Genomic DNA, 230,686 nt, shown 5'->3' on the forward strand with positions numbered 1-230,686 from the left:
GCCTTGCCCACATGCCAGCCGCCAGTGCCGGCCGAATCGACCTCGATGCGCCCTTCCAGTCCTGCTTCACGCAGCTTGTGGCGCAATACACCTTCGGCCGTTGGCGAGCGGCAGATATTGCCCAGGCAGACGAACAGAACGCGCATCAGACCCCCAGCAGGCGACGAACCCGCTCCAGGTCTTCCGGCGTGTCGACGCCCGCAGGTGGCGCTTGCAGGGCATCGGCGACATGGATACGCACGCCATGCCAGAGCGCGCGCAGCTGCTCCAGGCACTCGGTGTCTTCCAGCCAGCACGGGCCCCAGGCGACGAAGTCATGCAGAAACTGCGCACGGTAGGCGTAGATGCCGATGTGGCGACGGTACGGCACGCCGACTGGCAGTTCGTCACGGCTCTTGGCGAAGGCATCCCGCGCCCAGGCTAGCGGCGCACGACTGAAGGTCAGGGCCAGGCCGGCCTTGTCGCTGACTACCTTGACCACATTGGGGTTGAACAGCGCCTGTACATCCTCGATCGGCTCAGCCAGGGTGGCGATGGCCGCCTGCGGATTGACCGCCAGATTGGCCGCCACCTGATCAATGATCGCTGGCGGAATCAGCGGCTCGTCGCCCTGCACGTTGACCACGATAGCGTCAGCCGCCAGGCCCAGAGCCGTCGCTACTTCAGCCAGGCGGTCGGTACCGGAGTTGTGATCGACGCGGGTCAGCACCACCTGCGCACCAAAGCTGCGGCACGCCTCAACGATGCGCGCATCGTCGGTGGCAACTACCACCTGCTGGGCGCTGCTTTTGCACGCCTGCTCCCAGACATGCTGAATCATCGGTTTGCCGGCAATATCCTGCAGCGGCTTGCCCGGCAGGCGGCTGGAAGCAAAACGCGCCGGAATCACAACGGTAAAGACAGGGCTCATTTACTTGTCCAGGCGCTCGTCAACGTTAAGGGTGCGGGCTTCGCTTTCCAGCATCACCGGGATGCCATCGCGCACCGGAAAGGCCAGTGCGTCGGCCTTGCAGATCAGCTCGCTCTTGTCAGCGGCGAGCTTAAGTGGGCCTTTGCACAATGGGCAGGCGAGAATGTCGAGTAGTTTCGGGTCCATGGGAGATCCTTGAGAGGAAGCAGCTACTGGGGCGGACGAAGCCGCCGAATGATCAGAACAATCAGGTGCGCGGCACAAGACGCTGCAATTGCTGATCAAACCAGGCGACAAACGCGGCCGAAGGCTCGGCATCCACCGCCAGGTACCACCAATCGTCAGCCGCAAAGGCACGGCACTTGACCGCATCCTTTTCCGTCATCAGCACCGGCAGCTCCGGGCTGAAATTCAGCAGCTCGGCGCTATACGGCGCGTGGTCAGCAAAGGCATGCGCGACAGGCCGCCAGTGTAGCCCTTCGAGGGTGTTGAAGAAACGCTGCGGGTTGCCAATGCCGGCGACCGCATGCAGGGCCTGACCAGCCGGGAAATGACTCAGCGGGTGCTGCTGAGCACTGCGTAGATTGACCAGGGCGCGCGGCTGCAGGGTAAAGCCGTAAGCGCCCTGCGGATCACTGGGGGCGCCGTTATACAGCAGCGCATCCACCGCCTGTAGACGCTCGACCGGCTCACGCAGCGGGCCGGCAGGCAGGCAACGACGATTGCCCAAGCCGCGCGCGGCATCGATCAGCACCAGTTCGAGATCTCGGGCCAGACGGTAGTGCTGCAAGCCGTCATCACTGAGAACTAGGTCCAACGGTTCGGCCGCCAGCAAAGCCGCCACGGCGCGCCCGCGGTCAGGGTCAATCATCAGCGGCACGCCGCTGCGCTGCACAATCAGCAACGGTTCGTCACCAGCAACGCTGGCAGCCTGATCGGCCTGCACCCGCCAGGGCAGCTGTGGCGGCTGCGCACCATAGCCGCGACTGACCACACCGACGCGCAGCCCTTGGCGGCGGCAATGTTCAATCAGCCAGAGAATCATCGGGGTCTTGCCGGTGCCGCCAACGGTAATGTTGCCGACTACTACGACCGGCACGGGAGCACGGTAAATGTTGCCATCACCGGCCAGAAAGCGCGCGCGCTTGCGCTGCACCACCACGCGATAGAGCCACTCCAGCGGACGCAACAGGCCCAGTGCCGGATGACCGGTGTACCAGGCAGCAGTGAGTCGTGCGGACAGGCTCATCAGCGGGCAAGCCTCAAGGCGCGGCTTGCGCCTCAATGGTGGTCATACGCAGGTGGGCAAAACCCAGCTTGCCGGCCGCATCCATGGCGGTAATTACCGCCTGATGCTGCGCCTTGGCATCGGCACTGATGATCAGCGGCAGGCTGTTATCGCCTTCCGATTCCTTCTGCAGCGCCGCCATCAGGCTTTGCAGATCGCTTTTCAGCAACTGCTTGGCGTTCAGCGAGTAGCTGCCATCGGCGGCAATCAGGATCTCCAGCTGCTTCAGTTCAGTCTGCTCTGGCGGCGTACCAGTAGCGGCCTCAGGCAGATCGACCTTAAGCTGAGTCTCACGGGTAAAAGTCGTGGTGACCACGAAGAACAGCAGCAGGATAAATACCACGTCAATCAACGAGGCCAGATTGATCTCGACGTTCTCCCGCGGTTTGCGCCGGAATTTCACGCCTTATCCTCACCCAGGTCAACGTCACGGTCACCCTGCACCACTTCCACCAGGCGAATCGCCTCCTGCTCCATACCCACTACCAGTTCATCGACCCGACGTTGCAGATAGCGATGGAAGAACAGTGCAGGGATAGCCACCATCAGGCCTGCGGCCGTGGTGATCAGCGCCTTGGAAATGCCGCCGGCGAGTAATGCCGCATTGGCCATACCTGAGCCCATGAAGGAGCTGAAAATTTCGATCATGCCAAGCACGGTCCCCAGTAGACCCAGCAACGGAGCGATACCGGCAATGGTCCCCAACGCATTCAGATAACGCTCAAGGTCATGAATGACTCGGGCGGCCGCTTCCTGAATGCACTCTTTCATGATCTCGCGACCATGCTTGGAATTGGCCAGGCCCGCAGCAAGGATTTGCCCCAAGGGTGAGTTGGCGCGCAGCTCCTTGAGCTTCTGGTTATTAAGCTTTTTATCTTTGATCCACTTCCATACCTGACCGAGCAGGTTGGGTGGCGTGATGCGGCTCGGCCGCAGTGTCCAGAGGCGTTCGGCAACGATGCCGGCCGCAGCGATAGAACACAGAATGATTGGCAGCATCATCCAGCCGCCAGCTTTAACCAGTTCCCACACGTGGCAGATCCCCTTCACAAAAGTGGCGCCACTCTAGCATAGGGTCGCCGCCTCGCCGACCGCTGCCGTTCTCATTTTTCCCGCCAAAAACGTGCTCGATAGCGCAAACCCTGCGCCTGCTCGAATGCACCCAGGCGAATCCGTATAGCGCCATGCAGAGCCGTGTCGTACAGCTGCGTATTCAAGGCCCGGTAGCGGGCTACCACCTCGTCATGCGGATGGCCAAAAGCATTGTGCGCACCGCGGGAAACCAGCGCGGCAGCGGGCCTGACCTGCGCCAGTAAGGCGGCAGATGACGAACTGCGACTGCCGTGATGGGGTGCCAGCAGCCATTGCGCCGGCATCATCAAGCCGCTGTTGAGCAGTGCCCGCTCGGCATCGCTGTCGATGTCGCCGGTCAACCACAGCCGCTCGCCATTGGCTTCTATACGCAGCACGCAGGATGCCTGATTGCCATCAGTCGCCTGCGTCCAACGCCAGGTGCTGAACTCGACCCCATCCCAGTTCCAGCTCAGCCCATTGACGCAGGCGTCGGCCAGCAATAAAGGTGCGAGCTTATCCGGCTCGCCACTGAGCACTTGGTTCACGGGCAGACCGCGCTTGATCGCTGCAGCGCCTCCCGCGTGATCGTTATCGGCATGACTGATCAGCAACAGATCAAGCCCGCGCACATCCAACGCCCGTAGAGATGGCAATACCACCCGCTCACCGGTATCGAATTCGCCAAAGCGCGGTCCAGCGTCATACAGCAGATCATGCCCCTGGGTGCGAACCAGCACCGCCAGCCCTTGACCGACATCCAGCACCCACACCTCCGCTCGCCCATTTTCAGGACGCTGTTGCGGGCTGAACAACAAAGGCAGCAGCAATAACACGCCCAGGCTGCGCATCGGCAAGGCGGCCGGCAGGAGCAGCACCAGCGCACCAAGCGCAACGAGCAGCCAAGCCCAATAGGGCAAAGCGCTGGGCAACCAGGCCGGCAGCCACAGAGCTAACAAGGCCAGTAATTCGAAGAGCAAGTTCAGCACCCACCCCGCCAGCCAAAGCAGCGCGGCCCCCACCCCAGGTACTGGCAGCAATAACGTACCGAGTAATGCCAGCGGCACCACCAGTATCCCCACCACTGGAACAGCCAGCAGATTGGCCAACGGGCCGCTAGCACTTACCGGCAAGCCGAGCGCCAGCAATAAGGGCAACAAGCCGATTGCCATAGCCCATTGCGCGCGCAGCAAAGTACTCCACCAGGGCCAAGCGCCGAGGCGACCGCTGAAGATCAAAATCAGCAGCATCACTGCACCAAAGGACAACCAGAAACCCGGTTGTAAACTGGCCAGCGGCTCCCACAGCAACACCGCAAGCACAGCCAACAACAGCGGCAGCCATACGCCCAGATGGCGGAAACGCCAGCGCCAGAGCAGCACCAGACCGACCATCACGCAGGCGCGCTGTACCGGCACCTCAAAACCTGCCAACAGCCCATAAGCCAACGCGCCTGCAACCGCCATTACACAAGCGCACGGCAACCAGGGCCAGTTGCGCGGCCAGAGCCCCAGACGCGCCAAGCCGGCAACCAGGCCGTATAAAAGCGCCGCCAACAGACCGATATGCTGACCGGAGATCACCATCAGGTGCACCGTGCCGGTGTTCTGCAGCACCTGCCAGTCGGCTGTCGACAACCCCGAGCCATCGCCCAGCACCAAGGCCGCCAAGGCGCCTTCACGGCCATGTGCGGGCGTTGCCAAGAGCTGCTGACGCAAGCGGTCGCGCCAAGCACCGCTTCCACGGGCAGGCGCAATCAGCTCACCACTTTTTACCGTGCCCGTAGCCCCGATGCGCTGCGCCAGCAGCCACGCCTCGTAATCGAATGACTGGGGGTTGACCAAACCATGAGGGCGCTTAAGCCGTACCGCCAGACGCCAGGTTTCACCAGCGCGCAGTGTCGGCCCGCCATACCAAGACAGACGCAGGCGCGCGGGTAATTTGTCGCGCCGTGAAACCACCTGTTCCAGCTGAAAGCGCACTACGCCCTCGCCCACTTCGGGCAGGCCGACCACCTGCCCTTGCAGCCATAGGGTTCGTGCATCCAGATGCCGCGCCAGGCGATCATCCAGCGCCCACTGCGCCGATACACAAGCCCAGGTGAAGCCGAATAAAAACAAAGCGATAGGGAAACTGCGAAACGGCAAAAGCATCAGCGCTGCCACCGGCAGAACAATCAGCAGCCATAACGGCGGCAAGGCCGGAAGAAAACGCAGCACCAGTAGCCCAGCTACCAGCGCCAAAATCCCTATGCGCATAGACTCGCTCCGTGAGTCAGATCCAGCATTTAACCTGTCGATCAGCTTTTGCATATTTGCTGTCACAAAGTCGGACAGCGGACGGTCATCAAAGGGTGCATAATATCGGCGCTTTTACCTGCCAGAGAGCCTTCATGCCGCGTCGTTTATTCAAGCGCTACATGCCCCACCCAGACCGCATCAAGGGCAATAAATCCCTGCGCTTTCTGGGCAGTCTGATCCACGACCCCAACCTCTGGCACCTCAACCGACATTCTGTTTCACGCGCCATGGCCATTGGCCTGTTCTGGGCGATGATTCCCATACCCATGCAAATGGCTGCCGCTGCCGCCGTAGCCATTCCGGCTCGGGGCAACCTGCCGATCTCGATTGGCCTAGTCTGGCTGACCAACCCGATCACCATGCCGCCTGTGTTCTATTGCAGCTATAAATTTGGCGCCTGGCTGATGAGCACACCTACTCTGAAAATGCCTGATCACATCACCCTTGGTTGGGTCGGCCATGTGCTGCAAACGCATTGGCAGCCGCTGTATCTGGGGTCTCTGGTGCTGGGGCTACTGCTCGCCCTGATCGGCTACTTTGGCACTAACGCCTACTGGCGCTGGTGGGTGCGGCATAACTGGCGCAAACGCCAGGAAAAACGCCTTCAGCAAGACGCACCAAACTGACACAAAAAAGCCGTTACTCAGTAACGGCTTTTTTGTTTATGCCAGCGTAGCTTATTCGTAACGCAGCGCATCGGCCGGCTGAATCTGCGCGGCACGCCAGGACGGGTAAACGGTAGCCAGAAAGCTCAGGCTGAACGCCGCCCCGCAGATCAACAGGACATCAGACAGCAGTAGCTCAGAAGGCAGATTGCTGATGAAGTACACGTCCGAACTCATCACCTGCTGGCCACTCAAGCGCTCGATCCAGCCTACCAGCTGACTGACATTCAGCGCCGCGAGAATCCCCAACACCGCGCCGATCACCGTACCGATCACGCCGATAACCGTACCTTGAACCATAAAGATGCCCATAATCTGCCCCGGCGTCGCGCCCAGGGTGCGCAGGATGGCGATATCCGCGCCCTTGTCTGCCACCACCATGATCAGCGTGGCGATGATATTGAAGGCCGCCACCGCAACGATCAGCAGCAGCAACAGGCCGATCATGGTTTTTTCCATTTTCATCGCACTGAACAGACTGCCCTGGGTCAGCGTCCAGTCGGCGGAGCTATAACCTGCGCCCAGCTCGCCAACAATCTGCGCGGCTACCTGCGGCGCCTGATACAGATCCTTCAGCTTAAGCCGAACACTCTGCACCTGGCCTGGCTGCATGCGCTGGATATGCGCCGCATCAGCGACATGAATCAGCGCCAGCGAGCTGTCCAGCTCGGCCCCCACCTTGAAGATGCCGACCACGTTGAGACGCTGCATACGCGGACTGATACCACCCGGCACGCTGCTCAGCTCCGGCACGATCAGCGCAAGCTTATCGCCCACGCGCAGCTGGAAACGCCGCGCGGTGATCTCACCCAGCACTACACCAAACTCGCCTTCACGCAAATCGCTCAGGCGGCCTTGCTGCATATGCTTATCGATGATCGATACCTGCGGTTCCAACGCCGGATCAACGCCATGCAGCTGTATCGGTTGCATCGCACCACGCACCGAGAGCATTCCTTCCAACTCGGCAAACGGCACTGCGGCGACCACCTGCGGGTTGCTCTTCGCAGCAGCAGCAACCTGCTGCCAATCATCCAGCGGCTGGCTGCCGGCAATGCTGGCATGCGGCACCATGCCAAGGATGCGCGTGCTCATTTCCTTCTGGAAACCGTTCATCACCGACAGCACCACGATCATCGCCAGCACACCGAGGGCGAGGCCGATCATCGAGGTCATCGAGATAAAGGAAATAAAGTGGTTGCGCCGCTTGGCCCCGGTATAGCGGATACCGATAAAGATACTCAGCGGACGAAACATCAGGCAGCCACCAACTTGCCGTCTTCCAGACGCAGGATGCGGTCCATCTTCTGCGCCAGCTCCATATCGTGGGTCACCACGAGGAAGGCAGTTTGCGAGGCGCTGCTGAGCTCTTTCATCAGGTCCTGAATGCCCTGCGCGGTGTGGTGATCAAGGTTACCGGTGGGCTCATCGAGCAACACCAAGCCTGGCTGATTGACCAGCGCGCGGGCAATCGCCACACGCTGACGCTCGCCCCCGGACAACTCTGACGGTTTGTGCGCCAGGCGATGGCCCAGGCCAACGCGCTCCAGCAGCGCTGTGGCGCGTTCGCGTGCTTCGCTGATCGGCGTACGGCCAATCAGCAGCGGCATGCAGACGTTTTCCAGCGCGGTGAACTCCGGCAGCAGGTGGTGAAACTGATAGACGAAGCCCAGGGCGCGATTACGTAACAGGCCGCGCTGCTTTTCGTTCAGCGCCGACAATTCCTCGCCCGCCAGCCAGACGCTGCCGGTACTCGGCGTATCCAGACCGCCGAGCATATTCAGCAAGGTGCTCTTGCCCGAGCCGGAACTGCCGACAATTGCCACGCGCTCGCCGGGGTGCAATTCCAGCTGCAAACCATCCAGCACCACCACCGATTGCGGGCCCTCGTCGTAGCTTTTACCGAGATTGCGACAACTAAGAACTGCACGATCTTGCATAGCTGGATCACTCATAACCTGATCATTCATAACCTGATTACTCATAACGTAGCGCCTCCGCGGGCTGGGTACGCGCCGCGCGCCAGGCCGGGTACAGAGTGGCGAAAAAACTCAGAATCAATGCCGCGCCACAGACCAGTAGCACGTCGGCCAGCATCAGCTGCGAAGGTAGGTAGTCGATGAAGTACACATCGGCATTAAGGAACTTGATCCCCAACAGCCCTTCCAGCGCGGCAATCGCACTGCTGATATTCAAGGCAGCGATACAGCCCAGCAGCGCGCCGACAGCCGTACCAAATACGCCGATCACCGTGCCCTGGACCATAAAGATCGCCATGATCTGCCGTGGGGTCGCGCCGAGGGTTCGCAGAATCGCGATATCGCCCTTCTTGTCGGTAACCACCATCACCAGCGTGGAAATGATATTGAACGCGGCCACCGCAACGATCAGCAGTAACAACAGGCCAATCATGGCCTTTTCCATGCGGATCGCTTGGTACAGATTGCCGTGGGTGCGGGTCCAGTCGCGGGCATAGTAATCGCCCTCACCGAAGGTCTGCGCCAGCGCCCAGGCCGTACGCGGGGCCTCAAACAGATCGGCGAGCTTCAGGCGAATACCTTGCACTTGGTCGGGCTGCCAACGCTGCAAACGTGCCAGATCCTGCACATGAGTCAGGGCCAGGTGGCCGTCGATCTCGCCGGCGCCGACATGAAAAATGCCGACCACTGTAAAGCGCTTGAGACGCGGAAACATACCGGCCGGAGTGACCGTCACTTCCGGGGCAACGAAGGTGACCTTGTCACCCATGCCAACGCCGAGTTTGGCCGCGGCCTTGTCGCCCAGCACCATGCCGAACTCGCCGGGCTGCAGCGCCTCAAGGCGGCCCTGCTTAAAGAAATCGCCGATGATCGAGACCTTGGCCTCTTCAAGCGGATCGACCGCATTGATCAGCACTTTCTGCACCTTGCCATCGCTGGTCAGCAAGCCCTGCATCTGGCTGAAGGGTGCAACCGCCAGCACTTGCGGGTTGCTCTGCGCCTGTTCGGCTAGGCTGCGCCAATCTTTGATCGGGGTGGCACTTTCCACGGTGGCATGCGGCACCATACCGAGCACCCGGGTGCGCATTTCATGGTCGAAGCCATTCATTACCGACAACACCAGGATCATCACCAGCACACCAAGTGCCAGCCCGATCATTGAGGTCAGGGAAATAAAGGATACGAAGTGGTTGCGACGCTTGGCCCGCGTGTAGCGCGTGCCGATAAATACGAACAGAGGTCTGAACATGTGAGGGCTGATTCGAGGGAAAAAGAAACGTCCTTGTGGCGGGGCTTGGCGAGCAGCCTTACACTCTGACCACTACTGCTGCCATGGGTTCGCCATGCCGACTCAAGATGAAGATGATCGCCGCGAATACTATCGTATCGACGATACGATCGCACTGGAATTCACCCTGCTCTCGGGCGCAGAAGCCCTGGCCAGTGACGAGCTTCACGACAGCTCCCCACTATTCAACCTGCTCAGCGATCTGCACCTGATGGACTTCGAGTCGCAGCATCTGCTGCGGCACATCACCGAGCGTGATCGCACCCTGGCCAATTACCTCAAGGTGATGAACAAGCGTATCGACCTGCTCGGCCAGGCCGTGGCGCAAAGCCTGCTGCGCGACATCGGCACGCCGCGCAAGGTCAGCCTGTCCGAGGGTGGCGTCAGCTTTAATAACCCTCAGCCCGTGGCAACTGGCGCGCACCTAGCGGTGAAGATGGTGCTGATGCCGCAGGCCCTGGGCCTATTGCTAAGGGCCAAGGTGGTGCATTGCCAACCACTGCCCTCGCAGCAGTTTGAAATTGGCGCAGAATTCGAGGCCCTGAGCGATGCTCAACGCCAGCTACTTGCCCGGCATATCCTACAACGCCAGGCCCTGGAACGTCGCCAGGCCCGCGAGCAGCCCCTGTAACCCTGATAGCGAGCCATCATGCCCCGTCTGTTTCTGCTTCTCGCCCTGCTCCTGCCTCTCGGCGCTAATGCTGACACCCTGCAAATCCCCATCGGCCAGCAAGGTGGAAGGGCGCTGCAGCTGCCGCAGTTCGGCGAATCCCAACGCTCCGTGCTTGAGCGTTTCGGACTGGCCGATGAAGAGCACCCCAGCGTCGGCAACCCGCCGATCACCCGCTGGGATTACCGCGAATTCAGCGTCTACTTCGAGCATAAACACGTGATCAACAGCGTGCGTCATCACCAGCCCGGCGCAGCCCTGCCTGACAAGGAGCAACAGTGACAGTTATCTATGGACATCGCGGCGCCAAAGGCGAGGTACCGGAAAACACCCTGGCCAGCTTCCAGCAATGCCTCAAGCATGGCGTACGCCGCTGCGAGCTGGATCTGCACCTGTCGCGCGATGGCGAGCTGATGGTGATTCACGACCCGACCCTCAAGCGCACCACCGGCCACCGCGGCAAGGTCGTCGAACATGACGCCGCCGAGCTGGTGACCTATGACGCCCGCAAAGGCGGCCCTGGCGCAGTTACGCCCTGCCCAATTCCACGACTGGAAGAGCTGTTCCAGCACTGCGATTTCGAGCACTGGCAGCTGGAAGTCAAAAGCGCCTCGAAGGTTCGCTCGGCGCGCATGGTCAAGGCGATTGCCGAGCTGGCCGAGCGCTACAAGCTGACGGACAAGGTCACCGTAACCTCCAGCTCCCGCGAAGTGCTCGGTGCCTTGCAGCGTCTGACTCCGCACCTGCAACGCGGACTGGTCGCCGAATACGCCTGGCTCGACCCATTGAAGGTTGCCAAGCATTACGGCTGCCACCTGCTCGCCCTGAACTGGACGCTGTGCACCCCAGAGCGCCTGCTCAAGGCGCAGAAAGCCGGTTTGCATGTCTCGGTGTGGACGGTCAACGAACCAGCACTGATGCGCCGCCTGGCAGACTTCGGTGTAGATAGCATCATCACCGACTTTCCCGGCCTGGCCGTGACAACCCTGGAATAACCTCCCGGATAGCCCCAGCTACAGAAACGAAAAAAACCGGCCGCAAGGGCCGGTTTTTCGTTAAGCCTGATCAGAAACTTTCGCGATTAGGCCAACGCCAGTCGCAGGAGTCGCTGAACGGGTTCTCCCCGGCCGGCTCAGGCCACCGGCCGGAGCCGCTCAAAAAAGCCGGTTGAGGCCGTCGAACGCCGCAACCCGATAGGCTTCCGCCATAGTCGGGTAGTTAAACGTGGTGTTGACGAAGTACTTGATGCTGTTGGCTTCGCCCTTCTGATTCATGATCGCCTGGCCGATATGCACAATCTCGGATGCCTGGTAACCGAAGCAGTGCACGCCCAGAACTTCCAGAGTTTCGCGGTGAAACAGTAGCTTGAGCATGCCCACCGGCTCGTGAGAAATCTGCGCACGGGCCATGCCTTTAAAGAATGCCTTGCCGACTTCGTAGGGGATTTTGGCCTGGGTCAGCTCGCGCTCGGTTTTACCGATCGAACTGATCTCCGGAATGGTGTAAATACCGGTCGGCACGTCATCGACGAAGCGCCAGCTGCCATTGTCGACGATGCTACCAGCAGCCGAGCGCCCCTGGTCGGCCGCCGCACTGGCCAGACTCGGCCAGCCGATTACATCGCCCGCCGCATAGACGGTCGGCACTTCGGTACGGTAAGTCTCGTCGACTTCGATTTGCCCGCGACTGTTGACCTTAATACCGATATTTTCCAAGCCCAACTGGTCGGTGTTACCGGTACGGCCGTTGCACCAGAGGAAGGCGTCGGCCTTAATCTTCTTGCCGGACTTAAGGTGCAGAATCACCCCGTTCTCTACGCCCTCAACACTTTCGTACTCTTCGTTATGACGAATCAGTACGTTGTTGTTGCGCAGGTGGTAGCTCAAGGCGTCGGAGATTTCCGCATCGAGGAAGCTCAGCAACTGGTCGCGGTTGTCGATCAGATCGACCAGCACACCCAGCCCGCTGAAGATCGAGGCGTACTCGGAGCCGATAACCCCGGCGCCGTAGATGATGATGCGGCGCGGAGTATGGCCAAGGCTGAGGATGGTATCGCTGTCGTAGACACGCGGGTGGTGGAAGTCGACGTCCACCGGGCGGTAAGGCCGCGAACCGGTAGCAATGACGATCTGCTTGGCCACCAGCTTTTCCACCACGCCATTGGCGCAGACCACTTCGATGGTGTGTTCATCAGCAAAACTACCGGTGCCGAAAAACACATCGATGCGGTTACGCGCGTAATAACCGGTACGCGAACTCACCTGCTTGGCAATCACCCGCTCAGCACTTTTCAGTACATCGGGGAAGGAGAACCAGCGCGGCTCGCCGATCTGGCGGAACATCGGGTTGGTGTTGAACTGCATGATCTGCCGCACCGAGTGGCGCAGCGCCTTGGACGGGATGGTGCCCAAGTGAGTGCAGTTGCCACCGACTTCACGACGGCTGTCGACCACGGCCACCTTGCGCCCGGCCTTGGCCGCGTTCATTGCCGCGCCCTCACCTGCCGGGCCAGAGCCCAACACCACTACGTCGTAGTTGTAGACCGCCATGTTTACTCCTTCAGATCACACCGGAGCTCTTGTACCGAGCTCTCGGCAGGGCCAACGCTGCGTATGCAGCCTGGCAACAGTTCGTTCGCTGCAAGCCTAGCCGCTAAGCCGGCCACAGGACGATTAGCGTTTGGTCGCGTCGTAGGCCAAGGCTGCGGTTTTGCCTTGCGGGTCGCTGTTGATTTCCTCGCATTTCTCGCGGCTGCCACCACAAATCGAGCATTCCTTCTCGATGCCTAGGTTGGCGATACCACCGCACGAGCCAGCGATGGGCTTACGCCCCATCATCACGCCCACGGCCATCATGCCCACTACCAGCAGCATGGTCAGAAAAACCACTAAAAATGTCATTGCTCGTCTCCTGCAGCGAATAGCTGCTCGAAAGCCTGAGTAGTCTGTGTGACGAAAGCGTCACCTTCACGGGTCACGAAAAACGCCGCAATACCCATGCGCTCAGCAAATGCCAGGCCAGGCTCAGTACCCATCACCATTAGCACTGTAGACAAGCCATCGGCACGCAAGGTCGACTTATCCACCACGGTTACCGCAGCCAGCTTGTGGATGATCGGCGCACCGGTCAACGGATCGAGGGTGTGCGAATACCGCTGTCCTTCTTCCTCGAAGTAGTTGCGGTAATCACCCGAGGTGGAAATGCCGTAACCATCGACGGTAAGCACACGCTGAGCGACACGCTGGCCGTCCTGCGGCGCTTCCAGGCCGATCCGCCAAGGCTGACCATCCGGCTTTTTGCCTGCAGCCTTGAGCTCCCCGGTGACCTCAACCATATAACTGGTCACGCCCAGCTCATTGAAACGCTGCACGATCTTGTCCACCGCATAGCCAGCGGCAATGCTGTTGAAATCGACCTGTACATCAACATCCTTGCACAGCTGCTCACCTTCGCGACGCAGGTGCTGCATACCGATACGCTCACGAGCGACGGCTAACTGCTCCGGCGTTGGCACTCTCTCGGCCCTAGCCTTGGGTCCGAAGCCCCAAAGGTTAAGCAGCGGTTCCAGAGTCAAGTCGAACGCACCAGCACTTTGCTTATGCAGCGCACGCCCAGCCTCAACTAATTCCAATACCCCGGCCGGCATCGCCTGACAGGTGCCCGCCGGAGTCTGGTTGAATTGTTCGATTGCGGAATCATCGCGGTAGGTTGACATCTGCACGTCAATCTCAGCCAGGATTGCATCGGTCTCGCGCTTGAGCAACTCAAGGCTCGGCGAATCCTTGCTGCGCACATATTTAACGGTGTAGGTGCTGCCCATGGTCGGGCCACCGAACTCTTCTACACGCTCTGAAAACCAACAGCCCGTTAGGGCTGTCAGCAAGCTGACAGCGATAACGGGCCGCAGTAGCACATGGCTCATGCTTAACCGCCGAAGTCGTCGAGCAGGATGTTCTCCTCCTCCACACCCAGGTCGACCAGCATCTTGATCACCGCCGCGTTCATCATGGGCGGACCGCACATGTAGAACTCACACTCTTCCGGAGCCGGATGGTCCTTCAGGTAGTTTTCGTACAGCACGTTGTGAATAAAGCCCTTGAGACCGGTCCAGTTATCTTCCGGCAGCGGATCGGACAGTGCCAGATGCCACTTGAAGTTGGGGTTCTCGGCCTGCAACTGATCATATTCTTCGTTGTAGAAGGCTTCACGCATGGAGCGTGCGCCATACCAGAAGCTGATCTTGCGGGTCGACTTCAAGCGCTTGAGCTGGTCGAAGATGTGCGAGCGCATCGGCGCCATACCGGCACCGCCACCGATAAACACCATCTCAGCTTCGGTGTCCTTGGCGAAGAACTCACCAAATGGGCCGTACACGTCGATTTTGTCGCCTGGCTTGAGGCTGAACACATAGGAGCTCATCTTGCCCGGCGGCAAATCATCTTTGCCAGGTGGCGGCGAAGCAATACGGATATTGAACTTAACCAGACCGACTTCTTCCGGGTAATTGGCCATGGAATAAGCGCGGATGACCGTCTCTTCAACCTTGGACACGTACTTCCACTGGTTGAACTTGTCCCAATCGCCGCGATATTCCGGTTGAATATCGAAGTCCTTGTAGAAAACCTCGTGCGGCGGGCACTCCAGCTGCACATAACCACCGGCGCGGAAATCGACGTTCTCACCCTCCGGCAGCTTCAATGTCAGCTCTTTGATGAAGGTGGCCACGTTAGGGTTTGACTCAACGGTGCATTCCCACTTCTTCACGCCGAAGACTTCTTCCGGCACTTCGATCTTCATGTCCTGCTTGACCGGAGTCTGACAGGACAAGCGCCAGCCAGCTTTGGCTTCGCGGCGGGTAAAGGCGGCCTCTTCGGTCGGCAGCATTTCGCCACCGCCGTGCTCGACCACGCACTTGCACTGGGCGCAGGTACCACCGCCGCCACAAGCCGAGGATAGGAAAATATTGTTGGCAGCCAGTGTCTGCAGCAACTTGCCGCCAGCCGGCACCACGATGGTTTTTTCGCCGTTGATCTCGATGCTTACGTCACCGCTGGAAACCAGCTTGGCGCGCGCCGCGATAATGATCAGCACCAACGCCAGCACAATGCCGGTGAACATGCCGATGGCGATGAAAATCTCGAAATTGATCATCTATTCATCCCGTCCTTACAACTGCACGCCGGAGAAGGACATGAAGCCCAGAGACATCAGACCGATGGTGATAAAGGTGATGCCCAATCCTTGCAGACCTTCAGGTACATCGCTGTACTTGAGTTTCTCGCGAATACCCGCCAGCGCGGCAATCGCCAAGGCCCAGGAAACGCCGGCACCGACACCGTAGACGGTGCTTTCCGCCAGGTTGTAGTCACGCTCGACCATAAACAACGAGCCACCCATGATGGCGCAGTTCACGGTGATCAACGGCAGGAACACGCCGAGGGCGTTGTACAGCGAGGGCACGTACTTATCCAGGGTCATCTCGAGGATCTGGACGATCGCCGCGATCACGCCGATAAAGGTCAGCAGGCCAAGGAAGCTCAGATCGACTTGGGGGTAACCGGCCCAGGCCAGTGCACCGTCCTTGAGCAGATTGGTGTAGATCAGGTTGTTCACCGGCATGGTGATACCCAGCACCACCACTACGGCAATACCGAGACCAATGGCGGTTTCGACCTTTTTCGAGATGGCAATAAAGGTGCACATGCCAAGGAAGAACGCCAGCGCCATGTTCTCAACGAACACCGCACGGACGAACAGGCTGATGTAGTGCTCCATTAGTAGGCCTCCTTATTGGATACCTGAGGCGCCATCTTGAAGCTCGGCTTCTCGATCTGGTCTCTTTTCCAGACGCGAATACCCCAGATAAACAGACCGATCAGGAAGAACGCCGAAGGCGGCAGCAAGAGCATGCCGTTAGGCTGGTACCAGCCACCGTCGTTGATCACCGGGATGATCTCGTAACCCATCAGTTTGCCCGCACCAAACAGCTCACGAATGATGCCCAGGGCAACCAGCATGGCGCTATAGCCCAGACCGTTACCGATACCATCGAAGAACGACACCACTGGCGGATTCTGCATGGCAAAGGCTTCTGCGCGGCCCATCACGATGCAGTTGGTGATGATCAGACCGACAAACACCGAGAGCTGCTTGGATAGGCTGAAGGCATATGCCTTCAGCACCTGATCAACCACGATCACCAAGGAGGCAATGATCACCATCTGCACGATCATGCGGATCGAGCCTGGGATCTGGCTGCGAATCATCGAGATAAACAGGTTGGAGAACCCGGTTACCAAGGTCAGCGCGGCAGACATCACCAGCGCGGTTTTCAGGTTCGAGGTCACCGCCAGGGCGGAGCAGATACCGAGGATCTGCAAGCCAATCGGGTTGTTGTTGAAAATCGGGTTAAGCAGGACTTCTTTAATAGTCGGCTGCGACATGATCAAGCCTCCCCTGCACGCAGGTTCGCGATAAACGGACCGAAGCCATTCTGGCCCAGCCAGAACTTCAGCAAGTTGTCCACCCCATTGCTGGTCAGGGTAGCGCCTGCCAGGCCATCAACTTGATGCACGGCCTTGGGACTTTGTGGATCGACGCCACCCTTGACGATCTGCACGGCCAGTTTGCCGTCCTCATCGAACAGGGTTTTGCCTGGCCACTGGCCTTTCCACTTTGGATTGTCGACTTCGCCACCCAGGCCTGGCGTTTCGCCGTGCTGGTAGAAGCCCATGCCGACCACAGTATTCAGGTCACCCTTGACCGCGATAAAGCCATGCAGGGTCGACCACAGACCGTAACCGCGCACTGGCAGGATCAGGGTTTCAACCTGACCATTCTTCTCCACCACATACACGGTGCTGAAGCGCTCCTGACGCTTGATCCCGGCAATGTCCTCGCTGCTCTGAAGCACGTCAGACATTTTCGGGTCTTTGGACGCCTTAAGCGGATCGAAGGTGACTGGGTCATGGGCGTCAGAGAACTTGCCAGTTTCCAGGTCCACCAGCTTGGCGCTGATAGTGCCTTTGAACATGTCCTTGACCTGAGCACTAGACATGCTGGCATCGCCCAGACCGGCAATCGCCAGAATGCTGCGCTGCTTATCCAGCAGACGGTTGTCCACTTGGGTCGGTTTCAGCGCCACGGCTGCACCGGCGACAAACACCGAGCACACCAGACAGACCAACAGGGCCACCACCAGCGTGCGGACGGTGGATTCTTTTTGACTAGACATTTCGTGCCAGCCTCCGCTTGATATTGGCTTGAACGACAAAGTGGTCGATCAGCGGTGCGAACAGGTTGGCGAACAGAATCGCCAGCATCATGCCTTCCGGGAACGCCGGGTTGACCACACGAATCAGCACCACCATCACACCGATCAAGGCACCGAAAATCCACTTGCCGGTATTGGTCATGGACGCCGACACCGGGTCGGTGGCCATAAACAACATACCGAAAGCAAAGCCACCCACCACTAGGTGCCAGTACCAAGGCATGGCAAACATCGGATTGGTAGCCGAGCCGATGGAATTGAGCAGCAGGCTAAGGCCAATCATCCCCAGCATCACACCGGCGACGATGCGCCAGGAAGCGATCTTGGTGATCAGCAGCACGCCACCGCCGATCAAGATTGCCAGGGTGCTGGTTTCACCGAGCGAACCGTGAATGGTGCCAACAAAAGCGCTCATCCAGGTAATGCCATTGCTCACTACATTGTCGATACCACCCGCCGCCGCCAGGCTCAGCGAAGTAGCACCGGCAAAGCCGTCGACGGCAGTCCACACCGCATCACCGGACATCTGCGCCGGGTAAGCGAAGAACAGGAAGGCACGGCCGGTCAGCGCCGGATTGAGGAAGTTCTTGCCGGTACCACCAAACACTTCCTTGCCAATCACCACACCGAAACTGATACCCAGTGCGACCTGCCAGAGCGGAATGCTCGGCGGCAGAATCAGGGCGAACAGCACAGAGGTGACGAAGAAGCCTTCGTTGACTTCGTGCTTACGGATCGACGCAAACAGCACTTCCCAGAAGCCGCCGACGATAAAGGCCGTCGCATACACCGGCAGGAAATACGCCGCGCCCTGGATAAAGTTATCCCACAGGCTGCCCGGGTCGAAGCCGGCCAGCGAGCCAATCAGCGCAAAGCGCCAGCCCTCTTGTGCCGTCAGCAGCTCAGGGTTGTTAGCAAAAATCAGGTTGGCCTGGTAACCGGTGTTCCACATCCCAAAAAACATCATCGGGAAGGTACACAGCCACACGGTGATCATCATGCGCTTGAGGTCGATACCGTCACGCACGTGGGCGGTGGTCTTGGTTACGCTGCCAGGGCGATAGAAGAAGGTGTCGACAGCCTCATAGAGGGCGTACCAATTCTCGTACTTGCCGCCTTTTTCAAAGTTGTGCTCGATTTTATCGAGGAATGCACGAATACCCATGACTTAACCCTCCTTCTCAATACGGGCGAGGTTATCGCGCAGGATCGGGCCGTACTCATACTTACCGGCACACACATAGGTGCACAGCGCCAGGTCTTCTTCGTCGAGCTCCAGGCAGCCCAATTTCTGAGCCATCTCGGTGTCGCCGACAATCAAGTAGCGCAGCAGTTGCGTCGGCAGGATATCCAGCGGCATCACGGCTTCGTAGTTGCCCACTGGCACCATGGCGCGCGGGCTGCCATTGGTGGTGGTAGAGAAGGCGAACTTCTTCGCGGCATTGAGCTTGGACACAAAAATGTTCATCACCGAGTGCTTGTTTACCCCGGCACGCAGGTAATGCATCAGCTCACGCTCGTGCCCTTCAACCAGGCAGGACACCTGCAGGTGATAGCGACCGAGGAAAGCGAAAGCGCCCTGAGCATTACGGCCACCCAGCACCGAACCGGAAATAACCCGGTTGACACCAGGCTGCAGCTGACCTGCCGTTAGCTCGCTGAGGCTGGCACCCAAGCGGGTACGCAGCAGGCGCGGCTGCTCAACCACGGGGCCGGCCAGCGCAACAACGCGCTCAGTCCAGAGCTGCCCGGTGGTGAACAGTTTGCCGATGGCAATCACGTCCTGATAGTTGATCGACCAGACGCTCTTGGTGGCGCTGACCGGATCTAGGAAGTGGATGTGCGTGCCCGGCAAACCCGCAGGGTGCGGGCCAGCAAAGGCTTCGGTGTGCACGTTGCTCAGCTGCTCACCAGGCAAGCTGGTACCTTCAGCCTTGCACAGAAACACCTTGGCCAGATTGCTCAGCACTTGCAGACCATTGCTAAAGTCGTCGGCATACTCGGCAATCACCACAACCGGATCGGCTGCCAGCGGCTGGGTATCAATGGCCGTGACGAAAATCGAGCTGGGCCGTGCATCAGCAGCCGGCACCTTGCTGAATGGGCGGGCACGCAGTGCGGTCCACAGGCCCGATTGCAGCAGTACTTCACGCACTTTGGCGTCGCCAACAGTCGCCAACTGGTCAACCGCTACCTGATCAAAGGTGACTTGCTCATCGCCCTCGACATCGATAACCACGGATTGCAGCACGCGCTTTTCACCACGGTGGATGGCGCTGATCACGCCTGCGGCTGGAGCGGTGTATTGCACGCCTGGCGACTTCTTGTCCGAGAACAGCACCTGGCCAAGCTTGACCCGGTCGCCGACCTGGACCTCCATCGAAGGCTTCATACCGTGATAATCGAAGCCTATGACGGCGACGCTACGCACCGGCCTTGCAGCCTCAATGCGCTGCGCCGGCACGCCTGTTATGGGCAAATCAAGCCCATGTTTAATTTTGATCATAGGTTTGCCTAACCACTGATTTATAAGCTTTTTTAGAATACGGACGACACCAACGCAGAAAATGCGGCGCAACGCCAAAACAGATCGGGCGCTAGGCAGGATGTCGGTCGCGGGAAAAAATCTGGCCGATTATAAGTCGCACCTTCGGCCACTGGCCACCCAAGCGCTTGCTTTTATCCGGTTTAACGTAACAGAAGGCAACAGATGCCGGCTTGACTGCAAAGCCGTCGCGCGCGACATAAGACTAATAGACCACCGGAGCACTGCCATGCGCCTGCTAATCGCGCTTACCATCCTGATGCTGCTGAGCAGCGAGTTATTCGCCAACAACCGCGAACGCCTGCAAGAAGCCAACTTCGCCAGCACTCACCAGCTTGAGCAGAACAGCCTGGAGCGCAAGAACCAAAGCGTGCTGACCTACCTGTGGGCCGATGTCTATGCTGCGGCCTTCTATGCCCCCAGCGAGGCCAGCGCCAGCCAGGCAGCCGCCCAGCCACTCACACAACGCCTGGAGCTCTATTACTTCCGTAACATCGACAGCCAAGACGTGATCAAAGCAGCCTGGGTCACGCTCGAACGCCAGCACGACGCGACCACACTGCAGCGCCTTCGCCCCGAAGTAGATGCCCTACATGCCACGTTCAGGGATATTCGCCCAGGTGACCGTTACGCCCTGAACCTCAACGCAGACAGCGGCCTGACCTTGGAAGTAAACGGCAAAGTCGCCTACACCAGCCAGGACCCGGCACTGGCCAAGGCCTACTTGGGCATCTGGCTGTCGCCTAACGGCCTGTCGGATAAATTGCGTACCAGCCTGCTGGCCGACTAATGCCAGACGGTAAGAATGGCCGAGAGTCATTTAACGTCGCACAGGGTGACGTCCTCGGACCGCAAGCCATAAAAAACGGGAGCCGAAGCTCCCATTTTCATGCATCGCCTGCGCTTAGCGCGGGAAAGCTGGTGGGTTGACCCCGGCCATGTCTTCCATCACGCGAACCACCTGGCAGCTGTAACCGAACTCGTTGTCGTACCACACATACAGTACAACGCGGTTGTCATTGCAGATGGTGGCTTCAGCATCAACCACACCGGCGTGGCGCGAGCCGACGAAGTCAGTGGACACCACTTCCTGCGACTGGACGAAGTCGATCTGCTTCTGCAGGTCCGAGTGCATGGCCATCTGGCGCAGGTACTCGTTGACTTCTTCGCGGGTGGTGGCTTTCTCAAGGTTGAGGTTGAGAATGGCCATCGACACGTTCGGCGTCGGTACGCGAATGGCGTTGCCGGTCAGCTTGCCTTTCAGCACTGGCAGTGCCTTGGCAGCAGCTGTGGCGGCGCCGGTTTCGGTGATCACCATGTTCAGCGGTGCACTGCGACCACGACGGTCGCCCTTGTGGAAGTTGTCGATCAGGTTCTGGTCGTTGGTGTACGAGTGAACGGTTTCGACGTGACCGTTGACGATGCCGTACTGATCGTTGATCGCCTTAAGCACCGGTACTATGGCGTTGGTGGTGCAGGAAGCGGCCGAGATGATCTTGTCGTCCGGGGTGATTTCGCCGTGGTTGATGCCGTGCACGATGTTCTTCAGCGCGCCTTTACCCGGCGCGGTCAGCACTACGCGATCAACACCTGGGCAGGCCAGGTGCTGGCCCAAGCCATCGGCGTCACGCCAAACACCCGTGTTGTCGACCAGCAGAGCGTTCTTGATGCCGTACTGGGTGTAGTCGACTTCGGCCGGCGACTTTGCGTAGATCACCTGAATCAGGTTGCCGTTTGCGGTCAGAGTGCTGTTTTCTTCGTCGATGGTGATGGTGCCATCAAACTTGCCGTGTACCGAGTCGCGGCGCAACAAACTGGCGCGTTTGACCAGGTCATTGGTCGCGCCCTTGCGCACAACAATGGCGCGTAGACGCAGACCGTCGCCACCACCGGTTTTCTCGATCAGGATGCGCGCCAGCAGACGGCCGATACGACCGAAGCCGTACAACACCACGTCGGTACCTTCGCGAGCTTCGCTATTCTGCGTGCCAGCTACTTCGACCAGCTCGTCCTTGACGAACTGCTCAATGCTGCGGCCCTGGCCTTCAGTCTTGAACTTGCTGACCATCTTGCCCAGGTCCACCGAAGCGGCACCCAGTTTGAGTTCGCTCATGGCCTTGAGCACCTGGAAGGTATCGTGCACCGACAATTCACTGTCGCCAGCCAGACGGTGACGCGCGAAGCGGTGGGCCTTGAGAATGTCGATCACCGAACGGTTGATCAGACCACGGCCGTAGATCGAGGTGACCACGTTGTTGTTACGGTAGAGTTGGCCAATCATCGGAATCATCGCTTCCGCAAGGGCTTCTCGATCGATCCACTCACCGAGACACTGGTCGGGCTTCTGAGTCACGGGCAGTACCTTCCACATGTAGGGGCTGAAAAAAGGGGCTACATTATGACGGCGCAAGCAAGCATGAGCAATGCACGACTGTCGTAACTGACACCGCACATAAACGCCCGCTACAATCGTCGGCCTTGTGCCATGACCGTGAGCCGCCCGTGCCTGTACTGCGTCTACCGTCCCTGCCGGCCACTGCCGGCAAACAACACTGGGGCAACCTGCCCGGTGCCGCGCTGAGCCTGGCGATTGCCGAAGCTGCCAGCAATGCCAAACGTTTCACCCTGCTGCTGACTGCCGACAGCCAGAGCGCCGAGCGCCTGCAAGAGGAGCTGAGCTTTTTTGCTCCGGATTTGCCGGTGCTGCATTTCCCTGACTGGGAAACCCTGCCCTACGACCTGTTTTCGCCGCACCAAGACATCATTTCCCAGCGCATCGCCGCACTCTATCGCCTACCCGAGCTCAAGCACGGCGTGTTAGTAGTCCCGATCACCACCGCCCTACACCGCCTGGCGCCCAAACGCTTTCTGCTCGGCAGCAGCCTGGTCATGCAGGTCGGCCAGCAACTCGACGTCAACCAGATGCGCGGCAATCTGGAAGCTGCCGGCTATCGCTGCGTGGATACGGTGTACGAACACGGCGAGTTCGCCGTACGCGGCGCACTGATCGATCTATTTCCGATGGGCAGCAGCCAGCCGTACCGCATTGACCTATTCGATGACGAAATCGAAACCCTGCGCACCTTCGACCCGGAAAGCCAGCGCTCCATCGACAAGGTCGAGTCGATCAAGCTGCTGCCGGGGCGCGAATTCCCAGTGGAAAAGAAAGCTGTTACGGATTTCCGCGGACGCTTTCGCGAGCGGTTCGACGTGGATTTCCGCCGCTGCCCGATCTACCAGGACCTCAGTACCGGAATCACCCCGGCGGGTATCGAGTACTACCTGCCGCTGTTCTTCGAGGAAACCGCCACCCTCTTCGACTATTTGCCCGCAGACACTCAGGTATTTTCCCTGCCGGGCATCGAAAAAGCCGCCGAGCAGTTCTGGGTGGATGCACGCAGCCGCTATGAAGATCGCCGCGTCGACCCGGAGCGCCCGCTGTTGCCGCCTGCCGATATCTTCTTACCGGTAGAAGACTGTTTCGCCCGTCTGAAAAACTGGCCACGCGTGGTGGTCAGCCAGGACGACATAGAAGAAGGCGTCGGCCGCCTGCGTTTCAACGCCAAACCGTTGCCTGACCTGGCGATCCAGGCCAAGGCCGGCGAACCGCTGGCGGCGCTGCGGCGCTTTATCGAGGAATACCCCGGACGCGTGCTGTTCTGCGCCGAGTCCGCAGGGCGCCGCGAGGTGCTGCTGGAGTTGCTTGCGCGCCTCAAGCTCAAGCCCAACGAATTCGAGAGCTGGCCGGCCTTTACCGCCAGCAAACAGCGCTTAGGCATCTGCATCGCCCCGCTGGATGACGGCCTGCTGCTCGAAGATCTGGCCCTGTTGGCCGAAAGCCCGCTGTTCGGCCAGCGCGTTATGCAACGCCGTCGCCGCGAGAAATCCCGCGATGGCGGCGACAACGTCATCAAAAACCTTACCGAGCTGCGCGAAGGCGCGCCGGTGGTGCATATCGACCATGGAGTCGGCCGCTACCTGGGGCTGGTGACCATGGAATTCGACGGCCAGGCCGCCGAATTTCTCGCCCTGATGTACGCCGAAGAAGCCAAGCTCTACGTACCGGTGGCCAGCCTGCACCTGATCGCTCGCTACACCGGCAGCGACGATGCCCTGGCACCGCTGCACCGCTTAGGCTCGGAAATCTGGCAGAAGGCCAAACGTAAAGCAGCCGAACAGGTCCGCGATGTCGCCGCCGAACTGCTCGACGTCTACGCCCGCCGCGCCGCCCGCGAAGGCTATGCATTTGCCGACCCGAAGGCCGACTACGCCACGTTCAGCGCCGGCTTCCCCTTCGAGGAAACGCCGGATCAGCAAGCCGCCATCGAGGCGGTGTACAGCGACATGCTCTCCGCCAAACCGATGGACCGCCTGGTATGTGGCGATGTTGGCTTCGGCAAAACCGAGGTGGCGATGCGCGCCGCCTTTATCGCCGTGCATGGCGGCAAGCAGGTGGCGGTATTGGTGCCCACCACCCTGCTCGCCCAGCAGCACTACAACAGCTTCCGCGACCGTTTCGCCGACTGGCCGGTCAAGGTCGAGGTCATGAGCCGTTTCAAGAGTGCCAAAGAAGTCAGCGAGGCCATGCAGCAACTAGCTGAGGGCAAGGTGGATATCGTTATCGGCACCCACAAACTGCTGCAGGACGACGTTAAATTCAGCAACCTGGGCCTGGTGATCATCGACGAAGAGCACCGCTTTGGCGTGCGCCAGAAAGAGCAGCTCAAGAGCCTGCGTAGCGAAGTCGACATCCTCACGCTCACCGCCACACCGATTCCCCGCACCCTGAACATGGCCGTGGCCGGCATGCGCGATCTATCGATCATCGCCACGCCGCCAGCGCGCCGCCTCTCGGTACGCACCTTCGTCATGGAGCAGAACAACCCGACGATCAAAGAAGCGCTGCTGCGCGAACTGCTGCGTGGCGGTCAGGTGTATTACCTGCACAACGATGTAAAGACCATCGAGAAATGCGCCGCCGACCTTGCCGAACTGGTGCCCGAAGCACGTATCGGCATCGGTCACGGGCAGATGCGCGAACGGGAACTTGAGCAGGTGATGGGCGATTTCTATCACAAGCGCTTCAACGTGCTGATTGCCTCGACCATTATCGAAACCGGTATCGACGTGCCGAGCGCCAACACCATCATCATCGAGCGTGCCGACAAATTCGGCCTGGCCCAGCTGCACCAATTGCGCGGCCGCGTTGGCCGAAGCCACCACCAGGCCTATGCCTACCTGCTGACCCCGCCGCGCAAGCAGATGACCGACGACGCGCAGAAGCGTCTGGAAGCCATCTCCGGCGCCCAGGATCTCGGCGCAGGCTTTCTACTGGCCACCCATGACCTGGAAATCCGCGGTGCTGGCGAGTTGCTCGGCGACGGCCAGAGCGGGCAGATCCAGGCGGTAGGTTTCACCCTCTATATGGAAATGCTCGAACGCGCGGTGAAATCCATCCGCAAGGGCGAGCAGCCCAACCTCGACCAGCCACTAGGCGGCGGCCCGGAGATCAACCTGCGCGTACCGGCGCTGATCCCCGAGGACTACCTGCCCGACGTGCATGCGCGACTGATCCTCTACAAGCGCATCGCCAACGCCGCCGACGAGGATGGCCTGAAAGAACTGCAAGTGGAGATGATCGACCGCTTCGGCCTGCTGCCGGACCCGACCAAGAATCTGGTGCGCATTACCCTGCTGAAATTGCAGGCGGAAAAGCTCGGGATCAAAAAGGTCGATGCTGGCCCACAAGGCGGACGTATCGAATTCGCCGCCGACACCTGCGTCGATCCGCTAACCCTGATCAAGCTGATCCAGGGCGCGCCAAACCGCTACAAGTTCGAAGGCGCGACGATGTTTAAAATCCAGGTAGCCATGGAGCGCCCGGAAGAACGATTCAACACCTTAGAGGCGCTGTTCGAGCGCCTGTCTCCCGCTACCTAAAGGACTGACCCATGCGCGCATTCCGCACCCTGGCCCTGCTACCGCTTCTCCTGCTGGGCCTACTCAGCAGCACTGTCGCCCTGGCTGAAAGCCTGTATCAGGTTGAAGTCATCGTATTCCGCCAGGCCGCCACGCCGATTTCCGCCGGCCAACTACCACCCGACAACTGGGCGCAGAATGCGCTGCCGGTGGATGGCAGCAACAGCCGCAGCACCGCACTAAATGCCGAAGCCGGCAAGCTCAGCCCCTCCAATGGTTATCAGGTATTGCTGCACAAAGCCTGGTCCCAGAGCCTGGGCGAGTCGAGCAGCCGCGTCGCCATCAGCACCGGCGATGAGCAGTTCGGTCACTACCCAGTCGAAGGCACAATCAGCCTTAAAGCCGGCCGCGTGATCGAGCTAGACAGCGACATCTGGGTCAACCAGCTCGACGCCAGCGGCATCCTCACCGACAGTGAGCGCATCAAACAGAGCAGCCGCCTGAAAAGCGGCGAGCTGACCTTTGTCGATAATGGCAGCCTGGGCATGCTGATTCGCGTCAGACCGCTGTAAAAAACACCGACATAAAAAAGGGCCGCGCAATGCGGCCCTTTTTTATTACAACAATGATCGCTCAACTGGCCAACACACGCGCCAATACGGCCTTGACCGTACCCATCCCCTCTTCCAGGGCGCGCTCGATTTCCGCCATGGTGATCAGCGCACGGGACTTGCCCGCAGCCGGGTTTACCACCAACGCCAAGCAGGCATAGGGCAAAGCCAGCTCACGGGCCAGCACGGCTTCCGGCATACCGGTCATGCCGACGATGTCGCAGCCATCACGTTCCATCCGCGCAATCTCAGCAACGGTTTCCAATCGCGGCCCCTGGGTGCAGCCGTAAAGGCCGTGGCTGCTAAACGCGCAGTGTTCGGCAGTAAGGGCGTTGGCAAGCTTGGTGCGCAGTCCTGCGTCATAGGGGTGGCTGAAATCGACGTGGGTGACATGCTCCAGCTCCCCCTCGAAATAGGTGTGCTCGCGCCCCGAGGTGTAATCGATGATCTGGTGCGGAAGGCAGAAATGCCCGGTACCCATGGCCGGGTGAATACCACCCACCGAGTTGACCGCGATAATCGCCTTGGCGCCAGCCTCACGCAGCGCCCAGAGGTTAGCGCGGTAGTTGACCTGATGCGGCGGAATGCGATGCGGGTGCCCGTGGCGAGCGAGGAACAGCACCTCACGACCGGCATAGTCACCTTTGAGCACCGCCGCAGAGGGCGCACCATAGGGCGTATCGATATGCAGCGCGGCCTTGATGGTCAGACCGTCCAGCTTGGTCAGCCCCGTACCGCCGATAATCGCGTAAACCGTCATCCATTACTCCTTAGTCGATTAATTGCGCATCGCGCAGGCTGCCAAGTGCCGCCAGCCAACGCGGGCTCTGCCGATACTCAATACCCGGAAAGGCCTGCCGGCGCATCCGCGCCAGACCTTGCGGCGGTTCTACCTTGAGTCGCTGCAGTGCGCTCAAGGCCAGCTCCGCCGCTGCTCGGTCATTACACACCAGCCCCATGTCACAGCCTGCCACTAGCGCTGCTTCGATGCGGCAGGCCGCATCGCCGACCACATGCGCGCCGGCCATGGACAAATCGTCGCTGAAAATCACCCCGTCAAAGGCCAGCTCGCCACGCAGAATGTCCTGCAGCCAGCGCCGGGAAAACCCTGCAGGCTGACTATCCACCTGAGGGTAGATCACATGGGCGGGCATCACCGCAGCCAACTGCCGGCTCAACTGTGCAAAGGGCTGCAAATCGACTACACGAATCTGCTCCAGGCTGCGCTCATCAACCGGGATGGCTACATGGGAATCTGCCTCGGCCCAGCCGTGCCCGGGGAAATGCTTGCCGGTAGCGGCCATTCCCGCGGCGTTCATCCCACGGATAAACGCGCCAGCAAGCAAGGTCGCGCGCTGCGACTCACCCTCAAAGGAGCGGCTGCCGACCACCGCACTGCGCTGATGATCGAGATCCAGCACCGGGGCAAAGCTCAGGTCCAAACCTGCAGCCAGCACTTCGGTCGCCATAATCCAGCCGCACTGCTCGGCCAGATGCTCGGCATTGGCGTTATCGGCCAGCGCACGCATCGCCGGCAAACGCACAAAGCCCTGGCGCAGCCGCTGTACGCGGCCGCCCTCTTGATCCACCGCCAGCAACAGATCCGGGCGCACCGCGCGAATAGCCGCAGACAGCTCGCGCACCTGGCGCGGGTCTTCGATATTGCGCGCGAACAGAATCAACCCGGCCACCTGCGGCTGGCGCAGGATCTGCCGATCCTCTGCGGTCAACCAGGTACCGGCGATATCCAGCATCAATGAACCTTGCATGCGTGCACTCACAACTCTTCCTTAATTAAGAGGCGCAACCGCCCACTCAGGGCAGGCGGCCTCGTCAATCTGTACCGCACAGTGAAGCGGGACGCGTGCATAGAGTCCCAGCAGATCGCTGTTGCGCAAACGCACGCAGCCATGCGACAGCGCCACCCCCATTGGCTCGCTGTCCGGCGTACCGTGTATGTAGATATAGCGGCGAAAGGTATCGACAGCGCCCAGACGATTGCGTCCAGGCTCACAACCACTCAACCAGAGAATGCGCGTAAGAATCCAGTCACGGCCGGGAAATTGCGCATGCAACTCAGGCGACCAGACCTCGCCGGTCCAGCGCCTGCCGCGCAGTACGGCAGCGCTCGGCAAGCCCTCACCAATCTTCGCCCGCACCTTGTGCAAGCCCCGCGGCGTGCAGCCGGAACCATTGCGCTCACCGGCGCCGTTCAGCGCGGTCGAAACACTCAGGCGCAGCTGCAGCTGCCCATTGGCAAAGCCATACAAGCACTGATCGGCGAGGGATATATGCAGAAAATCGAGAGCAACCATGGGCGGCTAGCTTAGCGGATAGCATCCGCCAAGCCCACCTGCCGAGGTCAAACTTTGCTGGGAATGGCTGGCGTCTTGGTGCGCGGCTTGAGCTGAGCGCTAGCCAGAGCTTCATCGGTCAAACCGGTTTCGGAACGCATGCCGGCAGCCAGAAATGGCACCATCAGGCGCATCACCTGCTCAATCGAGGTGTTAACGCCGAAGTCGGTTTCCGACATGGCCCGCAGGGCCTTGATCCCGGACATGCTGAACGCTGCGGCGCCGAGCATAAAGTGCACCCGCCAGAACAGTTCCAGCGGAGGAATGCGCGGAGCGGCTTCATGCACCAGCTGCATATAGCGGCGGAATACCTTGCCGTACACCTCTTCGAGGTACTTGCGCAGGTGCCCCTGGCTCTGGCTGAAGGCCAGGCCCAGCAGACGCATAAAGATTGAAAGGTCGTTGCCGCTGCGCGGTTTTACTGTCAGCGCCTGCTCTACCAATAACTCAAGCAGCTCTTCGAGGCTGACCTTGGTTTCAGGCTTGGCCTGACGGCGATCCAACTCACGCTCCAGGCTTACGCAGAAAGGCCCGAGAAAGCGCGAGAACACCGCCTGAATCAGGGCTTTCTTCGAGCCGAAGTGGTAATTCACCGCAGCTAGGTTTACCCCTGCCTTGCTGGTGATCAAACGCAGAGACGTTTCTGCGAAACCTTTCTCCGCAAAAAGCTGCTCTGCCGCATCGAGAATGCGTTCAACGGTTTCCGACTGGGCCATGACTCTTTTCATCTGAACAAACACTTGTTTGAAACATACGTTTCAGCCGCCCGCCTTGTCAAGCCGGGCAAACCATCTTGTGGCCGGGTGGTCACAGACATCCGCTAAAGGTACAGGCTAACCCTAGCTAGACGCCCTATGAGCAGCCCGAGTAACAGGACGCAGCAACAGAGGATACAAAGGTCAATTGAGTAGAGATCAGAACACAAAGATTGCCAATCCACGATCACTGTATATAATACCAGTCACTGTACAAAAAAACAGAGCCGACCATGCTAAAACTGACGCCGCGCCAAGCTGAAATTCTCGCCTTCATCAAGCAGTGCCTTGAAGACAACGGCTATCCGCCTACCCGTGCGGAAATCGCCTTGAAACTGGGTTTCAAATCCCCCAACGCAGCGGAAGAGCATCTCAAGGCCCTGGCCCGCAAGGGTGCAATCGAAATGACTCCTGGGGCTTCACGCGGCATTCGCATTCCAGGCTTTGAGCCCAATGCCGAGGACGACGAAGGCTTGCCGGTGATTGGCCGCGTCGCTGCAGGCGCACCGATTCTGGCGCAGCAACATGTCGAAGAGTCCTGCAAGATCAATCCGGACTTCTTCCACCCCAAGGCTGATTACCTGCTGCGTGTACGCGGCATGAGCATGAAGGACATCGGCATCTTCGATGGCGACCTACTGGCCGTACACACCACCCGTGAAGCCCGTAATGGGCAAGTAGTGGTGGCGCGTCTCGACGATGAAGTGACCGTCAAACGTTTCAAGCGTGAAGGCAACAAGGTCTGGCTGATTGCGGAAAACCCGGAGTTCGCGCCGATCGAAATAAACCTGGAAGAACAGGACCTGATTATTGAAGGTTTGAGCGTCGGCGTTATCCGCCGCTAGTGGAGGATTTATGCAGTTCCCGCAATCACTGAACCGTACACAACTGCCTTTGTTCGATGCATTTCTGGCATCGACGGTGACGCCATTACTTGCCGATAGCGCTGAGCTGCCCTGGCAGGATGATGAGACAGAGGCGTTCAGTGAACTGTCGCTGCGTGGTGCAGTCGGGCACTGCCTGAATCTTCTAGCGCCGATTCTGCGTGAACTCAGCGACAACCACGACGAACGCTGGCTGACCCTGATCGCCCCGCCATCCAGTCTTACCCAGACTTGGCTACGCGAAGCAGGCCTGAACCGCGAACGCATTCTGCTGCTGCATCCACGTGGCGCACAAAGCGCGCTGGAGTTGGCACAACAAGCCTTGACGCTGGGACGCAGTCACACGGTTGTTAGCTGGCTGCATCCGCTGGAACGCCAGGCACGGCAACAGCTTGAGCAAGCGGCCCGCCAGGGCAAGGCGCAAAGCCTGAATATCAGTCTGGGGTGATTGGCCAAAGGTCATGCACAAGGAATGTGCGCATCAGCCAGTAAAAACCTGATGCAAGAACCAGCTAACGCGAGCAGAACGCTCTAGCTCAGAGCCTGGAAGAATTCTGCAATCAATGCAGAACCCGCGGCCCCTCTTCCTGCTGGAAATTATTTTCAGCCAGGCGCCCCGCCATCTGTACACCGACATTGAGCATGGCCTTGGCCACCTCGACGTGCTGCCCCTGCAGGAACGCTTTGGCATCGGCAGAGAAGTCCAGCACCACCAGTGATTCTTCATCCTCTGCACGACGCAGGGCAATGCGCCCGTCGGGCAATTCAACAATTTCCAGGAATGATGTAGGCATTGGCTTAGCTCTCCACGAAAGGCAGATAGTGTAACAGCCGACCCGGGCTCACCCTAGTCCGCCGGTCCAATCAGCCTCTTACCACTCACTCAGGGTTTGCCGAAAGCGCTGTGCCAGAGCCTTCAGCTGCTGACGCCAGGCCTCAAGCGTGTCCTGCGCCAAAGGTGCGACTTCTTCATCCAAACTGACCGCTGTGATCAACGGAGTGCTGGGGTCGACCTTGGCTTTCTTACCCGCCTGCGGCGGTTGAAACAGCTCGGCATAGGCCTTGAGCAGTTGCGCGACCCAGCTATCGGCCGACTGCGTCAACTCGACCAGCTCACCCAGCTCCTGGCTAGGCGCCGCCTGCAACACTTCCTCGGTGAGAAAGCGTTCGGCCTGCGGAGCAGCGCTGTCAGGCAAGCGGTAGTAGCCGGCAATCTCATGGCACAGGCTCAGCAACGCACCGTACAGATGAAACAACGCAGCCTCGCGCTCGGCCTGGATCAAGGCTAGAGCATTCATGCTCTGACCCTGCTCGGCTTTGCGCCAGGACTCCAGCGCCAGGCCGGCGTAGAAGATTTTCTGATTGGTGCGGGTATAGAGTTCATTGGCCATTGCGGCACCCTCCACAGCGGATTGGATAAGCATACGCGCGCCGGCCAATGGCCGACACGCGCTCCGCTAGATCAGCTCTTGTCTTCGACTTTCCACTTACCGCCATCAAAGAACGCACGCCAGCCAGTCGGCTTGCCGTCGACCTCGGTCTGTACGTACTGCTCCTTGGTTTTGCGGCTGTAGCGAATCACCGCTGCGCGACCTTGCGGGTCTTTCTTTGGCGCATCGCAGAGAAAGTGGTACTTGGGATCGATCTCATCGCGATGCGGAATCAGCTCCAACACCAGCGGTGCACGAGTTTCGCGGTTTTTCGGGAACTGGCTGGCAGCCAGGAACAGACCCGAAGCGCCGTCGCGCAGGATGTAGGTGTCGTTGACCTTCTCGCACTTGAGCTCCGGCATCTTCACCGGGTCCATTTTCGGCGGCGCCGCTTCACCGCTTTTCAGCAGTTTGCGGGTGTTCTTGCACTCACTGTTGGTACAGCCAAAGAACTTGCCGAAACGACCGGTCTTGAGCTGCATCTGGCTGCCGCACTTGTCGCACTCCAGGCTCGGCCCTTCGTAGCCCTTGATGCGGTATTGACCCTGCTCCACTTCATAACCGGAACAATCCGGGTTATTGCCACAGATATGCAGCTTGCGGGTTTCGTCGAGCAGGTAGGCGTCCATCGCGGTCGAACAGATCGGGCAGCGGTGCTTGCCAAGTAACACGCGCGACTCAGACTCACCCTCGTCATCCGCGGCAATTTCATCGCCCGGCACCAGATTGACGGTGGCCTTGCAGCGTTCTTTCGGCGGCAGGGCATAACCGGAGCAACCGAGGAATACCCCAGTTGATGCGGTACGAATGGTCATTGGCCGGCCGCAATCACGGCAGGCGATATCGGTCAGCGTCGGCTGGTTGGCACGCATGCCGCCCTCGCCCGCTTCAGCCACTTCAAGCTTCTTCTTGAAGTCACCGTAGAACTCGTCCAGCACGTGCTTCCACTCGCGCTCGCCCTGGGCTACATCGTCCAAGTGCTCTTCCATACCGGCGGTAAAGCCGTAGTCCATCAGGTTGGAGAAGCTTTCAGCCAGACGCTCGGTGACGATGTCACCCATCTTCTCGGAGTAGAAGCGGCGGTTATGCAGCGCCACGTAGCCGCGGTCCTGGATGGTGCCAATAATCGCTGCATAGGTCGACGGACGACCGATACCGCGTTTCTCCATTTCCTTGACCAGGCTGGCTTCCGAGTAGCGCGCCGGCGGCTTGGTGAAGTGCTGGCTCGGATCAAGCTTGATCAGCTTAAGCGCTTCGCCCTGATTCATTTCCGGCAATACATCGTCATCGCCTGGCTTGCTCAGCTGCGGCAATACGCGGGTGTAACCGTCGAACTTGAGAATACGGCCCTTGGCACGCAGCTCGAACTGCGCCGCAGTGACGGTCACAGTGGTCGACAGGTATTCAGCCGGCGGCATCTGGCAGGCCACGAACTGGCGCCAGATCAGCTCATACAGACGCTCGGCGTCACGCTCCATGCCCGACAGCTGCGTCGGCTTGAGGTTGACGTCGGAAGGACGAATCGCTTCGTGCGCCTCCTGGGCGCCTTCCTTGCTGCTGTAGGCAATCGGGTTGGCCGGCAGGTACTTCTTGCCGAACTCACCTTCGATAAAGTCACGCACCATGCTCACAGCATCGGCCGAGAGGTTGGTCGAGTCGGTACGCATATAGGTGATATAGCCAGCCTCGTAGAGACGCTGGGCCATCATCATGGTCTTCTTCACCCCGAAGCCCAGGCGGTTACTTGCAGCCTGCTGCAGGGTGGAGGTAATAAACGGTGCCGACGGCTTGCTGCTGGTCGGTTTGTCTTCACGTTTAGTGATGCTGTAGCTGGAAGCTTTTAGCGTAGCCAGGGCCGCCATGGCCTGAGCTTCATTCAGCGGCTTGAAGGCAGCGCCGTTCTCGCGGGCCACTTCAAAGCGCACATTGGCGCCCTTGGCGGTACCCAGATCGGCGTGCACTTCCCAGTATTCTTCAGGGACGAAAGCGCGGATCTCTTTCTCGCGCTCCACCACCAGCTTCACGGCTACCGACTGCACACGACCGGCAGACAGGCCACGCGCGATCTTGGCCCACAGCAGCGGCGAGACCATATAACCCACTACGCGGTCAAGGAAGCGCCGCGCCTGCTGGGCATTGACTCGATTGATATCCAGCTCACCAGGCTTGGAAAACGCTTCTTGGATGGCCTTCTTGGTGATTTCGTTGAACACCACACGCTTGTAGCGGCTGTCATCGCCACCGATGGATTCGCGCAGGTGCCAGGCAATGGCTTCCCCCTCGCGGTCCAAGTCGGTTGCGAGATAGATGGTGTCGGCATCCTTGGCCAAACGGCGCAGCTCTTCGACTACCTTCTCTTTGCCTGGAAGGATCTCGTACTTGGCTTTCCAGCCGTGCTCGGGATCAACCCCCATGCGCGCAAACAGCTGACGCTTGGCTTTTTCCTTGGGCGACAGCGCCGGTACTTCACCTGCAGCGGCTTTACCACGCTTGACCGGCTCTTTGGCGGTGCTTGCCGAACCACTGGTGGGTAGGTCACGGATGTGGCCGATGCTCGACTTCACCACGTACTCGTTGCCCAAGTACTTGTTGATGGTCTTGGCCTTGGCCGGGGATTCCACGATGACCAGCGATTTGCCCATGGATTGGAAAATTCCTGAAATTCGATAAATAAATGCGGGAGGCGCTGTACTGCCTGCTAGCGCGGCACCGCTATATATAGTGGTGGTCTGGCTGAGGTCAAGCGCAGCAGTGGCCCGATGTCAGCTCAAGGCCGAGTGAACAGTGCGGTTTCAGCCTGAATCAAAGCAAAGCGTGGAACCGTCTCGCCGTCCACCTCAACGCTTTCGCAGAACATCTCCAATGGCCTCACCCACAGGCCAAACTCGCCGTACAGCGCCTGATAGACCACCATCGCCTGCTCCGTCTCGGAATGCTGGGCTACGCCAAATACACGGTACTCAGGGCCTTTGTAGTGACGATAGAGGCCGGGCTGTAGCTGCATGGGTGAGTTCCTTGAAGATTTTCTGCTGATAAACAAAAACCGGGGCACTCGGCCCCGGTTTTTCCATCTCTTACGCCGGTGAAGCTTAGAGGCGTTCGAAGACGGTGGTGATGCCTTGGCCGAGACCTACGCACATGGTCGACACACCGAAGGTGCCGCCATTCTGCTTCATCACATTCAGCAGGGTACCGGAGATACGCGCACCGGAACAACCGAACGGGTGACCCAGAGCGATCGCGCCGCCGTGCAGGTTGACCTTTTCTTCCATCTTGTCGAGCACTTTCAGGTCCTTCAGCACAGGCAGGGCCTGGGCAGCGAAGGCTTCGTTGAGCTCGAAGAAGTCGATGTCATTAATGGTCAGGCCAGCACGCTTGAGGGCTTTCTGAGTCGACGGTACTGGACCGTAACCCATGATCGCTGGATCAACACCGGCCACGGCCATGGCGCGAACCACTGCCATTGGCTGAATGCCGAGGTCTTGGGCGCGCTGGGCGCTCATAACGATCATGCAGGAAGCGCCGTCAGTGATCTGCGAGGACGTACCTGCAGTCACAGTGCCGCCTTTCGGGTTGAACGCAGGCTTCAGTGCCGCCAGGCTTGCCAAGGTGGTTTCCGGACGAATGGTTTCGTCGTAGTCGAACACCTTCAGGAAGCCGTTCTCGTCGTAGCCTTGCATCGGGATGATTTCATCCTTGAACTTGCCTTCGACGGTAGCTTTGTGGGCCAGACGGTGCGAACGCTCACCGAATGCGTCCTGCTGCTCACGGCTGATGCCATGCATCTTGCCGAGCATTTCAGCAGTCAGACCCATCATGCCCGAGGCCTTGGCCGCGTACAGCGACAGGTGCGGGTTTGGATCAACGCCGTGCATCATGCCTACGTGGCCCATGTGCTCCACACCGCCGATGACGAACACGTCACCGTTACCGGTTTGGATCGCCTGCACGGCAGTGTGCAGAGCGCTCATGGACGAACCGCACAGGCGGCTTACAGTCTGGCCAGCAGCAGTATGCGGGATCTGGGTCATCAGCGACGCCATGCGCGCGATGTTCCAGCCCTGCTCCAGGGTCTGGTTAACGCAGCCCCAGATCACGTCTTCCACCTCAGCTGGATCCAGCTTGGTGTTACGTGCCAGCACGCCGCTGATCAGGTTGGCCGACATGGTCTCGGCACGGGTGTTGCGATGCATGCCGCCCTTGGAACGACCCATCGGGGTACGACCGAAGTCGACGATGACTGCATCTCTAGGATTCAGGCTCATAAATTCACTCTCGCTCTAGTCGTTGCGCGATTAACCGAAAAACTTCTGGCCGTTAGCGGCCATTTCGCGAAGCTTGGCAGTCGGGGTGTACAGCGCGCCCAGCTCGGCGTATTTGTCGGCCAGGGCAACGAACTCGGCTACACCGACGGTATCGATGTAACGCAGCGCACCACCGCGGAACGGCGGGAAGCCGATGCCGTAGATCAGGCCCATATCGGCCTCAGCTGCGGTATCAACGATGCCATCTTCCAGACAACGCACGGTTTCCATGCACAGAGGAATCATCATGAAGTTGATGATGTCTTCATCAGTCACTTCACGCTGCTCGGCCACGATGGACTTGAGCAGGTCGTAGGCAACCGGATCAGAAACCTTCTTCGGCTTGCCGCGCTTGTCCATTTCGTAGGAGTAGAAGCCTTTGCCGTTCTTCTGGCCCAGGCGATCTGCTTCATACATCACGTCAACTGCGGTACGGCCTTCAACAGCCATGCGATCCGGGAAGCCTTCAGCCATTACGTCACGGCCGTGGTGCCCGGTGTCGATACCGACCACGTCGGACAGGTACGCCGGGCCCATCGGCCAGCCGAACTTCTCCATGACCTTGTCGATACGCACGAAGTCCACGCCGAATGCCAGCAGCTTGGAGAAGCCACCGAAGTACGGGAACAGCACGCGGTTAACCAGGAAGCCTGGGCAGTCGTTGACCACAACCGGGGTCTTGCCCATTTTCTTGGCGTAAGCAACGGTGGTAGCCACGGCTACGTCGCTGGACTTCTCACCGCGAATCACTTCAACCAGCGGCATCATGTGCACCGGGTTGAAGAAGTGCATGCCGACGAAGTTTTCCGGACGCTTGAGGGCCTTGGCCAGCAAGTTGATGGAGATGGTCGAAGTGTTCGACGCGAGGATTGCGTCTTCTTTAACCACGCCTTCCACTTCAGCCAGAACGATCTGCTTGACCTTCGGGTTCTCGACAACGGCTTCGACAACGATATCGACAGCGCCGAAGTCACCGTAGGACATGGTTGGACGAATAGCGGTAAGGGCTTCAGCCATCTTCGCCGCAGTCATACGACCTTTGGCAACGCGACCGCCGAGCAGCTTGGAAGCCTCGGCCAGCCCCATCTGGATACCCTCTTCACGGATATCCTTCATCAGGATCGGGGTGCCCTTGGAAGCGGACTGGTAGGCGATACCGCCACCCATGATGCCAGCGCCGAGCACGGCAGCCAGTTTCACGTCTTTGGCGATTTCGTCGTACTGCTTGGCTTTCTTCTTCAGGTCCTGATCGTTCAGGAACAGGCCGATCAGGCTGGCAGCAACCGGGGTTTTAGCCAGTTTGACGAAGCCAGCAGCTTCCACTTCCAGCGCTTTATCGCGACCGAAGTTGGCGGCTTTCTGAATGGTTTTGATCGCTTCAACCGGCGCCGGGTAGTTCGGGCCAGCCTGACCAGCAACGAAACCTTTGGCAGTTTCGAAGCACATCATCTGCTCGATAGCGTTGAGCTTGAGCTTTTCCAGCTTCGGCTGACGCTTGGCCTTGTAGTCCAGCTCGCCAGAGATGGCGCGCTTGATCAGGTCCAGGGCAGCGGCTTGCAGCTTGTCAGCGGCAACCACGGCATCCACTGCACCCATTTTCAGCGCGTCAGCTGCTTTGTTTTCTTTACCGCCGGCAATCCATTCAACAGCGTTATCGGTACCGATAACACGTGGCAGACGCACAGTACCGCCGAAGCCTGGGTAGATGCCCAGCTTAACTTCCGGCAGGCCAACTTTGGCGCTTTCGGCCATGACGCGGTAATCCGCAGCCAGGCACATTTCAAAACCACCGCCCAGGGCGATGCCATTGATCGCAGCAACAGTCGGGACATTGAGGTCTTCAAAATCACTGAAGATCTTGTTGGCTTCGAGGTTGCCAGCCACCAGTTCTTCGTCGGGCAACTTGAAGTTGTCAACGAACTCGGTGATGTCGGCGCCGACGATAAATACGTCTTTGCCACTGGTGACAATCACGCCCTTGATCGAACCATCGGCCTTGATCGCATCAACGGATTGACGCAGTTCATTGAGGGTAAGACGGTTGAATTTGTTGACGGATTCACCCTTGAGGTCGAATTTCAATTCGACGATGCCACTCTCAAGAGTCTTAACCGTGATGGCTTTACCTTCGTAAATCATCAACTGATCTCCACGGTATGGAAGCTGAACAGTACACATCGGAGCCAACCAGCAAGCTACTCCACGACATAGTCGTTTTAGAGTAGCCCCTATCAGCCTGGCACACCCACCGACGCGATAATCGGGCTGTAAAGGCGGTGCCTTTGAAGGCAAACGCTCAATTCATACGCCCGTTTGATTTGGGTGTGCACACCTTCAAGGAAAAGCCCCTGCTTGTCAATTGGCCTGTGGTGACTGCAAAGGCGTACAAAACGTTACGTTCAGGCGTACAGCAGTACGCTGACGACTGTGCAGCGAACAAGCGGCCATCCGCAGCGATATCGAGTCACTTTGTTAACTTGGCAGACAGAAGTGTGATCCAGCGCATACCTAGCAAAATGATTTAGCTGCAGGTACAGTCGTCTCAATACGGCCGTTTTAGACCGCCCGTAGCCCAAAAAACAAAAACAATTAGAGCCCAATCAAGGGCGCACGGAGTTTCCCCCATGTCGAGCCGCATGCTTGCCATTGCTTTGAGCACCCTGCTCGCAATTACTCTCCCTCTAATCAGCGCCGCAACCCAGGCTGCAGATGCCGCTACCAACCTGCTGAAACTGCACCAGCTGCGCCTGGCAGCACAAAAGTCCCTGGGCGATTTCTATATGTTTAACGGCATGGAAGGTGATCAACGCTATGCGCGAATGATCAATGACTCGCTGAGCGAGGTGAATAGCCACCTGACGGCATTGACCGACATGCCCGGCGAAGGTGCAAAAGCCCTGCGCTCGCAGCTGGATCAGCAGTGGAAGGGTTATCAGATTGATCTCAACAATCTGGTAACCGCCCTGAAGAGCCAGGGCTACACAGACCTGCAGCCGGTAGCCGACTTAGCCGCGCGCAACCAGCAACTGATGACGCTAAGTCATGAGCTGTATACCAAGATCCAGCAGGAAGGCAGCTACAGCGTGCCAGCGCTAACCCAACGCAGCCGCGAACAGAGCGTGCTGATGCAAGGCATTGCCGTGGATTACGCCTCACGCAGCGCCTCGGTAGGCGCCACCTTTATGGGCGGCGGCGACGCACGACCGATGGAGGAGCTGGTCAGTGAATTCGCCAGCAAGATGGCGGCGCTAGAGAAAGACCCGAAGAACACGCCACAGCTCAAACAATCTTGGGAAGGGGTTGCCACTAAATGGCGCTATATTGAGAAGTCGTTGATCAATTACAACGAGAACAGCGTGCCATTTCTGGTCAACAAGTACTCCAACACCATCATCCAGGGCATTGAACAGATTTCCAGTCAATACGCGGCCGCCAACCTCTGATCGCGACCGCCGCCATCCGCATTCGTTTTACCGGCCTGCCTGGCCGTACTCCGGCCCAGTGCTCGCACTGGGCCTTCTTTATTATGGCCTGCCATCCCTGGCGGCCACCCTTCGGGCCGTCGCTACGCGACGTTAAAAAATGTTCCAGACAATTTTGTTCAGGCGTTGGCCTTCAGAAACGCGACAATTGTCTCCAACGCTTCGCTAGCGCCCCGCTCACCCCAGCAGACCGACAGCATCTGATCAGTCGCCTCGACCTTGAACGCATCCGCTGGCAACGCCTGCAATTGCGTCAACAGGGCCTGATCGGCGCAGGGCTCGCGCCATTTATTCACCCACTGCCCCGGCTCCATCTGCCAATAGCACCAGCTATCGACCCGGCCGCGGCGGCGTGCACGGTGGTATTGCGGACAAGAATGCGGCGGCTGACGCAGCAACCAATGCGGCCACTCCTGGCGCGACAGCTGCATCGCCACACCCATACGCCGCGCCTGCAGGCGCACATCCATCTGCCCACGCTGATGGCGCGAGGGCACCAGCCAGGCCAGCGGACTGAGCAAAAAGGCCAAGAGCAAAAGCAGAAACCAGGGACTCATATCGTTATCTCACCGGCAAAAACCTGTCATCAGCGCTCAAGACGGCCATACTAAAACCATTGATTCATTTGCAAGGAGACTTACCCCATGCCCTACCAGCACATTCTGGTCGCCGTCGACCTTACCGAAGAATGCGACCCGGTGATGCACCGCGCGCAGAAACTGGCCACCAGCAGTGGGGCCAAGTTGTCTGTGGTGCATATCGTCGAACCCATGGCCATGGCCTTTGGCGGCGACGTGCCGATGGATTTATCGATGTTGCAACAGCAGCAATTCGACCAAGCCCGTGAGCGCCTGGACAAATTTTCTGGCAAGTATCCCGACCTCAGCGCAGAACACCGCCACCTGGCCTATGGCCAACCGCGCCAGGAAATCCATCGCCTGGCCGAAGAACAGCAGTGCGACCTAATCGTCGTCGGCAGCCACGGCCGCCATGGCCTCGCACTGCTACTGGGTTCGACGGCCAATGACGTGCTGCACGGCGCGCCCTGCGACGTGCTGGCCGTACGCTTGAAAAAAGCCGACTAAAGCAAACTGCGGGTGAATAACGCGGCAGCGCTATTCACCGCTAACAGATGGACTCATGACCAGTGGGCGAATCTTCTGCAACTGGGTTTCCAGCGAATAGGTCATGCTCGAGGCCATGGAGAAAAAGGTCAGGAACGCCTTGAGGTTGGAGTCGCCCTCGCAGGTCGCGTGAATCCGCTGCCAGAACGCCTGATTGACCAGCTGTAGCTGCTGAAACATACGCACCAGCCCCTTCAGCTCCCAGTCAGGCGTGCGCCCTTCGCGCAGATTGAAGTACTGCTGCGTCAGGTACAGCGACACCGTGCGCAGAATGAATTCCTGGCTATTAGCAAACGGCAGATGGTGCTGCGCCATGGGCTTTAGCTTACCCAGCACTGGGCAGGCACTAGTCGCCATGATCACGCCGAGCAGCGCGCGCAGTCCCTCCTCCAGACCCACCTGCTTGTTGTACTCACGCTCCGGCGTACGCACCCATACAGCCACTTTCTTGAATGCCGGCAGGCCCTGAAAATCCTCGATGACCCGGTGCAAGTCGACAGCCGCCGGGCAATGACTGAAGTTGTCCTTGCTCAGCGGACAATTGCTGCACTGCTGGTATTCAAGACGCGTCCAGGCCGGTGCGCTTTGCGCTGCCTCTGCCTCATACACCCGATCCAGCTCGATCCTGTAGCTGAACTGATGATTGTCGTCGAGAGTGATGCGGTACTCGATGGCCATGAATGTCTCCGCCAGAAGTCTCAAAATCCTGTTTGAGTGCGTTACGTACTTAACACATCGGGTTTAGCCTTCCAGCTCCGCCCAACGCTCGACCAATTGTTCCAGCTCATGCTGTACGGCCTGCAATTTCGCCAGCACCTCAGCGGTCTTTTCCGCAGGCTGCTGATAGAAACTCGACGAGCCGATCTGCTCCTGCAAGCTGGCAACCTGCCCCTCCAGCACATCAATCTGCCCGGGAATGGCTTCCAGTTCGCGTTGCAGCTTGTAACTGAGTTTTTTCTTGCTCGCTGCTGCGGCCACGGCCGCCACAGGCTCTGCCGCTACCGGCGTCGGGACCACTGCTGAGGCTAGTTCAGGCTTGCCGGCTTTGCTTTCGCCAACCCCGAGCAGGCGCGGCGAACCGCCCTGACGTAGCCAATCCTGATAACCGCCGACGTACTCACGGACCAGGCCCTCACCCTCGAAGACCAGGGTACTGGTCACCACGTTGTCGAGGAAGGCCCGATCGTGGCTGACCATCAGCACGGTGCCAGGGAAGGTCAGCAGTACTTCTTCAAGCAACTCCAGAGTTTCCACATCGAGGTCGTTGGTCGGTTCGTCCAGCACCAGCAAGTTGGCCGGTTTGCTGAATAGCTTGGCGAGCAAGAGGCGTGCCCGCTCACCGCCAGACAGCGCCTTGACCGGGGTACGCGCACGCTGCGGGCTGAACAGGAAGTCACCCAGGTAGCTCAGTACATGGCGGTTCTGCCCGTCGATCTCGATAAAGTCGCGGCCTTCGGCGACGTTGTCGATCACGGTCTTTTCCAGGTCGAGCTGGTGACGCAATTGGTCAAAATAAGCCACATCGATGCGCGTGCCTTCGGCCACTTCACCGCTGGTAGGCTGCAAGCCGCCGAGCATTAGCTTGAGCAGCGTGGTTTTGCCGGTGCCGTTGGCGCCGAGCAGACCGATGCGGTCGCCGCGCTGCAGCACCATAGAGAAGTCCTTGATCAGGAACGGTCCGCCCGGATGCGCAAAGCTGACGTTCTCCAGCACCATCACCTGCTTGCCGGATTTCTCGGCGGTTTCCAGCTGGATATTGGCCTTGCCAGTGCGTTCACGGCGCTCGCTGCGCTCGACGCGCAGGGCTTTCAGGGCACGCACGCGGCCTTCGTTGCGGGTGCGGCGGGCCTTGATGCCTTGGCGAATCCAGACTTCTTCCTGAGCCAGGCGCTTGTCGAACAGCGCGTTGGCGGTTTCCTCGGCGGCCAGGGTTGCTTCCTTGTGTACCAAGAAGCTGGCGTAGTCGCCGTTCCAGTCGATCAGGCCGCCACGGTCCAGTTCGAGGATGCGCGTAGCCAGGTTCTGCAGGAAGGAACGGTCGTGGGTGATAAACAGCACCGCGCCCTGGAAATCGGTCAAGGCTTCTTCCAGCCAGGCAATTGCGCCGATATCCAGGTGGTTGGTTGGCTCGTCGAGTAGCAGCAAATCAGGCTCGGAGACCAGCGCCTGGGCCAGCAGCACGCGGCGACGCCAGCCGCCGGAGAGCTCAGCCAGCGTCTTGTCGGCCGGCAGTTGCAGGCGGCTCAGGGTGCTATCGACCAGCTGCTGCAAGCGCCAACCGTCACGGGCTTCGAGGTCTTGCTGGACATGCATCAGCTTATCCAGATCGGCTTCGGTGACACAGTTCTGCGCCAAGTGGTGGTACTGCGCAAGCAACTCTCCCACGCCGTCCAGGCCCTGGGCGACCACATCAAACACCGTGCGCTCGTCGGCCAGCGGCAATTCCTGCGGTAATTCGCCGATTTTCAGGCCCGGCGCGCGCCAGACGGCGCCGTCATCAGCCTTCTGGTCGCCCTTGACCAGTTTCATCATGCTCGACTTACCGGTGCCGTTGCGGCCAATGATGCACACCCGCTCGCCACGGGCGATCTGCCAAGACACCTTGTCCAATAGCGGCATTGCGCCGTAGGCCAGGGAAATATCGGTGAACTTGAGCAGGGTCATGGCACGCCTCAACAAAAAACGACGGGTGAAGGCCGGTAAAACCGTGGCCGAGCAACGGGCTTCGTTGCTGTCAAGGCACAGCGGCAACCTGAAAACACCCAGAAAATCATCTGCAGCTGCCCAAGGCACCCGCAAAACAGGGCGCGCATTCTAACCGAGAAGCGCACAAACCAAGCAGGCAATTTCAGTGGCAGGCACGGTAAATTCTGCCCTACCCATAGGCTACCTAGGCAGCAAACGCTCTAGCGCGGCGGCCAAAGGCTCCGGCGGCGATGAGTGCTGACAATTGCCGATTGAAACGTATTGCGCCTTCACCGCCCATAGGCAAACGACTAAGCTAGGGCCATACGCACTATTTGCCTGGAAGTGTCATGCGCGGTCCCCTGTTTAGTTTACTGTCCTGCCTATTGGTTTCCTCCCTGAGCGTCGCTGCGGCGCAAGCCGCCACCCTGACGCAACAACGTCAATATTACGACCAAGCCAAAGCCGCGCTGGCCAAGGGCGACAAAGGTCCTTACCAGCGCTATGCCAGCGCCCTGCGCGATTACCCGCTGGAGCCTTACCTGGCCTATGACGAGCTGACCGCCCGGCTGAAATGGGCGAGCAATGACGAAATCGAGAAATTTCTCGCCGAGCATGGCGACCTGCCGCAGATCAGCTGGATGAAACTGCGCTGGCTGCGCTGGCTGGCCGAGCGCGGTGAATGGCAGACCTTTATCAACTACTACGACCCGGCGCTGAACTTCACCGAGCTCGACTGCCTGTATGGCCAATACCAGCTGAGCCACGGCATGCGCGCCGAAGGCAGCGCCACCGCAGAAAAACTCTGGCTGGTCGGCAAATCCCAGCCTAACGCCTGCGACCCGCTGTTTGCGTTGTGGGCCGCAGAAGGTCAGCTCACCGAACAGAAACGCTGGCAGCGCGCCAAGCTAGCGGCTGAAGCGCGCAACTACGGCCTGGTCACTCACCTGATCAAGACCATGCCGACTCTGGGCAACCACGGCAAAACTCTGATGCAGGTGGCGCAGAAGCCCGAACTGCTGAAACAGACTTCACGCTTTACCCAGACCGACTCGGCCATGGCTGACGTGGTTGGCCTGGGCCTGCGCCGCCTGGCTCGCCAGGACCCGGAAAGCGCACTCAAACTGCTCGACGGCTACGCGCAGCGGATGAAATTCTCCAGCGAGGAAAAAGTAGCCATTGCCCGCGAAATCGGCCTGACCCTGGCCAAGCGCTTTGATGCCCGCGCCCTGCAGGTCATGGCCAAGTACGACCCCGAACTGCGCGACAACACCGTCAGCGAATGGCGCGCCCGCCTGCTGCTACGCCTGGGCCGCTGGGATGAAGCCAACCAACTAACCCGCCGAATGCCAGCGGAACTCGGGAATACCAACCGCTGGCGCTACTGGCAGGCGCGCAGCCTGCAACTGGCGCAGCCCAATAGCCAGGAACCTAAAGTGCTGTACCAGGCGCTGGCCAAAGAACGTGATTTCTACGGCTTTATGGCCGCCGACCAGGTACAGGCGCCCTACCAGTTGAACAACAAGCCACTGGCCCTGAGCCCACAGACGATCCAGAAAGTACGCAACTCGGCGGCAATTCGCCGTGCTCTGGAGTTTCACGCCCGTGGTCAGGTGGCCGATGGCCGGCGCGAGTGGTACAACGTCAGCCGCCTGTTCAGCCGGGATGAAATGGTCGCCCAGGCCCGCCTGGCCTATGACATGGGCTGGTACTTCCCAGCCATCCGCACTATCAGCCAGGCGCAGTATTGGGACGATCTGGAAGTACGTTTCCCGATGGCCCACCGCGAACATTTAGTGCGTGAGGCGAAGAACCGCGACATCCATTCCAGCTGGGTATTTGCCGTCACTCGCCAGGAAAGCGCCTTTATGGCCGATGCCAAATCCCACGTCGGCGCCATGGGTTTGATGCAGCTAATGCCAGCCACCGCCAAAGAAACCGCCAAGCGCTTTGGCATTCCGCTGTCATCGCCGCAGCTGGCTTACCGCCCGGAAGTCAATATTCAGCTGGGTGCGGCCTACCTAAGCCAGATCTACGGCCAGTTCAACGGCAACCGGGTGCTGGCTTCCGCGGCCTACAACGCCGGCCCAGGCCGGGTACGTCAATGGCTACGCGGCGCGGATCATCTCTCGTATGACGTGTGGATCGAAAATATCCCGTTTGATGAAACCCGCCAGTACGTGCAAAACGTGCTGTCCTACTCGGTGATCTACGGCGAGAAGCTCAACGCGCCGCAGCCACTGGTCGCCTGGCACGAGCGTTACTTCGACCAATAGCGGCTTAATCCGCACGCTCAACAGCTGCTGTTGGGCGTGCACTTCCGCCTATTCCAGCACCTGCACCGGCATATCCAGACGCAACTGCCCTTCGCCACAGGCGATCAGATTCTGTCCGAAATACACCTCGCCTCCGCGCTCGCGGTAGTTTTTTAGGGTGGTCAACGGTTCACGATCGGCACTGCGCTCGCCCGTCTGCGGGTCGAGGGTGGTCATGATGCAGCGTGAGCAGCCCTTGACCACACGAAACTCCAACTCACCAATGCGAATGCGCTTCCAGCTGTCTTCGGCATAGGGCTCGCTACCGCTGACCACCAGATTCGGACGAAAACGCAGCATCGGCAACGGTCGGCCGACCCGCGCTGATAGGTCATCCAACGACGCCTGACCGATCAGCAGCAAAGGGAAGCCGTCGGCAAACGCCACCTTTTCGCCCACTTCGGCATAGGCCGTATCGACCTGCCGCGCACGCGGTTCTGACACCTGCACCAGGCGGCAGGCACGGCCGAGAAACTGGCTCAGCCACTGCGCGGCCACATCACCAGCATCCGGCACGTGTAAGCTGTCGCGCCAGATCATCACATTACGCAACGGCGCATGCTCATCCGGCACCGCCACCTGCAGCTCAGCCATACCCGGTGCACTCAATTGCAGATGCGTGCTGCCTATCCAGCGTGCCTGCAGCTGGGTCATCTGCGCCAGCAAGCGTTGCGTAAGGAAGCGCCCGGTTTCAGCATCGACTACCATCCAGCGACGATCACCCTGCACGCCCAAGGCGTCCAGCGTCGTTTCGCGCAAGGCCTCGCCTGACGCCGACTTCAATGGATAACGGTACAACCCGGAGAGATGCAACATGAGCCCAGCTTCCGTTTGGCAAAACGCACTTATACGAGCAACCCGACGTACCTACAAGCCCGCTTTGGCCTTGCCGCTACTGGTGTTGCTAAGCGCTTGCAGCGGTACCGCGCCGGATAACCTAGGCATCCATGACGGCCAACTGAGCGCCTGTCCGGATTCACCGAACTGCGTAAACAGCCAGGCCAGCGATGCGCGACACGCCATTGAACCGCTACCGCTGCAAGGCAGCGCCGAGCAAACCCAGACACGCCTCAAGGCACTGCTCAGTGAAGAACCACGGGTGAATCTAGTGGAAGAGGCACCGGGTTACCTGCGCGCCGAGTTCAGCAGCAAGCTGATGCGTTTTGTCGACGATGTGGAATTTCTGATTGGCGCGGCCGCCGTGGATGTGCGCTCGGCGTCACGCGTGGGTCACTCGGATTTCGACGTCAACCGCGAACGCGTAGAGCGGCTGCGCCAGCGGCTAAGCGAATAAACGCATGGCACATGTACGCCTGACGCTCGCGGCAGGCTTATTCCTCGGGGTGTAGCAGCGCCAAACGCTGGTGCACCACATCCACCAGCTTGTCCGGTTGGAATTTGGAGAGGAAGTTGTCGCAACCGACCTTCTTCACCATCGCTTCGTTGAAGCTGCCGGACAGCGAGGTGTGCAGCACCACATATAAATCCTTAAGACGCGAGTCATTGCGGATTTCGGTGGTCAGGCGGTAGCCGTCCATTTCTGGCATTTCCGCATCGGTAATCACCATCAGCAATTTCTCGTGCACATCGACCCCGTCGTCGGCCCAGCTTTTCAGCAGGTTCAGCGCGCGCAAACCATCGCTGGCGGCGTGGCAACGGATATCCAGTTGCGCCATGGTGCCCTTGAGCTGACTCATGGCCACGTTGGAGTCATCCACCAGCAGCACTTCACGGCCCTTGGCGTATTCCAGCAGTGGGTCTGAGAGTTTCTCCGGCGAGACCTTGGTGCTCATCGGAGTGATTTCCGCCAGCACCTTTTCCACGTCGATCACTTCGACGATCTGGTCTTCGACCTTGGTAATTGCGGTCAGGTAATGCTGGCGCCCGGCGCCTCCTGGCGGCGGCAGGATGGATTCCCAGTTGAGGTTGAGAATGCGCTCTACCCCGCCGACTAGAAAGGCCTGCACCGAGCGGTTGTATTCAGTAACGATGATGGTGCTGCGCTCATCCGGCACGATTGGGCGCATGCCGATGGCCTGGGACAGATCGATCACTGGCAACGTCTGCCCACGCAGGTTGACCACACCACAAACAAACCTGTGCCGCTGCGGCATCAGGGTCAGCTTGGGCATCTGCAGAACTTCCTGCACCTTGAATACGTTGATCGCAAACAACTGCCGACCCACCAGGCGGAACATGAGAATTTCCAGGCGGTTCTCACCCACCAGCTGGGTGCGTTGGTTCACTGAGTCGAGAATGCCGGCCATCATGCGCTCCTGTTCACTTATCGATCTAGCCTAGCTCAAATAGCCATGCACTGATGTATCGGCCATCTGCCGCGCATCTGAAGGCAGATGGCGCAGCGCCATCATGCGACAAGCGCAGCGCGTAGGCCAGCCAGACAACAGTCCGCCCCACGTTTATTCCAGCAGCAACGGCGAGCCTTCCGGCAGGTGCAGCCGCAGGGCAGCCGGCATTGCGGCAAAGCGCAGCTTGCGACTCTCCATCGGCTCACCATCCAGATTGAGGTCCAGCCCTTCTGGCGCCTCAACTTCCAGCCAGGGCAGCCGCGCGCTTAGGGCCACGCTCTGCAAACCATTAATACCGCCGGACAACAATGTGCCTAAGGTGCCGACCACATCGACCGCCGCCGGAACAATACAGATATCCAGCAGACCATCATTGACTCGCGCCTGGGGGCACAGCACGTGTCCACCGCCCGCCTGACGACCATTGCCAATGCCTAGAGCGAGAAACTCGCCTTCCCACTGAAAATCCGGACCGGTAAAGCGACCGAACGAAGACTGCACTTCAGCAAAACGAGTCAGCCCAGTCAGAAAGTAAGCCGCGACGCCTAGTACGCGCTTGAGGTCTTCCGACGTATTGGCGGTGACATTGGAGCCAAAACCGCCAGTGGCCATATTGAGAAACACCTGCCCGTCGGCTTCACCCAGATCAATTGCCTGCGCTGGCGTATCCAGCAGCGCTAAAGCAATCTGCGGATCAAGGGCGATTCCCGCCGCGTGGGCAAAGTCATTGGCCGTACCCAGCGGCAACAGCGCCAAACTGGCAGTGGTCTTCGCCAGGGCCATGGCTTCAGCCACATCACGTAAGGTGCCATCTCCACCACCGGCGATCAGGGTCGGGTACCCGGCCTGCAGCGCCTCATTGACCAGACGCTGCGCATCGCCCGCTTCCCAGGTCACCCGCACATCCAGTTGCCAGCCCTCGTCACGACGTTCCTGCACCGCAGCACGCACCTCGGCATTGAGGGCTTGCTTGCCATGCAGAATCAGCAGCGCTTTACGTTCTTGCATTCCCGGCATCCTTTTCATGCTTTAGATCAGGCTGAGCAACATGGCTTGAGATTGCATTAGCTTGCAACCTGCCGGCTAAAACATCAATAAAACAGATAATTAAGCTCAATAATTACGCATTTTTAATCGTATTGATTTATTGGATCATCTGTCCATCGCCCACCAACACTGCAGCCAAAAGCCGGTGTTCTTAATGAGGATACGCAGATGATCGAAGTACGCCCCTTCGCCGAACTCGGCGGTGCCCATCATGGCTGGCTGAATGCCCGTCACCACTTTTCCTTTGCCGAATACTACGACCCGGAGCGCATGAGCTGGGGTCCGCTGCGGGTCTGGAACGATGATGAGATCGCCCCACATACGGGCTTTCCTACCCACCCACACCGCGACATGGAAATCATCACCTATGTACGCCAAGGGGCCATCACCCACAAGGACAACCTGGGTAACCAGGGACGCACCGAAGCGGGTGATGTTCAGGTGATGAGCGCCGGCACCGGGATTGCCCACAGCGAATACAACCTAGAAGACAGCACCACCAAGATCTTTCAAATCTGGATTCAGCCAAACCAGTCAGGTCTGCCGCCATCCTGGGGCGCCAAGCCGTTCCCTAAAGGCGAGCGCGCCGGTGCCTTTGTCACCCTGGCCAGCGGCTTTGCCGAAGACCAGGACGCGCTGTCGATCCGCAGCAATGCGCGGATGGCCGCCGCCACCCTGCAAGCTGGGCAAAGCACCGAATACCCAATTGGTGCGGCGCGCCGAGCTTATCTGGTGGCCGCCAGCGGCAGCATTGAGGTCAACGGCGTCAGCGCTCAGGCCCGCGATGGTGTGGCTGTTAGCGATGTCGAAGTGATTCGGGTGACGGCTATCGAAGATAGCGAAATCATTCTGGTGGATGTGGCCTGACCTGCAGCCATGGCATAGCGACGCAACAGGACCTATGCGCCGCTATGCCTCTTTAGGCTAGATACCCGGTGATCTTACGAATACAGCCCGTAGGAAGGGTTAGCCGAAGGCGATACCCATCAATGTGCCGATGGGTATCGCTACGCTCAACCCATCCTACAAAACTCGGGCCTTTTATGCCGGATAGCCGGTGATTTTACGAATGGTTTGGTACAGCGGTTTGAGTTGTTTATACATGCGCTGATAAACCTGCGTGTACAGCTGCTGGTACACGCGCTGCGCTTCTGGATTAGGCATGAATACCTGACCCACTCGCGTCATTTCAGCAATCGCCGTGGGGTAATCCGGATATAGGCCCAGCCCTACCGCGCAGTTGATTGCCGCACCCAGGCCGCTGGTCTCATAGAGGTGCGGGCGCTCGGCAGGCAGGCCGAAAATATCAGCGGTCAGCTGCATCGCCGCATCGCTTTGCGAGCCGCCACCGGAAACACGCAGGCGGGTGATACGCGTGCCCGAACGCTTCTCGATCTTCTCCTTGCCCTGGCGCAGGGCATAAGCCAAGCCTTCAAGAATCGCCCGGTAGATATGCGCGCGGGTGTGCACGTCGCCAAAACCGATGATCGAACCCTTGGCCTCCAGGCCCGGTTCGCGGATGCCCGGCGACCAGTAGGGTTGCAGCATCAGGCCCATGGAGCCAGCCGGCACGCTGTTGACCAGCTCATCGAACAACGCCTCAGGCTCAACGCCCAGCTCCTTGGCCCGCTGCATTTCACGCAGACCAAACTCCTGCTTAAACCAGCTGACCATCCAGAAGCCGCGATAAATCATCACCTCAGTATTGAAGTGATCGGGGATCGCCGAGGGGTATGGCGGAATCAGCGGGATGGTTTCCAGGTACTGGCTGCGGGTGGTGTTGATGGTCGCCGTAGTGCCATAGGACAGACAGGCCGTGCTCGCCTCGACCCCGCCAGCACCGAGCACCTCACAGGCCTTGTCGGCGCCGGCGGCAATCAACGGCAGGCCTTCGGGAATCCCGGTATGGCGGCTGGCCGTCGCCGTGATATGGCCGAGTAGCTCACCGGGCTTGCACAGCTCCGGCAACTGCTCGCGGCGCACCGGCATGGCCTGCCATTTCCAGTCCCCGGGCTTGGCCCACTGCAAACGCTTGTAGTCAAACGGCAGGTAGGCCACACAGCTGGTCAGCGAATCGACAAACTTGCCGCACAGCCGGTGAGTAAGAAAGCCGGAGAGCAGCAGCACCTTGTGCGTATTGGCCCAGATGTCCGGCTGGTTCTGCGCGATCCAGTTGACCTCGGCCTGAGCGCGGAAGTAATCCACCGTGGCCTGCAAACCCGCCAGCTTGAACAGCCAACCCCAGGGCCCCTTGATCCGCCCTTCGACCTTGGCCTGGCGCTGGTCAAGCCAGAGCATGGCCGGGCGCAGGGGCTGACCTTGCTGGTCAACATTGATCAAGGTGCCGCGCTGGGTAGTCAGCGACACGCCCTTGATCAGGCTGCGGTCGATATCCACCTGCTGCCACAGCTGAGCGCAGGCCTGGCCCAGGCTGGCCCAGTAATACTCGGGGTCCTGCTCGGCCCAACCGGGCTGCTTGGAGTAATAGGCCTCAAGCTCCACCTTGCCCTTGGCGAGCAGATTGCCCTGAAGATCGAACAACAGCGCCCGGATGCTTTGGGTGCCATTGTCGATGGCCAGCAGGTAACTTTTCTCGCTCAAGACGCCGTCCTTCCTATTGATCAATCTTCTGCCGGTAGGCTGTAACAGCGCTGCCAGAGTTGCAGATACACCTGTTCTTCCCACTGCCAGCGCGTGTCACTCCAGCCCAGGCGGGCCTGACACAACGCGCGGATACGCGGAAATTCGGCCGCCGCGCCCTGAGCCAACAACAGGCCAAGGCGGGTACGGCGTAGCAGCAGATCATCCAGGTGCAGCACCAGTTCTTGCTCGGCCGCCCAGGCCAGTTCGGCCCACAGCGTGTCCGTGCCCGCCACCTGCTCAACGCCTAGCTCTTCGAGCAGCGCCAGCAGCTGCGGCAGCGCCCGGCCATAACGGCCGATCAGGCGCTTCTGCTGGGCAGGACTTAGGGTTGGCATCGGTTGACTGGGTACAGGTGCAAAGGTCGCCGCGCCTTGATCATCCACAGTACGTCCCACAAAAGGCGCACAGGCCTGTAGCACTTCCAGCGCCAATAGACGGAAAGTAGTCAGCTTACCGCCAGCCAGGGTGACGCAGCCGGGCTCGACCCACAGCGCATGCTCACGCTTCTCATCAGAGGGCTTGCGCCCCGCAACGCCGTCGCTGACCACCGGGCGCACGCCGGCCCAACTCGACAGCGCATCCGCAGTGCGAATCCCGGCGGACGGAAATTGCTGATTGCAGGCAGCCAGCAGGTAATCCACCTCTTCGCGGCTGATTCGGGCTTCCTGCGCCAAGGGCGCCGAGTGATCCAGATCGGTGGTGCCGATTACCGTCGCGCCTTCCCAGGGGAAGACAAACACCGGACGTTTATCAGCCGCGTGCATAAAGCTGAACGCATGGGCCACCGGCAAGCGCCAGGCAGGCAGCAACAGATGGCTGCCACGCAACGGGCGGATATGCTCCAGACCGGTTTTCCGGCGCAACTGATCAGCCCAGGCACCGGTAGCCTGGGCCACCACGCGGCTGTTAAAGCGGTACAACTTCCCAGTTTCGGCATCCTCGGCCAACAGGCCGCTGACCTGCCCACCTTCGCGGCGCAGCTCGGCAACGCGCATGCCGTTTAGCGCTTCGCCGCCCTCGGCACGGGCCTCACCCAGCACGCGCTGCACCAGCCGCGCATCATCGGTCACCGCATCGAAAAACCGCGTACCGCCCAGCAGCCCGTCTTCCTTCAGGCCCGGAGCCAGATAGCGCAGTTGCTGCAGTGGGTAGTACAGATGGTTGCGCTTGCCAGCCAGGGCGTCGTACACCGCCAGCAAGCTGCCGAACACCTTGGGACCAGGAAAGCCGCCCTGGTAATGGGCCATGATAAAACTCAAGGGGTCGACCAGCCCCGGCGCTTCCTGCAACAGGCGCTGGCGCTCGCGCACCGAATCCCGGGTCAGAGCAAACTGGCCCTTGGCGATATAGCGCAGCCCACCGTGGACCATCTTCGAGGAACGACTGGAGGTGCCCCAGGCGAAGTCGCGCTGTTCCAGCAACAGGCATTTCCAGCCACGCCGCGTTGCTTCACGCAGAATCCCGGCACCGCTGATGCCGCCGCCGACCACGATCAGATCCCAATCGCGTGCGGCCAGCTCGGGCAAGGCCTGTTCGCGCCAGGCGGCGTTCCAGTTGTTCATCATCAATCCTGAATCAGCACGCCAGGTGCCAGGCGCTGCTCAGGGTCGAAATGCCCGGCCAGCGCCTTGAGCGTGGCCATACCCAGCTCGCCCTTCTCCACCGGCAGGTAAGGCGCGTGATCGCGGCCAACGCCGTGCTGATGGCTGATGGTGCCGCGGTTCTCGGCGATGGTCAGGCTGGCGGCGTGCTTGAGCTTCTGCCAGCGCCCCATGGCCTCGGCATAGCTATTGCCAGGGCGGAAGACATAGGTGGTGTAGATGCTCGAGCCTTCGTTGTAGACATGGGACAGGTGGGTAAACACATGCACCTGCTCGCCCTCCTCGCTCAGGCCATTGCGCAGGCTGGTCTCGACCTTGTTCAGCAGGCTGTCGACGTTGCTCCAATCGGTGGCGGTTTCCAGGGTGTCCACCGCATAACCGGCGTCCCACAGACCGTGGCGCAGATAAGGGAAACGGAAGCGGTTCTCTGCCCACTTCTTGCCCAGCAGGGTGCCAGTAAATACGCCGTCAAAGCTCTTCAGCAGCTTCTTTGCCTGTTTCAGCGAGGCGGCGTTCTGTGTGCGGCTGCCGGTGACGCCAAAGGTCAGCATGCACTTGCCATCGCGAGCACCGCGCAGGGCCAGGTATTTCTCCAGCCAGGCAATCTGCTGCGGATGGCCGGCCAGGGCCAGTTGGGTCTTGGTCTCGATGGCGTTGGACAGGCGCAGCATCGACAGCGGCACCCGCGCCTGAGCCAGGCTGCGAATGGCGCTCAGCGCCTGCTGCCAATTGGGCAGGAACACCGCGTAGAAATTTTCCTGCTCGGCCAGGCGAGTGATACGCACCTTGACCTCGGAAATGATGCCGAAGCGCCCTTCCGAACCCATCAGAATTTCACGCAGATCGGGGCCCGCGGCAGAAGCCGGGAAAGTCGGAATCTCTAGGGTGCCGGCGAAGGTCTCGACCTTGCCGCCGGCGAACAGCTGCTCGATACGCCCGTAGCGCAGCGACTGCTGGCCGCTGGAACGACTGGCGACCCAACCGCCGAGGGTCGACAGCTCCCAGGACTGCGGGAAATGACCGAGGGTGTAGCCTTGGGCGCGCAACTGGCTTTCCACCTGCGGGCCAGTGGCGCCGGGGCCGAAGGTAGCGATCAGGCTGTCGTGGTCGATCTCGATCAGCTTTCCCATGCGCTCAAGCGACAGGGTCAGCACCGGTTTGCTGCCGGCCTGCGGGTTGATATGCCCGGCCACCGAGGTGCCGCCGCCGTAGGGAATCACGATCAGGTCTTGCTGGCTGGCCCAGGCCAGCAAATCGCGGATCTGCGCGGCGCTCTCCGGATAAGCCACGCCGTCGGGAAACACACCAAAATCGCCAGAACGCATCGCCAGCCAGTCCGGCAGGCTCTGGCCACGGGCATGGCGCACGCGGTCTTCGGCATTCAGGCAGATCAGCGGATGGGCCTGCAGACGCGAAGCCGGCACCTGGGCCAGCACCTGCTCCAGGCTAGCATCGGCAAGCAGCTGGCCAGGGCCGACCAGTTCGGCCAGAAAAGCCTCGCCATGGGCCGGCAGTTCCACCACTGTTGCTTCATCACCCCAGCCGTTCCAACGTCGCATCTGTGTCTCCCGGATATTTCAGTCACCCTCGATGGCTGCCTATACTAGCGGGCCGCCCAGGAGCGTCACTGTCGAATCGGGCCAGGCGCTATCGCCAATCAAGACATTCAGAATAAGAAGATGACCGACAACCTCGGCTACACCTCAGTCCCCTCCCTGCTCAAATACCTGCGCCATGCCGAGCAGCTGGGTCTGGATATCGATCAGGCGCTGACGGCGGCCGGTATCAAGGCCGAGGACCTGGCCGACAACAGCAAGCGCATCCCCAGCGAAACCCATGAGCGCCTGCTCGCGCATTTGCTGCGCGTCTCCGGTGATCCGCTGTTCGGCCTGCACTGCGCGCGTTTTGTACAACCTGGTTCCTGGAGCGTGCTGGGCTATATCACCATGAACTGCGCCACCCTAGGTGAGGCCATGAGCCGCATCGTGCCTTACGAGAAATTGGTGGGTGACATGGGTGTCAGCCGGGTCGAGGCAGGTGCAGACCACGTTCGCCTGATCTGGACCTGTCGCCATCAGGCTGAGCCGATCCGCCGGCACATGGTGGAGAACGTACTGGCTTCGTGGTTGCTGTATGCGCGCTGGATCTCCGATTCGGACAGTTCGCCGCGGGAGGTGTGGTTCGAGCACGCCCTGCCTGAGGGCGTCGATATTGCCGAGTACCAGGCGATTTTCGGCTGCCCGATCCGCTTCGAGCAAAGCTGCAATGCGCTGCTCGTGCCGCTGGAATACCTCACGGTGCCGCTGCGCCAGGCCGACGCCAACCTGCTGCGCACTTTAGAAGAACACGCCCTGACCCTGATGGCTGGGCTGGACGACAACGAGCCGCTGCCGCAACGAGTGAAGAACGCCCTACGTCTGCTGCTCAAGGATGGCTTACCGCGCAAGGAACGGGTGGCGGAGAAATTCAATATGACGGTGCGCACTCTGCAGCGTCATCTGCAGCTGGCCGGCACCAGCTACCAGCAGATTCTCGATGAACTGCGCCAGGAACTGGCCGAGCATTATCTGCTGCGCAGCGACCTGGCGATTCAGGATATCGCCAGCTACCTGGGCTTTACCGAGTCGCGCTCGTTCCACCGCAGCTTCAAGACCTGGACCGGGCAAACTCCGGGAGAGTTTCGCGAAAGCCGGCGCAGTAGCTGACACCCTTGGTGGATGGGTGAAGCGCCATCCACCCTACTCCCCCAGCCGTGTACCGCGTGGAAAACGCAGCCGACTCGACCGTAGGGTGGATGACGCTTTTTTCATCCACCACAAAGCCACAGCAGGCCAGGTGCTAAAGCCGCGCAGCCCTACCCCAGAATTTCGCTCAGTGGGATAAACCTCAGGCTATCGCCCTCGGCCAGCGTGGTGTTTTCCAAGACTTCAGCAAATCCCTCAGCCCAGGCGGCGCTGCGCAGCACCCCGGAACTCTGATTCGGATAAGGCACCACCCGGCCATTCTCCAGGCGCGCGCGCAGGTATTCGCGGCGATTGCCCGGCTTGCTCCAGGTGAAACCCGCCGGCATCGGAAAGCCCAGCGGCTCGACCCGCTGCACGCCCAGACGACGCAACAGATAAGGTCGTGCGAGCAAGCCGAAGGTCACGAGGGTCGAGGCCGGATTGCCCGGCAAACCGATCACCGGCACGCCGCGAAACTGCCCGCAGGTCAGCGGCTTGCCCGGTTTGATCGCCAGCTTCCATAGCGCCAGCTCACCCTCTTCGCGCAGGGCCATACCCAGGAAATCCGCCTCGCCCACCGATACACCGCCGGTGGAGAGGATCAGGTCGACATCGCTCAGCGCACCCAGCGCCGCGCGGGTCAGCTCCAGATCATCGAGCAGAATGCCACCGTCCACCACCTCGCAGCCTAGCCGCTGTAACCAGGCGATAAGCAAACGGCGATTGCTGTTGTAGATCTGCCCAGGCCCGAGCGGCTGGCCCGGCTCGACCAGCTCATCACCGGTGGATAACACCGCCACCCGTGGCCGCCGGCGCACGGTCAATTCGGCGCAGCCTAGGGACGCGGCCAAACCCAGTTCGATCGGACCCAGACGAGTACCAGCCGGCAATACGGAATCGCCGATACGGGTTTCCTGCCCCTGGGCGCGCACGTTCTGCCCAAGCTTCAGCGGCTCGCTAAAGGCAACGCGACCATCCTCGCCGAGCACGGCGTTTTCCTGCATCTCCACGGTATCGGCGCCGGTTGGTAGAGGCGCGCCGGTAAAAATTCGCGCGCAGGTGCCGGGCTGCAAAGGCCGCGGCGCGCTGCCGGCCTGGACACGCTGACTGACGACCAGAGGCTTGCCATTCCAATCGGACAGGCTCAGGGCATAACCGTCCATCGCGCTGTTGTCCCAAGGCGGCAGATCAAGCGGAGCAAGCAACGGCTCGGCTAATACCCGGCCAGCGGCCTCGCCTAGATTGACCTGCTCGGTTTCAACAATCGCACTGGCCTCAGCCTGCGCCAGCAAACGCGCCAGCGCCGCCTCGACGGGCATCAACCCAGGCTTGTCACAGCAGCTCATCCACGGCTCTCGCAGGCGGCCAGCGACTTGAGGTGCGGGACGAAATTACACGGGCGATGACGGTTATCCAGCTGCTCAGCGAGGATGCCATCCCAGGCGGTGCGGCAGGCGTTGGTCGAACCCGGCAGGCAGCACACCAGGGTGCCGTTGGAGAGCCCAGCCAGAGCGCGGGACTGCACGGTTGAGGTACCGATATCCGCCACGGAAATCTGTCGGAACAACTCACCAAAACCATCGACCTGTTTATCCAGTAAACAACTCACAGCTTCCGGTGTGCTATCGCGACCGGTAAAGCCGGTGCCGCCAGTGATCAGTACTACCTGCACCTGGTCCTCGGCAATCCAGGTGGCGACCTGGGCGCGAATCTTGTACAGGTCGTCCTTGAGCAAAACCCGTGCGGCGAGCTGGTGGCCGGCGGCCTGCAGGCGGTCGACAAACAGCTGGCCGGAGGTGTCAGTCTCCAGGCTGCGGGTGTCACTGACGGTCAACACCGCGATATTCAAGGGCACGAAATGTGCCTCGGCCTTGTGGTTCATGGCAGGCTTCCAGTTATGGGCGATAATGCCCGCCGTTATATCACAGGCCTGCTTTCGGAGACTGCGCATGCCCGCGTTCACCACCCTGCCGCGCTGTTCTATTCTGCTGCTTTCCGGCGGCCGTGGGCAGCGTATGGGCGGCGCTGACAAGGGCCTGCTCGACTGGCAAGGCCGCCCGCTGATTGCCTGGCTGCATGAGCTGGTACGACCGCTGACTGATGATCTAATCATCTCCTGCAACCGCAACGCCGAACGCTATGCGCCCTTTGCGGACCATCTGGTAAGCGATGACGAAGCTGACTTCCAAGGCCCGCTGGCAGGCATTCGCGCCGGTGCGCGCGCGGCCCGTCATGCCAACCTGCTGATCCTGCCGTGTGATGCGCCGCAACTCGACAGGCCACTGCTGGAGGCGCTACTGAGCGTGGCCGGGGAACGCGCAGTCGTCGTCCGTCAGGGTGGGTTTCTCGAACCGCTGTTCAGCGTTATTCCCCGTGCACTGCATGCTGACCTGGAACAGGCCTGGCAAGCCGGCGAACGCAGCCCGCAACGCTGGTTGCGCAGCCTTGATCCGGTGATAGTCGAGTGCCCGATTGGTGACCCTCGCCTGGCCAACCTCAACACGCCGGACTTGCTGGCGACGCGCGGATAAATGCCGGCAAGGGAACTTGATCGACAAACGTTCGTCACAAGCAGGGTAAAACCCCTATCAATCAAGGAGAAACCCATGACTCAGCGGATTATTCCAGCATTGCTGCTTACCTTGGGCCTGATCGCGCTGACCGGTTGCGCGTCCCCGACGGTTATCACCCTCAACGATGGCCGTGAAATCCAGACTGTCGACGAGCCGGATTTCGATGAGGAGTCGGGCTTCTATGAGTTCGAACAACTCGATGGCAAACGCGCCAAGGTCAACAAGGATGAAGTGCGTACCGTCAAAGAGCTGTAAGTCGATATCCCAGGTGTTGCAAGGTGCTTGCTGTACCCAGCACCTGGGCGCTAGTTCATGCATTCCAAGCGCGTGGCTGATAGAAAAAATCAAAACCTAACGGCTTGTGCGGTAAAACTTTTTCAGTAAAATCTCGACCCATTCGGAGTGTAGCGCAGCTTGGTAGCGCGTCTCGTTCGGGACGAGAAGGTCGCAGGTTCGAATCCTGTCTCTCGACCAGAACCCATAAAAAAGCCCGCTTGGTAGCGGGCTTTTTTATGGGTGAAAAACGGCTACTGCAGACTTTCAAAGGCATGCACCAAAGCCTTGCTTAAGTCCACGGTGGAGAACTTGGTCAGCACGTCATTGGCGCCGACTGCCTTAGCTTTTTCGGTGTTCATCGTGCTGTCGAGCGAGGTGTGCAGCAGCACGTAGATCTGGCCGATATCCGGTTTCTTACGCAGCGTGCGTACCAGGTCGTAGCCATCCATTTCCGGCATTTCGATATCCGATACCAGCACCTCGATTGGCTCCCCAGCATCAAATTGCTTCTGCAGCAATTCAAGCGCGTCGGCGGCACTGCGTACCATCTGGCAATCCAGCTCCAGCTTGCGCAAGGTAATCATGGTCTGGTGCAACGCCACGTGCGAGTCATCGACTACCAGCACGCGACGCCTTTTGAGCAGAGCCCGTTCGCGCTCTGACAGCATTTGCTCGTCCAACTCTTCAACAATCATCGGGGCGAGCTCATGCAGGACTTTTTCGATATCGAGAATCTGCACAATCTTGCCGTCGATCTGAGTCACGCCGGTAATAAAGGCTTTGCTGCCTGAACCTGCCGGCGGCGGGCGTACGTCGCGGGTGTAGCACTGGACGATGCGTTCCACACTTTGGACGTGCAAACCCTGACGGGAGCGGCTGAGTTCGGTGACGATCAGGCAACCGTCATTGTTACCAGATACGCCCCGCTCGCCGATGGCCTTGGCCAGATCGATCACCGTCAGCGCCGAACCGCGCAGGGTAGCCACGCCACGCACATGTGGATGCCGACTGGGTAGCTTGGTCAGCGCCGGACAGGGAATAATCTCCTGAACCTTGAGCAGGTTGATCCCCAGCAAGCGACCGCTGTGCAAACGAAACAGCAGCAGCGACAGGGCGTCTCCAAGCACCATGCTCATTGATTCTCTTCCCTTGTTAAATCATTGACCGCGCGCGCCTTGAGCATCAGGCGCTGCGCAGGAATTCGACAATTTGTTCGGCTTCGAATGGCCAGGTCAACTCGGCCCCGGTATCACTGCGACGCAGCACCGGAATGCGCAGACCATAGTCCTCGACCAAATGTTCATGCTCGGCAATATCGACCAATTCGACCAAAAGGCCATGCTCGACAAAAGGCATCAGCAACGCTTCGGCCACCTCACAAAGGTGGCAGCCGAGCGTACCGAATAATTGGCATTCCGGGAGCATCTACTCACCTCCACTAACCACTGGAGGTGCAGTTTAGCACTCAGGCGCCCGCAGGCTTGTTGCCGTCCAGGCCAGGATTGAGCAGGTTCTGCAAGCCATCGAGCAAGCGGCTATTGAGCTGCTCGGCCTTATCTAGGCGGCCGCTGTCAAAACGCTCATCGAGCGAGAAGCCGCCTTTGAGCATATCCAGCAAGCTGGTTTTAGCTGTGCCTTCCTCTGCCACCTTATTGGCGCTGCGCAATGCGTCGAGCAAGCCCTGGGCGTAGTCGACCAGCGAACTGTTGACCGCGCTGGCCGCCTGGCCACCATCTTGCGCCACGGTACTGTAGGCATCGGTCGCCTGCCGTACAGTGGTTTGGGTCAGACGCAGGGACATCGACGCCAACTGCTCGCCATCCATCTCCAGCGCCATGGCGCGGTCGAAGGCACCGGACAGGTCACCGGCATAGAACTTGTTGGAAAGCTCTTGCACCTGACCGAAGAGTTTCTCCAACGCTGCACGTTCATCGCCATCCAACTCGCCTTCAACGCTGACCTGCCAGCCACCTATCTGCAGACTGCCGGACTGGCTGCTGGCAGCCACCGAGCTGCCGTTGCCATTGCTGCTGGCGACAGCGCCACTCTGCGACCAGTTGGCCGAGGCCTGGGCGACGGAGATACGCAGGCGATCACCATCACGGGTGGTCACTTCCATATCGAAGGTTTCCGCTTGGGCTGCAAAGCGCTCGCTGTAGGCAGCGATATTGGTTGAGCCCTTAGCCAGCCCTGCATCAGGATTAAAACGCTTAGTCAGGTCGTTAAACCCATCCTGAATTTTCTGGTAGGTGTCGTCGATATCGCTCGCTACCTTGCCCTGCAAAACGCCCATGCCGTCGAGAATCTTGCGGGCTTCAGCAAAGCCCTTCTCCACGCCGCTACGGGCCTGGTCGAGAAGCTTCTGCAGCTCACCGGTATCGGCACCAGCCGCTTGTTCGCTCTGCAGACGCTGCTCGATAAAACCGAGAATGCGCCCGGCGACTTTCTCCGGGGTGTAGTCGTTAGCCTTCTTCCCGGCCAGGGAACCTGGTTCAAGCCCAAGGCGTTCGGCAAGTCGATTGGCCAGTGTTGCCTGCGCGTCGGCAGCGTTGCGCACTACTGGCTGAGCGCCGACGGAGGTAGGCCGTGAAGTGGACGATAAGTTTGAGGCCAGAGGATTCATAATTAGTTACCTAGGCGGTGTATCTGATTGTTAGACGGCCTGGAACGGTAAAACTTTAACCTATCTGCGAATAACCCGATCAACGGCACGACCGTGCGGGCTAGAGCGATTGCCGCTATATCTGCCACTTGTCATCACGCTTCAGGCAGTCTACGAGCAGACCAAAGTCTAAGCGCCAAGCACCTATGGCCATGGTTTATTGCGCCTCGCTGTACCAGATCGGCTACAAGCCGACCCGCACACACGAGGAGCTAACAATAATGACTCAATCTCCCCTCGCCCACGCGGTGGCACTTGCCACCCTGGGCGCCTGCCTCACCCTGCCAACGCTGGCCCAGGCAGAATTTATCAAGGACAGCAAAGCCACTATCGAAGCGCGCAACTTCTACTTCAACCGCGATTTCCGTCAGGAAGGTGCGGCCCAGCACAAGCAAGAAGAGTGGGCGCAGGGCTTTATCCTGCGCGCTGAATCGGGCTTCACCGAAGGCACCGTAGGTTTTGGTGCTGATGCCATTGGCATGTTTGGCTTCAAGCTGGACTCAGGTGATGGCACTGCTGGCAGCGGTCTGCTGGTGCCGGATCGTTCGTCTGGTGGTTCGCAGGATAACTACTCTGGTCTGGCTATCGCAGCCAAAGCCAAAATCTCCAAAAGCACCCTGCGTGTTGGCGGTATGCAGTTCAAGAACCAGGCCATTGCCTCCAGCGACAGTCGTTTGTTGCCGCAGGTTTTTCAAGCTGGCCATCTGGTTTCGCAGGAAATCGACGGTCTGACTCTGGATATGGGCCATGTGCGTGAAGTCAACGGTCGTAACTCCAATGACTACGAAGATATCGCCCTGACCACCGGTGGCCGTCGTGGCATCACCACTACCGGCGGCGCTACTACTGACTCGTTCAGCTTCTTCGGTGGCAACTACAAGATCACTAAGGATCTGACTGCCGGCTACTACCACTCCAAACTGGAGGACATGTACAAGCAGAACTCCTTCAGCCTGGTGCACGTACTGCCGCTGGCGGACAAGCAGACTCTGAAGACCGATCTGCGTTATGCCCGCTCCACCGACGACAGCCGCAGCAACATCGATAACAAAGCCCTAGGCGCGATGGTCACCTACGGCATTGAAGGTCACAGCTTCGGTCTGGGCTACCAGAAGATGAGCGGTGACACCGGCTTTGCCTACATCAGCGGCACTGACCCGTTCCTGGTCAACTATGTGCAGATCAGTGACTTTGCCAACAAGGACGAGAAGTCCTATCAGGCACGTTATGACTTCAACTTTGCCAGCATCGGTATTCCGGGTCTGACCTTTATGACCCGCTACCTGACCGGCGACAATGTCGACCGTGGCCGCAATGTTTCTGAAGGTAAGGAATGGGAACGCAACAGCGAGCTGATGTACGTGTTCCAAGAAGGCGCCCTGAAGAATCTGGGCGTGCGCTGGCGCAATGCGACTGTGCGCTCGAACTTCGCCAATGACATCGACGAAAACCGTCTGATCGTCAGCTACACCCTGCCGCTGCTCTGAAGCGGTTGCAATAAAAAGGCCCGGACATTGTCCGGGCCTTTTGCATTAGCGCGTCGCCATCAATCCTGGCTGACGGCGCCAATCTTATGCACCGAAAGATCTGCACCGTGGTACTCCTCCTCCTGGCTCAGGCGGATACCCACAGTCGCTTTCAGCACGCCGTACACCAGCACTCCACCAATCAAGGCCACCAGCACGCCCAGCGCAGTGCCGACAAACTGGCTGGTCAGGCTTACACCACCGAGACCACCCAGCGCCTCTTGGCCGAAGATGCCGCAAGCGATACCGCCCCACACGCCGCACAGACCGTGCAGCGGCCAGACGCCGAGCACATCGTCGATCTTCCACTTCACCTGGGTCGCGGTAAACGCCCAGACGAACAGCGCGCCGGCAATGGCTCCAGTAACCAGCGCACCGACCGGATGCATCAGGTCGGAACCGGCACACACCGCCACCAGGCCAGCGAGCGGACCGTTGTGCAGAAAGCCTGGGTCATTACGGCCAACAAGCAAAGCCGCCACCGTACCGCCGACCATCGCCATCAAGGTGTTGACCGCCACCAGGCCGCTGACGCTACCCAGGGTCTGCGCGCTCATCACGTTAAAGCCGAACCAGCCGATGATCAGAATCCATGAGCCCAGCGCCAGGAACGGAATATTCGACGGGGCGAACGCCACCAGGCGACCATCGCGATAACGGCCATTGCGGCGCCCCAGCAAAATTACCGCGCCAAAGGCCAACCAGCCACCCATCGCATGCACCACCACTGAGCCAGCAAAATCATGGAAGGCTGCGCCAAACTGCGCTTCCAGCCAGGCCTGAACGCCATAGTTGCCGTTCCAGATCACACCTTCAAAGAAGGGATAGATAAAGGCCACGATCAGCACCGTGGCACACAGCTGCGGGCCGAATTTGGCGCGCTCAGCAATGCCACCGGAAATGATCGCAGGAATAGCTGCAGCAAAGGTCAGCAGAAAGAAGAACTTCACCAGGGCATAGCCGTTGCCTTCAGTCAGCACGCTGGCCGGTTCGAGGAACGTCACGCCGTAGGCGATCCAGTACCCGATAAAGAAATAGGCCAGGGCCGAGACGGCAAAGTCGGAGATGATCTTCGATAGGGCGTTAACCTGGTTCTTCTGCCTGACCGTGCCGACTTCCAGAAAAGCAAAACCGGCGTGCATCGCCAGTACCATTACGGCACCGAGTAGGATAAACAGGGTATTGGAGCCGTGAATCAGGGTTTCCACAGCACTGTTGATGTTTTCCATCTGCAAAGAAAACTCCGTCGCGGGAAAAAGCACCAAAGCGGAACACGCTTTAATAAATGCGCACCATAAGACGGCATTTTTCGCGAACCACCTTGCCAAGACAGGCCCCATGCAGCACCAAACAAGTGCCACCCGGACTCTGCTTTGAAGCACTTATTCCATAGTTATTAATAAGTTATTTATGCACCACGGCGTCCTAGCCAAAACCCTCACAGCCCCATAAAGGAGCGCATCTGCAAGGTTGCGCACCAGCACAATGCAAGCGCTGTACCAGCAGATACCTCACTAGCTCTGCCGCGTAGGGAAGAAAGAAGGAACCACTGCCCCACAGTGGACTCGAACTTTTTACACGCCCGTCAAGCCACTAGGAGAGACACCATGGCCAACACCAACCCTCTATCGTCCAACTCGGATCAGTTGATCAATGAATTCAAGGCATTGGTGCGCGATACGGAAAGCTTGCTGCAGCATTCCGCCAGCCTTGCTGGCGAGCAGGCCGAGGAACTGCGCAATCAGATTCGTGGCAGCTTGGGGCGCGCACGCAGCACTCTGCATAACGCTGAAGATGCCCTGCACGAACGCGGCAAGGCAGCCATCCAAGCCACCGAAGGCTATGTACAGACTCACCCATGGCAAACCCTCGGCATTGCAGCCGCTATCGGTTTACTGCTGGGCATGCTGATTTCTCGCCGCTAGCAGGTCATTGAAAATTCTCAACGCTTGTTAACGCTGTGGTGAAACGGACCAAGAAGCATATTGGAACGTAAATCGGCTTGCGCCTGTTTCAGCCAGCCAGAAGCGCTACTGACGTAGCGCTTCGCTAAACGGCTCCCGCTTACCACCCAACGACTGGTTAAAGAGAACGTTCATGGATGCAACACCACCTAACCCGCCAAGTCGACGCGGTTCGCCACGGCGCTTTGCCAGTGCCATGCTTGGGTTATTACATGGCCACATTGCGCTGCTTGGTGAAGAGCTTAAAGAGCAGCAAAGCCATACCCTAAACCTGCTGGTATTAGCCGGCCTAAGTCTGTTTTTCAGCTTGCTGCTGATTATAGGTTTGTCAGCTGCGCTGCTCATTGCCTTCTGGGAGACTCACCGCTTTCTGGTTGTCAGCGCGCTTTGCGGCTTCTATGCGCTCGGCCTGATGAGCGCTTTGTTTACCCTGCTGCAGCGTATACGTAACGCCCCCGCACCTTTCAGCGCCAGCCTTGAAGAACTGGCCCGTGACCGTGAGCAACTGCTGCCATGACTATGTCCGAGCACAATGCCAAGACCTCACGCCGTGAGCTGCAGAAGACCCTGCTGCGCATGCGCCTGGAAATGCACCGCCAAGAATTGCGCCACGAGACCCTGGTAATGCTGCAGCCGCTGCGGCGGGCGCAACATTGGCGCAAACACTGGCGTGAAGAACTGAGCAACAGCAGCGCACCACTTTGGGTCGCAGGCGGTGCAGTGCTGTTGACCACCATTGGTATCCGCCGCGGCCATTGGCGCCGCTGGCTACGTATCGCCTTGGTCGTGTTCCCGCTGCTCAGACGCCATCCACCGCGTCGCCCAGGCACGCCAGCGACCACGACTAAAGATACCCACGCAGAAGTTTGAGCTGGCCACAATCTTGCTTAGTTCCCAGGCTACGCCGCCCGTTAGGGCGTCTTCCCTGACTAAGGAACTGTGCAGTGTTCAACGGTCAACCGCTTGCTGTTTTCCAACCTTTTATTGATACCGCCACCGGACGTATTGCCGGTGTCGAGGCATTGGCGCGGCTGCGCAGCGAGGATGGCCGGTTGCATTCAGCCGGCCCCCTGTTCAGTGACCCGAAAACCTCCCCCACTGCCCTGCGCCGTCTCGACCGCGAGGTCCGCGAACAGGCCCTGACGCGCTTTCATGAAGCCCCTCATGACTGGTTTCTCAGCCTGAATATCTCGCCACGCTGGATCAGCCGGCTGCGCCCCGAACAAGCGTTGCCCAGCCTCAAACAATTGCAGCGCAGCGGCATCGACCCGGCACGTATCGTCTTTGAAATAACCGAGCTGGGCGGCGCCAGCGCGCGCCTGCCGGGTGTGGTGCAACGCTATCGGCAGGCAGGCGCACGGATTGCCATCGACGACTTCGGCGCAGGCTACTCACAGCTCGATCGCGTACTGGCCCTGCAACCGGACATCCTCAAGCTGGACATGCGCCTTTTTCAGCAGGCCGCCCGTGGTGGTCCGAGCAGTGAGATCGTCAAGGCCCTGGCGCAGATGGCGGAAAAGACCGGCTGCTGGATCATCGCTGAAGGGGTGGAAACCGAGGCCGAGCTGGATTTTGCCCTGGAGTGCGGCGCACGTTATGTACAGGGTTACCTGTTCGCCAAACCCGAAGAGGCATTCTTTAGTAGCCACGCCTTCGTCAAACGCTTCGCCCAGTTGCGCGATCGCTATGTGCAGCAAAAGCTCGCCGAACGCGCACGTCTGATGACCCTGCGCCAGCAGCTCAGCGAACTGATGAACAGCTTCAAGGCCTGGGTCGAAAGCGGCGCACACTCTGAACAACTGCCACAACCACAGGCTTATCCCTGGCTACTGCGTATCTTCCAATGCGACCGACACGGTACCCAGCTGACGGCCAATCTGGAGTGGCGCGAACATTCCTGGCACAGCGATGCGCGCTATGTCGGGCATAACTGGTCATGGCGACCATACTTCTATCAGTTGCTGGCCGAAGGCTGGGAGGAACGCCGGCTGATTCTCTCCAGCACTTACCGCGATGCCACCACTAACCAGTACTGCCTGACTGCGGGGCAATTCATCGACAACGGCAAGCGCTTGCTACTGATCGATATTGACGCCGCTGGCTTTTAACAGCACCTCGCCTTGCATCGTCGGCAGAGAACCCCGAAGCTAGCTGCCACAGCCAGGTAACGGCGAGGACATACCTTGGATTGGCAAACCCTGCTCAACCGTGAGCGACTCGGCAAGCCGACGCACAGCGTCGCCGAACTGGGCCGCACCCCGTTTCACAAAGACCATGACCGCATCATCTTCTCCGGCGCCTTTCGCCGTCTGGGGCGCAAGACCCAGGTGCACCCGGTGTCGAGCAACGACCATATCCACACGCGCCTGACCCATTCTCTGGAAGTCAGCTGCGTAGGCCGCTCCTTGGGCATGCGGGTCGGCGAAATGATCCGCGACGCACTACCAGACTGGTGCGAGCCAAGCGATATGGGCATGGTCGTGCAATCCGCCTGCCTAGCCCACGATATTGGCAATCCGCCCTTCGGCCACTCCGGTGAAGACGCCATCCGTCACTGGTTTCAGCAGGCCGCCGGGCGTGGCTGGCTGGACTCGATGAGCACCGCCGAACGCGGTGACTTCCTCAGTTTCGAGGGCAATGCCCAGGGTTTTCGCGTGCTCACCCAATTGGAATACCACCAGTTCGACGGTGGTACCCGGCTGACCTACGCAACCCTTGGCACCTACCTGAAGTACCCCTGGACCGCACGCCACGCCGAAGCCCTGGGCTACAAGAAACACAAGTTCGGCTGCTACCAGAGCGAACTGCCGCTGCTTGAGCAGATCGCCGGCAAACTCGGCCTGCCGCAGCTGGAAGAACAGCGCTGGGCACGGCACCCGCTGGTCTATCTGATGGAGGCTGCTGACGACATCTGCTACGGCCTGATCGACCTGGAAGACGGCCTGGAGATGGAGCTGCTCGACTACAGTGAGGTCGAGGCGCTGCTGCTTGATCTGGTCGGCGATGATCTGCCGGAAACCTACCGCCAACTCGGCCCGGACGATTCCAAGCGGCGCAAGCTGGCCATCCTGCGCGGCAAGGCCATCGAACACCTGACCAATGCCGCCGCCGAAGCCTTTGTCGAACAGCAGGACGCCCTGCTCAGCGGCACCTTGCAGGGCGATCTGGTCGAGCATATGCACGGCACCGCCAAGCGCTGTGTGCAGAGCGCCAAGGACATGGCTCGGCAGAAGATATTCCAGGACAAGCGCAAAACCCTGCACGAGATCGGCGCCTACACCACTCTGGAAATTCTGCTCAACGCCTTCTGCGGCGCGGCGCTGGAACAGCACGGCGGCCGCACGCCATCGTTCAAGAACCGCCGTATCCTTGACCTGCTCGGCAACAACGCACCCGATCCAAGCTGGCCGCTGTATCGCTCGTTCCTGCGCATGATCGACTTTATCGCCGGCATGACTGACAGCTACGCTACTGAAATGGCTCGTGAGATGACGGGCCGTTCAAGCCCGGTATAAGCCATGAATAGCCTATTGCGACAAACCTTCAGCTGGCATGCCGGTCCACCCGCCTGGGGCCCGGCAATGGTCGCTGGTTTCGGCTGTGCGCTGCCGCTGCTGCTCGGGCTGTTCAGCGCTCATCCGGGCTTTCTCTGGGCGTCGGCGGGTGCCTTCCAGGCGGCTCAGGCCAGCCCGCTGCACCGTCTGGGCATGCTGCGCATGCTGATGCTTTGCGGCCTGGGCGCCTGTAGCGCCGGGCTGGGCTTCTGGTCAGCCGAGCATGCCTACGCGAGCTTGCTGATCTTCGCCGCGTTCGGCTTTCTCCTCGCCTGGCTGCAACGGTTTGGCAGCGAAGCTGGCAAGCTGGGCATCGGTCTGGCCATCTGCCTATGCCTGGGCCAAGGCCAGTACGGCCTGGGCAGCCTGAACAACCCCTACGCGATTGCCGCGCTGTTTATCCTCGGCGGCCTCTGGGTGATGCTGCTGGCCTTTGGTCTGCGCGGCATGCATGGTCTGCGCATGTGGCCGTACATGCCGCGTTTTATCAGCATTTTCAAGGTGCTCAAGCGTCACGCCAAACGCCTGCCACAGCAGAAGTGGCGGCTGCATGCACTGGGCTGCACCCTGGCATTCGCCCTCTCCGGGCTGATCGTCAACCTGGCCGAGTTGCACCGTGGCTATTGGCTGACACTGACCGTGGTGACAACCTTGCAGCTGGATTTCCAGGGCAGCCTCGTGCGCGCCGTGCAATCTATTCTCGCCAGCCTGGGTGCGGCTGCACTGCTGATTCTGCTCGGCCACAGCATGCAGAATCCGGCGCTGATGGTCGCCACATTACTACCGCTGATCGCCCTTAGCCGCGCCCTGCAGGCCAATCATTACGGCCTGTTTGTGCTGCAGACCACGGTGTGCTTCGTGCTGCTGGCCGAAAGCCTGGCGCATGACTGGCAACTACCGCAGGTGCGTCTGTTCAACAGCCTGATCGGAGTCGCTCTGGCCTTGCTGGTAGCGCTATTGGTATACGGCTTAGAGCGCTGGCTCGAACACCGGCACAACCTACAAAAAGCCAAGCACAGCACAGACCCAATTTAGAGCTGCTGCGGCACAAAAAACCTGTATCCGCTCAACGGCAAAGCGCGTAAGGCTCCACTATGCTTTGCGCTTAGTCAGGGCACACAAGGGCATGCGCGGATGCAGCAGATAGCAAGGTCCAAGGAACGACGTTTTCCGCTCCATATCCATATCAGCGTGCTGTTCACCCTGCTGCTGTTGGGTTCGGGTGTGGTGCTGGGATTTTTCAACTACCAGCAAACCAGTAGCATCATCCTCAGCAGCAGCGACCAGCTGTTCAGCCAGATGCGCAAGGAAGTCCAAGCGGATTTGCGCAATACCTACCAACCGATTCGCAACATGATCAATCTGCTGACGCGTAACGAGCAGATCAATGGCCGCGACCGCCATGCGCGCATGATCATGCTGCCGATTTTCAGCCAGGCGCTGCGCGATAATCCCAAGTTGGCGTCAATCTATGTCGGCTATGGCGATGGCAGCTTCTTTATGGTGCGGCCGCTACGCAGTGAAAAACTGCGGCAGATTTTCTTTGCTCCCGACAATGCGGCGTATCAGGTGTGGAGCATCGACCGCATCAGTGAGCAACGCCTGGATTCTGAATACCTGTTTTTCGACGCGCAGCTGCAACCGATTAGCCGGCGGCAAAACCTCAAGGAGACCTACGATCCACGTGCCCGGCCCTGGTACAACAGTGCACTGCAAAGCCAGAAACACTTCACAACAGCGCCCTATGCCTTCTTCTCCACCGGAGAAATCGGCACCACCATCGCTCGCAAAAGCAGCGAAACCACGGTGGTAGGCGCCGACCTGACCCTTGATGACCTATCAGCCACCCTGGCCGGACATCGCCTGACACCTTCCACCGAAGTGGTGCTGTACAGCCCCGACGGCAGCGCGGTTGCCTACCCGGACAGCACACGCCTGGTGATTCCCGGAGAAAAGCTGCAACTGGTGCAGGTCAAGGACCTCAGCCCGATACTCGCCGACTTTCTCAGGCTCGGGCTCGACGCGGATCGCCAGGGCGCAGTGCGCCTGAACAAGCAGCGCTGGCAAATTTCCTACAGCCAGTTCAGCGAGGGCGGTCCCCAAGGGTTGCGCCTGGCCCTGCTCGCCCCGGAGAGCGAGTTGCTGGCCGATGCCTACCGAATTCGCTGGCAGGGTGCAGTGCTGACCCTGGGCATTCTGCTGTTGTGCATTCCGATTGGCTGGCTGCTCTCCAATATTCTGGTCAAACCGCTGCGCCTGCTGGTGGGTGAAGCCGAAGCTATCCGCAGCTTCAATTTCGATTACCCAGCCAGTGGCCGCTCCTTCGTCAAGGAAGTTGATCAGTTGGCGGTGTCGATGGGACGGATGAAAGAGACCATCTCCAGCTTCCTCGACATTACCGCCACGCTTTCGGCGGAAACCCGCTTCGATGCTTTATTACGCCGGGTGCTGCGCGAAACCGTCGACCTCAGCGAAGCCAGTGGCGGCTTGCTGTATCTGCGCGACAGCAGCAGTGGCCGCCTTGAGCCGCACGGCCTGTTTATCAACGAACTGCAACACAACCTGGAAGAGCACCGCATCCCGAGCTTCGACCCAGGCGATCCGGCCCTGCCCGACTGGCTCGGGCAAACAGCTACGGGCGGCCCCAGCGTCACCGTAGCGCTCGGTTTCGAGCATGCTCAAGGCTTCCAGAGCCTGCTGCACACCCTCGACAGCCCGCGCGTGCATTTGGTCTGCACCGGCCTGCATAACCGCCAGGGGCAAACTCTCGGGGTCCTGCTGCTGCTGCACCGTGATACCGGAGACGAAGCCGACCTGGCCATGTTGCGGCCCGAGCGCATCGCCTATGTCGAGGCCGTGTCTGGCGTTGCCGCGCTGTGCATCGAGAGCCAGCGCCTGCTCGATCAACAGAAGAAACTGCTCGACGCCTTTATCCAGCTGATCGCCGGTGCCATCGACGCCAAGAGCCCCTATACCGGCGGTCACTGCCAGCGCGTACCGGAAGTCACTCTGATGCTCGCCCGCGCCGCTGCGGCAAGCGACGAAGCGCCGTTCCGCGATTACCAGCCCAGCGAAGAAGAATGGGAAGCCCTGCATATCGCTGCCTGGCTGCATGACTGCGGCAAGGTCACCGTGCCCGAGTACGTGGTGGACAAAGCCACCAAGCTGGAGACCATTTACGACCGCATCCATGAAGTGCGCATGCGCTTCGAGGTGCTCAAACGCGATGCCTGGATCAGTTACTGGGAACACCTCAGCCAGGGCGGTGAGGCCACGAGCCTCGGCCAGGCGCGCGATGAATTGCTCGCCACTCTGGATGATGAATTCGCCTTTATCGCCCGCTGCAACCTAGGCGGTGAAGCGATGGCCGACGCCGACCTGGAGCGTTTGCGCAGCATCGCCACACGCACCTGGACGCGCACCCTAGATGATCGCCTGGGCGTGTCCTGGGAAGAAAACCAGCGCCAATCACGCACGCCGGCGCCAGCGTTACCGGTGCAGGAAGCGCTGCTCAGCGACAAACCTGAACACCTACTCGAACGCCCCGAGAGCGAACTGATTGCCGACGACAACCCCTGGGGCTTCAAGCTGGACGTGCCGCATTACAAACACAACCGTGGTGAGGTCTATAACCTCGGTACTCGCCGCGGCACCCTGACCAATGAAGAGCGCTTTATCATCAACGGCCATATGGTGCAGACCATTCGCATGCTCAGCCACCTGCCCTTCCCGCCGCACCTGGCCAATGTTGCCGAGATCGCCGGCGGCCACCATGAAAAGATGGACGGCACCGGCTACCCGAAACGCCTGAAGCGCGAGGACATGAGCCTGCCGGCACGGATGATGGCGATTGCCGATATTTTCGAAGCGCTGACCGCCGTGGATCGCCCCTACAAAAAGGGCAAGCTGTTGTCCGAATCGCTGAACATCATGGCGGGCATGTGCAAAGGCGCGCACATCGACCCCGAGTTGTTCGGACTGTTCGTGCGGGAAAAGATCTACCTCAGCTACGCCGAACGCTTTTTACGTCAAGAGCAGATTGATCAGGTCGATAACGCGGCGCTGCTGGCCAAAGCGGGCCTGAGCGAATAAATAGAGGGGGGGGACAACAACGGGGTATGCGTGACGCATACCCCGCTTACAGCATCAGGCCTGATTGATCGCGTTGTCTGGATACCAGACATCGATCAGTGGGCTGGCAGTGAAATCCACCAGCTCGTCACGGCCTTTCAGCCAGGCTTCAACGGCTGCACGCTGCTCTTCACTGACCGAGCCGCGCTTGCCCAGGCACACCAGACCGAAGTCATCGCCGCCGACATAGCCCAGGCCGTTAGCGGTCATGGCGTCACGCAGGAACTGCTCAAGAAAGCTGTCGATAGCTTCATCAGCCAGGTCTTGCTTGAAGTTCAGGTTCAGCTCAAAACCCAGCTCCTGGAATTCATCCACGCAGAGTTTTTTGCGCAGACGGCGGGAACGGTTAGTAGCCATGGAACAATCCTCAAAAGTGATAACGCGCGGCACTCTAGCAGTTTCGCGGCTTGCGCGCCCGCCTCGAAGACGATAGGTCAGTCGATAGCCCACAGAAAAGCCCGGCCGATGCCATTTACTGCCATTCAGCTGGAACTGTATTGGGGCATAATTGCCAACATATTCTCAATCCGCGACGGAACCTCTTTACATGCCTCGCGTCACCTTTGTCCCTCAGCTGGAGGGTAGCCGCCCATGATCAAAACCCTGCGTCACCTGGCCATCGCCGGCCTGCTATTACCCGTTTGTCTGCCACTGGCAGCCGCCACGAGCGGTATCTCAAACAAGGTTCAGCAATCGCTGAAAGCCAACAAGATCAGCAGCCAGTCGCTGTCGGTGGTCACCGTGCCGCTCAACGGCCCCGGCAACAGTACCTTTTTCAATGCCGACATCTCCGTCAACCCAGCCTCCACCATGAAGCTGGTCACCACCTATGCGGCGCTTGAGTTGCTCGGCCCGACCCACCAGTGGAAAACCGAGTTTTTTACCGACGGCCAACTGAAGAACGGCGTACTCAACGGCAACCTGTACCTCAAGGGCGGCGGCGACCCCAAGCTGAACATGGAAAAGCTCTGGCTGATGATGCGCGACTTACGTGCCAACGGCGTGCTGCAGGTCACGGGCGATCTGGTGCTCGATCGCAGCCACTTCGTACAACCGCAACTGCCGAGCTTCAATGACGACGGCGGCGACGCCAACAAACCGTTTCTGGTGACGCCCGACTCGCTGTTGGTCAACCTCAAGGCCCTGCGTTTTATCGCTCGCACTGAGGGTGGCAAGGTGCATATCGCCGCCGAGCCGCCGATTGCTGATATCCGCATCGACAACCGCGTCAAAGCCCTGCCGGCAGCCAAATGCCCAGGCTGGCCGGATGTGCGCTACAACCCGGTCACCGAATTCGACGGCACCACGGTCATTGTGACCGGCAAGCTGGCCGAAGGCTGCAGCTCGCAAACCTACTTGTCGCTGCTCGACCACCCGAGCTACGCCGCCGGTGCAATCCGCGCCATCTGGCAGGAATTGGGCGGTAGCATCATGGGCAAGGATCGCCTCGCCCCGGTTCCGGAGAAGGCCCGCCTGCTGGCTCGCGCTTACTCGCCGGACCTGACCGAGATCATCCGCGACATCAATAAATACAGTAACAACACCATGGCCCGGCAACTGTTCTTGAGCCTCGGCGCGCAGTTCCGCAACTCCGCCGATCAGGACGACAGCAAAGCCGCACAACGGGTGATTCGCAGCTGGCTGGCGCGTAAAGGCATTACTGCGCCGCACCTGGTGATGGAGAACGGCTCCGGGCTGTCACGCGCAGAACGGGTTAGCGCACGGGAGATGGCCACACTGTTGCAGGCTGCCTGGAAAAGCCCGTACGCCGCCGAATTTATGGCATCGCTGCCACTGGTGGCGATGGACGGCACCATGCGTAAACGCCTGCATCGCACCCCGCTGGTGGGCGAGGCGCGGATCAAGACCGGTACGCTGAACAACGTACGCGCTATCGCTGGTTTCAGCCGCGACAGCAATGGCAACAGCTGGGCCGTTGTCGCGATTCTCAACGACCCACGCCCATGGGGTGCCTCGTCGATTCTCGACCAAGTGTTGCTCGACCTCTATCGCCAACCCAAGGCCAGCAGCACCCGCTAAGCTCACTCCATTTCACCGCACAGCTCGGCTGCACGTAATAGCGCGGCAGTCAGGCTGTGGCGCTCCCAATCGCTGAGCCCCGCAAAGCGTTGCACAAACTCAGGCGGCAGCAAGCTCGGCGCCTGCTGCACCAGCGCCCGACCAGGTTCGCTAAGCAACAACCATTGCTTACGACGGTCCTGATCATCACGCTGACGTTGCAGCAAACCGCGCTCCTCCAACCGATCAAGCATGCCCGACAAGGTCGCAGCCGTCAGGCTAACCCGGCCACTCAAGTCGCTGGCTGTCAGGCGTTTCTCCCCCGCTAACACCTGCAAAATCAGCAAGTGCATGGGCGTTAGCCCACCAAAACGACTCACCCGCTTGGCATGCACTTCGCCCGCCTGCTGCAAGCGTCGTAGCGCCTGAAACAGCGGCAATTCAAAGACCGAAACAGATGACAAATCTATTTCAGTAGAAACCTTTTTAACTAGCATAAGCACCTTTTTAATCGCCATTAAGCTTTGACATCAAAGCATTTTTTTGTTCTGCTGTAAAAGGTTCGGCTAGCCGAACCTCTCCCCAACGGCAATACCGGTAAGGAAAATTATGTGCGGAATAGCTGGAGAACTACGCTTTGATCAACGACCGGCCGACATGGCCGCAGTTGAGCGGATCACCCATCACCTAGCCCCTCGCGGTCCCGACGCGCACGGCTTCCACAGTCAAGGGCCGCTTGCCCTTGGCCATCGTCGGCTGAAGATCATGGATCTCGCCGAAGCCTCAGGCCAACCGATGATCGACAGCGATCTGGGCCTGTCCATGGTCTTCAACGGGGCCATCTACAACTACCCGGAACTGCGTGACGAGCTGAAAGCTCTGGGTTATCGCTTTTTCTCTGGTGGTGACACCGAAGTGCTGCTTAAGGGCTACCACGCCTGGGGCACAGACCTGCTGCCCAAGCTCAATGGCATGTTCGCCTTTGCCATCTGGGAGCGTGACAGCCAGCAGCTATTCATTGCCCGCGACCGCCTTGGCGTCAAACCACTGTATCTGTCGCGCACCGGCCAACGCTTGCGTTTTGCCTCCAGCCTGCCGGCCTTGATGGCTGGTGGTGATATTGGCAAGACCCTCGATCCCATCGCGCTCAACCACTACCTGAACTTCCACGCCGTGGTCCCAGCCCCGCGTACTTTGCTGGCCGGCGTAGAGAAGTTGCCGCCAGCCAGCTGGATGCGCATCGATGCCCAGGGCAACTGCGAGCAAAAAACCTGGTGGAGCCTGCAGTTCGGCCCACAGCGTGATGAAATTAGCTTTGGCCTGGATGAATGGAAGGAACGCGTACTCGATGGCATGCGCGAGGCCGTATCGATCCGCCAGCGTGCCGCGGTGGATGTTGGCGTACTGCTTTCGGGTGGTGTCGACTCGAGCATGCTGGTTGGCCTGCTGCGTGAAGCTGGGGTGGAAAACCTGTCGACCTTCTCCATCGGCTTTCAAGATGCCGGCGGCGAACGCGGTGATGAGTTCCAATACTCCGACCTGATCGCTGAACGCTTTAATACTCAGCATCACCAGTTGCGCATTGGCGAGCACGAAATTCTCGAACAGCTGCCAGCGGCGTTTCGCGCTATGAGCGAGCCGATGGTCAGTCACGACTGCATCGCCTTCTATCTGCTGTCGCGCGAGGTTGCCAAGCACTGCAAGGTGGTGCAAAGCGGCCAGGGCGCCGACGAACTGTTCGCCGGCTATCACTGGTACCCACAGGTGGACGCCGCCGAAGATGCCTTCAGCGCCTACCGCGCGGCGTTCTTCGACCGTGACTACGACGAATACGCGGCCTGCGTGCAGCCCGCCTGGCTGACCGGCGATGCTGCCGGCGATTTTGTCCGCGAACACTTCGCCCAGCCCGGGGCCGTCGCCGCCGTGGACAAAGCCCTGCGTCTGGACAGCACGGTGATGCTGGTCGATGACCCAGTTAAACGGGTCGATAACATGACCATGGCCTGGGGCCTAGAAGCGCGCACACCGTTCCTCGACTATCGCCTGGCCGAGCTCTCGGCGCGCATTCCGGGGCGCTTCAAACTGCCCGATGGCGGCAAGCATGTGCTCAAGGAAGCCGCACGCCAGGTGATCCCCAGTGCGGTGATCGACCGGCCCAAGGGCTACTTCCCTGTGCCCGGTCTCAAGCATCTGGAAGGTGCAACTCTAGGCTGGGTACGCGATCTATTGCTTGACCCGAGTCAGGATCGCGGCCTGTTCAATCCGGCCATGCTTGATCGCCTGCTGAGCGACCCCTATGGCCAGCTGACGCCGCTGCGCGGCTCCAAGTTGTGGCAGATGGCTGCGCTCAACCTATGGTTGAACGAACACGGCCTGTAAGAATCCCTAGTGCGTAGGGTGGCGATATGAAGCGCCCCTACGCCGACTGAGGCATAGCCATAGCCCGGATCTAATTCGGGGTTGTCACGGCTCAACCCACACCCCGGCGCAGACCGGGTGTAGCGATAGAGGACGAGGGACATTCCCATGCGCGCCACTGCCATCAACCAACGCCTATTACGCGGCCAGACGCCTTCCTACGAGCGCCTGCAAGCACGCTTTGCCGAAGCGCCCGGTAGCCATCTGGGTCAGCCCAAAGCAGTGCATTGTGGCTGGGGTCGCCTACTGCTCGGCCACACCTATCCGGATGCCGCCGCCTTGGCCAGTGACTTACTGACCGAGCAGGCGGGCGAGCGCGACATTGCTTTATATGTCGCCGCCCCACATCAGGTGCTCGCGCAGGCACCGCAGCAGCTGTTTCTAGACCCCTCCGACACCTTGCGTCTGTGGTTCACCGACTACCGTCAGGCACGCCGTGGCTTTCGTGGCTACCGGGTACGCCGCGCACAGAATGAGGCGGACTGGCACGCGATCAACAGCCTGTACCAGCTACGCGGGATGCTGCCAATCGAGCCAGAGAAGCTCACCCCACGCCACCTGGGCGGGCCGGTGTACTGGCTGGCTGAAGATGAAGACAGCGGCGCGGTGATTGGCAGCGTTATGGGTCTTAATCACCACAAGGCCTACCAGGACCCGGACCACGGCAGCAGCCTATGGTGCCTGGCCGTCGATCCGCGCTGCAGCAGGCCGGGGGTCGGTGAAGTGCTGGTACGCCACCTGATCGAACACTTTATGAGCCGCGGGCTGAGCTACTTGGACCTGTCCGTGCTGCACGATAACGAACAGGCCAAAGGGCTGTATGCCAAGCTGGGCTTTCGTGAGCTGCAGACCTTCAGCATCAAGCGCAAAAATGGCATCAACGAAGCGCTGTTCCTTGGTCCCGGCCCGCATACGCCGATGAACCCCTACGCACGGATCATCGTCGATGAAGCGCTGCGCCGCGGTATCGAAGTGCAGGTAGACGACGCCGACGCCGGCCTGTTCACCTTAAACCATGGCGGCAGGCGAATCCGTTGCCGAGAATCGCTAAGCGACCTGACCAGCGCGGTCAGCATGACTCTCTGTCAGGACAAGCGCCTGACCCATCGCGCCCTGGCCCGCGCCGGCCTGCACCTGCCAGCCCAGCGCCTGGCTGGCAGTGCTGAGGAAAATGCTGCCTTCCTCGCCGAGCACGGCAGCTTGGTGGTCAAGCCGGTGGATGGCGAACAGGGCCAGGGCGTTGCGGTCGACCTGCGCAGCCCGGCCGAAGTGCAGGCCGCCATCGAGCGCGCCCAGCCCTTCGACAGTCGCGTGCTGCTGGAAAGCTTTCACGAAGGCTACGACTTGCGCATTCTGGTAATCGGCTTTGCTGTGGTCGCCGCCGCCATCCGCCGCCCAGCGGAAGTGATCGGTGATGGCCTGCACAGTATCGGCGAGCTGATCGACGCACAAAGCCGTCGCCGGCAAGCTGCCACCGAGGGCGAAAGCCGCATCCCCAAAGATGCCGAAACCCTGCGTACCCTGCATGCTGCCGGGGTCGACTACAGCAGCGTGCTCGCAGCTGGACAGCGTCTCGCTGTACGCAAGACCGCCAACCTGCACACTGGCGGAAGCCTGGAGGACGTCACCGAAATCCTCCACCCTGTGCTTGCCGACGCCGCCGTAAAAGCCGCCCGCGCCCTGGATATCCCGGTAGTCGGCCTAGACCTGCTGGTGCCCGCCGCCGACCAGCCCGAGTATGTGTTTATCGAAGCCAACGAACGCGCCGGCCTGGCCAATCATCAACCACAACCCACGGCAGAGCGCTTTATCGATCTGCTTTTTCCCCTGAGCCAGACACCCAGCTAACCCCCTTTCCCAGCCCCTCTTCGGCGGAGGGGCCAATCACAGTAGAGGAGATTCCATGCAGCAACTCCCCGAACCCGACCTCGTCTATCTGCAGAAGGTGCTGCTGGAAATGCTCGCCATTCCCAGCCCCACCGGTTTTACCGACACCATCGTGCGCTACGTTGCCGAGCGCCTGGAAGAGATCGGCATCCCCTTCGAGATGACCCGCCGCGGCACCATTCGCGGCACGCTTAAAGGCAAGCAGAGCAGCCCGGACCGCGCGGTTTCGGCGCACCTGGACACCATTGGCGCAATTGTTCGCGAGCTACAGGACAACGGCCGCCTGGGCCTGGCCGCCGTCGGCTGCTGGTCGAGCCGCTTTGCCGAAGGCAGCCGCGTCAGCGTGTTTACCGATCAGGGCGTGATTCGCGGCAGCGTGCTACCGCTGATGGCCTCGGGGCACGCCTTCAACACCGAGGTGGATCAGATGCCAATCAGCTGGGACCACGTCGAACTGCGCCTGGATGCTTATTGCAGCACCCGCGCCGACTGCGAGTCGCTGGGCATCTCGGTAGGCGATTTTGTTGCCTTCGACCCCTTGCCGGAATTTACCGAGAGCGGCCATATCAGCGCCCGCCACCTGGATGACAAGGCCGGCGTTGCCGCTCTGCTCACCGCCCTCAAGGCCATCCAGGAGAGCGGCCTGGAGCCGGAAATCGACTGCCACCCGCTGTTTACCATCACCGAGGAAGTCGGCTCCGGCGCGGCCGCCGCGTTGCCCTGGGATGTCAGCGAATTTGTCGGCATTGATATCGCCCCGGTCGCACCGGGCCAGCAATCCAGCGAGCACACCGTCAGCGTGGCCATGCAGGACTCCGGCGGCCCCTATGACTATCATCTATCCCGCCAGTTGCTGCGCCTGGCCAGCGAAAATGAAATCCCGGTGCGCCGCGATCTATTTCGCTACTACCACAGCGATGCACAATCGGCAGTGACCGCCGGCCATGACATCCGCACCGCCCTGCTGGCCTTCGGCTGTGACGCCACTCATGGCTATGAGCGCACGCACATCGACAGCCTCAAATCCTTGAGCCGCCTGCTCGCCGCCTATGTGCTCAGCCCACCGGTATTCTCCAGCGACGCCCAGCCGGCACAAGGCTCGCTAGAGCGCTTCAGCCATCAACTGGAGCACGATGCACAGATGGAAAGTGATACCCGCGTCCCGACTGTAGATAGCCTATTGCGGCCACGTGATCAGGACGCTTGAAGGGCTGCGCGCATCCGGGCAAAGTGACAGCATGACGCGGGGCCGGATCAGGCCTCATATAGAAATATTGAGGTCGGTGAATGCCTCGTATATGCCTGGCGGTGGTGCTCTTCTGGCTGTGCGGGCCGGCATGGGCACTGCTGCCTGCCACATTGGACAACGCTGACCTGCGCCTGTCTCTCGGCTCATCCATGGGCTATCTGGAAGACCCGCAGGGTGAGCTAAACGTCGAGCAGGTTGGCAACCTGGCTGATGAGCGATTTATCCCGACCAAGGGCGAACACGCCAACCTCGGCAAGAATGATTCGGTCTGGTGGTTCAAAGTACGGCTGAATAACAGCTTGGCGCAGAGCCTAGCCGGCTATCTGGAAGTCAACTATCCGCTGCTCGATCATCTGCAGGTGTTCCTGTCTGCTACCGACGGCCAGTGGCAGATGCAGGAAAGCGGCGACCGCTATGCCTTTTCCCAGCGCCCGGTACAGGTGCGCAACTTCTGGTTTCCGCTTGAGCTAGCACCCGGTGAAAGCACACTGCTGGTTCGGGTTAAAACCACCAGTACGATCTTTATGCCGCTGTTCTTCAGCACCTACCAGGCCAGTGCCGCGGCGCAGGAAAACCTCATGGGTTTTAATGGCGCGTTCTACGGCGTGCTGTTTGCGATGTTTTGCTACAACCTGTTCCTGTTTATCTCCCTGCGTGAATCAGCCTACCTCTGGTACCTGACCTACAACCTCAACGTCGGCCTGCTGGCTGCCTGCTTCGATGGCATGTTGTTCAAACTGCTGCCTGAACATGTGGCATTCCAGTCGGTGAGCATCTACATCCTGATGTACCTGCACTGCCTGACGGCCATTCAGTTCAGCCGCCACTTCCTCCACGCACCACAGTATTTTCCGCGCCTGGATACCGCCCTGCGCCTCTTGATGCTGGCCTGCGCCGGTTGCTTACTGGCGGTGCCACTGATCGGCTTCAATGCGTGGAATATTCTGGCCAGCGTTACCGTCTCGCTGGTATCGCTGGCACTGCTGCTCACTGGCCTCTATGTTTGGCGCCGAGGGGTGCGGTACGGTTCCTACTACACCCTGGCCTGGGCCATTCTGCTGTTTGCGTTTATTCAGGCCACCACCGGCTCGCTGGGGCTGGAGGTATTAGGCGTGTTCGGCGCCACGGTGGTGAAAATCGGCGTGACCATCGAGCTGATCACCCTGTCCATCGGACTGGCCGATCGCATCAACCTGCTTAAAGAGGAAGGCTTCCAGTCGCGTCGTGCTGCCGAGCAGGCGGAAATCGAGAGTCTGGCCAAGAGCCGCTTTTTAGCCAAGATGAGCCACGAGATCCGCACCCCACTCAATGGCGTGCTGGGCATGCTGCAGCTGCTCAAGGAAACCTCACTGGACCGCAGCCAGCGCTTCTACGTCGACACCATTTCCAGCTCCGGCAGTTCACTGATGGCGGTGATCAACGACATCCTGGATTACGCGCGCATCGAATCCGGCAAACTCAGCCTGGAACATATCGAGTTCGACCTGGAAGAACTGATCTCCGACACCCTCAGCCTGTTCACCGGCCAAGCCCTGGACAAGCGCCTGCGCCTTTACGTCAGCCTGGAAAGTGGCGTACCACGCCGCGCCCAAGGCGACCCGACGCGGCTCAAGCAGGTGCTAATGAACCTGCTCAGCAACGCCCTGAAATTCACCGCCGAGGGCCATGTGGCGCTGAATGTTTGCCGACGCAATGATTCCCAGGGTAAACCGCATCTAGTGTTTGCCATCAGTGACAGCGGCATCGGCATTAGCGATCAGGCCCTGACCCAGCTGTTCGAATCCTTCGCCCAAGGCGACTCCAGCACCACCCGCCGCTACGGCGGCAGCGGCCTGGGCCTGGCAATCAGCAAGGAGCTGGTGGAAATGATGGGTGGCCGTATCGAAGTGCAGAGCACTCCGGGTCAGGGCACACGCTTCGCCTTCGACATCCCACAAGCCGAAGAGCCCCTGCCAGCCGACCCGCTGCACGAACTGCTCAAGGGCCGTACCGCGCTGCTCACCTCCCTCGACGGCCTCGGCCTGGATGCCTTGAGCCGCTTGCTGGGCCGCTGGGGCATGCGCACCGAACGCTGTCAAAACCCGGAAACCCTACTCGGCTATCTGGAAGATTTTGCCGCCCCGCCACTGCTGGTATTGATGGCGCCCTGGCCGGGCAGCATCCAGCACTGGCTGGATTCGCTGCGCCCGCTATTACAGCCAGGGCAACGCGTGCTACTACTTTGTGCACCCGAACAATGCCAGCAATTGCCCAGCTCCGCTGGCCTGCGCCTGCTTGGTCTGCCGCAACCGCTGGCGATCAATGCGCTGCGCACTGCACTGCTGGAGCTTTATGAAGAGCCGCGTGTTGCCGAGATCAAACCGCTGCCAAAAACCTACAACGACACCGGCAGCACGCCGTGCATCCTGGTGGCCGAAGACAACCCGGTAAATCAGCTGGTAGTGCAGGGCTTTCTGAAAAAACGCGGCTACAACGTGCGCCTGGTGACCAATGGCCTGGCCGCTCTCAATGAGTACCAACGCGACCCAGGCGCCACGCAACTGATCCTAATGGACTGCGAAATGCCAGAGATGGACGGCTTCGAAGCCACCCGGCAGATCCGCCGTCTGGAGCGTCAGTACAACCTGCCGGCGGTGCCGATCATCGCCCTGACCGCACATATTCTCGATGAGCACCGCCAGCACGGGGTCGAATCCGGGATGAATGATTTCCTCGGCAAACCGCTGGACAGCGCCAAGCTGTACAGCACCCTGGAAGCCTACTTGCAGCCAGCTGAGCCGTCCGCCCAATAACGGCGCAGCAAGCATGGTCAGCCAGGGCCGCGCGCGTTAGCATCCGCGCTGCATTCTGGAGACCCTACCGTGCTGATTCCGTATGACCTGCTCGAAGCTGACACCCTGACCCGCCTGATCGAAGACTTCGTCACCCGCGACGGCACCGACAATGGCGACGAAACCCCGCTGGATACGCGTATCGAACGGGTACGCCACGCCCTGAGCAAAGGCCAGGCGGTGATTGTGTTTGATGCGGAGAGCCAGCAATGCCAGCTGGCGCTGAAACGCGATGTGCCGAAAGAATGGCTGGATGCGCTTGACACTCTTGAGGACTAAATCCGGCTAACCGCGCAGGCCGCCCTCACGCTCCCACGCACAGCGCACGCGCAACTCACCTTCCTGCGGGCTGTGAAAGCCGTTATCCGACTCCCAGCGAAAGGTGTGCGTGCCGTTCAGCTCGGTTTCCAGATGCACCACCGCGCTGGCCCAGTACAGGCTCTTGAGCAGGGCCTCGAACTGCTTGATCCACAGGCTCCACTCATACTCCACGGTGCGATAGCTGGCGCCAAAGTGGATCACCTGGGTCTGGTACAGACCATCACTCGGTTGCTCACAACAGGCAAACATCTCCCGCCCAAGAAAGCTCCAGGCATCGCCCATCGGTAGCTCATCGAGCACCTGCCGATTAATTTCGCGACGCAAACGGCTTTCCGCCGGACTATCAGACGGCCAGTCACGGATGCAACCATAAACGATGGATTCGGACTCCACGCAGGCACTCCAGCAAATCAAGGCTGCCTTCTATCACAGCCGTCCTGGCCAAGGAAGGAACTGCTGCCAAATAAGCATCAACCGTGGGCACGCTTCGGTCCGCGGCGCATCGTCCAGGCCAGCAGCGTCATTAATACCGCAAGCCCCGTCAGCACCATAAATGGCAATTGGTAGTTGCCTGCCAGGTCGCGCGCCAGGCCGGTCAGCACCGGGGTCAGGCACGCAATGCAGTAACCCATGCACAGCATCATCGCCGTCCAACGGCTGACCGCCAGTGGCGAGCCCGCCTCATACAACGGCAACACCAACGACAAGGCAAAGGAGCCGCCCAGGCCAAAGCCGATGGTGACCGCCCACAGCTCAGGCAGCACCGACGGCTGAAAGGTGATCATCGCCAGACTGATCGACGATACCAACCCACAGGCCACCAGCAGCAGATAGCGGTTCTTGTAACGCTGCGCTAACCAGGGCAGCAGAAATGAGCTGGGCAAGCCCATCAGCATCGACACGCTGAACAGGCTGTTGCTGTGCATCAGGCTCAAGCCAGCTTCGTGATAACGCGCAACAGCCCAGGTGGCGAGGGCATAAAACAAGCCGGCCTGAATGGCAAAGAACGCGCTGATCAACCATGCACGCGGCTGCCGCCAGGGCAAGCCCATACCGCCCTCCCCGCTCTCGGCTTCGACACGGTTGGGCAGGCATAGCCAGAACACCAGCCCCACTAGCGCTGGCAATGCCCAAATCGCCAGGCCATAGGTCCAATCATCGCCCAGCCACTGAGTGGCCGGCACTGTGAGTACCGCGCCACCGGCACCGCCAATTGCCATGCTAAGCGAGTACCAACCCACCACACTGCCCATGCGTCCGGCAAAGTGACGTTTGATAAAGCCCGACAGCAAAGGCCCGGCAACCGCAATGGCAGCGCCAAGTAACACCGCACTGCCAATCAAAATGGCACTTGCATGCCCCACCGCACGCAGCAGCAGCGCCAGCGCAATCACCGCCATGCACAAGGCGATGGTGCATTCCAAACCCAGACGCATCGCCAAACGCGGAGCAAACGGTGCCAGCAAGCCCATGCACAAGACCGGCAGGGCAGTCGTGAGGCTGATCAGACTGCGGCTCAAGGCCAACTCTTCGGCGATCCGCTCGATCAGCGGCGCCAGGGACGTGATGCCGGGCCGTAGGTTGATTGCGGCCAAGATCAGGGCCAGCAACAGCATGGCCCGCGGGAAAGGTTTCACAGTAAATCCATCAGTTTCGCGGCCATGCCGACATGACCGCAAACCTTAGAGCGCGAGCTCATCACAGACAAGCCCGAACAACGATTAAGTTGACCGCTAAATCAACTACTTACTTCGACACAGCCTTTCACTTAGCGCGCGGCGCACGCATCTTATCGGCCATGGTCGTCATTTCGTTGTACAGCAGCTGCGGATTCTTTTGCTTCAACGCCCAGGCCATGCGGCCTTGCTCATGAGGCAGAATCATAAACTCGCCTTTGCCGATCTCCTGGTAGATGTAGTCGGCAATCTCCGCTGCACTGATCGGCGAGCTCTCCAGCAGTTTGCCAACCTGCGCCTTCATCGCCGGTGTCGGACCGCGGAACGAATCCAGCAAATTGGTCTGGAAGAACGACGGGCACACTACATGCACGCCCACTTCATACATTTTCAACTCGATCAGTAGGCTTTCCGACAACGCCACAACGCCAGCCTTGGCCACGTTGTAGTTGCTCATCGCCGGGCCCTGCATCAAGGCTGCCATGGAGGCGATATTGACGATCTTGCCCTTGCTCTTTTCCAGCAACGGCAGGAAAGCCTTACAGCCCTTGACCACTCCCATCAGATTGATCGCAATCTGCCAATCCCAATCCTCCAGCGACAACTCGCTGAAGAAGCCGCCAGAGGCAACGCCGGCGTTGTTGACGATCACATCGATGCCGCCGAGCTTCTCCTCACAGGCCTGGGCAAACGCCGTCAATTGGCTGTAATCACGCACATCGCAGCGCTGGGTGAAACCATCACCACCCGCCTCGCGAACCATCTGCAGAGTTTCCACTAGGCCCGGCTCGTTGACATCCGACAGCGCCAACTGCCAACCCTCACGCGCCCAACGCAGGGCCATCTCACGCCCCAAACCCGAGCCCGCGCCGGTGATCATCATGCGATTTTGCATAGGAAAGCTGCCTTGTGATGCTGTGATTGATGGGGCCAGTGTAGCCGGGGAAATTATCTTGCCCGCATACCATCATCCATCTGAATAAGGCGGCCTAAGCTCAACTCAAGGCCGCCGCCAGCGCTGCCACAGCAACAGACCATAAATCAGCGCATTGAGCAGCAGAACAAACACCCCCAAGCCAATCTGAATCTGCGGCGTCAACCCAGCCGGATAGATGATCGGCAGCAGATAGTGTTCAACGAAACCACCGCTGTACCCCGCCTGCCCCGCAGCCAGGCGCAGGCTGTGCTCCAGTGGCGTCAGCGGACAAGGCCAATGCATCAGTTCCACCAGCACGCCCCACAGAGCCGCAGGCACATGCAGCCAGACCAACCCGCGCCAACGCCACACCAGCAAGCCACCTAGCACAGCGAAAATAATAAACAGCAAATGCACAACCACCACCGCATCCGCCGCCAATGCCAACCAAAACATAAAGCGCCTCGCGGTTAATCCTCAGCCTGCTGTTACCAGATAACACGCAAAGCGTATTAAAAACATGATCGCCAGAAAGCAAAAAGGCCGGTTAATAACCGGCCTTTATTAAAAACAACTGGACGCGTCAGTTAATACTCAATTTATCGCGGTTCTTCTCCAGCGTTGCCTCACCAATACCCTTGACTTCTAATAATTCATCCACCGAAGCAAAGTCACCATGTTCATCACGATAAGCAACAATCGCCTGCGCCTTGACCTCACCAATCCCCAGCAACTCACGTTGCAGGGTGGCAGCGTCAGCCGTATTGAGATTGACCTTACCGATCGACGCCACTTCAGCCGCTTCAACAACAGGGGCTGGCTGGGTCTGCGTTTCAGCGGCGGAAACCGCCAGGGACATGGAAGCAAGAACAGCGAACAACAGAGAAGACAGTTTGGCTTTTTGCATGTAGTGCATCCTTTCGTTAGTTTTCATCGACGTGGGATTTCCTCTCCACGCTCTGAAAACTAGCTGCTGCCATGCGCTTGTCAAATAACTGTGTGCGTCCTGACGCGGCGAACGTCAGCCAACGATTTAGTCCTACCCGAAGGACTGAATAACTCTATGGTTCCATACGCCGCTTCGTATGAATCCAATCGACAATCTCACCTTCTGGTTTGTAGCCACTAACCGTCTCACACAACAACTGACGTACGCGCTCATAGTCATCATGCTCTACCGCATCCAGCAATTCACTCAGGCGCCCCTTGAAAGCCTCCCATGGTAAATGCTCTTCATTGGCTCGCATGATCATCGGATGCTCAGTGGGGCTGACGTTATCGCCGATCAGCAGCTCCTCGTAGAGCTTCTCCCCAGGACGCAAACCGGTGAACTCGATAGCAATATCACCCTGCGGATTTTTTTCGGAGCGTACGCTCAAACCACTCAAATGAATCATTTTCTCAGCCAGTTCGGCAATTTTCACCGGCTTCCCCATATCCAGCACAAACACATCCCCGCCCTGCCCCATGGCGCCGGCCTGAATCACCAACTGCGCAGCTTCGGGAATGGTCATAAAATAACGGGTAATGTCCGGATGTGTGACAGTTACCGGGCCACCGCGGCGAATTTGCTCGTGAAACAGCGGAATAACGGAACCGGAAGACCCTAGTACATTGCCGAAACGGACCATGGTGAAGCGCGTCTGGCTTATGTGCACAGCGCTCTCATCATTAAACAAGCGTGGCATAGTCTCATAGCTCAGCGCCTGCAGAAGCATTTCGGCAAGACGTTTAGTACTGCCCATAATATTTGTCGGGCGTACAGCCTTATCCGTTGAAATCAGTACAAAATTCTTAACTCCAGCTCTAATAGAAGACTGAGCCACATTCAATGTACCCAAAACGTTGTTTAACAACCCTTCCGCAATATTATGCTCAACCATCGGCACGTGTTTATATGCCGCGGCATGATAAACAGTATCAACCGACCAGACGCGCATAAGATCAGATAATCGCGAGTCATTACGGATAGAACCAAGTATCGGAACAAGTCTTACGCTGAGGCGCTCTCGGTCTATACGCACCAACAGTTCCGCGTGAATGCTATAAAGATTAAATTCGCTATGATCAAAAATAATCAAAGCGGTTGGGCTACTACCAAGAATCTGCCTGCACAGCTCAGAGCCAATGGAGCCACCTGCGCCCGTGACCATGACGGACTGCCCAGCAATGCAGCGCTCAAAAAGATCGCGCTGCGGTGGGACTATATCGCGCCCTAACAGATCAGCAACATCAACTTCTTGAATATCTTCGACCTTAACACGCCCAGTCGCCAAGTCCATATAACCAGGAACAGAACGCACATGAAGAGGAAGAACCTCAAGGAACTCTAAAATCTCTCGACGCCTGGCACGACTAGCAGACGGAATAGCCAGCAGAATTTCTTGAGCACCGGTTTCTTTGATCATCTGCTGAATATGCTTAGGCTTGTAAACCTGCAAACCTGAAACAATGCGCGTAGCGATTCCATCGTCGTCATCGATAAATGCTACAGGTTCCATAATTCGCCCTGCTCGCAAGGCAGTTACGAGCTGGTTTCCCGCAGCCCCAGCACCATATACAGCAACTTTCAAAAAGCCGTCATTACGTGGAATGAAAGGTAGCTGCTGCTTCACAGACGCCCATCCCTCCATAAAATACTGACGCATAAGTAAACGCAGCCCGCCAATCAGAAGCAGGCTAAGCCACCAGTAATTAAAGACCAAAGAGCGTGGAACAAGAACTGTCGGCCGGTACCAGTAAATAGTTAAAGCCATAAGTAACGCTGACAAGGATATGGCTTTGAAAATAGTCATCAGTGCATCATTGCCAAAATAGCGCATGACAGCACGATACAGTCCAAGCCGAATAAATATGGGAATAGCGATCAACGGTGCAGCCAAGAAAAGCCAGGCGTGTTGACCCAACGGATCAATGCGCGAATCGAAGCCTAAGCGCAAAACAAAAGCGAGCCAGAGAGCCGCCCAAATGAGTATTACATCTGTCACCACCTGAAGACTACGTTTCATACGCCGCGGTAATTTCAACAAGCGTTTACGCAGCATTGAATTTTCCTCCAAGCGGCAAAGCGTAATCTACACTCATGTTTGATTCTCCTGTTTGCCCGCATTGAAAAATATAGCCAGCCCCAACAACGGAGAATAAGCCAACAATAATGCCAGCACACCATCAACATAGCCGGTGGCAGCAACTAAAGCCCAAGGGGTCAACCAAAATAAATTAATGAGTAAAACACCAAGTGTTACAGGAAGATGCCGTCCGTACCGACGTGATGCAACCTGATAAGCATGACTGCGATGCGCCTCATATAAAGCCTCACCCCGGAGTAAACGGCATAGCAACGTCCAAGTTGCATCGACAATAAAAACTCCAAGTAGAATCAGCCAGCTCCATACAAGCGTGGCGGAGAGCCAACCTGCCTGTAGAGAAAAACACGCCAAGACAATCCCAAGAAACCCACTACCGGCATCGCCCATAAAAATTTTGGCTGGGGGGAAGTTCCACCAGAGAAAGCCACCTACTGCAGAAGCCATAACCAGCAATACGGCACTGTGATCTATATACCCCAAAACAATATAGATAAGCGCCGCGCCGAGGCACACACTAATAGCCTCTGCGCTGGCGAGCCCATCAATACCGTCCATAAAATTATAGAGATTAAGCATCCATACGAGGTAAAACGCGCCAATCAAATAACCAAACCATTTAAGGTCGTAAGTAACGCCAAGCATTAGAACCGGCGGCAATCCATCCAGATAAAACAGCACCCAACCAGCCGCAATAAAATGGCCTAATAAGCGCCAACGCGCAGCTATATGACCATGATCATCAAGGAACCCTAACAATGCAATACCACTACCACTACCTAGTAGCGCGCAAAATAACGTCCACCCTACATAGCCCATTTGAAAAAGCATAAATAAAACAGTCAAAAAGCAAAAAACAATAGCAACACCACCCCCGCGAGGGGTTGGTACAGAGTGTGAACTACGTGAGTTGGGGATGTCCATCAAGCTACGTGCTATGGCGTAACGTCGCAAAAGTCCTGTAGCCAACAACGCAGCGACGAAAGTAAATACACATACCACAGCTAATATCATTTTCTCTGATCCAGATAGCGAATAGCACTTTCTCTTAGAGCGGTAGAAGCTGCAACCGGCGGTTGCCAACCCAGCACCGTACGGGCTTTTCCTATATCGACCTGAAGGTCACCGCAAAGCTGCTGGTATTGGGAATAAACCCCAAGAGTTTTTGCTGCATATTTCATTAAGGCAGGAGAAACTGGGAGCATGAGCACCCTGCGTCCCATACCGTCAGCAAGGTACTCGATAAGTTCCGCAATACTCATATCATGACCGTCAGCCACTAAAAACAGCTGATTCGCGGCAGACGGGTGAACAACACTGCAGTATAAAAAATCCAGCAAATTCTCTAAGGAAATAATGCTGCGAAGATTCTTCACCCGCGCAAAAGGCAGAGGTATGCCAAGACTTACGAGCTTCAGCAACCTAGAAAAATTCCCAGGCGCGTGTGCTGAGTAAACAAGGGGCGGACGAACTATAACCAGCTCCATATCGCGCCCACTTACAAGCGCCTGCAGCGCCATCTCGGCTTCAAGTTTTGATTGCGCGTAATACGCTTGAGGCTCAGGTAGATCTTGCTCAGTATAGGGACCAAGAACACTGCTCGGACCATTGACACCAATTGAGCTGATAAAAACAAAACGTCGAACACCCGCCTCTAACGCTTGCCGAGCCAATGCCAAGGTCCCATCAACATTGACCACACGAAATTGCGCCAGTGAATCAATCGACTGCCTTTTCATTACATGCGCGCGCCCAGCGGTGTGAATAACTACATCACAGCCAGAAAGTGCTGGTCGCCAATCCGTATTACTCGTGAGGCCCTCGATCTTAATCCAGTCCCCTGGACCGTCAGGTAACTGACGCGCAGCTCCCCGCACTGACATACCACGCTGCCGTAAATGTTTGACCAACGCAGTGCCAATAAATCCATTTGCCCCCGTTACCAAACAACGAAGGTTACTGGCGCCATCACAAGAAATACTCACACGGTCACCTAGCCACTGGCGCTTTGTATAATCGAATCAAACTTTATAGAATGCGCGGTACCAAGTAACAAACCGCTTAATCCCCTCGCCCACTGAAACTTTAGGTTTGTAGCCAGTATCCCTGACCAAATCCGCAACATCTGCATAAGTATGCTCGACATCACCTGGCTGCAAGGGAAGTAGCTCCTTAACGGTACTCTTACCTAGTGCTTTCTCAATCAACTCGATGTAGGTAAGCAACTCCACCGGCTCACTGTTACCGATGTTATAAACACGCCAAGGGGCCTTACTACTTGATGGATCTGGCTGCTGTCCAGACCACTCGGCGTTGCCTACAGCAATTCGATCGAGGCAATGTACTACACCCTCGACGATATCATCGATGTAAGTAAAGTCGCGCCGATGCTTACCATAGTTGAATACCTTCAACGGCTTACCTTCGAGAATTGCTCGGGTAAACAAAAACGGTGACATATCCGGCCGCCCCCAAGGGCCGTAGACAGTAAAGAACCGCAGCCCGGTTGTCGGCAGTCCGTACAAATGGCTATAAGAATGCGCCATTAATTCGTTGGCTTTCTTAGTTGCAGCATAGAGAGAAACAGGATGATCAACGTTGTCGTGCACGCTAAAAGGCATGGTTTCATTGGCGCCATACACCGAACTGGAGGACGCATAGACCAAATGCTCTATCGACTCTCTCCGACAACCTTCAAGAATATTCAAAAAACCCAATAGGTTGCTTTCGGCATAAGCATGTGGGTTCTCTAAGGAATATCTGACGCCTGCCTGCGCCGCCAGGTGAACAACCCGGTTGAAGCCTTCGGCCTCAAACAGCGCCGCCATCGCAGTACGATCGGCGATGTCCATGCGCATAAAACGAAAGTTGGCATAGGGCTGCAGTTCATTCAGCCGAGCATGCTTGAGCTCGACCTCATAATAATCATTCAGGTTATCAATCCCAACAACCTCATCACCGCGGTCCAACAAATAACGACACACATGGAAACCGATAAAACCGGCGGCTCCCGTTACTAGGACTTTCATATCAATAAACCTGTAACTAGAGGGCGGGTTTCAGCGAGTCAGCGCGGCCAATGGCGTAATACATCAACCCGGCCGCTTTAACAGCCTGTGGATCAAAAAGATTGCGCCCATCTACAAGCACTGGGCTCACGAGCTGGCCTTTGAGCCAAGCGAAGTCAACCGTTCGGAACTGCTTCCACTCTGTGCAAATCACCAAGGCGTCAGCACCTACGAGGGCTTCCTCACGGCTACCAACCAAACCCAGATCAGCCCGCTGACCATAAATACGCGCGGTTTCCTTCATCGCCTCAGGGTCAAAAGCCTGGACCCGGGCTCCGGCGGCCCAAAGTGACTCCATCAACTCTCGGCTAGGCGCTTCCCTCATATCATCCGTATTAGGTTTAAATGCCAATCCCCAGAGCGCAATGGTTTTACCTTTAAGCTGCCCATCAAACGCAGCACTCAACTTGGTAAACAACACCGTTTTCTGCCGATCATTCACAGCCTCAACGGCATTTAGCAATTCTGCTTCATAGCCAATTTGTTGCGCCGTGCGTGCGAGCGCCTGTACGTCTTTAGGGAAACAGGAACCGCCATAACCACAACCGGGATATATAAAGTGGAAACCAATACGTGGATCAGAACCAATACCTAAGCGTACCTGCTCAATGTCAGCGCCTAAGCGCTCAGCTAATTGCGCCATTTCGTTCATAAAGCTGATCTTGGTTGCCAGCATGGCGTTCGCTGCGTACTTGGTCAGTTCCGCAGAGCGTACGTCCATGAAAATCAACTTGTCATGATTACGGCTGTATGGGGCGTAACACTCCCGCATACGTACGCGTACAGATTCAGAATCCGTGCCTATGACAATGCGCGCGCCTTTGGTGAAGTCCTCAATCGCCGCGCCTTCCTTGAGAAATTCAGGGTTCGAGCACACATCAAATGGCAGGCTTATGTCGCGCTGCTGCAGCACTTGGTCAACCATGCCTTTGACTTTGTCGGCCGTGCCTACCGGCACAGTAGACTTATCCACAATGACCTTATAACCCGTCATGTGAGTGGCTATAGTAGTAGCCACAGCAAGAACATATTTTAGATCGGCGGAACCATCTTCATCTGGCGGGGTACCTACAGCGATGAACTGTACCTCACCAAATGCCACACCCTGCGCGGCATCGGTGGTGAAATGTAGTCGGCCTTCAGCGTGGTTGCGGGTAACCATCGAATCCAGACCGGGCTCGTAAATAGGTAAAACACCTTGCTTAAGCCCCTCGATTTTGGCCTGATCAACATCCACGCACATGACCTGATGGCCTACATCAGCTAGGCAAGCGCCGGTAACAAGGCCAACGTAACCCGTGCCGAAGACAGTGATATTCATAAAAGACTCGCCCCACCTGAAAAATGCGGCAACGATACCACAGCACTACTTTCAGACGGCAACAAAGCTTATCCGCTACTACCTTGCAACATCATAGATGAGCTGTTTCAAGCGACTAGGCGCGATCCGCAAGATAAACCGCGCAGTGACATTCAGCATAAAGTCGGACCATCCCAGCAGACCAATCTCGCGCTGGAAACGCAGCAGCCTCAACTCATTTAGAAAATATTGATAGCCGCGACGAGCCATCAACCCTTCCCCCGTTCTCATCCACAGCAGACACTCCGTCTGATTAGCAAAGCGATAGCCACGCACAAGCATCAGCGACCACAGTGCGTAATCCTGCGCACGCTGAAATAGCGGATAGCCACCCACAGCCAGCACCGCAGCTTTGCGGAAAACGACAACCGGGTGACTTATGGGGCTGCGCCGGGTCGCAAAGCGCCTGATATCGTCATGAGCGCACGGCACATCGCGTCGCGCCAAAACCTGCGACATGCTGCTATCTCGCTCCTCGATACAAGCGCCCAACACATCTACATCAGGATGTTTGGCGAGAAATATCGACTGAGCAGCAAAACGCTCAGGCAGCGCAACATCATCACTGTCCATCCGTGCAACCCAATCATGGCAGCAATACTTAAGACCTTCATTGAGGGCAACTGCCAATCCATGGTTGGCCGGAAGAGCACATAGGACCAAAGGCATGCGGTCCATGAATGAATCAATAACTGCCTCCAACTCTGGAGTCAGTGGCCCATCCTTTACCAAGACGACTTGCTCGGCAGGCTCTGTCTGGTCAACAAGGCTCTGCAGCGACGCTTCAAGAAAAGCAGGTTTCTCGCGCGCATAAACAGACATCAAAACAGAGAAGGCGACACTCACGATAACAACTCTTTGTATAACGCCTGATAGTGAGCTGACATATGTGCAGCACTGAAGCCAGAAGAGATTATGGCTACGGCCTCAGCTCTGGCCTGCGCATAATTGCCATCGTCCAGCCCCCTCAGGCACTCCGCCAAAGCCTCATTGTTCCCCGTCGAAAACAATAGAGAGCGCAAATTGGAACCCAGCAAGATTTCGGAGTGCTCTGCGATGTCACTCAACAAACAAGGTAAACCACAAGCAAGTGCTTCAAGCACAGCATTCGGTAATCCTTCGGCTAGTGAAGCAGAAATGAAGTAATCGCTTGCCTGCAGATACTCCTGCACATTAGCAACTCGCCCCAGAAACCTTATCTGGCGAGAGGAGCTGTATCGGCCTTTAAGCTCTTCACGCAAAACGCCATCCCCCAACACCAGAAACTGGTCTTCCTTGCGCGCGCCCTCCAAGAAACCATTAATCGCAGTGATCGGATCTTTCCGAGGATCAAGATGCCCTGTGGAAATAAAGATCCGCGCTTCCGGTGGCAGCTCCAGACGCTCGCGTAAAAGGGCACGCTTGGCACTATCCGCAAGATGGTAACGATCAACATCTACGCCATTCTGTACAACACGCGCCTGCAGTAAACGCCCTTGGAGCATTCCATGGATAGCGTTGGAAACCAAGGCGACCGCATTGACTTTGCGTAAGTTAAATAGATGCCAGCGCGCCATTAACTCGCCCTGCACGCGCCCAAAAGACATCACATAATCTTTAAAGGGATAGTTGCGTAAGGTCGCGACCTGAACCACCGAGCGAGGCAGCACTTGCACGCATAAACTGTCCGCACGAATACCCTGGCTATGCACTAAAACCGGTTTAATAGCAGACAACCGAGCGCTCAACGCCTTGCGCCCTTTTAATAAACCGCTCAAGCGGCCTAAACCAAGCGACTGAACGTTGATCCCCTGTGCCACAAAATCATCCCAGCGCGACTCGCCGGTTTCCGGAGAAAGCGTCAGGACGAATGGCGTAAAACGTGAGCGATCAAGGTTCTTTACCAAACCAAAGAGCTGATTAGTCGGACCACAGCGCTTTAAGGTAGAAACCACATACAGAACGTTCAAAACGTATCTCCGTCGGCTAAAGCTAATGGAACTGCAACAGCCACATATTTATTTACAAGCAGGCAATCATAAACCGTGGATTAACGCACAACCCCTTTAAAAAATAGAGAAAATTCTTGTGCCATTTTTTCGGATTGATACTGCGTAATATGATGTGAATCCATCATCACATATTCATTCACGTCATCTACTACATCGGCATAGCCGTCGGCAGAATACATAAAATCAAATGGATCCCATGTAAATACAGCTTTATTTTTTTCAAGTAACCCTTGATAAACCAGGTCAAGCCGCTTTCTTGTATGTAAATCTTGAGCCCTGGACACCCGACAGACGCTACGTCCAAAAATTTGAAGCTGCAGTTTACAAGCCTCACTGGCGGCAACGACAGACATAAGTGGTGTATCTTTTATCAGTACAACCTTAACTCCACTAGCCGCTAATTTTTCAATATACACCGAAAGATTTTCTTCAAAAAAAACAGCACGCTTATCTAGCTCAACTGGATGACTCATATCGACATGGCCATCCCGATTCGGATTAAGCCGACCTCGATGCATCGCAACAGCCACCACATCCCCCTTACGCGCGGTCTCCACCACATAGTCTAGCGTCGGCGCCACGGCCTTGCCTGATAGAAAGCTTCGCGGAAAGTCATAGTCACTTGCATTGTGTGCAAACCTTAATGAATAAGGCACTCCCTGAAGCGCTTTTTCCAGCATAAAAGTAAACTGCGCTGCATGAGAGTCACCCAACAGAAATACTGTATGAGGCCGCTCAACTGTGCGCACTGGGTGCAGGCAATCACTTAGAAAAACCTCATCGTTTTCAGCCTGATTATCACCATGACATTTGATTGTACCTGCCCAGGAAGCTGCCGCTTCGATACCCATCAAGGATGCCACGCTCAAATTTTCAACCCGAGCCTTAGGCACCTCACGCACAATCAAATAAGACAGAGGCAGCACTATTAAAATAACCAAACACAATGGCTTAACGCGACCGCTTAAGTAACCTTTATAGCGCATTGGGCGCTCAACGAAATAGTAGGAAAAAAGAGAAAACGCAAAAACGATGACAAGCAAGAAAAAGGAAGCAACCAAGGAATCGCCAACGGTGTAACGCCCCAACACCAAAATGCTCCAGTGCCAGAGATATAGTGAATATGACAACGCGCCAATGTACAAGAATGGAGGCGAGCAAAGTAGTTGGTGCACACCCAAGCTGGGGACCGAGAAAACAATCAAAATAGTCACCAGCAGAACTGCCAGAACAGTTGAACAAGCCTGATACTCAATCGGCACAAAGAACAAGCCTAGCAAACCCAAAAAGGACAACCACAGCAAACCACCGCGCCACCGAATGGACTTCCCATTCAGCCAGTACTTATTTATAAAAATGAAAGCAAATGCCCCAAAACAAAACTCCCAGAATCGTGTAGGCATTGAATAGAACGAAAAAACAGGATGACTCTTAACCAGAAAAAGGTAAGAAAGCAAAGAAGCAGCAGACAACACGACAAGAAGCAGCGTCGTACGAGCCCACGCACGCTCTACTTTCACCAAAGCAAGACCAGTCAACGCCAGTAACGCGGGATAAATGAAGTAGAACTGCTCCTCAACACCGAGCGACCACGTGTGAGTAAATGGGTTTAGATGAGCATCGATAGAAAAATAGTTACTTGCAATTTTCAACAAATAAAGATTGGAAAGTCCAAACAGAGAAAGACCTCCCGTCACAAAAATCTCTCGTTGCGGCCCAGGCGTCAACACAAGGAATAATACAGTGGTGAGTGCAACGCAAAAAATTAAGGCCGGCAACAACCTACGAACACGATTTGCATAAAATGTAGTTAAGTAATCAAACCACCCCTGACTCTTCATAGAAACCAAGCTCTGTGTTATCACATAGCCTGATATCACAAAAAACACGTCAACGCCCAGATAACCTGACGGCATTAACGCTGGATAAAAATGGTTTAATATTACCGCAATTACAGCCACAGCCCTTAAGCCATCAACATCTCCACGATACTTGTATTTAGCAGCGCCAGCCATATAACACCATGCAAGAAAAATTAAGAATACGCGCACTGCATATCAAGAAAAAACTTATTAATCGACGCAACTGCAGAATTATTAACTCGCTCATATTTAACATCTACATGAACAGCTGATATCTGCACCGGAACGCTCCGCAGCCCAAGTAATCGCGCAATAGCGAACCTATGATTACCGTCATCAGTTTTCATCAGAATACCATCCCGCGAAACCGCACAGTTGATCTCACCACCGTATTTACAGCGCCCAAGCTCGGACTGCGTCATCAGCTTTCCGGCATCAGAAATCTGGCGATAAAGCCCCTGCACAGCCAGCATATAGCGGCGTAACTCTTCGTGAGTCTTCATACCCCGCGCTTCGCCACGTTGCTCTAAGCGAGCGAGTAATTGACGAAATTCTTCAAGCTGCTCAATAGGGGTGTTTCCCTCAAGCAACTCGCGGCAACTGATGTAGCGCGGGTCGGTCGCCTCAACCTCCAGAAAGGTTTTGCGCGCCAAATCCCAGTCACCACCGCGCATAAGGGTGCGCTGGACTTGAACCGCTCCACGCAGATTGCATTTGAACTCAATTTTTAGCGGATCGATATGAATGCAGGGCAACAAACTCGCGTTTGGCACGCGAAGCGACTCAAGCATTGTTAGACGGTCGCCATATACGCCTCGAAATAGCCACGAATTAGTGACTGCTTCTAAGCAGCTCAAACGATTTCTCAGCGACGCTCTCATCGCGTTCTATCAGCCAGGCAGGCCAATAGGGTTCTGGCTCTACAACTCCACGTGTATTTGCCCACTAGATCCGTATAAGCCTGCTCAGCTAAACGCTGACTCAACGCAGGCTCATCACGTAGGCGCACCACAGCATGCGCCCATTGCTCGGGAGAGTCCGCCGAGCACAACAAGCAATTGCCCTCATGCTGCAGAACTTCGCGTAATACCGACAGATCCGACGCCAGGATGGGCTTGCGCGCAGCCATGTACTCGAAAATTTTCAGAGGGGATGTCCAGCGCCCAATATCACTACCGCCAACACCCTTAACTACTTGCTGATTAGGGGCCAGAAGCACGTCCATGCCGGACATAAAACCCTGCACATCAACTGGCGGCATAAATCCATGAAAGGTTAAATTGCCTAACCCTTCAGCCTTATTGCGCCACTCACGCAACTGCACGTCAGAGCCACCAACCACATGAAAGTCAACCTCTGCCAATAATTGAGCCAAGGGCAGGACAACCTCCATCCCCTTGCCTTGGTGCAGGCTGCCGACATAACCAACCCTAAAGTCACCCGCTTCAGTTGGGCCGCTAGCCACGCGTGGGCTATCGGTAACAGGAGGCTCGGCGCCATCAGGGGCCACATGAATCATCTCAGCACACAGCAACTTCTGCTGTAAATGCCAGTCCTTGAGTGCTTGGGTAATGACCACAAGGCGCTGAAATCGCTTGTGCCGGACAATCCACCTGAACATCAGCCCCTGTAGAACACCCGAATCACGCATAGGCTGGTGCACCTCTAGCACTACCTTTGCTCCAGCCAGCAGCGCACTAACGGCCCCGAGTAGCGAGCGAGAAAATACTAGATCAGGCAGCTGCCGAACTTTGCGCAACTGCACCCACACTTGCCACGCAAAAGCATATGAAGGCTTCAGCCAAGACATTCCTGCTAGCCAGCACAGATCGAAACGAGGCGACACACCGTAATAACGAAATATCTCTTCGGCGGATGAGGTTATTTTCTTTTCAGGCAGCCAGAGGGCAACTTCACATCCTTGAGCCGAAAATGCCTCACACATTTTCATCACATGAACACTATTGGCTGCCTGCGATGGAATATCTGACTGCGCAAGATAAAGCAGCTTCACACGTACACTCCAAAAATCGACTGCTTTAGCTCACCTAAGGCTGCATGTTCGGAATCATCCTCACTACACGCGCCACTACAAATCGCTAACTTAGGCATAGCGTGCCTCAACATCCGCGATTAGCTGGCGCACAGCAGGAAGCCCCCTCTCAGGTAAAGACCGCAGATGCTCAGCATGGATAACGGCGAGATGCACAGGTATTGAAGTCAGCCCCAGATAGCGCGCCGCGGCAAAACGGTGGTTACCGGCATTGATCTTGATGAGGTTGCCATCGCGGTCAAGTGCGCACTCCACTTCTCCCTGATAGCGGCTGCCGCCGAGCGCTGCCTGGCTTTTATAACCGTTCTGCCGCATTGCAAAATAGAACGCCTGGCGCGCCTGAATATGCGTCATAGCATCAGCTTCACTCCGACAGCCTCGGTAACTACCACTGTCGCGAATAGCCGCCATGATCAAGCCATACTCATGCGTTGCCTCAAGGTCGATACGCGCCTCCAACAACTCCCGACATGACACATATTTGGAGTTACTGGTTTCGACCTCAGACAAAGGCTGCCGCGCTTGGTCCCAGTCGCCGGATAAAAATAAAGCATTACCCTTCGCTGGCTTAATCGCCACACTGGCCGCATAGACAATCTTGTTAGGGTCAATATAAATGACCGGCGGCAACAACAGATTAGGCACCCTGACGTTGGCAATACACTGAGGGCCGGCCAGTAGCTGCTTGGCCGTATTGGTAGTGATCAGTCGATATAAACGCAACCGCTGCACCATACGCTTTAACAAAGTCTTCACATGCTCACCGTCAAACCGCCAGCGACTGTAGAGAGCGCACGATATTAGCCGCTGCTGAGCCGGAACTCGTGCCACCCATCGCTGTTAGCCAGTCCGGATGAATATGCCGAACCAGTACAGGCACTCGCTCCACACCCACCAATTGAGCAATAGCCAGGCGATGGCGGCCTTTCTCTTCTTTTATCAATCGTCCGTCGCGCGTCACCATCACGCAGATGGGGTCAACGGCCTTGTCTGCTTGGTACCCCTCAGCAGCCATACTTTTAAATACGCGAACATAGCCCTCGAACAACTGATCAATAGCTTGCTCGGAGTTCAACAAAAGTGACTTATATGAGCGCTGTTTACCCGCATGGAGATCGGCCAGCAGCAGGCGATAAAACTCTGTGTCTTTGTACTCGAAAGCACAGGCCTGCAAATCAGCAAGAAACACATACACGGGGGTGGTGGAAAAAGGCACGCAGGCCCGGTCCCAATCCCCCGGCAACACAAGCGGAGCGCGCCCCTTGATCAACGGATAAAGCGGATTCTTCTTTAACCAAGGGCGTAACCAAGAAGCATGCACATGCTTGTATTGCACATAACCCGGCAAGCCATAGCCACTAACCGACTCAGGCCTCACCTGGATCTGTAACGCCTCGGATAACGTTTCACGCAATGGATCCCGCCCCAGGGCCGCGAGCCGGCTTCTTATAGTTCTCATGGCCCATCACACCCCACGTACAAAAACACACGACTCAATGCAAACGGCACAGCGAGGCTGCCAGTTTGAAATCATTGGCATCCAACGCAGAGCCCAACTGCCGCAGGCGCCATGTTTTCTCAACAAAACTCATCGGCACATCAAGCGCGGGGCCAGTTGAAGGCATATCACGCTTCAGTAACGAATTCCGAGCATCCAGAATCCAGCCGGCCCCCACTCCGAGCAATTCGTTGTCAATAATCACCCAATGGCCGGTGGCATGCTCACGAATCAGATTCGCAGCAGACAGATCCGGGTGACTCAAAAACTGTGCGATGGTCCCAGCAGAGAGTAGGGCCTGATACTCGACCTGCCATTGCTCAACAAACGCGCCAACATCGCCCCAATGTCGCCATACACCCAGGCGTGCCAACAGGTAATCATTCAGGTAACAAAAAGCACCTGTATGTTGACTGGCCAACGCCAACAACGACGGCTCGCGTTGATTACCGATAATAAATGAAGAGACCGCTTCGCTCGCCTCAAGCTGTTGAGCATGTGGCAATGCAGCAACCGGAGCACCTTCCACCCACGCCTCGACAATCAAATGCTCATCCGCGGTGATAACCGGCGCAAACTCACAACCAGCAAAGGGATGGCCCTGCACCGCTAAACGTAAGTCAATCTGGGCTTTGGAAAACGCGCTGTAAACTTTGACCTTGCGCCCCTGACACATGCCCGCAAACGACAAGCGCCCAGCTTTGGTTACGCCTGGCTGGTGATAGCCGCCCAAGGGTTTGAGGTCCGTTACCAGGCAATCGGCCACGCGAATCGTCCCTGGAAAGGACGACAACGCCCGCCGCTGACCTGCAGCCTGCAACCTACCACCGAGCTTGCTCAATACTGTTGCGAGAATGTCCGCCACGTGCGTGTCCTGATTCGGTTGTCTAACGCCCAAGCAGTACCAGCAGGCGGCGCTTCACTAACACCTTAAGCGCTCGATACAACTCAGCGGCGCGCATATTACGCCAGTGCTTCTTGAAAAAAACCCAATTTCCCACTGCCAAGCTATGGCGTGCCCGCCCACCCGCATGGTCACACAGGATAGCAATCGCCCGCGGCTGTGAGGCCAAGCGCTTACCCGCCAACAACATGCGCGCAGCAAGATCACGATCTTCTGATGCAGGCATGGCCTCATCAAAGCCACCAAAGGCCAGAAACACCTCACGCCGAATGGTCAGGTTCTGCCCGCCAAAGCCTGGGTTGGAATAAAACACTCGGCGTTGCTCTTCAGCCCCATCCGGCAACACTTTATATGGCTGAGCCTCCTGCCCCACAGGCTGGCGCATTAACTGACCAAGCACGGCATCGGCCCCTGTTTCCTGAAAGCGTTCAATCACCCGCTCCAAGTAATCGGGCAGCCACAAATCGTCATCATCAAGAAAAGCTACCAACTCACAGGCAGCAGCCTGTGTGCCAACGTTACGTGCCCGCCCGGGCCCAATTCGTGGCGCCGTGCGGATTACCCGAACCCGCTCGGCCAATCCCTCGGTATGCGCATCCTCACGGCCATTGTCGACCAGAATAATTTCGCTAGCCGAGACTGTTTGCGCCAGTACGCAGTCAAGCGAGCGCCGCAATAAAACACCGCGATCAGCAGTAGGGATAACAACGGTTACCGCGAAGCCGGATAGTTGGGAGGAAGTCATGTCAACTTACTTTCCTGGCCTCGATAGTGATAAAGGAAAACTGTTCTTTACGCCGACCATAAGTACGACTAACCACCTCACTGTACTGCACCTCAAAACCCGCCTCGATCAGCATTTGCTCATACTCCTGCGGATGCAGAAAACGGAACGGATAGTGATTGCCGGTAAAGGGCGAGTCCGTACGGTAAATACCTGAGAGCGTATCGTTGTCTAACATGCAAGCGGGCTCATGATTGGTAAAGGCTTCTGAACTTTTGGCTGGGAAGTAGGAAAAAAACAATCCCCCTTCCGCTAGCACTCGACTGACACTTGCAATAAATGAACGGGCAAGATTTGCATCCAGACAATAGGACGAAAAAACGTCCACCACCGCATGAAAAAAACCAGCGGGGAATTCAAGTTGAGTCATATCTCCGGCACTCACAGATGCCTTAGCCCCATAGCTTTCGAGCATTCTTTCGGCCAGAACCAGAGATTCTGGCGAGAGATCAATGCCAAACGTATCGAAGCCTTCACGGGCTAACATCCACAGATTCGAACCACTTCCACAGCCCACTTCAAGCACGCGCACAGCCTGCTTCTCGTCAAGGGAGAGTTGCGAAAAATTGCGCCCGATAAAACGGCAAAGCTCTTCATTGGGATATTTGCGCTGAGCAGAAAAACCCAAGTTTGAATAGCTGGCCTCATAAAAGGCTCGGACTTTCTCAATATCCATATGACACCCTACATTCGCAATTCAAATCAAAGGCCCTCAGGCCTCCACCTCGACCAGATTAAAATCGCACTCAGTAATTGACCCTGAGAAATCGGGTATCAATTTATAGGCAACTGTAGAAACTTCCTGCTGATGAATACCGCCGGCCATCTTGCGCTGAGCCTTGGCCAGCTTTTTCCGGGCATAACCCCAACCGCGCGCTTCACGGTACTCGTTCACATGCCCCCAAACAAAACGCAGCTTTCGCTTCCAGCCTGGTAAACCAAAAGGCATTTCATTTGTCACGGCCATGTTTTTCAGGGAAGCAACTATCTTGTCGCAAGCCAGCTCTTCATCAACACAGAGCTTACTGTCCACTTCAACTGAAACCGGTAACTCAAAGTTGCCCGACATGATGGCCTGGCAAGCCAGTTTGAGCGCGGAGTAATTAGCTACTGGCTGTGAAACTTGGTAAGACAGCGTTTCATACTTGATCGCCGCTTGCCCACCCACCCAGTACAACACCGGCGTTTCACCGACATACGCCTGGACGGCAGTGGTGCATCCACGGTGTAGAAGGCCACGTGAGGCATAAAGCCAAGGGCTGATCTCCCCTTCAAAGATAATTTTTACCCGCTGCAGGCCAGCGAGATGCTTGTACCAAAGGCGAATATCCTCGGAGGGATGAGGTCGAATAATCAGCGGCGGGAATTCAGCGTCAGCATCCATACGCTTGACCAACTCGACAAAGTCGAGGAAGTCGGTATAGGCCGCACGCATTGAGCGTTCATAGTGATCGTATTCTTCTTGGGAGGACTTCACCTGACGCAGGCGTGCCACCTCCTGACTGATGGTTTGCTCAGAAAGGATGCCGAAATCCGAAGAAAACAACAAAAACTGACCGAAGCGATTCTGCAAGGCTTGAATATCGCTGGCGTAAGGGGCTTTGAAATCGGCGCGCCAAAGATCGACCCTGGGCCAACCTGTTACTTCCACCTTGTCTATTAACTGTGGCCGAACCTGGGCAATTACTTCGCGGTGCACATCACCGATCACGTACAGCCTATCCACATAGCTTTCGGTACCCGGATAGATCCTGCGCTTATAGAAGTATCCGAGGTCCTGCACCGCCGGCCCCAACTCCTCATCCAGCACTACAAAACGTTCAGTACGCTGCTTGATTGCACGCAGATCCTTTTCCGCCTTGCCACCCTTGTAAAAGTAGATGCCGCCCTGCTCCGGTTTCTCACGAACCAGCCGATCAATCGATACCTTACTGCCGAGATACACTCGAAAGCCTTGCCGAGCGGCAATTAGCGCCAACAGCACTTTGGCTTTGAACTCGCGCGCTTTGATCTCTACCGGTAAATAGAGGGTGGGTTTGGCTGCTTGTTGCGTGCTCATGCAATAGCCCTCAGCCGAGCAAGCAAGGCCAAACTGGAGTGTGTGTAACAACTATCACTCTGTAACTCATAACGGGGCTGGGACGATGCTTTCTGCAAAGCCAACTCCAGCCGCTCAAGCAATTCTGGGGCAGGAAGACTCAGATCGCCCTGACAGGTATCTGCATGCTCACCCAACACCGAGGTACAAAATTCTCGCACCTTAGGGTGACGGTTAAGCGCAAAGAAAGGTGTACCGGACAGGTATGCAGTGACCGCACCATGTAGACGCATGGAGATATAAAAACTACAGGAGGCTATTTGTGCTGTGGTTGCGCGAACATCGCCACGGTAATCATGCAACTCGATCAAGTCCGGCTGGCTGGCTGACTCACGCAAGCGCTTATGTAAACGGTCATCCGCATATTTGTCGCCGGAATAGAGCGATGCCAACAACACGTGGTAACCCTTGGAGGTCAGGTCATTCAACACCGCCTGCATCTTGGCAAATTGCTCACGCTGTTGTTCTTCGCCTAGTTTCGGGCTGAGGATAAAGGAGGCTCCAACCCGCTCCGGCTGCTTTGCAGCCGAGAACAACTCAGGACGCAACGCCCGGACCGAAAAGGCCAAGTCACGGCCCTGTATGACTTCAGGCCCGCCCACTTGGCGGGCAAAGTCAGCAGAAATTGCGTCCCGGCAATGCACCACATCCAACTCAGCCAGAAAGGCCTGTGCTTGGCGTTCGGCCTGCGCATCAGGAAAAGGGCCGAGCGACACACCTACAGCCGCCGACAATAAAGAGGTGTTAGAACGCCCACGACGGAAACGGCGCAGCAGCTCATGCTTCCAGGCGATGCTATGGCCTGAATGCAATACAGACCCCCCACCAAAAAATACGCTGTCATAAGCGGAGTATGTCTGGGTATAGCGCTTGCAAAGCTTTACCCAACGAGATTGCCCAGAGACATTACAAGACTTAATCAGAGCATCATCGGGCGCACGATAAATCGCATCCCTTCCCTTCTCGTAATAGCTCACTGCACTCACTGTCGAGGCCTGATAAAGCTCCAAACGCAGGCCATAGGAAAGCAGTTCATCACCAAAATTTCCGCGACCAACCCAGGCACTCACCAACGGCGACATCGTTCTCATGCAATAACCATTTTGACTGGAGACATCCATCAAGACTCGACCTGATTATAAGCCTTATGCAATTCAATTCGCGGGAACACGTGGCTGGCAAAGCCTTGCTTAAACTCAGCAATGGAAAGCTCTTTAGCCGATGGCTGAGGCTCATCCCCAAGAAACGCCCGCGCTCCTAGCTTGTACCAACGCAACTGGCGTTTTTTCATTTCCAGAATGGCGTGGTACTGCACAACATGCCCCAAAGGCTTATCGAACAATGCTCGGTCATAGGCTCCCACGGCATAGAGCCCTTCGTCCCGCGTGATATGGAACAAGCCCCCTCCCACCATGCGACCATTGGGATCACGCAGGCACACCAGAAAAGCGGCCTGCGACGCTATCGCCTGTAACTGTGCGTCCCAGCTCTGCAATGTACGGGTCTCTCTTCCAGCTACCGCTAGGTGCAGCAAGCGAAACTCCTCCCATACGGAGGGCTCTGATTTGCAGCTAACAGCGACTTGCCACAGCTTTTCACCTGACGAAATTAGCGGCTTGTAGCTCTTACGGAAATGCCCGCGAATGCTATTCAGATCAGGGCGCAGATCAATATAAAGATCGTGTTTAACCGCCTTAGGAGGCGCCTCCTGCACAGTACGCAAGTACCACTCGCTGAGGCCATCGCTGTCGCGAAAAGACTCTTGGTAGCGAATGTCACAGCCCATCTGCGTAGCAAATGCATTCAGAAAACCGGCGCAGGCCGTCACCAATGACTTGACGCTCTTATTTGACAGGCGCTGGCTGAATAACGGGCCAACTACCGCGTCCCCAGCACTGCTAATGCTCCATCGCGAGTCATTGAGGGCCAAGCTTATTGGCCAGACGGCGCAGGGCTTACGGTCATTGAACAGCACCAGAGAGCAGTCCTGCCATGCTTTACTCAGGCCACCGAAATAGGCCCCCTGATAATCAATCATGGCCTGAGAGTAAGAAACAGGTACATAAGCAGCCTGCTCAAGCACCTGCTCCCACTCTAAAGAACTTGTTTCTCTCAGCCCGACATACAAGCCGTGTTTACTGGCAAGTAACAGCAACATATCGACAATATTGTCCGGAGTAGGCGTCTGCTCCAAAATCACAATACAGCCTCATGGGTAACTGGCATCCCATAATGCACATCACAGCTCAAACGCTTGCCAATAACCTGATCCAGCATTTTCGGCGGTAACCCAAAACCGGGTCGAACACTGCGTACCATCTCGGCCGTAATCACATCACCCGCTTTGCCTGTTGCGACGAAGTACAGCGAGCGGCGGAACTGGGCATTACCTTGTTCACTGGACTTGCGCCCATAGTCCACACGCCCCAGTGTTTGCCACGCTGTACGGCTATCACGGCACAAGGCGCTCAGTTCAGCCGGTTCCAGGGAGAAACTGTCGTCAGGGCCACCGCCACTGCGGTTCAGAGTGAAGTGCTTTTCGATGATCGAAGCACCCAGCACCACACTGGCAATAGCGGTGGTGTTATCCAGCGTGTGGTCGGACAACCCCGTCACCAAGCCAAAGCGTTCGATCATGTCTGGCAGGGTGCGCAGGTTGTAATCTTCAGCAGGGGCCGGATAACCGCTAACGCAGTGCAGAATGGCCAGTTCTTTACAGCCACCGGCGCGTGCTGCCTCAATGGCCTCCTGGATTTCCTCGGCATCAGCCATGCCAGTGGAAATGATCATCGGCTTACCGGTAGCGGCCGCGTACTTAATCAGTGGTAAATCCACTGCCTCGAATGAGGCAATCTTGTAGGCCGGCGCGTTGAGGTCTTCGAGCAGGTCCACTGCAGTTGTGTCGAATGGGGAGCTGAAGGTAGTGATACCCAGCTGCCGGGCATGCTCAAACAACACGGCATGCCACTCCCAAGGCATATGCGCTTCTTCGTAAAGTTTATATAGCGTCTTGCCGTCCCACAGCCCGCCACGGATCTGGAAGTCGCTAGAATCGCAATCCAAGGTAATGGTGTCTGGGCGATAGGTCTGTAATTTAATGGCGTCAGCGCCGGCTACTTTGGCGGCAGCCATGATGCGCTTGGCGGTTTCCAGGCTGCCGTTGTGGTTGGCTGACAGCTCGGCAATCACATAGGGAGGCTCATTCAAGCCGATACGTCGCCCGGCAATACTGATAGAGGGATGCACTGACATACTCAACTCTCCGAAGCGCCCCCGGACCATTCATTGGCCAGGAGCCCGAAACAATAAACGGCATGATACCGGCTGCCGTCGAAATAATGATCACGTAACACGCCTTCTTGCTGGAATCCCAGCTTTTCGTGAAAGCGGCGTGAACGCTCATTGAAGCTCAAGGCTTCGGCGCAGACTTTATGCAGCTTCAAGCTGCCAAAGGCGTAATCCAGGGCGGCCCGACCTAGTGCGCTACCCGTCCCTTTCTCGGCATCCGGGGCCAGATAAAACCCCCACTCCGCAACAGCTGAATCCCGCAATTGATGAAAGCTGACAAACCCTTGTGGTTTGCCTGTGGGCTGATAGATGAGTAGATGACGTTTGGCGTCCTGAGAGGCATTGGCAAACCAGCGTGCATGCTCAGCGGGGCTGATCTCATGCTGGTTGTACATATAACTGCGCACGCCGTCATGGTTACGCCACGCCAATACGAGGGGCAGATCATCCTCTTGCAAGGGGCGCAGCAGTGGCGACACTTTACTCACAGATTAACCCCACACATCAAAAGCCTGGATAACCGCCTGCACACCCTCACCATTGGTAACTTGAGCGGCGGCAGCGGACATTTGGTTAAGGCGATGCGGCTCATTGAGTAATGGAGCTAGCAAGGCTGGTAAGCGGCCTGGAATATCCTCAACACAAGCAATGACCTGCGCCGCCCCCGCTTCTTGTAAGCCAGCAGCGACTGTGAGTTGGTTTTCCGCCAGCACTACCATGATTGAAGGAAGCCCTAGACTGCAGCGCTCCCAGGCTGTCGAACCCGCAGCGCCAATTGCCAAATCCGCTCGCGCCATCAGCTCCGCCATATTCTGACTATCAACCAGTACCTCAGCACTCAACGGCAACTGCAGTACCTGCTGACGTACGGCGTGCAGCCAAGGTGCCCGACCGCCCATAACCACAGTAATTTGCAGCCCCGCCAGATACTCCATTCCGGCAAGCGCTTTCAATACTTGAGTCGTGGCATTGGCCTGATCAACGCCGCCCATGGTAATCAGCACCTGCTTTACCGCCGTTAGATCAGCACGGCGAACAAGGCTACTAAGCCGTAGTAGGGGAAACTCAGGCCGGAGCAAGGCAAATTGGGAACCGCACAGCACGTTGCAACCTTCGGGCACCAGGGCGAGGTATTCAGCGCCAGTGCGTCCAAATGTTTGATCCAACAACAAATCGCAGTCGTGGCTACGGTCGGCAAGATCATCAATTACCATCAAGCGCTTAGTGAATGGCCGCAGTGCCTTGTGCCAACGAACATCCAACGCATAGTGATCAACAACCAGCCAGTCAGGCTGTATACCACGTAGTACATCGATGCTTTGTTGAGCATCTTCTGACTGTGACGCGCCCAACCAGCCTGCATGAGCCAAGATATTCTGCTGCTCAAGCATTGCCTCAACACGAGGAGTCAGTGCCAGCGGATGAATGATGTGCCCGGCGGCGCGAATCTGCGCGAGCATATGCCCTGGATGCTCGCGAAAAAGGAAGTGGCATTCAGCACCCTTCTCACGCAAAGCATTCGCCAGAGTTAGGCAACGCATGACATGCCCGCTGCCCATTTGCAGCGAGGCATCAGCCCGAAAGGCGACCTTCATCAATTTCAGTTCAGGCGCTTGAAGCCGCCGTGACACACCGGCCCTTTCAGCAAGCTCTGCACCGAACGCCCCGATTCACACTCTTTGATCAAGGCAAAAATCGGGTCAAGAGCAGCAAAGTAGCCGTCCACGACCTCAGGCGTATGCTGGGTACAGACATACACACTGGTACCAGCCAAATAGCCTTTGCCGAGCATTTCTTGAGTAATCAGGGTTTTGTAGGCCAGATTTTCAGGACTGTTGAAGGCAAACCCCGTTAATGCTGGCAGGCCGCTGGTCGTGATGGATAGTTCATGTTTCTGTGCCAACGCCTGCCATTTAGCAGTGATATCAAGGCCGGTGTGGGTGATGCTTTCCCAGGACTTCACGCGCTCCATGACTTCCAGGGTTTTCAGCGCAGCTGTCGGCCCAATACGCTCAGTCCAGAATGTGCTGCTGATAAATGTACTTTGCGCAGCTTCCATTACCTCGCGCTTGCCAATAGTTGCGGTGAGGGCGTAACCGTTACCCAACGCCTTACCAAACATGGCCATATCCGGTTCGACACCATAGAGCTTATGTAGGCCGCCGAAGGTTTGGCGGAAACCGGAAGTGCACTCGTCAAAGATCAACACAATGCCGCGCTCGGTTGCCAGCTGTCGCACCTTGTGCAGGAAGTTATCTTCCGGGCCACGGTTACGCGACACTTCCATCTTGATCACCCCAATATCATGGGCGTCGACCAAGGCCAGAAGCTCGGCAAAATTATTGTAGTTAAACGGGAACACCGTCCCTCGCAGGTTCGCAGGAACACCTTTGGGCTCTAGCCCTGGCAGCAGGTGACCTGCAAGGTTTTTGTCGTCGCCCAGATTGGCTGACAAGTACCAGTCGTGCCAGCCGTGGTAACCGCAGATCGCGACCTTATCGCGGCCAGAGGCGGCGCGGGCAATACGAATGGCAATGGCATTCGCTTCACCACCGGAGCGAGCAAAGCGAACCATGTCAGCCCATGGGTGCAGCTCAACCAGTTTTTCAGCCAAGTAGACTTCTTCCGGGCAGTTGAATGTCGACATATTGCCGCTGTCTATGGTCCCGCGCACCGCATCATCAACCTCCGGATCGCCATAACCCAAAGTGTTGGTGCCGATGCCCATAATGAACATATCGGTATATTCATTGCCGTCCAGGTCCCAGACCTTACAGCCCTTAGCCTTGCTGAAATAAGCCGGCCACTGCTCCGGCAGAAACATTTCTGCGCGCTTGGAAAGAAGCATATTGCCGCCAGGAATTACTTGCTTGGCGCGTTTCCACAATTTCTGACCGGTGCCCATCACGGCTCCTTCATTTCGTTTCAATTGGTGGTTATCCGCAAACATTTGTGGCTGTGTGCGCTGCAACTCAAGCACCTGCGGCCAGCTGAAGTGCTTATCCGGAGTGAAGTGCGCGAACACCCGCTCAATCACCACAAAATCAGCCGGTTCATCAACAGTCCAGCGCAGCCCTGACAGATCTTCAGAGTGCTCAAGTGAGGCTTGGCTGAAGCGTCCTGACTCACGCAGATAAGGCGTGACATGCTCATGGTCAAATGCCAGCTCGGTTTCTTGCGCTGCCTGCTCTAGGGCGGAAAACCGAAAGACTTCGATGTCTAGGCCATCTGGGTACGTTGCAGGCTTAACGTTGCTCAGGTAGTCAACATCAGATGCTAGAAACTGGCTGATTGCCTGATCGACCAGAGCAGGGTCAACCAAGGGGCAATCCCCAGTAATGCGCACAACGACATCTGCGGCGCTCTGCTCACCAGCAAGCAAAAAGCGGGCAAGTACATCGTCTTCGCTGCCTTGTATGCAGCGGTACCCCAAACGGCGTACGTGCTCCGCCAGGGGTGAATTACGTGGGTCTTCAGACGTCGCCAGAACGATTTCATCCAACTTCGTGGCCCGCGCAAGCCGCGCCAACAGCAGCTCAATCATGGGGACGCCACCGATGGGCTTCATCACCTTGTTCGGCAAACGCGTCGACCCCATACGGGCCTGCACAACAGCAACGACTTTCATAACTGATTCCAGCGCGAGGGGTTCAACAAATCAGGATCAATGCTGCGCAGTGTTTGGGGGATTGCGGGCATCGGGCCATTCGCCGCTGATGCAATTTCCTGGAGCTGAACAGCTGTATCAACCCCAACCACCACCCGAGATATTGCATTGAACGAAAGTGCATGACGCAAGCACGCCTGAACAGGCGTTACTCCGCCCGCGTCTAACCAATTGTGCCATTCCTGCCAGAGCGCACTCCAACGCGAAAACTTATGTGGCCGCTCTGTCGCCGTCATCAACAAAAGCCCCTGCATAAACACGGAGCGCACATGAAGCTCGGTACCACGTGCCGATAACCGCTGAAGCCAGCCAGAGTCTGTAAGGCGGGCGTCCAGAATATTGAAAGGTGCCTGTACCAGATCAAAGTCCATCGCCGCACAAAGCGTATCTAACTCCAGCGGTTCGTAAATCGAGACACCGATTTGCTCTACAAGGCCTTGGGCTTTCATTTCAGCCAAACCTCGATAGAGCTCAGCACCTTTTGGACCAAGCAGTTGCTCCGGTCGATGCAGCAACAAGCCCCGCACCGCACCGCACCGCAAACGACCTAACGAACCCACCAATTGCTCTTCGACCCAACCAGCGATATCCGCACAATCGTCCGGGAGGGCCGGCAGTTTGGTAATTACCTTGAAGCCGTCAAGATCAATCTGGCCTAGGGTCGACTCACTCTCACCGTATGCAATAGCGGTATCTAAGGTGTCGATGCCAGCATGGCGAGCGGTTTCAATAATGCTGTGCGCTTGGGCGAGATCCACTTGCCCTTGCCGATTGGCTACTCCGTAGTTCATGCCAAACTGAACGGTACCGAGAGCGAGCCTCATGGACACAGAACGCGCTTAAGAACAGCAACCACTGCATCTTGCTGGGCATCGGTCATCGTTGCGTAGACAGGCAAGCTGATGGCTTCAGAGTAGTAGTGTTCTGATTCAGGGAAATCACCCTGGGAGAAACCTAGGCGCTGATAGTAGGGCTGAGTGTGCACTGGAATATAGTGCAGGTTGACACCTACCCCCTGTTCACGGAGTGCTTGAAAAACCTGAAGGTGACTGCTGGTAATCCTGTCCAACTGCAAACGAATTACGTAGAGATGAAGGCCCGAATAACTATCAGGATGCTGCCATGGGCAACGAACGGGCAGCTCAGCTAGTAACTCGTCATAACGCTTGGCGAGCTCATGACGACGTTGCACATACTGATCCAGACGTTGCATTTGGCTAATGCCCAGCGCGGCCTGCAACTCGGTCATACGATAGTTGAAGCCAAGTTCAATCTGCTGGTAGTACCACGGGCCATCGACAGCATGCGTCATCTGTGCTGGGTCACGAGTGATGCCATGACTACGCAGAAGGGCCATACGCTCTGCAAGCTCGGCGTCATTGGTCAGGGCCATACCACCTTCCGCAGTGGTAATGATTTTCACGGGATGGAAACTGAAGACAGTGATATCACTGTACTTGCCGCTGCCGATAAACTCGTCCTGATATTTGCCACCAATAGCGTGTGAGGCATCTTCGATAATCTTGAAGCCGTAGCGCTGTGCCAATGCGTGAATGGCTTGCATATCGCAGGGCTGCCCGCACAAATGGACGGGCACCACCACCTTGGGCAGCGTTCCCTCACGTTCGGCCTGTTCCAATTTACGCGCTAGCGCCCGAGGACAAAGATTATAGGTGCGCGGATCAATATCCACGAAGTCAACTTCGGCTCCGCAATAAAGCGCGCAGTTAGCCGACGCAACAAAGGTGATTGGCGTTGTCCACAAACGGTCGCTGGGGCCAAGCCCGAGCGCCAAACAAGCAATGTGCAGCGCCGACGTGGCGCTGTTTACCGCCAAGGCATGGTGAGCACCTACATGCTGCGCCACAACCTGCTCAAATCGAGGCACCATCGGCCCTTGAGTGAGAAAGTCTGACTGTAGAACTGCAACAACCGCATCAATGTCGGCCTGGGTTATGTCCTGGCGACCATAAGGGATCATGAATCAGATGCTCCCGATTTTTTCACGATTGAGATCAATCCAGCCCTGCAGATCGTCATCGCTCATCCATTCGGAATTGTTATCGCTGGCATAAACAAAGCCTTCAGGAACCCTCTTGCCATCCTTGATTCGCTTAGGGCAAGTGGCCCAACCGTGAATGGTGGGTAAAATCTTGAAGTGCTCGGGGTATTCATAGGTGTAATACGCGTCTTCGGCGCTGATCATCTGCTCATGCAGTTTCTCACCCGGACGAATTCCAACAATTTCTTGTTTTGCATCAGGCGCCACGACACGTGCTAGGTCGGTGACTTTCATGGATGGGATTTTTTTTACGTAGATCTCGCCGCCCTCCATGTCCTCGAAGGCGTGCCAAACCAGTTCGACGCCCTCCTCCAAAGAAATCATAAAGCGAGTCATACGCTCGTCAGTAATCGGCAGTACGCCTTTGTCTTTAATGGACATAAAGAAAGGAATAACCGACCCACGCGACCCCATGACATTGCCGTAACGCACCACGGAAAAGCGCGTTTCATGACCACCCACATACGAGTTTCCGGCTACGAACAATTTATCCGAAGCCAGTTTGGTCGCGCCGTATAGGTTAATTGGGCTACTAGCCTTATCAGTTGAAAGCGCCACCACACCCTTCACGCCCTTATCAATGCATGCGTCAATTAGGTTCATGGCGCCATTGATGTTGGTTTTCACACACTCAAACGGGTTGTACTCAGCAGTAGGAACGATCTTCGTTGCGGCCGCATGCACAACATAGTCAACACCATCTAGAGCGCGGTATAGACGATCCTTGTCGCGCACATCGCCGATAAAGAACCGCACACGATGGTCGCCCTCAAACTTCTTCGCCATATCCCATTGCTTCATCTCATCACGGGAGAAGATGATGATTTTTTTGGGGTTGTACTTGGCGAGGGTCATAGGCACGAAGGTATTACCGAAAGAGCCGGTGCCACCTGTTATGAGAATAGTTTTGTCATTGAACACTGCTGCTGCTCCCGCTCAGGAATTGGCGCTAGTTAGACGGCCGAAGGCACTACTGCTTAGCATTAATTCGTCATATGTACCGCTCGCGCATAATTTTCCATGCTCAAGCATAAAAATAGTGTCGCAACGCTCTACAGTGCTTAACCGATGAGCAATTAGGATGACGGTTTTTCCGCCTCTCAACTCATTGATTGCCTGCATAACCAGCGCCTCTGTTGCATTATCAAGAGCACTGGTAGCTTCATCAAAGACCACGACGTCAGGATCATGGTACAGCGCCCTTGCTATGCCAATACGCTGGCGTTGGCCACCAGAAAGGCGCACACCCCGCTCCCCCACAGAGGCTTGATAGCCTTCGGAGAGCTCGCTGATGATGAAGTCATGCAGGTGGGCCGCTTTCGCTGCTTTTTCTACCGCTTGCATATCGATTTCGTGGGACGGGATCCCAAAAGCTATATTTTCGGCAATAGATGCATCAGCTAAATAGATGGCTTGAGGCACATAGCCAATATTACGCTGCCATGCTCTTAGGTTTTCACCTTGTAGAAGCTGGTCACCTACACGTATGCAGCCAGCACTTGGCTCAAGCAATCCTAGGATCAAATCAACGATCGTGCTTTTCCCAGCACCAGTTGTACCTATAAAAGCCACACTAGTGCCCTTTGCAACAGCAATCGATATACCTGAAAGGGAATTGCTTTCTGCCCCCGGATAACGATAACTAATGTCAGACAACTCAATATCACCACTGAGCCGTTCATCACTTAGCGACTTAGCTTGAGCAACCGAACTTTCTGGCAAACCTAGCAAGTCGTCAGCAAGACTATCCAAAGCGGCATCATAAAATCGTAACTGGGTAATATTTTTGAAGATCTCTTGAAAAGCAGGCAACAGACGATAACCTGCAAAAGCATAGAGAGCGATCACAGGCAAAGCCCCTTGTAAACCGCCATGAACGCCCATCAAATATAGGACTAAAACTAATACGCCACCAAACGCGATCGCCTGAATTGCAAAATGCGGTAAATCACCAATGGCTTTACTGACAGTTACATCTTTGGCAAAAGATTTCGAAACCTGCGAAAAGCGCTCAAGGTAACTACCTTCGCGCCCCATCAATTTCAACTCTTTAATTCCGCTTAATGCTTCAGAGGCTAGAACAAACCTTCTCTCATTGGTATAGACACGACGCTCACCTAGACGACGTAACAATCCACGCGTAGAGACATACACAGCCACAAACGCACCGCCCAAGACAGCGCCAACCAACACAGAGAGCAGTGGCTCAACTGCGAGAAGAAGAGCGCTAATCATAATGGCAACCAAGCCCCCAGAGACCACCTTCATCGCTGGAATCAGAGCACCATTTATAACCTCACCAACTTCTGAAAATATTCGCTTACTCAACTCAGCAGTATTACGCCCTAGGAAAAAACCATATGGCCGCTGCAGATACCCCTCAAGCAATCGATAGGCAAAGCTGTGCGCTCGCATATTAGAAAAGCGTAAAACTGCATAGGTGGTGAATGCTTTAAGTGCAAGACTAAATACAAACAAAAAAAGAACGGCCCCACCAAGCAATATCAAAAAATTCTTGGTATCCGTAAAGTTAAGGGCATCGTAAGCAAATTTTAAGTACTCATACTTCTCTACCGCCTGGGAGTCAGCCAAAACAGCCACAAACGGCATTATAGACGCCACACCAATCATCTCTAAAAAAGCAGTACCCAGCATTAACAAGAACACAAGGAAAGCCCGCACCTGCTCACTGGCGCTAAGCAAATTTCTCAGCTTTTTAAAAACCTGAAGCATCAAAATATCTCATAAGCAAAAATGAAAAAACCTGCGAAATGGCAGGCCTGATACACGACCCTTGGTAAATCATAGGCGACGGAAAATGCCGGCAGCGCAATCTGCACGCACCATTCCAAGGCGAGATATTTTACACGAGACGAGCGCCACTGCTTCAAAAAGGTAAAGCAGTAACCTCAAGGGCGATAGGCAGCAACGAAGAGCACGCATCGAGAATGATAAGAGACCAAGATCGAACAATCATTCATCCTCATTCACCCGGTCCCTCAGCTCCTTACCCGGCTTGAAGTGCGGTACAAACTTCCCATCCAACCTGACCGAATCACCAGTTTTCGGATTACGCCCAACACGCGGCGCGCGGTAATGCAGTGAGAAGCTGCCGAAGCCGCGTATCTCGATACGATCCCCTGTCGACAGCGCCTGCGACATCTGCTCAAGCATGGTTTTGATCGCCAACTCAACATCCTTGGACGAGAGCTGCCCCTGATGGGTGACGATGCGCTCGATCAACTCCGACTTGGTCATGGTTTTCCCTTCTTTTTCAAGCGGCTAGATCACTAGATAGGAAGGTTTTAGCATGCCTGATCGGGTTTGAACAGCCTATAAAACAACAGGTTATCGATTTTAAGGGCATTAGAAATCGCCTAGAGGAACGCCTGACTTTGCCCTCGACGACTATGAGGGAGGGCTTTAAAGAATAGCGGCCACAAAAAAGGGCGACCGAAGTCGCCCTTTTCTTTGGATAAACCGAACTTAGTTCTGTTTTTCCATTTGCGCGCGGAGCAGATCACCCAAGGTGGTCGGACCGGCAGTTTCAACTTCCTGCTTACGCATTTCTTTGATGGCTTCTTTTTCGTCTTCAACGTCTTTCGACTTGACCGACAAGCTGATTACGCGGCTCTTACGGTCAACGCTGATGATTTTGGCTTCGACTTCTTCGCCTTCTTTCAGAACGTTGCGCGCGTCTTCAACGCGGTCACGGCTGATTTCGGAGGCTTTCAGAGTGGCTTCAATGCCTTCGGCCAGGGTGATGATGGCGCCCTTGGCGTCAACTTCTTTAACGATGCCGCGCACGATGGTGCCTTTATCGTTAACAGCAACGTAGTCGGAGAACGGATCTTCTTCCAGCTGCTTGATGCCGAGGGAGATGCGCTCACGCTCCGGATCAACGGAGAGGATAACGGTTTCCAGCTCGTCGCCCTTCTTGAAGCGGCGTACAGCTTCTTCGCCTACTTCGTTCCAGGAGATGTCGGACAGGTGAACGAGGCCGTCGATACCGCCATCCAGACCAATGAAGATACCGAAATCGGTGATCGACTTGATGGTGCCGGAGATCTTGTCGCCCTTGTTGAACTGACCGGAGAAATCTTCCCACGGGTTAGTTTTGCACTGCTTGATACCCAGGGAGATACGACGACGCTCTTCGTCGATATCCAGAACCATAACTTCCACTTCGTCGCCGACGTTAACGACTTTCGAAGGATGGATGTTCTTGTTGGTCCAATCCATTTCGGATACATGCACCAGGCCTTCCACGCCCTCTTCCAGCTCTGCGAAGCAGCCGTAGTCGGTCAGGTTGGTTACGCGCGCAGTAACACGGGTGTCCTGCGGGTAACGCGCCTTGATGGCAACCCATGGATCTTCGCCCAGCTGCTTGAGGCCGAGGGAAACGCGGTTGCGCTCACGATCGTACTTGAGGATCTTGACGTCGATTTCATCGCCAACGTTGACGATTTCAGACGGATGCTTGATACGCTTCCACGCCATGTCGGTGATGTGCAGCAGGCCGTCGACGCCACCCAGATCCACGAACGCGCCGTAGTCGGTGAGGTTCTTGACGATACCTTTGACTTGCTGACCTTCCTGCAGGGATTCCAGCAGAGCTTCGCGCTCGGCGCTGTTCTCGGCTTCCAGCACGCTGCGGCGGGAAACGACAACGTTGTTGCGCTTCTGGTCCAGCTTGATGACTTTGAATTCGAGTTCTTTGCCTTCCAGGTGAGTGGTATCACGCACCGGACGGACATCGACCAAGGAACCTGGGAGGAACGCACGGATGCCGTTAACGTCGACAGTGAAGCCGCCCTTAACCTTACCGTTGATAACGCCCGTAACCACTTCCTCAGCGGCGAAAGCTGCTTCCAGAACGATCCAGCACTCGGCACGTTTGGCTTTTTCGCGGGACAGCTTGGTTTCACCAAAGCCATCTTCAACCGCGTCCAGGGCAACGTGAACTTCGTCACCGACCTTGATGGTCAGCTCGCCAGCGTCGTTGTGGAACTGCTCCAGCGGGATGAGGCCTTCAGACTTCAAACCAGCGTGAACGGTTACCCAACCTGCTTGGTAATCGATGTCGACGATGATAGCGGTGATGATCGAGCCAGCCTGAAGGTTCAGGGTTTTTAGGCTTTCTTCAAACAGTTCAGCAAAGCTTTCGCTCATTTTAATTCCTGTTGATTCAGGGCAGGGAATCCGCCCAAACCACACTCCAGACAATGTGGGTACGTTTATATAAAAAGAAGCAAACGAGTCGAGGACTGGGTTCCCGAGAGCTTCCTTGGCGAGCCGGTCAGCTTAAAGCAGCTGTGGCTCTGGTCATCCAGCGAGGTCGCGATTGGCGACTTCACTGAGAATTCGTTCAAGCACTTGTTCGATGGAGAGTTCAGTTGAGTCCAGCTGGATTGCATCGGCTGCCGGCTTGAGCGGAGCCACTGCACGCTGGGTATCGCGCTCGTCGCGCGCCTGAATCTCATCAAGAAGACTCGCGAGATTAACATCATCGCCCTTGGCCTTCAACTGCAAGTAGCGGCGGCGGGCACGCTCCTCGGCGCTGGCGGTGAGGAAAACCTTCAGCGGCGCATCGGGAAATACCACCGTACCCATGTCGCGACCATCGGCGACCAGACCTGGCATTTCCTGGAAAGCCTGCTGACGTTGCAACAGTGCTTCACGCACGGCGGACAGCGAGGCCACCTGCGAGGCGCCGGCGCCGACCTGCTCGTTGCGAATCAGGTCAGTGACCTCTTCACCCTCAAGAATGATGCGCTGGCCATGACCGCCACCGGCAGCGATAAACTGCACATCCAGATGAGCGGCGAGCAGTTTCATCGCCTCTTCATTGGTCAGATCAACGCCGTGATTACCGGCGGCAAAGGCCAGCAGGCGATACAACGCGCCCGAGTCCAGCAGATTCCAGCCCAGTTGTTTGGCCAGCAGGCCAGCAATGGTGCCCTTGCCCGAGCCGCTCGGCCCGTCGATGGTGATAACCGGCGCGACGATCATGCCTTGCCCTCCTCGGCCACACGAATGCCAACCTGAGCCGACAGCGCGAGGAAGTTGGGGAACGAAGTAGCGACGTTGGCGCAATCATGGATGCGGATCGGAGCCGTTGCGCGCAGCGATGCCACGCTGAACGACATGGCGATGCGGTGATCGCCGTGCGCCCAAACTTCACCACCACCGATGCTGCCGCCCTCGATAATGATGCCGTCCGGCGTTGGCTCAGCCTTGACGCCCAAGGTAATCAGGCCGTCAGCCATCACCTGAATTCGATCAGACTCCTTGACCCGCAGCTCTTCAGCGCCACGCAGCACGGTACGGCCTTCTGCGACTGAAGCGGCGATGAACAGTACAGGGAACTCATCAATAGCCAGCGGCACCAGATCTTCCGGGATATTGATGCCTTTGAGCTTGGCACTGCGCACACGAATATCCGCCACCGGCTCGCCACCGACTTCACGCTCATTTTCCAGAGTGATGTCGCCGCCCATCAATCGGAGGATATCGATAACACCGGTGCGCGTCGGGTTAACCCCAACATGCTCCAGAAGCAGCTCGGAGTCCTCGGCGATGCTGCCAGCCACAAGGAAGAAAGCTGCCGAAGAAATATCGGCTGGAACTTCGATGTGCGTACCGATCAGCTTGTGACCCGACTCCACAGTCGCCGAGTTACCTTCGACCGTAACCGGATAACCGAAGCCGCGCAGCATTCGCTCGGTATGGTCACGGGTTGGCGCAGGCTCAATCACCGTGGTCGAGCCTGCCGCATACAAACCCGCCAACAACATGCAGGATTTAACCTGAGCGCTGGCCATCGGCATTTCATAGGTCATACCACCCAGGATGCCGCCGGCACGAACGGTCAAAGGCGGACGACCTTCAGGGCCGGTCTCAATGATTGCACCCATGGCGCGCAACGGCTTGGCTACGCGGTTCATTGGACGCTTGGACAGCGAGGCATCGCCGGTCAAGGTTGTATCGAAAGACTGTGCGGCGAGCAGACCGGAAAGCAGGCGCATCGAGGTGCCCGAATTACCCAAATAAATCGGACCAGGTGGCGCTTTAAGGCCACGCAAGCCAACGCCATGCACAGTTACTCGACCATGGTGCGGGCCTTCGATGACCACGCCCATGTCGCGAAACGCCTGGATGGTTGCCAGAGCATCCTCACCCTCAAGGAAACCCTCAACCTCGGTGACGCCTTCTGCCAGTGAACCCAGCATGATTGAGCGGTGCGAGATGGATTTGTCGCCCGGAACACGAATACGTCCGGAGAGTTTACCGCCAGGATTAGCCAGAAAAATCAGATCGTTCGAGTGCATAGCGTCCACATAGGCCCTACGGGCGAGAATTTTGCCGAAATGCTCACGGGCAACGCGGGCGCGCGTGAATACGCCCAGCAATTGATGCCCGTCCCCTGCGTCAACCGCGTCGCGCAAGGCGTCGAGATCGTCGCGAAATACGTCTAACGTGCGCAGCACCGCCTCGCGGTTGGCGAGGAAGATGTCATGCCACATCACCGGATCACTGCCGGCAATTCGCGTGAAGTCGCGAAAACCGCCGGCGGCGTAACGAAAGATCTCCAGGTTCTCACTGCGCTTGGCCAGCGAGTCAACCAGGGTAAAGGCCAGCAAATGCGGCAGATGACTGGTCGCAGCCAGCACCTGATCATGATGCTCGACCTCCATATGCTCAACATCCGCGCCCAGCTCGCGCCACAGGGCGTCGACCAATGCCAGAGCCGCGTCATCACTCTGCTCGCAGGGCGTAAGGATGACCTTATGGCGGCGGAACAGCTGAGCATTGGACGCTTCCACCCCGCTCTGCTCGGAGCCGGCAATCGGGTGGCCCGGCACAAACCGCACCGACTTACCGGTAAAGGCCAGGCGCGCCGCGCGCACCACATTGCCTTTGGCGCTGCCCACGTCGGTGAGCACCGTCGTACCCAGGTCAAGCTTGGCCAGCTCTGTGAGCAGCCTTTCCATGGCCAGGATAGGCACCGCCAACTGGATAACATCGGCGCCCTGACAGGCGGCAAGCAGATCAACCTCGCAGCGATCGACCACGCCCAGCTCAACCGCCATCCGCCGCGACTCTGGGTCGAGATCGACCCCGAGCACTTCGCGAAACAGGTGCCGCTCACGTAAACCCTTGGCAAAGGAGCCGCCAATCAGACCCAAACCAATAACCACAAGGCGGCCGAGCTTAGGGGCAGCAGGTTGCACCTGAGTGACAGCAGATCTGGCTTCACTCACGCGCTCAGCACCTTGGCCAGGGCATCGAGAAAGCGCGCATTCTCTGCAGGCAGACCAATCGAAACCCGCAGGAAGTTCGGCATGCCGTAACCGGCTACCGGCCGCACGATCACCCCAGCACGTAGCAGCGTCTGGTTGATCGCCGCGGTATCACGACCAAAGTCCACGGCAATAAAGTTGCCTTTCGACGCGATCCAGCTCAGACCCAGCTCGCGCAGACCTGCTTCCAGCTGCGCCATGCCGGCATCATTGAGCTGACGGCTTTGCGTCAGGTAATCGGCATCATCCAGCGCGGCGCAGGCCGCGGCCAGGGCGAGGCTGTTGACGTTGAATGGCTGGCGCACACGGTTGAGCACATCGGCGATCTGCGCCGAGCTGAGCGCATAACCAACGCGCAGCGCCGCCAGGCCATAGGCTTTGGAGAACGTGCGCGAGACCAGCAGGTTGTCATAACGCGCCAGGTACTTGAGGCCGTCCGGCAGCTCATCACCTTCGGCGAACTCGATATAAGCCTCGTCCAGCACTACCAGCACATTGCCGGGTACGCGAGCGAGAAAGCGCTCCAGCGCGTCGGGGCCAAACCAGGTGCCAGTCGGGTTGTTCGGGTTGGCGATAAACACCACGCGAGTGTTTTCATCGATGGCCGCGAGCATGGCTTCCAGGTCGTGACCGTAGTCCTTGGCCGGCACCACTTTGCCCTGGGCACCTACGGCCTGGGTCGAGATGGGGTAAACGGCAAAGGCGTACTGGCTAAACACCGCATTAAGGCCGGGGGCCAGATAGGCGCGGGCGACCAGATCGAGAATGTCGTTGGAACCGTTGCCCAAAGTGACCTGATTGATCTGCACGCCGCAGCGCGCCGCCAGGCGACTTTTCAGCTCGAATCCATTGCCATCGGGGTAACGGGTCAGCTCGACCAACTCGCCGCGAATCGCTTCCAATGCCTTGGGGCTTGGGCCCAGCGGGTTTTCGTTGCTGGCCAGCTTGACGATGCTGGCCGGATCCAGATCCAGCTCACGGGCCAGCTCATCCACCGGCTTACCCGGCACATAGGGCGACAGCTGCTGTACGCCTGGCTGGGCCAGGGCGAGGAAATCGGTCATAGCAAAGCCTCACGCTTAAAGCCGCAAGCCCCAAGTACAGCCCGGCGTCGATGCGCGTGTAGCTTGAGACCTGAGGCGTGCCGCAGCAGTTTTAAAGTACCGCTTTGGGGTAGGAACCCAGCACCTTGAGCGCCACGGCTTCCTGATTGATCTTTTCCAGCACGTCCTTGATCAGCGGGTCGCGGTGGTGACCGACGAAGTCGATAAAGAACACGTAAGTCCACTTGCCGCTGCGCGACGGGCGGGTTTCGATGCGCGTCAGATCAATACCGTTGTTGTGGAACGGCACCAGCAACTCATGCAGCGCACCTGGCTTGTTGCTCATAGATACGATGATTGACGTCTTGTCGTCGCCGGTCGGCGGCACCTCCTGGCTGCCGATGATCAGGAAACGCGTGGAGTTATCCGGGCGATCCTCAATTTTCTCCGCCAGCTTGGTTAGACCATACAGGCTGGCCGCCATATCGCCGGCAATCGCCGCGCTGCTCCACTCGCTTTTCACCCGCTTGGCCGCATCGGCGTTGCTCGACACCGCCACGCGCTCAACATTCGGGTAATGCGCATCCAGCCACTTGCGACACTGCGCCAGGGACTGGGCGTGGGAATAGATGCGGGTGATCTTGTCGGTCTTGGTGGTTTCACCGACCAGCAGGTGGTGATGAATGCGCAGCTCGACTTCACCGCAGATGACCATGTCGTGTTCGAGGAAGCTGTCCAGCGTGTGGTTGATTGCGCCTTCGGTGGAGTTCTCCACCGGCACCACGCCGAAGTTCACCGCACCGGCAGCCACTTCACGGAACACTTCATCGATAGCCGCCATCGGTACGCTGATCACCGCGTGACCGAAGTGTTTCATCGCCGCGGCCTGAGAGAAAGTACCTTCCGGACCGAGGTAGGCGACCTTGAGCGGATTTTCCAGGGCCAGACAGGAGGACATGATTTCGCGGAACAGCCGCGCCATTTCCTCGTTGCCCAGCGGCCCCTGGTTGCGTTCCATGATGCGCTTAAGCACCTGGGCTTCGCGCTCAGGGCGGTAGAACACCGGCTTCTCGCCTTCCGGCAGAGCCTTCATCTTGACCCGCGCGACTTCTTCAGCGCAGCTGGCGCGATCACTGATCAGCGCGAGAATCTTCTCATCAAGGTTGTCGATGCGCAGGCGCAGGGCCTGCAGTTCCTGCTCGGAAATTGGGTCGGTCATTAGCCGTGCTCCTTCTCGAACTCGGCCATATAAGCCACCAGCGCTTCAACGGCATCCAGGCCCACGGCGTTATAGATCGAGGCACGCATGCCGCCGACCGAACGGTGGCCTTTCAGGTTGAGCAGGCCGCGCGCATCAGCACCGGCGAGGAACGGCTTATCCAATTTCTCGTCGGCCAGGCGGAACGGCACGTTCATCCAGGAGCGGGCGTTATGGGCAATCGGGTTGCTGTAGAAATCGCTGGTATCGATGGCCTTGTACAGCAAGTCTTTCTTGGCGCGGTTGATCCGCTCCATGGCGGCCACCCCGCCCTGCTCTTTCAGCCACTCAAACACCAGGCCGGACAGGTACCAGGAGAAGGTTGCCGGGGTGTTGTACATCGAGCCATTATCGGCCGCGATCTTGTAGTTGAGCATGGTCGGGCAGACGCTGCGGGCACGGCCGAGCAGGTCTTCACGAACGATGGTCACCACCAGGCCACTGGGGCCGATGTTCTTCTGCGCGCCAGCGTAGATCAGACCGAACTTCGACACATCGATCGGGCGCGAAAGGATATCGGAAGACATGTCCGCCACCAGCGGCACGTCACCGACTTCGGGAATCCAGTCGAACTGCAGGCCACCAATGGTTTCGTTGCTGGCGTAGTGCAGGTAGGCGGCACCTTTCGACAGCTGCCACTCGTTCTGCCCAGGGATGGCGAAATAGTCATAGGCCTTGGCGCTGGCAGCAACATTGATATTGCCGTAGCGGCTGGCTTCTTCGATGCTTTTCTTCGACCAGATACCGGTGTCGATATAGTCGGCGACGCCGTCTTCCGGCAGCAGGTTGAGCGGGATTTCAGCGAACTGCTGGCTGGCCCCGCCCTGCAGGAACAGCACTTTGTAGTCGGACGGAATTTCCATCAGGTCGCGCAAGTCCTGCTCGGCCTTTTCCGCGATGGCGGTGTACTCGTCGCTGCGGTGGCTCATCTCCATCACCGACAGGCCTTTACCCTGCCAATCGAGGAGCTCCGCCTGGGCGCGTTGCAGAACAGCTTCAGGAAGCGCGGCCGGGCCGGCGCAGAAGTTAAAGGCTCGCTTGCTCACATCCACTCTCGCTCAAAATAGTGGGCGGGCTGGTGCGTGCCAGCAGCCGCCAAATCCTACGCCGTCAGGGGCGAGCGCACTCGCCCCGACAGATCACTCTTCGCTGATCGGACTTTCGTCAGCCGCAGCTTCGGGTGCATCACCTGCATCCTCTACTGCGCCTTCAACGCCTTCTTCGCCTTCTTCGCCTTCCAGCAGCTCTTCGTCGTCTTCCGCCGAAGGCTCCTGCACACGCTCAAGGCCGACCAGGGTTTCATCCTTAGCCAGCTTGATCAGGGTCACGCCCTGGGTGTTACGACCGAGGCTGGAGACTTCGCTGACACGGGTACGTACCAGGGTGCCCTGATCAGAAATCAGCATGATTTCCTCGCCTTCCAACACCTGCACAGCGCCGACCAGCTTGCCGTTACGCTCGTTGCTGACCATGGCGATGACGCCCTGGCCGCCACGACCGCGACGTGGGAACTCGGCCATCGCGGTGCGCTTGCCGTAGCCACGCTCGGAGGCGGTAAGAATCTGCGCTTCGGCCTCAGGAATCAGCATGGAGATGATTTCCTGGCCTTCCGGCAGACGCATGCCACGCACGCCGCGAGCCGTACGGCCCATGGTGCGCACTTTGCTTTCCTTGAAGCGAATCACCTTGCCGCCGTCGGAGAACATCATCACTTCGCACGCACCATTGGTGATGGCGGCGGAGATCAGGGTGTCATCTTCGTCCAGCTTGAGGGCGATCAGGCCCGAGCTGCGTGGACGGCTGAACTGCACCAGCGGGGTTTTCTTCACAGTGCCTTTGGCCGTGGCCATAAAGATGTAGGCACCGGTAGGTTCATCCGGGGTTTCGTCGTCCGCGTCATCGCCTTCGGCCAGGTCTTCGACTTCTTCAGCCTCAACCACTACGCCTTCGATATCGTCCTGCTCATCGCCTTCCGGCGCCTGCTGTCGCAGGGCTTCCAGATCGACCTGAAGCATCGCGGTGATGCGCTCACCTTCCCCAAGCGGCAACAGGTTGACTAGCGGACGACCACGGGCGGCGCGCGAGGCTTCCGGAATTTCGTAGGTTTTCAGCCAGTACACCTTGCCCTTGCTGGAGAACAGCAACAGGGTGGCGTGGCTGTTGGCGACCAACAGATGCTCGATGTAGTCCTCATCCTTGATCCCGGTTGCCGATTTACCTTTACCGCCACGACGCTGCGCCTGGTAGGCGGTCAACGGTTGCGACTTGGCATAACCGGTGTGAGAGATGGTGACCACACGCTCTTCTTCGGTGATCAGGTCAGCCAGACTGAGGTCCAGACGGTTATCGAGAATCTCGGTACGGCGCTTGTCGCCAAACTCGGCCTTGACCGCTTCTAGCTCCTCGCGGATCACTTCCATCAGGCGCGTGGCGCTGGTGAGGATGCGGATCAGCTCGCCGATCTGGGTGAGGATTTCCTGGTATTCGGCCAGCAGTTTTTCATGCTCAAGACCGGTCAGGCGGTGCAGACGCAGTTCGAGGATGGCCTGGGCCTGTTCCGGCGAGAGGAAGTACTTGCCATCGCGCAGACCATACTGCGGATCAAGGTCATCCGGGCGGCAGGCGTCGGCACCGGCGCGCTCGACCATGGTTTCCACTGCACTGGATTCCCACGGCGTGGCAATCAGCGCTAGCTTGGCTTCGGCCGGGGTCGGCGAGGCCTTGATCAGGGCGATAACCGGGTCGATGTTGGACAGCGCAACCGCCTGGCCTTCAAGGATATGGCCACGCTCACGGGCCTTGCGCAGTTCGAACACGGTGCGGCGGGTAACCACTTCACGGCGGTGCAGAATAAAGGCTTCGAGCATGTCCTTGAGGTTAAGGACCTTCGGCTGGCCGTCGATCAGCGCCACCACGTTGATGCCGAACACGCACTGCATCTGGGTCTGGGCGTAGAGGTTGTTGAGTACCACTTCCGGTACTTCGCCACGACGCAGCTCGATCACGATACGCATGCCGTCCTTGTCGGACTCATCGCGCAGCTCGGTGATGCCTTCGAGCTTCTTCTCTTTAACCAGCTCGGCAATCTTCTCGATCAGACGCGCCTTGTTCAGCTGATACGGCAGCTCACTGACGATGATCTGCTGGCGGCCACCGACCTTATCGATGTCTTCAATGATAGCGCGGGCACGCATATAGATGCGGCCACGGCCGGTGCGGTAGGCCTCGATGATGCCGGCGCGACCGTTGATGATCGCCGCAGTCGGGAAGTCCGGACCGGGGATGTACTGCATCAGCTCATCGACAGTCAGCTCGCCGTTGTCGATCAGCGCCAGACAACCATTGATCACTTCCGTGAGGTTGTGCGGCGGAATATTGGTGGCCATGCCCACGGCGATACCGCTGGAGCCGTTGACCAACAGGTTGGGGACCTTGGTCGGCATAACCGCCGGGATCATCTCGGTGCCGTCGTAGTTCGGCACCCAATCCACGGTTTCTTTGTGCAGGTCAGCCAGCAGCTCATGGGCCAGCTTGGTCATGCGCACTTCGGTGTATCGCATGGCGGCCGCGTTATCGCCGTCCACCGAGCCGAAGTTGCCCTGGCCGTCGACCAGCAGGTAACGCAGGGAGAATGGCTGCGCCATCCGTACGATGGTGTCGTACACCGCGGTATCACCGTGTGGGTGGTACTTACCGATTACGTCACCGACCACACGGGCGGACTTCTTGTATGCCTTGTTCCAGTCGTTGCCCAACTCACTCATGGCAAACAGCACACGGCGGTGCACGGGCTTCAAGCCATCACGTGCATCCGGCAGTGCGCGCCCGACGATTACGCTCATCGCGTAATCGAGGTAGGACTGCTTGAGTTCGTCTTCAATATTGACCGGGAGGATTTCTTTGGCCAGTTCGCCCATGAGTAGCCTTGTTCCTTTTTCTGGTGAAACTCCGCGCCGCTCGTCCTGAGTGGTGTGGAGCCTGTCGCCGTGCCTTGAGGCTCATAGCGACTCACGACAAATCAATAAGTTATGCCATGTATCTGCGCAGGTAAGAGGCCCATAACGGGCACCCCCGAAAACCGCCGGAGCTTACCACAATCACCGCGGCGCACCTATCCCCAGCGCCACCCTACCGACTAGGTGCGCGCACTCGCAGAAAAACTCAGTGCAGACGCTTGCGGCACATCAATTGCGCCATTTTTTCCGCATCCGGACGATCAACCACGCCCTTTTCGGTGACGATAAAGTCGATCAGGTCCGCCGGGGTCACATCGAATACCGGATTGAGCGCTTCGATCCCGCCAGCGATGCGCTTGCCGCCCAGCTCCAGCAGCTCATCAGGGGCGCGCTCTTCCAGCACGATGTCGTCACCGTGCTCCATAGCCATATCAATGGTTGAGCTGGGCGCCACTACCATAAAGCGCACACCGTGGTGCATGGCATTCACCGCCAGCTGATAGGTGCCGATCTTGTTGGCCACATCGCCATTGGCGGCAATGCGGTCAGCGCCGACGATGACCCAGGTGATGCCACGGGTTTTCATCAGGTGCGCGGCAGCCGAATCGACATTGACCGTCACCGGAATGCCATCAGCCGCCAGTTCCCAGGCAGTCAGGCGCGAGCCCTGCAGCCAAGGCCGGGTTTCGTCGGCGTACACCCGCTCAAGCAAACCATCGTGATAGGCAGCACGAATCACCCCCAGCGCCGTTCCAAAGCCGCCAGTTGCCAGAGCGCCGGCATTGCAGTGGGTCAGCAAGTTCTGCTGGTTGCCTTGGTGCTTGCGGATCAGATCGACACCCAGCTGGGCCATGGTCAGGTTGGCTTCGCGGTCACTTTGATGAATGCCAATGGCTTCGGCCTCCAGCAGCGCCAGCGGATCGTCATGGCTTTTCAGCCGTGTAAGCCGATCACGCATACGATCGAGCGCCCAGAACAGGTTGACCGCCGTCGGCCGCGAAGCCGCCAGCAGGTCGAAATCCGCCTGCAGCGCCGCGCGCCAGTCGCCGCCTTCCTGCAGACGAACCCGTACAGCCAGGACAATTGCATAGGCCGCACTGATGCCGATGGCCGGGGCGCCGCGCACCACCATGCTACGGATCGCCTCGGCGACATCCGCCGCCGAGTGGTAGCTCAGCCAGGTTTCCTCGAAAGGCAGGGCGCGCTGATCGAGCAGGTGCAGAGCGCCGTCACGCCACTCGATGGCCCTGACCTTCTCTGCCGCTAGCAATTGCTCGCGCATCACACACCTCCGCCGGAAAAAGCCGACCATTATACGCACACCGCCCCGAGCTTCGTGCCAACAGCCCGCCATATAGAGCGCGTGCAGCTTCAAGCCTAGGGCGTTCCTCTATAAACTCGCCACTTTACTGACTGCCGGAAGCACACCCCATGCCGCAAACCCCACTCGACCTGCTGCTACTGCCCACCTGGTTGGTCCCGGTCGAGCCTGCCGGTGTGGTGCTGCTAGAGCACGGCCTGGGCATCCGTGATGGACGCATCGCGCTGATCGCCCCGCGCGCTGAAGCGCTCAAACACAGCGCCCTGCAGGTGCTTGAACTGCCCGGCCGGCTGCTCACGCCAGGCCTGATCAACGCCCACGGGCATGCGGCAATGACCCTGTTCCGCGGCCTGGCCGATGATCTGCCGCTGATGACCTGGCTGGAGAAGCACATCTGGCCGGCCGAGGCCAAATGGGTCAACGAGCAGTTTGTGCAGGATGGCACCGAGCTAGCCATCGCAGAACAGCTCAAGGGCGGTATCACCTGCTTCTCCGACATGTATTTCTTCCCGGAAACCGCCAGCCAGCTGGTGCACCGCAGCGGCATCCGCGCACAGATCAGCATTCCAGTGCTGGATTTCCCAATTCCCGGCGCCCGCGACGCCGACGAGGCGCTGCGCAAGGGCCTGGCGCTGTTCGACGACATCAAGCACCACCCGCGCCTGAGCGTCGCCTTCGGCCCGCACGCGCCATACACCGTGAGCGACGACAAGCTGGAAAACATCCGCATGCTCGCCGAAGAGCTCGACGCCGGCATTCATATGCATGTGCATGAAACCGCCTTCGAGGTGCAACAGAGTCTGGAGCAACGCGGTGAACGACCACTGGCCCGCCTGGCGCGCCTCGATCTGCTCGGCCCGCGCTTCCAGGCCGTGCACATGACCCAGATTAATGATGAGGACCTGGCCCTGCTGGTGGAAAGCAACAGCAGTGTGATCCATTGCCCAGAGTCCAACCTCAAACTCGCCAGCGGCTTCTGCCCAGTGGAAAAACTCTGGCAGGCCGGGGTCAACGTGGCCATCGGCACCGATGGTGCGGCGAGCAACAATGATCTCGACCTGCTCGGCGAAACCCGCACTGCTGCCCTGCTGGCCAAGGCGGTTGCCGGCTCAGCCACAGCCCTGGATGCCCACCGCGCACTGCGCATGGCCACCCTCAACGGCGCCCGCGCATTGGGCCTGAATGAGCAGATCGGCTCGCTGGAACTGGGTAAGGCTGCGGATATGGCGGTATTCAACCTCTCCGGCCTGGCTCAGCAACCGGTCTACGACCCGGTATCGCAGCTTATCTACGCCGGTGGCCGCCCCTGCGTCGAACACCTGTGGGTCGGCGGCAAACAATTGCTCGACGCCGGCCAACTAACGCGCCTGGACGAACAACGGATCATCGCCAACGCCCGCGCCTGGGGCGCGAAGATCGCCGGCAAGTGACTGCCAGCCCAGAGAATTCGGGCACTGCGACAAACTGACATACATTGGACGCATAACAGGCGTCCAATCCACCCGGCGAAACTGGCAACATGAGCACCTTGCGCTCCCATTCTTGCCGCAGCCTGATTCAGGGATTTATATGAGTAACGTCGACCACGCTGAAATCGCCAAATTCGAAGCCCTTGCCCACCGCTGGTGGGACCGCGAAAGCGAATTCAAGCCGCTGCATGACATCAACCCGCTGCGCGTCAACTGGATCGACGAGCGCGCCGGTCTGGCCGGCAAGAAGGTACTGGACGTCGGCTGCGGCGGCGGCATCCTCAGCGAATCCATGGCTCAGCGCGGCGCAAGCGTCACCGGTATCGATATGGGCGAAGCGCCGCTGGCGGTGGCCCAATTGCATCAGCTGGAGTCGGGCGTAACCGTCGAATACCGGCAGATCACCGCAGAAGCCCTGGCTGAAGAAATGCCTGAGCAGTTCGACGTGGTCACCTGCCTGGAAATGCTGGAGCACGTACCCGACCCGGCGTCGGTGATCCGCGCCTGCTACCGCATGGTCAAACCCGGCGGCCAGGTGTTCTTCTCCACCATCAACCGCAACCCCAAGGCGTATCTGTTCGCCATCATCGGCGCCGAATACCTGATGCGCCTGCTGCCGCGCGGCACCCATGACTTCAAGAAATTTATCCGTCCGTCCGAACTGGGCGCTTGGAGCCGCGAGGCAGGCCTTGCGGTCAAAGGCATCATCGGCCTGACCTACAACCCGCTGAGCAAACGCTACAAGCTGGAAGCCGATGTCGACGTCAACTACATGATCCAGACCCTGCGCGAGGAGTGAGGCGCATGCGTTTACGCGCGGTTTTATTCGATATGGACGGCACCCTGCTCGACAGCGCACCGGACTTTATCGCCATCTGCCAGGCCATGCGCGCCGAACGCGACCTGCCACCGATTGCCGACAAGCTGATTCGTGATCAGGTCTCCGGCGGTGCGCGTGCCATGGTCGCCGCCAACTTCGCCATAAACCCTGAGGATGAAGGCTTCGAAGCCCTGCGCCTGGAGTTTCTCGAGCGCTATCAGAGCCACTGCGCGGTACTTACTCGACCATTCGACGGCATGCATGAGCTGCTCGAAGATATCGAACAGGCCAAACTGATCTGGGGTGTGGCGACCAACAAGCCGGTGCGCTATGCCGAGCCGATCATGCAGCAACTTGGTCTGGCGCAGCGCTCGGCGGTATTGGTCTGCCCGGATCACGTCAGCCGCAGCAAGCCCGATCCGGAGATGATCCTGCTGGCCTGCGCGAAGATGGGCGTGGAGCCCGCCGCCACCCTGTTTATCGGCGATGACGAGCGCGATATCGAAGCCGGCCGCGCCGCCGGCTGCAAGACCGCCGCCGTCACCTACGGCTATATCCACCCGCAGGACAACCCACGCAACTGGGGCGCCGATGTAGTGGTGGACCATCCGCTGGAACTGCGCGCTGTGCTCGAGCGAGCCCTGTGCAGCTGCTGAAGACTGCTTACCGGACGCGCACCGGCGCCACCCGTTTTTGAATTAATGAGGCTTTACCCATGCATGACTATTCCGCCCGCCCCGACCTGCTCAAGGGCCGCGTGATTCTGGTGACCGGTGCCGGCCGTGGCATTGGCGCAACCGCCGCCAAGACCTTCGCCGCCCACGGCGCAACCGTACTGCTGCTGGGCAAGACCGAAGAAAACCTCAGCCGGGTGTATGACGCCATCGAAGCCGCCGGCCATCCGCAGGCTGCAGTGATCCCGTTCAACCTGGAAACCGCCCTGCCGCACCAGTACGACGAGCTGGCGGCGATGATCGAAGCCGAGTTCGGCAAGCTTGACGGCCTGTTGCACAACGCCTCGATCATCGGCCCGCGCACGCCGCTGGAGCAACTGTCCGGCGACAACTTCATGCGCGTTATGCAGGTCAACGTCAACGCCATGTTTATGCTCACCAGCACCCTGCTGCCGCTGCTCAAACTCTCGACAGACGCCTCGGTGGTATTCACCTCCAGCAGCGTCGGCCGCAAGGGCCGCGCTTACTGGGGTGCTTATGCAGTGTCGAAATTCGCCACCGAGGGCCTGATGCAGGTGCTCGCCGATGAAATCGATAGCATCAGCAGCGTACGCGCCAACAGCGTCAACCCAGGCGCAACCCGTACCGATATGCGCGCCCAGGCCTACCCGGGCGAAAACCCGACCAACAACCCATTGCCGGACGCCATCATGCCGGTCTACCTGTACCTGATGGGACCAGGCAGCACGGGCGTCAATGGCCAGGCATTTGACGCGCAGTAAGTTACTGCTGCCGCCGCCGGTTTCCCGGCGGCAGGCCGATCTGCTGGCATCAAATTGCCAGCAGGCCGCCAGTTAACCGGCAAAGGCTTGCCGCCAATCTTTGCCGCATAAACGTAAGCACATGAAATAAAAGCACTTTTTACTCAAAACCGTGCTTGGCATGAAATTCGCTCTACCTCTTCCAGTCGTCGCGTATCGCGTAAGAGGTAAGGCTTATGGCCCCGCATAACCAGTCCAACACCATCGATTTCGACGCTGCAAAATTGCAGCGTCTCGGCTATGCCAGTCGCCTGCAGAAAAACCTCAAGCCGGTCAGCCTGGCGCAACTGCGCCAACAACTGAGCCTGCGCCTGCAAACCTCGCTGGAAGCCGAACGCATTCTCGAGCTGTTCTACAGCGAAGTGCAGCGCCTGGTGCCACTCAGCGCCCTCAGCTACCAACTGGCCTCCTGCGACCTGCGCCTGGAATTGGGCGAGCGCGGTAATCACTCGGCCGGCTACCGCCTGAATCACGATGGCGAATTCCTCGGTGAGCTGACCTTCCGTCGTAACCAGCGCTTTAGCGAGGATGAGCTGGGCCAGCTGGAATCGCTGCTCGCCAGCCTGCTGTTCCCGCTGCGCAACGCCCTGCTCTACCGCTCTGCAGTACAGAGCGCATTGCGCGACCCGCTGACCGATACCGGCAACCGCATCGCCATGCAGCAGACGCTCAAACGCGAAGTGGATATTGCCCGACGCACCCTGCAGCCGCTGTCCGTGCTGATGGTCGACATCGACCACTTCAAACGCATCAACGATAGCCACGGCCACCTGATCGGCGACCAGGCATTGAAAGCCGTCGCCACCGCCCTGAAAGACAGCCTGCGTAATGTCGACATGGTGTTCCGCTTCGGCGGTGAAGAATTTATGGTGCTGCTCTCCAACACCAACCGCGAAGCCGCCTCAATGGTCGGTGAACGCCTGCGCATGGCCGTTCTCGGCATCCAGTACCTGGTGGAAAATCGCGCCATCGAACTGTCGGTCAGCCTCGGCTGCGCCACCCTGCTGCCGGGTGAATCCATGGAAAGCCTGCTGCGCCGTGCCGACAGCGCGCTGTACGTGTCCAAACGCGATGGCCGTAATCGCCTGTCGATGGCCGGGTAAACGTCCGGCGATAAAAAATGGCCGGGAGCCATTTTTAACGTCGCGCAGCGACGGCCCGCAGGGTGGCCGCCATGGATGGCAGGACATAAAAAAGGCGACCCGAAGGTCGCCTTTTTCACATCCACCGCAATGGATTACTCCGGCTTAGGACCGCGACCAAAACCTGGGCGCTGACCTTCACGGCTCGGCGGGCTGCGGCGCTTGACCGGCGCACCGGCTGGCTTGCGTGATGGACGCTCGCTCAGCTCGACGCCTGGGCGCTGCGCACCTGGCTTGGCCGGGCGCTTCTTGTTGACGTCACGTGGACGCTCAGCAACCGGCGTGCCCTTGCTCTGATCGGCACGCGGTGCACGTGGGGTGCGTACTGGACGCTCGCCACGCTCATCGCCTTCACCACGGGCAGGACGCGAACGACCCTGATCGCCAGCCGCTGCTGGGCCGCCGCCATGGGCCGGACGCAGGGTCCGTTCCGGACGTGCGGCACGACCCACCGGCTTGGCCGATTTGCGCTGCAGACGGTCGATCTTGTCGCGGGCTTTTTCCTTCATATCCGGCAAAGCGACCGGCTTGAGGCCGACTTCTTCGCTGAGGATATCCACTTCGCGCTGGCTCATTTCACGCCAGCGGCCCATGGTCAGGTCCGAGGTGATAAACACCGGGCCGAAACGCACGCGCTTCAGACGGCTGACCACCAAGCCCTGGGATTCCCACAACCGGCGTACTTCGCGGTTACGGCCTTCCATCACCACGCAGTGATACCAGTGGTTGAAGCCCACACCGCCCGGCGCGACCTTGATGTCGGTGAACTTGGCCGGGCCGTCTTCGAGCATCACGCCAGCTTTCAGGCGCTCGATCATCTCTTCGTCGACTTCACCACGCACACGCACGGCGTACTCGCGGTCCATCTGGAAGGACGGGTGCATCAGGCGGTTGGCCAGCTCACCGTCGGTGGTGAACATCAGCAAGCCGGTGGTATTGATGTCGAGGCGACCGATATTGATCCAGCGGCCGTCTTTAGGCCGTGGCAGACGGTCAAACACGGTCGGACGGCCTTCCGGGTCGTCACGGGTGCAGATCTCACCTTCGGGCTTGTTATAGATGATTACGCGGCGCACGCTTTCGGCGGCTTCTTCGCGACGGATCACTTTGCCATCGACGGCAATCGCATCGTGCAGGTCGACGCGCACGCCGAGGCTGGCGACTGCGCCGTTGACCTTGACGCGGCCAGCGGTAATCCAGGCTTCGATTTCACGGCGTGAAGCCAGGCCCATGCGCGCCATAACTTTCTGCAGCTTTTCGCCTGCGGGGCTGTATTCTTCGATTTCTTCACTCATCTGGGCACCTCCCGGTGTTTTCTTTAGTGATTAGGACGATTTAGGCAGGGCCTATTCGTCGAAGGGGCGCGGAGCATACGCGAAACGCGGCGCTGACGCACGGATTGAGGCTAGCTGGCTGATCGGTGGCCGTCAGCCTTTGCGCCGACCAATGGTCGCCAGGCTCAGCAAACGCATATCAGCCTCGGCCAACACGGCGCGCCGAGCAGGCTTATCAAGCTTCTTCCAACCCTTGATCTCGGCTTTGCTGCGCCCGCAACCGAGACAGATATCGCACTCGAACTTGCACAGCTTGATGCAAGGGTCTTTCACCGCACTAACGCCCTCGCTGACGCACCCCGCCCTTTAGTCAGGCAGCTGCTCTTTATCCAGGGTTTCATGAGGCTCATCGGCATCGTCAAGCTCATCGTCCTGCTCGGGCAAATCATCGAAGTCGGTCTTCAGACCCTGCTCCATCGAGTCGAGTTCAGCCAGCAGGCTGCTGAAGCTGGTTTCCTCACCCACTTCCATCGCAGGTTCATCGGCCAGGGCCAGATCGGCACGTGCCTGCAGGCTCTGCGGCGCTTCCAGATCCTCGTCAAACGCCAAGGCCGGCTCAGGCTCCAGCTCGCGCAGGGCGGCCAATGGCGGTAATTCGTCGAGGCTTTTCAGGTTGAAGTGATCGAGAAAGGCTTTGGTGGTGGCAAACATTGCCGGTTTGCCCGGCACATCGCGATAACCCACCACGCGAATCCACTCGCGCTCCAGCAGGGTTTTGACGATATGACTGTTGACCGCCACACCGCGCACATCTTCGATTTCGCCACGAGTAATCGGCTGGCGGTAGGCGATCAGCGCTAGGGTTTCCAGCATGGCGCGCGAGTAGCGCTGCGGGCGCTCTTCCCACAGCCGGCCAACCCAAGGGGCATATTTTTCGCGCACTTGCAGTCGGTAGCCTGACGCCACTTCGACCAGCTCAAAAGCACGTCCTTCACAGGACTTGCCCAGGTGCGCCAGGGCCTTTTTGAACACCGCCGGTTCGGGGCGCTCGGCCTCTTCGAAAAGCTCGAACAGACGCTCCAGCGATTGTGGTTTGCCAGATGCCAGCAGAAAGGCTTCGAGCAGGCTGGCCAGCTCGCGAGGTTCGTTAAGGTTCATGCTTATTCAGCCCGCGCACGCACATGGATTGGCCCGAAAGCCTCATTTTGCACCAGTTCAACCAGGGATTCCTTGATCAACTCGAGCACTGCCATAAAGGTCACCACCACGCCGAGCTTGCCCTCTTCAGCGCTGAACAGGCTGACAAAGGGCACAAACGCGCCGCCCTTGAGGCGTTCGAGCACTTCGCTCATGCGCTCGCGGGTCGACAATGCTTCACGGGTAACCTGGTGGCTTTCAAACATATCGGCGCGGCGCAGCACTTCGGCCATCGACAGCAGCACTTCTTCCAGGCTGACATCCGGCAGCAGTTTGCGCGCCCGCGCTTCGGGGGCATCCAGGCGCGGCACGGTGATGTCCCGCCCGACCCGGCTAAGACCGTCGATGCCTTCCGCGGCAGCCTTGTAACGCTCGTATTCCTGCAGACGGCGGATCAGCTCGGCGCGCGGGTCGTCTTCCTCGGCTTCGGCCTCACTGGAGCGCGGCAGCAACATGCGCGACTTGATCTCGGCGAGCATGGCCGCCATCACCAGATACTCGGCCGCCAGCTCCAGGCGCACCGACTGCATCAGTTCGACATAGCCCATGTACTGGCGGGTGATTTCCGCCACCGGAATGTCCAGCACATCGATGTTCTGCTTGCGGATCAGGTACAGCAGCAGGTCCAGCGGGCCTTCGAAGGCTTCGAGAAACACCTCCAGGGCATCCGGCGGGATATACAGGTCCAGCGGCATTTCGGTGACCGCCTGACCATACACCAGGGCAAAGGGCAGCTCTTGCTGGGCATTGGCCTGATCCTGGGGATGGCTGTCGGGATGTTCCTGGGCTGGCACGCTGGACATGGTCACTCTCGAGGTTAGATTCAGCGTTAGGTTCAGCGGTAATTCAGGCCAAGGGCCATGCGCACTTCACTCAAGGTTTCCCGCGCCTCGGAGCGCGCACGGTCGGCACCATCGGCGAGAATCTGCCGGACCAGATCAGGGTTGTCCTGATAATCCGCAGCGCGTGCCTGCAACGGTTGCAACTCCTGCTGCAGCGCCTCGACCAAGGGTGCCTTGCATTCCAGGCAACCGATGCCGGCGCTGCGACAGCCTTGCTGCGCCCAGTCGCAGGTCGCGTTGCTGGAATACAACTGGTGCAGCGACCACACCGGGCAGTTCGCCGGATTGCCGGGGTCATCGCGATGCACCCGCGCAGGATCGGTCGGCATACGACGGATCTTTTCTTCGATCACCGCGCCGCTGTCACGCAGGAAAATCGCATTGTTATTGGACTTGGACATCTTGCCGCCATCAAGCCCAAGCAGCCTAGGCGACTCGCCAAGCATGGCCTGGGGTTCGATCAGCAGAATCTTGCCGCCACCTTCTAGATAACCGTAGAGACGTTCCTTATCCCCCAAAGTGATGCTCTGCTGGTCCTTGAGCAGCGCCCGCGCGGTTTCCAGCGCCTCAGCGTCGCCCTGCTGCTGATAGGCCTTGCGCAGGTTGTTGTAGAGCGTCGCGGTTTTCTTGCCAAGTCTGACGATCGCCGCCTCGGCCTTCTCCTCAAAGCCTGGCTCGCGGCCATACAGATGGTTGAAGCGCCGCGCCACATCCCGAGCAAACTCAATATGTGCCAACTGATCACTGCCCACCGGCACCACGCCGGCGCGGTACAGCAGAATGTCGGCTGCCTGCAGCAAGGGGTAACCGAGAAAGCCGAAGGTGCTCAGGTCTTTGCCGTGCAGCTGCTCCTGCTGCTCTTTATAGGACGGCACGCGCTCCAGCCAACTGAGCGGGCAGATCATCGACAGCAGCAGGTGCAGCTCGGCGTGCTCAGGGACTTGCGACTGAATAAACAGCGTCGCCGAGCTGGGGCTGACGCCAGCCGCCAGCCAGTCCACGGCCATGTCCATAACGCGCTGAGACAAGGGTCCGACATCGTCGTAATCCGTGGTCAGCGCGTGCAGATCAACGATACAGAAGAAGCATTCATAGCTGTGTTGCAGCTTCACCCAGTTTTTCAGCACGCCCTGATAATGCCCCAGATGCAGCAGACCACTTGGGCGCATGCCAGACAGCACGCGGCGTTCAGCGTCAACAAGACTCAAAACGGATTACCTGAAAGCTCAAAGGAGTTCGATTATAGCCAGGATCAGATGTCATTCGTAAAAGGCGACGGATCACCGCAACCCACTCGAAAAACCTCAGGCTCATCGTCAAGCAGGCTGACCACGGTGGAGGCTTCCAGGCCGCCGAAGCCGCCATCGATGATCAGATCGACCTGATGCTCAAGAATCTGACGCATCTCGTAAGGATCGCTCATCGGCAGCGTGTCCCCCGGCAAAATCAAGGTCACACTCATCAACGGCTCATCCAACTCGGCCAGCAAGGCCATGGCAATCGGATGACTGGGCACGCGCAGACCAATGGTGCGGCGTTTGGCATGCAGCAGCATGCGCGGCACTTCACGGGTGGCATTGAGGATAAAGGTGTAAGGCCCCGGGGTATGGCTCTTAAGCAGACGGAAAGCAGCGGTATCGACCTTGGCAAAAGTGCTGAGTTGCGACAGGTCTCGGCATACCAGGGTGAAGTTATGCTTGTCGTCCAGCTGGCGCAGGCGACGTATGCGCTCTATCGCGCCCTTATCACCAATATGACAACCGACTGCATACGACGAGTCTGTCGGGTAGATAACTACCCCGCCAGCCCGAATAATCTCGACAGCCTGTTTGATCAGGCGCGCTTGCGGGTTTTCCGGATGAATCTGGAAGAATTGACTCACACTAAGGTCCTGGTCAGATTGCAGTAGGCTGCTGGACATGTTTGAACCGTGCCCACAAGGGCGGTAGATCCTCGGGCACTGGGCGATAGACGCCCAGCTCAGACCACTGGCCCGGCGCATGGAAATCACTGCCAGCCGTGACGAACATGCCAAACTCCCGCGCCAGAATCGCCAGACTGCCCACCTGTTCGGCAGGCTGCATACCGTTGACCACCTCCAGCGAATGCCCACCGGCACCGACAAAATCGGCGATCAGCTTGCGCCGTTTGCTGCGAGTAAAGTCGTACTGCCAGGGATGCGCCAGGCTGACCCAAGCACCCGCACGGCGCAAGGTATCAACCGCCTGGGCCAGCTCTGGCCAGTGCTGTTTGACATCGCCCAGCTTGCCCGAGCCAAGCCACTTACGAAACGCTTCGGCGCGATCCTTCACATATCCCCTGCGCACCAGAAAGTCCGCAAAGTGCGGCCGCGCCGGAGCATTCCCACTGTCACCCAGTTCCTGCTGCATGGCCCGCGCACCTTCCAGCGCGCCCGGCATGCCTTTGGCTTCCAGGCGCTTACTGATCTCAGCAGCGCGCAACCAGCGCCCCTCATGCAGCTCGGCAATCGCCTGCTGCAAAGCCGGCGCATCGCGATTGAAGGCGTAGCCCAGTACATGAATGGTCGCACCGCCCCAGGTGCAGGACAGCTCGATGCCATTGACCAGTTGCATGCCCAATTCTTGCGCTGCGGCGCCGGCCTCATCCAGGCCATCAAGGGTGTCGTGATCGGTCAGCGCCAGCAAACGCACACCGCGCTCAAACGCCCGCGCCACCACCACAGCTGGCGCAAGCGCGCCATCTGAAGCGGTGCTGTGGCAATGCAAATCAACATCCATAAGGGGCGCTTTCCGAGTCATTTATGTTTGTTATTATGCCGCCAGATGTGGATTCTTGCTGGCTTGCGCCAATATTTCCTCGACTTTGCCTGACCAGGCTGCTTTTCTCCCCTGGCGCTGGCCCGTGCCAACCACCGTATTAAGGATTGAGATGCTCTACGCGATCATTGCCACCGATGTGGAAAATTCCCTGGAAAGCCGCCTGAGTGCCCGTCCGGCGCACCTTGCACGCCTGGAGCAGCTGAAAAGCGAAGGTCGCTTGATCCTTGCCGGCCCGCACCCAGCCGTCGACAGCAATGATCCAGGCCCAGCGGGCTTTTCCGGCAGCCTGATCGTCGCCGAGTTCGAATCGCTGCCGGCCGCACAACAGTGGGCCGATACCGACCCCTACCGCGCCGCCGGGGTGTATGCCTCGGTACTGGTAAAACCCTTCAAACTGGTCTTGCCTTGAATCAACCCCTCCGCTGAATAGCCCATAACAATAATTAAAAAGATAGGAGTTCCGATGCGTCCAGGCCCGTTGTTTCTGCTCTTAACCCTGTGTTCGCCGGCCTTCGTCCAGGCCGAAGAAAGCCCGCCGCAGCCTTTGGCAGAAGCCACTTCGGCGCAGACGCATATAGATGAACTGGAACAGCGCCTGGCGCTCAGCGAAGAACAGCGCGCAGCCCTCAGCGCGGAATTGCAAAACAGCAGTAATGAACGTGACACCGTGCAACTGCAACGCCTGCGCCAGGAAAACCAGCGCCTTAAACTGCAGCTGAAAAAGACCCAGGCCAGCACCCCGCAGCCGCTGATAAGCGAACAGCAGATGTGGTTTGCTACGGGCGCCGGAGCCGGTCTGCTCGGGGTGATTATCGGCGCGTTCCTGCGTCGTGGTCGCCGTTCACGCAGCGAGTGGCTCAACTGACCCATGAGTAATCTGCTGTTAATCGACGACGACGTCGAACTCTGCGAGCTGCTGACCAGCTGGCTGACCCAGGAAGGCTTTCAGGTCAGCGCCTGCCATGACGGCCAAGGTGCCCGTAACGCTCTCGCCAAACACAGCCCGGATGCGGTGGTACTGGACGTGATGCTGCCCGATGGCAGTGGCCTGGAATTGCTCAAGCAGTTGCGCAGCGACCACCCCGAACTGCCCGTGCTGATGCTTTCGGCCCGTGGCGAACCTCTGGACCGGATTCTCGGCCTGGAACTGGGCGCCGACGACTACCTGGCCAAACCTTGCGATCCCCGCGAGCTGACCGCCCGTTTACGTGCCGTCTTACGCCGTAGCCTGCCGGCCACGCCCAGCAGCCCGCTTGATCTCGGCGACCTGCATTACAGTCAGGCCCGCGGCACCGTGACCCTGGGCGAACAGGAAGTGCTGTTGACACTCTCGGAAAGCCGCATCCTCGAAGCCCTGTTGCAACATCCAGGCGAGCCAGTGGACAAACAGGAACTGGCGCAACTGGCCCTCGGCCGCAAACTGACGCTGTATGACCGCAGCCTGGACATGCACGTCAGCAATCTGCGCAAAAAGCTCGGCCCACATGCAGACGGCCGCCAGCGCATTCTTGCACTGCGTAGCCGCGGCTACTACTACAGCGTTTGAGAGCCGGCTCTGTAAACCAGCCACGCCGTGCTCTTTACCTAAGCTTTACCTTGCCCTGACGGCCCTTGACCTTGACCGCCCTAGACTGGGCTTATCCGGTGTTTACCGGTTTCAGACAAGGAGACACACCATGCGCAAGACCCTTACCGCAGTACTGCTCGCCCTGACCCTGCCGACCCTGGCCATGGCCATGCCCGAAGGTGGCTCGCGGCACGGTGGCCATCATGGTGAGCATGGCTCACGCATGTTCAAAGAGCTCGACCTAAGCAAAGAGCAGCAGCGCGAAATTCGTAAGCTGATGGGCGAGCAGATGAAAGGCCGCCATGAAATCACCAAGCGCTACCTGGACAAGCTGCCAGCGGCCGAACAGAAAGCCATGCAGGACGAGCTGAAGGCCGCCAAGGAGCAACAACGCAGCGCCATCCGTGCCCTGCTCAACCCTGAGCAGCAGAAAGCCTTCGACGAGCACCAGAAGAAAATGCAAGAGCGCCGCGCCGAGCACCAGGCATTCAAAGCCTGGCAGGCCGAGCAAGCGAAAAAGAACTAACCCAGGCACTGTTGTCTCTGCGCCCATCAGGTTATGTAGCCTGATGGGCGTAAGCATTTCCACTCCAGCGATTACTAACAAGGAGCCACCGTGCGGTCACTGTTCTGGCGCATCTTTGCCAGCTTCTGGCTGGCTATCGCCCTGGTAGCGGGGTTGTCCATGCTGCTTGGACGCATGCTCAATCAGGATGCCTGGCTGCTCAGCCAGCACCCCGGCATGGATGACCTCGCCGAGAAATGGACGCAACGCTACGAGAAGAAAGGCCCAAGCTCCGCTCAAGCGCTACTCGAACAACGCAAACGCAAATTCCGCATCGATGTGCAGGTGCTTGATGACAGTGGCCAGCCGGTGGTTCAAGGCACCTTCCCGCCTCGTGCAGCAGCCTTTGAAGCGCGCCATCGCAATGAGAAACGCCTGCCCTGGCGCCGCCTGAGTGTCGATTACACCAGCCCGCACAGCGGCGAAACCTACCTGTTTATCTACCGTATACCAAATCCCGAGGTCGCCGCGTGGCAGCGCGACAGCCTGCTCTGGCCGCTGAGCGCGCTGGGTATTGCCATGCTGGTGCTGACCCTGTTCAGCCTCTGGCTGACGCTCTCCATCACCCGCCCGCTGAATCGCCTGCGCGGCGCAGTGCACGATCTGGGGCAAACCGCCTATCAACAGAACAGCCTGGCCAAGTTGGCCGAACGGCGTGATGAGCTCGGCGTGCTGGCGGCCGATTTCAACCGTATGGGCGAGCGCGTACAAGGCCTGATCAGCAGCCAACGGCAGCTGTTGCGCGACGTGTCACATGAGCTGCGCTCACCACTGGCGCGCCTGCGTATCGCCCTGGCGTTGACTGAGCGCGCCGATGCGGCCGAACGGGGAAAATACTGGCCGCGCCTGAGCCAGGAGTGCGATCGCCTGGAAGCGCTGATCAGTGAAATCCTCGCGCTCGCCCGCCTCGATGCCGAACCGGGCGCGGCGCAGCCGATCAACCTAGGCGAGGTGCTGCACAAACTGCAGGACGAAGCGCGCCTGGACGCCCCAGAGCAACAGGTCGAGATTCAGCTGGAAAGCGGCCTGCAGCTCAACGGCTGGCCGGACATGCTGCAACGCGCGATGGATAACTTGCTGCGCAACGCCCTGCGCTTCAACCCGGCTGGCCAGGCTATCGAGCTGAGGGCCAGTAGAAACGCCGAGCAGCTATGCCTGAGCGTACGTGACCACGGCCCTGGCGTTGCACCTGAGCTGCTGACACGCCTTGGCGAACCCTTCTACCGCGCCCCTGGCCAGACCAGCAGCGGTCACGGCCTGGGCTTGGCGATCGCCCGCCGCGCCGCCGAGCGGCATGGCGGCCAGCTGGAACTGAGTAACCATGCGCAAGGCGGCTTTATCGCCACCCTGCGCCTGCCGCTTACTCAGCTGAGTCAGGAGCAGGCCAAGCTCTGACAAAGTCGCTGACCTGCACCTGTGGCACCGCACGCAACTCGCGCTCTGGAGTGCCGAGGTAGAGATAGGCAATCACCTGCTCATCTGCGCTCAAACCCAGGCCGGCAGCGACCTGTGAATTGTACGCCATATCACCGGTGCGCCAGACCGCACCAATACCTTGGGCGTGAGCCGCCAACAGAATCCCGTGGGCCGCGCAGCCGGCGGCCAGCACCTGCTCCTGCGCCGGCACTTTTGGGCTGGCCTTAACACAAGCAATCACCACCACCAGCAACGGCGCACGCAGCGGCATCGCACGCGCCTTGGTCAAAGCTTCAGGGCTGGCATCGGCAGGTAATGTACTGGCAAACAGCTCGCCCAATTGAACAAGCGCCTCGCCTTCCACCGTAAGAAAGCGCCAAGGCCGCAACTGGCCATGGTCAGGCGCGCGCAGGGCGGCGCGAAACAACAGCTCGCGCTGCGCAGCATCGGGAGCCGGCGCAATCAGGCGCGGCGCGGAAACACGGTTTAGCAACGCATCAAGAGCGTCCATCAGCCACCTCGGCAATTGAAACAGACGGCCATTCTAGTACCTGTACGCCGCGCACGAACAACTTGCGCGCTGTGTAGCAGAGCTTGTTTACGATCTCGCGAGCTAGAGACATGCAAGGCAAAAGCAGGCGAGGAAGCGGAGTGTACGAGCTGTACATAAGCATTCCGAGCCTGCTTTTAACGCAGCAGGGCCGACGCGCAGCAGATCGTAAGCAAGCTCTCAGGCCACCCGTTCAGGCGAAATACTGGGCAACACCGGCGGCATCAAGGGCGGTAAGCCGTGTGCACTGCGCGCCGCATCGCAATGCGGGTTGTGCTCGCCATTGACCCAAGAGGCCTCGAATTCGCGGCAAGTACTGGAGCGCTGCTCATACAGCGTACAGCGCACGCCTTGGCCGACGTCACCGAGCAAGGCCGTGCAACGCACAGGCTTGTGCTCGGTCCCGCGCATGGCGACCCGGTGCGGGGTGATCAGCACAACCTGATCATCGGGCACCAGACCACCGGCCGATTGGCACTCACCCCAGAAAAATGACACACGAAAATGCGCGCAGCAGGCGCCACAACTTAAACAAGGATTGCTATCGGACATGATTTGGCGGGCTCAGAAACCGGCAAGGGCCGGCACCTGGCGGCTATTCTATGCAGCGCCAAGCGCTTGTAAAGCGCCTATTACGCGGCTGTACAGCGGCTGCAGCGCGCGTAGAATAACGCCCCTTTGCCCTACCAGAGCCTGAGCCGAATCCATGTCATTGCCGACACTGCGCATCATTGCTTTTATTCTCGGCATCTTTTTGATCACTCTGGCCGTCAGCATGCTGATCCCCATGCTGACGCTACTGTTGTATTCGCGCACCGACGACCTCAACGCCTTCCTCTGGTCCAGTTTGGTGACGGCTACTGCGGGTATTGCCATGGTCATCCCCGGACGACCCAAGGATGCGCAGCTGCGCCCGCGCGACATGTACCTGCTGACTACTGGCAGCTGGCTGGTGGTGTGCATCTTTGCCGCTCTGCCGATGGTGCTGATTCACCACATCAGCTACACCGACGCCTTCTTCGAGACCATGTCCGGCGTGACCACCACCGGCTCAACCGTGCTATCGGGCCTGGATCACGCCTCCCCCGGCCTGCTGATCTGGCGCTCGATGCTGCAATGGCTGGGCGGTATTGGCTTTATCGGCATGGCGGTGGCGATTCTGCCGCTGCTGCGCGTCGGCGGCATGCGCCTGTTCCAGACTGAATCCTCCGACTGGGGCGAGAAAGTCATGCCGCGCTCGCATATGGCGGCCAAATACATTCTGTTTATCTACCTGAGCCTGACCCTGAGCGGCTTTCTCGGCTTCTGGCTGGCCGGCATGACGCCCTTCGATGCAATCAATCATGCAATGACCTCGATCTCCACCGGCGGATACTCAACCTCGGATTCATCGCTGGCCAACTGGAGTCAGCCGGCCGTGCACTGGGTGGCGGTGCTGCTGATGATCTTCGGTGGCCTGCCCTTCACCTTGTATGTCGCCACCCTGCGCGGCAACCGTAGAGCGCTGTTCAAGGACCACCAGGTACGGGGCTTTCTCGGCTTTCTGCTGGCCACCTGGTTGGTATTCGGCACCTGGCTGTGGCTGCACTCGGATAACAGCTGGCTGGATGCGTTCCGCGTTGTCGCGGTGAATGTCACCTCGGTGGTCACTACCACCGGCTTCGCACTGGGCGACTACAGCACCTGGGGCAGTTTCGCCGTACTGCTGTTCTTCTACCTAACCTTTGTCGGCGGCTGTTCGGGCTCCACCTCCGGCGGCCTGAAGATCTTTCGCTTCCAGGTGGCCTATGTGCTGCTGCGAGCCAACCTGCAGCAATTGGTGCACCCACGCGCGGTGATCAAGCAGCAGTACAACAACCACAACCTTGATGAAGAAATTGTCCGCTCGCTGATTACCTTTTCGTTTTTCTTTACCATCACCATCGGTGTGATTGCCCTGGGCCTGGCTCTGCTTGGCCTGGACTGGGTAACCGCACTGACTGGCGCGGCAACAGCAGTGTGCAACGTAGGCCCCGGCCTGGGCCCGATCATTGGCCCTGCGGGTAATTTCTCCAGCCTGCCAGATGCCGCCAAATGGCTACTGACTGTCGGCATGCTGCTCGGACGCCTGGAAATTCTGACTGTACTGGTACTGGTCACTCGGGCCTTCTGGCGCCACTGATTGAAATCGGCCGGGCATTAGGCAAGCCCGATAACCTAGACTGCTGCTACTTATGCAATGGAACCCGCTTAGATGGCTTGGCCGACCTTACGGATCATCGCGTTTATCAATGGCATTTTTCTTCTGACCCTGGCGATCAGCATGGCCGTGCCCATGTTGACGCTGGTTCTGTTTGCGCGGCCTGACGAACTCAACGCCTTTCTTTGGTCCAGCCTGATCACCTTTATCGCCGGCATCGCGATGATTGCCCAAGGCAGGCCCAAGGATCTGCAGCTGCGCCCACGCGACATGTACCTGTTGACGGTGTCCAGCTGGGTGCTGGTGGGGCTGTTTGCCGCCCTGCCGTTTATGTTCTCCCAGCATCTGGGCGTGACCGATGCAGTGTTTGAAAGCATGTCGGGCATCACCGCCACCGGTGCCACGGTACTTTCCGGGCTGGATGACATGTCGCCGGGAATTCTGATCTGGCGCTCGCTACTGCACTGGCTCGGCGGGATCGGCTTTATCGCCATGGCCGTAGCGATTCTGCCGATGCTGCGGATCGGCGGTATGCGCCTGTTCCAGACCGAGTCATCGGACCGTTCCGAAAAGATCATGCCGCGCTCGCATATGGTCGCCAAGTACATGGTCGCAGCTTATCTGGGCATCAGCATGCTCGGTTGCCTGGCGCTGTGGACGGCGGGTATGGGGCTGTTCGATGCGATCAACCACACCATGTCGGCCATCGCCACCGGCGGGTTTTCCACTTCGGATTTATCGCTTGGCAAATGGAGCGAGCCGGCCGTGCACTGGGTCACCATCGTGTTGATGATCCTCGGCAGCGTGCCGTTCGTGCTGTTTGCCTCGATGCTGCGCGGCAACTACAAGGCTTTGATCCGCGACCAGCAGGTACGTGGCTTCCTCGGCATTTTGCTGAGCACCTGGCTACTGCTCGGCACCTGGTATTTCATCAGCACCGACCTGCACTGGCTCGAAGCCATTCGCCACGTGGCGTTCAACACCACCTCGATCATGACCACCACCGGCTTCGCCCTGGGCGACTACACGCTGTGGGGTGGTTTTGCCGGCATGCTGTTTTTTTACCTAGGTTTTATCGGCGGCTGCTCGGGCTCGACCGCCGGCGGTCTGAAGATTTTCCGTTTCCAGGTCGCCTACACCCTGCTCAAAGCCAACCTGTTGCAGCTGATCCACCCGCGCGCGGTGATCAAGCAGCAATACAACCGGCATAATCTGGATGAGGATATCGTCCGCTCAATTCTGACCTTCTCATTCTTCTTCACCATCACCATCGCCGTGCTGGCCCTGGGCTTGACGCTTTGCGGGCTGGACTGGATCACCGCCCTCAGTGGCGCGGCCAGTACCGTTTCCGGCGTTGGCCCCGGCATGGGCCCGATCATCGGCCCGGCGGGCAACTTCTCCAGTCTGCCAGATACCGCCAAATGGCTGCTGACCTTCGGCATGCTGCTTGGCCGCCTGGAAATCCTCACTGTCCTAGTCTTGATGCTACCGGCCTTCTGGCGACATTGAGAAGGTAGCTATAGACGCGCGCGATACTCACCCGGCGTGGTGTCAAACCAGCGGCGGAAGGCGCGAAAAAAGTTGCTCGGGTCGGAGAACCCCAGCAAGTAGGAAATTTCCAGCAAGGTCAGGTTGGCCTGGCCCAGGTACTGCCCGGCCAGTTCGCGGCGCGTGTCATCCAGCAGGTGCTGATAGCTGGTGCCTTCATCTTGCAAACGCCGCTGCAAGGTGCGCTCGGACAACAGCAACGCCTGCGCCACGGCTTCACGCTTCGGCTCGCCCTGGGGTAGCAGGCGGCATAGCACCTGGCGCACCTGATGGGTCACCCGAGTACCGGAAAAACGCGCGAGGTAATCGCCGGCAAAACGGTCATGCAGCTGCGCCAGCGCCTCGTTGGCTGACGGTAACGGCGCATCCAAATCGGCCCGTTCAAATAGCAAGGCATAGTGGTCGGCATTGAACGTCATCGGGCATTGAAACACCTCTTCGTAGGGCGCCACGTCTTCCGGAGCCGGCCCCATCAGGCTGACCAGACGCGGGCGTAGCGGCTTGCCGGTTAACCAACGGCAGAACGCCAGGGAATAAGCCAGCGAAGCTTCGGCGCTTTGCCGGGCCGAGGGCAGACGATCGCCATGGATTGCCAGCAGCATTTCATACCCCGCAGAAGTGGGATGAAAACTGAGATCAGCGCCCTCACCGATAATCCGCTGATAGCGCACCAGGCGGGCAAAGCCTTCCTGCAAATTACGACTGCTCATCACCGCATAACCGACCACATTAAAGGACGATGGCCGCAGGATTTTCGCCATATTCAGACCGATGGCCGGGTTGCCTGAGGCCTCCACGGCCAAGTGCCAGAGGCGGGTCATGGCATCCTGGGCAAAACGCGCATTGGGGTCAGTCAAGGCCGCGTAGTCGAGCCCCAGCTGGGCAAACAGACTGCGGCAATCAACCCCGCCAAGCTCCAGGGCCCCGACAATGCCCGAGGCCCAGCTGGATGAAGTGGTACGTTCGCTCATGACGTGTTCTGTTCTTATTTGGGAGTCTGAAGGGCGACGGAAGGATACTAAACTGGCACCTAATGTCAGTGGCCCAGCGCGTCACTCGACCTAGACTGCAAGTAAGCCGCCACAGCCGCAAGCCTGGCGACATTCAAAAGAATAAGTAGGAGGCCCCGATGAGCACTGAAACCCACGAGCGCTACAGCAGCTTCGCCGAGTTCTACCCCTATTACCTACAGGAGCACAGCAACGCCACCTGCCGCCGCCTGCATTATGTCGGCAGCCTGCTGGTGCTATGTGTGCTGGGCTATGTGCTGGGCACTCAGCAGTGGCTGTGGCTGCTGGCCGTACCGCTAATTGGTTACGGCTTTGCCTGGGTCGGTCACTTTGTCTTCGAAAAAAACCGCCCCGCCACCTTTGACTACCCGCTCTACTCGCTGATGGGCGACTGGGTGATGCTCAAGGATGCCTTTACCGGACGCATCAAGTTTTAATTGCGCTTGAGCAACCACTGACACAACCGGCACTGCCGTTCGGCTGGCGCGCTTGGCGGTTGCGGTGGGCTTGGTTATGATCCCTGGCTATTTTGCGCAGCCGCTACGGTGCGCTATCCAGGCACCCGACAGAGGTGCCAGACGAGCAGCAGGGATTGTTTCAACGGATGAATGTCAAAAGCGCCCCCCGAACTTCCGCACTACCGGCACCGCCACTGCGTGAGTATTACTCTCGCGTGCTGGCTTATATCGCCATCGCCGCCAGTATTGCCGCTGGCACCTACACCCAGCATTTCGGCTACGACATTCTCTGGATGGTGCCCTACGCCCTGCTCTATCCACATCTGGCGCACCATCTGAGTCTGCGCTTTAAGCGTGAGCATCCACAACGCACCACCCTCAGCCTGTTGTTTATCGATGCTCTGCATGCCGGTGGTACGCTCGCCCTGCTCGGTTTCTCGGTAGTGCCCAGCCTGATGTCAGTGCTGATTCTGCTGTTCAGCTCACTGGTGATTGGCGGCGTGCGTCACCTGGCGCTGGCGTCGTTGATTGCGCTGAGCGGTACGGTGTTCTGCGCAGCGCTGTTCGAGGTCAAACTGAACATCAGCACCCCGCCCCTGGTAGCGCTGACCAGCATCTTCTTCACCACCCTGTATATCTGCATTACCGCCTACTTCGTGCACCAGCAGGGCCTGCGCCTGGCGCAGGTGCGCAGCGAAATCACTCGCGAGCAGGAGAAAGCCGCACGCCTGGCGCGCAACCTGGCCAAGTACCTGTCGCCGCAGGTATGGGAGTCGATCTTCACCGGCAAGAAGAGCGTGCGCCTGGAAACCCAGCGCAAGAAGCTCACGGTGTTTTTCTCCGACATTAAGGGCTTTACCGAGTTGTCCGAAGAGCTGGAAGCCGAAGCCCTGACCGACTTGCTCAACACCTACCTCAATGAGATGTCGAAGATCTGCCTGAAATACGGCGGCACCATCGATAAATTTATCGGCGACTGCGTGATGGTGTTCTTTGGCGACCCTAGCAGCAAAGGTGCCAAGAAGGATGCGGTGAATGCTGTCTCCATGGCCATCGCCATGCGCAAGCACATGAAGGTGCTACGCCAGCAGTGGCGTGCGCAGGGCATTACCAAACCGCTGGAAATCCGCATGGGACTGAACACCGGTTATTGCACGGTGGGAAACTTCGGCGCCGATACGCGCATGGACTACACCATCATCGGCCGCGACGTGAACCTCGCCAGCCGCCTGGAAAGCGCCGCAGAATCCGGCGAGATTCTGATTTCCCACGAGACCTATTCGCTGATCAAGGACGTGATCATGTGTCGCGACAAGGGACAGATCAACGTCAGGGGCTTTACCCGCCCTGTGCAGATTTATCAGGTGGTGGATTTCCGCCGCGATCTGGGCGCCACCTCCAGCTATGTAGAACATGAACTACCGGGATTTTCCATGTATCTGGATACCAACGGCATCCAGAATTTCGACAAGGAAAAGGTTATCCAGGCCCTCAGTCAGGCAGCCGATAAGCTGCGTGACAAGGTGATCATGTAAGAGCCTGTTCGCACCCTGCTGGGTGTGGGTCCTGCAGCCCTGGCATACACAGCTCGCCATCGAGCAGCGGCTGCTGCGCTAGAAACTCCAGCGCCGATGCGCGCCAGGATTGCTTAGCAGCCACCGCGGCGCAACGTGCGCGATCCAGGTTCAATGCCGCCAAACAGGCCGCACGCAACTCCTCGTGCATAACCCCGCTAATGCCCGCTTGCAGCACATCCAGCGGCCCGGCTACCGGAAACGCCGCCACCGGCGTGCCGCAGGCCAGGGCCTCAAGCATTACTAAGCCGTAAGTATCGGTACGCGAGGGGAATACCAGCACGCTGGCGCTCTGAAACGCTTCGGCTAGCGCCTGGCCATGTCGATAGCCAAGAAAGCTCACCTGCGGATAAGCCGCCTGCAATGCGTCGCGCTGCGGGCCGTCGCCGACCACGCGCTTCTCCCCCGGTAGATCGAGGGCCAGGAACGCTTCGATATTTTTCTCCGGGGCAATCCTTCCGACATACAGAAATACTGGTTCAGCCAGGCTTGACGGCGTTACGGATGGACGAAACAGCCGCGTATCAACGCCCTTACGCCACAGCACCAGCCGCTTAAAGCCCCAGCCGGCAAACTCCTCACGCATGCGCTCGGTAGTCACCAATACCGCCTGGCTCGACCGGTGAAATGCGCGCAGAAAGGCATAACCCCAGCACAGTGACACCCAGGGCCAGCGCGTGTGTACGTACTCGGGAAAACGCGTGTGGATGGCGCTGGAGAACGCCAGGCCGCGCCTGCTTAGCCAGCGCCTAGCCGCCCAGCCCAGGGGGCCTTCAGTGGCCAGGTGCACGCAGTCCGGCTGAAATGCACGAATCGCTGGCCCAACCCGCCAGAGGTTCCATACCAGCGGAATTTCCGGGTAGCTGGGACATGGCAGCGCGCTAAAATCCGCCGGCGACAGCAGCTTGACCTGATGGCCGAGGCCGCGCAGTTCGCTGATCAGCGCCTGCAGGCTGGTGACCACACCATTGACCTGCGGTGACCAGGCGTCGGAGACGATCAGAATCCTCACAGGGCCGGCTCAGCGGCCACAACCGGGGCTGCTTGCAGCTGACGCGCCTGATCATCAGCCAGGCGATACAACTCGATGCTGCCATCCAGATGCTCGATCAGTGCCGTGCAGGACTCCACCCAATCGCCGCAGTTCATGTACTCGACATCACCCATCGGGCGGATTTCGGCATGGTGGATATGCCCGCAGATCACGCCATTGAAGCCACGCTTGGCGCATTCATGGACGATGGCTTCTTCAAAGTCGCTGATAAAATTCACCGCGCTCTTGACCTTGTGCTTGAGGTACGCCGACAGCGACCAGTAGCCATAGCCATAACGGCTGCGCCAGAAGTTCAGCCAGCGGTTGAGGGTCAGGGTAAAGCCGTAGGCCGAATCGCCGAGAAAGGCCAGCCAGCGGTGATAGCGAGTGATCACATCGAACTGGTCACCATGAATCACCAGCAGGCGACGACCATCGGCAGTGAGGTGCTCAGCTTCGTCGACCAGCTGGATATTGCCGAGCATTAAACTGGAGTAGCGACGCAGGAATTCGTCATGGTTGCCGGTGACGTAGATCACCTCGGTGCCGCGTTTGCTCATGGTCAGCAGGCGGCGGATCACGTTGCTATGCGACTGCGGCCAGTACACCCCGCTGCGCAGCTTCCAGCCGTCGATGATGTCACCGACCAGGTAGATCTTGTCGGTCTGGTAGCGCTTGAGAAATGCCGCCAGGTGTTCGGCCTGACAGTCCCGGGTGCCCAAGTGCACATCGGAAATCCACAGAGTACGGACACGTTGCTTGCGGCTGGGCTTGGCGAGCTGGGCGCTGGTCATAGACGACCTCCGGCTGGGTTTGCTCGAGTCTGCGCAGCACCAGTGAAATAGCCATGACAGGCGCGTGGCAGTTCAATGACAGCGCACCCGCCAGATCTGCGAGTAGACTTAGTCGCCTGAAAAGGAGCCAATAATGTCCTCGCTGCTTTCACTGCGTCATTACAGCCACGAACTGCTCAGCCACAGCCATGACCATGCACAGCTGGTCTTCGGCCTGAGCGGCGTACTGGAGTTCGAAATTGCCGGGCGTGGTAGCCAGGTGAAACGACAGACCCTGGCCGTGGTGCCCAACGCTGCGCAGCATGCCTGCGGCAGCAAAAATGGCAGTCACTGCTTGGTGCTCGACGTACCCGAAGACAGCTGGCTGCGACAACAACTGGGCTCGCATCTGGATGCCACCCGCCAGCTGCTGGAAAAACCCGCCGCCGTCAGCCTGAATCCCGCACAGAGCCAATTGGTCAGCTGGCTGGCCGCCAGCCCGATCAATGACCCGGTGATTGCCCAGCAAGGCGCCGCCCTGCTCTTGGCCAGCCTGGCCAATGGTGACATGCCCGCCCATGCCGCCAGTCGCCTGCCGCTGGCGGCGCTGGATGGGTATATCGACCAACATGCCGCCCACCCCTTGCAGGTTGCCGACCTGGCATGCCTGGCCGGCCTGTCAACGGCGCGTTTTCATGCGCGCTTTCTCAGTGAGACCGGACAAACGCCCATGGACTATGTGCGGAATCGCCGCTTGCAGCTTGCGCGTCAGCTGCTGCAAAGCAGCAACCTGGCGATTGGCGAGATTGCTGCGCGAGTTGGCTACAGCTCGCAAAGTGCCTTTAGTGCCGCCCTGTTGCGGCATCTCGGCGTTACGCCTCGGCAACTGCGCCGCACTGATTAATTCACGGGCTCCAGCGACAAGAGCCTGGCGACAAAACCCGCGATTCCTGAGACAGACAAGGGCACAGATAGGCACCTAGACTGCTCGGCAGAATCGAGGAGTCGCCCATGCAACACATCGAATGGCAGGATTTCGAAAAGGTGGAGCTGCGCGTCGGCACCATTCGCGCTGCCCGCCCCAATAAAAAAGCGATAAAGCCCGCCTATGTGCTGGAGGTCGATCTCGGCGAGTTGGGTCTCAAAACCTCCAGCGCCCAGCTCACCGCCCACTACAGTTGCGAGCAACTGCTCGGCCGCCAGGTGCTGTGCGTGTGCAATTTCGCTGCAAAACGCATCGCCGGCGTACGCTCCGAAGTGTTGGTGACCGGGGTGTATGACGCCGATAACCGCGTGGTACTGGCCGGCTTCGACAAACCGCTACCGAACGGCGCCCGCCTGGCATGAATCAACGTAACGCGCTGTGGGCGATCCATCTGGGCGCTCTGCTGTTTGGTCTATCGGGCATCTTTGGCAAGCTGGCCAATACCACCCCACAAATGATCTCCGCCGGCCGTGCCGTATTCGCCGTGGCAGCCTTACTGCTGTTCGCCAAGCTGATCAACAACGCTCGCCTGGTCAGCCTCGGGCTGCGTCAAGCCAGCTTACTGGGCCTCGGCGGCCTGCTGCTTGGCGGCCACTGGTGGAGCTTTTTCGAGTCCGTGCATATCTCCGGCGTGGCTATCGCCACCCTCGGCTTTGCCAGTTTTCCGGCCTTTACCGTGCTGCTCGAAGGTTTGCTGTTCCGCGAACGTACCCGGCCGATCGAATACGCCATGGTGGCGCTGGTGTGCCTGGGCCTGGTGCTGGTCACCCCGGATTTCGACCTGAGCAGCCAGGCCACCAGCGGCCTACTCTGGGCAGTGCTGTCCGGCCTGCTGTTCGCCCTGCTGTCGCTGCTCAACCGCGCCAGCACCCGTGGCATTGATCCGGTGCAGGCGGCGCTGTACCAGAACCTCACTGTGCTGCTGGTGTTTATGCCGCTGGCCTGGCCGACGCTGCCCAGCGTGCAGGCGCAGGACTGGTTGTGGATGGCCATGCTCGGGATCTTCTGTACAGGCCTGGCGCACAGCCTGTTCGTCGCCAGCCTGCGGGTACTCAAGGCGCGCACCACCGCGGTGATTTTTGCCCTGGAACCGATCTACGGGATTGCTTTCGCCTGGTTACTATTCAGCGAAGTACCGACCTTACGCATGCTTGCCGGCGGCCTGCTGATTGTCAGCGCAATCTTTGTTTCGGCGCGGATGGCCAAGTGATCAATGGCTACGGTCGTTATGACCGAGATCCCGCGCCGGGTCGATCTGATCGCGCAGGCGCTGTTTGAGTACCTTGGCCTCGGGAAAGCCGCCATCGGCCTTGCGCTCCCATATCTGCACACCATCACAGGTAATGCGAAACACGCCGCCCGTGCCAGGCTCCAGGCACACCCTGGACAGGTCATCGGTAAAACTCGACAGCAGCTCCTGAGCCAGCCAGGCGGCGCGCAGCAACCACTGACATTGGCTGCAATAGGTGATGACCACTTCGGCTTTCGGGCTGGACATTGGCGGCAGGCTCACGATGGATGAAAAGCCGATAATAACGCGCAGCGGCCTTACCTCAGCACAAGAAAAACGCCCGCGTACCAAGGGCACGCGGGCGTTGAGTGACGGCCTGTTGTATCAGGCGATTCTGGCCAGCAGCTGACGCGCTTCCTGCTTCTGCTCTTCATCACCCTCGTTGATCACTTCATTGAGAATCTGGCAGGCGCTGTCCAGGCTGCCCTGCTCGATATAGGCCAGAGCCATGTTCAATTTGGACAAGTTTTCACGGTTGCCGGCCAGCTCATCAAGGTCATCCAGGTAGGACGCATTGAACTCATCCGCCCCCCAGCCGTCGTTGGAGGTTTCCTCCACCAGCATCGATTCGGCAAACGGGCTGCGCGCATCGTGGGTGCCTGGCAACTCGAAAATATCCGAGGACTTGCGCTTGGCCTCTGCATTGCTTTTGGACGCAGGCTTACTCTGCGCACTAGGGGCAAAGGGGCTGACCAGATCCCAGTCGGCATCCAGCGACATATCATCCAGATTAAGCTGACCATCATTGGCGGCCTCCTCAAACGAAGGCTCCTCGAGCTCATCCAGCTCGAGCACCACATCGTCAAGCAGACTGGTGGCTGGCGCATTGAACAGCTCGGCATGCCGCGCTTTCAATTCGTCGATCCGTGCCGGAGTAAAGCCCGATGCTCGCACCAATGCTTCATGGGCGACAAAGCCTTGAGCATCCCCCATCAAGGCCAGCACTTCCAGCAGCCGGAAACCGATATCACTGCGCTGCGGTTGCGCTTCCCAGGCCTTGCGCAAAGTACTCGCAGCCTCACTGAGGCGGCCATAGGCGACATACACATTGGCGCTTTGCAACGCATCCTCACCCGCAGCCGGCCATACCGGACCGGCACGCGGCACGTCGCGTACCTTGAGGGCTACCGCGGCCGGCGGCTCTACCGGTAAAGGCGGTGTCACACTTGGCGCCTTGGGCATGTTAGCTGCGCGCGCCGACTGGGCAGGCACAGGCGTAGGCTCGACGGGTTTTCTGCTACGCCAGAACAGGCCAGCCACACCCGCCAGCAGCAGCGCCAGCAGACCGGCAATAATCGCAAGCCAGTTGCTACCTGATTCAACGGTAACCGGCGGAGTAACTGCGACTGGAGTAGGCGCTGGCGCTGCGGTGGCTTCGGCACTGGCCCGGCGAGCGGCCAACTCGGCCTGCAGCCCAGCAATCTGCTGATCCCGCGCCTCCATCTGCTCTTGCAATTGCTGCACCTGCAGGCCCAGTTGGGCCAGGCTTTGTTGCAGTTGCAGGGTTTCGCTTATTTGGCTGGCCAATTCTTCCTCGACGCGAGCCTGCTCCTGGATCAATTGCTCAGCCGGCGGATCAACCGGCAGCGGCGTGCTAGGCGCTGCCGTCGCCTCAGGCAAAGCGGCTGCAGAAGGCTCCGACACTGCTGACGAAGCACTGGCGAGGCTATCGGGCAATAGCAACTGCACACCTGCGCGCAGGCGATTGATATCGCCATTGATAAAGGCCTGTGGATTGAGTGCATGGATATCGTTCATGACTGTCTGGGGCGACACCTGCCCCGCATCGGCGGCCAGACGCATGGCAATCTTCCATAGGCTGTCACCGCTGACCACGCCGTAGCGATTACCCAGCTGCGCGGCGGGCATTACGCCAGGGCGCACAGGCGCAGCAGTGGTTACACGGGGCGTAATCGGCGCGGCGGCTGGCGCGCTGCTGGCAGGCGCAGCCAAGCTGCGGTAAGCGGCAGAACTGGGTGGATCAAGGAGAACGGTGTACTCGCGGTACAGCTGGCCGTTGGGCCGTACCACTTCGACGATAAAGTTCAGATACGGCTCACGCACCGGCTGGGTCGACACCACGCGAATCACACTCTTGCCGCCCCGCAGCAATGGGGTGAAGCGCAGGTCATTGAAGAAATACAGGCGATCAACACCAGAACGGCTGAACACTTCGGCGGGCGCCAGACGCACGCGCATATCTGCGTTGGTCAGATCGCCCACATCAAACAATTCGATTTCGGCATCCAGCGGCTGACTAAGCGCCGAATGCAAGGTAATTTCACCCAGCCCAAGCGCTGGTACCAGCCCTGAATAGAGGGCCGAACTGGATGCCAGGCCGATCAGTAATTGACGAACCTTTGCCATAAAAACGCTCCCGGTGAATCCGCCGCACGCCCTTGCCAATACGTGCGCTTCCAGCGCATACAAACAGTATAGAAGACGGCAAATGCTGCCTTGGGAAGTACGTTCCGTGTTTAACCCGGCTGGTGCATGAATAGTTACGGCGCACTGAGTACCAAAATAGCAACCGCTGTTTGGCAACAAGCCACCGCAGGTGCAAGCATAGGCTCGCAGTCAATAAAATGACAACTCCGTCACACTACCATTTAGCTGTCAGCGCCTTGTCGACTTGACGCCCCAGGCGGCCAAAACCGTAATCGCGAATACCCCAGCCACCAGCCAGAAACTTTGTTTGAAGGCGAGCATCTCCGCCCAGTGATCGCCACCTTCGGCGTTGTGCCGCCACTCCAGAAAGAAGGTCAGCAGATTGACCCCAAATGCGCCGCCCAACTGGCGAACAAAGGTGATGGCCCCTGCGCCTTGGGCCAGCTCCTCGGGGCTTAGAATATCCAGCGAACCGGTACTCAAGGCCGGCAACAACACGCCCAGACCAATGCGCCCAACACAGGCCCAGAAGCACAGCTGGATAAACGAGGCGCCCTGCTCGACCCAGGCCAGCCCCGCCGCGGACAGGGCAAAGACCAGCAGGCCGGCACTCAGCAGCACGGCCGCAGACAGCCGATCACTGAGCCAACCACCGAGAAAGGACGCCATGCCCATCAATATCCCAGCCGGCAACAGCAACAGACCCGAACGCCCGGCGCTGAAGCCTTCAACGGTCTGCAAGTACAGCGGGATCAGGTAGGTCGAACCATACAGACCCAGGCCCAGCGTCAACGCAACCCAGCTGGCGCTACGAAACCCGGCATGCCGCCACAGCGCCAGCGGCAGCAGCGGCTGAGCGGCGCGCCGACTGCGCAGAATGAACACCGCGCCCGCCAGCAGCGCCACACAGCCCGGTAACCAGACCCGGGGCGTCGACCAGGCAAAACGCTGCGCTTCAGCGAGAAAACCCAGCGCGGCAAATATCGCCACACAGAGCCAGGCAAAGGCCTGAATATCCAGACGCGGCGTGCTGCGCTCACGCTCACTGGGCAGCAACCACTGACCGGCGAGCATAGCCAGCAGACACATTGGCAGCGGCATCCAGAAGATCGACGGCCAACCGAAATGATCGACCAAGTAGCCGCCGATCCCCGGCCCCAGCGACGGCGCCAGCATCACCCCCAGGCCATATATGCCCAGCGCCATGCCGCGCCCGCCATCGGCGAATACGCGAAAGATCAGCACCATGGCCAACGGCTGCACGATCCCCGCACACAGCCCCTGCACGATGCGCAAGGCAATTAGCTGCCAGGCGGCGTGAGCCACCAGCGCCAACAGTGAACTGAGGATAAATAGCAGCAGGCCGAATTGCGCCGTACGCCGTGCGCCGAAACGTGCCTGGGCCCAGGCGGCCAACAACAGGCCCGCAGTCATGGCTGCGAGAAAGCCGGTGGACAACCACTGCGCCAGCGGCCGACCGATGGCGAAATCCGCCATGATCGCCGGCAAGGCGACGTTGATACTGGTGGAGGCCAACACCATGGCCATGCTGCCAACCATCAGCAAGGCCAGCAGCCACTGCGGGTAACGCGGACCGAAGCGTTGCTGCAAGGCCTGCAGGTCGTCACGCATCAGCGCTTTTCCAGGTTACTCAACACCTGGGCGTGGACCTTCTGGCAGCGACGCAATTCGTCTTCATCAATGCCGGCAAACACTTCCTGGCGCAGTTGTGCGGAGATCGCTTCGATCTTTTCAATCAGCGGACGGGCCTGCGGGCTAAGGGCAATCTTCTTCGCGCGACGGTCTTCCGGTACGGCCTGGCGACTGACCAGGCCCTGGGCTTCCAGGCTGTCGAGCAGACGCGCCAGGGTCGGCCCTTCAACGCCAACGCTTTGCGCCAACTCACGCTGGGTCGGCAATTCAGCAAAGCGTCCTAGGTGCAGCAGCACCAGCCAACGAGCTTGCGATAACCCCAGGCCAACCAGACGGCGATCCAGTTCGGCACGCCAGGCGCGGGAGAGTTGGGCAACTTGCATGGCAAAACGGTGCTGATCGGTATGCGACATGGACAACGGCTCTTAACTATAAAAACTAATTATTAGCCAGCTAACCATAACCCTTTTACCGAGGCAAGCCTGTAAAAGGTTTCACCACTTTACATACTGATCTTCAACAAAGCCCCAGAGGTTGTCGATGCACACCTCGGGCCGGCCAATTGGGCGCAGCACGCCGGTGAACTGACCGAAGATCTGCTTGAAGTTGCTCGCTAGCAGCCCCACGTTCAAGCGCTCCTTGTGCAAACCACGCCCCTCGAAACGCAGCGCCACCTGGCCGTCATACGAGTTGATCAACCAGGGCTGCAACGGCTGATCGCGATCAAAGACAAAGCGCACCGTATCGACCTTGAGCAGCTCGCCGTCGAGCCAGAAGCAGTTCTCGGTAAAACTGCTTTCATTGACCCCGCAGGACAGGTTCAGTCCGACCCGCTGCTCCCCCGCCAGGCCGGACAGGCAGGCCCAGTTCCAGTGGGTTTCGGGGCGCATATAACCGGCCGACCAATCGTGATGAGCAAATGCGCCAATCTGCGCCAGGTCGAAATCCCCCAGCGCGCTTCGTACCTGCCCCGTGCAGCGCACTCCCGCCACTTTCTGCGCATAAACCCAACCGTTGACCGCGGTGGGCGTGTTGATGCACATCGGTTGAAAAGCCGGCTGCTCCTCAGAAAAGCAGGCGTCGATACGGGTGCCGTCATCCAGTTCCACCAGCAGGCGCTTTTCTCTGGGCGAGGCGTTGTTTTCCAAACGCAGCAGGTTGCCGCCACTGCGCACCTCGCACACGCCCTGATCCGGGGTCTGCGAGAACTGGCTGCCAAAGCCCAGCGGCAGCTTGAACTGGCGTTCGATCATGCGCCCGCTGGCCGGATGAAACAGGTAGACAAACCCCACACCCAACAGGCTGAGGTTGGCCAGCGCGCAGCCGCCAATCAGCTGATCACTGATCAAGCCGAAATACTGAAACTGGTGGAAGCGCCGCCATTTCGCCAACGCGCCCAGCTTGCGGCCCATGGGCGAGCGGAAATCAAAATCGCGGTAATTGATCAGCCCCGGCGCGGTGGGAAAAATGCCGTAATGCGGCTGGCCGTTGGCCTGAATCAGTCGATCCATCGGAGCAATCACTCAAGGAAAAAAACCTCAGCGATGCTAGCACCGCGACTTCGCTGCGGGCATTCACCACAGACGCCAAGCACAGCGGCAAAATCGGCCAAATAGCAGGCAGACATATGGCTACGCCCAAATGACGTGTTGCACGCAGCTTTTGTAGGGTGGGTTAGTGGCGCAAGGCGGATTGGCACAGCAGCAACTGCGGAATTGTGCGCCATCTGGTGGGTTACGGCGCAACTAACTACGCATCAGCAGATAGCCCGTGGTCGTGCGCCCAACCCACCCTACGCCACAACCTGATTGCGGCCAAACGCCTTGGCCTCGTAAAGCGCGCGATCCGCATGCTCGTAGAGCTGCGCCAACGCGCCACCTGCCGCGGGTTGAATGCAGGAAATGCCAATCGACATGGTCAACATGCTCGCCGTGTCCGAGCCTGCATGTTCGATATTTAGGGTTTGCAGGGTCTGGCGCAGTGCTTCGGCGTGGTGCCGCGCTTCGACTTCGCCGATGTCATAGAGCAGCACCGCAAACTCTTCGCCGCCCAGGCGCACAGCCATATCCAGCGGACGCCGTGCGGCGTCCTGCAGCAGGCTGCCAATGCGTTGCAAGACGTTATCGCCGGCCTGATGGCCGTAATGATCGTTGTAGGCTTTGAAGTGATCGACATCGCAGAGCAGCAACGCCAGGCTGCGATTCTCGCGCTGGGCCTGACGCCACAGGCGCTCGAACTGACGGTTGAAGCTGCGGCGATTGTGCAGGCCGGTCAGGCTGTCGTGATCAGCCAGTACGCGCATCAGCCGGCTGATCAGAAAATGCTCACGCGATTTGAACTCCAGCAGATAACAACCCACAGCGCCCATCAGGTTGCCGAACAGCAGAAACAGCGTGTTATTGATCAGCCGAGGCAGCGCCAAACGGGCCACCAACAATTCGACACAGACGTAGACCAGGAGCACCAGCAAGGAGCAGCACAAGGCTTCGACCAGACGTAGCCCCGCCAGAAAATATGCAGCCATGCAGACCAGCAGCAGTCCTTCATAGGGATAACTCGGGTCAACCCGATGGGCAATGCCAACTACAAAGGACGCCGCCGCGCCCAGCGCTAACAGGCTGACCAGGCTCAGCGGCTGTAACAGGTAGGTGTGCTTGCGCTGAATCAGCAACCCAGCGAATAGCAACAACAGCAATAAAACCGCGAGGCGGATGGCCAGCATCCACCACACTTCAGGCGCCTTGATCAGGACGAAATCAAACGCGGCAAAAGCCAGCCACACCAGAATGCCTACGCCCAGGGCGATGCGCTTGAGGTCGAAGGTGTCGTCGCGCACATAGTCGCGGTACTCCTGCTCCAGTGGCCGGGAGAAGCGCAACAGACGGAAGCCCAAGGCAAGCTGATCCGCGTAGGGACTGGGGCGAACATCGTCTAGCCAGGCATGGGAAAGCGGCACCGGAACCTCTACAGCTGGGTAGCTGAAAACACCTTAGTCGCTCGCATCCAGCGCCACAAGATCAACCGGCAGCCAGACCGCATTCAGGCTTCAAACTCCGCCTGCAAGGCCGCTCGCACGCAGTGCAGAATGCCCAGCTCAACGCGCCCGGAGAACTGCTCACTGATTGCGGCTACAGGCGGCAGTTCGCCCTCACCGTCGAGAAAGGCGTCTTGGATCTCGCCGAGCAATGCCTCGGGCAGATCCAGCGCCTGTTCCAGAGACAACTGCTGACGAGCAATGGCTTCGGCCAGCAGGCCGTAGACATTCTTCTCGCTGCAGCTGAGCTGACTGGCGATCTGCGCGGGGGTCATGCCGGCACGGGCCAGGCTGACCAGTTCGTGGCGCAAGTCGACCACCGCGCGCGGCGCTTCATCATCCGCACCGAGCACGGCCAGGAAGGCCTCGCCATAACGCTCCAGCTTGCGTGCGCCGACACCGCTGACCCGAGCCATCTCGGCCAGGGTACTGGGCTTGCTGCGCAGCATCTCCAGCAACGTGGCATCCGGGAAGATCACATACGGCGGTACGCCATGCTCTTCCGCAAGTTTGCGGCGTAAGGCGCGCAGCGCTTCCCACTGGCCGCGCTCCTCCCCCCGCACTAACTGACTGGCGGCGCTACTGGAGGCCTTGGCGCTCTGCTGTGGTTTCAGATCACGGCGCAGCTGCAGGCCGACCTCACCCTTGAGCAAGGGCCGGCAACTATCAGAAAGGCGCAGGCCACCAAACCCTTCGAGGTCGACATCGGCCAGGCCACGCGCCACCAACTGACGAAACAACGAACGCCATTCACCTTCGGCCAGCGCCTTGCCGATGCCGAACACCGCCAGATGTTGATGGCCCACGCCACGGATTTTCTCGTTATCGCGGCCGAGCAGCACATCGACCAGGTGGCCGACACCGTAACGCTGGCCGGTGCGATAGATTGCCGACAGTCCCTGGCGCGCGGGCTCGGTGGCATCCCAGGTCTGCACCCCGTCGATGCAGTTATCACAATGGCCACAAGGCTGCGGCATGTCTTCGTCGAAATAAGCCAGCAGGGCCTGGCGCCGGCAGCGGGTTTCCTCGCACAGCGCCAGCATGGCATCGAGCTTGTGTTTCTCGACGCGCTTGTGGCGCTCGTCACCCTCGGAGTTGTTGAGCATCTGCTTGAGGAAAATCACATCCTGCAGACCGTAGGCCATCCACGCATCCGCCGGCAGGCCGTCGCGGCCGGCGCGACCGGTCTCCTGATAATAGGCTTCTAGAGATTTCGGCAGATCGAGGTGGGCGACAAAGCGCACGTTGGGTTTATCGATGCCCATGCCAAAGGCGATGGTCGCCACCATGATCAACCCTTCCTCGTTGAGAAAGCGCTTCTGGTGATAAGCGCGCAACTCATTGGCCAGACCGGCGTGATAGGGCAACGCCGGGAAGCCCTGTTCGGAGAGGAATGAGGCAACCTCCTCGACCTTCTTGCGCGACAGGCAATAGACGATCCCGGCATCGCCCTTGCGCGCCGCGAGGAAGTTCAGCAACTGTTTGCGCGGCTGCTCCTTGGGCACGATGCGGTAGAAAATATTCGGTCGGTCAAAGCTCGACAGAAAACGCTCGGCATTCTGCAGATGCAGACGCTGGACGATTTCCTCGCGGGTGCGCATATCCGCCGTGGCAGTCAGGGCGATGCGCGGCACATTGGGGAACAGCTCGGCAAGCTGGCCCAACTGCAGATACTCAGGGCGGAAATCATGCCCCCACTGCGACACGCAATGCGCTTCGTCGATGGCGAACAGGGCAATCTCGAGGTTCTGCAGAAAGCTCAGCATGCGCGGCTGCACCAGCCGCTCGGGGGCCAGGTAGAGCATCTTGATTTCGCCGCGCTTGATCCGCTCGGCGATCTCGCGCTGCTCATCGGCGCTCAGGGTGGAATTCAGCGCCACTGCCGCCACGCCCAGCTCATCAAGGGTGGCGACCTGATCGTCCATCAGCGCGATCAGCGGCGACACCACCACCGCCAGGCCTTCGCGTAGCAGGGCCGGCACCTGAAAGCACAGCGACTTGCCGCCACCGGTGGGCATCAATACCAGAGCATCGCCGCCACTGGCCACGCGCTCGATAATCGCACCCTGACGGCCACGAAAGCTGTCGTAACCGAATACGTCTTTGAGGATGCGTTGTGCGTGCTCGAGCATGAAAGGTCTCCGAAACAAGCCGCGCATTATACGCACCTGGCAATGGGCCTGAGTCCCGATCTGACCCAGCTGCGCATTTGCCCGTATTTACCTAGAACTATGGCTGCTGTAGCGGGTCTGGACTAGAATCCAGCCTCGTTTACTTCTTCAAGGTAGCCCTCGATGTCTTTCGCCGAACAATTGTCCCGCCTGCAAGCCTTCCTCGACGCCGATGAGCTGCATGACGAGGCACTGGACTACATCGCCGCCCACGGCTACCTGACCGCCCTGTCGATCTGCCCGCAGCCGGTGCCGGAGCGCGAGTGGATTGATGCACTGTTCTCCGAGCCGCCGCACTACCGCAGTGATGCCGAGCGCGAAGAGGTCGAAGCCACCCTGATCCAACTGCAAAGTCATATCGCCCGCCAACTGGCCAGTGATGATGATCCGGAAGTGCCGTGCGAGCTTGACCTGGGTGACGAGCCGGATGATTCCGATCTGCGCGGCTGGTGCATCGGCTTTATGGAAGGGGTGTTCCTGCGTGAAGCGGTGTGGTTCGACGACGCCGAAGACGAGGTCAGCGAACTGCTGCTGCCGATCATGGTCGGTTCAGGCCTGTTTGATGAGCAACCCGAGTTCGCCGAGATTGCCCGTGATCGCGACCTGGTCGACAGCATGGTCGAACAGATCCCTGAGCTGCTGACCGCGCTGTTCCTGCTATGCCATGCCCCGGAAGAAAAACCGGCCCTCCTGAAGCCCCGTCACCACTAAGCACGCGCCATGGCGCGCACTATCCAGGAACAGCGCAACCCGGTTATTCGCTACGTTCTGCTGGCCATCGGCTGGCTGAGCGTGGCGCTGGGAGTAATCGGCATCTTCCTTCCCGTACTGCCCACCACACCTTTCCTGCTGCTGGCTGCCGCCTGTTTTATGCGCAGCTCGAAGCGCTTCTACCTGTGGCTGGTCAATCACCGCCAGCTTGGCCCGTGGATCATCGATTACCTCGAAGGCCACGGTATTCCGCTCAAGGGTAAGGTCTACGCCATCAGCCTGATGTGGCTGAGTATCGGCGTGTCGTGCTACTTGGTGCCGCTGTTCTGGGCCAGAGCCTTTATGTTGACCAGCGCGGTGCTGGTCAGTCTGTATATCCTCAGCCAGAAAACGCGGGACAAATCCTAAGCACCGAACCAGCCGACATTCGGTATATTCAGCGCGGCAAAAAACAGCAGCACCACCTAGACTTTCCCAATCCCCGGCCGAGGCGCGGTACATGCCACCCCGTCAGCTTACTCATGGATGGTTTAAGCGCCTCAACCGAGCGTTGCTGGGCGGTTGCATCCTGCTGATCGGCCTGGCCAGCGCGCTGGCCAACTGGGACTTCGGCCTCATCCTGCAAAACGCCGAAAGCCGCTACGGCAACCTCGGTGCAGCCAAGCAGCGCATCCAGGCCTGGGAAGCGCAAATCAAGGCCAGCACCGACAGCAGCGAAATAGACAAGCTCACCGAGGTCAATCGTTTCTTCAACCGGCAGATCCGCTTTACCGACGATATCCGCCTGTGGAAACAGAACGATTATTGGGCCACGCCCATCGAGATGCTGGTCAAGGGCGCCGGCGACTGCGAAGACTACTCCATCGCCAAATACTTTACCCTGCGCCGCCTCGGCATCCCCAGCGACAAGCTGCGTATCACCTACGTCAAGGCGCTCAATTACAACCAGGCGCATATGGTGCTGACCTACTACGCCAGCCCTGGCGCCGAACCATTGGTGCTGGACAACCTGATCAATCAAATCAAACCCGCCTCGCAGCGCAAAGACCTGCTGCCGGTCTATGCATTCAATGCGGAAGGGCTCTATCTCCCCGGTTCCAACAGCAAGAAGAGCGACTCCAAGAAGCTCTCCCGCTGGCAAGACATCTTGAAAAAAATGCGCACGGAGGGCTTCGCCATCGGCGAAGGCTAGGAGGAACCTATGTCTCTACTCAAGCAGCTATTTCTCGCCATCTGCCTGTTCCTGGTTGTGGCCTTTACCGGCAGTTTTATCGCCGGGGTGGAAAGCTCGCGCGAGCAATTGCTCAGCCAACTGCGCTCCCATGCCCAGGACGCCGCGACCGCGCTGGGCCTGTCGATGACCCCGCACGTGGATGATCCGGCGATGATCGAGCTGATGGTCAGCTCGATCTTCGACAGCGGCTATTTCACCAGCATCCGCGTGGTGCGCATCCCCGATGATGAAGTGATTGTCGAGCGGCGCAGCGACGATGCCAGCGCAGAAACCGTGCCCGCCTGGTTCAGCGAACTGGTTGACCTGCAACCCCAGGGCGGCGATGCGCTGATCATGCGCGGCTGGGAACAGGCTGCGCGGGTCGAGGTGCTCAGCCATCCGCAATTTGCCCTGGCCAAACTCTGGGACAGCGCCATTGGCAGCCTGATCTGGCTACTGCTCTGCGGCCTGGTCAGCGCCATACTCGGCGGTTGGCTGCTGCGCACTCAACTGCGCCCGCTGGACAATATGGTGCAACAGGCTCAGGCCATCACCCGTCGCGAATTCCTCACCCTGCCCAAGGTGCCACGCACACCCGAACTCAAACGCGTGGTCACCGCCATGAACCAGATGGTGGAGAAGCTGAAAACCCTGTTTGCCGAAGAAGCCGCGCGCAGCGAGAAACTGCGCGAAGAGGCCTATCAGGACAGCATCACCGGCTTGGCCAACCGCCGGCTGTTCGATATCCGCCTGGCCCACCAACTGGTGGTCAGCGAACAGAATGCCGAAGGCTACCTGATCCTGCTGCGGGTCAATGACCTCGGCGGGCTCAACCAGCGCCTCGGCGGCCAGCGCACCGATGGGCTGATTGCCGCCATCGGTGAACTGCTCAAGCGTCTGCTCAACCAGACCAACCGCTCGGACTGGCTGGCCTCACGCAGCCGTGGCGGCGAATTCAGCCTACTGGCCCCCGGCATCGGCAGCGAAGAAGCCGACCTGCTCGCCGGTGAGCTGCATACCGGCCTGGAAAGCCTGCGCCAGACCGGCGCAAGCGACTGCACACCGGTAGCGCATATGGGCATTGCCGCCTTCCGCCCAGGTGAAGAACCCAGCCAAGTCATTGGCCGCGCTGATCAGGCCTTGGCGCAAGCGCAGAATGACCCAAGCCGCGACTGGGTTCGCTTGGATGACTACAACGCCCAACCGACTCAGGGCCTACACGACTGGCGCACCTGGATCGACGATGCGCTGAACAAGCGCAAGCTGCAGCTGTATTTCCAGCCGGTCATGCAATGCGCCGACCGCAACCAGCTGCTGCACCACAAGGTCCTGGCGCGCCTGCTTGACCCGCAAGGCGAAGCGATTGCCGCCGGGCGTTTCCTGCCCTGGATCGAACGCCTGGGGTGGACCGCGCGTTTCGACCTGGCCATGCTCGAGCACAGCCTGGCGCACCTCAGCCAGCATGCTGCGCCACTGGCCCTGAGCCTTTCGGCAGCGACCCTGCGCGATGGCGAAACCCTCAAGCGCATGTTCGAAATCCTCCGGCAACACCCACAGCTGGCCAGCCTGCTGACCCTGGAAGTGGACGAGCGTCACCTGCCGCCGGCCGCCGAGCTGGAAGCCCTTAGCCAGAGCATCCGCGACACCGGATTCAGCCTGGGCCTGCAACACTTTGGCGGGCGCTTCAGCCTGATCGGCAACCTGACCCACCTGGGCCTCGCCTACCTAAAGCTCGATGGCACCTATATCCGCGCCATTGATCAGGAAAGCGACAAGCGCATGTTTATCGAGGCCGTGTTCCGCGCCACCAACAGCATCGACCTGCCATTGATTGCGGAAATGGTGGAAACCGAGGGCGAGCTGGCCGTGCTCAAGGAGCTGGGGCTATACGGCGCAATGGGCCGCCTGCTGGGCGCGCCAGAGCCCTGGAAAGGCTAAACAACCAACGCAAACGGGGTAGTCCGCTTTACGGCCTACCCCGTTATCAAGTACAGCGCTTAGAGCCCGGCAAACAGCGGCTCAGCTGGCAAACAGATAACCTTCCACATCCATACCGGCATCACGCATTTGCGCCAGCTTGTAGCGCAAGGTACGCGGGCTGATGCCCAGACGCTCAGCGGCTTCCTTGCGCCGACCGCGCTCGGCGCGCAAGGTATCGATGATCATCTGAAACTCATGCCGACGCAGATCATCGCCCAAGGCACCGGCTTCTGCCGACGAAGCGTCCTGCTGCACGGGGGCGCTATTGACCACCACCGCCAACAGCGGCTGCGCGGGCGGCGTAACCGCCGAACCAATAGGTGCCAGCAGGCAAAGGTCCTGCGGCTGAATCAGCCCGCCCTGCTGCAAGATCAGCGCGCGCTGGATGGCGTTATCCAGCTCGCGCACATTGCCCGGCCAGCTATGGCTCATCAGGCTCATCTGCGCCTGCGGCGAAAGCCGAATCGGCGCATGGTTCATTTTCTTCACGTACTTGGCCAGCAGACGCTCGGCCAGCGGCACGATATCCGCCGGGCGCTCACGTAACGGCCGCCAGGCCAGCGGGAACACTGACAGGCGATAGTAAAGGTCTTCACGGAAGCGCCCCGCCGCCACTTCTGCAGCCAGGTCACGGTTACTCGTAGCCAGCACACGGATGTCCAGAGTAATCGGCTTGCGCGCGCCCACCCGTTCCACCTCACGCTCCTGCAGCACGCGCAACAGTTTGGCCTGCAAGCCCAGCGGCATTTCAGAAATTTCGTCGAGCAGAATAGTGCCGCCTTCGGCCAATTCAAATTTGCCCGGCGCACTGGCAATAGCCCCGGTAAATGCGCCCTTCTCATGGCCAAATAGCGTGGCCTCGAGCATGTTGTCTGGAATCGCCGCGCAATTGATCGCAATAAAGGGTTTGCTGCCGCGTGGTGACTGCTGGTGGATAAAGCGCGCCAGCACCTCTTTACCGGTACCGGATTCGCCAGTGATCAATACCGTTGAATCGCTCTGCGCCACCCGCGTGGCCAGGGCCAGCAGCTGCACGCTGGCCGGCTCCTCGGCAACCGGGCCGTCCTGCTCGCTGACAGAAACCTGGCCCAGCGCATGCCTGTCCACCAGTGTCAGCAGGGCTTTCGGCTCGAATGGTTTAACCAGATAATCCGCCGCGCCTTGGCGCATGGCATCTACCGCCCGCTCCACCGCGCCGAACGCAGTCATCAACAGCACCGGCAGTTGGGGCTGACGCTGACGAATCTGCGCCAGCAACTGATGGCCATCCATACCGGGCATATTTACGTCGCTGACTACCAGGCCAAAAGGCTCTTCGGCAATCGCCAGCAGCGCCGCTTCGGCACAATCCACCGCTCGGTAGTCATGCCCACCCAACGCCAGGGTATCGGCCAGTGCCTCGCGCAATGCACGGTCATCTTCGACCAATAGAATTTTGCTCGCCATGGATGGTTACTCCTGAATCAAAGGGTGCGTAGCACCAAGCAGCGGCAAGGTGAGAATGGCGCAGGTGCCACGCCCCGGCCGCGAACGCAGCTGCACATCGCCCTGATGGGCGCGCGCCACTGCCTTGACCACGGCCAGGCCAAGCCCGGTACCAGTGGTTTTGGTGGTAAAGAAGGGTTCGCCAAGCCGCGCCAGCGTCGCGCGGTCAATGCCTGGGCCGTTGTCGCTGATGCACAGCCGCACAGTTTCGCCGCGCTGATACAGATGAATCTTCAATCGCGCTTCACGGCCGCCTGCCTGAATCGCGTTCTCGATCAGATTGAGCACAGTGCCCACCAGCGTGTCGCGGTTGCACAGCAGCTCGCCCGCGCGGCTATCGCACTGCCAGCGCACCTGCATATCCAGCACATGGGGTTCGGCGGCGCTGCGCAGCGCATCGAACAGTTCCTTGGGTACCAAACGATCCGGTAGTGGCAGCTCGCCACGGGCGAAGATCAGCATGTCGCGCACCTGATGCTCCAGCTCGTGCAGACGCTCTTTCAGGCGGCCGGCAAACCGCTGCTGCTGTTCAACTGGCAGCACTTGCTCAGTCAAGTGACTGGCGTAGAGCAATGCAGCCGAGAGCGGCGTACGAATCTGGTGAGCCAGAGATGCGACCATACGGCCCAAAGCAGACAAACGCTCATGGCGCGACAATTGATCCTGCAAGCGCCGGGTTTCTGTCAGGTCGGTCAGCAGCACTAACTGCCCGGGTTCAGCGTGCAGTGAACGGGTGGCAATCGACAAACGCCGGCCATCCTTCAGGGAGATTTCATGGCCGTCATCTTCACGTGGGGCAAAGTTGCGCGCGATCACCTGGCGCCAGAGCATACCCACCAATGGCTGACCGAGCAGATTACGCGCCACCGGGTTGGCTTCGCGCACCACGCCTTGACCGTCGATCACAATCACCCCGCCGGGCAACAGATCCAACAAGCTCTGCAGGCGGTTAGCCAGGCGTTCTTTCTCGGCCAGCTCCTGCATACGCTGAGCACTGACAAGTGCCAACTGGCCCTTTAGCTCAGTCACCCGCGCCTCCAGCATGCTGTAGCTGGTGCTGAGCTGAGTCGACATTTGGTTGAACAAGGCAAAGGCCTGCTCGAGGCCGGCACGGCTGGCCTGCTCCACGGGAGCGGGCGCTTCGGATTCTTCGGGGCGGTGGGCGTTAGCGTTCATGGTTCTCTCTCGCGCAGCGAGCCGTCATAAGACAGTCAGTTGCAAGAGAGATAGCAATACCCGTGCCTGAAAAAATATCCTTTCAAATCAATGCCATAAAAAATAGAGCCGAAGGTTTCGTCAAACCTTCGGCTCTATTGGTTGGGCTAACGCCAAGTCGCTGACGATCGTCGGACATAGAAAGGTCAGTCGTCCAACCCTTCATCATCACGTCGGCTCATACCGTACTTGCGCATTTTCTCAACCAGGGTGGTGCGGCGAATGCGTAAACGCTCGGCAGCGCGTGCAACCACGCCACTGGCGTCGTCAAGCGCCTGTTGAATCAGACCCTGCTCAAGATTGCCCAGGTAATCCTTCAGATCCAAACCTTCCGGCGGCAGCATGGCCATCGAATCCACACCCGGCAGGCCGGCCAAAATGGTCGCGCGCTCATCCAGCTCATCACGCAGCGTCGCCACCATGCCCTCGTCTTCATCATCGACATGGCGGAATTTCTTCGGCAGCTCGCCCACGCCGATAACGCCATAGGGATGCATGATCGCCATGCGCTCTACCAGGTTGGCCAGCTCGCGTACGTTCCCAGCCCAGTCATGCCGACACAGCGACATGATTGCCGCTGAGTTGAAACGGATAGAGCCGCGCTTCTCGAACTCCATGCGCGAGATCAGCTCGTTCATCAGCAACGGAATGTCCTCGATGCGCTCACGCAGCGGGGCCATCTCGATTGGGAATACGTTGAGGCGGTAATACAGATCCTCACGGAAACTGCCGTCCTCAATCATCTTTTCAAGATTTTTATGGGTGGCGGCAATGATCCGCACATCAGCGCTCTGGGTCTTGTTGCTGCCAACCCGCTCGAAGGTGCGCTCCTGTAACACACGCAGCAGCTTCACCTGCATGGGCAATGGCATATCGCCAATTTCATCGAGGAACAAGGTGCCGCCATTGGCCAGCTCGAAACGCCCGGCCCGGCTGGTGATCGCACCGGTAAATGCACCCTTCTCGTGGCCGAACAGTTCGCTTTCCAGCAGCTCGGCAGGAATCGCGCCGCAGTTGACTGGTACAAACGGAGCTTCACGGCGCTTGGAGTGGTAATGCAGGTTGCGCGCGACCACTTCCTTGCCCGTACCCGACTCGCCAAGGATCAGCACGCTAGCCTCGGTGTCGGCCACCTGTTGCATCATCTGCCGTACTTGCTGAATAGCCCGACTGGTACCGACCAGACTGCGGAATAGATTAGTCTCCCGCTGACGGCCGCGCTCACGGGCCTGGTCGTACATCTCGCGGTAGACCTGGGCGCGGTGCAGGGAGTCGAGCAGCTTGTTGTAGCTCACCGGCATTTCCAGCGTTGCCAACACGCAGCGGCGCTGCTCTTCCGGCCATTCGGCGGCGATCTGATCGTTGATCAGCAGGGTAGGTAGGAACTCATCCCAGGCAGCCAGCTGTTTAAGCATTTCCAGCACGCCGCCTTTGGCTTTCACTTCGCCAAGCAGCACGCTGAGCACTTCACGGCTGGATGCCAACTCCGCCACGCATTGACGCCAGTTCTGGCTGTCGCTGGCCAGATGATCTTCACCTAGAAAATTCAAGATCACCGTCAAGTCACGACGGCGCTCGCTGTTGTCGTCAATCAGGAGGATTTTGGTTTCACGCCACATAATTTTATTTGCTGATCCTGGAGTGAAAATGCGCCCGCCGCCCCACTACACTCAATCCAGCCGCCGGCATTTGGCCACTAGTTAAGTCAATTTTTTGTTATTAGTCAATTTTATGGCGTGCTTTTTATTGTGTCCGCCAAGCAGACTAAGCAGCTGTTTAACAAAGAAGGGGAAAGAACGAAACAGAACGCAGATATATGCAGAAGGTCGATACCAGACAGCATCGACCAAAAACGCTAATCAACCAAACAGCTGATAGACCTTGGCACCTTGTTGCGATTGATTGAGCTGAACGAGCTCATGAGCCAATCGCTGTTGCTCGGCTTGGCACACGTGAACCAGCTCGCGATAAAGATCCAGCAACTCCTGCATACGCGCACGTAGAGTTTCTTCATCACTGGCAGATTCGACCATGGCTTCGTCAACGGCCTGGCGGCACTGGAGATCCAGCTCGCCAATAGCGGCCCAATCCTGAGTAGCCAGCGCAGTACGCAAAGCGCTGCCGGTTTCTTCCAAACGCTGCACGGATGAACTCATAATCAATTCCTCAGCCGGGAAACAACATCACTCGGCGATAGCATCCCAGCCAGCTTTTACATTACGAAGCAGGCCTGCAACTTCGTCCAGCGGCGCTATTTCATTCTGCACATTGGCATCAACCAAACGGGTCGCCATGTATTCGTAGAGGCTATCCAGGTTCGCAGCAACTTCACCGCCCTGCTCCAGGTTGAGACCCTCACGCAAGCCACCGATGATGCCGATAGCTTTACTAATCAGCTCACCCTTGAGAGCAACCTGATTACGCTCGATAGCGCCACGCGCCTGGGCAATGCGGGTTAACCCGCCCTCCATCAACATTTGGATCAATCGATGTGGGCTGGCTTCAATAGCCTGGGCCTGGGTGTTGACGGTTTGATACTGCTTGAGGGCCGCCATCGCGTTCATCGTTGTTCTCGCTGTTCTGTTTGCTGGATACCTTGGGTATCGGCGCTACAGAGCAAAGCTTTAGCAACGAAATTATTTTCCTGAGACAGGCTCAATCTCTGGGTCGATCGCATCCCAAGCACTCTTGATCTGCTCAAGCAACACCTGAACCTCATCCAATGTACGCGGCGTATTATCGAGCGCACCACCAGCAAGACGACGGGTCATGTAGTCATAGAGCGAGTCTAGATTTTCAGCAATTTCACCGCCCTGGTCCTTGTCCAGACTGGCTTGCAGAGCCCCCAAAATGGTGATGGTACTGCCAACAGCCATACCGCGAATTTCCGTATCACCTTCCGTTTGAGCATGCTTGGCTAACATCATTCGCTGTATAGCACCCTCAAGCAATAACTGAACAGTGCGATAGGGCGAAACGTCCTGACTGGTATTGACCTGCTTATAAGTGTCGATCGGCGTATTGCTCATTACTTATCCTTTTTCACAAAGCCAGGCAGGCTAGCAAGCTGGTTAGCCAAGCTCTCGCTAGTACGCTTTAGCTGGCCAACCAAGGTATCCATCGCGTTGTATTGAGCATAGAGACGAGTTTGAATTTTCTCTACGCGCAGATCCAAGGTCACACGCTGCTCATCAATATTAGTCAGAGTGCCTTGCAGTGTGTCGGTACGTTGTTTTAGCACGCCAGTAGCTGCCACATAGCCAGAAACAGACTTGCCTAAGCGGCCCATTAAGCCGTTTTCACCCGTCAAATAGCCTGAAATTTGATCAAAATTATTCGCAAGAGCACTTGTCAATTTAGTGTCATCTAGCTTGAGCTTGCCATCTTTTTCGGTGGTGATGCCCAGATCAGCTAGAGCGCGAATGCCATCATCGCCGGTCATCTTAACCATCTCATTGCGTAAGCCGGACAGCACATTACGGACAGATGAATCCCCCAAAAGGGGACCAGTAACCGGCTTCTTACCTTCGCCAAGGCTGACAACCCCTGTCAGCTGAGAAGTCGCGCTGATCAAGGTGTTATATGCTTCAACAAATTTTTGCAGGTTGGCCTTGGCACCCGCCTTATCGACGCCGACACTCACGTTGATAGTTTTACCATCAAGCAACTCAGCTGAACTCTGGGTCGATACAAGATCAAGTGTGACGCCCTCTAAGGCATCTTCAATGCGGTTAGTGTCACGCACTAACTGGAGACCATCAATAGTCACTTTGGAGGATTTCGCTTTCGTGATAACGCCTGCAGCTCCTGTATCAGAACTAGGCGAAACAAAGGCCTCGGCATTATCCGGATCAACAACCGGAACAAATGCTTGGGATGTCAGCGTATTGATACCAGTAACCGTACCGTCTTCGATTGCTTCAACTTGAATATCGTTTCCAGCGCCCGTCTTGCTGGAACTCAACACAAGGCGTGAACCAGAGGCGTCGGTGATGATAGTGGCGCTGACGCCACTGTCCTTACCTGCTTCATTGATAGCATCACGCATGCCCGCCAGCGTGTTGTTCTCGGCGGTTATATCAACGCTGAAATTATTGCTGGTGGTTGAAATATTCAGCTTGCCGCTGTTGAAGGTTGCACTATTTCCACCCGCAACTGACTGCAGCGCAACCTTACTGCTAGTCGCCAACTGCTGTACTTGAACGTTATAGCTTCCCGCAGGGGCAGTAGTTGCAGCGGTGGCCTTGAGCACACTGGTGTTGGAAGAACTTGCTGTACGTGATTCAAACAAGGACGTTTTATTAAGCGCATCAACCGACGATTTGAATGCATTCAGCGCACCGGTCAAGGTACCCAGTGCGGAAATTCGTGTAGTAGTTGCTTTTTCAAGACGATCAAGTTGGGAAGTTTTGGGCGCGCGCTCAGAATCGACTAACGCCTTTACGATGCTGTCGATGTCGATCCCTGAACCGATACCTGTGATACCTACCATGATGCACCTCGTCAAAAACTCGACTGTTTACGCCTCGTGAGCATAAACAATCAAAAGCCATGCCAAGCCTGTGGCTAAGCTTCAGCCTTAAACAGCAGGCTGCGAACCTCCGAGAGATTTTCAGCCAGCTGCAGCGCTTCTTCTGACGGAATCTGTCGAATTACATCGCCAGAGCCAGAGTCAGTGACTTTCACAACAACTCGACCACTGCCCTCTTCAAGCGAAAAATTTAGGTCACGGCGAACCGTCTGAACAAAGTCTTGGATGGTCGCTACAGCAGCTTCAACATCCTCCCTGGATGCTTGAGGGGAAGATGCAGTGCTAACAGATTGATCTGCAACAGTATCTTGAGCAACTCTCTGCTCAAGAGCGCCCTCTACGGCACTACCCGACGTAGCACTTTGAGTCCGCTCTACCTTAGTAGGTACAGCAGTTGGGGAATTTTGAACTGAACCAATGTCCATCACTTTATCCTCACAATGAGGGAACGGGGGGAAGAGCCATGCCCTCCCCCCCGTAGTCTAGCGCTTCAACCCTTAGCCGAGCAGACTGAGAACAGCCTGCGGCAACTGGTTGGCCTGGGCCAAGATCGCAGTACCGGCCTGCTGCAAGATCTGATTTTTGGTCAGTTCCGAAGTTTCAGCAGCATAGTCGGTGTCACGAATCCGGCTGCGAGCAGCGGAAGCATTCTCTCCAATGTTTTGCAAGTTGGAGATGGTGTTCTCGAAGCGGTTCTGCACCGCACCGAGTTGAGCACGCTGACTGTCGATGTTGGAGATCGCAGAGCTGATGATACCCAAGGCGTTCTGCGCACCAATCGCCGTACCGATATCAATCGAGTCCACCGCTTCTAGCACGCTGAACTTGCTCGCAGCCTGATTACCACCGTCGATAGTGTCGAAATTCTCCACCTCGAAGGCATCTGGCGACTCGAAACGTACCTGGCCTACAACAGTAGCGCCATCAGTGCCGTCACCGGTCATAGCGGCTGCAGTACCGATAGTATCACTAGCATCATCGGAGTCGTCGATGCCGTTGTCGCCATTGAAGGACAGCGTCTGGAGTTCAGCCGCTACCGCAGCGTCCGAAGAATCAGTAGCAGTGTATTCGTCGATCGCGATGTTGTCGCCACGCTCGCTCACCATCTCCAATGCGCCGTTGTTCAGCACCCGGGCACTGATACCGGTACGGCCAGTTTCCTTATTGATCGCATCGGCCAAACCGGAGAGATCACCCCAATCAGTAATACTGGCCGAGATCTGCACAGCGTCGCCTTCTTTGGCGTTATTGGAACCATAGAGATTGAAGCTGATGGTGCCGGACGTATCGGTGTTGGTAAACTTGCCATCCGCGTCCTGCTGCAAGCGCACAGATGTACGCGCAGTCGAGGTTACACCAGTGGAATCCGCTGTACGATTCACAGCATTAGAGAGGTCACGCGCCGAGCTGCCATCAACCAAAGCAACCGAGGCTTCGCCCAGTTTGCCCTTGATGGTCAGGCCATCGGTGGTGGCCGGCGACGAGGCATAACCTACGTCGGTGGAGGTGATGTCGGCGAAGCCGGTCACGACGCTAGCGGCGATACCGCTTTGCGCATCGGTTTCACTGGATACACTGCTGTTAAAGCGGTTTGCACCAATGCGCGAAGCAGAAGCCGCGCCGACCGAAACACTGATGGTCTCGAAGGCGTTAGCGCCGACCTGGAAGCTTTGCGAACCAAAGGTACCGTCGAGAATCTTACGGCCACCGAAGCTGGTGGTTTCTGCAATACGGTTCAGCTCTTGCTGCAGCTGCGACACTTCACCTTGCAGAGCCGCACGTTCGCTGGCGCCGTTAGAGCCGTTGGCCGACTGCAGGGACAGGTCACGCATACGCTGCAGAATGCCGGTGGACTGCTGCAACGCACCTTCAGCGGTTTGCGCCAGGGAGATGCCGTCGTTGGAGTTACGTACCGCAACGTTAAGGCCGTTGATCTGGCTGGTCAGACGGTTGGAAATCTGCAGACCAGCCGCATCGTCTTTAGCGCTATTGATACGGAAGCCAGTGGAAAGGCGTTGCAGGGACGTATCCAGGCCTTTGGCCGAACTGCCCAAGTTACGCTGAGTGTTCAGCGACGCTACGTTTGTGTTGACTGTAAGGGCCATGGTATTTGCCTCCAAAGGACCGCTAAGTTTGCCTGAGCTCGCGAGCTTCGGGGCTGTTTGCTCAGACACCCTATTAAGTTCGCATTCGATCTTTGTATCGGCGCTGCCCGGAGCAACTTTAGGCAGCTTCAGCAAGAAAAATTTGAGATTTTTTTTTGCTGACCGATCAGGCAGTTACACAAGTCATGGAAGTCATGTTGAAAAATTGACGCTCGACTTTCGATCGACCTGAAGCACTGCCTAAGCTTCTATCGGCAGCGTCAGTGGATAGTTGAGGATTTTCTGTGCGCCTATAGAAGAAGGCACGGAGGGGTAAAGCAGGTCGTGTAAACGTCAGAACTTTCAATGAAAAGTCAATACAGGAAGCGCAGAGCACTCGCCCCCTGTATTGGCGTAACGACTACTGAAGCAGGCTGAGCACGGCCTGAGGCAGCTGGTTGGCCTGGGCCAGAATTGCAGTACCGGCTTGCTGTAGGATCTGATTCTTGGTCAGTTCCGAAGTTTCAGCAGCGTAATCGGTATCACGAATCCGGCTACGGGCAGCCGAGGCATTCTCCCCAATGTTCTGCAGGTTGGAGATGGTGTTCTCGAAGCGGTTTTGCACTGCACCGAGCTGAGCACGCTGACTGTCAATATTAGAGATGGCAGCGCTGATGATACCCAATGCGTTCTGCGCCCCCACATAACTGCTGACATCCACCTGATCGACCGACTCCAGCAAGCTGTAAACATCGGCCGACTGAATACCACTATCAATGGTGTCGAAATTTTCGACTTTAAACGCATCCGGCGACTCGAAACGCACTTGGCCAACCGCAACTGCACCGTTTGTCCCATTACCAGTCAAAGTTGCGGCAACGCCGACAGTATCACTGGCATCAGCAGCATCATCGATGCTGTTATCGCCATTGAACGCCATATTCTGCATTTCAGCGGCAATGGTGTTACCTGTAGAGCCCTCTGCGGTGTAATTGTCGATAGCGATATTGTCGCCACGTTCGTTGACCATCTCTAAGGAGCCATTGATCAACACTTTGGCGCTAATACCGGTACGTCCGGTTTCCTTATTGATTGCATCAGCGAGACCGGACAGATCTCCCCAATCGGAAATCGTAGCGGAGATTGCTACCCCGTCGCCTACCTTGCTGTCGTTGGAGCCGTAGAGGGTAAAGCTGATTGTGCCGGAAATATCGGTGTTGCTAAAGCCGCCACTGGCATCTTGCTGCAAACGCACTGAGGTGCGCGCACTGGAGCTAACACCCGTAGAGTCGGTTGCACGGTTAACCGCGGTGGATAATTCACGCGCAGAACTACCGTCGACCAAGCCGATCGAAGCCTCGCCCAATTTGCCCTTAATAGTCAGGCCGGCGGAAGTCGCAGGCGAAGATGCATAGCCAACATCGGTAGATGTAAGGTCGGCGAAACCGGTAATTGAGCTTGCTGCAATACCGCTCTGTGCCGCGGTATCACTAGCAACGCTGCTATTGAAGCGACTGGCCCCAATGCGCGAAGCATTAGCCGCCCCCACCGATACGCTGATGGTTTCAAAGGCGTTGGCACCCACTTGGAAACTCTGCGAACCGAAAGAACCGTCAAGAATCTTACGACCGCCGAAGCTAGTAGTTTCGGCAATACGATTCAGCTCTTGCTGCAGCTGCGACACCTCGCCTTGCAGAGCGGCACGCTCACTAGCACCATTGGAGCCGTTAGCCGACTGCAGGGCCAGGTCACGCATACGCTGCAAAATACCGGTGGACTGCTGCAAGGCACCTTCAGCGGTCTGCGCCAGAGAGATGCCGTCATTGGAGTTTCGTACCGCTACAGCCAGGCCCTGAATTTGGCTGGTCAGGCGGTTAGAGATTTGCAGACCGGCCGCATCATCCTTGGCGCTGTTGATGCGCAAGCCGGTAGAAAGACGTTGCAAGGACGTGTCCAAGCCCTTGGACGATGAATTCAGGTTCCGCTGAGTATTCAGCGACGCCACGTTGGTGTTGACTGTCAGTGCCATGGTTTTTCTCCAAAGAATATGTCTGCTGCACGTGCGCTTTGGGCCTGAACCGATACAGCACCAGGCGCCGACATCTAGTGACATAGCCAGCAATGCCATTAGCGTGCCAATTCTTACTAACTAGATAAAAACCTATAAAAAACAATCGATTGAATTATCAATACACGCTATGAAAACGGCTTGCCGGCTGCAGAGCGGCAATACACTGCCGCTCTCTTTGCCTGTTGCGGCAAACGCCTCAGCCACCGGCATCGATGGCCGAGACCTGGCAAATAACGAACAGGAGCGATAACCGCTTCACAGCAGCGATTGAAGTGCAGAGGGGGATGTCGGGTAGGAGCTGTACCGGTCTTGACGCTGAGCGAAGACCGGTAAGGGAGGGGAACAGAACTCGCGCCGCACAGGCGCGTAGATAAGAATGACCGCTGCGGCAAACGCACAGCGGTCGGTGCAATCAGGCGATGCGTTTCAACCAGGCATTGGGCCAGTGGGTGATGTTTTTGCTGAGGCTGCTTTCATTGAACGGCCAGGCTGGCTGCTCGATAACGAACCGCGGATTGCCTTCGGCGAAATCGAGCGCGGCTTGCGAAGGATTGTCCTTGCCCCAGTTCGGGTTGCCCCGCGGAACGTCGGTCAGATCGCGCATAACGCCGTCGGTGGAAACGATGTAGGAGCCTGGGGTGACCAGCGGCGAGTACTGGCGTAGCTCTTCGGCGACGTGGGCATAGGTATGGTTGGAGTCGAGAATCACCAGTACCGTTTCACCTGGCTTAACCAGTGACTTGACCTGGGCGACGATATCATCGGCCACCGAACTGCCCTCAATCAGGGTCAGGTATTCAAATAGCTCATGGGCCTCGATGGCTTTGCGGTTGTGCGGACGGATCTCGATATCCACACCAATCACGCGGCCCTTGCCCATGGCCTTGAACAGGCTGGCGTAGTAAATCAACGAGCCGCCGTGAGCAATGCCGGTTTCAATGATCACGTCCGGCTTGATGCTGTAGATCACTTCCTGAATGCGCAGCATATCTTCCGGCAACTGGATCACCGGGCGACCCATCCAGGAGAAGGTGTAGGGGTACTTCTGGTTCCAGCCCAAAGTCACCCATTGCTGGGTGAGCAGTTCGAAGGCTTCGTCCGTGTACAGATCCAGCTCACGCACGGAGCCCTGGTCATCCAGAGTCAGCTTTTTGTTATCAGTATCGACTGTCAGTTTCATGCCCTGCTCCTTTGCCAGAATTAAACACGCCCACGCCACCAGGCCAGAGCGTCATCCAAACCGTGTTGTAGATCAAACTGTGCTTGCCAACCCAACCTCACCAGCCGCTGGTTATCCGCCAGCAACAACGGTGGATCATCGGCGGCCACTGCAATGGCACCCATCCGTAACAGGTGCATTGCATCCAACTGTGTAGCCAGGTACTCAACCACCTCACGCAGGCGCACCGGCTGGCCGCTGCCAAGATTGAACGCGCCCTGCGCCTGGTGTTGCAACAAGGTCACCAGGGCGCTACCAATATCCGCCGCATGTAACAGGTCACGCAGTTGCTCGCCGTGCGAGCAGAGTGCCGGCTGGCCGTTAAACAGCGCGTTAATCACTGCCGGAACCAAACGCCCTGGAGCCTCGAACGGGCCGTAAGCGTGAAAGATACGTGCCCAGGCGATCGGCAGACCATGCACCGCGCTGAACACCTCCGCCAACTCGCGGGTAGCATTCTTGCAGCGCCCATAAACAGTCGCGGGGATTAAAGGCGTCACCTCTTCCCGACAATAGCCGTAGCGCCAGTCATATTCGGCGCAGCTGCCGACCAGCACAGCATGCTGGCCGCCCTGAGCCTGAAACGTTTCAAGCAAACGCAGTGTTGCCTGCACCCACAGCAGGTTTTCCGGCGAGGTCCAGTACACCCCAGGCTTGGCGCACCAGGCTAGGTGCAACAGTTGCTCGGGACGTACGGCGTTGATCAGCTTTTCAACAGCTCCGGGCTCAAGCAGATTGGCCTGATGCTCAGTAACCGAGGCCTGTGCCTCGATGCGCGTTTGTGCATAGACGGCATGCACCTCAAACCCACTGAGCTGCAGCTGCTGCACGGCATGCTGGCCAATGAAGCCGCTTGCCCCAGTCACCAGCACACGCGTCATATCAGCTGAACCCTAATTGCGGCACGGCCACTACAAACTGGCCGCCCCAGGTTTTGATCTGCGCTTGCTGCTGCCGCACTTCGTGCAATAGGTTCCACGGTAGTACCAACAGATAATCGGGTTTGTCGACGGCTATGCGCGCCGGCTCAACCACGGGAATGCGGCTACCCGGGAGAAACTTGCCCTGCTTGTGCGGATTGGCATCGGCGACCCAGGCGAGCAGGTCACCGCGCACTCCAGCGTAGTTGAGTAGCGTGTTGCCCTTGGCCGCTGCACCATAAGCCGCGACCGTCTTGCCTTCGGCTTTGGCCTGCAACAAAAAGCGCAGCAGCTCATGCTTGATGCGCTGGGCGGCAGGTGCCAGGGTCGAATAGAAGGCGGCAGTTTTGATGCCGGCCTGTTCTTCCCGCGCCAGCAAATCGGCCACTGCGACTGATGCCTCCCGCTCACCGTCAACTCGCTGCACATAGACCCGCAGCGAGCCGCCATGGGTTGGCAGTTCTTCGATATCAAAGATATGCAGGCCATTGCGCGCACACAGGCTCTGCACGGCCGTCAGCGAAAGGTAGGAATAATGCTCGTGATACAGGGTGTCGAACTGCTGCTCAGCCATCAGCTGGAGCAAATGCGGAAATTCGAAGGTGGCCACACCAGTCGGTTTCAAAAGCGTGGCAAAGCCCTTGAGAAAATCATTGATGTCCGGCACGTGGGCCAGCACGTTATTGGCCGCCATCAGATCGGCGCTCCAGCCCTCAGCAGCCAGGGCTGCAGCCGTCTCCTCGCCAAAGAACAGCTCGCGAATCTGCAAACCTTTTTCCCTAGCCGAACGCGCGGTACTAGCTGTTGGCTCAACGCCCAAGCAGGGAATGCCGCGCTGCGCCACGTACTGCAATAAATAGCCATCATTGGCGGCGATCTCCACCACCTGGCTCTGTGCATCCAAAGCAAAGCGTTCGACCATCTGTACGACATAACGCTGAGCATGTTCCAGCCAACTGCTGGAATAGGAACTGAAGTAGGCGTATTCGGCATCAAACAGGCTATCGGCCGAACGGTAATCCTCGGTCTGCACCAGCCAGCAGCTGTCGCACACCTGCACTCGCAACGGCACCCACTGCTCGGCCTGATCAAGTTGATCGGCGCGCAGGTAAGCATTGGAAGGTGGCGCAGTGCCCAGATCAATCAACGGTACATGCAAACCAGCACCACAGCCTCGGCACTTCATAACGCAACTCCTTGAAAATCACTGGCCAGCGGCGGATGCGCAGCGTCCCGAGCGGAAAGATTACTGACAGGCAATGGCCAGGCAATCGCCAAACGCGCATCAGTGGGTGACAAACCGCCCTCATGTTCAGGGCTGTAATCCGCGCTGTGCAGGTAGAGCAATTCAGCATCGTCACTCAGCGCCTGAAAGCCATGGGCAAAGCCTGGTGGTAGCAACAAGCTGCGGCCATCGCCGGCGCCCAGGCGTTCGGCATGCCAATGCAAAAAGGTCGCCGAGCCGCGCCGTAAGTCCACCGCAACATCCCACACCGCGCCGCGCAGGCAGGTGATCAGCTTGGTCTCGGCATGCGGCGGATACTGAAAATGCAGGCCGCGTACACTGCCACGCTGAGCGGTACGTGAGTGGTTGATCTGCCGAATTTGCAGTGGCTGACCGAATGCGGCCAGGCTGCCCTGACAGAACAGCCGAGCAAAACGACCGCGCTCATCCTCATGCACCTTGTGCTGCAGGCTGAACAACCCCGGAAGTGGCAATGCCTGCAGACTCAACTCAGTCATGCGCCCCCCAGTAGGCGGTTAACTGTGCCAGGGTCAGCGCACGCATATCCTCACCGCGCTGCCAGGCCTGGTGCCAATTCAATGTCTGCTGCAGGCAGCGATCCAACGACCAACGTGGCGTCCAACCCAGCAGATGACGGGCGCGACTGCTGTCCAGGCGTAACAAACCCGCTTCATGCAACTCGCTGGGCTCGATCAGCAGGCCAGGCGCTTGCGGCCAACGCTGCGCCAAGCGTTCAACAACCTCACCGACTGTGCACATATCGCTGTCGCTCGGGCCGAAATTCCAGGCCCCGGCAAACGCGCAGCCCTGCTCGTACAAACCCTGGGCTAATTGTAGATAGCCTGCCAGCGGCTCCAAGGCATGCTGCCAAGGCCGTACAGCCTGCGGGTAACGCAGGGTCACCGGCTCACCGCGCATCCAGGCTGCCAGAATATCGGGCACCAGACGGTCAGGGGCGAAGTCGCCACCGCCCAGCACGTTGCCCGCGCGGGCCGTGGCCATGGCCAAGCCGTGCTCGGCATAACGTGCAACTGGGAAATAAGAGGCGGCGAATGACTGCGCCACCAACTCGCAACAGGCCTTGCTGCTGCTGTAAGGGTCGTGGCCACCGAGCGCTTCGTTCTCGCGATATGGCCACGCCCATTCATTGTTGGCGTAGACCTTGTCGGTGGTGACCACAACGCACGTCTTGACCCCGCCCGTCTGGCGTATGGCCTCAAGCAGGTGCAGCGTGCCCATGACATTGCTGGCATAGGTGCTCAGCGGATCCCGGTAACCCTCACGGACCAGCGGCTGGGCGGCCAGGTGCAGCACGATTTCCGGCTTGACCTCGGCCATCACCTTCTGCAAAGCGGCAAGATCGCGCAAATCACCGATATGGCTATCGATGTCCTCTCCGACTCGCGCCAACTCAAACAGGCTGGGCGAAGTCGAGGGCTGCAAAGCAAAACCACTGACTTGAGCGCCCCAGCTCTGCAGCCAAAGCGTCAACCAGCCACCTTTGAAGCCGGTATGCCCGGTGAGTAGTACCCGCTTGCCACGCCAGAAGGCGGGACTCAGCTCCACTGCTTCCAAGGGGCCTCCCCGCTCAACCACAGTTGTTCGAGGTAATTCTTGTCGCGCAGGGTGTCCATGGGGTGCCAGAAGCCCTGATGCTGGAAAGCCATCAATTGACCCTCCGTGGCCAACTGGGTAAGCGGCTCGGCTTCCCACGAGGTCTCAACGCTGTCGATATAGGGCAACACTTTGGGCGACAGCACGAAGAATCCGCCGTTGATCCAGCCACCGTCGCCACGGGGCTTCTCGATAAAGCCTTTGACCTGGTCACCGTCGCGCTCAAGCGCACCATAGCGGCCCGGCGGCTGCACTGCAGTGACTGTGGCATATTTGCCGTGGGTCTTGTGGAAGGCCACCAAGGCGCTGATATCCAGATCAGAAACACCGTCGCCATAGGTGAAACAGAATTCCTCTTCTGCATCCAGATAACGCCCAGCACTCTTCAGGCGGCCGCCAGTCATGGTGTCTTCGCCGGTATCGACTAGGGTCACACGCCAGGGCTCGCTATAGTTCTGGTGCACTTCCATCTTGTTGTTACGCATATCAAAGGTGACATCGGAGGTGTGCAGAAAATAGTTGGCGAAGAAATCCTTGATTGCGTAGCCCTTGTAACCCAGGCAGATAACGAAGTCGTGGATACCATGGGCCGAATACTGCTTCATGATGTGCCAGAGAATCGGCTTGCCGCCGATCTCGATCATCGGTTTGGGCTTGAGGTGTGATTCTTCGCTGATACGGGTGCCAAGACCGCCGGCCAGAATGACTGCCTTCATTTTTGTTCTCCTGCGCAGTAGCGCTGCCACATCTGCCGATAGGTAGCTTCCATTCGGCGGGTGAAATCGGCGGCGTCGCATAGCCGCGACGCGCGCATTTCTTCGCGCAGCCCTGTGCGGATAGCAGCCAGAGCGGGCACATCAGCGGCCAATGCAACCAGCTTGTCGAGGTACTCTTGCTCGGTATCGGCGATCCACTCGTCACGGCCCATGCCGTGCAGTATCAGCGACCCTACCCGCCCCATCGACGGACGATCGCGCAGGCTGACCACTGGCAGGCCCATCCACAGGCTTTCATACAGCGTAGTGCCGGAGTTGTGCGGGAAACAGTCGAGGGCGATGTCCATCTGTGCCAACGCCGCGGTAGCCGGCGAGGTGTAGCCCAGCATCAGCCGTTCAGCCTCGATGCCCTGTTCGGCGAATAGTGCCTGGTAGTGATCGCGCAGGCTTTCGTCCTGAAAGGAGCCGCTGTCGAGCATCAGCCGCGAATTCGGCACGCGCTTAAGCAGCTCGGACCAGGCGCGGATCACCCGATGATTGAGACGCACCGGACGGGTAAGGCTGCCGAAGGTGATGTAGCCGTTGCTTGCGGCCGGCAAGGGGCCGACTTCGGCCGCCTGCATATGCGCGGGAGCGACGTAGGCGATGGCGGGCGCTGGCATGCGCCAGAGCGACTCGGCGAACGAGGACTCGCAACCGGCTGGCAACATCTGCTCGTCGGCGAGGAAATAGTCGACCTGATCCAGCCCGGTGCCGAACGCAAAACCCATCCACCAGCTGACCTGCACCGGCGCCGGCTTGAGCGCGAACACCTGCAAGCGGTTGTTGCCGGTGTGGCCGGCGAGGTCGACGAGAATATCGATGCGGTCTTCGCGGATACGCGCGGCGATCGCCTCATCCTTGAGACCGACACAATGACGCCAATGGTCGACATGGCCCATGAAACGCTCGGTCACCGCATCCTCGCGGCGCACCAGCGAGTAGGCGAACAGCTCGACCTGGGTGCGGTCGTGATTGCGCAGCAGCGGCTCGATAAACAGCGCGCAGACATGGTGACGGAAATCTGGCGAGACATAGCCGATGCGCAGCCTGCGCTGCGGCTCCAGGCTATTGGCATAGTCGAAGTACAGACGATCCGGGAAACGCCGGGTGACTTCGCGATACAACTCGAACACCTGCTCCCCGGTCCAGTCCGCGTGGTAGTTGGCGAAGAACAGCAGGTTGGTTCGCGAGCCCGGCAAATGCAGCACCTGGCGCAGCAGCGAGATCGAGCGGTCGAGGTTGCCGAAGTGCGATTCGACACCGGCCAGGTTGATCAGCACCGGCTCGTAGCCGGGGTGAACGTCGAGGGTTTTGCGGAAGGCATCCCGCGCTTCCTTGAGCCGCCGCCCGGCGCTGAGGATATTACCCAGGTTGTTCCACAGGCTAGGGTCGTCAGGGTTGAGCTGCAATGCGACCTGCATGACATGCTCGGCTTCGTCGAGCACCTGGCCGTCCAGGTAGGTGTTGGCCAGGTTGTTCCAGGCCAGCGGCTGCAATGGGGCGATGGCCAGGGCGCGCATGAAACAGCCTTCGGATTCGTGCTGACGGCCCACCGACTGGTAGACGCCGCCGAGCATGTTCCAGCCCGGTTGATAGTCGGGCTTGAGCTGCAGGCCGCGCGCGAGGTACTCCAGGGCGCTGTGCGGGTCCTGCTCCTGCTGGTAGGACTGGCCCAGCCAGCACAGCGCCTCGTGGCTATTGGGGTCCAGGGCCAGAGCCCGCTGCAGGTACTCGCGCCCTGCTTCGATCTCGTTATTCATCACCGCGGACATGCCGCAGTGACACCAGGCTTCGGCGCTGTTCGGACAACGCGCGGTCCATTCGCGCATCGCCTCAAGGTCGTCGTCCGTACGCTGATTTCTGCGCAGGAAATAACTCAGGCGCTGCCAGGCCAGAACGCAATCCGGGTTATGTTGCAGCAGCTCGCGCAGCACCCGCTCCGACTCCTGCGGCCGGGCGAAGCGCGCATGACAGGCGGCCAGCACCAGGCTGGCGCGCCACTGTCCGGGGTCGACCGCCAACACCGACTCGGCCAGGCGCTGCGCCAGGCTGACATCCTGGTCGAGTTCGAGGTCGGCTAGGGCCGCACGCAGTTCCAGATCGTCGGGGCTGCGCTGATAGGCCGCTTTGATCAGTGGATAGGCCGGTGCGCGCTGAAACAGTTGATAGCGCGCCAAGGCCAAGGCCCGGTAAACCTCATCCGGCACTTGTTGCAGCTCGGCGCCGAGATCGATGACCTGCTGCCATTGCTCCGCGGCGAAAGCCTGATCGAAGCGCTGCCGAATCATCAGCTGGGAGCTTTTTTCCAGACAGCACTTTTTGTATTTCAGGCCGCTGCCGCAGGGGCAGGGATCGTTGCGTCTGGGTTGGTTACCGGCCGCCTGGCCGAGGATATTCAGGCGTGCCTGCAATTGGTCGACAAGTTCCAGGGCCTCGAGGGCGCCGGCGTGACCGGGCTGCACCTCAAGCACCTGCCTGAACGCCGAGACCGCCGCAGGCCAGTCTTGGGCCTGTAGGCACGCCTGGCCGAGCTTCATCGCGTAATCGGCATTGTCCGGTTGCAGTTCGAGCAACTGATCGAATGCGCGCAAGGCCGCCACACTGTCGCGGCTGGCCAGGGCGGCTTCGCCGAGCAGGGTCCAGGCTTCGGCATCTTCAGGCAGGTATTGCAGGAGTTCACGACAGCTATTGCGGGTACGCGTGTAGTCGCCTTCTTCGAAGCCCAAACGTGCTTGCCTGCGAAAGAAATCAACAATCCACTCGGTATCAACTGTCATGTTTGGTTCCGTCAATTTTTCAGCATCATCTAAGCAAGTTAGCAATTAACACGCCAGAGGTAATGAAAAATAACGGCATCACGGCTGCGGATCTTACAACCCAAAGCTCGCGCAAAAACGGAAACCAAGCGCTAACTGGTAAGAACGCATTACTTAACGCAACTGATTGAACAGATTCAACCCAGCGATCTTTACATAACTCTGCTGGGCAGCTTCCAACACAATGGTCTGAAATGATAGCCGCGAGAGAGCTTCGGCATAGTCCAACTCACGCAGGTCAGCCTGGACTGCCTTGTTCACTAAAGTAACATCCTCGTTATCCACTTCAGTGGTGTCGATCAGGTTCAGGCGCGCACCGATTTCGGTTTGTACCTCCAACACTTTACCCATGCCGTTATCAAGGTTGGTCAAGGCAATGGCCACCTCATCACGCACACCCAAATTGCCTGCGGGCGATGTCGGTGACGACTCCAGCGCCTGTCGCAAGCGACTGATCGTGTTGAGAATACTGCGCTGCTCTTGGAACTGCGGTTGCACACTAAATTCGTCACCACCCGCTACTGCTGCTGGCGCTGACAGGCTGAAATCGGCGCCGAACACACTGAAGGTCGCTGGGTATGGGCCTACCACACTACCGGTGGTTAGAGCCGTACTGCCTGGCCCTACCGGCTGGGAGTAGACCTCGTAATTGGTGTCGTCGGTAAACCGCAAGACAACACCGGAAGTCGGAAACTGACTGTCGAATACAGCCTGGTTGCTGATTCCGCCAGAAGAGATAATCGCTGCCGAGTTGTTGGTCGAAGACCGGGTCACAGCGAAATCGGTGGGAGCCGATTGCAGGGTAAAACTGTGCGTCCCGATTCCGGGCGAGCCTGGCAACGCAGGCGACTGAATATCAGCCAATAGACTGTCCAGATCCTGCTCGTTGTCACCGGGCTGCAGCACTACATCCAACTGGAAACGCATACCGCGGAAGTTGATGGTATTGCCACCACTGACCAAGGGGTCTATCAAACCGCCACCGGGTATCTCCGATGTGACATCGGCGCCAGCGCTGTCATAAATACGGAATTCGGTGCCACTGATAAACGCCATTGAATAAGGTTCACCAGCACGAAAGTTCGTATTGAACGCCTGCTGATCCTGCACCAATCCTGGTGACATAAAGACACGCTGATCTGCCGCCGGCAGCGCCGGAATTGTCGTGGCAGGCAACGGCGGCGTAGGTAACGCCGGATTATTGACCCCTTCTGAATCCACGACCCGGTTCGCATTGCTTACATCTTCAAACAAACGTTTGCCGTTATCGTTAATTGCGACGTTGCTAGAACCCGCCACTTGCAGGCTGCGCTGCCCTTCGTCGCCAAGATAGGAGTAGGTGCCGTCCGGATTGCGCTGAAAGGGTTCAGTCTTGCCGAGGAAACCGCTAAACAAGTACTCGCCGCGAGCGTTGCGGCTGTTCATCAGATTAAGCAACTCGCCTTCTCGCTCACCCAATTCCTTGGCAATTGATCTACGGTCATCGCCTGACAACGCACCGCCACCGGCCTGCACCGCCAGCTCTCGGATACGCTGCAATACGTTGACCACCGAGGTGATTGTGGTCTCTTCCTGGGTCAGACTGTTCTTCGCCGCAGTAAGGTTTTCCTTGTACTGGCCCAGTATCGCCTGCTGCTGTTCGAGTTGTAGCAGGCGTACAGATGCCACTGGATCATCGGCCGGAGTAAGAATACGGTTACCGCTGCTGATCTGCTCCTGAGTGCGGATCACATTGGCGTAGTTTCGCCCAAGGCCACTGACACCGTTATTGAAGGCCTGGATCGAAGAGATGCGCATCACCATAAAACTAACCTCGAAGTTCTAGACGGCGCGTCAGAACGTATTAATCAGTGTATCGAACAGACTCCGGGCAACTTGAATGATCTGCGCCGAGGCCTGGTAGTACTGCTCGAACTGAATCAGTTTGGCCGCCTCTTCATCGAGGTTGACCGCCGACACCGAATCGCGGTTATCGGTCGCCTGCTTGAGAATCGCGCCAGTGGCCTCACCATCGACCCGCGCCTGGCTGGTCAGGGTGCCGACCCGCTCTACCAGATCGCCATAGGCGTCGGTAAAGCTCGACCCTGTGGTATCCGGTGCCAGAGGGTTGATGCCAATCGTCGTACGGTTTTGCAGATCAATCAATTTCAAAGCATTACGGTTATCAGACACCCCATTGGTGTTGAAGGAAACCGAAAAATTGTCACCGCCCTGGGGGCGTCCACTGATGGTCACTTCGTAATCGAAAGGCACCGGCACGGCAGGCGGGCCGGCAGTCGCGGGCACGGTAATGGTCAGGCTGTTGTTCTGCCCAGGCACGATTACCCCAGTATCGATGACGTTGCCGTTGATATCGACCACGTCATAGCCCTGGGTGGCGCCACCGCCAGCGCCCATGACAATGCGCAGTGGCGGCGCATTACGCAGACTGGTTTCCAAATCGGCCTGAGCCACCGGGTCATAAATGTCGATCTCGGTCAGCAGAGTCGGCTGACTAATCACCCCGGTGCCGATATTCGCCGGGCTGGTTTGTGACTTCAGCGGTGCGGCAAAAGCCAACTCTTCAGGGCGCTTCATATCCGCACGAATGGACTCGCCAGCATTACGCGTCGGCATCACCCGAAAGCGGTCACCGGCGGCAAAAGTGCCACTGGCCACATTCAGGGACACACCATCAAACTCCGCCGCTGGCACCACGGTAATGTCGAAGGGGCCGAAACTGGTGCCGTCACTGACGCGCCGTACCGTGTAATCCGTGGCGTTAGTGAACTCCACCTCATAGTCGCTGGTGGTCAGTTGAGTCGTGTCTTCGATCAGCACATTGAGGTTGGCGGTGGTATCGCTGTTGCCGATACGCGCTAGGCTGCGCTGGCCAATCAGCTCAGGGGCATTCAGTTCGCGAAACAGACCATTGCCGAACTGGCCGTTAAGGTCCAAACCCTGGCCCAGCTGACGGTTGACCTGGTCGGTGACCGACAGCGCCAGACGCCCAACCGCGTTCAGCGTGGTATCCAACACATCTTCACGGTAGCGAATCAACCCACCCATCTCGCCGCCGGTAATCAGCGAGGTAATGCCCTGGCGCGAGTTACCGCTGACAAACTGCACCTCACTGCGCAGCGGGTCAGACAAGCCCGGCACCACTTCCAGGCGCGACGCCTGGCTGCCCACCACCAAGGGTTGGCCCGAGCCGACAAACAGGTTGTAGCTATTGTCATCCTGGGTGACGACCGTCACACCGATAAACGTCGACAACTTGCGCACCGCCTCTTCGCGGGCATCAAGCAGGTCGTTGGGTTGCTGGCCGTTGGACGCGGCCACCGCAATGGCCTCGTTGTAACCGGCAATCGAACCGGCTAACTGGTTGACCTGATCGGTCACCGCCGACAGCTGCTTGTTGATAAAGGCGTTCTGCTCGTACAGGCGGTCGTACACGGTATTGAAGCGTTTAGCCAAGCCTTCGGCTTCGGACAACGCCAGCTGCCGTGCGGGGATATTGGCCGGGTCTTCGGCAGCGGTTTGCAGTGCGGCAAACACCTTCTGCAGGCCCGGATTGACGCCAGTAGTACTGCCGGCCAGCAATGAATCGAGCTGATTGATCTGGCTCAGGTAACTCTGGGTATCAGAGTTGAGCGCGGTGCTGCTGCGCACCTGGGTATTGAGAAACTCGTTATAGATGCGCCGTACGTCGACCAGGGTGGTGCCCGAGCCGATATAGCCTGCCCCGCTGAACTGCGGAATACGCGTCGCCTGGATCGTCTCCTGGCGCGAAAAGCCCGGCGTGTTGACGTTAGTGATGTTATGGCCGGTGACCGCCAGCGACGTCTTGTTCGCCGACAGCCCGGACAGGCCAATATTGAGTAGGTCAGCCATCTTTCATCATCCGTTGGTGGACGGCGTACTGACAGCCGCGACTGTTTGATAAGTCTGCATTTGCCGCGCTATCTGGGAAATCTTGCGGGCGTACTGCGGGTCCGTGGCGTAGCCGGCTTTCTGCAACTCACGGGCGAACTGCTCGGGCTTGTCGGTGGTGGCCAGGGCTTTTTCGTAGCGGCCATTGCCCTGCAGGAAGCTCACAAAATCGTTAAAGCTGTGCTCGAAGGAGTCATAGGCGCGGAACGAGGCCGCTTCCTTGACCGCTTTGCCGCCCTTGAATTCGGTGGTCAGTACTCGGGCCGAATCGCCTTCCCAGGTGTTATGGGTCTTGATCCCGAACAGGTTGTGGCTGCTGCTGCCGTCCTGTTGACGAATGATCGACTTGCCCCAACCAGTTTCCAGCGCGGCCTGGGCCACCAGATAACGCGGATCGACGCCAATCTTCTCGGCGGCCTTCTCGGCCATCGGCAACATGGCGGCAATAAACTCATCCTTCGAGCCGAATGCGGCTTTACCCGGCGCCAGTGGCGGCTGGGCAATCCGCCGACCGGTGATCGCGTCCATACCGCTCAAGCCCAACGCGGTATCGGCGGGGGCGGCAAAGGCCTTAGCGGGAATCCAGTCGTTCTGTGCCAACGGCTGGCCATCGGCGGCAGTGGCCGATGGCACGATACCTGCCAGCAAACGATCAGTCAGCTTGCCCGGCAGAGAGAGACGGCGCTGGTTGATCAACGAGGTGTCGTCACGTGCTCCGTCAACCTTGGCCAGTGGCTTACTCGGCGCGCTCGGCACCGGCTCATTCACCTGGGCAAAGGGATTGGGACGGCTGCCGGCATCCTTGATCTTCGACATCTGCCGCACCAGCACATCAGCCAGGCCGATGCCGTTCTGGTGGTTAGACAGGGTCACCGCCAGTTGCTGGTCGTGCATGTCCTGATAGGTCTTGCTCTCGTTGCTGTTCATGAAGTTGCCTTCACCGAACACTTCGTTGGCCGAGCGCATGGCCTTGAGCATTTCATTGAGAAACAGCGACTCGAACTCCTGAGCCACCTTCTTGATGTTCTTTTCACTGTCGCCACCAACCTTGAACTGGTTGAGGCGATTGAGATCGTTATAGGCACCGCTGTCGACGGTGCTGGTGCCGCCGAGCAAACCGGCTGAAAGGCGAGAGTCCATAACGTGCGCTCCCTTAAATCACGATCAGGTCAGCCTGCAGAGCGCCGGCTTGTTTCAGCGCCTCCAGGATGGCCATAAGGTCGGAAGGCGAAGCGCCCACCTGATTCACCGCGCGGACAATTTCATCCAGCGTGGTCCCGGGACCAAACTTGAACATTGGCTTGGCCTCTTCGTCGGCATTCACCCGTGAACGCGGCACCACGGCAGTCTGGCCACCGGACAGTGCTTCAGGTTGGCTGACAATCGGGTCTTCGGTAATAGTCACGGTCAGGCTGCCGTGGGTCACTGCGGCAGGCTGCACGCGCACGTTCTGACCAATCACAATGGTGCCGGTGCGCGAGTTGATGATGACCTTGGCAACAGCCTGGCCGATCTCGACTTCGAGATTTTCCAGAATCGACAGATAGTCCACCCGCTGACCCGCATCCAGCGGCGCACTGACGCGAATCGAGCCGCCGTCCACTGCCTGCGCAACGCCTGGGCCGAGTAACTCGTTGATATGGTCGACGATATTTTTCGCCGTGGTGAAGTCCGGACGATTAAGGTTCAGCGTCAGGGTGCTGCCCTGATCGAAACCGCTTGGTACCGGCCGCTCGACCGTCGCACCACCAGGAATGCGCCCGGCTGACGGGACATTGACGGTGATACGTGAGCCGTCGCCGCCTTCGGCGTCAAAACCGCCGACTACCAGGTTGCCCTGAGCAATCGCGTAAACGTTGCCATCGATACCCTTGAGCGGGGTCATCAACAGACTGCCGCCACGCAGACTCTTGGCATTACCGATGGAAGATACGGTGATGTCGATGGTCTGCCCAGGCTTGGCGAACGCTGGCAGGTCAGCATGAATCGACACCGCAGCAACGTTCTTCAGCTGCACGTTGCCGCCCTGCGGTACCTTGATGCCGAACTGCGCCATCATGTTGTTGAAGGTCTGCACGGTAAACGGTGTCTGCGTGGTCTGGTCGCCACTGCCGTTAAGGCCGACCACCAGGCCGTAGCCGATCAACTGGTTGGTCCGTACACCCTGGATGCTGGCCAGATCCTTAAGTCGCTCGGCCTGAGCCAGGGTCGCCAGTAACAGAGCGGCGACCGCCAGTAGGTACTTGGGAAGCGTCATGGTGGCCATCCTCAGAACGGCCACATTGGGCTAAGAAAGAAACGACTCATCCAACCCGGCTGGCTGGCATCGGCGAAGGCGCCAGTGCCCGAGTAGGTGATGCGTGCATTGGCAATCCGGGTCGAGGACACGGTGTTGTCGGTGGCGATGTCATCAGAGCGCACCAGACCGGCAATGCGCACCAGCTCATCTCCGGTATTGAGGGTCATCCACTTTTCCCCGCGCACCAGCAGCACACCATTGGGCATCACCTCGGCCACCGATACGGTGATCGAGCCGGTCAGACTGTTGCTCTGCCCGGCTGCGCCGGAGCCATCAGCAGAACGGGTGGCGTCGAAACTTGAGCCCAAACTCAGGTTCTCAGCAGTCATGCCAAGCCCTTCGGCCACTCGCCCCAAGCCACCAATTGCTGTCAAAGGATTCTGGGGGGACACCGTCATACCGAACAAATTAGGTACACCCAAGTTGGCCGAGCTGTCCTTGCTGATCTGGCTATTGGTGTTCTTACTGGCCTGGGTGCGCTCATTCAGGGTGATCGTGATGATGTCACCCACGCGGTAAGCCTTGCGGTCACCGAACAGACCGTTCTCGAAACCCGCCTGATAAATCGAGCCATTGTTCTGCGCTGCCGGCAGCGGCGTGCGCGGCATCACCGGAGCGTAATAGGGATCATCCGGCTTAGGCGCAGGAGCCATACAGCCGCTCAAAGCCAGAGGGCCAAGCAGTGCACTTATGATTATCAGCCGGTTCATATCTACTACCTCATGCGTTGCCTGGGATGGTGCGTACAACCTGTTTCACCAGTACCCGTTCAAGCCATTCCTTGCTGTTGTCTAGGCCAGGCCAGCCGCTGCGCGACTAGCCCGCCTTACCTATCAAAGATTCTGTGAAATAAAGCCGAGCATCTGATCCGCAGTGGAAATGACCTTGGAGTTCATTTCATAGGCGCGTTGAGTGGTGATCATGTTCACCAACTCCTCCACCACGCTGACGTTGGAGTTTTCCAAGGTGTTCTGCAGCGTGGTGCCCAAACCGTTCAGGCCTGGCGTTCCGACCTGCGGCGCGCCGCTGGAGGCGGTCTCCAGAAACAGGTTGTTGCCGATTGCTTCCAAGCCCGCCGGGTTGATGAAATCAGCGGTCTGCAGGTTGCCGACGATCTGTGGCTGCGGGTTGCCGCTGGTGGTGACCGACACGGTGCCGTCCTCACCAACGGTAAAGGTGCGCACCTCGTTGGGCAGCACAATGGCGGGTTCCAAGGCATAACCGTTAGACGTCACCACCTGGCCATCGGAATTCAGATGAAAGCTACCGTCGCGGCTATAGGAGACCGTGCCGTCAGGCAGCAAAACCTGGAAGAAACCACGGCCATTGATTGCCATATCCAGCGGCTGCTCGGTGGTTTGCAAGCTACCGGCAGTGAAGATCTTCTGCGTACCCACCACGCGCACACCGGTACCCAGCTGCAGGCCGGACGGCAGTTGGCTGTCCTGGCTGGACTGGCCGCCGGGCTGGCGGCGGATCTGGTACAGCAGATCCTCGAACTCAGCGCGATCACGCTTGAAGCCGGTAGTCGAGACGTTGGCCAGGTTGTTGGAAATGGTGGTCAGGTTCATGTCCTGAGCGGACAGACCGGTCTTGCTGACCCACAGTGCCGGAAGCATATCGATTCTCCTCGGGCGCCGTTTTAACGGCGCCGCGTGCTGATAATTAGGTCATTTGCAAGACGCGCGCCATAGCCGCCGAATTGTCTTCGGCGGTGCGCATCATCTTCACTTGCAATTCGAATTGGCGAGACAGCGAGAGAATCGCGGTCATCTCTTCCACGGCGTTGACGTTGCTCGATTCGAGAAAGCCCGAGGTGATTTCCATATTGGCGTCCGCCAGCACAGGACCCTGGCCCTTGAAGCGGATCATGCCGTCGGTGCCCTTCTCCATCTGCTTGAGGTCCGGATTAACCAGCTTCAAACGGTCCACCTCAGCCAGCACGTTGGGCGCCTCGCCCAAGGCGCGGATACTGATGGTGCCATCCTTGCCGATTTCGATTTTCTGCTCTGGCGGCACCGCAATCGGTCCGGCGTTGCCCATCACCGGCAAGCCGTTGCCGGTACGCAACACGCCCAAGGCATCGACGTTCAGACTGGCGGTACGCACATAGGCTTCGCTGCCATCCGCTGCCTGCACCGCCAGCCAGCCCTTGCCGCCCACTGCCACATCCAGATCGCGACCGGTTTCCTGCAGCGAGCCTGGAGTGAAGTCAGTGCCCGGGCGTTCGCTCATGGCATAGACCCGCGACGGATAACCGTCACCAAAGATCGGCATGGAGCGCGCCTGTTCAAAATCCCGACGGAAGCCGTTGGTGGTTATGTTCGCCAGGTTGTTGGCGTGGGCACGCTGGGCCAGGGTGTTGTTATGGGCGCCAGTCATGGAAACGTACAGCATCTTGTCCATGGTTATTCTCCGAGTGGGCTTGCCGCCTCGCTGCTCTATGCAAGCTATAAAGCAATGGCTGTGCCAGCACTCGAAAAATAATTATAAACGCTTGATAAATATGATTTTTTAAAAACAGAAAAGGCTCCGAATGGAGCCTTCTAAACGCCAACGCGGCGTACTTTTGCCGCCCACGACAGGCACGCGCCTGCCGCAGGCAACACTTATCAACGCAGATTGATAATGGTCTGGGTCACCGCACTCTCGGTCTCGATGGTTTTGGCATTGGCCTGGTAGTTGCGCTGCGCCACGATCAAGTTGACCAACTGATCCGACAGCTCGACGTTGGAATCCTCCAACGCACCAGACTGCAAAGCCCCCAGCGTGCCGCTACGCGGCGTACCCACCACCGGCTCACCCGAGGCAAAGGATTGCACCCAGGCGGTTTTGCCCACCGGCGTCAGCCCCTGCACGTTGGCGAAATTAGCCAGAATCACCTGCCCCTGAATGTTCGATTGGCCATTGGTATAGCGAGCAAAGATCACCCCGGTGTCATCGATCTCCAGGCCCGCCAATTGACCGGTGGTGTAACCGTCCTGACTGACGCGGTTAACCGCAAAGGAGCTGGCGAACTGGGTGGACTGGCGCAAATCGATATTCACCCCAGTGGCACTGGCATCGGCGCCGTTGGCTGACCATACCGGCGGTACCGAGGTATCTGGCGCGGCAGGCACCCAGGTAGTCAGGTCAATGGTGCCATCAGCGCCAACCGTGAAGCCGGTTGGCGTCGAGGCGATGAGCGCAGCCACATCCAACTGACCAGCAGTGGTGAATTGCAAATCCACCGATGAGGGTGTGGTCAAGGTCGGGTCGTCCGGGTTGCGTCCATCGATCAACACGTTCATCTGCCAGGTATTGGGCCCGGTCTTGAGGAAGTACTGGGTGAATACGTGGGAGTTGCCTTGAGTGTCGTAGATATTGGTCGAGGTTGAAGAATTGTAAGACGTCGGGTCAGTCGGATCGAATGGCACCGTGGTCGGCACGATATTCGTCGAATTAAGGTTGAAGGTCTGATCCAGGTTACTGGTCGGCAGCGGTGCCTGACTGGCCGTCTCAATCTGCAGGTCGCTGATCACGCCATTTTGCAGGTTGTTGTTGGCATCCACCGCATAGCCTTGCAGCTTGTAACCGAAGTTGTTGACCAGAAACCCATCGCGATCAGTACCAAAGTAACCGGCACGGGTGTAGCTCACTTCGCCGTTATTACTGGTCTGAAAGAAGCCGTTGCCGTTGATCGCCAGGTCCAGAGCATTCTGCGTGTAGTTAATATTGCCCTGGTTGAACAGCTGCGACACATCACCCAGCAGCACGCCACTGCCCTGTGGATTGGCACCGGAGCCCAACACCGAAGCCGCGTAGACATCGGCAAACTCGGCACGCGACTGCTTAAAGCCGGCAGTACCGGCGTTGGCGATGTTGTTGCCGGTCACGTTAAGGTCACTGGTCGCCGCACGCAGACCGCTAAGACCGATATTGAAACCCATGGAAGACTCCTTGCCGGACAGCCGGCAGCTAAAACCTGTTAGTTACTGACCGATCACCTGGACTTGCGACATTGGCACGCTGCCAAGCCCCGCCAGGTTCAACATCAACTCTTTGCCGCCCAAGGTCACACTGTCGACGTTGGCCGGCAGCATGGTGTAAAGCCCCTTAGTACCATCGGCGTAGGTGGCCTGCGCCTCGAACTTGTATGTGCCGGGCGGCAACAGATTGCCGCTGGAGTCCTTGCCGTCCCAGATGAAGCTGACATTACCGGCCGCCTGCTCACCCAGATTGACGCGCCCTACCGCAGATCCGGCCTTGTCATAGATATTGACGTAGACGTTACTGCTGCTGGCCGGCAACACCAGGCTGGCCTTGAAGCTCTCACTGGTATCGACCACTGCCTTGTCACTCGGAATGATCACCTTGCGCCCGACCAGCGAAGATGCCTGCAGCGCCTGGGATGACTGATAACCAGTGAGCAGCGAGCCCATGCTGGTATTCAACTTCTCAATCCCCTCAACCTGGCTGAACTGCGCCAGCTGGGCGATAAACTCGCCATTGCCTTGTGGTTCCAGCGGGTTCTGGTTATTCAACTGAGCCACCAGCAAGTTGAGGAACTCATTCTTGCCAAGATCCTTGTTTGTCCTGGTCTCATTCTTAATCTGGTATTGATCCAGTGCCGAACCACTGACATCGCCAACAGTACTCATAAGTCTGCGCTCCTTATCCGACGGCTTACTGACCCAGGGTCAATACGCGCTGCAGCATTTGCTTGGCGGTGTTCATCATTTCAACGTTGGTCTGGAAGGCCCGGCTGGCGGAAATCATGTCGGCCATCTCCTCCACCACGTTGACGTTGGGGTAATACACATAGCCGCCGGCATCGGCCGCTGGATGGTTCGGTTCATAGCGCGGCATCAGGCTGCTCTGATCTTCGACCACACCCAGCACCTGCACGCCGACACCCGCTTCATCCTGTTCGGCGAACAGCGAACCGCGATCACCGTTCTGCGCCGACTGGAACATGGTGGCGAACACCGGATGACGCGCGCGGTAGGTCTGATCAATGCTCGAAGAGACGGTCTCGGCGTTAGCGATGTTGCTGGAAATGGTGTTGAGTCGAGTGCTCTGGGCGCTCATACCGGTTCCGGCAATGTTGAAAACACTGGCTAGTGACATGGCATCAGGCTCCTATTAATCGCCGCGCAGGGCGCTGACCAGCCCTTTGAATTTGCTGTTGAGCAGGGTAAAGCTGGCTTGGAACTGCACCGAGTTTTCCGCGTAATTGGACTGCTCGATCTGCAGGTCGACGGTGTTCTGATCAATCGAGGGATGGATCGGGTTGCGATACGCCAGGCTGGCTTCACCGACAATCACGCCCTCAGCAGGAATATGCTGGCTATCAGTACGATTCAGGCTGACCGGGCCACGCTGGGCCTTGGCACTCTGCTCAGCCAACACGCTGGCGAACTGCAGATCGCGCGCCTTGTAGTGCGGCGTGTCGGCGTTGGCGATGTTATTGGCCAACACCTCCGCGCGCTGAGCGCGAAAGCCCAGTGCCTGTTCATGTATGCCGAGTGCCCGTTCAAAACTGATGCTCATGGTCAGAAACCTTTGTCGGTTGCCGTTGCTGTTTTCCGTGCAAGACCATAAGCAATGCCTGTGCCATATTAATTTTTTATTATTTATCAATTGGTTAAGTTTCAAAAACATCAACCTAGGCGGCAAAGCGGCAAGCGTTTTCCGCCTGCAGGCAAAGCAAGCGGCAAGCGGTTTCTGTCTATTGCCACTCGCCGGACCACCCTGCCGAAAATCCAGCAAAAAATGCATCGCAACGACTGCTCAGCTCAGGCAATCGCCGTGCGCTTCGTCATCAGATGTACGTCAGTGCACCGCCCGTCAGGCAATTCTTAATCAGTAGCACGCAGCTTTGACAAGCATTCTCATTAACATTAGTATCCTTCGCATTAGCCACTGCCCTGCCACGAGCCTTAATCATGTACGTGTGTCTCTGCGAAGGTGTTACTGACGGTCAGATCCGCGAAGCCATCTACGAAGGCTGCTGCAGCTACCGTGATGTGCGCGCCACCCTCGGCGTCGCCAGCCAATGCGGCAAATGCGCCTGCCTGGCCAAGCAAGTGGTACGCGACACCTTGAGCGAAGTGCAAAGCAGCCAGGCCGCCATGGCCTATCCGGCGAACTTTGTTGCCGCCTGAATCTAGCGATATAAAAAACCGGACCTAGTGTCCGGTTTTTTTATGGTCAACCATCCATGGCGGCCACCCTGCGGGCCATCGCTACGCAACGTTAAAAACCTCTCCCGGGCATTTTTTATGTCTGAAATTCAATACCTTAGCGCCAAAGCGCAGAACTTAAGCATTCGTATTCATATTAATTTTAACTTTAAATTCAAATACTTAGGTTTGACAGTCGAAAACCATCGGCCCAGAATTTAATGCTAACTCCCCTGCAAGGCAGACGCAGACATGAAAGGCGACAAGAAGGTCATCCAGCATCTGAACAAGATCCTCGGTAACGAGCTGGTCGCGATCAACCAGTACTTCCTACACGCCCGCATGTATGAAGACTGGGGTCTGAAGAAGCTCGGTGAGCACGAGTACCACGAGTCGATCGACGAGATGAAGCATGCGGATAAGCTAATCAAGCGCATCCTCTTCCTCGAAGGCCTGCCCAACCTGCAAGATCTCGGCAAGATCCTGATCGGGGAAAACACCCAAGAAATGCTTGAGTGCGATCTAAAGATCGAACACAAGGCACATATCGACCTGAAGGCAGCGATTGCCTACTGCGAAAGCATCGGTGACTACGCCAGCCGCGAACTGCTCGAAGAAATCCTCTGTTCCGAAGAAGACCACATCGACTGGCTGGAAACCCAGCTCAGCCTGATCCAGGCCGTGGGTCTGCAGAACTATCTGCAGTCGCAGATGGACGAATAAGAACCTGCTTACGATCAGCTACGCGTCGGCCCTGCGGCGTTAAAAACAGACTAGGAATGCTCATGTACAAAAGTACACTCCGCTTCCTCGCCTGTTTTTGCTTTGCAGGACTCTAGCTCGCAAGATCGCCAACAGGTTCTGCCGCGCAAAACACCGCGCCATAAACAACAAACCCCGCTCTTGGCGGGGTTTGTTGTTTATGGCGCGGCCGAATTAAGCGCTGGCTTTCTGCACGGCATCCTTGATCAGGGTCTGCAGCTCACCCTTATCAAACATTTCCGCGAGGATGTCGCTGCCGCCGACCAGTTCACCGCCCACCCACAGCTGTGGGAAGGTTGGCCAGTTGGCGTACTTCGGTAGGTTGGCGCGGATTTCTGGGTTTTGCAGGATGTCGACGTAGGCGAATTTCTCGCCACAGGCCATCACAACCTGCGCAGCTTTGGAGGAAAAGCCGCACTGTGGAGCGTTCGGCGAGCCTTTCATGTACAGCAGAACGGTGTTATTGCCGATCTGTTCTTTGATAGTTTCGATGATATCCATTGGGCACCTCAGGACTTAACTTCCCGACTCACGGGTCGGCACGGTGGCGGCATTGTAACGAAAAGCCGAGCGTGATGCTCGGCCTTCCCTGCCACTTCCGTCGCTTGCACGGCTCTATTAGGCAGCCTCGACCTCAACAGGCACCCCATTGAGCGCCGCATTGCCCGACAGACTGTCGAGCTGACGCTCATCGGTCAGATCATTGGCACTGGCGCCTGGCTGCTCGCTGGCGATGCTCATTTGCACGCCAGGCCGCGCATGTCCCCAACCATGCGGCAGGCTAACCACGCCAGCCATCATGTCTTCACTAGCGGCCACCTCTACCTCAATAACTCCGACCCGCGAACGCACACGCACCAACTGGCCATCTGTGAGTCCGCGCTGGCTCAGATCCGCCGGATGCATCAACAGCTGATGACGCGGCTTGCCCTTAACCAGGCGGTGATAGTTGTGCATCCAGGAGTTATTGCTGCGCACGTGGCGCCGGCCAATCAGCAGCAACTCATCAGCCCTGGCGGTAGGTTGCGAGGCAAAGCGCTGCAGGTCGGCCATGATCACCGCCGGCGCAGCCTGAATCTGTTTGTTGGCAGTTTTCAGGCGGCTCGCCAAATTGGGTTTGAGTGCGCCGAGGTCGAGCCCATGCGGATGCTCGCGCAGCGCCGCCAACGACAGCTTATGTTCCGACTTGTCGCCGTAAGTACCAATGCGCAGACCCATATCGATCATCTGCTCAGGTGCCATGGTCGGCTTGAGTTCTACGCCGGTCTTGTCTGCAAAGGCCTTGGCCAGGCCGACGAAAATTTCCCAGTCATGCAGCGCACCGGCAGGCTTGGCCAGCACCGCCTCATTAAAGCGGGTGACATTACGCACCGCGAACATATTAAAGGTGGTGTCGTAATGATCGTGTTCCAGCGGCCCTGTCGGCGGCAGGATCAGGTCGGCATAGCGGGTGGTTTCATTGATGTAGAAGTCGATGCTGAGCATAAACTCCAGGCCATCCAGGGCCTGCTCCAGCTGCCGGCCATTGGGCGTGGACAGCACCGGATTGCCAGCGACCGTAACCAGCGCACGCACCTGCCCTTCGCCCTCGCTGAGCATTTCCTCGGCCAGGGCCGACACCGGCAATTCGCCGCCGTACTCCGGCAAGCCGGATACGCGACTCTGCCAGCGATTGAAATGTCCACCCGAAGTCGAGGCCACCAAGTCCACGGCCGGTTCGGTGCAGAGCACGCCGCCGACGCGATCGAGGTTGCCGGTGACCAGATTAATCAGCTGCACCAGCCACTGACACAGCGTGCCGAAGGCCTGGGTCGACACACCCATGCGGCCATAGCACACCGCCGATTCGGCAGCGGCAAAGTCCCGCGCCAACTGGCGAATCGTATGCGCCGGTACGCCACAGCGGGCGCTCATTGATTCGACAGTAAAACCGGCAATCGCCTGACGCACTTCATCCAGTCCGTCGACCGCCAGGTGACTGGCGCGTCCGAGATTTTCTTCAAGCAAGGTGTTGAGCAGGCCGAACAGCAGCGCAGCATCCTGACCAGGGCGGACGAAGACATGTTGGTCGGCAATCGCCGCTGTCTCGCTACGGCGTGGGTCGACCACCACCAGTTTGCCGCCGCGTTTCTGAATGGCCTTCAGGCGTTTCTCCACGTCCGGCACAGTCATGATGCTGCCGTTGGACGCCAGTGGGTTGCCGCCAAGGATCAGCATAAAGTCGGTGTGGTCGATGTCCGGAATCGGGATCAGTAGGCCATGGCCGTACATCAGGTGGCTGGTCAGGTGATGCGGCAGCTGGTCGACCGAGGTAGCGGAATAGCGGTTGCGGGTTTTCAGCTGGCCGAGGAAGTAGTTGCTGTGGGTCATCAGGCCGTAGTTGTGCACGCTCGGGTTGCCCTGATACACCGCCACGGCATTTTGCCCATGCCGCGTCTGGATCGTGCTCAGGCGCTCGGCCACCAGTTCGAAGGCTTTATCCCAGTCGATGGCCTGCCACTCATTGCCGACGCGGTGCATGGGCTGACGCAGGCGATCAGGGTCACTCTGAATATCCTGCAATGCCACTGCCTTAGGGCAAATATGGCCACGACTGAAACTGTCCTGGGCATCGCCCTTGATCGAGCGGATCTGCGTGGAACCGTCGTCCTGCACTTCGGTTTCAATGGTCAGGCCACAGATGGCTTCGCAAAGATGGCATGCACGATGATGGAGGGTCTTGGTCATGGCCGGGCCTCTTGTTTTGATTCGATGCTCCAAGCACCGTAAAGCATGACTATGGCGGCAGTTCGGAGACTGCACCAGCAGGGTTCGCTACGTGAATTGCGCGGCATCAGGTCAGCGGATATAGGGTTATTGCCCCCGCTCGGCGCATCTCGGTACGGCAGGCAGTTTGCGCCTGATCGGCGTTTGCTTATAAGATCGCGACTTCCCCGTTTCGTCGCATAGTGCGGCCCCCCAGCCGTAGGTTCTGCCGTTTCTTCTATTTAACTAGGCCATTGAACCTGCGCCCTGCTGTCAAAAGGTAGTTAACGATGAGCGCAAGACACTTTCTCTCGCTGATGGATTGCACACCGGACGAACTGGTGAGCCTGATCCGCCGCGGCATGGAGCTGAAGGACTTGCGCAACCGCGGCGTGCTGTTCGAGCCGCTGAAGAATCGCGTGCTGGGCATGATCTTCGAGAAGGCCTCGACCCGCACCCGCCTGTCGTTCGAAGCTGGCATGATTCAACTCGGCGGCCAGGCCATCTTCCTCTCGCCGCGTGATACCCAGCTGGGCCGTGGCGAGCCGATTGGCGACGCTGCAATCGTTATGTCGCGCATGCTCGATGCGGTAATGATCCGCACCTTCGCCCACAGCACCCTGACCGAATTTGCCGCCAACTCGCGCGTGCCCGTGATCAACGGCCTGTCCGATGACCTGCATCCCTGCCAATTGCTCGCCGATATGCAGACCTATCAGGAGCTGCGAGGCAGCATCAAGGGCAAGACCGTGGCCTGGATCGGCGACGGCAACAACATGTGCAACTCCTATATAGAAGCGGCCATGCAGTTCGACTTCCAGCTGCGTGTGGCTTGCCCCGAGGGCTACGAGCCGAACGCCAAGTTCCTCGCGGCTGCTGGCGAACGGGTACAGATCCTCCGCGACCCGCGCGCCGCCGCTGTTGGCGCCCATCTGGTAAGCACTGATGTATGGGCGTCCATGGGTCAGGAAGACGAAGCCGCCGAACGCCTCAAGCTGTTCCAACCCTACCAGGTCAACCGCGCGTTGCTCGATGCCGCGGCAGAAGACGTGCTATTCCTGCACTGCCTACCGGCCCACCGCGGCGAGGAAATCAGTGAGGACCTGCTCGACGACCCACGCTCGGCAGCCTGGGATCAAGCGGAAAACCGCCTGCATGCGCAGAAGGCGCTGCTCGAATTTCTGGTTGAACCGGCGTACCACCACGCATGAGCCAACCCCTGCTGAACCTGCGTGAACTGAGCTGTGGCTACCCCGGACACAAGGTGGTGCAGAACCTCAACCTGCACCTCAATGCAGGCGATATCGGCTGCCTGCTCGGTCCTTCTGGCTGCGGCAAGACCACAACACTTCGCGCGATTGCCGGCTTCGAGCCAGTGCTGGAAGGCGAGATTCAGCTAGCCGATCAGGTTATCTCCAAGGCCGGCTTTACCCTGGCCCCGGAGAAACGCCGGATTGGCATGGTGTTCCAGGATTACGCGCTGTTCCCGCACCTGAGCGTGGCGGAGAACATTGGCTTCGGCATCCGCAAACAAGCCAACTGCGAGCGAGTTACCCAGGAGTTGATGGAGCTGGTCAAACTCGGCCATCTGGGCAAACGCTACCCACACGAGCTGTCCGGCGGCCAACAGCAGCGCGTGGCCCTGGCCCGTGCACTGGCGCCGGAGCCGCAACTGCTGCTACTCGACGAGCCGTTTTCCAACCTCGATGGCGAGCTGCGCCGGCGCTTGAGCCATGAGGTACGCGACATCCTCAAGGCACGCGGCACCAGCGCGATTTTGGTGACCCATGACCAGGAAGAAGCCTTCGCCGTCAGTGATCACGTCGGCGTGTTCAAGGAAGGCAAGCTGGAGCAGTGGGACACCCCGTTCAACCTCTACCACGAACCGTTAACGCCGTTTGTCGCGAGTTTTATCGGTCAGGGCTACTTTATTCGCGGCCAGCTGCTCAGCCCGGATTCAGTGCAGACCGAACTGGGCCTGATTCGTGGCAACCGCGCCTACACCTGGCCAACGGGCAGCGCGGTGGATGTACTGCTGCGCCCGGACGATATCGTCTATGACCCGGACAGCACACAAAAGGCGCTGATCGTCGGCAAGACCTTCCTCGGTGCCGCCACCCTGTATCGCCTGCAACTACCGACCGGCAGCCAGCTGGAATCGATCTTCCCCAGCCATGCCGACCACCTGCCCGGTCAGCAGGTCGGTATTCGCGTTGCCGCCGACCATCTGGTGGTATTCCCCGCGCCGGGCAGCATCGCCGCGCAGGTCAATCTGGGGGAGTCGGGAGTACGCCGCTACAGCAGCGACAGCTAAAACCTCTTCACAATCTGCTGCGCGTCGGCCCTGCTGCGTTAAAAACAGGCTCGGCAAGCCGCTTGCGGCTAACGCGCTTAAGCGCGGCCCGAAGGGCGAGTGAAACGAGTAATGCTCATGTACAAAAGTACACTCAGCTTGATTCGCTGCGCTCACCCTGCGGGTCAGCCGTTGGCTGTTACTCTGCTGCGCTACGTTTCTCGCCTGCTTGACCAGCCGAAGGCTGTTACTAACGTAGCGCCTTGCATGGCTCTAGCTCGCTAGATCGTGAACAGGTTTTAAGCGGCTATGGCAAAAATAGCCGGCCACTGGCAATCAACAGCGCCTGACCGGCAATCTTTACCCGCTCACCAATAAGCTCGCAGTGCAACTCACCGCCGCGTGCCGAACACTGGAAAGCACTCAGCCGGGACTTGTCCAAGCGCTGCGCCCAGTACGGCGTAAGCATGCAGTGGCTCGAGCCCGTCACCGGGTCTTCATTGATGCCGATAGAGGGGGCAAAGTAACGCGAGACGAAGTCATGCTGATCACCAGGCGCGCTGATCAGCAAGCCCAGCCCCGGCAACTTGGCCACGGCTGCCAGATCAGGTTGATAAGCCCGCACCGCCGCCTCATTCGGCAAAATTGCCAGCAGCTCCTGAATCCTCTGCCCTTCATACAACGCCAACACGCTTTCTACCGGCAGACCCAAAGTCAGTTCAACCTCTGCCTGTAAGTCGCACGGCTGCGCCTGGCGCACAGGGAAGTCCAGCACCAGTTGGCTACCTGCACGGCTGACCCGTAGCGCGCCAGACAAACAGGTGAAATCAATCACCTCACCCGGCTCGTCATAAACTTCGAACAGCACATGCGCACTGGCCAACGTGGCATGCCCGCACAGCGGCACCTCCGCCGCAGGGGTAAACCAGCGGATATGCCAGCTTGCGCCTTCCCGTATCAAAAACGCGGTTTCCGCCAGGTTGTGCTCGGCGGCAATCTGTTGCATCAGCGCATCGTCAAGCCAGCTATCCAGGCGATAAACCATCGCCGGATTGCCGGTAAATGGCTGCGTAGCAAAAGCATCTACCTGGTGAAATTCAAGCTGCATGGGACGACGCTCCTTATCTGTGATGGCGTAGAGCATGCCGCAGCACGGCAACGTGCGCCTACTACAGCGGCCGACGATTGCGCCAGTACAGCTGCACCGTCTGAATGCGCGCCGGGCAGCGACGGTGCACAGGTTAATCGCCAAAGGTTCTTAAAAATTCACTAATACTTCACATATCAGCAGCTTATAAATCCTGGCACGCCGCCTGCTATGACCCACCCCGGTCAGCACAACGGCGTGTCTGCCACTCAACCGACAACGACGTCACAGCACCCTCTCCTTTCGAGACATGGGCACTGTGGCGTTTTTTTTTGCGTTTTTGGCTTACAGGAAGACCGCTATGCGCATGATTAAACTGTCCCTGCTGTCGCTGGCCATTGCCGGCACCACCCTCAGTCACGCCGCCCTCGCCGACGAGGACTTCAGCAACCTGTTCAGCGAGGCCAAGCCGATTCTCGACGCGCGCTACCGCTATGAGCATGTCGATCAGGACAACGCCCTCAAGCACGCCAACGCGCAAACCCTGCGCACCCGCGTCGGCGTGCAGAGCGGCAAGTGGTACGGCCTGTCGGCGCTGATCGAGGCCGACAACGTCAGCCGCATCGGCGATGCCAGCTACAACACCACGCGCAATGGTCAGGGTGACTACTCAGTGGTTGCCGACCCGGACGGCAGTGAGGTCAACCAGGCCCTGCTGCGCTATGACCATCAATACGGCAGTGCGGTACTCGGTCGCCAGCGCATCAACCTGGACAACCAGCGCTTCGTTGGCGGCGTAGCCTGGCGGCAGAACGAGCAGACCTACGACGGCGTGCTCGGCCAACTCAAGCCCCTGGACGGACTGACGCTGACCTATGCCTATATCGACAACATCAACAGCATCTTCGGCCCCGGCGACAATCGCTTCGATACCGCCGCCAACCCGGCCAATATCGAAGGCCACAGCCACCTGCTCAATGCCCAATATGTGCTGATGCCGGAGCTGACCGCCACCGCCTACCAGTATCGCCTCGGTCTGGACAATCTGGCCGCCGGCAGCCAGTCGAGCAAAACCACCGGCCTGCGTCTCAATGGTGCCATCGCTGGCATCAGCTACGTGCTGGAATATGCGCAGCAAAACGAATACGCGGACAACCCGCTGGACCTCGACAGCGATTACTACCTGGCCGAACTTGGTTACAGCCTCAAGGGCGTGGCACTGAAAGCCGGCTACGAAGTACTCGGCGGTGATTCTGGCCTGGGCAACCGAGCGTTCCAGACGCCACTGGCGACCAAGCACGCGTTCCAGGGCTGGGCCGATATCTTCCTGCTGACACCGGCCGCAGGTGTCGAGGATGCTTATGTAGGCCTGACCGTACCGTTACTGGGTGGCACCCTGCAGGCCTGGTACCACGACTTTCGTGCCGAGGAAGGCAGCAGCCAGTACGGTGAGGAAATCGATGTTTCCTACGCCCACCCGATTCCTGGCGTGAAGGGCCTGGTTGGGCTGGTCAAATACGCCAGCTACGACGCCGACGACTTTGCCGTCGACACCGACAAGCTCTGGGTACAGCTGCAATACAGCTACTGACAGCCGCGCCCCCCCCCCGATCTACTAATGGACGCGCGGCGCTGGCGCCGCGCGTTTGTGGAGAGCCCTATGAATAGTCGTCTTATCGTTCCCCTGATCCTGCTCTGCAGCCTGCTCAGCCCAACAGCCTGGGCCACCATTAACGCGGCCGAAGCGATGAACCTGTCAGGCATGCAGCGCATGCTCAGCCAGCGTATTGCCAAGAGCTACCTGATGCTGGGGGCCGGGATTCGTCCTGAACAAGCCGAACAACAACTCGACCAAAGCATCGCTAAATTCGAAAGCAACTACCTGGCCCTGAGCGAATACGCCCCCACCGCAGAAATCCGCCGCGCCCTGCAAACGGCCGGCACAACCTGGCAGCGTTACCGCGAACTGGCGTTGTCGCGTCCCGACAAGCAACAGGCGCTGTTGGTACTGGAACTCAGTGATCAGTTGCTGGGCCACAGCGAACAGGTGGTGCAACTATTTGAACGCCACAGCGGTGGCGGCAACGCGGTGCTGGTCAACCGCAGCGGTCGCCAACGCATGCTCAGCCAACGTATCGCCAAGCTGTACCTGGCCATCAGCTGGCGCTTGCCGGTCGAGGGCCTGCAGCAGAGCTTCGAGCAAGCAGTCGGCGAGTTTGAAGTGACCCTGCAAGAGCTGCAGCAGGCCAGCCAGAACACCGCCCAAATCAGCAAGGGCCTGACACAGGCCGAAGCGCAATGGCGCTTTACCCGCGCAGGTTTCAATCTGGCTAGCGATTCACGCTACGTGCCGACAGTAATCGCCACCACGACCGAGACCCTGCTGTGGCAGATGAACGAGCTGACCAGTCAGTATGAAGGGGTAATGCTGGCGGGCTCATGAGCCCTACAGGAGCCCGCTTGCGGTGGTCCGGCAATGCGGGCGAGCGCTTGAAGCGACAAGACCGCCAGCAAACGCGCACCTGGAGCGCGTTAACCTCAGCCCTCGCTGCGCACCCGTTTCACCGCATCCAGCCAACCGTCATAGAGTTTGCTGCGGTGGTTACCTGCCATGCGTGGATCGAAGCGCTGCTGACGGTGCCAATGCCGAGCGATGCTTGCCAGATCCTTATAAATACCGGCATGCAATCCGGCCAGATAAGCCACACCTAGCGCCGTGGTTTCAGTAACTTCCGGGCGCTCCACCGGCACCCCGAGGATGTCCGCAAGAAATTGCATAACCCAGTTGTTTTCCACCATGCCGCCATCCACCCGCAGTGCGCTGGGCTCGGCCGCGCCGTCCTGGCGCATGGCTTCGAGTAGGTCGCGGGTCTGGTAGCACACCGACTGCAGGCCGGCGGTGACGATTTCCTTGATCCCGGTGTCGCGGGTCAGGCCGAAGATTGCGCCGCGGGCTTTCGGGTCCCAATACGGCGCCCCCAGGCCGGTAAACGCCGGAACCAGATACACGCCACAGGCATCACCGGTCTGCTCGGCCATGGCCTCGGTATCGCGGGCATGGTTGATCAGCTTGATGCCATCGCGCAGCCACTGCACAGCAGCGCCGGCGACAAAGATGCTGCCCTCAACCGCATAAGTGACCTTGCCGTTAAGACGATAGCCAACGGTGGTCAGCAAGCGGTTTTTCGAGGTGACCGGCGTACTACCGGTGTTCTGGATCATGAAGCAGCCCGTGCCGTAGGTGCTCTTGACCATGCCCGGTTCAAAGCAGGCCTGGCCAATCAGCGCGGCCTGCTGATCACCGGCCATACCGAACACAGGAATGGGCGCACCGAGCAGATTGGCTTCGGTGATACCGAAATCAGCGGCGCAATCGAGCACCTCCGGCAACAGACTGGCGGGAATCTCGAACAGTTTGAGCAACTCCTCATCCCACTGCTGGGTGTGGATGTTGAACAGCAGTGTGCGCGAGGCGTTGCTGGCATCGGTCTTGTGTGACTTGCCACCGGTCAAACGCCACAGCAGGAAGGAGTCCACGGTGCCAAACCGTAGCTCGCCGCGTTCGGCGCGCTCGCGGGCGCCAGGCACCTTTTGCAAAATCCAGCGCAGTTTGGTTGCCGAGAAATACGGATCGATCAACAGCCCTGTCTTGGCCGCCACCGCAGCCTCATGCCCGGCTTCTTTCAACTCGGCGCAGTAATCGGCGGTGCGGCGGTCCTGCCAGACAATCGCCGGGTGAATCGGCGCACCGGTCTGCGCATCCCACACCAGAGTCGTTTCACGCTGATTGGTAATGCCGATAGCGGCCACATCACTGGCATTCAAGCCGCTCTGTTTGAGCGCTTCGCGGCAGACCTTCAGGGTGCTCAGCCACAGCTCTTCGCCATCATGCTCAACCCATCCGTCCTGAGGGAAATACTGCTTGAACTCCTGCTGCGCGCGCGCGATGGGCAAGCCCTGAGCACTGAAGACAATTGCCCGGCTGCTGGTAGTGCCTTGGTCGATGGCAAGCAGGTAATGAGACATGCAGATTTCCTTGTTCTTATAAGTTGAAAAATTGGACGACTAGCCGCGTCCGATGGGCGCAAACAACGCCTGCGTCAGCTGCGCCAGCACAGCGGCCTCCAGCTGCACTTCCAGCCCGCGCCGCCCGGCGCTGACGTAGACACTGGCAAACTGCTGCGCAGACTCATCAATAAAAGTGCGCAAACGCTTCTTCTGCCCCAGCGGGCTGATACCACCAAGCAGGTATCCGGTAGCCCGTTGCGCTGCAGCGGGGTCGGCCATATCGGCTTTTTTTACCCCGGCGGCGTGAGCCAGGGCTTTCAGATCCAGCGTGCCGGCTACAGGCACTACCGCTACCAGCAGCTCGCCCTTTTCGCTGGCAGCCAGCAGAGTCTTGAACACCTGAGCAGGTTCAAGGTTGAGCTTTTCCGCAGCCTCCAGACCATAGGAAGCCGCCTTCGGATCGTGGTGATAACTGTGCACTTGGTGCGCAGCTTTGGCTTTTTTCAGCAGATCGATGGCAGGCGTCATGTTCGAATGTGAAAACAATCTGACAAAGTTGGCGTACCTTAGCCTCAATTTGGCTGCGACGACAGCCTATAATGTCGCGCACTTTAAAGGACTGACCATGACCCTGCCTCCCCGCCAACACGACATTCTCGAACTTGCCCGCGAACGCGGCTATGTCAGCATCGACGAGTTGGCCCAGGCGTTTGCCGTCACCCCGCAAACCATTCGCCGCGACATCAACCAACTCGCCGAACAGGGCCTGCTGCGCCGCACCCACGGCGGCGCAGCGAGCGAAAGCTCCAGTACGCAGAACACCGCCTACAGCATGCGTGCCGGGCAGATGCGCGATGAAAAGCAGCGCATCGCCGCCGCCATCGCCGCGCAGATCCCCAACAACGCCTCGCTCTTCATCAACATCGGCACCACCACCGAAGCCATTGCCCGCGAACTCCTCGGCCACAAGGGCCTGAAGATCATCACCAACAACCTGCATGTGGCCGCCCAGCTCAGTGCCAAGGCAGACTTCGAAGTACTGCTGGCTGGCGGCACAGTGCGCAGCGACGGTGGCGTGGTCGGTCAGGCGGCAGTGGATTTTATCCAGCAGTTCAAGGTCGACTTCGCCCTGGTCGGCATCAGCGGCATCGATGAAGACGGCAGCCTGCTCGACTTCGATTACCAGGAAGTACGGGTCTCCCAGGCCATCATCAGCAATGCGCGCCAGGTATTTCTGGCCGTCGACTCCAGCAAGTTCGGCCGCAATGCAGTGGTACGCTTGGGCTCAGTGGCCTTGGTTGACCGAGTATTCACCGATGCCGCGCCCTCCGCGGCAATCAATCGCCTACTGGCAGAGCACAAGGTCGAGCTCGACCTGGTGTAGGCCCGCCAACATCGGCCTAGCACCTGCTTAACCGATATCCCTCTACCGAACCCTCACAACCGCTGAGCGCGAAAGCGCATTGCGGGGTGGCAAAGCCATGCGTATTCGACTAGCATGCTTTCGAAAGTGAACATTTAAAGTTCAATACTGACTTTCGGTGCTGCCATGACTACTCGCCCCGCCAGCAATACGCCACTCGCTGAAGTCTATGATCTTGCCGTCATTGGTGGCGGCATCAATGGTGTCGGGATTGCCGCCGATGCGGCAGGGCGCGGCCTGTCCGTGTTCCTTTGCGAAAAGGACGACCTGGCGCAGCACACCTCATCAGCCAGCAGCAAACTGATCCACGGTGGCCTGCGCTACCTGGAGCACTACGAGTTTCGCCTGGTGCGTGAGGCGCTGGCCGAGCGCGAAGTGCTACTTACTAAAGCCCCGCATATCGTCAAACCTATGCGCTTTATCCTGCCGCACCGCCCGCATCTGCGGCCGGCCTGGATGATCCGCGCCGGACTGTTTCTCTATGACCACTTGGGCAAGCGCGAGAAGCTGGCCGGTTCACGCGGCCTGCGTTTCGGCGCCGGCAGCCCGCTGCAAGCCGAGATCAGCCGCGGTTTCGAATACTCCGATTGCTGGGTCGATGACGCCCGCCTGGTGGTACTCAATGCCATGGCTGCCCGCGAGCAAGGCGCACACGTGCACAGCCGCACCCGCTGCGTCAGCGCGCGGCGCAGCAAAGGCCTGTGGCATATCCATCTGGAGCGCAGTGACGGCAGCCTGTTCTCGATTCGCGCCCGCGCCCTGGTCAACGCCGCCGGCCCTTGGGTGGCGCGCTTTATTCGCGAAGACCTGAAGCAGGAATCGCCCTACGGCATCCGCCTGATCCAGGGTAGCCATATCGTTGTGCCGCGCCTGTTCGACGGCGAGCAGGCCTACATCCTGCAAAACGAAGACCGCCGCATCGTCTTCGCCATACCCTATCAAGAGCGCTTCACCCTGATCGGCACCACGGACCGTGAATACCAAGGCGACCCAGCCAAGGTGGCGATCAGTGAGGAAGAAACCGACTACCTGCTGAATGTGGTCAACGCCCACTTCAAGAAGCAGATTCACCGCAGCGATATCCTTCACACCTACGCGGGTGTGCGGCCGCTGTGCGATGACGAGTCGGACGACCCCTCGGCGGTAACCCGCGACTACACCCTGTCATTGTCTGGTCACCCTGGCGAAGCGCCGCTACTTTCGGTGTTCGGCGGCAAGCTCACGACCTACCGCAAGCTCGCCGAATCCGCGCTGGCGCAACTGGCGCCCTTCTTTCCCAAGATGGGCCCCAGCTGGACCGCCAGCAGCCTGCTGCCCGGCGCCGAGCAGCTGGACAGCCAAAGCACGCTGGTGGAGGCGCTGTGCGCCCGCTTTGGCTGGCTGCCCACCTCGCTGGCGCGGCGCTGGGCCAGCACCTACGGCAGCCGCAGCTGGGTGATGCTCAAAGGCGTCAGCAACCTCAGCGACCTTGGCGAACACTTGGGTGGAGGCCTATACACCCGTGAAGTCGACTACCTGTGCCAGGAAGAATGGGCCATGCAGGCAGACGATATTCTCTGGCGCCGCAGCAAGCTCGGCCTGTTCACCACCCCGGCGCAGCAAGCCAAACTCGACAGCTACCTGCGCATCCAATCACCGCGCAGCCCGGAAGATGCTCACGCGGCGTGAGCGTCAACACCATATAAATCGCAGCCATAAAAAATGATCGGGAATCATTTTTAACGTCGCGCAGCGACGGCCCGCAGGGTGGCCGCCATGGATGGCAGGCCATAAAAAAGGGCGACCTAAGTCGCCCAAATTGCCTTGCGTGCCCCTACTGCAGATTCACCCCTGCTTGCGCTTGTGCGAATCCTGCCAGATGAAATAACCGACACCGGCGAAGAAGGCGACCATCAGACCGACGGTGCCGATACCGGCGAGAACTACGACATCGATAAACATGGTTGCCTCCTGCGTGAAGCCTGTGTGGGTATGGCTTCAAATTAACAGGGGCTGCACAAGCGCTATTGATCCAGATCAACAAGCGGCGGGCACTGGCAGGATGAAGCTGTACTTAGCTGATCCAGATCAATAAATCGGCTTGTGGCAGAGCGGCTATGGCTTTTTCGGTTTGCCCTTGGGCTTTTTCTTGCCCTTGGGCAGCGGCAGGGCCTGCTCGAAGGCATCACGCATTTCATTGAGTTTCTTGTCGCGCAGGTCATGGATGCGCTTGTCGCGCTCGGCGGCGAAATCAATCAGCTTGTCGTCTTTGCTCATGGTCTCGGCTTGATCAAACGAAAGGTCAGGTTCAAACGTGGCGCACAGGCGCTGCGCGTCTTCGCCACTTGATGCTGCCAATAATGCTGGGTTGGCCCGCGCATGACCAGCAGCGAACCATGTTGCAGCGGCAACGAGTGCTCAATACGGCTCCGGCCTTTACGGCGCAGATCGAAGCGGCGAGTGCCTCCCAGGTTCAGCGAGGCGACCAGCGGATTGGGGCCCAATTCGGCTTCATCGTCGCTGTGCCAGCCCATGGAATCCAGGCCATCCCGGTAGTAGTTGAGCAACGCGCCATTCAGCGGCTGCCCCACCGCCTGCTCCACCTGCGCACGAATCAGGGCCAGCAGTGGCGTCCAGGGCAGCGGCTGATGGGTTTGCCCAGAGTAGCGGTAACTGGCCTCGGCATCGCCATACCAAGCCACTAGACGCGGCACAGGCAACTGCCGCCCGTAGATCTGCACCTGCGGCTGCTGCCAGGGCGTTTGCGCGCTCAACTCGGCTAGCCAGTGGTCGGCGGTCGCTAAATCCAGCCACTGCGCATGCAGCTGCAAGTCAGCGTTGGGCAGCTGCAATGGGCTGTCGGCAAATAGATCCATGGATAAATCACTCAAACTTCCACATCCACCCACAGCCCCTGGCGCGGCAGCTCACTGATCACGGCCTCATCAGCCTCGGCCACTTCGCCTTCGGCCAGCTCTTCTGGGCTGTAGCCATGGCGACGTTGACGCCGACGCTGCTCCTCGCGCAGCAGCGCCTCGGCTTCCTGCGGGTGGCGTTTGTCCAGGCTTACGCCACTTTCCTTGGCACTTTCGGCCGTGGCGGTAACTGGAGGGATCTCCGGACGCGGCTTGACCACGTCCTGCTGAACGGTCACCGGAACCAGACTGTGAGGAATCGGCGGCAGCATCTATTAGCCCTCCTTTGGTCAGACTGTCGGCCAGCCAAGCCACGACTTGAGCCCCGTCTCGCTACACTTTCGAGCTACCTAACCACACAAAGTGCCCGATGCGCAGCAATGCGCCTTGGGCCTGAGCGCAGGGTTCCGTTAACATAGTCGGCTTTTTCACGCGGGAGACAAGCATGGCGCAGTATGAACCGGGGCAACGCTGGATCAGTGACAGCGAAGCGGAGCTGGGGCTGGGAACCGTTCTGATGCAGGACGGCCGCATGCTCACCGTGCTCTACCCGGCCACCGGCGAAACCCGCCAGTACGCCCTGCGCAATGCGCCGTTGACCCGCGTACGCTTTTCGCCGGGCGATGAAATCACCCATTTCGAAGGCTGGAAACTGACCGTGCAGGAAGTCGACGATGTCGACGGCTTGCTGATCTATCACGGCCTCAATGCGCAGCACGAAAGTGTCACCCTGCCGGAAACCCAGCTGTCGAACTTTATCCAGTTCCGTCTGGCCAGTGATCGCCTATTTGCAGGTCAGATCGATCCGCTGCCCTGGTTCGCCCTGCGCTACCACACTCTCGACTACACCAGCCGCCAGTTGCAGTCCAACCTCTGGGGCCTTGGCGGCGTGCGTGCGCAGCCTATTGCGCACCAGCTGCATATCGCTCGCGAAGTCGCCGACCGCATCGCCCCGCGCGTATTACTGGCCGACGAAGTGGGCCTGGGCAAAACCATCGAAGCCGGCCTGGTGATCCATCGCCAACTGCTCTCCGGGCGCGCCAATCGTGTGCTGATCCTGGTACCAGAGAACCTGCAGCACCAGTGGCTGGTAGAAATGCGCCGGCGCTTCAACCTGGATGTCGCGCTGTTCGACGAAGAGCGCTTTATCGAAAGCGATGCCAGCAACCCGTTCGAAGACTGCCAGCTGGCCCTGGTCGCCCTGGAATGGCTGTGCGACGACGAAAAGGCCCAGGATGCGCTGTTTGCCGCCGGCTGGGACCTGCTGGTGGTCGACGAAGCGCATCACTTGGTCTGGCATCCGGAGCACGCCAGCCGCGAGTACGCGCTGGTTGAACAACTGGCCGAAGTGATTCCCGGTGTGCTGCTTCTCACCGCCACCCCGGAACAGCTTGGCCAGGACAGCCACTTCGCCCGCCTGCGCCTGCTCGACCCGAACCGCTTTCATGACCTGGCCGCCTTCCGCGCCGAAAGCGAGCACTACAAGCCGATTGCCGAGGCCGTACAGGAGCTGCTAGATAAAGGCCGCCTGTCCGATGCTGCGCACAAAACCATTCACGACTTCCTCGGCGCTGGCGGTGAAGAGCTGCTAAGCGCCGTCAACAGCGGCGACGGCGAAGCCTCGGCGCGTCTGGTGCGTGAGCTGCTGGATCGTCACGGTACTGGTCGCCTGCTGTTCCGTAACACCCGCGCCGCCGTGCAGGGTTTCCCGGATCGCGAGCTGCACCCCTACCCGCTGGCCAGCCCCGATGAATATATGGAGCTGCCGATTGGCGAGCACGCTGACCTGTATCCAGAAGTCAGCTACCAGGCGCAGCCGGATGTCGATGAAGAGCAGCGCTGGTGGAAATTCGACCCGCGCGTCGAGTGGCTGATCGACACCCTGAAGATGCTAAAGAAGTTCAAGGTGCTGGTGATCTGCGCCCACGCCGAAACCGCCATGGACCTGGAAGACGCCCTGCGTGTGCGCAAAGGCATCCCGGCCACGGTGTTCCATGAAGGTATGAGCATCCTTGAGCGCGACCGCGCGGCGGCCTACTTCGCCGACGAAGAGTTTGGCGCCCAGGTGCTGATCTGCTCGGAAATCGGCTCGGAAGGTCGTAACTTCCAGTTTGCCCACCATCTGGTGCTGTTCGATCTGCCGGCCCACCCGGACCTGCTTGAACAGCGTATCGGCCGCCTCGACCGTATCGGTCAGAAGCACCGTATCCAGCTGCACGTGCCGTACCTGGAAAACAGCCCGCAGGAACGCCTGTTCCAGTGGTACCACCAGGCGCTGAATGCCTTCCTCGCCACCTGCCCAACCGGCAACGCCCTGCAGCACCAGTTCGGCAGCCGCCTGCTGCCGCTGCTAGAAAGCGGCGATGACGGCGAATGGCAGTCCCTGGTCGACGAAGCCAAGACCGAGCGCCTGCGCTTGGAAGGTGAACTGCACGCCGGCCGTGACCGCTTGCTGGAACTCAACTCCGGCGGTGCCGGCGAAGGCGAAGCGCTGGTCGAGGCGATTCTTGAGCAGGACGACCAGTTCGCCTTGCCAATTTATATGGAGCAGCTGTTCGACGCCTTCGGCATCGACAGCGAAGACCATTCCGACAACGCCCTGATCCTGCGTCCCAGCGAAAAGATGCTGGATGCCAGCTTCCCGCTGGGTGACGACGAAGGCGTGACCATCACCTACGACCGCGACCTCGCACTGGTGCGCGAGGACATGCAATTTCTCACCTGGGAACACCCCATGGTGCAAGGCGGCATGGACCTAGTGCGCTCCGGCTCGATGGGCAACACCGGCGTTGCGCTGATCAAGAATAAGGCGCTGAAACCTGGCACCGTGTTGCTGGAACTGCTGTATGTCAGCGAAGTGGTGGCACCACGCGCGTTGCAGCTGGGCCGCTACCTGCCACCGATCGCCCTGCGCTGCCTGCTCGATGCCAACGGTAACGACCTGGCCGCCAAGGTCTCGTTCGAGAAGCTCAACGAGCAGCTGGAAACCGTACCGCGTGCCAGCGCCAACAAGTTCGTCCAGGCCCAGCGTGACAGCCTCAACCCGCTGATCAACGCCGGCGAAGGCAAGGTCGCCGAACGCCACACGGCGCGCGTCGACGAGGCCAAGCGGCGTCTGGCTGCCGAAACCGACGAAGAACTGGCCCGCCTGATCGCCCTGCAAGCGGTCAACCCAAGTGTGCGTGACAGCGAACTCAACGCCCTGCGCCAGCAGCGCGAACAAGGCCTGGCCATGCTCGACAAGGCGGCGTTGCGACTCGAGGCCATTCGCGTACTGGTTGCGGGCTAAAAGGCTGCTGCGCGTCGGCCCTGCGGCGTTAAAAACAGGCTCGGCAAGCCACTTGTGGCTAACGCGCTTTAGCGCGGCCCGAAGGGCGAGTGAAACGAGTAATGCTCATGTACAACAGTACACTCGCGCGCGAGCCCAGTCCGCTTCCTTGCCTGTTTTGACCAGCCGGAGGCTGTTACTAACGTAGCGCCTTGCAGGGCTCTAGCTCGCAAGCCTTTGAACAGGCTCTGCCGCGTCTACCTGAGTAACTGCCTGCGGGCTGCTAGAGTCAGAAGCAATACGCCTGTCACTCCAGCCCACAGGAGCTCCCCGTGCCTGCACGCGCCACCTCGCGCCGGTTTCGCCACAGTCTCGGCGGGCTCTGCCTGCTGGCGCTGCTCCTGCTTCCTTTGTTGCATCTGTGGCCCGCGCTAAACGGGCTGAACAATGCTCACCTCGACTGGCTGATCCGCCAACGCGCAGCGGAACAGACGCCTGACCCACGTCTATTACTGATTGATATCGATGACCTGAGCCTGCAAGTGCTGGCCGGTGAAGCCGGTAAATGGCCGTGGCCGCGCTCGCTGCATGGCGAACTGCTGGAATACCTGCTCAGCCAACAGCCCAAGGCTGTGGCCTTCGACATCCTGTTCAGCGAACCCGACCAGTTCAACCCGGACGCCGACAGCTACTTTGCCGAAGTGCTGCAACGCAGCGCCAACACCTACCTCGCCGCCCTGGTTCAGCAAACAGAAAAAGGCAGCCAGCCGCCACTGCTGCGCGACTATCCCGCAACCACCTGGCAAGCGCCCGGGCAACGCGGTGCGGAGGATCAACGCGGCCTACTGCTGTTGCCCAACGCCTTCCCCAGCGAACTCTGGCGTCTGGGCAGCATCAACTTTCGCCCCGACAGTGACGGTATCGGCCGGCGCTATGAGCTGTACCGCAGCTTTGCCGACTGGCGCCTGCCCAGCCTGCCTGCGCGCATCGTGCATGACCTTACCGGCAGCTTGCCGCAGCAACAGAACCTGCTGCTGGACTGGCCCGGCACCAGCCGCCTGCCCTACCCGCGCCTGCCCTACGCCGCCGTACTGGCAGCAGCGCGCAATCAGGGTGAGCCGCTGGCAGCCGAGCAGTTCAAGGACCGCATTATCGTGATCGGTACCACAGCGGCCGGCCTGCACGACCTGCGCCCGACCCCGCTGGATACCCTTTATCCCGCACCGTTTATCCTGATGACCGCCATCGATAACCTGCTCAACAACAACCAGTTGCACGAAGCAGAGAGTTGGCTGGAGTTGCTCGGCCCACTGCTGCTATTGCTCGGCCTGAGCGTTCTGCTGCTACGTGAGCAGTTACCAGCAGCCTTTGCCCTGTGTCTGCTCGGCAGCCTGGCGCTGTTTGCCGGCAGCTATTGGCTGGCCTTACAGGGCCTGCTGCTCGGCGTTCTACCTGGGCTGATCTGCCTGTGGTTGTTACTTGCTGCGGCGCTGGCACTGTTCTACCTGCGCCGACGCCAGCAATTGCAGAACACCATTCGCCTGTTCAGCCGCTTTATGGACCCCGTGGTAGTCAACCAGCTGGTCGCCCGCGATGACCCGGAAGCGTTGCTGGCGAGCAAGGAATGCCAGCTGACCGTGCTGTTTTCCGATATCCGCAGCTTTACCACCCTCTCCGAGCAGCACACGCCAACAGAAATCGTGCACCTGCTCGAAGGCTATTTCAGCAGCCAGGTCGAGGTGCTGTTCAAGCACCAGGCGACACTCGACAAGTTTATCGGCGACGCCATCATGGCCTTCTGGGGCGCGCCACTGGACAACCCGCAGCAGGCCGACCAAGCCATACTCGCCGCCATGGAAATGCTGGAGAATCTCGACGCCTTTCGCCGCGACTACAACTGCCCGGACTTCGACATAGGCATCGGCCTGCACACAGGACCAGCGGTCGTCGGCCTAGTCGGCGCAAAACAGCGCTATGACTACACTGCAATAGGCGACACGGTGAACCTGGCCAGCCGCATCGAAGGGCTGACCAAGGGCCGCGCCCATCTGCTAATTTCTGCCACCACCCGTGAGGCCTGTACCCTCGATCTGGACTTCGTGCCTCAGGGCGAACACCAGGTAAAAGGTCGCGCCGAAGCCGTAATGCTCTACGAACCGCGAAGGAGACATGATGAATAAAGGCCTCTGCAGTGCCCTTGCGGCGCTGGTATTCAGCTTCTACGGCTTTTCTGCGCTGGCCGAGGTACGCCTGGCGCATACCCTGCAAGACAGCGCCCTGCGCGCCGAGCCCAACGCCTCGGCTGCCAATGTGGGTCAGGTCGGCAAACAGACGCAGGTCGGGGTGCTGGAGCGCCAGGGCGGTTGGTACCAAGTGCAAACATCCAGCGGCCAACGCGGTTGGTTGCCACTGCTTAGCCTGCGCTTTGCCAAGGACACGCAAGCCAGCCGCAGCAATGACCTGGGCAGCCTACTCAAACTCGGCAATCAAGCCTCTCCCGCCAGCGGCGTAGCCACCGGTATTCGTGGCATCAGTGACGAAGAATTGCGCAGCGGCAGTGCCAACACTTCGGCCAGCGTGCAAAGCCTGGATGCCTTCGCCGCCAGCCCGAGCGAGGCGCGCAGCTTCGCTCAACAAGGCGGTCTGCGCAGCCAGAACCTGCCCTACGCCCGCTAACACGCCGCAAGGAGAGTGACATGCAAACAGCCGTATTACTCAAATGCGCCAGCCTGCTCGGCCTGATCGTTAGCCTCAGCGCCTGCCAGGGCTTGGAAGGCATGCAGATCCAGGGCGTGGATCTGGGCAAACTGGCCAGCGCCGGCCAGCACCTGACCAACATGGGCGAGAAAAGCGTCGATGAAGAGCGGGTAATTGGGCAGAACACCGCCACCATTCTGCTGAGCAAGGCAGCCGTGCTGAACAACCCGCCGCTGCAGGCCTATGTCAATCGCGTCGGGCTGTGGGTCGCCCAACACAGCGAACGCCCTGACCTACCCTGGCGTTTCGTCGTGCTCGACAGCCCACAGGTGGCCGCCTACGCCGCACCAGGCGGTTACGTGTTTATCACTAGTGGCATGCTGACGCGGATGAACAGCGAAGCGGAATTGGCTGGCGTACTGGCCCATGAAGTTGCACATGTGGTGCAGCAGCATCACCTCAAAGCCATTCAGCAACAGGCGCAAACCGGCCTGCTCACAGACCTCGCTACCCTCGCCGTGCAAGCCGGCGCCGCCGACAAGGGCGGTAGTCAAGCCGGCGAGCTGACCGACCGTTTTAGCCGCAGCGTCAGCGACCTCTACAGCCGTGGTCTGGACCGTGGTGATGAATACGAAGCCGACGCCATGGGCGCGGTCATCGCCACCCGCGCAGGCTATGACGCTTACGGCCTGGCCGGCGTACTGCAGACCCTCGGCACTACCCGGCAAAACGATGCAGCGCTCACCAGTTTTCTCAAGGTGCACCCGGGTATCGACGACCGCCTACAGCGTCTACAACCGGTCTATTTGTATATCGAGAAAACCGCCAGCGGCCCAAGCCAAAGCCTGGATGCCCGCTATCAGCAGGCGCTTACTGGCAAACGCTAGAAGCAGACAGCCATTACAGAACCTGTTTTGGATCTCGCGAGCTAAAGCGAGCCTGTTTTTAACGCAGTCTCGCCGACGCGCAGCAGATCCAAGGCAGGTTCTCAGTGGGTGTGGGGATGTTCGCGGGTACAGGACGGCTCGTAATCGCACACGTGATGGCTAAACGGTGAGGTAGTGTGCGAGCCCGGCGCACCCGTCACCTGGAAGCAGCGGCTAGCAATAAACAGCTGCACCAGCTCGGCGTCGAGCAAACCGCTCTGCGCCTCACTCTTGAGAATATCCAGCGCCCGTTCCAGCGGCATTGCCGGCTTATAGGGGCGATCAGCTGCGGTCAGGGCGTCGTAGATATCGCAGATCGTCATGATTCGTGAAGCGCAGGGAATTGCATCGCCAATCAAGCCTTTCGGGTAACCGCTGCCATCGAGTTTTTCGTGGTGTGCCCCGGCGATATAGGGCACGCCTTGCAGGTCTGGGGTCCAGGGAATCAGGCTGAGGAACTGCTGGGTGTGCACCACATGCCGCTCAATTTCTTCGCGCTCAGCGGTGGTCAGGCTGCCCTTGCGCACTGCCAGCGCACTGAACTCACTCTCGCTAAGCAGGCTGACCAAGCAATTGCCGGGGGCCTTGACCAACTCACCCTGTACTTCCTGCAGATGCTGGAAATCGCCCTCACTGAGCATGCTCGGCTCGTTGGCCTGGATGATGTTGCTCAGGTAGCGCTCCAGCCGCTCGCACTCATAAGCCAGCTCGGCTTCCAGCTGCAGGTGCCGTTCATCGCTCAGGCCACCCTGATGACGGTAGGCATGCAGCATCTTGCGCAGGGTCTGGTTGTGCAGGTTTTCCTGGGCCAGCGCGACTCGGTAACGCAGGTTTTCCAGCACCTGTTCGGGAAGCTTCTTGGCTTTGACCAGCACATGCTCGCGCACCCCGACTTTACCGAAGTCATGCAACAAGGCAGCGTAACGCAGCTCGCGTAGGCCATCGTTGCTCAGCGCCTGTTCACGCAGGCGCGCCTCGGGCGCATAGGGCAACTGATTGGCCAGGGTCAGGCACAGCTCAGCAACCCGAAAGGAATGACCACTGGTAGTAGGGTCGCGCTGTTCGATGGCAAACACCGAGGCTTGAACAAAGCCGTCGAACAACCGGCTGATGTCATCCAGCAACTGGCGATTCTCGATCGCCACCGCCGCCTGACTGGCCAATGCGCGCAGCGACACCGCGGTTTCTTCATCGAAGGCAATCAGCTCAGGTTCCAGCTGACCGCGGCCCTTACGCTGGCGGTTGATAAACTCCAGCACGCCGACCACTTCATGGCGATGATTGCGCATCGGGATCGCCAGAATCGACATAGTGCGATAGCCCATCTGCAGGTCAAAAGAGCGGTTGAAACGATACGGCGCATCCACGGCAATCGCATACACGTCCTCGATATTCAGCTCGGTACTGGTCAGCGCCACGTAGCCGGCAATCGAGGCCTTGCTCAGTGGCATGCGCTGGTCCTGAAAGCTGTTCTGGCTGAGTGTGCCGTTCTGCGTCAGCTTGAAGATCAGCTGCGCCGGCGCATCCGGGCGGCGACTGACCAGAAACAGCGAGGCAGCGTCGCTGTTGGACAAGCGCCGCCCTTCGATGAGGATTTTTTCCAGCAAACGGTCCAGGTCACGCTCGGCCGACAGCGCCAGGCCTACGTCCACCAGCTTGCTCAGGTCATCGTGTTTGCCGGCCAGGGCGGCGGCCAGCTGTTCGGTTTGATGACGCAGGCTGTACTGCTCACCGGCAAAGCGCAGCAGCGCCGACAGTTCCTCGACACTGGCATGCGGCGGTAACGGCAAGACACCGGGCTGATCCATGCAACCCACCAGAATCGCGCCACAACCCAGCCAGTCGGACAACGGCCGCAGCGCCAGCAACCGCTCGTCAAGCAGCACCAGCGCCAGGTCATCCGGCAACGCGTCAGGCGCGTCAATCACCTGCAAGGCCAGCGGGCACTGGGTCAGAATGTTGTAGAGGGGGTGTTCGACAAGCGCATTGCTGTGGCCCAGCACAAGGCGGGAAGTGCCCATGGTGGTTGTCCTCAGTCGCAGTTGCGTGACAGCAGTGCGACTGAGTATTGCACAGGATTTAGCGGTTGCTCGGCTGTCCGGCACATGCCGGATAGCCTGACGAAATGACTTAGCTAGCGGGGTGCAGCTGCATGCCCTGCTGCATTGTCGCAGCATCGGCTACAAAGCAGCGCGAGGCTTGCAGCAGCGCCACCATCGTCAGCATCAAGGCCACCGGAATCAGGTACATGGCGTTGTGCAGGCCGACAGCCTTGAAGGTTTCGTTCATTTCACTGGCCCCGGCAGCGAGCATCGCCGCATGGGAATAGTGATCCGAGAGCATGCCCACCGCCAATGGGCCAAGGCCGCCGCCGAGCAGGTACAGGCCGGCGAAGAACAGCGCCATGGCGGTGGCGCGCAGACGTGGCTCGATCACATCCTGAATCGCGGTGTAGACGCAGGTGTAGAAGTTGTAGGCAAACAGCCAGCCAATGCTGAACAGCGCCACAAACACGGCGATCTCAATCCGCCCGGCCAACAGGGCGTAGCCCGTGGCGACGGAGGCGATCAACATACTCAGGGCGGCAAACAGCAGTCGCCCGGTCTGCCAGCGCTGGTGGATCTTGTCCGCCAGCCAACCGCCCAGGGTCAGGCCGACCAGGCCGGTCAAGCCAACGATTACCCCGGTGGCCATGGCCGCCTGCTCCAGCGGCATCAGGAAGTAGCGCTGCAGCATCGGCACCATAAAGGAGTTACAGGCATAGGTGGCGAAGTTGAAGGCCAGGCCGGCCATCACCAACCACCAGAAGGTGCGGATCGCCAGCACCTTGCGCAGGGGTTTATCCACCGGAGTAGTGCGCGATTGCACCAGCTCGGCCGCACCGCGCTTAGGCTCTTTGATAAAGAACATAAACAGCGCGAGGATCAGCCCCGGCACCGCCGCGATAAAGAACGGCGCCCGCCAGCTATCGAAGGCCTTGACCATTGCGCCAATGGTGAAAAATGCCAGCAGCAGACCAATCGGCAGGCCAAGCATAAAGATGCCCATGGCCCGCGCACGCTTGTGCGCCGGAAACAGATCGCCGATCAGCGAGTTGGCTGCCGGCGCATAGCTGGCCTCGCCAATACCGACGCCCATGCGAACCAGCAGGAAGCTCCAGAAGTTCCAGGCCAGACCGTTGACCGCGGTCAGGCCGCTCCAGACTGCCAGGCCCCAACCCATGATCTTGCGCCGCGCGCCGGTATCGGCCATGCGCCCCAACGGAATGCCGGCAATCGCATAGACGATGGTAAAGGCGGTACCGATCAAGCCCAGCTGCAGGTCACTGAGGCCCCATTCCATGCGGATCGGCTCGATGATGATTGCCGGAATGGTGCGGTCGAAGAAGTTGAACAAATTGGCGAGAAAAAGCAGGAATAGAATGCGCCAGGCATTCGCCGCTTGTAGGGACTGCTGCTGCATGGGATCCATCTCTTGTTGTTATCGAAGCAGGTCGGTGGCGCATTGGCCAACCGCCGTATCCAGCATGTGCAGGCGCAATCTAGAGCCTTGCGTCTATGCTGTCTGTGACTATTTGTTGCGTGTATGCCGGGTAATGGGCGCCCGCGCAACCACGCAAGTCACAAAGCGCATCGGAAAAACTCTGGATATGCCTCAGTAAAACCGGGTGAAACAGCGAGATTTTCCATTTTTCATGCTACAAACAAGCCTGTTGAGTGAAATGTGGCCATTTGCCTCTCCACCCTCGTTAGCCGCCGGACTGTCTCTAAATGAAAACAAAAAAAGACGCTGTGACCACCCCCGCGACCGAAGCCACACTGGCTGACCTGGCTGATACCCTACTCGCCCCCCTCGAGCGCCCCTCCCCGCTGAAGCCCCCTATGCGGCTGGACAGCAGCGGCGAGCAGTACATGTATTTCACCGAGCGCGACATTGATCGCATCCTCGATAACCTCGACGGCCTACGCAGCCTGGTGTTCCCTCCAGCCCCGCAGGATGACGACAACGAACGGCGGGTGCAGCACTTCCCCTCAGTGTGTTTGATCGGCCTGGGCCGCTGCGGCTCGAACATCGCTTTGGATGTCGCCTCACTGGTCTACAACGCTCGGCAGTTCTACCTGAGCGAATTCAATAACGAAGAAAAAACCGTCTCAGAGCAGGATTTCCGCCCCACGCGCTGGATTCGCAGCAACCTGCTGCGCGCACCGAGCAAGGACAGCAAACCGGTATTCCTGATTGAACCCCTGGTGATGCTGGGCGACCTGGACAAGGACATCGAGGGGCGCATCCGCTTCTCACGCAAGGGCGAAACCAGCGGGTTCCTCAGCGACTACAGCAAGATGAAAATCATGGACCTTTCAGAGGTGCATGCGGGTGGCGCCGGTAACGCGCCGATTCTCGGTCAATACCTGGCCAAGATCATCCTTAACAAGGACACCCAGCGTTTCACCAACGAAGACTGGAAGTTTATTCACAGCTACCTGATCGACTCCTGCGGCATCAAGGCCAACCAGTCGCGCCTGTACTTCTATATCTTCAGCGCCGGCGGCGGCACCGGCTCGGGCATGGCCTCGGAATTCGGCCTGGCCCAGCAATTCGCCTACATGAGCAAGACCTTCGATACCAAGAACTTCGATGAAAGCCCGGAAAACCGCGACCACAGCTTCGTCTTCGAACCGATCTTCACCAGCGGCATCTGCATCCTGCCGAATATCTCCGACCAACGCAGCGAGATGTCCGAGGCCCTGCATATCAACGCCGGCCGCCTGCTGTGCAAGTACCTCGCCGAGGAGTGGGACTTCTCCTACAACTTCGACAATGAAGAGAACAGCGAAGCCAGCGTGATGCGCCGCATCCGCCCATGGAACGCGATGATGTTGATCTCCAATGACATCATGCGTTACGCCGAAGAAAGCGATGACGGCAATATCCAGAATATCGACGTCAACGCCATGGAGCGCCACGCCAACCAGTACATCTCGCAGCAGATCTTCAACATCCTCACCGCCCAGGCGGTGACCACCGACTACGACCAGAATTACTTCCGCCGCGCCGGCATCGACATTGGCGAAACCATCCGCCTGGACGCCAACGACCTGTTTATGAGCTTGGCCGGCCCGGTGGCCGTGGCCTACGCCGAATCGGTGGTGCCCGAGCAAAGCGCGGCGACGCTGGAGAAATTCCGCGTGCTGGACAAGGAGCCATCGCGGCTGAATATCGACGACCTGTTCTTCCGCTCCATCGACCTGCCGCACTTCAACAAGGTGACCCAGGCCATCGAGGGCATTAGCCTGCTGCCGATCGAGTCCAAGCGTTATCGCGAAGCGCTGGATGAGTACAAGAAGTCCGACTACAACGCCGCCAAACTCAGCGACCTGCACTTCTTCAAGAACTGCTCCTCGGTGGTGTCGATCGTCTCGCTGCCGAAAGACTACAAGCTGTCCTATATGGATCTGAACCGGCTCAAGACCCACCTCAATAGCCTGTTCCCCAACACCACACTGAAGCGTTATGCGCTGGTGATTGGCGCCTCGGCCAACCTGTCGCTGACCACTTTGATCGCCAAGAGCCCGTGTCTGTCGGACGACTTCCTGACGCTGATCGTGGCCTTTATCAAGCGCTGCTTCGCCCGCGACCCACACCGCTTCGATGAGAGCCTGGACAACGCCATTCTCGATTTCATCATGAGCGATGAGTTCGACGAAGTGCGTGTCGACGCCATGCTCAACGAGTACGAAAACCCGGCGAAGATCCTCGATACCAATTGGTACGCGATCAAGCCGATGTACGAGAAGAAGTACCGCGAGCTGATCCACGATCAGGACAAGTTCGTCTCGATCAACGATATCCGCCTGTCACGCGACAGCGTGAAGAAAGCCATCAAGTACCTGCGCGAGATCTACCGCCACCGTATCGGCAAGACCCGGGTTATCTCGCTCAACAAGTACGCCGAAGACAAGCCCGAGTAAGCCACTTCTATCTGCAACCCGAGCCGTCGGGTTGCAGATAAGCGTCTCAGGCTACTCGCCATTCACTCAACCAGCCCAAGCTAGCCTGGGTGCCCGCCTCTCCTGGTCGATACTCGGCCGCCAACCAGCCCTGATAACCACTGTCACGCAGAGCCTTGAGCAGCGCTGCAAACTGCAGCTCGCCAGTGCCCGGCGCACCGCGGCCGGGGTAATCGGCAAACTGCACATGACCGATACGTCCTGCCAGCAACGCGATGCCCGCGTGCACATCCAGGCCCTGCCGTGCCATATGGTAGAAGTCGTACTGCGCGGCCAGATTGGGATGGGCCACGGCTTTGAGCAGAGTATCCAGTTGCTCCGGTGTGTTGATCAGAAAGCCCGGCATATCCAGCGGATTGATCGCTTCCACCAACACGCCAATACCCAACACCTGAAAGGCCTCGGCGGTCTTGCGTAGGTTGTCGATCAAACAGGCCAACGCTTGTTCAGGCTCAACGCCGTCAGCCAACCTCCCCGGTAGTACATTGACCAACGCAGGACGCACCATGGCGGCGTAGCTCAAGGCCTGCTGCAACGCGGCATCAAACTCACCCTGTCGCGCAGGCACAGCAGCCAGTCCGGGCCCGCCGCTCATCAAATCGCCAGCCGGCAGGTTGATCAGCCGCAACGGCATGCCCGCAGCCTCCAGCGCCTCTTTAAGGCGAATGGCCGGCAGCTCGTAGGGAAATTGGATTTCCACGCCATCAAAGCCGGCAGCGGCAGCAGCCACTACTCGCTCGATCAGCGGCAATTCAGTAAACAGCAGCGACAGGTTGGCCGCAATTTTCATGACTGTGGCTCTTGAGGATGTCCCGCGCGGTACAGCTGCACCAGAGTCGCCGGGTCACGCTCCAGATTGCCCTGACTGCCATGCTGACGCATCAGCTGTGCAGCCAGGCCACTGAGCGGCGTAGCCGAGCCAACTTGTTGCGACAGTTTGACCGCCGTATCTAAGTCCTTGAGCAGGGTGCGCACATGCCATTTGACCGGCTCGAACTGACTCTCGGCCATCTGCGGCGCGAGAATCTGCAGCGGCTTGGAATCGGCGAAGCCGCCGGCCAGCGCTGACGCAATCAGACTGGCATCGACCCCAGCCTGCTCGGCAAGGGCGACCACCTCGGCGATCACCAAGGCGTTACAGGCGACAATCATCTGATTGCACACCTTGGTCACCTGACCCGCGCCAACCTCGCCCATGCGCGTCAGGCGCTGCCCCAGATGGGCGAGAATCGGCCGCACCCGCTCGATATCCTCAACCCGGCCACCGGCCATGATCGCCAACGTGCCATTGGCAGCCCCCGGCGTGCCGCCGGAGACCGGCG

The 230,686-nt window shown here is 58.7% G+C and carries 211 protein-coding genes, 1 tRNA gene and 2 pseudogenes (2 of these 214 cut by a window edge); 67 read left to right on the plus strand and 147 right to left on the minus strand.

From position 1 onward, the window contains the following. The 7 genes from AACY25_RS01545 to AACY25_RS01575 form a co-directional block, all read right to left on the minus strand. On the minus strand, positions 1–146 hold the 5' portion of the coding sequence (locus tag AACY25_RS01545; protein ID WP_339522113.1) for a low molecular weight protein-tyrosine-phosphatase. Its footprint begins 319 nt before the window's first position; the window shows 146 of its 465 coding nt (coding positions 1–146); the start codon lies at positions 144–146; the stop codon falls past the left edge of the window. After that, positions 146–910, minus strand: a complete 765-nt coding sequence (gene kdsB / locus AACY25_RS01550) for a 3-deoxy-manno-octulosonate cytidylyltransferase (RefSeq protein WP_339522114.1) — start codon at positions 908–910, stop codon at positions 146–148. The genes AACY25_RS01545 and kdsB overlap by 1 nt, the downstream gene beginning before the upstream one ends. Then, a complete protein-coding gene (locus tag AACY25_RS01555; RefSeq protein WP_090442371.1) occupies positions 911–1,096 on the minus strand; it encodes a Trm112 family protein in 186 nt (61 codons plus the stop codon). Positions 1,097–1,157: 61 nt separating this feature from the next. Continuing rightward, positions 1,158–2,159, minus strand: a complete 1,002-nt coding sequence (gene lpxK, locus AACY25_RS01560; protein WP_339522115.1) for a tetraacyldisaccharide 4'-kinase — start codon at positions 2,157–2,159, stop codon at positions 1,158–1,160. Between the two features lie 13 nt (positions 2,160–2,172). Beyond that, complete coding sequence (locus AACY25_RS01565) at positions 2,173–2,601, minus strand: ExbD/TolR family protein (RefSeq protein ID WP_339409735.1); 429 nt, start codon at positions 2,599–2,601, stop codon at positions 2,173–2,175. Continuing rightward, complete coding sequence (locus AACY25_RS01570) at positions 2,598–3,230, minus strand: MotA/TolQ/ExbB proton channel family protein (protein WP_339409736.1); 633 nt, start codon at positions 3,228–3,230, stop codon at positions 2,598–2,600. Before AACY25_RS01570 ends, AACY25_RS01565 begins: the two co-directional genes overlap by 4 nt. A 71-nt stretch (positions 3,231–3,301) precedes the next feature. Further along, complete coding sequence (locus tag AACY25_RS01575; protein WP_339522116.1) at positions 3,302–5,527, minus strand: DNA internalization-related competence protein ComEC/Rec2; 2,226 nt, start codon at positions 5,525–5,527, stop codon at positions 3,302–3,304. Positions 5,528–5,661: 134 nt separating this feature from the next. On the opposite strand from AACY25_RS01575, the gene AACY25_RS01580 reads away from it, so the two are divergent. Further along, on the plus strand, positions 5,662–6,195 hold the full coding sequence (locus tag AACY25_RS01580; RefSeq protein ID WP_339522117.1) for a DUF2062 domain-containing protein: 534 nt from the start codon (positions 5,662–5,664) through the stop codon (positions 6,193–6,195). A 51-nt stretch (positions 6,196–6,246) separates the two neighbouring features. Here AACY25_RS01580 and AACY25_RS01585 read toward each other — a convergent pair whose 3' ends face one another. From AACY25_RS01585 to AACY25_RS01595, 3 genes are read right to left on the minus strand one after another with little or no spacing between them, the layout of a single operon-like run. Further along, positions 6,247–7,491, minus strand: coding sequence for a lipoprotein-releasing ABC transporter permease subunit (locus AACY25_RS01585; RefSeq protein WP_339522118.1), 1,245 nt, complete (start codon positions 7,489–7,491; stop codon positions 6,247–6,249). Further along, complete coding sequence (gene lolD / locus AACY25_RS01590) at positions 7,491–8,174, minus strand: lipoprotein-releasing ABC transporter ATP-binding protein LolD (RefSeq protein WP_339523787.1); 684 nt, start codon at positions 8,172–8,174, stop codon at positions 7,491–7,493. The genes AACY25_RS01585 and lolD overlap by 1 nt, the downstream gene beginning before the upstream one ends. A gap of 37 nt (positions 8,175–8,211) precedes the next feature. Beyond that, entirely contained in the window at positions 8,212–9,462 is a 1,251-nt protein-coding gene (locus AACY25_RS01595; protein WP_339522119.1) for a lipoprotein-releasing ABC transporter permease subunit, read from the minus strand. Between the two features lie 94 nt (positions 9,463–9,556). Here AACY25_RS01595 and AACY25_RS01600 point away from each other — a divergent pair, with 94 nt between their 5' ends. From AACY25_RS01600 to AACY25_RS01610, 3 genes are read left to right on the plus strand one after another with little or no spacing between them, the layout of a single operon-like run. Continuing rightward, complete coding sequence (locus tag AACY25_RS01600) at positions 9,557–10,132, plus strand: PilZ domain-containing protein (protein ID WP_339409744.1); 576 nt, start codon at positions 9,557–9,559, stop codon at positions 10,130–10,132. A gap of 18 nt (positions 10,133–10,150) precedes the next feature. Continuing rightward, positions 10,151–10,453, plus strand: coding sequence for a phosphodiesterase (locus AACY25_RS01605; RefSeq protein WP_339522120.1), 303 nt, complete (start codon positions 10,151–10,153; stop codon positions 10,451–10,453). Beyond that, positions 10,450–11,166: a glycerophosphodiester phosphodiesterase gene (locus AACY25_RS01610; RefSeq protein WP_339522121.1), complete on the plus strand. Its 717-nt coding sequence runs from the start codon at positions 10,450–10,452 to the stop codon at positions 11,164–11,166. The genes AACY25_RS01605 and AACY25_RS01610 overlap by 4 nt, the downstream gene beginning before the upstream one ends. Positions 11,167–11,325: 159 nt before the next feature. Here AACY25_RS01610 and sthA read toward each other — a convergent pair whose 3' ends face one another. From sthA to AACY25_RS01655, 9 genes are all read right to left on the minus strand, one after another. Continuing rightward, positions 11,326–12,720: a Si-specific NAD(P)(+) transhydrogenase gene (sthA, locus tag AACY25_RS01615; RefSeq protein ID WP_339409748.1), complete on the minus strand. Its 1,395-nt coding sequence runs from the start codon at positions 12,718–12,720 to the stop codon at positions 11,326–11,328. A gap of 123 nt (positions 12,721–12,843) precedes the next feature. After that, on the minus strand, positions 12,844–13,071 hold the full coding sequence (nqrM, locus tag AACY25_RS01620) for a (Na+)-NQR maturation NqrM (RefSeq protein ID WP_305589444.1): 228 nt from the start codon (positions 13,069–13,071) through the stop codon (positions 12,844–12,846). Further along, entirely contained in the window at positions 13,068–14,093 is a 1,026-nt protein-coding gene (locus AACY25_RS01625) for an FAD:protein FMN transferase (protein WP_339522122.1), read from the minus strand. The genes nqrM and AACY25_RS01625 overlap by 4 nt, the downstream gene beginning before the upstream one ends. Before the next feature lie 2 nt (positions 14,094–14,095). Then, positions 14,096–15,322 (minus strand): NADH:ubiquinone reductase (Na(+)-transporting) subunit F, encoded by a 1,227-nt coding sequence (gene nqrF, locus AACY25_RS01630; RefSeq protein WP_339522123.1) that lies wholly within the window; start codon positions 15,320–15,322, stop codon positions 14,096–14,098. A gap of 15 nt (positions 15,323–15,337) precedes the next feature. Further along, entirely contained in the window at positions 15,338–15,946 is a 609-nt protein-coding gene (nqrE, locus tag AACY25_RS01635; protein WP_090387314.1) for an NADH:ubiquinone reductase (Na(+)-transporting) subunit E, read from the minus strand. Beyond that, positions 15,946–16,620, minus strand: coding sequence for an NADH:ubiquinone reductase (Na(+)-transporting) subunit D (locus tag AACY25_RS01640; RefSeq protein WP_339409754.1), 675 nt, complete (start codon positions 16,618–16,620; stop codon positions 15,946–15,948). The genes nqrE and AACY25_RS01640 overlap by 1 nt, the downstream gene beginning before the upstream one ends. Next, positions 16,617–17,405, minus strand: coding sequence for a Na(+)-translocating NADH-quinone reductase subunit C (locus AACY25_RS01645; RefSeq protein WP_339522124.1), 789 nt, complete (start codon positions 17,403–17,405; stop codon positions 16,617–16,619). Before AACY25_RS01645 ends, AACY25_RS01640 begins: the two co-directional genes overlap by 4 nt. Further along, a complete protein-coding gene (locus AACY25_RS01650) occupies positions 17,398–18,609 on the minus strand; it encodes an NADH:ubiquinone reductase (Na(+)-transporting) subunit B (protein WP_339522125.1) in 1,212 nt (403 codons plus the stop codon). The genes AACY25_RS01645 and AACY25_RS01650 overlap by 8 nt, the downstream gene beginning before the upstream one ends. Positions 18,610–18,612: 3 nt before the next feature. Beyond that, complete coding sequence (locus AACY25_RS01655; RefSeq protein ID WP_339522126.1) at positions 18,613–19,950, minus strand: Na(+)-translocating NADH-quinone reductase subunit A; 1,338 nt, start codon at positions 19,948–19,950, stop codon at positions 18,613–18,615. A gap of 268 nt (positions 19,951–20,218) precedes the next feature. Between AACY25_RS01655 and AACY25_RS01660 the strand changes: the two genes are divergently transcribed. After that, positions 20,219–20,779 (plus strand): chalcone isomerase family protein, encoded by a 561-nt coding sequence (locus AACY25_RS01660; protein ID WP_339522127.1) that lies wholly within the window; start codon positions 20,219–20,221, stop codon positions 20,777–20,779. Between the two features lie 114 nt (positions 20,780–20,893). Here the strand turns inward: AACY25_RS01660 and AACY25_RS01665 are convergent, their stop codons facing one another. Next, entirely contained in the window at positions 20,894–22,360 is a 1,467-nt protein-coding gene (locus tag AACY25_RS01665) for a glyceraldehyde-3-phosphate dehydrogenase (RefSeq protein ID WP_339522129.1), read from the minus strand. 131 nt (positions 22,361–22,491) lie between these two features. Here AACY25_RS01665 and mfd point away from each other — a divergent pair, with 131 nt between their 5' ends. Both mfd and AACY25_RS01675 read left to right on the plus strand, forming a co-directional pair. Continuing rightward, entirely contained in the window at positions 22,492–25,929 is a 3,438-nt protein-coding gene (gene mfd, locus AACY25_RS01670; RefSeq protein ID WP_339522131.1) for a transcription-repair coupling factor, read from the plus strand. An 11-nt stretch (positions 25,930–25,940) separates the two neighbouring features. Continuing rightward, on the plus strand, positions 25,941–26,480 hold the full coding sequence (locus AACY25_RS01675; RefSeq protein WP_339522133.1) for a CsiV family protein: 540 nt from the start codon (positions 25,941–25,943) through the stop codon (positions 26,478–26,480). 61 nt (positions 26,481–26,541) lie between these two features. Here AACY25_RS01675 and AACY25_RS01680 read toward each other — a convergent pair whose 3' ends face one another. Genes AACY25_RS01680 through AACY25_RS01695 form a run of 4 tightly spaced genes read right to left on the minus strand, consistent with a single transcriptional unit; the run spans position 26,542 to position 29,589 of the window. Further along, positions 26,542–27,279, minus strand: a complete 738-nt coding sequence (locus tag AACY25_RS01680; protein ID WP_339409764.1) for an S-methyl-5'-thioinosine phosphorylase — start codon at positions 27,277–27,279, stop codon at positions 26,542–26,544. Positions 27,280–27,289: 10 nt separating this feature from the next. Next, entirely contained in the window at positions 27,290–28,288 is a 999-nt protein-coding gene (nagZ, locus tag AACY25_RS01685; protein WP_339523790.1) for a beta-N-acetylhexosaminidase, read from the minus strand. A gap of 21 nt (positions 28,289–28,309) precedes the next feature. Further along, the gene (locus AACY25_RS01690; RefSeq protein ID WP_339522134.1) at positions 28,310–28,834 is read right to left on the minus strand and encodes a L,D-transpeptidase; all 525 of its coding nucleotides are present in this window, start codon (positions 28,832–28,834) and stop codon (positions 28,310–28,312) included. Positions 28,835–28,881: 47 nt separating this feature from the next. Continuing rightward, positions 28,882–29,589: a TetR/AcrR family transcriptional regulator gene (locus tag AACY25_RS01695; RefSeq protein ID WP_339522135.1), complete on the minus strand. Its 708-nt coding sequence runs from the start codon at positions 29,587–29,589 to the stop codon at positions 28,882–28,884. 272 nt (positions 29,590–29,861) lie between these two features. Between AACY25_RS01695 and lexA the strand changes: the two genes are divergently transcribed. Both lexA and sulA read left to right on the plus strand, forming a co-directional pair. Next, positions 29,862–30,473 (plus strand): transcriptional repressor LexA, encoded by a 612-nt coding sequence (lexA, locus tag AACY25_RS01700; protein WP_339522136.1) that lies wholly within the window; start codon positions 29,862–29,864, stop codon positions 30,471–30,473. A gap of 10 nt (positions 30,474–30,483) precedes the next feature. Then, entirely contained in the window at positions 30,484–30,960 is a 477-nt protein-coding gene (sulA, locus tag AACY25_RS01705; RefSeq protein ID WP_339522138.1) for an SOS-induced cell division inhibitor SulA, read from the plus strand. 112 nt (positions 30,961–31,072) lie between these two features. Here sulA and AACY25_RS01710 read toward each other — a convergent pair whose 3' ends face one another. The 6 genes from AACY25_RS01710 to fadB form a co-directional block, all read right to left on the minus strand. Then, positions 31,073–31,306 carry a hypothetical protein gene (locus AACY25_RS01710; protein ID WP_090248059.1) on the minus strand — a complete coding sequence of 78 codons (234 nt, stop codon included), beginning with the start codon at positions 31,304–31,306 and terminating at the stop codon, positions 31,073–31,075. Between the two features lie 78 nt (positions 31,307–31,384). Beyond that, a complete protein-coding gene (locus AACY25_RS01715) occupies positions 31,385–31,903 on the minus strand; it encodes a DUF6586 family protein (RefSeq protein WP_339522139.1) in 519 nt (172 codons plus the stop codon). A 71-nt stretch (positions 31,904–31,974) separates the two neighbouring features. After that, on the minus strand, positions 31,975–34,584 hold the full coding sequence (gene topA, locus AACY25_RS01720) for a type I DNA topoisomerase (RefSeq protein ID WP_339522140.1): 2,610 nt from the start codon (positions 34,582–34,584) through the stop codon (positions 31,975–31,977). 125 nt (positions 34,585–34,709) lie between these two features. Beyond that, a complete protein-coding gene (locus AACY25_RS01725; RefSeq protein WP_090387350.1) occupies positions 34,710–34,946 on the minus strand; it encodes a DUF1653 domain-containing protein in 237 nt (78 codons plus the stop codon). Between the two features lie 85 nt (positions 34,947–35,031). Further along, positions 35,032–36,207 carry an acetyl-CoA C-acyltransferase FadA gene (fadA, locus tag AACY25_RS01730; protein WP_090248066.1) on the minus strand — a complete coding sequence of 392 codons (1,176 nt, stop codon included), beginning with the start codon at positions 36,205–36,207 and terminating at the stop codon, positions 35,032–35,034. Between the two features lie 30 nt (positions 36,208–36,237). After that, positions 36,238–38,385, minus strand: coding sequence for a fatty acid oxidation complex subunit alpha FadB (gene fadB, locus AACY25_RS01735; protein WP_339522141.1), 2,148 nt, complete (start codon positions 38,383–38,385; stop codon positions 36,238–36,240). Positions 38,386–38,870: 485 nt separating this feature from the next. Here fadB and AACY25_RS01740 point away from each other — a divergent pair, with 485 nt between their 5' ends. After that, positions 38,871–39,689 carry a hypothetical protein gene (locus tag AACY25_RS01740; RefSeq protein WP_339522142.1) on the plus strand — a complete coding sequence of 273 codons (819 nt, stop codon included), beginning with the start codon at positions 38,871–38,873 and terminating at the stop codon, positions 39,687–39,689. Positions 39,690–39,847: 158 nt separating this feature from the next. Here AACY25_RS01740 and AACY25_RS01745 read toward each other — a convergent pair whose 3' ends face one another. Beyond that, positions 39,848–40,285, minus strand: coding sequence for a hypothetical protein (locus tag AACY25_RS01745; protein WP_339522144.1), 438 nt, complete (start codon positions 40,283–40,285; stop codon positions 39,848–39,850). An 87-nt stretch (positions 40,286–40,372) separates the two neighbouring features. Here AACY25_RS01745 and AACY25_RS01750 point away from each other — a divergent pair, with 87 nt between their 5' ends. Further along, positions 40,373–40,813 (plus strand): universal stress protein, encoded by a 441-nt coding sequence (locus AACY25_RS01750; protein ID WP_339522145.1) that lies wholly within the window; start codon positions 40,373–40,375, stop codon positions 40,811–40,813. 30 nt (positions 40,814–40,843) lie between these two features. On the opposite strand, the gene AACY25_RS01755 is transcribed toward AACY25_RS01750, so the two are convergent. After that, entirely contained in the window at positions 40,844–41,530 is a 687-nt protein-coding gene (locus AACY25_RS01755) for a DUF6901 family protein (protein WP_339409779.1), read from the minus strand. A gap of 63 nt (positions 41,531–41,593) precedes the next feature. Then, positions 41,594–43,516, minus strand: coding sequence for an ATP-binding cassette domain-containing protein (locus tag AACY25_RS01760; protein ID WP_339522146.1), 1,923 nt, complete (start codon positions 43,514–43,516; stop codon positions 41,594–41,596). On the opposite strand from AACY25_RS01760, the gene AACY25_RS01765 reads away from it, so the two are divergent. Further along, on the plus strand, positions 43,515–43,670 hold the full coding sequence (locus AACY25_RS01765; RefSeq protein WP_339522147.1) for a hypothetical protein: 156 nt from the start codon (positions 43,515–43,517) through the stop codon (positions 43,668–43,670). The two genes, AACY25_RS01760 and AACY25_RS01765, sit on opposite strands and share 2 nt — an antisense overlap. Positions 43,671–43,887: 217 nt before the next feature. After that, entirely contained in the window at positions 43,888–45,813 is a 1,926-nt protein-coding gene (locus AACY25_RS01770; RefSeq protein WP_339522149.1) for a transglycosylase SLT domain-containing protein, read from the plus strand. Positions 45,814–45,861: 48 nt separating this feature from the next. Here the strand turns inward: AACY25_RS01770 and AACY25_RS01775 are convergent, their stop codons facing one another. Beyond that, a complete protein-coding gene (locus tag AACY25_RS01775) occupies positions 45,862–46,668 on the minus strand; it encodes an MOSC domain-containing protein (protein WP_339522150.1) in 807 nt (268 codons plus the stop codon). On the opposite strand from AACY25_RS01775, the gene AACY25_RS01780 reads away from it, so the two are divergent. Then, entirely contained in the window at positions 46,667–47,146 is a 480-nt protein-coding gene (locus AACY25_RS01780; protein ID WP_339522151.1) for a DUF1499 domain-containing protein, read from the plus strand. The genes AACY25_RS01775 and AACY25_RS01780 overlap by 2 nt on opposite strands. A 37-nt stretch (positions 47,147–47,183) precedes the next feature. Here the strand turns inward: AACY25_RS01780 and AACY25_RS01785 are convergent, their stop codons facing one another. Then, the gene (locus AACY25_RS01785) at positions 47,184–48,119 is read right to left on the minus strand and encodes a chemotaxis protein CheV (RefSeq protein WP_339522153.1); all 936 of its coding nucleotides are present in this window, start codon (positions 48,117–48,119) and stop codon (positions 47,184–47,186) included. A gap of 153 nt (positions 48,120–48,272) precedes the next feature. Beyond that, on the minus strand, positions 48,273–49,169 hold the full coding sequence (gene yegS, locus AACY25_RS01790; RefSeq protein WP_339522155.1) for a lipid kinase YegS: 897 nt from the start codon (positions 49,167–49,169) through the stop codon (positions 48,273–48,275). A gap of 207 nt (positions 49,170–49,376) precedes the next feature. Here yegS and AACY25_RS01795 point away from each other — a divergent pair, with 207 nt between their 5' ends. After that, on the plus strand, positions 49,377–50,075 hold the full coding sequence (locus tag AACY25_RS01795; protein ID WP_339522157.1) for a pirin family protein: 699 nt from the start codon (positions 49,377–49,379) through the stop codon (positions 50,073–50,075). Positions 50,076–50,249: 174 nt separating this feature from the next. On the opposite strand, the gene AACY25_RS01800 is transcribed toward AACY25_RS01795, so the two are convergent. Genes AACY25_RS01800 through AACY25_RS01810 form a run of 3 tightly spaced genes read right to left on the minus strand, consistent with a single transcriptional unit; the run spans position 50,250 to position 55,011 of the window. Continuing rightward, a complete protein-coding gene (locus tag AACY25_RS01800) occupies positions 50,250–51,809 on the minus strand; it encodes an FGGY-family carbohydrate kinase (protein ID WP_339522158.1) in 1,560 nt (519 codons plus the stop codon). Positions 51,810–51,829: 20 nt separating this feature from the next. Next, on the minus strand, positions 51,830–53,413 hold the full coding sequence (locus AACY25_RS01805) for a glycerol-3-phosphate dehydrogenase/oxidase (RefSeq protein WP_339522160.1): 1,584 nt from the start codon (positions 53,411–53,413) through the stop codon (positions 51,830–51,832). Positions 53,414–53,415: 2 nt separating this feature from the next. Beyond that, on the minus strand, positions 53,416–55,011 hold the full coding sequence (locus AACY25_RS01810) for an FAD-binding oxidoreductase (RefSeq protein ID WP_339522162.1): 1,596 nt from the start codon (positions 55,009–55,011) through the stop codon (positions 53,416–53,418). Positions 55,012–55,131: 120 nt separating this feature from the next. Between AACY25_RS01810 and gliR the strand changes: the two genes are divergently transcribed. Next, complete coding sequence (gene gliR / locus AACY25_RS01815; protein WP_339522163.1) at positions 55,132–56,157, plus strand: AraC family transcriptional regulator GliR; 1,026 nt, start codon at positions 55,132–55,134, stop codon at positions 56,155–56,157. 149 nt (positions 56,158–56,306) lie between these two features. On the opposite strand, the gene AACY25_RS01820 is transcribed toward gliR, so the two are convergent. Then, positions 56,307–57,521 carry a molybdopterin molybdotransferase MoeA gene (locus AACY25_RS01820; protein WP_339522164.1) on the minus strand — a complete coding sequence of 405 codons (1,215 nt, stop codon included), beginning with the start codon at positions 57,519–57,521 and terminating at the stop codon, positions 56,307–56,309. Then, entirely contained in the window at positions 57,518–58,057 is a 540-nt protein-coding gene (gene moaB / locus AACY25_RS01825; protein WP_339522165.1) for a molybdenum cofactor biosynthesis protein B, read from the minus strand. The genes AACY25_RS01820 and moaB overlap by 4 nt, the downstream gene beginning before the upstream one ends. A 67-nt stretch (positions 58,058–58,124) precedes the next feature. Here moaB and mobA point away from each other — a divergent pair, with 67 nt between their 5' ends. From mobA to AACY25_RS01840, 3 genes are all read left to right on the plus strand, one after another. Continuing rightward, positions 58,125–58,706, plus strand: coding sequence for a molybdenum cofactor guanylyltransferase MobA (mobA, locus tag AACY25_RS01830; RefSeq protein WP_339522166.1), 582 nt, complete (start codon positions 58,125–58,127; stop codon positions 58,704–58,706). 75 nt (positions 58,707–58,781) lie between these two features. Then, positions 58,782–59,003, plus strand: a complete 222-nt coding sequence (locus AACY25_RS01835; RefSeq protein ID WP_339522167.1) for a YgdI/YgdR family lipoprotein — start codon at positions 58,782–58,784, stop codon at positions 59,001–59,003. A 143-nt stretch (positions 59,004–59,146) separates the two neighbouring features. After that, a tRNA-Pro gene (locus tag AACY25_RS01840) sits at positions 59,147–59,222 on the plus strand. 53 nt (positions 59,223–59,275) lie between these two features. Here AACY25_RS01840 and AACY25_RS01845 read toward each other — a convergent pair. Genes AACY25_RS01845 through AACY25_RS01855 form a run of 3 tightly spaced genes read right to left on the minus strand, consistent with a single transcriptional unit; the run spans position 59,276 to position 61,647 of the window. Beyond that, a complete protein-coding gene (locus AACY25_RS01845; RefSeq protein ID WP_339522168.1) occupies positions 59,276–60,160 on the minus strand; it encodes a chemotaxis protein CheV in 885 nt (294 codons plus the stop codon). 46 nt (positions 60,161–60,206) lie between these two features. Then, positions 60,207–60,449 (minus strand): glutaredoxin family protein, encoded by a 243-nt coding sequence (locus tag AACY25_RS01850; RefSeq protein ID WP_339522170.1) that lies wholly within the window; start codon positions 60,447–60,449, stop codon positions 60,207–60,209. A 40-nt stretch (positions 60,450–60,489) separates the two neighbouring features. Then, positions 60,490–61,647, minus strand: a complete 1,158-nt coding sequence (locus tag AACY25_RS01855) for a DUF5610 domain-containing protein (RefSeq protein ID WP_339522171.1) — start codon at positions 61,645–61,647, stop codon at positions 60,490–60,492. Positions 61,648–61,907: 260 nt separating this feature from the next. Between AACY25_RS01855 and AACY25_RS01860 the strand changes: the two genes are divergently transcribed. Further along, on the plus strand, positions 61,908–63,173 hold the full coding sequence (locus AACY25_RS01860; protein ID WP_339522172.1) for an OprD family porin: 1,266 nt from the start codon (positions 61,908–61,910) through the stop codon (positions 63,171–63,173). Positions 63,174–63,232: 59 nt separating this feature from the next. Here the strand turns inward: AACY25_RS01860 and AACY25_RS01865 are convergent, their stop codons facing one another. Next, positions 63,233–64,441 (minus strand): ammonium transporter, encoded by a 1,209-nt coding sequence (locus AACY25_RS01865; RefSeq protein ID WP_339522174.1) that lies wholly within the window; start codon positions 64,439–64,441, stop codon positions 63,233–63,235. A gap of 378 nt (positions 64,442–64,819) precedes the next feature. Between AACY25_RS01865 and AACY25_RS01870 the strand changes: the two genes are divergently transcribed. The 7 genes from AACY25_RS01870 (at position 64,820) to AACY25_RS01900 (ending at position 72,822) form a co-directional block, all read left to right on the plus strand. Then, positions 64,820–65,137, plus strand: a complete 318-nt coding sequence (locus AACY25_RS01870; protein WP_339522175.1) for a DUF883 family protein — start codon at positions 64,820–64,822, stop codon at positions 65,135–65,137. Between the two features lie 172 nt (positions 65,138–65,309). Continuing rightward, entirely contained in the window at positions 65,310–65,693 is a 384-nt protein-coding gene (locus AACY25_RS01875) for a phage holin family protein (RefSeq protein WP_339522176.1), read from the plus strand. Further along, the gene (locus AACY25_RS01880) at positions 65,690–66,046 is read left to right on the plus strand and encodes a hypothetical protein (RefSeq protein WP_339522178.1); all 357 of its coding nucleotides are present in this window, start codon (positions 65,690–65,692) and stop codon (positions 66,044–66,046) included. The genes AACY25_RS01875 and AACY25_RS01880 overlap by 4 nt, the downstream gene beginning before the upstream one ends. Before the next feature lie 74 nt (positions 66,047–66,120). Then, the gene (locus AACY25_RS01885; protein WP_339522179.1) at positions 66,121–67,284 is read left to right on the plus strand and encodes an EAL domain-containing protein; all 1,164 of its coding nucleotides are present in this window, start codon (positions 66,121–66,123) and stop codon (positions 67,282–67,284) included. 75 nt (positions 67,285–67,359) lie between these two features. Then, the gene (locus AACY25_RS01890; RefSeq protein ID WP_339522180.1) at positions 67,360–68,691 is read left to right on the plus strand and encodes a deoxyguanosinetriphosphate triphosphohydrolase; all 1,332 of its coding nucleotides are present in this window, start codon (positions 67,360–67,362) and stop codon (positions 68,689–68,691) included. Positions 68,692–68,694: 3 nt separating this feature from the next. Then, entirely contained in the window at positions 68,695–69,765 is a 1,071-nt protein-coding gene (locus AACY25_RS01895) for an FUSC family protein (protein WP_339522181.1), read from the plus strand. A gap of 99 nt (positions 69,766–69,864) precedes the next feature. Then, positions 69,865–72,822 carry an HD domain-containing phosphohydrolase gene (locus AACY25_RS01900; protein ID WP_339522183.1) on the plus strand — a complete coding sequence of 986 codons (2,958 nt, stop codon included), beginning with the start codon at positions 69,865–69,867 and terminating at the stop codon, positions 72,820–72,822. A 54-nt stretch (positions 72,823–72,876) separates the two neighbouring features. Here AACY25_RS01900 and AACY25_RS01905 read toward each other — a convergent pair whose 3' ends face one another. After that, positions 72,877–73,218, minus strand: coding sequence for a YggL family protein (locus tag AACY25_RS01905; protein WP_339409827.1), 342 nt, complete (start codon positions 73,216–73,218; stop codon positions 72,877–72,879). Positions 73,219–73,452: 234 nt separating this feature from the next. Here AACY25_RS01905 and dacB point away from each other — a divergent pair, with 234 nt between their 5' ends. Next, on the plus strand, positions 73,453–74,901 hold the full coding sequence (gene dacB / locus AACY25_RS01910) for a D-alanyl-D-alanine carboxypeptidase/D-alanyl-D-alanine endopeptidase (protein WP_339522184.1): 1,449 nt from the start codon (positions 73,453–73,455) through the stop codon (positions 74,899–74,901). A gap of 2 nt (positions 74,902–74,903) precedes the next feature. Here the strand turns inward: dacB and AACY25_RS01915 are convergent, their stop codons facing one another. Then, entirely contained in the window at positions 74,904–75,377 is a 474-nt protein-coding gene (locus AACY25_RS01915; RefSeq protein WP_339522185.1) for a MarR family winged helix-turn-helix transcriptional regulator, read from the minus strand. Positions 75,378–75,489: 112 nt separating this feature from the next. Between AACY25_RS01915 and AACY25_RS01920 the strand changes: the two genes are divergently transcribed. From AACY25_RS01920 to AACY25_RS01940, 5 genes and pseudogenes are all read left to right on the plus strand, one after another. Further along, positions 75,490–77,259, plus strand: coding sequence for an N-acetylglutaminylglutamine amidotransferase (locus AACY25_RS01920; RefSeq protein ID WP_339522187.1), 1,770 nt, complete (start codon positions 75,490–75,492; stop codon positions 77,257–77,259). Between the two features lie 125 nt (positions 77,260–77,384). Continuing rightward, positions 77,385–79,146, plus strand: a pseudogene (ngg, locus tag AACY25_RS01925) (N-acetylglutaminylglutamine synthetase). Between the two features lie 55 nt (positions 79,147–79,201). Further along, entirely contained in the window at positions 79,202–80,392 is a 1,191-nt protein-coding gene (locus AACY25_RS01930; protein ID WP_339522189.1) for an osmoprotectant NAGGN system M42 family peptidase, read from the plus strand. 80 nt (positions 80,393–80,472) lie between these two features. Beyond that, positions 80,473–83,226 carry a hybrid sensor histidine kinase/response regulator gene (locus tag AACY25_RS01935; protein ID WP_339522191.1) on the plus strand — a complete coding sequence of 918 codons (2,754 nt, stop codon included), beginning with the start codon at positions 80,473–80,475 and terminating at the stop codon, positions 83,224–83,226. A gap of 69 nt (positions 83,227–83,295) precedes the next feature. Continuing rightward, positions 83,296–83,544 carry a YheU family protein gene (locus AACY25_RS01940; RefSeq protein WP_339522193.1) on the plus strand — a complete coding sequence of 83 codons (249 nt, stop codon included), beginning with the start codon at positions 83,296–83,298 and terminating at the stop codon, positions 83,542–83,544. Positions 83,545–83,550: 6 nt separating this feature from the next. Here the strand turns inward: AACY25_RS01940 and AACY25_RS01945 are convergent, their stop codons facing one another. The 40 genes from AACY25_RS01945 to mtnA form a co-directional block, all read right to left on the minus strand. Beyond that, positions 83,551–83,979 carry a hypothetical protein gene (locus AACY25_RS01945; protein WP_339522194.1) on the minus strand — a complete coding sequence of 143 codons (429 nt, stop codon included), beginning with the start codon at positions 83,977–83,979 and terminating at the stop codon, positions 83,551–83,553. A gap of 77 nt (positions 83,980–84,056) precedes the next feature. Beyond that, positions 84,057–85,223 carry an MFS transporter gene (locus AACY25_RS01950; RefSeq protein WP_339522195.1) on the minus strand — a complete coding sequence of 389 codons (1,167 nt, stop codon included), beginning with the start codon at positions 85,221–85,223 and terminating at the stop codon, positions 84,057–84,059. Positions 85,224–85,350: 127 nt separating this feature from the next. Next, the gene (locus AACY25_RS01955; RefSeq protein ID WP_339522196.1) at positions 85,351–86,157 is read right to left on the minus strand and encodes an SDR family oxidoreductase; all 807 of its coding nucleotides are present in this window, start codon (positions 86,155–86,157) and stop codon (positions 85,351–85,353) included. 105 nt (positions 86,158–86,262) lie between these two features. After that, positions 86,263–86,634, minus strand: coding sequence for a DUF2784 domain-containing protein (locus AACY25_RS01960; RefSeq protein ID WP_339522197.1), 372 nt, complete (start codon positions 86,632–86,634; stop codon positions 86,263–86,265). Between the two features lie 127 nt (positions 86,635–86,761). Continuing rightward, positions 86,762–87,085 carry a ComEA family DNA-binding protein gene (locus tag AACY25_RS01965; RefSeq protein WP_339522198.1) on the minus strand — a complete coding sequence of 108 codons (324 nt, stop codon included), beginning with the start codon at positions 87,083–87,085 and terminating at the stop codon, positions 86,762–86,764. A gap of 154 nt (positions 87,086–87,239) precedes the next feature. Further along, positions 87,240–89,222 (minus strand): polysaccharide biosynthesis protein, encoded by a 1,983-nt coding sequence (locus AACY25_RS01970; RefSeq protein WP_339522199.1) that lies wholly within the window; start codon positions 89,220–89,222, stop codon positions 87,240–87,242. 36 nt (positions 89,223–89,258) lie between these two features. Next, positions 89,259–90,278, minus strand: coding sequence for an MraY family glycosyltransferase (locus tag AACY25_RS01975; protein WP_445262105.1), 1,020 nt, complete (start codon positions 90,276–90,278; stop codon positions 89,259–89,261). Continuing rightward, entirely contained in the window at positions 90,275–91,249 is a 975-nt protein-coding gene (locus tag AACY25_RS01980; protein ID WP_339522203.1) for an NAD-dependent epimerase/dehydratase family protein, read from the minus strand. Before AACY25_RS01980 ends, AACY25_RS01975 begins: the two co-directional genes overlap by 4 nt. A gap of 36 nt (positions 91,250–91,285) precedes the next feature. After that, on the minus strand, positions 91,286–92,293 hold the full coding sequence (locus AACY25_RS01985; protein WP_339522205.1) for an NAD-dependent epimerase: 1,008 nt from the start codon (positions 92,291–92,293) through the stop codon (positions 91,286–91,288). Between the two features lie 16 nt (positions 92,294–92,309). Continuing rightward, complete coding sequence (locus AACY25_RS01990; protein WP_339522207.1) at positions 92,310–93,653, minus strand: UDP-glucose dehydrogenase family protein; 1,344 nt, start codon at positions 93,651–93,653, stop codon at positions 92,310–92,312. A gap of 78 nt (positions 93,654–93,731) precedes the next feature. Continuing rightward, positions 93,732–94,538 carry a glycosyltransferase gene (locus AACY25_RS01995; RefSeq protein ID WP_339522209.1) on the minus strand — a complete coding sequence of 269 codons (807 nt, stop codon included), beginning with the start codon at positions 94,536–94,538 and terminating at the stop codon, positions 93,732–93,734. Next, positions 94,535–95,641, minus strand: a complete 1,107-nt coding sequence (locus tag AACY25_RS02000) for a glycosyltransferase family 4 protein (RefSeq protein ID WP_339522210.1) — start codon at positions 95,639–95,641, stop codon at positions 94,535–94,537. The genes AACY25_RS01995 and AACY25_RS02000 overlap by 4 nt, the downstream gene beginning before the upstream one ends. Before the next feature lie 80 nt (positions 95,642–95,721). Beyond that, positions 95,722–97,734: an acyltransferase family protein gene (locus AACY25_RS02005; protein ID WP_339522212.1), complete on the minus strand. Its 2,013-nt coding sequence runs from the start codon at positions 97,732–97,734 to the stop codon at positions 95,722–95,724. Continuing rightward, positions 97,719–98,336 (minus strand): hypothetical protein, encoded by a 618-nt coding sequence (locus AACY25_RS02010; protein ID WP_339522214.1) that lies wholly within the window; start codon positions 98,334–98,336, stop codon positions 97,719–97,721. The genes AACY25_RS02005 and AACY25_RS02010 overlap by 16 nt, the downstream gene beginning before the upstream one ends. Positions 98,337–98,422: 86 nt before the next feature. Continuing rightward, positions 98,423–99,559, minus strand: coding sequence for a glycosyltransferase family 4 protein (locus tag AACY25_RS02015; protein WP_339522215.1), 1,137 nt, complete (start codon positions 99,557–99,559; stop codon positions 98,423–98,425). A gap of 90 nt (positions 99,560–99,649) precedes the next feature. Beyond that, on the minus strand, positions 99,650–100,354 hold the full coding sequence (locus AACY25_RS02020) for a hypothetical protein (RefSeq protein WP_339522216.1): 705 nt from the start codon (positions 100,352–100,354) through the stop codon (positions 99,650–99,652). A 10-nt stretch (positions 100,355–100,364) separates the two neighbouring features. Continuing rightward, a complete protein-coding gene (locus AACY25_RS02025; RefSeq protein WP_339522218.1) occupies positions 100,365–101,012 on the minus strand; it encodes a hypothetical protein in 648 nt (215 codons plus the stop codon). Between the two features lie 79 nt (positions 101,013–101,091). Next, positions 101,092–101,961 carry a hypothetical protein gene (locus tag AACY25_RS02030; RefSeq protein ID WP_339522220.1) on the minus strand — a complete coding sequence of 290 codons (870 nt, stop codon included), beginning with the start codon at positions 101,959–101,961 and terminating at the stop codon, positions 101,092–101,094. A gap of 22 nt (positions 101,962–101,983) precedes the next feature. Next, on the minus strand, positions 101,984–102,745 hold the full coding sequence (locus AACY25_RS02035) for a glycosyltransferase family 2 protein (RefSeq protein WP_339522222.1): 762 nt from the start codon (positions 102,743–102,745) through the stop codon (positions 101,984–101,986). A 1-nt stretch (position 102,746) separates the two neighbouring features. Next, positions 102,747–103,460, minus strand: a complete 714-nt coding sequence (locus AACY25_RS02040) for a class I SAM-dependent methyltransferase (RefSeq protein WP_339522224.1) — start codon at positions 103,458–103,460, stop codon at positions 102,747–102,749. Positions 103,461–103,496: 36 nt separating this feature from the next. Continuing rightward, the gene (locus AACY25_RS02045; protein WP_339522226.1) at positions 103,497–104,843 is read right to left on the minus strand and encodes a surface carbohydrate biosynthesis protein; all 1,347 of its coding nucleotides are present in this window, start codon (positions 104,841–104,843) and stop codon (positions 103,497–103,499) included. Continuing rightward, positions 104,840–106,003 (minus strand): polysaccharide pyruvyl transferase family protein, encoded by a 1,164-nt coding sequence (locus AACY25_RS02050; RefSeq protein WP_339522228.1) that lies wholly within the window; start codon positions 106,001–106,003, stop codon positions 104,840–104,842. Before AACY25_RS02050 ends, AACY25_RS02045 begins: the two co-directional genes overlap by 4 nt. Next, on the minus strand, positions 106,003–107,082 hold the full coding sequence (locus AACY25_RS02055; protein ID WP_339522230.1) for a FemAB family protein: 1,080 nt from the start codon (positions 107,080–107,082) through the stop codon (positions 106,003–106,005). The genes AACY25_RS02050 and AACY25_RS02055 overlap by 1 nt, the downstream gene beginning before the upstream one ends. Then, positions 107,079–108,134, minus strand: a complete 1,056-nt coding sequence (gene pseI, locus AACY25_RS02060) for a pseudaminic acid synthase (protein ID WP_339522232.1) — start codon at positions 108,132–108,134, stop codon at positions 107,079–107,081. The genes AACY25_RS02055 and pseI overlap by 4 nt, the downstream gene beginning before the upstream one ends. A gap of 2 nt (positions 108,135–108,136) precedes the next feature. Continuing rightward, the gene (gene pseH / locus AACY25_RS02065) at positions 108,137–108,658 is read right to left on the minus strand and encodes a UDP-4-amino-4,6-dideoxy-N-acetyl-beta-L-altrosamine N-acetyltransferase (protein WP_339522234.1); all 522 of its coding nucleotides are present in this window, start codon (positions 108,656–108,658) and stop codon (positions 108,137–108,139) included. Between the two features lie 3 nt (positions 108,659–108,661). After that, on the minus strand, positions 108,662–109,765 hold the full coding sequence (pseG, locus tag AACY25_RS02070; RefSeq protein ID WP_339523792.1) for a UDP-2,4-diacetamido-2,4,6-trideoxy-beta-L-altropyranose hydrolase: 1,104 nt from the start codon (positions 109,763–109,765) through the stop codon (positions 108,662–108,664). Between the two features lie 5 nt (positions 109,766–109,770). Beyond that, the gene (locus AACY25_RS02075) at positions 109,771–111,798 is read right to left on the minus strand and encodes an aminotransferase class III-fold pyridoxal phosphate-dependent enzyme (RefSeq protein ID WP_339522235.1); all 2,028 of its coding nucleotides are present in this window, start codon (positions 111,796–111,798) and stop codon (positions 109,771–109,773) included. After that, positions 111,795–112,661, minus strand: a complete 867-nt coding sequence (locus AACY25_RS02080; protein ID WP_339522236.1) for an aldo/keto reductase — start codon at positions 112,659–112,661, stop codon at positions 111,795–111,797. The genes AACY25_RS02075 and AACY25_RS02080 overlap by 4 nt, the downstream gene beginning before the upstream one ends. Further along, complete coding sequence (pseC, locus tag AACY25_RS02085) at positions 112,658–113,818, minus strand: UDP-4-amino-4,6-dideoxy-N-acetyl-beta-L-altrosamine transaminase (RefSeq protein ID WP_339522237.1); 1,161 nt, start codon at positions 113,816–113,818, stop codon at positions 112,658–112,660. Before pseC ends, AACY25_RS02080 begins: the two co-directional genes overlap by 4 nt. 3 nt (positions 113,819–113,821) lie before the next feature. Then, positions 113,822–114,820 carry a UDP-N-acetylglucosamine 4,6-dehydratase (inverting) gene (gene pseB / locus AACY25_RS02090; protein ID WP_339409882.1) on the minus strand — a complete coding sequence of 333 codons (999 nt, stop codon included), beginning with the start codon at positions 114,818–114,820 and terminating at the stop codon, positions 113,822–113,824. Positions 114,821–114,835: 15 nt separating this feature from the next. Continuing rightward, on the minus strand, positions 114,836–116,632 hold the full coding sequence (locus AACY25_RS02095) for an ABC transporter ATP-binding protein (RefSeq protein ID WP_339409883.1): 1,797 nt from the start codon (positions 116,630–116,632) through the stop codon (positions 114,836–114,838). Between the two features lie 240 nt (positions 116,633–116,872). Further along, positions 116,873–117,157, minus strand: a complete 285-nt coding sequence (gene ihfB / locus AACY25_RS02100; RefSeq protein ID WP_090387490.1) for an integration host factor subunit beta — start codon at positions 117,155–117,157, stop codon at positions 116,873–116,875. Between the two features lie 228 nt (positions 117,158–117,385). Then, the gene (gene rpsA, locus AACY25_RS02105; protein ID WP_339409884.1) at positions 117,386–119,071 is read right to left on the minus strand and encodes a 30S ribosomal protein S1; all 1,686 of its coding nucleotides are present in this window, start codon (positions 119,069–119,071) and stop codon (positions 117,386–117,388) included. Between the two features lie 153 nt (positions 119,072–119,224). Next, positions 119,225–119,911, minus strand: coding sequence for a (d)CMP kinase (gene cmk, locus AACY25_RS02110; RefSeq protein ID WP_339522238.1), 687 nt, complete (start codon positions 119,909–119,911; stop codon positions 119,225–119,227). Beyond that, positions 119,908–122,163 (minus strand): bifunctional prephenate dehydrogenase/3-phosphoshikimate 1-carboxyvinyltransferase, encoded by a 2,256-nt coding sequence (locus AACY25_RS02115; protein WP_339522240.1) that lies wholly within the window; start codon positions 122,161–122,163, stop codon positions 119,908–119,910. The genes cmk and AACY25_RS02115 overlap by 4 nt, the downstream gene beginning before the upstream one ends. Continuing rightward, positions 122,160–123,266, minus strand: coding sequence for a histidinol-phosphate transaminase (gene hisC / locus AACY25_RS02120; RefSeq protein WP_339522242.1), 1,107 nt, complete (start codon positions 123,264–123,266; stop codon positions 122,160–122,162). The genes AACY25_RS02115 and hisC overlap by 4 nt, the downstream gene beginning before the upstream one ends. A gap of 91 nt (positions 123,267–123,357) precedes the next feature. Then, on the minus strand, positions 123,358–124,464 hold the full coding sequence (pheA, locus tag AACY25_RS02125; protein WP_339522243.1) for a prephenate dehydratase: 1,107 nt from the start codon (positions 124,462–124,464) through the stop codon (positions 123,358–123,360). Then, positions 124,464–125,549, minus strand: coding sequence for a 3-phosphoserine/phosphohydroxythreonine transaminase (serC, locus tag AACY25_RS02130; protein ID WP_339522244.1), 1,086 nt, complete (start codon positions 125,547–125,549; stop codon positions 124,464–124,466). Before serC ends, pheA begins: the two co-directional genes overlap by 1 nt. A 93-nt stretch (positions 125,550–125,642) precedes the next feature. After that, the gene (gyrA, locus tag AACY25_RS02135) at positions 125,643–128,420 is read right to left on the minus strand and encodes a DNA gyrase subunit A (RefSeq protein ID WP_339522246.1); all 2,778 of its coding nucleotides are present in this window, start codon (positions 128,418–128,420) and stop codon (positions 125,643–125,645) included. 244 nt (positions 128,421–128,664) lie between these two features. Next, a complete protein-coding gene (gene mtnA / locus AACY25_RS02140) occupies positions 128,665–129,741 on the minus strand; it encodes an S-methyl-5-thioribose-1-phosphate isomerase (protein ID WP_339522248.1) in 1,077 nt (358 codons plus the stop codon). A 149-nt stretch (positions 129,742–129,890) separates the two neighbouring features. Between mtnA and AACY25_RS02145 the strand changes: the two genes are divergently transcribed. The 5 genes from AACY25_RS02145 to AACY25_RS02165 all read left to right on the plus strand — a co-directional run bounded on the left by AACY25_RS02145 (position 129,891) and on the right by AACY25_RS02165 (position 134,667). Beyond that, positions 129,891–131,210, plus strand: coding sequence for a TRZ/ATZ family hydrolase (locus tag AACY25_RS02145; protein WP_339522249.1), 1,320 nt, complete (start codon positions 129,891–129,893; stop codon positions 131,208–131,210). A gap of 139 nt (positions 131,211–131,349) precedes the next feature. Next, entirely contained in the window at positions 131,350–132,048 is a 699-nt protein-coding gene (gene ubiG / locus AACY25_RS02150) for a bifunctional 2-polyprenyl-6-hydroxyphenol methylase/3-demethylubiquinol 3-O-methyltransferase UbiG (RefSeq protein WP_339522250.1), read from the plus strand. Between the two features lie 5 nt (positions 132,049–132,053). Further along, complete coding sequence (gene mupP, locus AACY25_RS02155; RefSeq protein ID WP_339522251.1) at positions 132,054–132,725, plus strand: N-acetylmuramic acid 6-phosphate phosphatase MupP; 672 nt, start codon at positions 132,054–132,056, stop codon at positions 132,723–132,725. Positions 132,726–132,784: 59 nt separating this feature from the next. After that, entirely contained in the window at positions 132,785–133,525 is a 741-nt protein-coding gene (locus tag AACY25_RS02160) for a YciK family oxidoreductase (RefSeq protein WP_339522252.1), read from the plus strand. Between the two features lie 215 nt (positions 133,526–133,740). Next, positions 133,741–134,667, plus strand: a complete 927-nt coding sequence (locus AACY25_RS02165) for a GGDEF domain-containing protein (RefSeq protein WP_339522253.1) — start codon at positions 133,741–133,743, stop codon at positions 134,665–134,667. A 134-nt stretch (positions 134,668–134,801) separates the two neighbouring features. On the opposite strand, the gene rluB is transcribed toward AACY25_RS02165, so the two are convergent. The 7 genes and pseudogenes from rluB to AACY25_RS02200 all read right to left on the minus strand — a co-directional run bounded on the left by rluB (position 134,802) and on the right by AACY25_RS02200 (position 140,778). Next, entirely contained in the window at positions 134,802–136,001 is a 1,200-nt protein-coding gene (gene rluB / locus AACY25_RS02170) for a 23S rRNA pseudouridine(2605) synthase RluB (protein WP_339522254.1), read from the minus strand. Between the two features lie 132 nt (positions 136,002–136,133). Then, positions 136,134–136,313, minus strand: coding sequence for a DUF1289 domain-containing protein (locus tag AACY25_RS02175; RefSeq protein ID WP_339522256.1), 180 nt, complete (start codon positions 136,311–136,313; stop codon positions 136,134–136,136). Between the two features lie 48 nt (positions 136,314–136,361). After that, positions 136,362–137,138, minus strand: a pseudogene (scpB, locus tag AACY25_RS02180) (SMC-Scp complex subunit ScpB); the annotation flags it as partial. Positions 137,139–137,140: 2 nt separating this feature from the next. Beyond that, positions 137,141–137,839: a segregation and condensation protein A gene (locus AACY25_RS02185; RefSeq protein ID WP_339523793.1), complete on the minus strand. Its 699-nt coding sequence runs from the start codon at positions 137,837–137,839 to the stop codon at positions 137,141–137,143. 173 nt (positions 137,840–138,012) lie between these two features. Further along, positions 138,013–139,227 (minus strand): tryptophan--tRNA ligase, encoded by a 1,215-nt coding sequence (locus tag AACY25_RS02190; RefSeq protein WP_339522258.1) that lies wholly within the window; start codon positions 139,225–139,227, stop codon positions 138,013–138,015. Positions 139,228–139,271: 44 nt separating this feature from the next. Next, positions 139,272–139,901, minus strand: a complete 630-nt coding sequence (locus AACY25_RS02195; protein WP_339522260.1) for an L-threonylcarbamoyladenylate synthase — start codon at positions 139,899–139,901, stop codon at positions 139,272–139,274. 13 nt (positions 139,902–139,914) lie between these two features. Further along, a complete protein-coding gene (locus AACY25_RS02200; protein ID WP_339522261.1) occupies positions 139,915–140,778 on the minus strand; it encodes a PHP domain-containing protein in 864 nt (287 codons plus the stop codon). A gap of 151 nt (positions 140,779–140,929) precedes the next feature. Here AACY25_RS02200 and AACY25_RS02205 point away from each other — a divergent pair, with 151 nt between their 5' ends. From AACY25_RS02205 to AACY25_RS02225, 5 genes are all read left to right on the plus strand, one after another. Beyond that, positions 140,930–141,229, plus strand: coding sequence for a YciI family protein (locus AACY25_RS02205; protein ID WP_339522262.1), 300 nt, complete (start codon positions 140,930–140,932; stop codon positions 141,227–141,229). A 54-nt stretch (positions 141,230–141,283) separates the two neighbouring features. Next, complete coding sequence (locus tag AACY25_RS02210; protein WP_339522264.1) at positions 141,284–141,685, plus strand: translation initiation factor 2; 402 nt, start codon at positions 141,284–141,286, stop codon at positions 141,683–141,685. 3 nt (positions 141,686–141,688) lie between these two features. Next, positions 141,689–142,366: a response regulator transcription factor gene (locus AACY25_RS02215; RefSeq protein ID WP_339522266.1), complete on the plus strand. Its 678-nt coding sequence runs from the start codon at positions 141,689–141,691 to the stop codon at positions 142,364–142,366. 130 nt (positions 142,367–142,496) lie between these two features. Next, complete coding sequence (locus tag AACY25_RS02220) at positions 142,497–142,913, plus strand: Spy/CpxP family protein refolding chaperone (protein WP_339522267.1); 417 nt, start codon at positions 142,497–142,499, stop codon at positions 142,911–142,913. Positions 142,914–143,003: 90 nt separating this feature from the next. Further along, the gene (locus AACY25_RS02225) at positions 143,004–144,347 is read left to right on the plus strand and encodes a sensor histidine kinase (RefSeq protein ID WP_339522268.1); all 1,344 of its coding nucleotides are present in this window, start codon (positions 143,004–143,006) and stop codon (positions 144,345–144,347) included. Here the strand turns inward: AACY25_RS02225 and AACY25_RS02230 are convergent. Further along, positions 144,313–144,879: a nitroreductase family protein gene (locus tag AACY25_RS02230; protein ID WP_339522269.1), complete on the minus strand. Its 567-nt coding sequence runs from the start codon at positions 144,877–144,879 to the stop codon at positions 144,313–144,315. The two genes, AACY25_RS02225 and AACY25_RS02230, sit on opposite strands and share 35 nt — an antisense overlap. Positions 144,880–145,098: 219 nt before the next feature. Further along, positions 145,099–145,470, minus strand: coding sequence for a YkgJ family cysteine cluster protein (locus AACY25_RS02235; protein ID WP_339522270.1), 372 nt, complete (start codon positions 145,468–145,470; stop codon positions 145,099–145,101). 154 nt (positions 145,471–145,624) lie between these two features. Here AACY25_RS02235 and AACY25_RS02240 point away from each other — a divergent pair, with 154 nt between their 5' ends. Together AACY25_RS02240 and AACY25_RS02245 are read left to right on the plus strand one after the other, a co-directional pair. After that, positions 145,625–147,079 carry a TrkH family potassium uptake protein gene (locus tag AACY25_RS02240; RefSeq protein ID WP_339522272.1) on the plus strand — a complete coding sequence of 485 codons (1,455 nt, stop codon included), beginning with the start codon at positions 145,625–145,627 and terminating at the stop codon, positions 147,077–147,079. A gap of 72 nt (positions 147,080–147,151) precedes the next feature. Beyond that, positions 147,152–148,606: a TrkH family potassium uptake protein gene (locus tag AACY25_RS02245; protein ID WP_339522273.1), complete on the plus strand. Its 1,455-nt coding sequence runs from the start codon at positions 147,152–147,154 to the stop codon at positions 148,604–148,606. An 8-nt stretch (positions 148,607–148,614) separates the two neighbouring features. Here the strand turns inward: AACY25_RS02245 and AACY25_RS02250 are convergent, their stop codons facing one another. Further along, the gene (locus AACY25_RS02250) at positions 148,615–149,616 is read right to left on the minus strand and encodes an AraC family transcriptional regulator (protein WP_339522274.1); all 1,002 of its coding nucleotides are present in this window, start codon (positions 149,614–149,616) and stop codon (positions 148,615–148,617) included. Between the two features lie 158 nt (positions 149,617–149,774). Here AACY25_RS02250 and AACY25_RS02255 point away from each other — a divergent pair, with 158 nt between their 5' ends. Next, a complete protein-coding gene (locus AACY25_RS02255; RefSeq protein WP_339522275.1) occupies positions 149,775–150,092 on the plus strand; it encodes an Mpo1-like protein in 318 nt (105 codons plus the stop codon). A gap of 167 nt (positions 150,093–150,259) precedes the next feature. Beyond that, positions 150,260–151,648 (plus strand): adenylate/guanylate cyclase domain-containing protein, encoded by a 1,389-nt coding sequence (locus AACY25_RS02260; RefSeq protein ID WP_339522276.1) that lies wholly within the window; start codon positions 150,260–150,262, stop codon positions 151,646–151,648. On the opposite strand, the gene AACY25_RS02265 is transcribed toward AACY25_RS02260, so the two are convergent. Both AACY25_RS02265 and AACY25_RS02270 read right to left on the minus strand, forming a co-directional pair. Beyond that, a complete protein-coding gene (locus tag AACY25_RS02265) occupies positions 151,641–152,699 on the minus strand; it encodes a glycosyltransferase family 4 protein (protein ID WP_339522277.1) in 1,059 nt (352 codons plus the stop codon). The two genes, AACY25_RS02260 and AACY25_RS02265, sit on opposite strands and share 8 nt — an antisense overlap. After that, positions 152,696–153,514, minus strand: a complete 819-nt coding sequence (locus AACY25_RS02270) for a UDP-2,3-diacylglucosamine diphosphatase (RefSeq protein ID WP_339522278.1) — start codon at positions 153,512–153,514, stop codon at positions 152,696–152,698. The genes AACY25_RS02265 and AACY25_RS02270 overlap by 4 nt, the downstream gene beginning before the upstream one ends. Before the next feature lie 133 nt (positions 153,515–153,647). Between AACY25_RS02270 and AACY25_RS02275 the strand changes: the two genes are divergently transcribed. The 3 genes from AACY25_RS02275 to AACY25_RS02285 all read left to right on the plus strand — a co-directional run bounded on the left by AACY25_RS02275 (position 153,648) and on the right by AACY25_RS02285 (position 155,688). Next, on the plus strand, positions 153,648–154,397 hold the full coding sequence (locus AACY25_RS02275) for an AraC family transcriptional regulator (protein ID WP_339522279.1): 750 nt from the start codon (positions 153,648–153,650) through the stop codon (positions 154,395–154,397). Between the two features lie 107 nt (positions 154,398–154,504). Then, the gene (locus AACY25_RS02280; RefSeq protein WP_339522280.1) at positions 154,505–154,840 is read left to right on the plus strand and encodes a tRNA-binding protein; all 336 of its coding nucleotides are present in this window, start codon (positions 154,505–154,507) and stop codon (positions 154,838–154,840) included. Next, positions 154,837–155,688, plus strand: coding sequence for a DMT family transporter (locus tag AACY25_RS02285; protein WP_339522281.1), 852 nt, complete (start codon positions 154,837–154,839; stop codon positions 155,686–155,688). The genes AACY25_RS02280 and AACY25_RS02285 overlap by 4 nt, the downstream gene beginning before the upstream one ends. Here AACY25_RS02285 and AACY25_RS02290 read toward each other — a convergent pair whose 3' ends face one another. From AACY25_RS02290 to recQ, 7 genes are all read right to left on the minus strand, one after another. Then, entirely contained in the window at positions 155,689–155,976 is a 288-nt protein-coding gene (locus AACY25_RS02290) for a SelT/SelW/SelH family protein (RefSeq protein WP_339522282.1), read from the minus strand. A 117-nt stretch (positions 155,977–156,093) separates the two neighbouring features. Next, positions 156,094–158,136: a FimV/HubP family polar landmark protein gene (locus AACY25_RS02295; protein ID WP_339522283.1), complete on the minus strand. Its 2,043-nt coding sequence runs from the start codon at positions 158,134–158,136 to the stop codon at positions 156,094–156,096. Between the two features lie 249 nt (positions 158,137–158,385). Beyond that, the gene (locus AACY25_RS02300; RefSeq protein ID WP_339522284.1) at positions 158,386–159,789 is read right to left on the minus strand and encodes a DHA2 family efflux MFS transporter permease subunit; all 1,404 of its coding nucleotides are present in this window, start codon (positions 159,787–159,789) and stop codon (positions 158,386–158,388) included. Beyond that, complete coding sequence (locus AACY25_RS02305; RefSeq protein ID WP_090248226.1) at positions 159,789–160,223, minus strand: MarR family transcriptional regulator; 435 nt, start codon at positions 160,221–160,223, stop codon at positions 159,789–159,791. Before AACY25_RS02305 ends, AACY25_RS02300 begins: the two co-directional genes overlap by 1 nt. 81 nt (positions 160,224–160,304) lie before the next feature. Next, positions 160,305–161,321: a DUF2804 domain-containing protein gene (locus AACY25_RS02310; RefSeq protein WP_339522285.1), complete on the minus strand. Its 1,017-nt coding sequence runs from the start codon at positions 161,319–161,321 to the stop codon at positions 160,305–160,307. 281 nt (positions 161,322–161,602) lie between these two features. Then, the gene (locus AACY25_RS02315; protein WP_339522286.1) at positions 161,603–162,766 is read right to left on the minus strand and encodes a GGDEF domain-containing protein; all 1,164 of its coding nucleotides are present in this window, start codon (positions 162,764–162,766) and stop codon (positions 161,603–161,605) included. An 83-nt stretch (positions 162,767–162,849) separates the two neighbouring features. Beyond that, positions 162,850–164,976: a DNA helicase RecQ gene (recQ, locus tag AACY25_RS02320; RefSeq protein WP_339522288.1), complete on the minus strand. Its 2,127-nt coding sequence runs from the start codon at positions 164,974–164,976 to the stop codon at positions 162,850–162,852. 162 nt (positions 164,977–165,138) lie between these two features. Between recQ and AACY25_RS02325 the strand changes: the two genes are divergently transcribed. The 4 genes from AACY25_RS02325 (at position 165,139) to lapD (ending at position 168,877) form a co-directional block, all read left to right on the plus strand. Further along, the gene (locus AACY25_RS02325) at positions 165,139–165,726 is read left to right on the plus strand and encodes a YecA family protein (protein ID WP_339409938.1); all 588 of its coding nucleotides are present in this window, start codon (positions 165,139–165,141) and stop codon (positions 165,724–165,726) included. 9 nt (positions 165,727–165,735) lie between these two features. Then, entirely contained in the window at positions 165,736–166,134 is a 399-nt protein-coding gene (locus tag AACY25_RS02330) for a YbaN family protein (RefSeq protein WP_339522290.1), read from the plus strand. 91 nt (positions 166,135–166,225) lie between these two features. Beyond that, positions 166,226–166,918 carry a cysteine protease LapG gene (gene lapG, locus AACY25_RS02335; protein ID WP_339522292.1) on the plus strand — a complete coding sequence of 231 codons (693 nt, stop codon included), beginning with the start codon at positions 166,226–166,228 and terminating at the stop codon, positions 166,916–166,918. A 9-nt stretch (positions 166,919–166,927) separates the two neighbouring features. After that, the gene (gene lapD / locus AACY25_RS02340) at positions 166,928–168,877 is read left to right on the plus strand and encodes a cyclic di-GMP receptor LapD (protein ID WP_339522294.1); all 1,950 of its coding nucleotides are present in this window, start codon (positions 166,928–166,930) and stop codon (positions 168,875–168,877) included. A gap of 81 nt (positions 168,878–168,958) precedes the next feature. On the opposite strand, the gene AACY25_RS02345 is transcribed toward lapD, so the two are convergent. From AACY25_RS02345 to flgB, 28 genes are all read right to left on the minus strand, one after another. Then, on the minus strand, positions 168,959–170,365 hold the full coding sequence (locus AACY25_RS02345) for a sigma-54-dependent transcriptional regulator (protein WP_339522295.1): 1,407 nt from the start codon (positions 170,363–170,365) through the stop codon (positions 168,959–168,961). A gap of 6 nt (positions 170,366–170,371) precedes the next feature. Next, positions 170,372–171,580 carry a sensor histidine kinase gene (locus tag AACY25_RS02350; RefSeq protein ID WP_339522297.1) on the minus strand — a complete coding sequence of 403 codons (1,209 nt, stop codon included), beginning with the start codon at positions 171,578–171,580 and terminating at the stop codon, positions 170,372–170,374. 185 nt (positions 171,581–171,765) lie between these two features. Next, positions 171,766–173,238: a sigma-54 dependent transcriptional regulator gene (locus AACY25_RS02355; RefSeq protein ID WP_339522298.1), complete on the minus strand. Its 1,473-nt coding sequence runs from the start codon at positions 173,236–173,238 to the stop codon at positions 171,766–171,768. A 240-nt stretch (positions 173,239–173,478) separates the two neighbouring features. Beyond that, the gene (gene fliT / locus AACY25_RS02360) at positions 173,479–173,775 is read right to left on the minus strand and encodes a flagellar protein FliT (RefSeq protein WP_339522300.1); all 297 of its coding nucleotides are present in this window, start codon (positions 173,773–173,775) and stop codon (positions 173,479–173,481) included. Between the two features lie 27 nt (positions 173,776–173,802). After that, entirely contained in the window at positions 173,803–174,183 is a 381-nt protein-coding gene (gene fliS, locus AACY25_RS02365; protein ID WP_339522302.1) for a flagellar export chaperone FliS, read from the minus strand. A gap of 72 nt (positions 174,184–174,255) precedes the next feature. Next, on the minus strand, positions 174,256–174,648 hold the full coding sequence (fliS, locus tag AACY25_RS02370; RefSeq protein ID WP_339409951.1) for a flagellar export chaperone FliS: 393 nt from the start codon (positions 174,646–174,648) through the stop codon (positions 174,256–174,258). After that, positions 174,648–176,111, minus strand: coding sequence for a flagellar filament capping protein FliD (gene fliD, locus AACY25_RS02375; RefSeq protein WP_339522303.1), 1,464 nt, complete (start codon positions 176,109–176,111; stop codon positions 174,648–174,650). Before fliD ends, fliS (AACY25_RS02370) begins: the two co-directional genes overlap by 1 nt. Before the next feature lie 74 nt (positions 176,112–176,185). Beyond that, positions 176,186–176,575, minus strand: coding sequence for a flagellar protein FlaG (locus AACY25_RS02380; protein ID WP_339522305.1), 390 nt, complete (start codon positions 176,573–176,575; stop codon positions 176,186–176,188). A 72-nt stretch (positions 176,576–176,647) separates the two neighbouring features. Beyond that, positions 176,648–178,255, minus strand: coding sequence for a flagellin (locus AACY25_RS02385; protein ID WP_339522306.1), 1,608 nt, complete (start codon positions 178,253–178,255; stop codon positions 176,648–176,650). A 400-nt stretch (positions 178,256–178,655) separates the two neighbouring features. Next, the gene (locus tag AACY25_RS02390; protein ID WP_339523796.1) at positions 178,656–180,263 is read right to left on the minus strand and encodes a flagellin; all 1,608 of its coding nucleotides are present in this window, start codon (positions 180,261–180,263) and stop codon (positions 178,656–178,658) included. A gap of 454 nt (positions 180,264–180,717) precedes the next feature. Continuing rightward, positions 180,718–181,485, minus strand: a complete 768-nt coding sequence (locus AACY25_RS02395; RefSeq protein WP_339522307.1) for a cephalosporin hydroxylase family protein — start codon at positions 181,483–181,485, stop codon at positions 180,718–180,720. A 20-nt stretch (positions 181,486–181,505) separates the two neighbouring features. Next, a complete protein-coding gene (locus AACY25_RS02400; RefSeq protein ID WP_339522308.1) occupies positions 181,506–182,405 on the minus strand; it encodes an NAD-dependent epimerase/dehydratase family protein in 900 nt (299 codons plus the stop codon). A 1-nt stretch (position 182,406) separates the two neighbouring features. Then, positions 182,407–183,630: a class I SAM-dependent methyltransferase gene (locus AACY25_RS02405; protein ID WP_339522309.1), complete on the minus strand. Its 1,224-nt coding sequence runs from the start codon at positions 183,628–183,630 to the stop codon at positions 182,407–182,409. Beyond that, entirely contained in the window at positions 183,627–184,187 is a 561-nt protein-coding gene (locus AACY25_RS02410) for a dTDP-4-dehydrorhamnose 3,5-epimerase family protein (RefSeq protein ID WP_339522310.1), read from the minus strand. Before AACY25_RS02410 ends, AACY25_RS02405 begins: the two co-directional genes overlap by 4 nt. Beyond that, on the minus strand, positions 184,180–185,265 hold the full coding sequence (rfbG, locus tag AACY25_RS02415) for a CDP-glucose 4,6-dehydratase (protein ID WP_339522311.1): 1,086 nt from the start codon (positions 185,263–185,265) through the stop codon (positions 184,180–184,182). Before rfbG ends, AACY25_RS02410 begins: the two co-directional genes overlap by 8 nt. Next, the gene (rfbF, locus tag AACY25_RS02420; RefSeq protein WP_339522312.1) at positions 185,247–186,020 is read right to left on the minus strand and encodes a glucose-1-phosphate cytidylyltransferase; all 774 of its coding nucleotides are present in this window, start codon (positions 186,018–186,020) and stop codon (positions 185,247–185,249) included. The genes rfbG and rfbF overlap by 19 nt, the downstream gene beginning before the upstream one ends. Next, positions 186,017–188,839 (minus strand): O-linked N-acetylglucosamine transferase family protein, encoded by a 2,823-nt coding sequence (locus tag AACY25_RS02425; RefSeq protein ID WP_339522313.1) that lies wholly within the window; start codon positions 188,837–188,839, stop codon positions 186,017–186,019. The genes rfbF and AACY25_RS02425 overlap by 4 nt, the downstream gene beginning before the upstream one ends. A gap of 153 nt (positions 188,840–188,992) precedes the next feature. Further along, positions 188,993–190,681, minus strand: coding sequence for a flagellar hook-associated protein 3 (locus tag AACY25_RS02430; RefSeq protein ID WP_339522314.1), 1,689 nt, complete (start codon positions 190,679–190,681; stop codon positions 188,993–188,995). 30 nt (positions 190,682–190,711) lie between these two features. Beyond that, positions 190,712–192,751, minus strand: coding sequence for a flagellar hook-associated protein FlgK (gene flgK / locus AACY25_RS02435; protein ID WP_339522316.1), 2,040 nt, complete (start codon positions 192,749–192,751; stop codon positions 190,712–190,714). 6 nt (positions 192,752–192,757) lie between these two features. Beyond that, entirely contained in the window at positions 192,758–193,930 is a 1,173-nt protein-coding gene (flgJ, locus tag AACY25_RS02440) for a flagellar assembly peptidoglycan hydrolase FlgJ (RefSeq protein ID WP_339522317.1), read from the minus strand. A 13-nt stretch (positions 193,931–193,943) separates the two neighbouring features. Then, positions 193,944–195,047, minus strand: a complete 1,104-nt coding sequence (locus tag AACY25_RS02445; protein ID WP_339522318.1) for a flagellar basal body P-ring protein FlgI — start codon at positions 195,045–195,047, stop codon at positions 193,944–193,946. 11 nt (positions 195,048–195,058) lie between these two features. Continuing rightward, positions 195,059–195,799, minus strand: coding sequence for a flagellar basal body L-ring protein FlgH (flgH, locus tag AACY25_RS02450; protein ID WP_339409973.1), 741 nt, complete (start codon positions 195,797–195,799; stop codon positions 195,059–195,061). Between the two features lie 123 nt (positions 195,800–195,922). Further along, positions 195,923–196,708 carry a flagellar basal-body rod protein FlgG gene (gene flgG / locus AACY25_RS02455; RefSeq protein WP_274088298.1) on the minus strand — a complete coding sequence of 262 codons (786 nt, stop codon included), beginning with the start codon at positions 196,706–196,708 and terminating at the stop codon, positions 195,923–195,925. A gap of 46 nt (positions 196,709–196,754) precedes the next feature. Beyond that, positions 196,755–197,495: a flagellar basal body rod protein FlgF gene (locus AACY25_RS02460; protein WP_339409976.1), complete on the minus strand. Its 741-nt coding sequence runs from the start codon at positions 197,493–197,495 to the stop codon at positions 196,755–196,757. Positions 197,496–197,701: 206 nt separating this feature from the next. Beyond that, positions 197,702–199,018 (minus strand): flagellar hook protein FlgE, encoded by a 1,317-nt coding sequence (gene flgE / locus AACY25_RS02465; RefSeq protein WP_339522319.1) that lies wholly within the window; start codon positions 199,016–199,018, stop codon positions 197,702–197,704. 42 nt (positions 199,019–199,060) lie between these two features. Then, positions 199,061–199,729 (minus strand): flagellar hook assembly protein FlgD, encoded by a 669-nt coding sequence (gene flgD, locus AACY25_RS02470; protein ID WP_339409979.1) that lies wholly within the window; start codon positions 199,727–199,729, stop codon positions 199,061–199,063. A 25-nt stretch (positions 199,730–199,754) separates the two neighbouring features. Then, positions 199,755–200,198, minus strand: coding sequence for a flagellar basal body rod protein FlgC (flgC, locus tag AACY25_RS02475; RefSeq protein WP_339409980.1), 444 nt, complete (start codon positions 200,196–200,198; stop codon positions 199,755–199,757). Between the two features lie 15 nt (positions 200,199–200,213). Further along, positions 200,214–200,621: a flagellar basal body rod protein FlgB gene (gene flgB, locus AACY25_RS02480; RefSeq protein ID WP_339522320.1), complete on the minus strand. Its 408-nt coding sequence runs from the start codon at positions 200,619–200,621 to the stop codon at positions 200,214–200,216. Positions 200,622–201,016: 395 nt separating this feature from the next. Between flgB and AACY25_RS02485 the strand changes: the two genes are divergently transcribed. Both AACY25_RS02485 and bfr read left to right on the plus strand, forming a co-directional pair. After that, positions 201,017–201,235, plus strand: a complete 219-nt coding sequence (locus AACY25_RS02485) for a bacterioferritin-associated ferredoxin (protein ID WP_090387562.1) — start codon at positions 201,017–201,019, stop codon at positions 201,233–201,235. Between the two features lie 270 nt (positions 201,236–201,505). Beyond that, positions 201,506–201,976 (plus strand): bacterioferritin, encoded by a 471-nt coding sequence (bfr, locus tag AACY25_RS02490; RefSeq protein WP_339409985.1) that lies wholly within the window; start codon positions 201,506–201,508, stop codon positions 201,974–201,976. Between the two features lie 213 nt (positions 201,977–202,189). Here the strand turns inward: bfr and grxD are convergent, their stop codons facing one another. Next, positions 202,190–202,516 carry a Grx4 family monothiol glutaredoxin gene (grxD, locus tag AACY25_RS02495; protein ID WP_090248284.1) on the minus strand — a complete coding sequence of 109 codons (327 nt, stop codon included), beginning with the start codon at positions 202,514–202,516 and terminating at the stop codon, positions 202,190–202,192. Positions 202,517–202,633: 117 nt separating this feature from the next. Further along, entirely contained in the window at positions 202,634–204,742 is a 2,109-nt protein-coding gene (locus AACY25_RS02500) for a molybdopterin oxidoreductase family protein (RefSeq protein WP_339522322.1), read from the minus strand. 308 nt (positions 204,743–205,050) lie between these two features. Between AACY25_RS02500 and argF the strand changes: the two genes are divergently transcribed. Together argF and AACY25_RS02510 are read left to right on the plus strand one after the other, a co-directional pair. After that, positions 205,051–205,971 carry an ornithine carbamoyltransferase gene (gene argF / locus AACY25_RS02505; protein WP_339522323.1) on the plus strand — a complete coding sequence of 307 codons (921 nt, stop codon included), beginning with the start codon at positions 205,051–205,053 and terminating at the stop codon, positions 205,969–205,971. Then, the gene (locus AACY25_RS02510) at positions 205,968–207,074 is read left to right on the plus strand and encodes an ABC transporter ATP-binding protein (RefSeq protein ID WP_339522324.1); all 1,107 of its coding nucleotides are present in this window, start codon (positions 205,968–205,970) and stop codon (positions 207,072–207,074) included. The genes argF and AACY25_RS02510 overlap by 4 nt, the downstream gene beginning before the upstream one ends. A gap of 286 nt (positions 207,075–207,360) precedes the next feature. Here AACY25_RS02510 and AACY25_RS02515 read toward each other — a convergent pair whose 3' ends face one another. After that, positions 207,361–208,161 carry a PhzF family phenazine biosynthesis protein gene (locus tag AACY25_RS02515; RefSeq protein ID WP_339522326.1) on the minus strand — a complete coding sequence of 267 codons (801 nt, stop codon included), beginning with the start codon at positions 208,159–208,161 and terminating at the stop codon, positions 207,361–207,363. A 340-nt stretch (positions 208,162–208,501) separates the two neighbouring features. Between AACY25_RS02515 and AACY25_RS02520 the strand changes: the two genes are divergently transcribed. Both AACY25_RS02520 and AACY25_RS02525 read left to right on the plus strand, forming a co-directional pair. After that, positions 208,502–209,731: an alginate export family protein gene (locus AACY25_RS02520; protein WP_445262106.1), complete on the plus strand. Its 1,230-nt coding sequence runs from the start codon at positions 208,502–208,504 to the stop codon at positions 209,729–209,731. Between the two features lie 69 nt (positions 209,732–209,800). Then, positions 209,801–210,583: a type IV pili methyl-accepting chemotaxis transducer N-terminal domain-containing protein gene (locus AACY25_RS02525; RefSeq protein ID WP_339522328.1), complete on the plus strand. Its 783-nt coding sequence runs from the start codon at positions 209,801–209,803 to the stop codon at positions 210,581–210,583. Between the two features lie 95 nt (positions 210,584–210,678). On the opposite strand, the gene glpK is transcribed toward AACY25_RS02525, so the two are convergent. Both glpK and ybaK read right to left on the minus strand, forming a co-directional pair. After that, on the minus strand, positions 210,679–212,166 hold the full coding sequence (gene glpK / locus AACY25_RS02530; protein ID WP_339522330.1) for a glycerol kinase GlpK: 1,488 nt from the start codon (positions 212,164–212,166) through the stop codon (positions 210,679–210,681). A 39-nt stretch (positions 212,167–212,205) separates the two neighbouring features. Next, positions 212,206–212,676, minus strand: a complete 471-nt coding sequence (gene ybaK, locus AACY25_RS02535; protein WP_339522332.1) for a Cys-tRNA(Pro) deacylase — start codon at positions 212,674–212,676, stop codon at positions 212,206–212,208. A gap of 97 nt (positions 212,677–212,773) precedes the next feature. On the opposite strand from ybaK, the gene AACY25_RS02540 reads away from it, so the two are divergent. Beyond that, entirely contained in the window at positions 212,774–213,532 is a 759-nt protein-coding gene (locus tag AACY25_RS02540) for a DeoR family transcriptional regulator (RefSeq protein ID WP_339522333.1), read from the plus strand. Positions 213,533–213,697: 165 nt separating this feature from the next. Continuing rightward, positions 213,698–215,239 (plus strand): glycerol-3-phosphate dehydrogenase, encoded by a 1,542-nt coding sequence (gene glpD, locus AACY25_RS02545; protein ID WP_339522334.1) that lies wholly within the window; start codon positions 213,698–213,700, stop codon positions 215,237–215,239. Between the two features lie 156 nt (positions 215,240–215,395). Here the strand turns inward: glpD and ccoM are convergent, their stop codons facing one another. The 4 genes from ccoM to AACY25_RS02565 all read right to left on the minus strand — a co-directional run bounded on the left by ccoM (position 215,396) and on the right by AACY25_RS02565 (position 216,737). Further along, entirely contained in the window at positions 215,396–215,512 is a 117-nt protein-coding gene (gene ccoM / locus AACY25_RS02550; RefSeq protein ID WP_275941110.1) for a cytochrome c oxidase subunit CcoM, read from the minus strand. Between the two features lie 153 nt (positions 215,513–215,665). Continuing rightward, positions 215,666–215,827, minus strand: coding sequence for a hypothetical protein (locus AACY25_RS02555; protein WP_090248299.1), 162 nt, complete (start codon positions 215,825–215,827; stop codon positions 215,666–215,668). Further along, entirely contained in the window at positions 215,824–216,426 is a 603-nt protein-coding gene (locus AACY25_RS02560) for an alpha-ketoglutarate-dependent dioxygenase AlkB family protein (protein WP_339523799.1), read from the minus strand. The genes AACY25_RS02555 and AACY25_RS02560 overlap by 4 nt, the downstream gene beginning before the upstream one ends. Before the next feature lie 11 nt (positions 216,427–216,437). After that, positions 216,438–216,737, minus strand: a complete 300-nt coding sequence (locus AACY25_RS02565; RefSeq protein ID WP_339410001.1) for an aspartate-semialdehyde dehydrogenase — start codon at positions 216,735–216,737, stop codon at positions 216,438–216,440. Between the two features lie 173 nt (positions 216,738–216,910). Here AACY25_RS02565 and rapA point away from each other — a divergent pair, with 173 nt between their 5' ends. From rapA to AACY25_RS02585, 4 genes are all read left to right on the plus strand, one after another. Next, positions 216,911–219,754 carry an RNA polymerase-associated protein RapA gene (rapA, locus tag AACY25_RS02570; protein WP_339522335.1) on the plus strand — a complete coding sequence of 948 codons (2,844 nt, stop codon included), beginning with the start codon at positions 216,911–216,913 and terminating at the stop codon, positions 219,752–219,754. A gap of 311 nt (positions 219,755–220,065) precedes the next feature. Then, the gene (locus AACY25_RS02575; protein ID WP_339522336.1) at positions 220,066–221,913 is read left to right on the plus strand and encodes an adenylate/guanylate cyclase domain-containing protein; all 1,848 of its coding nucleotides are present in this window, start codon (positions 220,066–220,068) and stop codon (positions 221,911–221,913) included. After that, complete coding sequence (locus AACY25_RS02580; protein WP_339522338.1) at positions 221,906–222,409, plus strand: SH3 domain-containing protein; 504 nt, start codon at positions 221,906–221,908, stop codon at positions 222,407–222,409. The genes AACY25_RS02575 and AACY25_RS02580 overlap by 8 nt, the downstream gene beginning before the upstream one ends. A gap of 20 nt (positions 222,410–222,429) precedes the next feature. Then, positions 222,430–223,317: a M48 family metalloprotease gene (locus tag AACY25_RS02585; RefSeq protein WP_339522339.1), complete on the plus strand. Its 888-nt coding sequence runs from the start codon at positions 222,430–222,432 to the stop codon at positions 223,315–223,317. Between the two features lie 101 nt (positions 223,318–223,418). On the opposite strand, the gene AACY25_RS02590 is transcribed toward AACY25_RS02585, so the two are convergent. Further along, positions 223,419–225,377 carry an HD domain-containing phosphohydrolase gene (locus AACY25_RS02590; RefSeq protein WP_339522340.1) on the minus strand — a complete coding sequence of 653 codons (1,959 nt, stop codon included), beginning with the start codon at positions 225,375–225,377 and terminating at the stop codon, positions 223,419–223,421. Between the two features lie 109 nt (positions 225,378–225,486). Continuing rightward, positions 225,487–226,818 (minus strand): spinster family MFS transporter, encoded by a 1,332-nt coding sequence (locus AACY25_RS02595; protein WP_339522341.1) that lies wholly within the window; start codon positions 226,816–226,818, stop codon positions 225,487–225,489. 419 nt (positions 226,819–227,237) lie between these two features. Between AACY25_RS02595 and AACY25_RS02600 the strand changes: the two genes are divergently transcribed. Further along, a complete protein-coding gene (locus tag AACY25_RS02600) occupies positions 227,238–229,325 on the plus strand; it encodes a hypothetical protein (RefSeq protein WP_339523800.1) in 2,088 nt (695 codons plus the stop codon). Positions 229,326–229,371: 46 nt separating this feature from the next. Here the strand turns inward: AACY25_RS02600 and AACY25_RS02605 are convergent, their stop codons facing one another. Next, complete coding sequence (locus tag AACY25_RS02605) at positions 229,372–230,154, minus strand: hydroxypyruvate isomerase family protein (RefSeq protein WP_339522342.1); 783 nt, start codon at positions 230,152–230,154, stop codon at positions 229,372–229,374. Next, on the minus strand, positions 230,151–230,686 hold the 3' portion of the coding sequence (locus AACY25_RS02610; RefSeq protein ID WP_339522343.1) for an NAD(P)-dependent oxidoreductase. It continues 370 nt past the right edge of the window; only the last 536 of its 906 coding nucleotides appear in the window; the start codon falls outside the window, past its right edge; it ends in the stop codon at positions 230,151–230,153. The genes AACY25_RS02605 and AACY25_RS02610 overlap by 4 nt, the downstream gene beginning before the upstream one ends.

It is taken from the genome of Pseudomonas sp. EA_35y_Pfl2_R111, assembly GCF_963970955.1.
Classification (GTDB): Bacteria; Pseudomonadota; Gammaproteobacteria; order Pseudomonadales; family Pseudomonadaceae; genus Aquipseudomonas.

Excerpts from the sequence above, each read along its gene's own strand:
- fliD (WP_339522303.1), bottom strand. The coding sequence starts at position 176,111 with ATGGTAGGTATCACAGGTATCGGTTCAGGGATCGACATCGACAGCATC.
- AACY25_RS02585 (WP_339522339.1), top strand. The coding sequence starts at position 222,430 with ATGCAAACAGCCGTATTACTCAAATGCGCCAGCCTGCTCGGCCTGATC.
- AACY25_RS01880 (WP_339522178.1), top strand. The coding sequence starts at position 65,690 with ATGACTATGTCCGAGCACAATGCCAAGACCTCACGCCGTGAGCTGCAG.
- AACY25_RS02010 (WP_339522214.1), bottom strand. The coding sequence starts at position 98,336 with ATGCTTGAGTCGCTTCGCGTGCCAAACGCGAGTTTGTTGCCCTGCATT.
- AACY25_RS01765 (WP_339522147.1), top strand. The coding sequence starts at position 43,515 with ATGGCACGCCTCAACAAAAAACGACGGGTGAAGGCCGGTAAAACCGTG.
- AACY25_RS02310 (WP_339522285.1), bottom strand. The coding sequence starts at position 161,321 with ATGGATCGACTGATTCAGGCCAACGGCCAGCCGCATTACGGCATTTTT.
- AACY25_RS02255 (WP_339522275.1), top strand. The coding sequence starts at position 149,775 with ATGAGCACTGAAACCCACGAGCGCTACAGCAGCTTCGCCGAGTTCTAC.
- AACY25_RS02275 (WP_339522279.1), top strand. The coding sequence starts at position 153,648 with ATGTCCTCGCTGCTTTCACTGCGTCATTACAGCCACGAACTGCTCAGC.
- AACY25_RS02280 (WP_339522280.1), top strand. The coding sequence starts at position 154,505 with ATGCAACACATCGAATGGCAGGATTTCGAAAAGGTGGAGCTGCGCGTC.
- nagZ (WP_339523790.1), bottom strand. The coding sequence starts at position 28,288 with ATGCAAGGTTCATTGATGCTGGATATCGCCGGTACCTGGTTGACCGCA.
- flgG (WP_274088298.1), bottom strand. The coding sequence starts at position 196,708 with ATGCTTCCGGCACTGTGGGTCAGCAAGACCGGTCTGTCCGCTCAGGAC.
- AACY25_RS01805 (WP_339522160.1), bottom strand. The coding sequence starts at position 53,413 with ATGAACAACTGGAACGCCGCCTGGCGCGAACAGGCCTTGCCCGAGCTG.
- AACY25_RS01755 (WP_339409779.1), bottom strand. The coding sequence starts at position 41,530 with ATGGCCATCGAGTACCGCATCACTCTCGACGACAATCATCAGTTCAGC.
- flgH (WP_339409973.1), bottom strand. The coding sequence starts at position 195,799 with ATGAACCGGCTGATAATCATAAGTGCACTGCTTGGCCCTCTGGCTTTG.
- AACY25_RS02515 (WP_339522326.1), bottom strand. The coding sequence starts at position 208,161 with ATGCAGCTTGAATTTCACCAGGTAGATGCTTTTGCTACGCAGCCATTT.
- AACY25_RS02525 (WP_339522328.1), top strand. The coding sequence starts at position 209,801 with ATGAATAGTCGTCTTATCGTTCCCCTGATCCTGCTCTGCAGCCTGCTC.
- AACY25_RS02410 (WP_339522310.1), bottom strand. The coding sequence starts at position 184,187 with ATGACTGAGTTGAGTCTGCAGGCATTGCCACTTCCGGGGTTGTTCAGC.
- fliT (WP_339522300.1), bottom strand. The coding sequence starts at position 173,775 with ATGAGTTCATCCGTGCAGCGTTTGGAAGAAACCGGCAGCGCTTTGCGT.
- flgE (WP_339522319.1), bottom strand. The coding sequence starts at position 199,018 with ATGGGTTTCAATATCGGTCTTAGCGGTCTGCGTGCGGCGACCAGTGAC.
- AACY25_RS01595 (WP_339522119.1), bottom strand. The coding sequence starts at position 9,462 with ATGTTCAGACCTCTGTTCGTATTTATCGGCACGCGCTACACGCGGGCC.
- AACY25_RS02165 (WP_339522253.1), top strand. The coding sequence starts at position 133,741 with ATGGCCCCGCATAACCAGTCCAACACCATCGATTTCGACGCTGCAAAA.
- AACY25_RS02205 (WP_339522262.1), top strand. The coding sequence starts at position 140,930 with ATGCTCTACGCGATCATTGCCACCGATGTGGAAAATTCCCTGGAAAGC.
- pseC (WP_339522237.1), bottom strand. The coding sequence starts at position 113,818 with ATGATCCCTTATGGTCGCCAGGACATAACCCAGGCCGACATTGATGCG.
- AACY25_RS02485 (WP_090387562.1), top strand. The coding sequence starts at position 201,017 with ATGTACGTGTGTCTCTGCGAAGGTGTTACTGACGGTCAGATCCGCGAA.
- fliS (WP_339522302.1), bottom strand. The coding sequence starts at position 174,183 with ATGAACGCGATGGCGGCCCTCAAGCAGTATCAAACCGTCAACACCCAG.
- AACY25_RS02200 (WP_339522261.1), bottom strand. The coding sequence starts at position 140,778 with ATGGATGTTGATTTGCATTGCCACAGCACCGCTTCAGATGGCGCGCTT.
- mobA (WP_339522166.1), top strand. The coding sequence starts at position 58,125 with ATGCCCGCGTTCACCACCCTGCCGCGCTGTTCTATTCTGCTGCTTTCC.
- mupP (WP_339522251.1), top strand. The coding sequence starts at position 132,054 with ATGCGTTTACGCGCGGTTTTATTCGATATGGACGGCACCCTGCTCGAC.
- fliS (WP_339409951.1), bottom strand. The coding sequence starts at position 174,648 with ATGAGCAATACGCCGATCGACACTTATAAGCAGGTCAATACCAGTCAG.
- AACY25_RS01985 (WP_339522205.1), bottom strand. The coding sequence starts at position 92,293 with ATGAAAGTCCTAGTAACGGGAGCCGCCGGTTTTATCGGTTTCCATGTG.
- rfbF (WP_339522312.1), bottom strand. The coding sequence starts at position 186,020 with ATGAAGGCAGTCATTCTGGCCGGCGGTCTTGGCACCCGTATCAGCGAA.
- rapA (WP_339522335.1), top strand. The coding sequence starts at position 216,911 with ATGGCGCAGTATGAACCGGGGCAACGCTGGATCAGTGACAGCGAAGCG.
- nqrF (WP_339522123.1), bottom strand. The coding sequence starts at position 15,322 with ATGATCAATTTCGAGATTTTCATCGCCATCGGCATGTTCACCGGCATT.
- AACY25_RS02330 (WP_339522290.1), top strand. The coding sequence starts at position 165,736 with ATGGCGCGCACTATCCAGGAACAGCGCAACCCGGTTATTCGCTACGTT.
- rpsA (WP_339409884.1), bottom strand. The coding sequence starts at position 119,071 with ATGAGCGAAAGCTTTGCTGAACTGTTTGAAGAAAGCCTAAAAACCCTG.
- AACY25_RS01895 (WP_339522181.1), top strand. The coding sequence starts at position 68,695 with ATGAATAGCCTATTGCGACAAACCTTCAGCTGGCATGCCGGTCCACCC.
- lexA (WP_339522136.1), top strand. The coding sequence starts at position 29,862 with ATGCTAAAACTGACGCCGCGCCAAGCTGAAATTCTCGCCTTCATCAAG.
- AACY25_RS01785 (WP_339522153.1), bottom strand. The coding sequence starts at position 48,119 with ATGGCCGGCATTCTCGACTCAGTGAACCAACGCACCCAGCTGGTGGGT.
- ubiG (WP_339522250.1), top strand. The coding sequence starts at position 131,350 with ATGAGTAACGTCGACCACGCTGAAATCGCCAAATTCGAAGCCCTTGCC.
- AACY25_RS02445 (WP_339522318.1), bottom strand. The coding sequence starts at position 195,047 with ATGACGCTTCCCAAGTACCTACTGGCGGTCGCCGCTCTGTTACTGGCG.
- fadB (WP_339522141.1), bottom strand. The coding sequence starts at position 38,385 with ATGATTTACGAAGGTAAAGCCATCACGGTTAAGACTCTTGAGAGTGGC.
- AACY25_RS01715 (WP_339522139.1), bottom strand. The coding sequence starts at position 31,903 with ATGGCCAATGAACTCTATACCCGCACCAATCAGAAAATCTTCTACGCC.
- AACY25_RS01775 (WP_339522150.1), bottom strand. The coding sequence starts at position 46,668 with ATGTTGCATCTCTCCGGGTTGTACCGTTATCCATTGAAGTCGGCGTCA.
- AACY25_RS02325 (WP_339409938.1), top strand. The coding sequence starts at position 165,139 with ATGTCTTTCGCCGAACAATTGTCCCGCCTGCAAGCCTTCCTCGACGCC.
- AACY25_RS01875 (WP_339522176.1), top strand. The coding sequence starts at position 65,310 with ATGGATGCAACACCACCTAACCCGCCAAGTCGACGCGGTTCGCCACGG.
- argF (WP_339522323.1), top strand. The coding sequence starts at position 205,051 with ATGAGCGCAAGACACTTTCTCTCGCTGATGGATTGCACACCGGACGAA.
- lpxK (WP_339522115.1), bottom strand. The coding sequence starts at position 2,159 with ATGAGCCTGTCCGCACGACTCACTGCTGCCTGGTACACCGGTCATCCG.
- AACY25_RS02595 (WP_339522341.1), bottom strand. The coding sequence starts at position 226,818 with ATGCAGCAGCAGTCCCTACAAGCGGCGAATGCCTGGCGCATTCTATTC.
- AACY25_RS01725 (WP_090387350.1), bottom strand. The coding sequence starts at position 34,946 with ATGCAGCTACAGCCCGGCCTCTATCGTCACTACAAAGGCCCTGAGTAC.
- kdsB (WP_339522114.1), bottom strand. The coding sequence starts at position 910 with ATGAGCCCTGTCTTTACCGTTGTGATTCCGGCGCGTTTTGCTTCCAGC.
- AACY25_RS02385 (WP_339522306.1), bottom strand. The coding sequence starts at position 178,255 with ATGGCCCTTACAGTCAACACAAACGTAGCGTCGCTGAACACTCAGCGT.
- AACY25_RS02500 (WP_339522322.1), bottom strand. The coding sequence starts at position 204,742 with ATGACCAAGACCCTCCATCATCGTGCATGCCATCTTTGCGAAGCCATC.
- AACY25_RS01575 (WP_339522116.1), bottom strand. The coding sequence starts at position 5,527 with ATGCGCATAGGGATTTTGGCGCTGGTAGCTGGGCTACTGGTGCTGCGT.
- AACY25_RS01655 (WP_339522126.1), bottom strand. The coding sequence starts at position 19,950 with ATGATCAAAATTAAACATGGGCTTGATTTGCCCATAACAGGCGTGCCG.
- AACY25_RS02045 (WP_339522226.1), bottom strand. The coding sequence starts at position 104,843 with ATGAGCACGCAACAAGCAGCCAAACCCACCCTCTATTTACCGGTAGAG.
- AACY25_RS02605 (WP_339522342.1), bottom strand. The coding sequence starts at position 230,154 with ATGAAAATTGCGGCCAACCTGTCGCTGCTGTTTACTGAATTGCCGCTG.
- AACY25_RS01975 (WP_445262105.1), bottom strand. The coding sequence starts at position 90,278 with ATGATATTAGCTGTGGTATGTGTATTTACTTTCGTCGCTGCGTTGTTG.
- pseG (WP_339523792.1), bottom strand. The coding sequence starts at position 109,765 with ATGAAGGTCGCCTTTCGGGCTGATGCCTCGCTGCAAATGGGCAGCGGG.
- AACY25_RS01820 (WP_339522164.1), bottom strand. The coding sequence starts at position 57,521 with ATGAGCTGCTGTGACAAGCCTGGGTTGATGCCCGTCGAGGCGGCGCTG.
- AACY25_RS01605 (WP_339522120.1), top strand. The coding sequence starts at position 10,151 with ATGCCCCGTCTGTTTCTGCTTCTCGCCCTGCTCCTGCCTCTCGGCGCT.
- AACY25_RS02230 (WP_339522269.1), bottom strand. The coding sequence starts at position 144,879 with ATGGACGCTCTTGATGCGTTGCTAAACCGTGTTTCCGCGCCGCGCCTG.
- gliR (WP_339522163.1), top strand. The coding sequence starts at position 55,132 with ATGACCGACAACCTCGGCTACACCTCAGTCCCCTCCCTGCTCAAATAC.
- flgD (WP_339409979.1), bottom strand. The coding sequence starts at position 199,729 with ATGAGTACTGTTGGCGATGTCAGTGGTTCGGCACTGGATCAATACCAG.
- AACY25_RS02240 (WP_339522272.1), top strand. The coding sequence starts at position 145,625 with ATGTCATTGCCGACACTGCGCATCATTGCTTTTATTCTCGGCATCTTT.
- AACY25_RS01680 (WP_339409764.1), bottom strand. The coding sequence starts at position 27,279 with ATGACGGTTTACGCGATTATCGGCGGTACGGGGCTGACCAAGCTGGAC.
- ybaK (WP_339522332.1), bottom strand. The coding sequence starts at position 212,676 with ATGACGCCTGCCATCGATCTGCTGAAAAAAGCCAAAGCTGCGCACCAA.
- AACY25_RS02300 (WP_339522284.1), bottom strand. The coding sequence starts at position 159,789 with ATGCGTGACGACCTGCAGGCCTTGCAGCAACGCTTCGGTCCGCGTTAC.
- AACY25_RS02235 (WP_339522270.1), bottom strand. The coding sequence starts at position 145,470 with ATGTCCGATAGCAATCCTTGTTTAAGTTGTGGCGCCTGCTGCGCGCAT.
- dacB (WP_339522184.1), top strand. The coding sequence starts at position 73,453 with ATGATCAAAACCCTGCGTCACCTGGCCATCGCCGGCCTGCTATTACCC.
- AACY25_RS02425 (WP_339522313.1), bottom strand. The coding sequence starts at position 188,839 with ATGACAGTTGATACCGAGTGGATTGTTGATTTCTTTCGCAGGCAAGCA.
- AACY25_RS02350 (WP_339522297.1), bottom strand. The coding sequence starts at position 171,580 with ATGAACGCTAACGCCCACCGCCCCGAAGAATCCGAAGCGCCCGCTCCC.
- AACY25_RS01675 (WP_339522133.1), top strand. The coding sequence starts at position 25,941 with ATGCGCGCATTCCGCACCCTGGCCCTGCTACCGCTTCTCCTGCTGGGC.
- gyrA (WP_339522246.1), bottom strand. The coding sequence starts at position 128,420 with ATGGGCGAACTGGCCAAAGAAATCCTCCCGGTCAATATTGAAGACGAA.
- AACY25_RS01915 (WP_339522185.1), bottom strand. The coding sequence starts at position 75,377 with ATGCTAGTTAAAAAGGTTTCTACTGAAATAGATTTGTCATCTGTTTCG.
- AACY25_RS02540 (WP_339522333.1), top strand. The coding sequence starts at position 212,774 with ATGACCCTGCCTCCCCGCCAACACGACATTCTCGAACTTGCCCGCGAA.
- grxD (WP_090248284.1), bottom strand. The coding sequence starts at position 202,516 with ATGGATATCATCGAAACTATCAAAGAACAGATCGGCAATAACACCGTT.
- topA (WP_339522140.1), bottom strand. The coding sequence starts at position 34,584 with ATGGGCAAATCGCTGGTCATCGTGGAATCCCCGGCCAAGGCCAAGACC.
- AACY25_RS02395 (WP_339522307.1), bottom strand. The coding sequence starts at position 181,485 with ATGAAACTGACAGTCGATACTGATAACAAAAAGCTGACTCTGGATGAC.
- mtnA (WP_339522248.1), bottom strand. The coding sequence starts at position 129,741 with ATGCGCGAGCAATTGCTAGCGGCAGAGAAGGTCAGGGCCATCGAGTGG.
- AACY25_RS01710 (WP_090248059.1), bottom strand. The coding sequence starts at position 31,306 with ATGCCTACATCATTCCTGGAAATTGTTGAATTGCCCGACGGGCGCATT.
- AACY25_RS01870 (WP_339522175.1), top strand. The coding sequence starts at position 64,820 with ATGGCCAACACCAACCCTCTATCGTCCAACTCGGATCAGTTGATCAAT.
- AACY25_RS01960 (WP_339522197.1), bottom strand. The coding sequence starts at position 86,634 with ATGTTTTGGTTGGCATTGGCGGCGGATGCGGTGGTGGTTGTGCATTTG.
- AACY25_RS02270 (WP_339522278.1), bottom strand. The coding sequence starts at position 153,514 with ATGACCAGCGCCCAGCTCGCCAAGCCCAGCCGCAAGCAACGTGTCCGT.
- AACY25_RS01965 (WP_339522198.1), bottom strand. The coding sequence starts at position 87,085 with ATGCAAAAAGCCAAACTGTCTTCTCTGTTGTTCGCTGTTCTTGCTTCC.
- AACY25_RS01905 (WP_339409827.1), bottom strand. The coding sequence starts at position 73,218 with ATGGCTACTAACCGTTCCCGCCGTCTGCGCAAAAAACTCTGCGTGGAT.
- glpK (WP_339522330.1), bottom strand. The coding sequence starts at position 212,166 with ATGTCTCATTACCTGCTTGCCATCGACCAAGGCACTACCAGCAGCCGG.
- rluB (WP_339522254.1), bottom strand. The coding sequence starts at position 136,001 with ATGAGTGAAGAAATCGAAGAATACAGCCCCGCAGGCGAAAAGCTGCAG.
- pseI (WP_339522232.1), bottom strand. The coding sequence starts at position 108,134 with ATGTCAGTGCATCCCTCTATCAGTATTGCCGGGCGACGTATCGGCTTG.
- cmk (WP_339522238.1), bottom strand. The coding sequence starts at position 119,911 with ATGATCGTCGCGCCGGTTATCACCATCGACGGGCCGAGCGGCTCGGGC.
- AACY25_RS01900 (WP_339522183.1), top strand. The coding sequence starts at position 69,865 with ATGCAGCAGATAGCAAGGTCCAAGGAACGACGTTTTCCGCTCCATATC.
- AACY25_RS01835 (WP_339522167.1), top strand. The coding sequence starts at position 58,782 with ATGACTCAGCGGATTATTCCAGCATTGCTGCTTACCTTGGGCCTGATC.
- AACY25_RS02345 (WP_339522295.1), bottom strand. The coding sequence starts at position 170,365 with ATGGCGAGCAAAATTCTATTGGTCGAAGATGACCGTGCATTGCGCGAG.
- AACY25_RS02285 (WP_339522281.1), top strand. The coding sequence starts at position 154,837 with ATGAATCAACGTAACGCGCTGTGGGCGATCCATCTGGGCGCTCTGCTG.
- AACY25_RS02075 (WP_339522235.1), bottom strand. The coding sequence starts at position 111,798 with ATGAAAGTCGTTGCTGTTGTGCAGGCCCGTATGGGGTCGACGCGTTTG.
- AACY25_RS01930 (WP_339522189.1), top strand. The coding sequence starts at position 79,202 with ATGCAGCAACTCCCCGAACCCGACCTCGTCTATCTGCAGAAGGTGCTG.
- AACY25_RS01770 (WP_339522149.1), top strand. The coding sequence starts at position 43,888 with ATGCGCGGTCCCCTGTTTAGTTTACTGTCCTGCCTATTGGTTTCCTCC.
- AACY25_RS02215 (WP_339522266.1), top strand. The coding sequence starts at position 141,689 with ATGAGTAATCTGCTGTTAATCGACGACGACGTCGAACTCTGCGAGCTG.
- AACY25_RS02405 (WP_339522309.1), bottom strand. The coding sequence starts at position 183,630 with ATGAAGTGCCGAGGCTGTGGTGCTGGTTTGCATGTACCGTTGATTGAT.
- lapG (WP_339522292.1), top strand. The coding sequence starts at position 166,226 with ATGCCACCCCGTCAGCTTACTCATGGATGGTTTAAGCGCCTCAACCGA.
- AACY25_RS02250 (WP_339522274.1), bottom strand. The coding sequence starts at position 149,616 with ATGAGCGAACGTACCACTTCATCCAGCTGGGCCTCGGGCATTGTCGGG.
- moaB (WP_339522165.1), bottom strand. The coding sequence starts at position 58,057 with ATGAACCACAAGGCCGAGGCACATTTCGTGCCCTTGAATATCGCGGTG.
- AACY25_RS01855 (WP_339522171.1), bottom strand. The coding sequence starts at position 61,647 with ATGAATCCTCTGGCCTCAAACTTATCGTCCACTTCACGGCCTACCTCC.
- AACY25_RS02565 (WP_339410001.1), bottom strand. The coding sequence starts at position 216,737 with ATGCTGCCGCCGATTCCTCACAGTCTGGTTCCGGTGACCGTTCAGCAG.
- AACY25_RS01845 (WP_339522168.1), bottom strand. The coding sequence starts at position 60,160 with ATGAGCATGGTGCTTGGAGACGCCCTGTCGCTGCTGCTGTTTCGTTTG.
- nqrE (WP_090387314.1), bottom strand. The coding sequence starts at position 15,946 with ATGGAGCACTACATCAGCCTGTTCGTCCGTGCGGTGTTCGTTGAGAAC.
- AACY25_RS01690 (WP_339522134.1), bottom strand. The coding sequence starts at position 28,834 with ATGGTTGCTCTCGATTTTCTGCATATATCCCTCGCCGATCAGTGCTTG.
- AACY25_RS01935 (WP_339522191.1), top strand. The coding sequence starts at position 80,473 with ATGCCTCGTATATGCCTGGCGGTGGTGCTCTTCTGGCTGTGCGGGCCG.
- AACY25_RS01625 (WP_339522122.1), bottom strand. The coding sequence starts at position 14,093 with ATGAGCCATGTGCTACTGCGGCCCGTTATCGCTGTCAGCTTGCTGACA.
- AACY25_RS01695 (WP_339522135.1), bottom strand. The coding sequence starts at position 29,589 with ATGGCCCAGTCGGAAACCGTTGAACGCATTCTCGATGCGGCAGAGCAG.
- AACY25_RS02245 (WP_339522273.1), top strand. The coding sequence starts at position 147,152 with ATGGCTTGGCCGACCTTACGGATCATCGCGTTTATCAATGGCATTTTT.
- lapD (WP_339522294.1), top strand. The coding sequence starts at position 166,928 with ATGTCTCTACTCAAGCAGCTATTTCTCGCCATCTGCCTGTTCCTGGTT.
- sthA (WP_339409748.1), bottom strand. The coding sequence starts at position 12,720 with ATGGCGGTCTACAACTACGACGTAGTGGTGTTGGGCTCTGGCCCGGCA.
- AACY25_RS01850 (WP_339522170.1), bottom strand. The coding sequence starts at position 60,449 with ATGCTCCCGGAATGCCAATTATTCGGTACGCTCGGCTGCCACCTTTGT.
- AACY25_RS01645 (WP_339522124.1), bottom strand. The coding sequence starts at position 17,405 with ATGTCTAGTCAAAAAGAATCCACCGTCCGCACGCTGGTGGTGGCCCTG.
- AACY25_RS01660 (WP_339522127.1), top strand. The coding sequence starts at position 20,219 with ATGCGCCTGCTAATCGCGCTTACCATCCTGATGCTGCTGAGCAGCGAG.
- AACY25_RS02400 (WP_339522308.1), bottom strand. The coding sequence starts at position 182,405 with ATGACGCGTGTGCTGGTGACTGGGGCAAGCGGCTTCATTGGCCAGCAT.
- AACY25_RS02580 (WP_339522338.1), top strand. The coding sequence starts at position 221,906 with ATGAATAAAGGCCTCTGCAGTGCCCTTGCGGCGCTGGTATTCAGCTTC.
- AACY25_RS02290 (WP_339522282.1), bottom strand. The coding sequence starts at position 155,976 with ATGTCCAGCCCGAAAGCCGAAGTGGTCATCACCTATTGCAGCCAATGT.
- AACY25_RS01795 (WP_339522157.1), top strand. The coding sequence starts at position 49,377 with ATGATCGAAGTACGCCCCTTCGCCGAACTCGGCGGTGCCCATCATGGC.
- AACY25_RS02600 (WP_339523800.1), top strand. The coding sequence starts at position 227,238 with ATGCGGCTGGACAGCAGCGGCGAGCAGTACATGTATTTCACCGAGCGC.
- AACY25_RS02050 (WP_339522228.1), bottom strand. The coding sequence starts at position 106,003 with ATGGATGTCTCCAGTCAAAATGGTTATTGCATGAGAACGATGTCGCCG.
- sulA (WP_339522138.1), top strand. The coding sequence starts at position 30,484 with ATGCAGTTCCCGCAATCACTGAACCGTACACAACTGCCTTTGTTCGAT.
- AACY25_RS01750 (WP_339522145.1), top strand. The coding sequence starts at position 40,373 with ATGCCCTACCAGCACATTCTGGTCGCCGTCGACCTTACCGAAGAATGC.
- bfr (WP_339409985.1), top strand. The coding sequence starts at position 201,506 with ATGAAAGGCGACAAGAAGGTCATCCAGCATCTGAACAAGATCCTCGGT.
- AACY25_RS02080 (WP_339522236.1), bottom strand. The coding sequence starts at position 112,661 with ATGAGGCTCGCTCTCGGTACCGTTCAGTTTGGCATGAACTACGGAGTA.
- lolD (WP_339523787.1), bottom strand. The coding sequence starts at position 8,174 with ATGCAAGATCGTGCAGTTCTTAGTTGTCGCAATCTCGGTAAAAGCTAC.
- AACY25_RS01745 (WP_339522144.1), bottom strand. The coding sequence starts at position 40,285 with ATGAGTCCCTGGTTTCTGCTTTTGCTCTTGGCCTTTTTGCTCAGTCCG.
- AACY25_RS02555 (WP_090248299.1), bottom strand. The coding sequence starts at position 215,827 with ATGAGCAAAGACGACAAGCTGATTGATTTCGCCGCCGAGCGCGACAAG.
- fadA (WP_090248066.1), bottom strand. The coding sequence starts at position 36,207 with ATGAGCCTGAATCCTAGAGATGCAGTCATCGTCGACTTCGGTCGTACC.
- AACY25_RS01760 (WP_339522146.1), bottom strand. The coding sequence starts at position 43,516 with ATGACCCTGCTCAAGTTCACCGATATTTCCCTGGCCTACGGCGCAATG.
- AACY25_RS01865 (WP_339522174.1), bottom strand. The coding sequence starts at position 64,441 with ATGGAAAACATCAACAGTGCTGTGGAAACCCTGATTCACGGCTCCAAT.
- AACY25_RS02355 (WP_339522298.1), bottom strand. The coding sequence starts at position 173,238 with ATGTGGCGTGAAACCAAAATCCTCCTGATTGACGACAACAGCGAGCGC.
- pheA (WP_339522243.1), bottom strand. The coding sequence starts at position 124,464 with ATGACCGACCCAATTTCCGAGCAGGAACTGCAGGCCCTGCGCCTGCGC.
- AACY25_RS02220 (WP_339522267.1), top strand. The coding sequence starts at position 142,497 with ATGCGCAAGACCCTTACCGCAGTACTGCTCGCCCTGACCCTGCCGACC.
- AACY25_RS01585 (WP_339522118.1), bottom strand. The coding sequence starts at position 7,491 with ATGTTTCGTCCGCTGAGTATCTTTATCGGTATCCGCTATACCGGGGCC.
- AACY25_RS01580 (WP_339522117.1), top strand. The coding sequence starts at position 5,662 with ATGCCGCGTCGTTTATTCAAGCGCTACATGCCCCACCCAGACCGCATC.
- AACY25_RS02460 (WP_339409976.1), bottom strand. The coding sequence starts at position 197,495 with ATGGACAAGATGCTGTACGTTTCCATGACTGGCGCCCATAACAACACC.
- flgK (WP_339522316.1), bottom strand. The coding sequence starts at position 192,751 with ATGGCTGACCTACTCAATATTGGCCTGTCCGGGCTGTCGGCGAACAAG.
- AACY25_RS02390 (WP_339523796.1), bottom strand. The coding sequence starts at position 180,263 with ATGGCACTGACAGTCAACACCAACGTGGCGTCGCTGAATACTCAGCGG.
- AACY25_RS02295 (WP_339522283.1), bottom strand. The coding sequence starts at position 158,136 with ATGGCAAAGGTTCGTCAATTACTGATCGGCCTGGCATCCAGTTCGGCC.
- AACY25_RS02380 (WP_339522305.1), bottom strand. The coding sequence starts at position 176,575 with ATGGACATTGGTTCAGTTCAAAATTCCCCAACTGCTGTACCTACTAAG.
- AACY25_RS02210 (WP_339522264.1), top strand. The coding sequence starts at position 141,284 with ATGCGTCCAGGCCCGTTGTTTCTGCTCTTAACCCTGTGTTCGCCGGCC.
- AACY25_RS02510 (WP_339522324.1), top strand. The coding sequence starts at position 205,968 with ATGAGCCAACCCCTGCTGAACCTGCGTGAACTGAGCTGTGGCTACCCC.
- AACY25_RS02035 (WP_339522222.1), bottom strand. The coding sequence starts at position 102,745 with ATGACTTCCTCCCAACTATCCGGCTTCGCGGTAACCGTTGTTATCCCT.
- AACY25_RS02305 (WP_090248226.1), bottom strand. The coding sequence starts at position 160,223 with ATGTCGCATACCGATCAGCACCGTTTTGCCATGCAAGTTGCCCAACTC.
- AACY25_RS02520 (WP_445262106.1), top strand. The coding sequence starts at position 208,502 with ATGCGCATGATTAAACTGTCCCTGCTGTCGCTGGCCATTGCCGGCACC.
- AACY25_RS02560 (WP_339523799.1), bottom strand. The coding sequence starts at position 216,426 with ATGGATCTATTTGCCGACAGCCCATTGCAGCTGCCCAACGCTGACTTG.
- AACY25_RS01860 (WP_339522172.1), top strand. The coding sequence starts at position 61,908 with ATGACTCAATCTCCCCTCGCCCACGCGGTGGCACTTGCCACCCTGGGC.
- AACY25_RS01955 (WP_339522196.1), bottom strand. The coding sequence starts at position 86,157 with ATGCAAAATCGCATGATGATCACCGGCGCGGGCTCGGGTTTGGGGCGT.
- AACY25_RS01650 (WP_339522125.1), bottom strand. The coding sequence starts at position 18,609 with ATGGGTATTCGTGCATTCCTCGATAAAATCGAGCACAACTTTGAAAAA.
- hisC (WP_339522242.1), bottom strand. The coding sequence starts at position 123,266 with ATGACCGATTTCCTCGCCCTGGCCCAGCCAGGCGTACAGCAGCTGTCG.
- flgB (WP_339522320.1), bottom strand. The coding sequence starts at position 200,621 with ATGAGCATCAGTTTTGAACGGGCACTCGGCATACATGAACAGGCACTG.
- glpD (WP_339522334.1), top strand. The coding sequence starts at position 213,698 with ATGACTACTCGCCCCGCCAGCAATACGCCACTCGCTGAAGTCTATGAT.
- AACY25_RS02590 (WP_339522340.1), bottom strand. The coding sequence starts at position 225,377 with ATGGGCACTTCCCGCCTTGTGCTGGGCCACAGCAATGCGCTTGTCGAA.
- yegS (WP_339522155.1), bottom strand. The coding sequence starts at position 49,169 with ATGCAAGAACGTAAAGCGCTGCTGATTCTGCATGGCAAGCAAGCCCTC.
- nqrM (WP_305589444.1), bottom strand. The coding sequence starts at position 13,071 with ATGACATTTTTAGTGGTTTTTCTGACCATGCTGCTGGTAGTGGGCATG.
- AACY25_RS01970 (WP_339522199.1), bottom strand. The coding sequence starts at position 89,222 with ATGCTGCGTAAACGCTTGTTGAAATTACCGCGGCGTATGAAACGTAGT.
- ccoM (WP_275941110.1), bottom strand. The coding sequence starts at position 215,512 with ATGTTTATCGATGTCGTAGTTCTCGCCGGTATCGGCACCGTCGGTCTG.
- AACY25_RS01665 (WP_339522129.1), bottom strand. The coding sequence starts at position 22,360 with ATGTGGAAGGTACTGCCCGTGACTCAGAAGCCCGACCAGTGTCTCGGT.
- AACY25_RS02260 (WP_339522276.1), top strand. The coding sequence starts at position 150,260 with ATGAATGTCAAAAGCGCCCCCCGAACTTCCGCACTACCGGCACCGCCA.
- AACY25_RS01740 (WP_339522142.1), top strand. The coding sequence starts at position 38,871 with ATGTCGAGCCGCATGCTTGCCATTGCTTTGAGCACCCTGCTCGCAATT.
- AACY25_RS01780 (WP_339522151.1), top strand. The coding sequence starts at position 46,667 with ATGAGCCCAGCTTCCGTTTGGCAAAACGCACTTATACGAGCAACCCGA.
- AACY25_RS01555 (WP_090442371.1), bottom strand. The coding sequence starts at position 1,096 with ATGGACCCGAAACTACTCGACATTCTCGCCTGCCCATTGTGCAAAGGC.
- AACY25_RS02160 (WP_339522252.1), top strand. The coding sequence starts at position 132,785 with ATGCATGACTATTCCGCCCGCCCCGACCTGCTCAAGGGCCGCGTGATT.
- AACY25_RS01600 (WP_339409744.1), top strand. The coding sequence starts at position 9,557 with ATGCCGACTCAAGATGAAGATGATCGCCGCGAATACTATCGTATCGAC.
- flgJ (WP_339522317.1), bottom strand. The coding sequence starts at position 193,930 with ATGGACTCTCGCCTTTCAGCCGGTTTGCTCGGCGGCACCAGCACCGTC.
- AACY25_RS02430 (WP_339522314.1), bottom strand. The coding sequence starts at position 190,681 with ATGGTGATGCGCATCTCTTCGATCCAGGCCTTCAATAACGGTGTCAGT.
- AACY25_RS01920 (WP_339522187.1), top strand. The coding sequence starts at position 75,490 with ATGTGCGGAATAGCTGGAGAACTACGCTTTGATCAACGACCGGCCGAC.
- flgC (WP_339409980.1), bottom strand. The coding sequence starts at position 200,198 with ATGTCACTAGCCAGTGTTTTCAACATTGCCGGAACCGGTATGAGCGCC.
- recQ (WP_339522288.1), bottom strand. The coding sequence starts at position 164,976 with ATGCTCGAGCACGCACAACGCATCCTCAAAGACGTATTCGGTTACGAC.
- AACY25_RS02095 (WP_339409883.1), bottom strand. The coding sequence starts at position 116,632 with ATGCTTCAGGTTTTTAAAAAGCTGAGAAATTTGCTTAGCGCCAGTGAG.
- AACY25_RS01990 (WP_339522207.1), bottom strand. The coding sequence starts at position 93,653 with ATGAATATCACTGTCTTCGGCACGGGTTACGTTGGCCTTGTTACCGGC.
- AACY25_RS01810 (WP_339522162.1), bottom strand. The coding sequence starts at position 55,011 with ATGCGACGTTGGAACGGCTGGGGTGATGAAGCAACAGTGGTGGAACTG.
- ihfB (WP_090387490.1), bottom strand. The coding sequence starts at position 117,157 with ATGACCAAGTCGGAGTTGATCGAGCGCATCGTCACCCATCAGGGGCAG.
- AACY25_RS02145 (WP_339522249.1), top strand. The coding sequence starts at position 129,891 with ATGCCGCAAACCCCACTCGACCTGCTGCTACTGCCCACCTGGTTGGTC.
- AACY25_RS02040 (WP_339522224.1), bottom strand. The coding sequence starts at position 103,460 with ATGGATATTGAGAAAGTCCGAGCCTTTTATGAGGCCAGCTATTCAAAC.